Below are 224,649 nucleotides of genomic sequence, written 5' to 3'. Positions count from 1 at the left end.
CGGCCTGGGGCGGGATCGGCATGTGCCTGTCGTTGGGCCTGCTGGCCGGCCTGTCGGCGCTGGGAGCGGGGGTGCTGTTGAAAACCTCGCCCGTGGCCTTCACCCTCTTCAAATGGGTGGGGGTTGCCTATCTTACCTGGCTGGGGGTTCAGGCTTGGCGGGCACCCATCCGGGATGAAACGGCGGATGTCGATGCCGCCGCCAAGGCCGGGCCTGATCGGCGCGGACATCTGGGCCTGCTGGGCCAGGGCCTGTTCATCACCCTGTCCAACCCCAAGGCCCTGGTCTTCATGGCCGCCTTCTTCCCGCAATTCATCGATCCAGAACGACCGATGGCACCACAGCTGACCATCCTGGTCATCGGCATGCTGATCATCGAATTCGGCTGGATCATGACCTATGCTGTCGGCGGCAAGGGTTTGGCCCTGCGCCTGACGGGCCCGGTGGCGCAGGCTTGGCTGAACCGGATGACGGGCATCCTGCTGATCGGTGCCGGCCTGCTGCTGGCCATGGCATCGCTGTAACCATATGCAGGGTCGGGATTGCTGACTTTCCGGCCCGTTCCTGCTATCATCAATCCCCTTACCACCCGTTCTGCGCCTGCCCGCTTCGAAGCCATTGGCTTTACAGGCGGGACAGGTGTGCAACGGTGAAACACCCTGTGATTTTCTGTTTCACTTGGTTGCACGGACGCGTTTGGGGAGCGCTCCCGACGCCTGAAAAGACCAACCTGATCCTTCGGTCAGGTTGCCCCCCTTTCCAGCCGGCACGCCACACGGCATAGTGGCGCGTTATTGCGGTATCGAACTGACCTATGCGTCACTGTCCCTCGTTGCGTGCCGGGTTGTTCCTAGCCGGTCTGTTGTCCACGTTCCTGGTCGGGTCAATGCCCACCGCCGGGGCGGACGCGGACCCATGGGGTGATTTTCCGGCCATTACCTTCAACGACCTGACGACGATCGATGGCCTGCCCAACGACACGATCAGCGCGGTGGCCCAGGATAAGGCAGGGCTGATCTGGATCGGCACTTTTGCGGGTCTGGCCCGCTATGACGGGTATCGCCTGCATCAATGGGAAAGTGCCGCCGACGATCCCGACCGTCTGCCGGAAATTTATGTCCGCGCCCTGCTGCCCCTGTCGGACGGGGGGATGCTGATCGGCATGGGGGCCGCCGGTCTGGTCCGCTATGATCCCGCGACCGACCGGTTCCGGCGGGTCAGCGCGCAGGACGGGCCGGGGGCGCGCATCTATGCCGTCATGCCGGCCCTGGATGGCGGACGCGACGCGGCCTGGATCGCCGCGGATGACGGGCTGTTCCTGTGGCGGGCATCGGACGACAGCCTGCGCCCCGTGCCGATGCTGGATGCAGACGGCAAGGCTCTGAACGCCAAGCTGTTCGCGGTCCTGCAGGAACCCAATGGCGACCTGTGGGTCGGTGGCATGGGCGGCCTGATGCGCCGCCGCGCCGGGGAGACGCATTTCACCCCGGTCAGGGCCGATGGCCCCGCCGCCGACACGATCAATCTGGAGGTCTGGGCCATCCACCGCGATCGCGACGGGCGGCTGTGGGTCGGCTCGGGCGATACGGGTGCGGCCTATCTGATGCCGGACGGCAGCGCCCATGCCGTGGCGGGCCTGACAGGGCCGGACGGGCTGGCCGGGCGGCGGACCATCCGGTCCATCGTGGATGTGCCCGGCAGGGGCCTATGGATCGCCACAGATGGGGCCGGCCTGATCATCCTGGACCCAGCGACGGGCCGGCTTCGGCAGGTCCGGCATGACCCCGTGCTGCCGGGCAGCCTGAATGGCGACCGGCTGCGCCATATCATGCTGGACCGCACGGGCAATGTCTGGCTGTCCACGGATCAGGGGGTTGAACGTTACGACCCGCATGCCGACCGGCTACGCGTCGTGCCGGCCACGCCGCTGTCGCCCATGGCCCTGTCCAACCCGGAGGTCTATGTCGCCCATACTGACGCGCGATCACGGGTCTGGCTGGGTCTGGCCAATGGCGATGTCGATGTGCTGGACCTGGGTGGTGGTCGGATCGAACGTCTGCACCTGCCGCCACCCAATAATGGCCGCGACGTGCGCGCCCTGGTGCCGCTGCCCGACGGACGGCTGCTGGCCGCCGCGCGCGGTGTGGCCGCCATCGACCCGCTCACCATGGCAATCACGCCATCGGCGATCCCCTGCCTGGAAGGGCAGATCATCAATGTGATGATCAGCCACGGGCGGGAGGTGATTGCCGGCAGTTTCGACGGCCTGACCCGGTTCGACAGCGTCCGCGGGACATGTCAGCGGTTCCGGCATAATGCCGGCGACCCCAAAAGCCTGCCCAACGATAATGTCCGATCCCTGGCCTTCCTGACGGATGGGCGGCTGGTGGTGGGCACGGCGGGCGGGCTGGCCGTGGCCGACGGGCAAGGGGGATTCCGCAATCACCGCCCCGATCCGGCCAATCCCGACAGCCTGTCCCATGCCTATGTCACCGGTCTGGCGGAGGACCGGCATGGTCGCCTGTGGGTATCCACGGCCGGTGGCGGGCTGGTGGTGGCGGATGTGGAGGATCTGGGGGCCGCGCCCCGGTTCCGGTCCGTCCGGCGTCGCAACGGTCTGCCGCATGACAATATCGGCGGTCTCGCCGTGGATGCCAAGGGCCGGGTCTGGTTCACCACCCCATCACGGGTGGGTATGCTGGACCCGCAGACGGGCCGCTTTACCCTGTTCGGGGAGCGCGACGGGGCCAATCTGAAATTCTACGTCATCCGCGACATGGCGGCGGGACCAGGCGGTCACATGCTGATCGGCGGGTTAGGCGGGCTTGCCATCCTGGACCCCGAGGATCACGCCGGTCATGCGCCTCCGGCGCTGCTACGGGTGACCGCGATGAAGGTCAACCATCAGGCGCTGCCCCCCGCACGGCTGCCGGAAACGGGCCGCCGCCTGCTGCTGGACGCCGATCAGCGCAACCTGTCACTGGCCTTTTCCCTGCTGGACTACCGCGCGCCGGGCGACCTGCGCTATCGCCACCGGCTGGATGGATTTGATCAGGATTGGCTTGATAGCGGCACCCGCGCGCCGGAGGCCAGCTACACCAACCTGCCGGCGGGCGACTATACCCTGCGGGTCGAAGCCTCCCAGGCCGGACAGGATACGCCGCTGGCCACGCTGATCCTGCCCATCACCATCGCCCCGCACTGGTATGAGACGCTGTGGGCGCGCCTGGGCATGGCCTTGCTGGCCTTGACCGCAGTGATCGGCATTGTCCAGGCCCGCACCGGTGCCCTGCGCCGGCAGCGTGCGCGGCTGGAGGCGGAAATCGCCGACCGGACCCGTGATCTGGTGGCGGCGAATGCCAGGCTGGACATGCTGGCCAGCACCGATCCGCTGACCGGCCTTCTGAACCGCCGCCGCTTCATGGAGCTGGCCGCCGCCGAACAGCTCCGTGCCGGGCGGCATCAGCGGCCACTGTCGCTGCTGCTGATCGATCTGGACCATTTCAAGCGCGTGAATGATCAGTATGGGCACCGTATGGGGGATGCCGTCCTGCGCACCGCCGCCGCAATCCTGTCGGGTGCCATCCGGGGCTCCGACCTTGCCGCCCGCTTCGGGGGGGAGGAACTGGTGCTGCTGCTGCCGGAAACCGATCTGGCGGGGGCGGCGGGCATGGCCGAACGCCTACGACAGGCCTTCGCCGCTGCCACCACCAGCCTGGATGGCAGCGACGTGCGGGTGACAGCCAGCCTGGGGGTGGCAGCTTGGCGTGGGCCGACGGAAAGCCTGGATGCCCTGATACACCGCGCCGATCAGGCGCTCTACGCTGCCAAACATGCGGGCCGTGATAAGGTGATGGTCGCTGCTGGCACGCCACCGGCTTGAATGGCGGGTTGTCAGCGCTGTTTCGATAATCGAAAACAGCGCCGATGATGGAGGAACCCAAACGACACCATCGCAGCCCCCCCATGACATGGAAGCGTCACACTGGTCTGGACAGCGACCTTCCGTACCGTCATGTTGCGGGCGCACATTGCGGTCTACCGACCTTCCGTACATGCGGGGCGCACCATGCTGAAGGACCTGATCGAAGGGTTCCGGGAATTCCGGCGCACGAATTTCAAGCAGCAGCGGGGCCTGTTCCGCACGCTGGCCTGGGCCGGCCAGAAGCCGAAGGCCGCGCTGATCACGTGCTGCGACAGCCGCGTCGACCCGACCCTGATCTTCGCGGCCCAGCCGGGTGACCTTTTCGTTGTTCGAAACGTCGCCAATCTGGTCCCGCCCTATAAGCCGAACCAAGATTACCACGGCACCTCCGCCGCCCTGGAATTCGCAGTGCGCGAGCTGGGCGTGCAGCTGCTGGTGGTGATGGGCCACAGCCAATGCGGCGGTGTCGCAGCCCTGCCCAAGGACCGCAGCGACCAGAAGTCGGACTTTGTCGATCATTGGATGTCGATCGCCGAACCCGCCCTGACCAAGCTCCGCGAAGGGCAGCCGGCCGGGGCCGAAACCGACCTGCCGGAACTGGAACGCGCCGTGGTCCGGCTGTCGCTGGACAATCTGCGCACCTTCCCCTGGATCGCGGAAGCCGAAAAGGAAGGCAAGCTGATGTTGTGCGGCATGCTGTTCGACGTGGCCGATGCCGAACTGCATGTGCTGGACAATGCCACCGGGCAGTTCCAGCCGGTATCCCCGCCCCGCCCGCGCTTCCATTCCACCCATTCAGCCCTGTCCGCCACCGCTGCCGCCGCCGTCGAAGGACAGGCGGATGGAACCGTGGCCCATACATAATCCGGCCATGATCGGCGGCTAGAACATGTCCATGCGCAAGATCATCCTGGGCCTTCTGGCCGCTGCCGCCCTGTCGTTTCCCGCCATTGCCGCCCCCACCAAGGGCAAGGCCCCGCCGCCGCCCGCCCTGTCGGCGGAGGAAAAGGCACGCCTGCCGGCGGTTGAGGCCTATCTTAACGATATCCGCAGCCTGAAATCGCAGTTCATCCAGTCCAGCGATGATGGTGCCGCCATGGCGACGGGCACGTTCCAGCTGCTGCGCCCAGGCCGCATGCGCATCGACTATGCCGAAAACGGCAATTACATCGTGGCCGATGGCCGCTTCGTCTATTTCTGGGACGCGGAGGTCAAGGAGCAGCAGAACGCCCCCATCGGCAGCACGCTGGCCGATTTCCTGCTACGCGACAATATCCGCCTGTCCGGCGACGTCACCGTGACCCGCCTGGGTCAGGATGACGGCGTGCTGGAGGTGACCCTGGTCCAAACTAAGGAACCCGGCCAGGGCAGCCTGACACTGGTCTTTGAGGAAAAGCCGTTCAGCCTGCGCAAATGGCGGGTGCTGGATGCCCAGGGGCGGACGACAGAAGTAGCCTTGCAGAACCCGCAATTCGGCGTCAGCCTGGACAAGGATCAGTTCTATTTCCGCGAATCCGGCCGTCGCCGGGAACGTGATTAAGCTACGGAGCTTGCCTGATGACCCGTTCCGCCAAACCGCTGGTTGGTCTGCCTTGCGACGCGCGTGAACTGGGTCCGCATCCGTTCCATGTCGTGGGCGATAAATATATCCGCGCCGTCAGCCACGGGGCGGAATGCCAGCCGATGCTGATCCCGGCCCTGGGTGACTGGTGGGAAGTGGAGGGGTTGCTGGACCGGCTGGACGGGCTGTTCCTGACGGGCAGCCCCAGCAACCTGCATACAGGGCTCTATGGCCTGCCCGACGCGATGCTGACCCCGCCACTGGACCCGCACCGCGATGCCACCAGCCTGCCACTGCTGAAGGCGGCCCTGACGCGCGGTATCCCGGTCTTCGCCGTCTGCCGGGGGTTCCAGGAACTGAACGTGGCGCTGGGCGGCACCCTTCACCCGCGTATCCAGGAGGTGCCGGGCCGCATGGACCATCGGGAGCCGAAGGACGCACCGGTTGAGGTACAGTACGCGCCCGTCCATCCCGTGGCCCTGACGCCAGGCGGTGCGTTCGCGCGCATTACCGGCCTGTCAGAGATGATGGTGAATTCCCTGCATCAGCAGGGGATTGACCGGATCGCCGATGGTTTGGCGATTGAGGCCGTGGCCCCCGATGGCCAGATCGAGGGCGTGCGCTATACGGGTGGTCCCGGCTTTGCCATGGGCGTGCAATGGCACCCGGAATGGCGCTTCTGGGAGAACCCGCCCTATGCGGCCCTGCTGTCGGCCTTTGGCGATGCCGTCCGGGCCTATGCGGGTCGGTGACTACACCGCCCCGACGCTGACATAGCTGGACACACCCCTGATATGTTCATCCACCGCCAGACGATGGGAGAGCGGGGGGAAGGCGCGCTGGGTGCAGTCCAGGCGCGGGCAGACGCGGCAATTCACCCCGATGGGCGTGGCCGCCTCCACGTTCGACAGGTCCAGGCCATCGGCATAGGTCAGCTGTGCCGCATGGGCCAGATCGCAGCCAATGGCCACCGCAAACTGCCGCGCCGGCTGTTTCCAGCCGCCGCCGGGCTTCTCCACCGTCCGCACGACAGAGAAGAAGGTGGTCCCGTCCGGCATCCGGGCCAGTTGTGTCTGGATCTCCCCCGGTCGGCGGAAGGCATCATGCAGATGCCAGCGCGGGCAAGCCCCGCCAAAACGCGCAAAATGGAAGCCGGGGGTGGCGCTGAACCGTTTCGACATATTGCCGGCGGGATCGACTCGCGCGAAGAAGAAAGGCACCCCCTTGGCACCGGGCCGTTGCAGCGCCGTCAGCCGGTGGCAGACCTGCTCGTAACTGGCGACAAAGCGCCGGGACAGGATTTCGATATCGTACCGCACCTCCTTCGCCGCCGTCAGGAAGCGCCCATAGGGCATCATCAGGGCCGATGCAAAATAATTGGCCAGTCCCACCCGCGCCAGCCGGCGGGATTCCTCATGGCTGAAAGACCCGCGTGACACGGCGGCATCCAGCAATGCCGCCTGACCCAGCAGGGCCGCCTGACTGGCCAGTTGGAAGGTACGGCCCGCCGGGTCCAGCATTTCGGAGATCAGCACGCGCTTGGAATGCCGGTCATAGCGACAGATGGCACCGCCCATCACATCAATGGGCATCAGGCGCACCCGCACCCCATGCTTCTTCTGAAGATGCGCCGAGAGGGTGCCATAGAGATTGCCGCTGTCCAGATCGCCATCGATCCACAGGCTCTCCGCCGCGATCTCCAGATCGGGGAAATGGTTCTGCTCGGCCTGGAAAAATTCCGACACTTCCTCCTGCGGGAAGGCATGTGCGCCTATGACCTGCAACTTGTCGCGGTCGGCCACCTTCTCCGCCAGCGCACCCAGATCCTCCCGCGCCTCGCGATAGGCGCGGTACATCGACACGATGGCATGGCCCAGATTGGGGGCCGCCGCCGCCACCTCCTTCATATCCTGGGCCTTGATATCGCCTGCCTCGAACAGGGGATCGGCAAACACCTCCCGCAGGCTTGCAACCAGCCGCGTCTCATCATCCTCGGCAAAGCTGGCCATGTCGATGCCATAGACCGACGCGATTTTCAGCAGCAGCGGCACCGTCAGCGGGCGCTGGTTGGCCTCGATCAGGTTCAGATAGGAGGGGGATACGCCAATTTCCTCCGCCATCTGCGCCTGTGTCATCTTCAGGTCGCGGCGCAGGCGGCGGACCTTGTGGCCCAGCATGGCCTTCTTGTCGGACATGGGTCAGCCTTCCTTGCGCGTAATCACCTTCACCTCGTCCCGATAGCGGAACCGAAGGGCGGACCAGTCATCATCAATGGCGATCTGGGTCACCGGGATCATGCCTTCGCGGGTCAGCCGGTCCCATCCCGCATCGCGGGAGAGATCGCTTTTGATCGAGCCACTCTTCTTGGGATGCGCCACCCAGAAGGTCCCGCCGCGTTTGTAAATTCGCAGCATGCGGTCGGCGAGGGGATCAAGGGCCGCGACATCCACGGCAAAGCCCAGCAGCAGGTCGACATCGCCATCAGGCTGTTCGGCTGGCAAACCGATGATTTTCTGAATATTTCCAGGAGCATCAAGCATCCATGCACACCTGCCCGGCTTGAAACCCAGCTTCTCCGCGATGCTTTTCATGGCCAGGGTCCCCGCTGCCTCACCCCATCAATTTACAGACTTTACAATATCACAGCAATCATCATTACAAGCTGTGACAGCAATACTATTTTACGAAATTCACTCTATTGATCATTTTATGTCTCGGGTTCATGTTCATCTCAACGGCGCTGCACTGCACACCAAATGGTGCGGAACAAAAAGCGGCCCGCACGAGACACCAGTGAGCCACACCAGGCCAGGAGTTGAGACATGTCCCCGTTGGACCAGACCCAGAGCATCGATCTCGCCGCCATCCACGCCAAGCGCTATGACGGTATCAAGCGCGACTTCACGGCTGAGGATGTGCGCCGCCTGTCCGGGTCGGTGAAGATCGAGTACACGCTGGCCGAAATGGGTGCCCGCCGCCTGTGGGAACTGCTGCACACCCGCCCCTATGTCCACACGCTGGGCGCCTTCACGGGCAATCAGGCTTTGCAGCATGTCAAGGCCGGCCTGGAAGCCATCTACCTGTCGGGCTGGCAGGTCGCGGCTGATGCCAATCTGGCTGGGCAGATGTACCCCGACCAGTCACTGTACCCCGCCAACTCCGTCCCCGCCGTTGTGAAGCGCATCAACAATGCCTTCCAGCGCGCCGATCAGATCCAGACGGCGGAAGGCAAGGGCGACACCTACTGGTTCGCGCCGATCATCGCCGACGCCGAGGCTGGCTTTGGTGGTCCGCTGAACGCGTTTGAACTGATGAAGGGCATGATTGAGGCCGGTGCCGCCGCCGTCCATTTCGAGGACCAGCTGGCGTCTGAAAAGAAGTGCGGGCATCTGGGCGGCAAGGTGCTGATCCCGATCCAACAGTTCATCCGTACCCTGAACGCTGGCCGTCTGGCCGCCGATGTCTGCGGCACCTCCACCCTGGTGGTCGCCCGCACCGATGCCGAGTCGGCCCAGCTGATCACCAGCGATGTGGATGAGCGCGACCATCCCTTCATCGACCGCAACGACCGCACGCCGGAAGGCTTCTTCCGCATCAAGAAGGGTGTCGGCGTCGATTACTGCATCGCCCGCGCTCTGGAATACGCCCCCTATTCCGATCTGATGTGGTGGGAAACCTCCAAGCCGAACCTGGACGATGCCCGCCGCTTCGCCGAGGCCGTGCACAAGAAGTTCCCCGGTAAGATGCTGGCCTATAATTGCTCGCCCTCCTTCAACTGGAAGGCCAACCTGGACGATGCGACCATCGCCAAGTATCAGGCCGAGCTGGGTGCCATGGGCTACAAGTATCAGTTCGTGACCCTGGCGGGCTTCCACAGCCTGAACCTGGCCACCTTCGAACTGGCCAAGGGCTACAAGGAACGCGGCATGGCCGCCTATTCCGAGATGCAGCAGCGTGAATTCGCCGCCGCTGACCAGGGCTTCACCGCCGTGAAGCACCAGCGCGAAGTGGGCACCGGCTATTTCGACGCTGTGGCCGTCGCCATCTCGGGCGGTACGTCTTCGACCACCGCCATGAAGGACAGCACCGAGACCGACCAGTTCCATTGATCGGTTCCCAGTTTCTCAAATTGATCCGCTGCCCTTCCTGAACAGGGTGGCGGGTCTGCCGGAGGAAGGGGCTGCATCCTTCCCCCAGGCTCTTGGCCCCCCAGGCTGGAACCTTTCCGCCTCCCTCCGCGCTGGATGGGAGGGGGCGGCGGAAAGCCGACGGACGGCGCGATGGATCGCCGACCCCGCCGGATCGTACCGGACCCGGGGCCCTTTCAGACTGACGAACTAGGCGATGGTGGGCGCTCTCTCCCAACGCCTCAAAGTGTGATTGACGGTCCCGATGCTTTCATCAGGACCGTCAATCACACGACGAAACAAAGGCTAGGTCCGGCCCGCACCCGGATCCCGGTCTCCAATCCCAGGATGACAACGCACCGTTCCGCCTCCGCGACAGGGGTGGGCGGTGCGTTGTCATGTCTGACCTCACGCAGCCGTTTCATATCAGGAGACGTTCATGGATGGATACACGCCCCTTGTCCTGGACGATGGGCCGGTCGTGACACCGGTAATCGCAGAGATGCAAGCCGAATGGGTCGCGGTCCGTGCAGGTGACAGCGTAATGTTCGTATGGTTTGGAGAAGAGGACTGAAAGGGGTGGGGTCACCGCGGTCGGCAGCACTCGTCATAATCCCCGCCCCTTTCATACCCACCTGCGGCCATGCCATGCTGGCGACGTCATCACTTCGGACCTGACCGGAGTATTCCATGATCCGCCGCCTGCTGCTTGTCGCCTGTCTGCTGTTGCCCCTGCCCGCCGGGGCGGCACCGGAACCCTATCAGGTCAGCGCCGCCAACGCGCAGGTCGGGTTTTCCATCCGCTATCTGCTGGTGGCGCGGGCGACGGGCCGGTTTACGGATATCGCGGGCAGTTTCAGCTTTGATCCCGCCACGGACGAGGTGGGGGCCATCGATGTCACCATCGGCACCGGCAGCGTCGATACCGGCAGCCCACGCCGCGACCGCGACCTGCAAGGCGATGATTTCTTCGCCACGGCCCGCTATCCGACCATGCGCTTCATCGGCCGCACTGCCACCCGCACCGGCCCCCATAGCGGGCGGGTGACGGGTGATCTCACCCTGCGCGGCATCACGCGGCCCATCGATCTGGACGTCACCCTGGCCGATCACGGCGCAACGGCGTCTACCAGCATCAGACGTAGCGATTTCGGCATGCGGCCGGGCCTGGCCAGCCTGTTTATCGCCGACAGGGTGGATATCCGGATCGAGATCAGGGACCTGCCCGCCGGAACAGCTCCAGCAGGCGGCGGGCCGCCGCCCCCGGCGTGACGCTGCTGTCGGCGGCGGCGCGTTCCAGACCAGCCAGTTCGGCCCGCACCGCCGGATCGGCCTGAAAGGCGCTGATCAGGCTTTCGCGGATTTCGTTCCACATCCAGGCCTGGGCCTGTTCGGCCCGCCGCCGCGCGATGGACCCGTCATCGCCCAGGATGCGGCGGTATTCGCCGATCCCGTCCCAGACCTTGTCGATGCCCAGATTGTTCAGCGCCGAACAGGACAGGATCGGCACCCGCCAGTTGGCATTGGCGGGCCGCAGCAGCGACAGGGCGTGGCGATACTCGGCCACGGCATGGCGGGCGGCATTGGCCAGATCGCCATCGACCTTGTTGACCACAATCATGTCGGCCAGTTCGACAATGCCCTTCTTGATGCCCTGCAATTCATCCCCGCCCGCCGGCGGCAGCAGCAACAGGAACAGGTCGACCATATCGGCCACCGCCGTTTCCGACTGCCCCACCCCCACCGTCTCCACGATCACCACGTCGAAACCGGCGGCTTCCACCAGCAGCATGGCCTCCCGCGTGCGCCGCGCTACCCCACCCAGCGTGGCCCCGGCGGGCGAGGGGCGGATGAAAGCGCTGATATCGCGCGACAGCATCTCCATGCGCGTCTTGTCGCCCAGGATGGACCCGCCTGTGCGTTGGCTGGTCGGGTCGATGGCCAGCACGGCGACCTTGTGTCCCTGGCCGATGACATGCAGGCCGAACGCCTCAATGAAGGTGGATTTGCCGACACCGGGCACCCCGGAAATGCCGATGCGCACGCCCTTGCCTGTGTATGGCAGCAGGGCGGCCAGCAGGGCCTCGGCCTGTTCGCGATGATCGGGCCGGGTGCTTTCCACCAGCGTGATGGCCTGTGCCAGGGCGCGACGGTCACCGCGGCGGATACGCTCGGCAAGGTCGGCGATGGGCATGGGCAGGGGCTCCAGGCGGCAACGGGGCCGGCACTGTGGAACAGGCGGGCGGTCTAGTCAAATCGCCAGGGGGTGGGCGTGGTTTCTACGCCTTTTGTGTGTGACCATCGGCAGCGCTTTGCAAGCGGCGGGAATCCATGTGATTCTGGATTTATCCACCGCTCCACCCACAATCGGCCCCCACGAAATCCACCGGCCTGCCCCCAGATTTATCCCCAGGACTGCGCCCATGACCGCCACCGTCCAGACCAGCCACAGCCCGGCCCGCCCCATCGCGGCCCTGCCGCCGCTGCGCCGCTGGCTGACCCGGCTGTTCCGCCGCCGTCCGCAGACCTACCCGCCGCTGGCCGGCGTGTCGGCAATGGTGAATGAACAGGTCCTGGCCGTGACAGAGGTCAACAGTGCCGGCATGTGCGTGGTGGGCTATCGCGGCCTGCTGAACCCGCAGGACCGGTTCAGCTTCGTCCTGACCCTGGGCGATTTCGACATTGCCGGCGACGCCGTCGTCGCCTGGCGCCGCCATGGCGGCCTGGGCGTGGCCTTCTACGACCTGTCGGGGGCGGAGCGGGAACGGTTGGGCGGGTGGTTGGAGGGCCGTGCGGATTAAGCCGCCGTCTCCTGCTGCTTCGCCCACAGCGCCGCATAGGCCCCGCCCTGGGACAGCAGCGCCGCGTGGCTGCCGCGCTCGGCGATACGCCCGGCTTCCAGCACGATGATCTCGTCCGCGTCCACGACCGTGGACAGGCGATGCGCGATGACCAGGGTGGTGCGACCACGGGCGGCGAGGCCCAGCGCCGCCTGGATCTCCCGCTCCGTATGGGTGTCCAGCGCCGATGTCGCTTCGTCCAGGATCAAGATGGGCGGGTCCTTCAGCAGGGTGCGGGCAATGGCCACGCGCTGCTTTTCCCCGCCCGACAGTTTCAACCCGCGTTCGCCCACCATCGTGTCCCAGCCATCGGGCAGACCATTGATGAAATCACCAATCTGCGCGGCCTCAGCCACCCGTTCCAGATCAGCCTGGGCCGCACCGGGGCGACCATAGGCGATGTTGTAACGGATCGTGTCGTTGAACAGCACCGTATCCTGCGGGACGATGCCGATGGCGGCGCGCAGGCTGTCCTGCGTCACGTCCCGCACATCCTGCCCATCGACCAGCACCCGCCCGCCCGTCACGTCATAAAACCGGTAGAGCAGCCGCGACAGGGTAGATTTCCCGGCCCCCGTGGGCCCGACCACGGCCACCGTGTGCCCCGCCGGCACCGTGAAATCCAGGCCTTTCAGGATGGGACGGCGGGCATCATAGGCGAACTCCACCCCCTCGAACCGGATTTCCCCGCCCTGAGCCGACAGCGGTCGGGCATCGGCAGCATCCTCCACTTCCCGGTTCACGGATAGCAGCTCGAACATCCGCTCCATCTCGTTCAGCGATTCCTTGATGCCGCGATAGACGAAGCCGAAAATATTCAGCGGCTGGTAGAGTTGCAGCAGATAGGTGTTCACCAGCACGAAATCGCCGATGGTCAGCTCGCCCCGGATGATGCCGCCCGCCGCCATCCACATGACGCTGACCACACCGCCCGCAATGATGATCCCCTGCCCGACATTCAGCAGCGACAGCGAGGATTGCGTGCGCACTGCCGCATCCTCATAGGCGCGCAGCGCCTTGTCGTACCGCGTCGCCTCGAACCCCTCATTGCCGAAATATTTGACCGTCTCGTAATTCAGCAGACTGTCGATGGCCTTGGCGCTGGCCCGCGTATCGGCGTCCAGCATGTCGCGGCGGATACGGGTGCGCCAGTTGGTGACGGCAATCGTGTACCAGATATAGCCGGCGACGGTCGCAAAGGTGACGGCGGCGAAGCGGATATCGAACAGATGCCAGAGGATGCCCGTCACCAGCAGGATTTCCAGCAAGGTGGGCAGCACATTGAACAAGGACGTGCCCAGCAGACTGTCGATGGCCTTGGTCCCGCGTTCCACCACGCGGCTGAGGCCCCCCGTCTGCCGCTCCAGATGAAAGCGCAGGGACAGCGAATGCAGATGCCGGAAGACATTCAGGGCCGCCACCCGCATGGCCCGCTGGCTGACCCGTTCAAAAATCGCGTCGCGCAGTTCGCCGAACGCCAGGCTCAACACCCGTGCCAAGCCATAGGCCAGGATGAAACCGACCGGGATCGCCACCGCTGGGCTGGCCGCCAGATTGCCGCCCGCCGTCAGGGCATCGACCGCGCCCTTGTACCAGATGGGAACGGAGACATTGGCCGCCTTGGCCGCCGCCAGGAACAGAAGCGCCGCGACCACCCGCACCTTGATCCCCGTCTGCCCGACCGGCCAGAGATAGGGCAGCAGCGCTCGCAGCACCTGCCCATCGCTCAGGCGCTTGGATCGCTGTGAAGGCTCGTGGCTGCCATTGGGGCGGTCGTGACGGCGCATGATGATCCGGGGATGGGGGCAAGGCGGGAAGCGATCATATGGAGGGAAGCCGGCAAATGACAGCGCGGGGCTTTGGCATGGCTGGTATTTGACCGCGCGCCTTGGCTATTCTGCACCCCGGACCCTTTCCCAGCCCCGGACCCCGCCATGCGCAGCGATTTTCCCAACCTGTTCGTCTTCGATCACCCGCTGATCCAGCACAAGCTGTCCTGCATGCGGGACAAGACGCGGTCGACCATGGGGTTCCGGCAATTGCTGCGCGAGATTGCGCTGCTGATGGGGTACGAGATCACGCGCGATCTGCCGCTGACCACGCAGGCGATCGAAACCCCGCTCTGCCCCATGGACGCGCCCGTGATTGAGGGCAAGAAGCTGGCGGTGGTGCCCATCCTGCGCGCCGGTCTGGTGATGGCGGAAGGCTTGATGGAACTGGTCCCCGCCGCACGCGAGGGGCATATCGGCCTCTACCGCGATCATGAAACCAAGCGGCCCGTGGAATATCTGGTGAAGCTGCCGGACCCGGAGGGCCGCCTGTTTATCCTGGTCGATCCGATGCTGGCCACGGGCCATTCGGCGGTGCATGCCGTCGATGTGTTGAACCGCCATGGCGTGCCCGACAGCCAGATCCGCTTCATGGCCCTGGTATCCGCCCCGGAGGGCGTGCGCACCTTCCACGCCGCCCATCCCGATGTGCCGGTCTATACGGCGGCCCTCGACAGCCACCTGAACGAAAACGCCTATATTGTGCCCGGCCTGGGCGATGCCGGCGACCGTCTGTTCGGGACCAAGTGATCAGCAGGTGCTGATATAATCGGCCAACCCCGATGCCAGCAGGTCAAACACAACACGGCATCGGGGTGTGGCCTTCAAATCTTCGTGCATCACCATAAAAACCGGCAGGGACAGCGGGTCTAACAGGCCGGACAGGACCGGCAGCAGGTCGGGATCGCGCGCGGCAATGCCCGTCTGGCAGATGCCGATACCGTAGCCGGCGCGGATGGCGGCCAGGGCAGCCAGATCACTGTCGGTTTTCAAGGTAAAGCGAAGATCGGCCAACAGCGGCAACGCCTGTTTGGCTACCCGCACGAAGGGTGCATCCTGGTCGGGGCCGATCAGGGCGTGGCCGTGAAGCGCCGCTGCGTCTTCCGGCAACCCCCAGCGCGCGGCATAGCGGCGATGGGCGAACAGGCCCAGGCGGATGGCACCCAGGCGGCGCACCAGCAGCACATCCTGTGCCGGCTCCACCATTCGCACCGCGATATCGGCGTCGCGGCGCAACAGATCCTGCACCCGGTTGGATAGCTGTAACTCCACCACCAGATCGGGGTGCCGTTGCCGCAGCTCCGCCAGAATGGGGGGCAGCACCTCGGCCCCCACCGCCTCGCTGGCGGTCACGCGCACGGTGCCGCGTACCGCCCCTCCCTGACCGCCCGCCGCGCGGCGCAGGGCCGCAACCGTGGCCGCCAGATGATCGGCATAGGGTGCGATTTCAAACGCCGCCGGCGTGGGCAGCAGCCCGCGTTGCGAGCGGGTGAACAGGGTCAGGCCCAGCCCCTGTTCCAGGGCATCGATATGGCGGGTCAGGGTCGGCTGCGTCAGGCCCAATGCACGGGCCGCCGCCGACAACGAGCCTTCACGCAGCACAGAGGCGAAACTGCGGTAGAGGTCCCATTCGGGATCGGAGCGATTATTCATCTATTTTCGTATGGTATGACCAAGTATTTGTCGAATTCCGTTTAACACGGGCGCGGTCCAAAGTCTCCCCATCAACGTGATGGAGGTCATGATGCGGACGAACGGAGCAGCCCTGATCCTGGGGGCCACGGGCGGTGTGGGTGGAGAAGTGGCGCAGCGGATGCTGTCGCGCGGTTGGCAGGTGCGCGCCCTGCACCGTGATCCGCACAAGGTGGCAGGTCTGATGCCGGGCCTGGAATGGCGGCAGGGTGACGCCATGGATGCCGGCAGCGTGGTGGGGGCTGCCCAAGGGGTGGATGTCATTCTGCACGCTGTGAACCCGCCCGGATACCGCCGCTGGGCCGAACTGGTCCTGCCGATGATCGACGCGTCTGTCGCGGCGGCGCGGGCCACAGGCGCACGGCTGGTCCTGCCCGGCACCATCTATAATTTCGGGCCCGACGCCGGCACCTCGCTGACGGAAGATGCACCGCAGAATCCGGTGACCGAGAAAGGCCGCATCCGCGTGGCGCTAGAGCATCGGATAAGGCGTCTGGCCGATGACGGGGGCCGTGCGCTGATCCTGCGGGCCGGTGATTTCTTCGGGCCGCGTGCGGGCAACAGCTGGTTTGCGCAAGGCATGGTCAAGGCGGGGCAGCCGGTCAAAGCCGTCACCCTGCCGGGCCGTCCCGGCATCGGCCATCAATGGGCCTATCTGCCTGATCTGGCCGACACAATGCTGGCATTGCTGGACCGGGAGGGCGACCTGCCGGCCTTCGCCCGGTTCCATTTCGCAGGCCATTGGGATGCGGACGGGATGGCAATGGCCGATGCCATCCGCCGCGTGACGGGAACGCCCGACCTGCCCGTGAACCGGCTGAACTGGCCCCTGGTCCGGCTGGCCGGGCTGTTCATGCCGATGATCCGGGAAATTGCCGGCATGCGCTATCTCTGGGAACAACCGCTGCGCATGCCGGGCGATAAACTCACGACCTTTTTGGGCCGCGTGCCGCACACGCCGCTCGACCGGGCCGTCGCGGACACGTTGATGGGCCTGGGCTGCCTGCCGCCTGTCGATCAGGCATTGTCGCCCGGCGGGCGCCACTTGCTGTCGGGCAGGGGCAGGTCGCCCGCCTGATCGCCGCTGCCGGGGCGCGACACATCCTCATACTCGACATCGATCACGGGATTGCCGCCGCGCGGCGACGGGCGCGACCGGACCGTCTGGCCGTTGACCTGCATGAAGATGGTCATGCGGGCCAGCAGGGCATTGCGCACCGGGGGTAGGAACAGGATCAGGGCCAGGATATCGGTGATAAAGCCGGGGATCAGGAACAAAATGGCGGAGAAGGCCGTACAGAGCCCGCCAAACATCTGGCGCATCGGCTCCGTCTCGCCGGTGCGCAGCCCCATCTGGGCCCGGCGCACGCTTTCCAGGCCCGTCCGTTGCAGCAGCAGGACGCCGATAACCCCCGACAGCACCACCAGCAAAACCGTGCTGATGGCCCCCAGTTGGGACCCGACCCAGGCGAAACCCGCGATTTCCAGCAGCGGAAGCAGCAGCAACGGAAGGAGGAAACGCATGGCTGTCCTTGCTCTTTGACGATTGAGAGCCTATCTAACGGACAGGCTTTCATAAATTAACGCCCCGGCGGGCGGATGGCGAGAGGATGCCACCCGCATCAGATGGTGTAGATACCCGGCCGGGCGCAAGGGCAGAAATGGGTGATGCGATGGGCGGCGGCTCCGTCTGGCTGGAAATTCTGATTTTCGCGATGGTGGCGGCGTTCTTCATCTATCGCCTGCGCAATGTGCTTGGCCGCAAGCATGGGGAGGAGCGGGAGCGTCCCAATCCCTTCACCCCGCGCGACAATAATGGTGCCACCGGCCCCACGGTGGAGGGCGACAATGTCATTCCGCTGCCCGGTCGCGGCCCCGCCCCCGATCTGTCCGACCTGCCGGACCCGTCCGGCCCCGTCTCGCTGGAAGATGGCCTGCGCCTGATCCGCGCCGCCGATCCCAACTTCAACGAGCGGACCTTCCTGCAGGGTGCCAAGGCCGCGTTCGAAATGATCGTGAAGGCCTATGCCGAGGGTGACACACCCACCCTGCGCCCGCTGCTGGCCGATGATGTCTACGACCGGTTCGCCGCCGCCATCCGCGACCGGCAGGCGGCGGGTGAGACGCTGGATAGCCGCATCCATTCCTTCGAAGCCGTGGACCTGTCGGCCGCACAGCTGGATGGCCGCACGGCCCGCTGCACCGTCACCTTCACGACCCGCCAGACCCATGTCACACGCGACGCCGCCGGTGCGGTGGTCGATGGAGATGAGAGCCGGCCCGAAGAAGTGGTCGATATCTGGACCTTCAGCCGCAATACCCGCGCCAGCGATCCGAACTGGCACTTGTCTGAAACCCGCAGCGGCGGTTGATACCGCCCTGCCGCCCGTCCTTCCGGGGCGCCCCTTGCCGGGCGCCCTTTCCATGTCCGCCCCATGGATTGCCCAATGCGCCGTCATTCCCTTGCCGCCCTGTTCGCCCTTGGCCTGCTGGCCGGCTGCGCCTCGCAACCGGCCAAGCCGCCCGCCACGCCATCCACCCCGGCGGAGGCTGAGAAGCCCGCCGCGCGCCTGACCCTGCGTCCCGCCAGTTTCAGCGACCTGCCCGGCTGGTCCGTGGACCGCACCGCCGATGCGCTGCCGGCCCTGTTGAAAAGCTGTGACAGGCTGGTGAAGCAGCCGGGCGACCGCGCCCTGGGGCCTGACGGCATGATGGGCCGGATCAGCGACTGGACCGGCCCCTGCGCCGCCATCGCCAAACTGCCGGCGGGTGACCATGTTGCCCTGCGGCGCACCATCGAAAGCCTGTTCCAGCCCTGGGTCGCCACTGACAATGGCGACGCCGAGGGCCTGTTCACCGGCTATTACGAAAGCGCGCTGCGCGGATCGTTCAAGCGTCAGGGCAAGTACCAGACCCCGCTCTACAAGCGTCCCGCCGATCTGGTGATGGTGGAGCTTGGCGAATTCCGCCCCAACCTGAAGGGGGAGCGCATTGCGGGCCGCGTGGTCGATGGTCAGCTGAAACCCTATGCCGACCGCAAGGCGATCGAGGCCGGTGCCCTGAACGGCAAGGGTCTGGAACTGCTGTATGTCGATGACCCGGTTGATGCCTTCTTTTTGCAGATCCAGGGATCGGGCCGTGTGACCCTGCCCGATGGCAGCCAGATCCGCATCGGCTATGACGGGCAGAATGGCCAGCCCTATTTCGCCATCGGGCGGGAGCTGGTGGCGCGCGGTGCGCTCGCCAAGGAAGACGTGTCGATGCAGTCGATCCGCGCCTGGCTGGAGGCGAACCCGGCCCAGGCGGCGGCCGTCATGAACACCAACCCATCCTATGTGTTCTTCCGTCGGCTGGAGGGGGAGGGGCCGCTGGGCGCGCAGGGTGTGGCCCTGACGCCGGGCCGCTCGCTGGCCGTGGACCGGACCTTCATCGCCTATGGCGTGCCCCTGTGGCTGGACGCGCAGGACCCGCTGGACGCCAAAACCCGCATCCGCCGCCTGATGGTGGCACAGGATACGGGCGGCGCCATTCGCGGGCCTGTGCGCGGCGACGTGTTCTGGGGCCATGGGGCCGACGCCGAACAGCGCGCCGGCCTGATGAAAAGCCCCGGCCGTTACTGGCTGCTGCTGCCCAAGGGTGTGACGCCGCCGATCTCCTGATCCGTGCCGCTCACGCGGCGCGAAGCAGGTCCATCAGAATATCCGCCTCTGCATCGATGATACGGGCATCCAGCTCGCGGCGATCCACCTCCGCAGCCGGCGGCGTACCACCGGCAAGCCCATAGCGGCGGTCCAGCTTGGCCAGCAGGCGGCGTTGCCCGTCGTCGGTCAGTTCCAGGGCCTGACGCTGGGCCCGCGCATCCCCCACCTGGTTCAGCCCCGCCAGGGCATGCAACCGCAACAGACCGCCGACAGCCCGCCCCGCCCCGCCCCTGAAATCCGCGATCACGACATTGTCCAGCGCCGCCTGATGCGCGCCCAGCGCGAGATCGGCAACGACAAGCGCGGTTTGATAGAAAGGGCGCGAGGCGAACGGGCACTGCTCCAACCCCTGCGCCAGCATGGTCCGCGCCCGCGCCACCTGCCCGTCGCGCAGGTAACTCATGGCCAGGATGTGATAATCGACCCAATCTTGTTCGGTTACATAGGCCGGCTTCGTCAGCAAGGCGTGAACCTCGGCAAAGGCCCGCCGCGCCATCAGCGTCGTGGCCAATCCGGCGCGGGCATAGCCATCCTGCGGAAACCGTTCCATCACCTGCCGATATGTCTCTTCCGCTGCATTCATTCGCCCCTGCTGACGCAGCGTCTCCGCAAGGCCATTCAAGGGAACAGCATTCTGCGGGAAAAGATCAATCGAGCGACGGTAGATATCCTCCGCTTCCCGCAAGCGGCCCTGCTGACGCAGCGTCTCCGCAAGGCCATTCAAGGGAACAGCATTCTGCGGGAAAAGATCAATCGAGCGACGGTAGATATCCTCCGCTTCCCGCAAGCGACCCTGCTGACGCAGCGTCTCCGCAAGGCCAGTCAGGGGAAAAGCATCATGCGGGAAAAGATCAATCGAGCGACGGTAGATATCCTCCGCTTCCCGCAAGCGGCCCTGCTGACGCAGCGTCTCCGCAAGGCCAGTCAGGGGAAAAGCATCATGCGGGAAAAGATCAATCGAGCGACGGTAGATATCCTCCGCTTCCCGCAAGCGGCCCTGCTGACGCAGCGTCTCCGCAAGGCCATTCAAGGGAACAGCATCATGCAGGAAAAGATCAATCGAGCGACGGTAGATATCCTCCGCTTCTCGCAAGCGGCCCTGCTGACGCAGCGTCTCCGCAAGGCCAGTCAGGGGAACAGCATCATGCGGGAAAAGATCAATCGAGCGACGGTAGATATCCTCCGCTTCCCGCAAGCGGCCCTGCTGACGCAGCGTCTCCGCAAGGCCAGTCAGGGGAAAAGCATCATGCGGGAAAAGATCAATCGAGCGACGGTAGATATCCTCCGCTTCCCGCAAGCGCCCCTGCTGACGCAGCGTCTCCGCAAGGCCAGTCAGGGGAAAGGCATTCTGCGGGAAAAGATCAATCGAGCGACGGTAGATATCCTCCGCTTCCCGCAAGCGGCCCTGCTGACGCAGCGTCTCCGCAAGGCCAGTCAGGGGAACAGCATCATGCGGGAAAAGATCAATCGAGCGACGGTAGATATCCTCCGCTTCCCGCAAGCGGCCCTGCTGACGCAGCGTCTCCGCAAGGCCATTCAAGGGAACAGCATTCTGCGGGAAAAGATCAATCGAGCGACGGTAGATATCCTCCGCTTCCCGCAAGCGCCCCTGCTGACGCAGCGTCTCCGCAAGGCCAGTCAGGGGAAAGGCATTCTGCGGGAAAAGATCAATCGAGCGACGGTAGATATCCTCCGCTTCCCGCAAGCGACCCTGCTGACGCAACGTCTCCGCAAGGCCATTCCAGGGAACAGCATTCTGCGGGAAAAGATCAATCGAGCGACGGTAGATCTCCTCCGCCAGATCAAGGTGCCCGATCCGTCGCAAAACCTCGGCCCGGATGCTAAACACATGCGCATCGACGGGCAGCAGCTCGACCACCGCTTCCGACAGCATATCCGCGACCGCCACCTGCGACAGGTCCAAGGCACCGCTCACCACGCGGCACAGGCTTTTGGCGATATGTTCCTCACGGCTGGTGTTGCGCTGGTCGCGGATCAGATCGGTCAGGAAGGTCCAGAACTGGTCGATGCGGCCACGTGTCAATTGGTCGAGAGCGGCGGCGATCTGGCGGTCGATGCGCTTGATATCCGCCGGACGGCTCGGCACCGGCCAGTCCCGCAGCAACTCGCGCCATGCTTCGGCGGCTGGGGCCGCAGGTCTCGTCTCGTCAATATCCTCGTCCGCGTCCAGCGTCGGCTTTGACTGATGGCCTTTACGCGGCTTCGCTGGTTTCGGCTTGCGGTAGCGGTCGGCCTCGCCATCATCCCGCATCGCATCGTCATCCCCTGCCGATGCCGGTTCAAGACAGTCAAAGGCGGCGTAGATCACGTCCTTGAGGGTCTGTGGCAGGTGCCGGCCCTGCCCACCGGGAGAATCGGCCAGCTTATAGGCACCGTACCCTGGATCGCCGTCATCCGTGCAGTGATCGAACAGCACCTGGCCGGCATCCAGCACGCTCTCCACCGGTTCGGTGGCATAAAGGGGGGCCAGCCGCTGCCGCACCACGGTCCGCATGCGGGCGACAATATCCCGCCGTTCACGAATCTGGCCCAACAGGGTCGCCATGGCTGTGCAATCGCGCCCGCGCGCCTGGGCCAGGGTGCCCGACAGATCGCTATCGTCCGGCAACGGCACCAGCATCAGGCGCAGGCGCACATACCGGGCCGGATGCGTATCGACCAACCGCCGCTCCACCCCGGCGATGGCGCGCGCCCGCCGGGATTCCGACGCCTGCGGATCCACCGCGACTCGCAGAAAGTGCCAGGCATTATGGGCGCGATAAAGCTGGCACACCAGTCTTCCCAGGCTGTCCACGTCGGTATCACGTTGAACAAAGCCCAGCGCCCCTTCTTCACCGGACACCAGCAGGTGATGCGGGTCGACGCTGACCGGCTGCTGCGGACTATGTTCCGGCAATACATAGCACTCATCGCCGAGATGGAAGACGGCGATGCCTATATCCTCAAATATCTCTGCTGATTCAATTTTCATCGTACCAGCACCATTCAACTTTATTTTCTTTCATTTTTTCAATGGCATCGGCCAGGACATCGTCATTCTCATCATTGGAGGCTTTTGACGGCGCATGTATCTCCCGAACAAACTCTATTCCAAATGAATCATAGATGCCGATCTCGACAAACCTGTCGAGTTTGCGCGCCTTGATCCCCTCGCCCTCACCGGGAGAAAGGATCAACGCGTCGAAATCACCGCTGTTCATTCCCGGCGCCAAATCCGTTGCATGCTTGGCCAGGGCCAGCCGATGCCGGTTGGCCCAATCCGCCCGATATCCCCTCGGTGCCTGCTGAAACGGAAAGGGCGAGTCATCCGCAGCTTTGCAGCAATGTTCCGTCACGAAATGATAGGAATTACGTTCAAGCAGAGAGCCACGTGACTCGACCAGTTCGGACTTCAGAACCATTGTGACAGGGCCGTAGGATGGCAGACCCCGTGCATCCAAGGCCATCGCCGCGAAACGCAACTTACGCCCATATTCCGCATAGGCATAGCCGTCCACCATTTGGCGATTCTGATTGGCTATTATTGAGGGTGGATCGTCAATTTTTGCCTGTTTTCTTTCGTAATAATTTAGATATTTCTCTCCACCCACCACCATGTTTTTAATAAAACCATAATGCGTATTGATCACCGCGATGGCCCGCTGCTGCACCGCGTGCTCGAACTGCGATCCCAGATCTTGCAGATTCAGCCCCGCAAGACTGGCCTTTGCATCCTGATAACGTTGGTCCAGCGCCTCAACCTCCTCGGGGAGGCGTGCAGCCCTGACATTCAAGGTTCCGCAGCGGTGACCGTACTTGCAAAGATGCTTGTCCTCGGACACGAGTTCCTGGCATGGGCCGTTCGCTGTTCGTGCGGAACATCGCTCTTCCGGGGCTGTGGCACCTTTCGACATTGGACCTTCGCGTATCGGTACGGGAAAGAAAGTCTGACTACCCAATCTATCCTATCCAGGGTGGCTTGTTCTCGCAATGGTGATGGCTGTGTCGGGCGCGGGGAATAGTCCCCTTGCCAATCCCGTCATTCCACCAAACTATTGTGCATGGAATTGACGGCCGCCCCTTCCCCACCCCCGCTGATGCGCGTCCGCCCCGTGCTGGCGCATCTGGCCGCCGGTGCCCTGCTGCTGTTGGCTCTGGCGGCGGGGGTGGGGCCGTTGCTGCTTTTGCCGGGAACCTATGCGCTGTTCTGCCTGTTGGCCTTTGTGCCGGCTGGTTGGTTCGCGCTGACGCGGCTGGATCTGCATCGGGGCCGGGATTGGGGCCATGCCAACCGCGTGACGCTGCTGCGTTCGCTGCTGCTGGCCCTGGTGGGCGGGGCGCTACCTTTCGCCCATGACCTGGATGCAGGCCCCGCCTGGGCGCTGGCCGTGATTGCCGTCACGGCACTGCTGCTGGATGGGGTGGATGGTTGGCTGGCGCGCCGACAGGGGCTGTCCAGCCCCTATGGCGCCCGGTTCGACATGGAGATGGATACGGTCGCCATCCTTTATCTCTGCCTGCTGCTCTGGCGTGCCGGCGAGATAGGGGAGTGGGGGCTGCTGACGGGAATGCTGCGGCCTTTGTTTGTGGCGGCGGGACGGGTCTGGCCCTGGCTGGACAATCCCCTGCCCTTCAGCCAGCGCCGCCGCATCATCTGCATGGTGCAGGTGGGGGTGCTGGCGCTCTGTGCCACGCCGCTCCTGGGGCCGCCGCTGACCGGCTTTGCGGTGGGCGCAGCCCTTGGGCTTTTGCTTTTCTCTTTTACCGTCGATACGGTTTGGCTGTACGGCCACCGTCACGATGGTGGTGGAATGAACAATGAATAGCATGGTTCTGGAATACGCCTCCGCCGATCACGCCACCCCGCCGGACCATGCGGCCCAGCGGTCGGTGGACCGTGCCCTGTCCGAATTGCGGCGGGGGGAGGCGGTGTTGATCACCACCGATGCCGGTGCCGCCCTTCTGGCGCTGGCGGCAGAGGCGGTGACGACCCAGGCCCTGAACCATCTGGCCCAACTGGCCGGCACGGCCCCCGCCCTGGTGCTGACGGGCCATCGCGCGGCAGCACTGGGCCTGGAGGTGCCGCTGGATCGCCCCGTGCGCCTGTCCCCGCCCGCCGGCCTGACAGCCGATCTGGTGCGCGACCTGTCCGACCCGACCCGGCCCGCCCGCACGGCCAAGCCCACGGGTGCCATCAGCCCGGAGGGCGGGGCCGAGGGTGCGGCCACCATCCTGGCCAAGATCGCCCGCCTGCTGCCCGCCGCCATCGTGGCCGATCTGCCCGCCGGGCGCGGTGGCATGGTGGACGCGGTCGGCTTCGCCCGCCGCCACGACCTGTTGCTGGTCCGGGCCGCCGACATTGTTGACTATCGCCGCCGTTCCGCCCGCAGCCTGGCCCGCGTGGCAGAGGCCGCCGTGCCGCTGGAGGATGCCGAACGCACCCGCATCGTGGCCTTCCGCCCCACCGATGGCGGGCCCGAACATCTGGCCATCATCATCGGCGACCCCGCGCCGGGGCAGCCCGTGCTGGCACGCCTGCATTCGGAATGTTTCACGGGCGACCTGCTGGGATCGCTGCGCTGCGACTGTGGCCCACAGCTGCGCGGGGCCATCAAGGAAATCGCCGAGGCCGGACAGGGCATCGTGCTCTATCTGGCGCAGGAAGGGCGCGGCATCGGCCTGATGAACAAGCTGCGCGCCTACCGTTTGCAGGATGGCGGGCTGGACACGGTGGATGCCAACACCGTGCTGGGCTTTGACGCCGATGAACGCGTCTATCTGCCGGCCGCCAGCATGCTGCGCCAGCTGGGCTTCACCCAGGTCCGGCTGATGACCAACAATCCCGACAAGATGGCGCAGCTGGCCGCCAGTGGCGTGGAGGTGGTGGAACGCGTCCCCCACATCTTCCCCGCCAACGGCCATAACGAGGCCTACCTGCGCACCAAGGCCGAGAAATCAGGGCACCTGTTTTAAGCTCCTCAGATCTCCACCCATACGGCGCCCCTAGGGAGCGCGATAGGGGGTTAGGGGCGTCCAGCTCAATCGGCATCATATCGGGCGAGGCTGGCCTGCCCGATTTTCTTGCCAAGCCTGCCGCCAAATGGCCCCAATCCCGTCCCGAACACGCCCAGAGCGGCTGTTGTTCTGCAGGGGTCGCCAGTTGCCGGCTTCCCGCCCCGAACCGGTCTGGTGACTTCCTGTTGGAGGATGACCGCCATGACCAGCCGCACCCTGGATCGCCGCCTTTCCCGCGTTGACCGTCAGAAACTGTCGGCCATGGGTTTGGTGTTGACCACGGCCTTGCTGCTGGTCATGGCGGGCGTCGCCGCCGGCAATGCCGGCCGGGAGGATCAGACAGCCCGCGTCGATACCGGCACCGTCAAGGCAGAAATGCTGGAGCGCACGCTGATGGCATCGCGGTGAGTTTCCGCCTGCGGGCCGAAAGCGCCAGACATCAAGGGTCTGTCGAGATGCAGAGGCCGTTGTTTACTATTCCTCTGAAATCCTTCAATCCGCCCGGGTAATTCTCAACTGACCCTGATCGGTCAGGAGAAGGGGGCCATGGCCACCGTTCTTCACGGCCCCCCACCTCTACCTTACTTCCGCCGCGTCAGCTGCCCGACGTCGCGCACCGCACCCTTGGCGGCGGACGTGGTCAGGGCGGCATAGGCCTTCAGCGCCTGTGAAACGACACGTTCACGTGGCGCGGCGGGCTGCCACGCAGCCACTCCCTTTGCATCCTCATCCGCGCGGCGGCGGGCCAGTTCCTCATCCGACACGGCCAGATGGATGCGGCGGTTGGGGATGTCGATCTCGATCCGGTCACCTTCCTCCACCAGACCGATGGTGCCGCCCTCGGCGGCTTCGGGGCTGGCATGGCCGATGGACAGGCCCGAGGTGCCGCCGGAGAAGCGGCCATCGGTGATCAGGGCGCAGACCTTGCCCAGGCCCTTCGACTTCAGATAGCTGGTCGGGTACAGCATTTCCTGCATGCCCGGCCCACCCTTCGGCCCCTCATACCGGATCAGGACGACATCGCCGGCGTGGATGCGGTTGCCCAGAATGGCGCTGACGGCGGCATCCTGGCTTTCAAACACGCGGGCCGGACCGGCGAAGACCAGGGCGGAGGCATCCACACCCGCCGTCTTCACGATGCAGCCATCTTCGGCCAGATTGCCGAACAGCACCGCCAGACCGCCATCCTTGGAGAAGGCATTGTCGACGGAGCGGATCACACCCTTGGCACGGTCCAGGTCCAGTTCCTGATAACGGCTGGCTTGGCTGAAGGCCACCGTGGTGCGGACACCCCCCGGCGCGGCCTTATAGAAGTGCGCCACTTCCGGATTGTTGGTCTGTGCCACATCCCAACGGGCCAGCGCCTCGGCCAGACTGTCAGCGTCAATGCGCTTCACATCGGTGTGCAACAGGCCGCCACGGGCCAGTTCGCCCAAAATGGCCATGATGCCGCCGGCCCGGTGCACATCCTCGATATGCACATCGGCAACGGCAGGGGCCACCTTGCAGATATTGGGCACGCGGCGGGACAGGCGGTCGATATCCGCCATGGTGAAATTCACCTCGCCCTCATGCGCGGCGGCCAGCAGGTGCAGCACCGTATTGGTGGACCCGCCCATAGCGATGTCGAGCGCGATGGCGTTCTCGAACGCCTCGAACGTGGCGATGGAGCGCGGCAGCACGCCTTCATCATCCTGTTCATAGTAACGCTTGGCGAGACCGACGATCCGGCGGCCTGCCTCTTCGAACAGGCGGCGACGGTCGGCATGGGTGGCCAGCGTGGTGCCGTTGCCGGGCAGCGACAGGCCCAGCGCCTCCGTCAGGCAGTTCATGGAATTGGCCGTGAACATGCCGGAGCAGGAGCCGCAGGTCGGGCAGGCCGACCGTTCGATGACCTTCACTTCCTCGTCGCTGTACTTGTCGTCAGCGGCGGCGACCATGGCGTCGATCAGGTCGATGGCAATTTCCTTGCCCTTGACCTGCGCCTTGCCGGCCTCCATCGGGCCACCCGACACAAAGATCGTGGGGATGTTCAGGCGCAGCGCCGCCATCAGCATGCCCGGCGTGATCTTGTCGCAATTGGAGATGCAGACCAGGGCGTCGGCGCAATGGGCATTGACCATATATTCCACCGCGTCGGCGATCACCTCGCGCGAGGGCAGGGAATAGAGCATGCCGTCATGGCCCATGGCGATGCCGTCATCCACCGCGATGGTGTTGAATTCCTTGGCGACGCCGCCGACCGACTCCACTTCACGCGCCACCAGCTGCCCCAGGTCCTTCAGATGCACATGGCCCGGCACGAACTGCGTGAAGGAATTGGCGATGGCCACGATGGGCTTGCCGAAATCCTCGTCCTTCATGCCGGTGGCGCGCCACAGGCCACGGGCGCCGGCCATGTTGCGGCCATGGGTGCTTTTGCGGGAACGAAGCTGCGGCACGGGACAATTCCTTCAGGCTTGTTCAAAGATTTCAAAAACGGATCGCTGATGGACAGAATAATATGAATGCGACCGCCAAACCGCACCCAACATTCCTGCAACCCGTATATGCCCCCGCCGGGGAGCCGTTCAAGGAGCGGTTCAAGCCGCGCGAGCCAGGGCGGCGCGGCGGCGGACCAGCCGTTCGGCGAATTCCGACAGGCCGATCAGCAGCACCATGCCCAGCAGCAGCCAGACCGGCAGCACCACCAGCCCCAGATGCTGCGCCAGCCAGCCCAGCGCCCCCGGGATCAGAGTGGCACCCGCACCCGCTGCCGTCATCTGGAACCCCACCGCATGCGGGGCGATGGCATCACCCACACGGATGGGCGTCAGGGAGACCAGGGTGGGGAAGGTCGGGGCCAGCCCAAAACCCAGGCCCAGAGCGGCGGCCATGCCCACCGCTGGCGTGGGGAACCAGGCGAAAAGCAGAGCAGAGACCATCGCGATGGCCAGCCCGGCGCGTAACGCGTTCAGCGGTCGCACCCGCGCCGTCACCTGCCCGAACACCAGCCGCCCGAAGGTCAGAGCCCCCCAGTACAGGCCGGCAATGGTGCCGGCGGTGCCAACATCAATGCCGTGCTGGCGCGTCAGCAGCGTGAACAGCCACTGCCCCGCCGCCATCTCCATCCCGCAATAGACCATGAACAGGCCGACATTCAGCCAGATCACAGGGTGGCGCAGGGCGTCAGTGAAGGGGGCGACCGCCGCAGGGCCATCACCGCTGCCGCTCTCTCCGGCCTTGCCTTCCTCCCACCGCCGCATGGTGACCAGGAACATCACCGCCATGCCCGCCAGGATCAGGGCGATCAGAGCGTAACCCCAGCGCCAACCGGCCCCGGTCGTGATGGAAGCCGTCATCAAGAGCGGCCCGGCCGTGGCCCCCAGGCCCCAGGACCCGTGCAGCCAGTTCATGACACGGGGGGAAAGCGGCGGGCACCATAGAGATTGATGCCCGTATCGATGGCCCCGCTGGCCAGACCGCCCAGAATGGCGGCGGGGATCAGCAGATAGAAGGAGGGGGTCAGGGCATAGGTAGCCAAGCTGGCCACCATGGCAGCACTGCTGACCGTCAGCACAACACCCAGGCCCGTGCGGCGCACGATGCTGCCGCCGGCCAGGCCGGAGAACAGATAACCACCCGTACCGCAGATCAACAGGATGCCCAGATTGCCCAAGGGCCGATCAAAGGTTTCCCGGATGAAAGGCCATGTGACACCGGGCAACCCGTCAGGCAGGCCCAGACTGATGAAGGCCAGGAACGCCATGGCGATCAGGGCGGCCGGCAAACCGGAACGGGGGCGGGAAGGGGTCATGATCCGCAAGGCAGGGGGCTATGCCGGCCGTGCGCAACGGGTCAGGCCGAAACCGACCGAAAGCCGGTATCGAAATCGATATCATGCCGATAAAGCACGCGGCAAGCCGGGGCAGTGAATGGCAGGCCCCCGTAATCACCGCCCGGTCAGGCGATGGCCTTCAACGCGTCCCGCACGCGCACAACCTGATCATTGGCCAGAGAGGTGGAACGCGAAATATCGCCGACATTGTCGGCGATCCGCTGCACTGCCAGTGAGCTTTCCTGCATGTTGCGAGTCATCAGCCGGGCCACGCTGCTCTGCTGGTCGATGGCACCCGCCGTACTCAGCACAAGCGTGCGGACCGAGGCCACGGCATCATGGATGTCATGGACCTGAGCCGCCACATCGTCAGCGACATGTTGCACGGTCCCGATCTCTTCGGCGATACGCTGTGTCGCCTCCGACGCCTGCCGCGCCAGGCTCTTCACCTCCGTTGCCACAACCGCGAAGCCCTTTCCGGCTTCCCCGGCGCGCGCACTTTCGATGGTGGCGTTCAGCGCCAGCAGGTTGATCTGCCCGGCAATTTCCTGGATCAGACTGACGATGCCATTCATGGCGTTGGTGCCACTCAAAAGCCGGGCCATGGCCTGTCCGACCGCATCGACCTGGGAGAATACTTTCTCCGCCGCCTCGCGCGACTGGTTCATGTTCTGTGCGATGGAGCGGATGGAGCCGTCCAGCTGATCGGTGCCGACAGCCACGGCCTGGATATTGGCGCTGGTCTGCTCCGTGGCGCCCGAGGTATCCACGGCCTGCCGGTTTGATTTTTCGACCGCCTGCACAATGTCGTCCAGATATTGCTGGACCAGGGACAGGACCTGTTCATTGGTCTGCCGGGCCTTGACCTGGGCCGTGATGTCGCTGGCAAACTTCACGACCTTGAACGGCTTGCCGTTCATATCCAGGATCGGATTGTAGGTGGCCTGGATATAAACCTCGCGCCCGTCCTTGGTGTGGCGGCAATATTCGCCGGCATCGAAATGCCCCTGGCGCAGGTTGGTCCAGAAGGCGCGGTAGGCGTCACTCTCCGCCTCAGCCGCGCCCACGAAGAGACGGTGATGCTGCCCCTTCACCTCCTCCAGCCGATAGCCCATCAGGGACAGGAAATTATCGTTGGCATCAAGGATGGTGCCATCCAGATCGAAGGTGATGACTGCCTGCGACCGGCCCAGCGCCTGCACCTGCCCCAGAAGATCGGCCGACTGCAGACGCTGCGCTGTCACGTCGGTGGCCACCTTCACCACCTTGTAGACACGGCCGTGCGCGTCGCGGACAGGGTTGTAGGAACCTTGGATCCAGACCGCGCGTTCATCCTTGGCGAGGCGACAGATTTCCTGGGCCGGAACGGGACGACCGATGGCAAGGTCGGACCAGAACCGGGTATAGCCGGGGCTGGCCGCTTCCAGCGGATCGACGAACATCCGGTGATGCCGGCCCTGCACCTCCGCCAGCGTGTAGCCCATGACCGACAGGAATGCGTCATTGGCCGTCAGGATGGTGCCGTCGGGCGCGAACTCGATCAGCGCCTGGGTTTCCGCCACCGCCGCCAGCGTCGCCGCCGCATCGCTCCGCGTCATCCCGAACATGCTGCGTTCCTTCCTGCCAGTGCTGTCATTCATTCAGAATTTTAAGCCTTTGGTAATGATTGTATAGGCAACAGGCATGCCCACTTACCTATTCTAAAGGTTATAGAGACACCGCTGCGGGAGAGGGAAACCGCTGGACAGCGCCGTCGCCGCCCTGGACAGCCGTCCTCCAGGCGCCTAATCCTGTGACCCTCCTGCCACCTGCGCTCCGAGGCCGCTCCCGTGCGTATCGCAACCTGGAACATCAACTCCGTCCGCCTGCGCATCGATATTGTCGGCAAGCTGCTGGACGAACAGCAACCGGATGTCCTGTGCCTGCAGGAAACCAAGGTGGTGGACGACGCCTTCCCACGCGGGGAGTTCAAGGCGCGCGGGTATGAGCATATCCATATCCACGGGATGAAGAGCTATAACGGCGTTGCGATCCTGTCGCGCATCCCCTTCACGTCGCGCGACATCCGCCATTCCTGTGGCAAGGAGGATTGCCGCCACGTCCTGGCCACGCTGGAAAACGGGGTGGAGATCCATAATCTCTACATCCCGGCCGGCGGCGACATCCCCGACCCGGCCCTGAACGACAAGTTCGCCCACAAGCTTCAGTTTCTGGATGAGATGCAGGCCTGGTTCCAGGAGAAGCGGTCGCCCGATCAGCCGATGATCCTGGTGGGCGATCTGAACATCGCGCCCCTGGAGCATGATGTCTGGTCGCACAAGCAACTGCTGGACGTTGTCTCCCATACACCGATCGAGGTGGAGAAGCTGACGGCGCTGCAGAACAGCCTGAACTGGGTGGATGCGGTCCGCCATTTCGTGCCGGCGGATCAGAAACTCTATAGTTGGTGGTCCTACCGCGCCGCCGACTGGAACCTGTCCAACAAGGGGCGCCGGCTGGACCATGTCTGGGTGACCCCGCCGCTGGCGTCCTCCCTGAAGGGCCAGACCATCCTGCGCGAGGCGCGGGGATGGGAGCCGAAGCCCAGCGACCATGTGCCGGTCATCGTTGATCTGGATATGTGATCAGCCCTTACACATGCAGGCGCGTCGGCAGCCGGATGCTGACGACCGTGCCCTGACCCGGCTCGCTGTCAATGGATAGCGAGCCGCCATGCAGTTCCACCAGTGACTTGGCGACCGGCAGCCCCAGACCCGTGCCTTCGCCGCCGCGGGCCAGATGGCTGTTGATCTGACGGAACGGTTCCAGGGCCAGCGCCACCTCTGTGGGCGTCATGCCGCAACCCGTGTCGGCCACCCGCATCACCATGTAATCATCGGGCCAGAGCGGGTCACGCTCGACCGATACCGTGATGGTGCCGCCCGACGGCGTGTATTTCACGGCATTGTTGATCAGGTTCAGCAGCACCTGGCGGATTTTCATGGCGTCGGCGCGCAGGTGCGGGGTGTTCCCTTCCGCAGAGACGACGCGCAGGTCCATGGATGCCGCCTCCACCCGCCCGCGCATGAGGCGCACGCATTCCGCCGCCAGCGTGGGCAGGTCAACGACCTCCAGCCGCAAATCCATCTTGCCGGCCTCGATCTTCGACAGATCCAGGATGTCATTGATCAGGGCCAGCAGATGCAGACCGGAACCCCTGATATCCTCGGCATACTCGGCATATTTCGGGTTGCCCATGGGGCCATGGATGCGATGGACCATCACCTCCGCAAAGCCGATGATGGCATTGAGCGGCGTGCGCAGCTCATGGCTGGCCACTGCCAGGAACTGTGACTTTGCCGCCGTGGCCTGTTCGGCCTCCGCCCGCGCCTGCCGTGCCGCCGTCTCGCTGGCTTCCAGCTTGGCGACATAACGGCGGACCAACACCACCAGGGCCAGTACCAGGAGGGTGCCGAACACGCCCTGCAGCAGGATCTGGTTACGGAACTGGCGATAGGGCTGCAGCACATGGTCTATGTCCTGCCCCACCGATACCAGCAGCCGAGTGCCGGGCAACAGCTCATAGCTGGCGATACGGTCCTCGCCATCAATGGGGCTGACGGCGCGGATAATGCCATGGCCGTCGCCTTCGCGTGCGGCCCCGACATCAGGCAGGTCGGGATAGGACTGGCCCACGATGCCGGGGGTCGACGCACCGCGCGCATAGACGGTACCGTCCAGATCCATCAGGGTGGCGATGGCACCCAGGTCCAGATCAACCGCGCTGAAAAACCCCGCAAAATATTCTGACAGAACGTCGCCGACCACGACGGCAATCAGGCTACCATCCGGGGCTTCCACCCGCACCCAGAACGGGATGGAGGACATCAGCGGTGTACGCCCGATAATAGGCTTGCCAAAGCCAAGACGCGGCGAACCGGGTTCCGTCGCCTGCCGGAAATAATCACTGTCGGACATGTCCAGGCCGACCGCACCGGGCCGGGTTGCGTCCACCACGATGCCGCGCGCATCCATGATGCCCAGGAATTTTGACACGCGGTCCAAACCTGCCACACGGCGGCGCATCACCTCCAGATCGGCGGGATATCCCGCCTCCACCCGGTCGGACACTTCCTGGAGAAGCTGCTGCACCTGGCTGACAGTACGACTGACATGCTGGCCGAAGGCGCGGGTCAGGTTGGCGGTATCACGCTCAGCATCGGCCAGGGCATCAAGATAGGAGGAATGGATCTGCCAGCCGACAAGCAGCCACAACCCGCCCAGCACCATGGCCGAAAGCAGATTAATGCCGGTGCGGCCCAGCAGGGCCATTGGGCGGCCGGGTCGGCTGCCCCTGTCTCGGGTTTGCTGTCCCATCAGGGGTTTCTATATCATGCCGCCAAGGCCGCGTCACGCCACCGCCAGTTCGCCTGTCAGTTGCAGCATCAACGCCAGATCGGCGTCCCGCGACAGGCGATGATCGCCATCCTTGACCAGGGTGACGCGCACATCGTCACTTTCCAATGCCGCCGCCAGATCCAGGCTGGTCTGCCAGGGAATGTCGGGATCGCACTGCCCGTGCAGCAGACGGACAGGGCAGCGGATGGGGATAGGGCTGTTCCCCTTGGCCAGCAGCAGATGCGACCGCGCCTCTTCCAGCAGATGTTTGGTGATCGGGTATCCGGCGGGATCATAGGCGGACGGCGCGATGAACCGGCCATCGCGTTCCAAAGCGTCCAGTTCCGCCGGCCCCAGGCGCGGGCGGATCATGCGCTCGGTAAAGTCCGGGGCCGGCGCGATACCCAGCAGCCCCGCCACCCGATCAGGCCGGGCCAAGGCCAGCAGCAGCGCGATCCAGCCACCCATGGAGGACCCGACCAGAATTTGCGACCCCACCGTCACCCGGTCCAGCACGGCAAGGGCATCATCGCGCCAGCGTCCAATGGACCCGTCTTCCCAATGGCCACTGCTGGCCCCATGGGCGTGGTAGTCGAAACGAACGAAGGCCCTTCCCTGGGCCTGCGCCCAGCGTTCCAGTGCAACCGCCTTGGCCCCGCCCATGTCGGATCGGAACCCCGTCAGGAAGATGATACCCGGCCCATGACCGGGACTGTGGCGATAGGCTATGGCGGTACCGGCCCGATCCAGGCTATGTATCGGCACCTCGCCTTCCATGGCTGCCCCGTTCATCCGTTTGAAATCCCGCCCATGCCGCCCCATGCTGACGCCGGCACCCTAGCCGGCGATGTAACGCCGGACAATCCCGGCCTTGATGCCGCCAGCCTGTTCGGCGGCGGGAAACCCGTCATCCTGCAGGTGATCCCCACCCTGGTCACGGGCGGTGCGGAACGTGGATGCATCGATATGGCTGCCGCGATTCAGCGCGCGGGCGGCACGGCCATCGTGGTCTCCGCCGGCGGCCATATGGCCCGCGAACTGGACCGGTACGGTGCCAAGCATATCCAGCTGCCGGTGCAATCCAAGAACCCGCTGACCATGCGGCGCAACGCGACCAGGCTGACCGACATCATCAAACAGTATGGGGTGGATCTGATCCATGCCCGCTCCCGCGCACCGGCCTGGAGCGCCTATTGGGCGGCCAAGCGCACCGACATTCCCTTCGTCACCACCTTCCACGCGCCCTACAATTTCAAGGGCCGGGTGAAGAAATGGTACAACAGCGTCATGGCCAAGGCCGACCGGATCATCGCCGTGTCGGGCTTCGTCTATGAGCATGTGGCGCGCGAATATGGTGTCGGGGCCGACCGGCTGCGCCTGATCCATCGCGGGGTCGATGTCGACATCATGTCGCCGGACAAGGTGACCCAGGCCCGCATGGCACAGCTGATCCAGCAATGGCGCCTGCCGGAGGATCAGCGCATCATACTGCTGCCCGGTCGCCTGACCCGCTGGAAGGGGCAGGGCGTTCTGATCGACGCCATATCCCGCCTGGGACGCAACGATGTGCGCGCCGTCCTGGTAGGCGACGAACAGGGCCGTGACCATTACCGCCAGGAACTGGAAGATCATATCCGCCGCCTGAACCTGGGCGGGCAGGTGACCATTGCCGGCCACTGCAACGACATGGCGGCGGCCTATATGCTGTCCGACGTGGTGGTGAACGCCTCCATTGAGCCCGAAGCCTTTGGTCGCGTCATCGCCGAAGCCCAGGCCATGGGCCGCCCCGTGATTGTGTCGGACCTGGGTGCGGTGAAGGAAACCGTCATCAACGGCGAAACCGGTCTGGTGGTGCCCCCCAACGACCCCGACGCCCTGGCCGGTGCCATCCGCGCGGCACTCGACCTCGACCCGCTGCAGCGTCAAGCCGTGGGCCTGGATGGCATGCGCCATGTCCGGGCCAACTTCACCAAGGCCGGCATGTGCGCCGCCACGCTGGCGGTTTATGCGGAGCTGCTGGGGTAGGGCGTCAGGCCTTCCACCCTTCCGGCACTTCGTCACCGGATTGTGGCGGCTGGCCGCCCCGACGGGTCAAGAGGGCGCGAAACGTGTCGCGATCACCCTTGCCCCGCCGTTCCGCGAAGAAAGTCGCAGTCCGCATCGCGGCCAGTTTCTCTGACACGGCAGTTGCCACAAACTGATTAAGGCTTGTTCCATCCTCTGCCGCCACCCGCTCCGCTTCGGCCTTCACCGATGCAGGCAGGCGCAACGGATACGTGGACATCCTGCTCATGACCTTATCCTTTCCAGTGCTTCCCCAGGTCGCAATACCGGAAGCCCAAAACGCCCCGCTGCGGGAAGGAAACGCCGGTGGTTGAAGGATACCAAGGCGTCGGCCTGCCCGTTGACCGCTGCTTCCAATACAATTTCATCCGCAGGGTCCCGCAATTGCGGACGCCACAGGAACCAAGGCTCCACGGGCTGTACCAGTTCCACAAGATGGTTCAAAAACACGTCAACCGCCGTGGAGGTTAACCCAGCCGCCAGGATATGTTCGGCGCGATGCGTGACGGCTTCATACTCAACGAACAAGGGTACGGTCGCCAGTAGCCTGACAAGCCCATCATCAGCCGCCAGCAGCAGGGCCGCAGAGGCCCCTGTCGGGCTACGCAAAGCGGCAACAATGACGTCTGTGTCCAGAACCAGCTTCATTTCTGCAGAATGTCATATCACCAGCGATGTGACAATGCCGCTTCGGTCACGGCATCTATTGATGGGATTGCGAAAGGGGGAAGTCATAAATCCGCAGGCAGACCATTTTTGCCCGCCTGAATCCCGCCTTGATTGCCGTGTAAGCAGCAACTCCGTCCAAGGGGCGAACCGCCCGGCCTTGCCTAGTGCCGGCTTTTTTGCTCTAAGGATGGCACTAACTTTCCGCTGGCGTTATCCGGGTGGTCTTCCCATGTCCTTGCGTGCCCTGTCCGTGATTGGTCGTTCCGCCCTGTTGGGTGCCCTGGCGCTGGGTCTTTCCGGCTGTGGCGCGCTGGACAGCCTGGGTTTCGGCGGGGAGCCTGAGGCCCCCAACACCCAGATCCTGCGCCAGAACAATGGCGGTGCCGCGGGCATGAACGCCGCCGCCCGCCCGGCCGGTACCGTGACGGTCAATGCCTTCCTGTGGCGTGCTGCCCTGGATACGGTGACCTTCATGCCGCTGGTTCAGGCCGACCCCTATGGCGGTGTCATCCTGACCGACTGGTACAGCCCGCCGGCCACGCCGAATGAGCGGTTCAAGGTGAACCTGTATATCCTGGACGCTGCCCTGCGCGCCGACGGCGTGCGCGCCACCGTGTTCCGCCAGGAACTGAAGGGTGGTGTCTGGATCGACGCGCCGACAACGGCAGAAACCGGCACGCAGCTGGAAGACACGATCCTGACCCGCGCCCGTCAGCTACGTCAGCAGTCGGCTGCGCCCAGCAACTAAGTGTTCCCTCAGGCGCCGGGCGGGCGCATCCGCGCCCTTGGCTCACGGCACCACGCGGTGCCGGGCCGGCAGTCGCCGGCCTGAGATTTAGTATCACCGCCGGGCATCGGCCCCTGTCACGGGTGACGCCCGGCGAAGCGACACCCGTTCGACAGGTTCCGACCCATGTCCCGCTATAATGTCCGCGAAACCGAAGCCAAGTGGCAGTCCGTCTGGGAAGAGCGCCGCAGCTTCGCCGTCACCGCCGATCCGTCCAAGCCCAAGACCTATGTGCTGGAGATGTTCCCCTATCCGTCGGGGCGCATCCATATGGGCCATGTGCGCAATTACACGATCGGCGACGTGATCGCCCGCTATAAGCGGTCCAAGGGTTTCAATGTCCTGCACCCGATGGGCTGGGACGCGTTCGGCCTGCCGGCGGAAAACGCGGCGCTGGAGCGCAATACCCACCCCGGCACCTGGACCTATGAGAATATCAAGGCCATGCGTGGTCAGTTGAAGACCATGGGTCTGGCCATCGACTGGGAACGTGAGATCGCCACCTGCCGGCCGGAATATTACCGGTTCGAACAGAAGATGTTCCTGGATTTCCTGAAGGCGGGCCTCGCTTATCGCAAGGAAAGCTGGGTCAACTGGGACCCCGTGGACAACACCGTTCTGGCTAATGAACAGGTGATCGACGGGCGCGGCTGGCGCACCGGTGCCCTGGTGGAAAAGCGCAAGCTCAGCCAGTGGTTCCTGAAGATCACGCATTTCGCCGACGAGCTGCTGTCGGCCATCACGACGCTGGACCGCTGGCCCGAAAAAGTCCGGATCATGCAGGAGAACTGGATCGGCAAGTCCACGGGCTGCCGCTTCTTCTTCCAGCTGTCGGACGGGCATGCGGATCTGGAGGTCTTCACCACCCGGCCAGATACGCTGTATGGCGCGTCCTTCGTGGCCATCAGCCCCAATCATCCGCTGGCATCCAAGCTGGCGGAAAACGATGCGGGGCTGGCCGAGTTCATCGCCGAATGCAACCGCATGGGCACCAGCGAAGCGACCCTGGAACAGGCGGAAAAGAAGGGCTGGCGCACGCCGGTGACGGCGGAGCATCCTTTCGTGAAGGGCTGGAACCTGCCCGTCTATGTCGCCAACTTCGTGCTGATGGAATATGGAACCGGCGCCATTTTCGGCTGTCCCGCCCATGACCAGCGCGACCTGGATTTCGCCCGCAAGTATGACCTGCCCGTGAAGCCGGTGGTGGTGCCCGACGGTGAGGACCCTGCGACCTTCGCCGTGGGGAATGAGGCCTATACCGGCCCTGGCAGCGTCCGTAATTCCGACTTCCTGGACGGTCTGTCCGTGGAAGAGGGCAAGAAGGCCGCCGTCGCCAAGATCGAGGCGCTGGGCCGCGGGCAGGGGACGACCATGTTCCGCTTGCGCGACTGGGGCGTTTCGCGTCAGCGCTACTGGGGCTGCCCCATCCCCATCATCCACTGCCCGGATTGCGGCGTGGTGCCGGTACCGGAAGACCAGCTTCCCGTCACCCTGCCTGCCGACGTCACCTTTGACGCCGCCGGCAACCCGCTGGCCCGCCATGCCACCTGGAAGCATGTCAAATGCCCCTGCTGCGGCAAGGATGCGGAACGCGAGACGGATACGTTCGACACCTTTATCGAGTCGAGCTGGTATTTCCTGCGCTTCGCCGATCCGCGCAACGAGCAGGTGGCCTTTGACAAGGAACTGGTGAAGTACTGGCTGCCCGTCGATAATTATATTGGCGGCATTGAGCATGCGGTTCTGCACCTGCTCTATTCCCGCTTCTGGACGCGCGCCCTGTCGCACTGCGGCTATCTGGATCTGCCGGAACCGTTTGGCGGCCTGTTCACCCAGGGCATGGTGACGCACGCCACGTTCCAGGATGCCGATGGCAAGTGGGTCTTCCCCGTGGATGTGGATATCCAGGGCGGTAAGGCCACCAAGATCGCCGACGGTTCCCCCGTCACGGTCGGCCCCGTCATCAAGATGTCGAAATCCAAGAAGAATGTCGTGGACCCGGAAGGCATCATCGGCAGCTATGGTGCCGATGCCGCCCGCCTGTTCATGATGTCCGACAGCCCGCCCGACCGCGATCTGGAATGGACAGAGGCCGGGATCGACGGTGCTTGGCGCTATATCAACCGTCTGTGGCGAATGGTGACGGAGCCGGGCTTTACCCTGCCCGCCTCCGCCACGGCCGCACCGAGCAGCTTCGGTGCCGACGCCACCGCCCTGCGCCGCGCCGCCCACAAGGCCGCCGCCGCTGTTGGAGACGATATCGAAGGCTACCGTTTCAACAGCTCTGTTGCCAAGCTGCGGACCTTCACCAATGCCCTTGGCGACGCCCTGTCGAAGATGGCGGCCAAGGGCGAGGTTCCGGCGGATGAGGCCTGGGCCGCACGTGAAGCGCTGGAGTACATGGCGCAGATCGTTCAGCCCGTGATGCCGCATCTGGCACAGCAGATGTGGGAAGAGCTGGGCCATGGCGACCTGCTGGTCGACCGTACCTGGCCCGTCTCCGATGCGGCCCTGCTGGTCGATGACAGCGCAACCGTAGCCGTGCAGGTCAATGGCAAGCTGCGCGCCACGCTGACACTGCCCCGTGACTGCGCCGAAGCGGTGGCGCGGGAGGCCGCCCTGGCCGATGTGAATGTGCAGCGGGCCATGGATGGCAAGGAGCCACGCAAGATCATCGTGGTGCCGAACCGCATTGTAAATATTGTTGTATGAGTGAGGCCCCGAGAGGTTGAGGCTTGGTTCAACCTCTCGGGACCTTTTTCAGGGTGTTCGGCCCTACCGACCCCCAGATTTATTGAACCAAGCCTCAACGAGGCGTGCCATGGCCCAGCATTTCCCCCGTCTTGCCACCGTCCTGCTGCTGGCCCTGATGCCGGCGGTGCTGGGGGCCTGCGGTTTCAAGCCGGTTTATGGCACAGCCGCCCATGACAGGGCGGTGGGCGTGGCGCTGGCCAATGTGCAGATCGACCCGATCACCGACCGCAACGGCCAGGTCCTGCGCAACAACCTGATTGACCGGTTCTACACCGATGGCCGCCCGGCCAATGCCCGCTACCGCCTCGCGGTCGCCCTGGCGGCCACCGAGGAAGAGTTGGGCATCCAGAAGGACGCCACCGCCACCCGCGCACGTCTGCGCCTGCAGGCCAGTTACGAGCTGATCGAGATCAGTACGGGGCAGGTGGTCTATCGCACCTTCTCCCGCTCCATCGTCAGCTTTAACCTGCTGGATAGTCAGTTTGCCGTGCTGGCCACACGTCAGGACGCCTATGATCGCGGCCTGACCGAACTGGCCGATGATATCCGCACGCGCCTGTCGCTCTATTTCGCGCGCGACAAGCAGTAAGGGGAGGGGGCGTTGAAGGTTCAGCCGAAAAACGCCGACGCCTTCGCCAAGCGCCCACCGCCGTCCACGCGGCTGGTCCTGCTCTATGGTCCCGATGCCGGTCTGGTGCGCGAACGGGCCAAAGCCGCTGCACAATCGGCCTGTCCCGACCTGTCGGACCCGTTCCGCGTGGCGGAGATGAAGGCCGATCAGGTGACGGCCGACCCCGCCCGCCTGGGTGATGAGCTGTCGGCCATGGCCTTGACGGGCGGGCGGCGCGTGGTGCGCGTGCGCGACGCCGATGACAAGCTGGCCGTGACCGTCACCAACCTGCTGAAGGCCTTTCCAGGCGGCGACACGCTGCTGGTGATCGAGGCCGGAGAGCTGGATGCCCGTTCCAAGCTGCGCAAGGCCGTGGAGGATGCAGGTGACATCGCCGGTGCCATCGCCTGCTATGTGGAGGGCGAAGAGGAGCTTGCCGGCACCATTGGCCGCATGATGGCCGACCATGGCCTCCAGATCGATCCCGAAGCCCGCGACTGGCTGGCCGGCAATCTCGTCGGTGACCGGTCAATGGCGCGCGGGGAGATCGATAAGCTGGCGCTCTACATGCTGGGGCAGAAGCGGGTGAGCCTGGAGGATGCGCGCGCCGTGATCGGCGACAGCGCGGCCCTCGACCTGGATGAACCGGCCCAGGCGGCGGCAGGCGGCGACATGGCCGAGGTGGACCGGTCCTTGCGCCGTCTCTATGCCGATGGCACCGCCACGGTCGCCATCCTGCGGGCCGCCCAGCGCTATTTCCAGCGTCTGCACATGGCCGTGGCTCATGTCGCCAAGGGGCAAACCCCGCAGGCCGCCGTGAAGGCCCTGCGCCCGCCCGTTTTCTTCAAGCTGGAACCCATCCTGACCGCCCAGATCCGCAACTGGACCCTGCCTAAGCTGCACCAGGCCCTGGACCGACTGCAGGAGGCGGAGGCGGAGTGCAAGCGCACCCATATGCCCGACGAAACCGTCTGCTCGCGCGCCTTCTTCCAACTGGCCCAGCTGGCGCGGCGGGCATAAAGGAGCTGATCGCCATGGAAGTCATCAATCTGCCCGCAAGTTTCGACAAGGTCACCGAACATTGGTCGCCGAAGGTTATTGGCCGCGTGAATGACCAATATGTGAAGCTCGCCAAGATCAAAGGCACGCTCGCTTGGCACAAGCATGATGACGAGGACGAACTCTTCCTGGTCATGAAAGGCCGCATGCGGATTGAGTATGAGAGTGGCGTAGTGGAGTTGGGGGAAGGCGACATGCATGTCGTCCCCCGCAACACGATGCACAATCCGGTGGCGGAAGCAGAGTGCTGGATCGCGCTGATCGAAACGGTCACGACCAAGCATACCGGCGATGTTGACACGCCCAAGACCCGGAGCATCGCGGAGCAATTGTCGGTTTGATCCCCGGGCAAGGAGAGCACCACATGAACATTGTCATGCTGCTCTATCCCCGCCTGACCCAATTGGACCTGACCGGCCCGTTTGAGGTGTTTGCACGCTTGCCGGATGTGAAGATCATTCTGGCCGCCAAGACCCTGGACCCTGTCACCGACAGCGGCGGCCTGCGCCTGCTGCCCACGCACACACTGGCCGAAGCACCTCAGGCCGATATCCTGTTCGTGCCGGGCGGACCGGGGCAACTGGACCTTATGGATGATGCCGAGGTGCTGGATTTCCTGCGCGCGCAGGCGGCAGGGGCGCGGTATGTAACCTCGGTCTGCACAGGCTCCCTGGTGCTTGCCGCCGCCGGCCTGCTGACCGGTTACCGGGCCACCTGTCACTGGATGTCACTGGATCAGCTTGCCCTGTTCGGCTGCACTCCCTGCGACGACCGCGTGCTGGTAGACCGCAACCGCGTCACCGGCGGCGGCGTCACGTCGGGCATCGATTTCGCCCTGCATCTGGCGGCCCTGCTGTTCGATCAAGACCGCGCCGAACGCACCCAGCTTTCCATGGAATACAACCCCGCCCCACCCTTCAGCAGCGGCCATCCAAACAGTGCCGATCCGGCAATGGTAGAGGCGATGCGGGGGCAGCCGCAAGGGCAGCGGCGACGCGGTTGGGGATAACCCCATCTGCCAACAAGAATTCGTGAGGGCGGGGCGTCCTGGATAAATTTTCAGGGCTTCCGATCAAAATTTCTGCGCCGATCCCCGATTCAGACAAATTCTCGTGAGGGTAAACAAGAATTTGTGGCACGGTGCCGGTACAGACAAATTCTCATTGGGTTCGCCCCATGCCACACCGCCTGACCGGGAATGAGCGCTATATCGGCCAAATGGGCCTGCGCCATCGCTTTGGCCTGCGCGTACCGGAACCCTTTGTGATCTCAATTGTCGGCGCGGGTCAGCGCCGCAGCCATACTCCGCCAATCCATCAGATAGAACGCTACCCCGTCAGTTACGACAAGGGCGACGACGCCATCAGCGACCTGAAATTTGCGATCCGGTATGAGCCGATGGAGTTAGGGCTGTTGAAGGCGGCTTTCAGGGCCATGGGGCCGCGGCCGCTTGAGGACTGGGTTCGGCGGGAACCGTCCGGTCAGTTCGCGAGACGGGGTTGGTTTTTGTATGAGTGGTTGCTTGGCGAGCGCCTCGACCTGCCGGACACGAATATGGGGGCCTTCGTTACAATTTTGGACCCTGAACTGCAGATTGGTGGTTCCGCCGAACAATCCAAACGCCATCGAGTTCAGAACAACCTGCTGGGCACACCCGCCTTGTGCCCCACAGTAAGGGCAACACCGACGCTAAGGGAGTTCCAAGCCCTAGATCTTTCCGCTCAGGCCCAGAAGCTGATCGCTGATGCTGATCCGGCGATGCTGCTGCGAGCAGTGAACTATATCTACACTAAGGAAACACGAAGCAGCTTCGCTCTGGAGCGGGAGCAAGTGCAGGGGTCACGAGCGGAGCTATTTGTAGCCGCACTACAACGTCGCTCTGAGATTGATTTAACGACTGAGGCGGACCAAACCAAACTGTGCAACTTGATCCTGGGTGACCAGCGCTACCATCTCGCAGGATGGCGGCAGGAACAAAACTATGTGGGTGAGCAGCAGCTGAAGGGTTACGATAAGGTTCACTTTATCCCGCCCCAACCTAATGACGTCAGAGTGCTGATGAAGGGTCTTGTAAAGTTAAGACAGAAACAAAAAGCAAAAAATCGAGCACTAATTATCTTGATGAGTTTGGGGTCTAATAAAAATATTACGGATCGATACAATTTTGTTACTCCTGTTGCAACCGCTATTGTTAGCTTTGCTTTTGTCTTCATACATCCGTTTATGGACGGAAATGGCCGTCTGCACCGCTTCATAATCCACGACCTGCTGGAGTGGTTTGGCTTCACCCCTCCCGGCATCATCATCCCGGTCTCCGCCGTCATGCTGCGCGACCGTCGCGCCTATGATGAGGCGCTGGAGCGTTTCTCCACCTCCATCATGCCCTATATTGACTGGCATTGGCGCGACGATGGCAAGGGCGGGTTTGAGGTGGTGGTGGAGAATGACACTGCCGATCTCTATCGCTATTTCGACGCCACGCCGCAGGTTGAGTATCTTTATCGCTGCATCAAGGAGGCCATCGAGGTCGATCTGCGCAACGAGCTGACCTATGTGGCGCAGTTCGACCGTGGGCTGCGCGCGCTCAACGATCTGAGTGCGATGCCCGACCGCAAGGCGCAGCTGTTCGTCAATCTGGTGATCAGCAATGGCCGCATCGGTGCCGATAAACGGCAGCGGCACTTTCCAGAACTGACGGATGAAGAGGTTGAGCGGTTCGAGGAGGCGGTGAAGGCCGCCAAGGAGGCCGCTACGCCACCACCCGATGACCCGCCGCCGTCAGGGCCGTGATCGCCGCGTCCAGCGTTTCGGCGCGCACCAGGACGTAATCCGTGTCATAGGTGGCGATAGCGAACAGGCTGATGCCGGCATCGGCCAGCTGGGCCGTCAGGGCGGCAAGGATGCCGGTCAGGGCGAAATCCAGGGGTCCCTGCACCTTCAGCGCCCGCCAAGGCCCCACGGCCATCACATCGCCCGGAACACGGTTCTGCGCCACCGTGATGGACAGTTCTTCATCGGTGCGCGTGATGCTGACAAAGCCCGGACCCGCCGCCCAGGCGGGTAGGGGGGCGTCGGGTGGCAACCTGCAGACGGCCAGATGGTCGGGCAGCAGGGTCAGCGGCAGGGACGGCATCAGGCGCCCGCCGGTAGCTTCACCGGCTCTTCGTAGGAAATCACCACGGACACGCGCCAGCCGGCATCAGCGTCGCGGCGCAGCACGTAAGAGGTGGAAAAGCGCATGATTTCCGCCCGGTCCGCGGAACGCAGCAGCCACAACACCTCCGCCCGCGCCAGATTCTCGCCACACGGCCATGCCCAGACCGCCGCCGGTACGGGCCAGGCGAGGCCAATATGACGATAGGTATCCAGCATGCCATCGACATAGGCACGCACGGCATCCAGATCGCCATGCACAATGGGCTTTGCCGCCGTCAGGACCGTCAGGGGCTGATCGAACATGGCCGCGACGCGGTCTGTGTCATAGGCCGCAAAGGCCGCACTGTAGCCGTTGAAATAGGCGGCGGCTTCGGCACCGATTTGGCTGCTGTCGGTCATTCTTCCCCCAGGATTGCTTGTTATCGTTGAATGAAGAAGGGTCGGAACGTGTCCCGCGTTCCGGTGCCCAAACTTACCGCTTCAGAATACGGTTCAGCACACTGTCCAGTTGATCAAGCGTGCGGTAGTGGATTTGCAGGCTGCCTTTCTTGCCCGTGCCGCTCAGCGTGACCTTGAGGCCCAGCGCCAGGGACACTTCCCGTTCCAGGGCCACCGTATCGGGTGCCTTGTCCTTCACCGCCTTGGTCAGGACCAGCGGCTCCGCCGACATCTGCTTCACCAGCGCTTCTGTCTGGCGGACATTCAGTTCGCGCTTGATCACTTCCTGCGCCGCTGCCATCGGGTCGGGCGCTGTCAGCAGGGCGCGGGCATGGCCCATGGACAAGGTGCCGTCTTGAACCAGGGCCTTCACCTCGTCCGGCAGGGCCAGCAGGCGCAGCATATTGGCAACGTGCGATCGGCTTTTGCCGACCGACCGCGCAAGATCCTCCTGCGTGTGATCGAACTCATCCATCAGGCGCTTATAGCCTTCAGCCTCTTCGAGCGGCGTCAGGTCGGAGCGCTGGATATTCTCGATCAGCGCGATTTCCAGCGCTTCGCGGTCCGTCAGGGTGCGGACCAGGACGGGCACCTCATGCAGGCCTGCCAATTGCGCCGCGCGCCAGCGGCGTTCACCGGCGATGATCTCATAGCTGGCATTGCCCGGCGTGGCGGCCGGGTCCTTGCGCACCAGCAGTGGCTGCAGAATACCGCGTTCGCGCACACTTTCGACGAGTGCGGTCAACGCCTCCTCGTCAAAGCGCCGGCGCGGCTGAAACTTGCCGGGATGAACCTGATCAATGGGCAGCAGCCGGGTCAGACGGACACGGTCCACCTGCTGTTCTTCCTCCGTCGCCGCCACCTCCCCGAAAAGGGCGGAGAGACCACGGCCCAGGCCAGTGCGGGAATTGTTCTTTCTCGGTTCATCCATAGGCCAACTGCCGCTTCCGCTCGCGCTTCAACATCTCGCCCGCCAGATGGATATAGGCCTGTGCGCCCGCCGATTTATGATCGTAGAGCAGCACGGGCTTCCCATGGCTGGGCGCCTCGGACACCCGCACATTGCGGGGGATCACCGTCTCGTAAACCTTCTCGCCGAAGAAGCCACGCACATCGGCGGCCACCATGTCGGACAGGTTGTTGCGACGGTCGAACATCGTCAGGACCACGCCATTGATATCCAGCGTGGGGTTGAAGGCGCGCTTCACGCGCTCGATGGTGCGGATCAGGTGCGACAACCCTTCCAGGGCGTAGAACTCGCACTGCAAAGGCACAAGCACGGCATCCGCCGCCGCCAGCGCGTTAAGGGTCAGCAGGCCCAGGGCCGGCGGGCAATCGATCAGGATATAGTCGAAGCCACCAGAGGATTTCTCCAGGCTGTCCTTCAGCCGGAACTCGCGGCGTTCGACATTGACCAGTTCTACCTCGGCACCCGACAAATCGACATTGGCCGTCACCACCCACAGGCCGGGGACGGTGGTGGCCACAGCCACTTCCTCCACGGTCAGGTCAGCGAACAGCAGATCATAGATGCCGAATTCGCGGTTACTCTGCGGGATGCCCAGGCCGGTGGAGGCATTGCCCTGCGGATCATTATCAATGATCAGCACGCGCTTGCCACAGGCGGCCAGCGCCGTGGCCAGATTGATGGTGGTCGTGGTCTTGCCCACGCCGCCCTTCTGGTTGGCAAGGGCGATGATGCGGGCGCGATGGGCGGGAAGGGTGGTCTGGGCGGCGCTCGGCACTGTCGTTCAACCTCTGTCGTTCGGCTTGTGGCGAGACCGCTTAGCGCGGCGCAAGGTCACTGATACGCAGAATGGTTCCGGCCGGGTCGGTCTGGCTCGGGAACCGTTCGACCCGCATATTCCAGGAATCCTTCACCGCGGTCAATTCATCCTCGGCTGTCCTGCCCTTCGGAAATAGGCAGGTGCCACCCGGTTTCAGCATTCCATGCGCCCAGGGCAGCAGCAGCGTTAGTTCGGCGAGCGCGCGGGCCGAGACAATATCGGCGGGGGGCGTGTCCGCCACCTCGATCCGCACCGGGTGTACGGTGGCCGGCGCACCCGTCACCCGCGCCACTTCGCGCAGGAAGGCGGCCTTGCGAACATCTGATTCGACCAGATGCACTTCCGGTACGCCCAGGATGGCCAGCACCAGACCAGGGAATCCAGCACCGGAGCCCAGATCGACCAACACCTTCGCACCCTCCGGGATCAGGCTGAAGACCTGCGCACTGTCGGCCAGATGCCGAGACCAGAGATCCTCCAGGGTGGTCTTGGAGACAAGGTTGATGGCCGGATTCCATTTGTGCAGATGCGCCGCATAGACCTCCAGCTTCGCCAATGTTTCACGTGAAACACCGAAGCGGGATTGGAACTGCTGCGGGCTCATCGGCGGCGGCCCCGGCGGGCGGGGCATGGGCGGCAGCTTCAGCGGCTTGGACGGTTTACGCGGCGCCACGGTCGGAACCCCGCTTCTTGACATGCCGCAACAAAGAGGTGAGGGCCGCCGGCGTCATGCCCGGAATACGGGCAGCCGCCCCCAGGGTGGCAGGCCGCGTGGCCTTCAGCTTCTGCCGGATTTCGGTGGACAGGGACGCGATACTGTCAGGGTTCAGATCGGCAGGCAGCTCCAGCGCCTCATCCTTGCGAAAGGCCCGGATATCCGCCTCCTGCCGGTCCAGATAGCCGGCATATTTGCCGTCAATCTCCACCTGTTCCGCGATGTCGGGCGACAGAGATGACAGTTCAGGCCAGACCTGACACAGACGGGGAAAGTCGATCTCCGGATAGCGCAACAGGTCCAGCGCGTTACGGCGCACGCCATCTTTGTTGATGTGCAGCCCGTGCTTCTCCAACTCGTTCGGCGTGGCCGACAGGCCGGTGACCAGATCGCGCGCCTGTGCCAAAGCCTGCTTCTTGGCGGCCCAATGCGCCTGCCGCAGGCTGCCCACCAATCCGATATCCAGGCCCCGGTCGGTCAGACGCTGATCGGCATTATCGGCACGCAGCAGCAGGCGGTACTCAGCCCGGCTGGTGAACATGCGATAGGGCTCGGACGTGCCGCGCGTGATCAGATCGTCAATCAGTACGCCGATATAGGCCTCCGCCCGGTCCAGCACGAACGGGGCCGAACCGGTCACGGCCAGGGCGGCATTGACGCCCGCGATCAAACCCTGGGCCGCCGCTTCCTCATAGCCTGTGGTGCCGTTGATCTGCCCGGCCAGGAAAAGGCGCGGCAGGCGGCGGGTTTCCAGTGTGCGGGTCAGTTCGCGCGGATCGACATAGTCATACTCGATCGCATAGCCAGGCCGGATCATCCGCACATGTTCCAGACCGGGGATGTTCTTCAGGATGTCGAGCTGCACATCGCGCGGCAGAGAGGTGGAGATGCCATTGGGATAGACGGTGTCATCGTCCAGCCCCTCCGGTTCCAGGAAAATCTGGTGCCGTTCCTTATCGGCGAAACGGACGACCTTATCCTCCACGCTGGGGCAATAGCGCGGGCCAACGCCCTCGATCTGTCCCGAATACATGGGCGCGCGGTGGATATTGTCGCGGATGATGCGATGCACCGCAGCATTCGTATAGGTGATGGCGCAATCAATCTGCGGCGTCGTGATGCGGTCGGTCAGGGTGGAGAAGGGGGGCGGCGGGGTGTCACCCGGCTGCATCTCCAGCCCGGCCCAGTCAATGGTCTTGCCATCCAGCCGCGGCGGCGTGCCCGTCTTCAACCGCCCCAGATTGAAGCCCAACTTCTCCAACGTCAGGGACAAGCCGATGGCGGGCTCTTCGCCGACACGTCCCGCCGGGATTTTCTCTTCCCCGATATGGATCAGGCCGCGCAGGAAAGTGCCGGTGGTCAGGACCACCGCGCCGGCACGGATTTCCCGCCCGTCACCGGTCACGATGCCGGCACAGCTGCCTGAGGCATCGATGATCAGGTCTTCGGCGGCGGCGGCGATAATCTCCAGGTTGGGCTGTTCGGCCAATGCCATCTGCATGGCCTGCCGGTACAGTTTACGGGCGGCCTGTGCGCGGGGCCCGCGCACAGCGGGGCCTTTGGACCGGTTCAGGATACGGAACTGGATACCGCCCCGGTCCGTCACCCGGCCCATGACACCGTCCAGCGCATCAATCTCCCGCACAAGATGCCCTTTACCCAGACCACCGATGGCCGGGTTGCATGACATCTCGCCAATGGTTTCCAGTTTGTGGGTCACCAGCGCTGTACGGGCCCCCGCACGCGCCGCCGCGGCCGCCGCCTCGCATCCCGCATGGCCGCCGCCAACCACGATCACATCATAGTGCTGCATGGGGCGGGAAGATAAGCGCGCGCAGCCCTTTAGTCAAAGGGCAGGGGCGCATAGGGCACCGTCACTTCCCGATGCAGAAATCCCGAAAAATCACGTCCAGCAGGTCCTCTACGTCTACCCTTCCGGTAATGCGGCCCAGGGCACGGACGGCCAGACGCACATCCTCCGCCGCCAGTTCCGGCAGCGGCGCCTGCAGCGCCCGGGTCAGGCTTTCCAGACATTCCTCCAGGGCGGAGCGATGTCTGGCACGGGTAAGGGCGGGGGCACCGGACGGGGCATAGCGGGCGGCAACGGCCTGTTCCAGGGTCGACAGCAGGGCTGGCACGCCATCCCCCGTGCGCGCCGACAGCGACAGGATGGGGCGGCCCGCCAGCGGAGCGACAGCACCGGGCAGATCGGCCTTGTTCATGACCAGGATGGCATCATCATCGGCCAGCGCCAGGGTGGCTGGGTCGGGAAGTTCAACGCCATCAAAGACAAGCAGTTTCAGATCGGCCTTGGCGGCCCGGTCCAGGGCGCGGCGAATGCCCTCGCTTTCCACCAGATCGGCGGCATCCCGCAGGCCCGCCGTATCGGCCAGCAGGACGGGGTAGCCGCCTAAATCCAACTGTACCTCGATCACGTCGCGCGTCGTGCCGGCCTGGTTCGACACGATGGCGACATCGCGCCGCGCGATGGCGTTCAGCAGGCTGGATTTGCCGGCATTGGGTGCCCCCAGAATGGCGATGGAAATGCCATCGCGCAGCCGCTCCCCCCGCCCCTGATCGGCCAAATGGGCCGACAGTTCGGCCACAAGCCCCTCCACCACGGGGCGCACGGCATCGGACAGACCGCCGGGCAAATCCTCATCCGGGAAGTCGATATCCGCCTCCAGATGGGCCAGCGCGCGGGTCAGGCGGTGGCGCCAGCCATCATAAAGCTGGCCCAGGGCACCTTCCATCTGACGCAGCGCCTGTCGCCGCTGCGCCGCCGTTTCGGCATCCACCAGATCGGCGATGGCTTCTGCTTCGGTCAGGTCCAGTTTGCCATGTTCGAAGGCGCGGCGGCTGAACTCCCCCGGCTCCGCCACGCGCAGGCCCAGACCGGTCAGGGCCTGTGTCGCCGCCGACAGGACGGCGCGCCCCCCATGCAGATGCAGTTCCACCACATCCTCCCCCGTGAAACTGCCGGGAGCGGGAAAGGACAGGACCAGGGCCTTGTCGAACAGTTCGCCCGTGACCGGGTCACGCAAGCCTGCCAAGGCGGCCTGACGCGGCGGGGGCAGGGGCCGCCCCATCAGGCGGGACAGCACGGCACCGGCATCAGGGCCGGAAATGCGGATCACCTGTACCCCGGCACGACCGGGGGCAGAGGCCAGGGCGAAGATCGTATCAGCGCGCATCAGGCGTGTTTCACGTGAAACATCAATCAGTCGCCGCCCGGCGGGCGGCGATATCGGCGGGCAGCTTATCGGTGGGCTGAAGCATCAGCCGCTCAACGCGCTTACCCTCCACCAGATGGGTTTGCAGCACCTCATCCACATCGGCCTTGCTGGTCACGGCGTACCAGACACCCTCGGGATAAACGACCAGGACAGGCCCCAGTTCGCAGCGATCCAAGCAGCCGGCATTATTGATACGCACAGCCTTGCCCAGGCCTAAACCGGTGGCCTTCTTCTTCATATAGTCGCGCAGCTCATCCCCGCCTTTTTCGCGGCAGCAGCCACGGGGGTGGCCCGGCTCACGCTCATTAGTGCAGACGAAAACATGGGCGCGGTAATAAGGCGCGGGATCGGCCTTCACATTATCACTCACTTCTTACCATCCTTTGTCGGTGCACCGCCCATGGCATTGGACATCTGCGACCACATCAGTTTCTGGAATTGCTCAATCCCCTGCAGCCCCAGGGGTAGCCAAGTATTCATCATGGTTTCCGGGTCCATGGCCTTCAGGTTGGCCGACATCTGATCCTGCAATTGCTGCATCAGGGCCGCTTGCATCGGCTGGACATCCGGCAGACCCAGAAAGGTCCGCGCCTCTTCCGGTGTGCAATCGATATTGATGGTCACCTTCATGGCTTCCGGCCTCCCTCTGATCTGGCGTGATTTTTCCCGCACCCTGGGTTCGACACAAGGATAAACTATCTGTTCTTCACAGGCCCGTCATGGATTGGCGTCATGATGGGCGGACCCGGCAAAGGATGAGACATGGCCATGCCCCTGAACAGCGCCCATCGCGGTGCTGGCAATCTGCTACACCGGGAAACCAGCCCCTATCTGCGCCAGCACATGGACAACCCCGTGGACTGGATGGGCTGGGGTCCAGAAGCGCTGAACAAGGCGAAGGCGGAGGGTAAGCCCATCCTGCTGTCGGTCGGTTATGCCGCTTGCCACTGGTGCCATGTCATGGCCCATGAAAGTTTTGAGAACCCCGCCATTGCCGGCCTGATGAACAAGCTGTTCATCAATATCAAGGTGGATCGGGAGGAACGGCCCGACCTGGACCACATCTATCAGCAGGCCTTGAGCCTACTGGGGCAGCAGGGCGGCTGGCCGCTGACCATGTTCCTGACGCCTGACGGCCATCCTTTCTGGGGCGGCACCTATTTCCCGCCGGAACGCCGCTGGGGCCGGCCCGGCTTTCCAGAGGTGTTGCAGATCGTTGCACAGACCTTTGCGGAAGAGCCGGCAAAGGTGGAGCGTAATGTCCAGGCACTGACTAATGCCATGGATAATCTGGCAGCCGGACAGCCGGGTGAGGCCATCACGCCCGACACCCTGATCCAGGTGGCTGACCGGCTGGTGCGCGAGGTGGACCCCGTCTGGGGCGGGATCGGCGATGCACCGAAATTCCCACAGCCGGGCATTTTTGAGCTGCTTTGGCGTGCCTTCCGCCATACGGGCCGGCAACAACTGGCCACGGCCACCATCCAGACAATGACGCGCATGGCCCAGGGCGGCATCTATGATCATCTGGGCGGCGGCTTCGCCCGTTATTCCGTGGATACGGAATGGCTGGTCCCGCATTTCGAGAAGATGCTTTACGACAATGCCCAGCTGATCGACCTGATGGTGACCATTTGGCTGGAGACGCGCGATCCGCTGCTGCACGCTCGGATTACGGAAACCGCCGATTGGGTCCTGGCCGAAATGGTGGCAGAGGGTGGGGGCTTCGCCGCCTCGCTGGATGCTGACAGCGAGGGGGAAGAGGGCAAGTTCTATGTCTGGACCGAGGGGGAAATCCGTCGTCTGTTGCCCGCCGATGATGCCGAACTGTTCTGCCGTATCTATGGCGTGACGGCGGAGGGCAACTGGGAAGGCCACACGATCCTGAACCGCATGCATGAGAACGGGCTGGCGGATACGCAGACGGAGGCCATTCTGGCGCGCTGCCGCGACATCCTTCTGTCAGCCCGCGCGGCCCGTATGCGGCCCGGCTGGGACGACAAGGTTCTGGCCGATTGGAATGGCCTGATGATTGCGGCCCTGGCACGGGCTGGGGCCGTGCTGAACCGCGTGGATTGGCTTTCAGCAGCCACGCGCGCCTTCGGCTTTGTCGTGGACCGGATGTCCAGCACCGATGGTCGTCTGCTGCATTCGTTCCGCGACGGGCAGGCACGTCATCGCGGCACCCTGGAGGACCATGTCAACATGGCCCGCGCTGCCATCACCCTTTATGAGGTGACGGGGCAGGGCGCTTATCTGACGCACGCCATAGATTGGCTGGAGAAGGTGGAGCGCCATTTCCATGATGATGGCGATGGCGGCTATTTCATCACGGCGGACGATGCCGATGACCTGATCCGCCGACCCCGCCATGCCCATGACAACGCCGTTCCTGCCGGCAATGGCACCCTGGTCGGGCTGTTCAGCCGTCTATGGCTGTTGACCGGGGAGGATATCTGGCGGCAGCGGGCCGATGCCCTGATCACCGCCTTTGCCGGCGAAGTGGCTCGGAACTTTTTCCCGCTGGCCGGCTTCTTGAACGGGGTGGATTTACGCCTGCACGGTCAGGTCCTGGTCATCGTCGGGCCTGACGATGACGACGGCACCATCGCCCTGCGTCGGGCCGCCCTGGCCAAATGGCATCCCAATCTGATGCTGTTGTGCCGCGCCCCCACCGACCCGGATCTACCCCCGCATCATCCCGCCGCAGGCAAAAGCATGGTTAAAGGCCAGGCGACCGCTTATCTTTGTCAGGAACAGCATTGTTCGGCCCCCGTGACGGCGGCCACAGACCTTTCCGCCCTGTTGGGCGGATGATCCTGTCCCATTTCATACGTACATTCAAAGGAAGGATATCCCCATGCCCGACGTTTCGATCTCCTCGCCCGATGGCAGCTTCAGCGCCTATCTGGCCGCCCCGGCCATCGGTAAAGGCCCGGCCATGATCATCATTCAGGAAATTTTCGGCGTGAACGCCAATGTCCGCGCCATTGCCGACCAATATGCCGCCGCCGGCTATTTCGCCATCGCGCCCGACCTGTTCTGGCGGCAGGAACCCGGTATCCAGATCACCGACCAGACCGACGCCGAGTGGCAGAAGGCCTTTCAGCTGTATCAGGGCTTTAACGAGGTGAAGGGGGTGGAGGATCTGGCCACCACCCTGTCCTTCATCCGCCACTATCCCGGTGTGACGGGCAAGGTCGGCTGCGTCGGTTTTTGCCTGGGCGGGAAGCTGGCCTATCTGATGGCCACCCGCACTGATGTCGATGCCTCAGTATCCTATTACGGGGTCGGCATCGACAAGGATGTTGGTGAAGTGCCGGCCATCACCAAGCCGCTGCTGATGCATATAGCCGGCCAGGACGGGTTCGTGCCGCCGGAGGCACAGAACGCCATCAAGGAGGCCGTGGCCGGTAATTTCCTGGTGGAGGTGTATGTCTATCCCGAACGCGATCACGCTTTCACGCGCATCGGCGGCAAGCATTATCATGATGGTGATGCGCAGCTGGCCCATGGCCGCTCGGCCGAGTTCCTGAAGAAGCATCTGGGCTGATGCTCTCCCACCGGGATGCGCTCCGCCGCATCCCGGTAGCCTGCCTGATTTCAAGGTCAAAGCATGACGCACGCCATCATTGTCGAACAGACAGGCGGGCCGGAGGTTCTGCGCTGGCAGAAGGCGACGGTCGGCAAACCAGGGCCGGGCCAGGTCCTGATCCGGCATACGGCCATCGGCCTGAATTTCATCGATGTCTATTATCGCACCGGCCTTTACCCCGCCCCCTTGCCCTTCACGCCGGGTATGGAAGGTGCCGGGATTTTGGAGGCGGTGGGCGAGGGGGTGGTTGATCTATCGGCCGGCGACCGGGTTGGCTACGGCCAATCTCCGCTCGGTGCATATGCTGAACATCGGCTGATCCCAGCCGAGAAGTTGATCAAACTGCCCGACTGGCTCAATGACGACATAGCCGCCTCCATGCTGCTGCAGGGGCTGACGGCGCAATATCTTCTGCGTCAGACGTTCCACGTGAAACAGGGCGATATGGTCCTGATCCACGCCGCAGCCGGCGGTGTCGGATCACTGGCGTGCCAATGGGCTAATGCTCTGGGTGCCACTGTCATCGGTACGGTAGGATCAGCGGAGAAGGTGGCGCCGGCCGCCGCCAATGGCTGCCACCATGTCATCCTCTACCGTCAGGAGGATGTGGCCGCCCGCGTGCGAGAAATTACGGGTGGCCGTGGTGTCGATGTCGTCTATGACGGTGTCGGCAAGGATACGTTCGAAAGCTCGCTGGACTGTCTGCGCCGACGCGGCCTGATGGTCAGCTATGGCAATGCCTCCGGTGCTGTCCCGCCCTTTGACATCGGCATGTTGAACCGCAAGGGCGGGCTTTTCCTGACCCGACCATCGGTGCAGCATTATGCTGGCACGCGCGCCGAACTGCTGTCCATGGCTGATGATCTGTTTGCGGTCGTAAAGGCCGGACAGGTAAAGGTGCAGGTCAATCAACGTTTCGCCCTGCGCGACGCCGCCGATGCCCACCGCGCGCTGGAAGCAAGGGCGACGACGGGTGCAACCATCCTGATCCCGTGAACCCGTAGGTCAGGTCGAGGCGCAAGCCTCGCCCTGACAGCAATGGATTGAAAGCATCATCTGTCAGGGCTCGCCGCTGGCTCGACCAGACCTACGCGCACATCACACGCTTTTGATCCAGCCTTCCACCACCTGTTCCAGCACCGTCAGCGGCACCGAGCCGTTGCCCAGAACAGTGTCGTGGAAGCGCTTGATATCGAAACGGCTGCCCAACCGCTTCCTCGCCCGCTCCCGCAGTTCCAGTATCTTCTGCATGCCGACATAATAGGCACAGGCTTGGCCGGGATAGACGATGTAGCGGTCGACCTCGCGTTCCGCCACCTCGTGCGTGAAGGCCGAATTGGCGACGAAATAATCGATGGCCTGCGCCCGGGTCCAACGCTTGGCATGGATGCCCGTATCCATGACCAGACGCAGCGCCCGCCATAGGGAGAAGGTCAGTCGCCCGAAATCGGAATAGGGATCGGCATAAAAGCCCAGTTCCTTGGGCAGCCGTTCCGAATAAAGCCCCCACCCCTCGACATAGGCGGTGTGGAAATCATGCCGGCGGAAATCCGGCAGGCCCGTCGCCTCCTGCGCCAGGGCGATCTGCATATGGTGGCCGGGAATCCCTTCATGGAAGGCCAGAACCTCCATCTGCCAGATCGGCATCTCCTTCATGTTGGACAGGTTGACATAATAGATGCCGGGGCGGGACCCGTCGGTCGCCGGCTGGCTGTAACGGGCGATGGTTGAACTGGCTTCGCGGTAGCGCTCAAATCGCTGCACCACCAAGGGGGCCTTGGGTTTCAGGTTGAACTGACCATCCAGCACCTGCTTGACCCGGTCTAGGATCAGGTTGGCCCCCTTGATATAAGCCTCGCGGCCCGCGTCATCCTCCGCGAAATAAAACTGACGGTCGGTTCGCAAGAACTGGTTGAAGGCCTGAAGATCGCCCGTGAAGCCGACCTTGTCCTTGATCGTCTCCATCTCCGCATGGATCCGCTTCACCTCCGCAAGGCCAAGTGCATGAACATCAGCGGCCTTCAGCGGCAGGGTAGTGTGCCGGGACAGGCAATGTTGATAGAAGGCATCGCCATCAGGCAGCTTCCAGACGCCATCCCGGTCATCGGCTTTGGCCAGAACCGCTTCCATGGCTGTTGCCAGCCGCGTCCAGGCCGGCGCGAAGCGGGTAGAGAGCAGGCCTTCAGCCTCCGCCACCAAGCCGGCCTTATCGGCGGCGGGCAGGTCCAGTGCCTCCACCTTGCGCCGGAACCCGGCCAGCAGCGCCGTCTCTTCCGTCGAAGTCGGCGCAAAGGGCCGGCCAGTCAGGACGGCGCGGGTGGCGGCCAATGCCTTCTCCATGGAAAAACGCGGGGCAATCACCCCTTTAGCGGAACGGACCTGCAGCGCCTGGACCAACTGGTCCACCGGCTGATCAATCCGGGCGACGCGCGCCAGCCAGGCCTGCGCACCCACCTTGTCCCGTATCGGGTGATAGGTGGTCAGGGTGTCGATGATCTCACTATGCCGTCCATTGAAATGGTCAGCAGGATAGTCATTGCCCCGCCAACGAGCGGCGGCCAGCTTCGCCTCGGCCTGATATTCCCAAAGCGCCTTGTTCAGCCGCCCATCCGGCGACAATTCGGCATCGGGGAAGTCACGGCGCAGGGTGGCAAGGTCGACCCTTAGGGCCGCATCATCGGCGGCGAGCGCAACGTCGGACAGATCATCCCAGGTCCCCTGATCACCCGGCAGCCCCAGGGAGGTCCGCAATTCCGGCGACTTTGCCGCCTGACGGGCGAAGCATTCGGCAAAGAACGCGTCCAGGGCCGGATCGGCACCCGCTGCCTGCGCCGGGCCGTTCAACATACCGCCGGCGATGCTCCAGGCGGCCAAACCGCAGCAGGAACAAAAAAAGCCGCGACGGCCCATCACCGGTTGATTGCTGCTTGCACCCATGACCCATCCCCCTGTTTCAGGCAGGGAAGAGTGGCGCAATGGGGGGGGGCGGAGCAAGGGGGCACGGGCATAACCAGCACCCCCCGACGGCTCAACGCGTAGCGGCGAAGCGTGCTTCCATCGCGTCCCACAGGGTGGATTCCAGGGCCGACCCGTCCAGCTGATTGATCTGCTGAATGCCGGTCGGGCTGGTGACATTGATCTCCGTCAGATAGTCACCAATGACGTCGATACCGACAAAGATCATGCCCTGTGCGCGCAGGGTCGGGCCAATGGCCTCACAGATCTCCTGCTCCCGCTTGGTCAGCACGGTCTTGCCGGCACTGCCGCCGGCGTGGAAATTGGCGCGGGCTTCGCCCTCCTGCGGGATGCGCGACACGGCCCCGGCGGGCTTGCCATCGATCAGGATGATGCGCTTATCGCCCTTGCGGATCTCCGGCAGGTATTTCTGCACGATGATCGGCTCACGATAGAGCTGGGTGAAGGTTTCCAAGAGCGCACCCAGATTCTCATCATCTGGTTTCACGTGAAACACACCCGAACCCCCGTTGCCGAACAAGGGCTTAACGATAATGTCCTTCCATTCCACCCGCGCGGCCAGCACTTCATCGTGGGAGGAGGTGATGACGGTGGGTGGCATCAGGTCGGGGAAATGGGTGACGAACAGCTTTTCCGGGGCATTGCGCACGGCCGCCGGATCATTCACCACCAGTGTCTTGGGATGGATATGTTCCAGCAGATGGGTGGCGGTGATATAGGCCATGTCAAAGGGCGGGTCCTGGCGCATCAGCACCAGATCCATGGTCGACAGGTCGATCACCTCCGCCGCGCCCATGCTGTGGTGGTTGCCGCGTTCGCGCCGCACCTGCATGGGCCGCACCTTGGCGAACAGCTTGTTGCCGCGCAGGGCCAGGTCACGCGGATGGTAATGCCACAGGGCATGGCCACGGCGCTGTGCCTCCAGTGCCATCATGAAGGAACTGTCAGTATCGATATTGATGGACTCGATCGGGTCCATCTGGATGGCGACCTTCAGGGTCATGTCGGGTTGTCTCCGGCCAGCGGAAATGGGGATAGCGGCAGGAAAGCATAAGCGCCGCGCCAACGCCATGCGCCGCATCACAGGGGCAGGGGTTTAATTCAAGCGGCCCCGCAGCTGCCGAAGCAGGCTGCGCGTATGGTCCAGCAATTGCGGGGAAGCACCGCGCGCCTCACCGATACGCAGGAAATTCTCGAAGGCCTGGATGCCGGCCGTCAGCTTGCCCAGATGGGCGTTCAACAGACCGGATTCACGCCACAGGCCGATATGCTGGGGCGCGAACAGCAGCATGTCCTCGATCACCGCCAGAGCCTTGTCTGGCTGATCCGTCGACAGGTGGCGAAGTTTCAGATTGTTCTGCAAGCGCAGAAGAACCTCGCGGTTGGACACCGGGGCGTAGTGGTCTGGCGTCAGTTCGGACTCCAGGCCCGCCGTCTGTTTCAACATGTCGCGCAGCTCACGCGGACCACGCGGAGAGGCACCGTCAAACGGATCAATGATCTGCCGCCCGCCGCCATGATCCAGCCGCAACAGGAAATGGCCGGGGAAATTCAGGCCCAGCATGTCCCAGCCCTGGGCCCGTGCCGCCGACATCAGCAGGATGCCCAAGGACACAGGCAGTCCCCGCCGTCGGTCAATAACGCGAATCAAGTTAGCGTTCTGCAAATCCTCATAGGTCTCGCTGTCACCGGCATAGCCATGCTGCTCCAGCAACTGGCCCAAAGCCGCCACCCGATCCACCAGTCCATCGGGCACATCGCGCATCAGGGCACCAAGATCGGCCCCCAACCGGGCCAGATGCGCACGGTATGGCGTCAGATCAGTGGGGTGGTCAATAACAGCCAGAGCCAGGGCCGCTTCCGCCACATCAATATCTTCATCTTCCGCCTCACCGAGGCGGCGTAGATAGTCCAGGGCCTGTTGGCGCGGCGTCACGGGCAGAAGGCTCGCTTGCAGGGGTCAACCGCGCTTCCCATAGCGCAGCCGGGGCGGAGGTGTCGAGCGGGAAGGCGCACTCATCTGATTTGTTCTTCGTCCCTCTCGGGTCAGACCGGCGCATTGCCATGTTGCGCAGGAGCGGTCATTCGCTCTAGATAAACGCTCGTCCCGATATAAGGTTAAAGGGACGTTAACCAATAACCATGGTTTCTGGAACTAAAGACGATGTCGATGACGACAACGGTCGCCAAGAGTTTGGATAACGACGCCGCAGGGTCCCGCATCAGGCAGACGCCCAAAAGCATCGCCACGCATCAGCGGATCATTGAGGCCGCAATCCGTTGCTTTCTGGAGATCGGATACCATCGCACCACCACGTCAGAGATCGCCAAACAGGCGCGGGTGACGCGGGGCGCGGTGCAATATTATTTCCCCACGACACCGGAGGTGCTGCGCGCCACCGTCGATCACATTATCCAGCGCTTTACAGCCGAGTATCTCGCCGCCACGGCCAATGTCGCGCATGAGGGGCGGGAAGGGCTGGATCAGGGCATTGACGCGCTGTGGCATGCCGCGCACAGCCCGCTCTGGACCGCTTGGAAGGAGCTGGAGGCCGCCGCCCGCACCGATGCTGAACTGTCCGCCATCATGGGCCCGGCCAAGGCCGCGTTTGCGGCCCGCTGGGAGCAGACAGCAAAGGACGTCTATGGCTCCTTCCTGGTCGCCGACCCGGTGAAGTTCGAGATGGGCCGGCATCTGGCTTGGCAGTTCCTGCAAGCCCTTGCCAGCAGCCGCTTCGCACCCGCCGCTGAGGATCAGGAGGTCAAGGATCGGCTGCTGAGCGAGTTCAAGGTACTGATGCGCCAATATTGGGGCCTGACAGGCTGAGCCTGGCTATTTCTCCAGGAACTTCAGCCCCGCCACGCCAGCCAGGATCAACAGCACACAAAGAATGCGGCCAGGATCAAACCCGTCACGGGCCATGATCATGCCGGCCAGCACAGCGCCCGCGCTGCCAATCCCGGTCCAGACGGCATAGGCGGTGCCCAATGGCAGGCCGCGCATGGCCAACGACAGCAGCCACAGGCTAACGCCCAGGCAAACCAGGGTGACAAACGTGGGCAGGGGACGGGAAAAGCCATCACTGGCCTTAAGGCCGACGGCAAAGCCGATCTCGAACAGGCCGGCGGACAAGAGATAAACCCAAGCCATGGAGCATTCTCCATCGCGGAAGGGCCGTCCCTGCCATCATCACAAAGCCGTCCGGGGTCGTCCCCGGCGGGCGGTATCACAATGATACCGATATCTAACTGGATATTGGCTGGGCGTTGGCCTGCTGCAACCCGGCTTTGTGGTATGGCTTCCATGCCACCTCTGCCCAAAGTCATAGGGTACGCACAGGAAAACTGTTTGCGCAGAAAGACTTACCCTTGCGCGACCGGCCCGGCTCGGGCAATCTTCTTTGGTAAACAAGGTGGCCATGGGCCCAGACCTTCGGCCCCGCCGCCCGTCGGTCGGTGAAGGTCGGGTCCCGGAAGGCTCCACGTCCCAGGGGGGATAGACAGGCATGACCAAGTCGGAACTGATCCAGCGACTGGCCGAACGTAATCCGCATCTCTATCAGCGCGACGTGGAGAAAATCGTCACCACGATCTTTGATGAGATCACAGAGGCGCTGGCCCGGGGTGACCGGGTCGAACTGCGCGGCTTCGGCGCATTTTCCGTGAAACGCCGCGACGCCCGTACCGGCCGCAATCCACGCACGGGTGAAAGCGTGGATGTCGATGAAAAGGTGATCCCCTTCTTCAAGACCGGCAAACAGCTGCGCGAGCGTCTGAACACCGACGAGTAGTCGGGAACAACCGGTCGGGCATGAAAAACCCCGTCAGCCGCTGGGGCTGACGGGGTTTTAATTTCTGCGCCGGTTGGGGCGGATTACAGAACCTGGCAGACATCCTCAAAGTCAAACCGCGGGCTGCGGTCGAACAGGCTGCTGGGGTCACCATAACCCAGATTACAGATGAAATTGGCCTTGAAGCGGCCATCGGGGAAGAATTCAGCATTCACCTTGCCCTGGTCAAAGCCCGACATCGGACCACAATCCAGACCCAGGGCACGGGCCGCCAACATGAAATAAGCGGCCTGCAAAGTGCCATTCCGGAACGCCGTTTCCGACGCGACCTGCGGATTGGCAAACCACGGGCGAGCATCGACATGTGGGAACAGGCGTGGCAGATGTTCGGCGAACTGCGTGTCATAGGCCAGGATGGCCGTCACCGGCGCCGACATGGTCTTGGTCAGATTGCCGGCGGACAGGGCCGGGCGCAGCCGTTCCTTGGCCTCAGCCGTGGTCACGAAGACAACGCGCAGCGGACAGCAATTGGCGCTGGTCGGACCCCAGCGCAGCAGATCATGAATCTGGCGCAGGATGTCCGTCGTCACCGGCTTGTCGATGAAGCCATTATAGGTGCGGGCCGTGCGGAACAGCTGATCCAGCGCGGCGTCGGAGAGCATATCGGTCATTGTTGTATCCTTGGAGCAGACAACAGCATGGCTTTGATATCCGCCATCAAAGCCATGCATGGCAAGCTGCAAAGAAACTATAGAACAGACCGAAACCGCGTTAGAGCTGTTTTCGGTAGACCGGAAACAGCTCCGGCGGCGACTGCCGCCGCGCCGCATCTGCGGCGTGAAGCCAAGCGGGGGATACCGCGCCGGCACCTGAGGAAAACAAACAACGAGAGCGTGTTTCCGGTCAGAAATACGCTCTAGCGGCGCAGGCTGGCCGGCACAACGCCATGGTCGCGCGCCATTTCGGCCCGCGTGCGGGGCCCCAGAACCTCTTCCATCTGATCCTCGCTTAATACCGCCCGATCAAAATCAGACAGTGAATTGACGCGGATCAGAGAGCGTATGGTGCGGACATAATCCTCGCCCCGCTCCGAATATGCACCCAGGGCATTAACCAGCATCAACCCATCGATGGGCTTGTCCTGCGTGCGCAGGCTGGCCCGCATCTGGCGGAACTGCGAGTAGGCGCGGTGGGTGTTGAGGTTATGGATATAGCTTTCCACGCTGCCCTTCGGATCATCGAATGATCTGAATCGGTGGGTCTCACCCTGGCGGCGATTGCGGGGAACAATCCCTTCATCCTCCGCCTTGAAGGTCAGTTGGCCGTAAAGGGCATTGCCCTTCTGGGCAAAGCGAGAGGTACCCCAGCCACTTTCCTCCGCCGCCTGGGCAAGGGCCAAGGAAACAGGAACTACATCCACGCGCTGCATCAGCGCCTTGGTATTGATCTCACCATCGCCTGTCAGGCCGTAGCGGACCGCCAGATCGGCCAGCCAGCGGCGATCCTGCGGTGCCAGTATCTGTCCACCCTGCTTCACGGCGTGCAGGCGGCGCAGGCGATCACGGTCCTGTTCAATCCGCTCATTGGCCATCAGGATCAGGGGCAGCAGGGTCTTGACGAACAGTGCCTTGCGGTCGTCGCTGTTCTCCAGTGCCGTTATCCCGGTCGGTAGATCGGTCAGAACCAGGCGCGGAACCGTTGTCTCTCCACTACGCACCGTTTCGATCCGGTACTCGCGGGAATGGAACAGGTCCAGCGTCGCCTTGGCATCCAGCTTGAAGGATGGGTCGTGGCGCGTGGTGGCGGATGCCATCTCCACCGTGAAACCCGGATCCGGGCGCAGCACCGGCAGCAGGAATTCCCGCGCCGTCCGGTCGATCGACCGGCTGGAAGCGCTGATAAACACAGTAGAAGGCAGAAAGACGGTGAGCAGCAGAAACAGGGCGGACATGCCCCATATGCGGGCAGCCGTACCGCGGGGGCTGTCAAAGCCCTCGTTCGCGTCTGTCAGCATGTTTTTTCAATCCCTTACAGTCCAAGCCGAAAGGACGGGTATCGCCGCCACATCATGTGGCGCACGTCCGTCATTTTGCCGGAGCAAACTCCGCACTTTGGCCTTTGGCCCTAAATAAGGCCGGCCCAAGAGTGTCAGAGGCAATCCCTCCCACGGTCCCTTCCTGGGTTTTACCGCGGTCAGGGCATCATGCCGGTGGGGTCTAATTTCCCCGCGAAGGGGCCCCAACCCCCGGCACGCCATCTGTACACGCATCATATCCCAACCCATTGCGACCGAATTGAGGCGCAATTCAGGGGCTGGGATTTGCACCTTATCGGATTTGCTGCACCTCGACAACCTCGGGAATGTAATACCGAAGCATATTCTCGATGCCAGACTTCAAGGTGGCCGTGCTGCTGGGGCAACCCGCACAGGCCCCCTTCATGGCCAGATAAACGACGCCATTCTCAAATCCATGGAAGGTGATGTCGCCGCCATCCTGGGCCACCGCCGGCCGCACCTTGGCGTCCAGCAATTCCTTGATCTGGGCAACAATCTCGTCGTCATCCTCGTTCACCTCGTTATCGTCCGCCTTGACCTGGGTCAAAACGGGCTTACCGGTGGCGAAATGTTCCATGATGGCGCCCAGGATGCCGGGCTTCATCACGTACCAGTCGCGGCTGTCATCCTTGGTAACAGTGACAAAGTCGCCGGCCAGAAACACCCGCGTCACGCCATCGACCTGAAACAGCCGCTCAGCCAGGGGCGAGCGGGCGGCAGCGTCTGCTGCGTCGGTGAAATCTGCGGTACCGGTGCCCAGAACATCACGGCCGGGAAGAAACTTCAGCGTCGCGGGGTTCGGGGTATCTTCGGTCTGAATGAACATCGGTGTTGATCCTGATCATGCCTCAGAGGCTTTCCCCGAACTTGGGGCCAAAGCCAGGCATAATCAAGCCATGGTCTGCCCATGCATGGCAGCCACCGCCATGCGCCGATAGGGGCAATGGCCCTGATCGGGGGGGCATAGACGCCGTCCAAAGCCCGAACAGACCCCCGGATGCCCGGCCAGGGCTTGACGCACAAGCGGCGCCAGATCGGCCCCTTCCGCCAATGCCGGACGCGACAGGGTCAGCGACAGGATGCCTGATGATAACGCCATATCCCGCCATTCATCCAGATAGTCACCCCAGGCGGCGCGCAACAGCGGCCAGGGCGACAAAGGCAGGATGGATAAAGCGGGGCTGCGTGTACGCCGGATAGCCTGTTCCACGCTCGGCAGATCGCCATCATCAAAGCCCGGCACATCCAGCCGGGCCACCCCGATACGCCCCACCGCCACATCTAACAGACGCGAGAGTTCCGCCGCCAGCCGCTTCATCTGCCAGCCGAGCGGATCACCGCCTGACCAGCCCAGACCCGGAATGACCAGCAGCAATGAACCGGTCCCACCCGGTGCCATCACTTCGCCCGCACGCGCCACCAGGGTGCGCAGGACGGCAGCATCAGTGGGATGGCAGCACAGGCTGCTTGCCGGAACCTCCAGGCCTGCAGCTTTAGATGCGCGGTCCCAGGCCTGCAGCGCCACTCCGTTGAGCCCGCCAGAAAACAGAGGCGAGGGCGGCAGCAGAACCAGACGGTCGGGCCGGAACGCCGCTACATCATGGGCAATCGCAATGGGCGATGGCGGTGCGAACAGGTTAGCGGTGAAAACCCGCACTACACCATCACCCCAGAGCGCGTTCTCCAGCTCCGTGCCCATCGGTTCATCTGCCGGCCCTGTCAGATCATCCAGGGTGAAATACCGGGCCAGCCGCCGGGCGCGCAAAGCCAGCAGCGGGCGGAGTGGCGGGGCAGGCGGGTCTTGTCGCGATGTCGCCAGCAGGGCCTGCAGGTAGGGCAAAACCAGCCCAACTGCCGCCGGCTGGCCCGGCTGCATCAGAACGACGGCGATACGGTCCCGAAAGGAAGCTGTCACCACCGGCACACAAATTATGGGATCGTGGAATCAATCCCTTGTGGCAGGCTTCCAGTCGCGGATCAACCCAGCCAAACGAGATACGTTTTCCGGCGATGTTTCCTTGATGATGCCGTGGCCAAGGTTGAAAATGAAGGGTCCGTTGCCAAGGGTTTCCAGCAGATCCAGGACCGCGCGGTCCATCTCCTCCCCCCCGGCGATCAGCAGGACGGGGTCGAGATTGCCCTGCACGGCGACCTTGCACTGCAGGTGCTGGGCGGCCCAGGCGGCCGGCACGCCGGGGTCCAGCGACACGGCATCCACACCGGCCTGTTCGACAAAGCTTTCCAGGTTCAGGCCGGCCATGCGCGGAAAGCCGATTATGGGCGTGCCCGGATGGCGTTCCTTCAGTGCCGCCGTGATCCGCCGGGTCGGAGCCACGACAAAGCGCTGGAAATCCGCGGCGGACAGGGCACCGGCCCAGCTGTCAAACAACTGTACCAGTTCGGCACCAGCCTTGATCTGCATCGACAGATAGTCGACTGTCGCTTCGACCAGGATGTCGATCAGCCGGTTGAAACCGACCGGGTCGGTATAGGCGAAGCGCTTCACATGCGCATATTCCTTCGATCCGCCCCCTTCAACCATGTAGCAGGCGACGGTCCAGGGTGAGCCGGCGAACCCAATCAGAGCCGTCCGTTCATCCAGGGAGGCCCGAATGCGTGACACCGTTTCGTACACGGGCGCTGCTTTCCGGTGCAGCCCATCCAGATCCAGCTTCAGCAGGCCCTGCTGGTCGCGGATAGCATCCAGTACAGGGCCTTCGCCCTCCGCGAACCGAAGACCCTGACCCAGCGCATGCGGGATAATCAGGATGTCTGAAAACAGGATGGCGGCGTCCATGCCGTAGCGGCGTAGGGGCTGCAACGTCACTTCACAGGCCAGTTCCGGGTTCATGCACAGGTCCAGGAAGCCGCCAGCCTGGGCACGAACCTGCCTGTATTCTGGCAGATACCGCCCCGCCTGCCGCATCAGCCAGAAAGGTGGTGGCGTCTGTGGCACCCCCGCCAGTGCGGCCAGCATCTTCTTTGGCGAAACGGAGGATTTGATGGTCATGGATCCAACCCAGGTCACGGAAAACGGACGGGTCAAACCTTATCCCAACCCCTCTCTTAAAACTTTACTTTTTTAAAGAAAGGATTGGAGGAGTAGTTGGCCCTGTGGATAACGGGAATTCATGTTTGTCCGCATTTTTGTCCACAGTTCGGATATGCCATGCAGGGTGTGGAAAAAAATTGTGGAAAACTTTATGGATCAGCCTGCAATAGGCGCAGAAATACTGGTTTTATAGGGATCATTGCGATATGGGGACAATCGCTCTGGCTTACCCGATTCGTCCTTGATTCCCAGGTAAACACGCAGACTTAATCCCAGATCGGGCAGCAGGGCAGACAAGTCCGGGCTTGCCAGGGATAGAAAAGCCCGGCTACGCCTTTTGTGCCCGTTCACGCACATCCGTCCCCGACATATCCCCAGGAGCGGTCCACAGGATGCACCCCGGCGATCATCATGGCGGCCACATCAAGCCGCCCTCCGCACCCAGGAACTTCCATCTGCATCTGGTTTCCGATGCGACGGGGGAGACGATCAATTCCGTCGCCCGCGCCTGCGTCAGCCAGTTCGACCAAGTGCATCCGATCGAACATTTCTGGAATCTGGTCCGCACCGAACGGCAGTTGGACATGGTGCTGGAGGGCATTCGGGAGCATCCGGGCCTGGTTATGTTCACTCTGGTGAATGAGAAACTGCGCCATAAGTTGCAGGATACCTGCCGGGAACTGGGTATCCCCAGCATCTCGGTCCTGGACCCACTGATCAACGCGCTGGGCACCTATCTGGGTCTGCAGAGCCAGTCGAAGCCGGGCCGGCAACACGCGCTGACCGCCGAATATTTCGGTCGCATCGATGCCATGGATTTCGCGCTTAACCATGATGACGGCCAAAGTGCCTGGGGTCTGCATGATGCCGATGTCATCCTGGTGGGCGTCAGCCGGACATCCAAGACACCGACCTGCATCTATCTGGCCAATCGCGGTATCAAGGCTGCCAACATTCCCTATGTGCCCGGCTGTCCCCTTCCGCCGGAGCTGGATCAACTGACCCGGCCTCTGATCGTCGGGCTGACCAAGGATCCGGAACGGCTGGTACAGATCCGGCGCAACCGTCTAAAACTGCTGAACCAGGGGGACGACACGTCCTATACCGATCCTGAGCGCGTGCGGGAGGAATTGCTGGAAGCCCGGCGTCTGTTCACGCGCAAGGGCTGGGCCGTCATCGATGTTTCCCGGCGGTCGATCGAAGAGACGGCGGCAGAGGTGATGATGTTGTTCGCCCGCCGCCGGCCGCAGGCCGCTGCGGCCATCGACAGTGTCAAGGGTGATGAATGATGCCGGCCTTTCTGACGACCGAACCCATCATCCTGGCATCTGCCAGCATCTCACGTCGCCGTATGCTGGAAGCGGCGGGAGTGGAGGTGCATGCCGAAGCGGCACGGGTGGATGAGGAAGAGATCAAACTGTCGGGCAAGGCTGCCGGCATGAAGCCGCCGGAGGTGGCTGAAGCGCTTGCCGATCTGAAAGCCTCCAAACTGGCGCGCAAATATGTCGGGGCCTATGTGGTGGGCGGCGATCAGATGCTGGAATGTGACGGCCGCTGGTTCGACAAACCTGTGGACAAGGCGGATGCCGCCAACCATCTGCGCCTGCTGTCGGGCCGGACCCATACGCTCTATTCAGCGGTCGTCGTATTCCATAACGGCACCCGCGTCTGGCATCATATCGACCATGCCACCCTGACTATGCGTCCCCTGTCGGATGCCTTCATCGAACGCTACCTGGACGCCGCCGGTGATGCCGTCCTGTCCTGTGCCGGGTCCTACCAAGTGGAGGGGCTGGGTGCGCAACTGTTCAACAAGGTGAAGGGTGACCATTTCACCATCCAGGGCCTGCCCCTGCTGCCGCTGCTGGATTTCCTGCGCGTGCGCAAGCTGTTGCCGGCCTGACGGGAGAGTATCTGAATGTTGACAGGCAAGGGGCTGATCGCCGGTGTCATGGGCTGGCCCGTTGGTCATTCGCGCAGCCCGCTGCTGCACGGGTTCTGGCTGCGGCATTACGGGATCGACGGGGCCTATGTTCCGCTGGCGGTGCCGCCGGACCGGGCGGAACAGGCCATCCGCGCCTTGCCCGCCATGGGGTTCCGTGGCTGCAATGTCACCATCCCGCATAAAGAGGTGGCGTTCCGCATTGTCGACCGGTTGGACAGCAGTGCCCGGCGCATCGGTGCCGTCAATACGATCATCGTGGCTGAGGATGGTACCCTGGAAGGCCGCAATACCGATGGGTTCGGCTTCTGGGAAAATCTGGCAGCCAGTGCGCCGGCAAGCTGGTCCGTAACTGCGGGGCCATCGGTGGTGCTTGGGGCAGGCGGTGCGGCGCGGGCCGTCGTGGTGGCCCTGCTGGATGCTGGGGCACCGGAAATCCGTCTGCTGAACCGCACCCAGGCGCGGGCTGCCGAAATCGCTGCCGATCTGGGCGATCCGCGTATCACGGTCGGGCCCTGGGATGGGCGCGATGCGGCCCTGGATGGGGCTGTGCTGCTGGTCAATTCCACCAGCCAGGGCATGAATGGATATCCGCCATTGGAGATTGACCTGTCGGCCCTGCCGAACGACGCGCTGGTTACCGACATCGTCTATGTTCCGCTTGTGACGCCCTTGCTGGCGGCGGCGGCGGCGCGGGGCAATCCCGTGGTGGATGGGCTGGGCATGCTGCTGCATCAGGCGCGCCCCGGCTTTCATGCCTGGTTCGGCACGGATCCGATGGTGACGGATGATCTGCGCCGCTTCGTTCTGGACCCGCGATGATCATTCTGGGCCTGACCGGTTCCATCGGCATGGGAAAATCCACGGCGGCCAGCATGCTGCGCCGCCTGGGCTGCCCCGTTCACGATGCCGATGCCAGTGTCCACCGACTTTACGCACGCGGCGGCAAGGCGGTGCCGGCCATCCAGGCCCTGTTTCCCGATGCCGTGAAGAACGGGGCCGTGGACCGTGCTGCCCTTGCCGCCGCCGTTTTGGGCAAACCCGACGCGTTGAAGCGGCTGGAGGCGGCGGTGCATCCGCTGACCCGGGCCGATGCCGACAATTTCGTGAAACGCTGTGCCCGGCGCGGTGTGCCGGTGGCCGTCATGGACATCCCCCTTCTTTATGAAACCAAGGGGGAGCGCCGGGTGGATGCCGTGGTTGTGGTGACGGCGCCGGTCTGGCTGCAGCGTCAGCGCGTTCTGGCGCGGCCTGGCATGACATCCGCGAAGCTGGCCAACATCCTGGCCCGGCAAGTGCCGGATGCGGAGAAACGCCGGCGGGCGGATTTTGTTGTGCCGACCGGCCTGGGCCGACGCTTGACGCTGATCCACCTGCGCCGCATCGTGGCGGCCATGAAACACCGCCAGGGCCATATCTGGTCGCCAGCACGGAAGGCTTGATAACCATGCGCGAGATCGTTCTCGACACCGAAACCACGGGCATCGATCCGCTGAACGGCGACCGCATCGTGGAAATCGGCTGTGTGGAACTGTTCAACCATATCGCCACGGGCCAGCATTATCACACCTACCTGAACCCCGAACGCGACATGCCGGCGGAAGCTGAGGCTGTGCATGGCCTGTCATCCTCTTTCCTGTCCGACAAGCCGGTCTTTCCCGCCGTGGTCGGGGATTTCCTGGAGTTCATCGGCGACGCGCAGCTGGTGATCCACAATGCCTCCTTCGATATCGGCTTCCTGAATATGGAGCTGGTGCGGATCGGCATGCCAAAGCTGACCAACCCGGTCGTCGATACGGTGAAGATCGCGCGCAAGCGCTTCCCCGGCGCGCCGGCCAGCCTGGACGCGCTCTGCCGCCGGTTTGAGATCGACAATTCCAACCGCACCCTGCACGGCGCGCTGCTGGACAGCCAGTTGCTGGCTGAGGTCTATCTGGAACTGATGGGCGGACGTCAGCCTGATCTGGTGCTGGCTGGTGGGCCGGTCGCCACCCAGCAAGGCGGGTTCGACACTGGGCCTGCCCGCGTTACCCGTACCGCCCGCCCGCCGCGCCCGCATGCCCCCTTGCCCGATGAACTGGCCGCACATGAGGCGTTTGTGAAAGGGTTGAAGAACCCGGCCTGGTTGGCGTCCTGAACCCGGATTGGACTCTCATGTTTCATGTGAAACATGGGTCTGGTTGTGCCTTCCCACCATAACAAAAATGGAACAGCGATCCATGCGTCACCGCCTTTCCCGTCGTCAGTTGCTGGCCGGTTCGGCCGGTCTGGCGCTTGCTGCCGCCACCCCGTTGTCCGCCTTTGCACAGGGCCTGCCCGGCCCCCTGTCGCTGACCGATGCGGCCAAACCGAAGAACAAGGGTGACGCTGCCGCCCTTCACGCCTTCTTCGCGGAGGTGTATGAAGCTGACCTGTCCCTGTCGCCGGAAACCCAGACGCAGCGTGGGCGCAAGACGGGCTATGATCGCTGGGATGATGGCAGCGACGCCTTTGCCAACGCATCCATCGCCCGGACCCGCCAGGCGCTGGACCTGTTGCGCCAGGGCTGGGACCCCGCACAGCTGGGTGCCACCGACCGGCTGAATTTCCGGCTGTTTGAGGCGCAATGCGAGACGGAGATTGAGGGGCACCGCTGGCGCAATCACCGCTACCCGATCAACCATCTCTATGGCCGCCATACGGGCATTCCCAGCTTCCTGGCCAATCAGCACCGGATTGACGATGTCTCCGACGCGCGGGCCTATCTGGCGCGTCTGAATGGCGTGTCCGCCGTCATTCAGAATGTCATCCGGCGTGGCGAGGATGCGGCGGCGCGCGGCGTTGTGCCGCCCCGGTTCTCGTTGACCAAGATGCGGCCCGACATCCGCGCTGTCATTACCGGCGCGCCGTTCGACCAGGGGCCGGACTGCGCCCTTTACGCCGACTTCAAGAAGAAGGTTGGTGCCCTGACCATCGCACAGGGCGAAAAGGATAAGCTGGTGGCCGAGGCCGCTCGCATCCTGACCACCAAGGTCAAGCCCGCCTATGAGGCACTGGACGCTGCGGTCGCCAAGCTGGAGGCGGTGGCGACCCATGATGATGGCGTCTGGAAGCTGCCGGATGGCGACGCCTATTACCGGTTCTGTGTGAAGAACAGCACCACGACCGACATGAGCCCGGATCAGATCCATGAACTGGGTCTGAAGCATGTGGCACTGCTGCAAAAAGACATGCACGGCATCATGCGGCAGGTGGAATTCCACGGCACCCTGCCGGAATTCTTCGAACATCTGCGCAATGATCCAAAATTCCATTTCAGCGGCGATGATGCTGGCCGCGCGGCCTATCTTGCCCATTGCGAGAAGGTGATTGCGGATTATTCAAAGCGTCTGGATGAATGGTTCATCACCAAACCCAAGGCGCCTGTGATTGTGAAGCGGGTGGAACCCTACCGCGAGAAGTCCGCCCCGCCCGCCTTCTATAACCAGCCATCTCCCGACGGCTCCCGACCCGGCATTTTCTACGCCAACCTTGCCAATATGCGGGAGATGGCGAAATGGCAGGCTGATGCCATCGTCTATCATGAGGCGATCCCCGGCCATCACATGCAGATCGCCATCTCACAGGAACTGGGCGATGTGCCGGATTTCCGTCGCTACAGCTTCTTCGGCGCCTATATCGAGGGCTGGGGCCTGTATGCCGAACGCCTGCCCAAGGAATATGGTTTCTACCAGGACCCCTATGCCGATTTCGGTCGCCTGACGACGCAGGTCTGGCGGGCGGTGCGGCTGGTCGTGGATAGCGGCATCCATGCCAAGCGCTGGACCCGCGAACAGGCCATCGATTATTTCGTGGCCAATACCCCGCTGAACCGGGAGCAGGTGATCCGGGAGATCGATCGCTACATCGTCAATCCCGGTCAGGCCACCAGTTATTATGTCGGCATGCTGAAAATCCTGGACCTACGCGACCGCGCCAAACAGGCGTTGGGGGCGAAGTTTGACCTGCGCGCCTTCCATGATCTGGTGCTGCGCACCGGGGCTGTCCCCCTGGATGTTTTGGGTGAGCAGGTTGAGGCTTGGATCAAGAAAGCCTGATGTAAATGGTGGCGGTTGACGATTGCATCGTCTGCCGCCACCTTGTTTATATTGCATCGCAACACGGATGGCGCCCGCATGACCCGGCTGATCCCCGCCCTTCTGGCTTTCCTGCTGCTGGTGGTGCCGGCGCGGGCCGAATTGCTGGACGCCACACCCCGCACGGCGGTGATGTCCGCCTTCGCGCCCGAACTGGTCACTTTGCTGGCCAGCACCAAGGACAAGAAGGTGATTTCCGTGCATGGCGTGGATTTCACGCTGGGCACATTGGCGGGCCGCCCAGTTGTGCTGGTCCTGTCGGGCGTCAGCATGGTGAATGCCGCCATGACGACGCAGATGCTGCTGGACCGGTTCAAGGTTGATGCCCTGCTGTTCAGCGGTATTGCCGGCGGTCTTGATCCGCACCTGCATATCGGCGACGTGGCCGTCCCCCGCCGCTGGGGCCAGTATCTGGAAAGCCATTTTGTGCGGGAGGGGGCTGATGGCAGCCTAAAGCCTGTGCCCTGGGCCAGTCTGCCTTATCCTGCCTATGGCGTGATCCAACCGTCCAACGCCTATGTCCGCGTGCCGGGAAAGGCCGAACCGATCCGTAAATTCTGGTTCGAGGCGGATGCCGGCCTGCTGGCCCTGGCCGAAAAGGCGGTGGCCGGGGTGAAACTGGATAAGTGCGCTGCAAACAAGACCTGTCTTGAGACAAGTCCCAAGATTGTCATGGGTGGGGACGGGGTATCAGGTCCGGCCTTCATGGATAATGCTGGCTGGCGCGCCTATCTGAACGGCACTATCGGGGCCAAGGTGGTGGATATGGAAAGTGCCGCCGTGGCCCTTGTCGCCGAACAGAATGGCGTTCCCTACATCATCTTTCGGTCTGTGTCCGATCTGGCCGGCGCCGATCCGGATGAAAACCGCATCCCCACCTTCATGGCGCTCGCCTCCAGCAACGCCGCCAAACTGGTGACGGCGATGCTGGCGGAGATGCCGGGAACAACCAATCCCCGATAAGCTTGTCTTGTCGGGGATTGATTACGGCGGCGACCGCCGCCGCGCGGCCCATGCCGCGCAAGCCAAAGTCCACGGATGTGGACGCCGGCGATTGAGGCCGATGATCGGCAACGATCATCGGAAGCGCGTGTCAGCGCGCCGCCTGCTCCATGAAGCTTGCCATCTCGATGTCCAGGCGGCTGATGCCGCCGACATCATGGGTGTTGAGCGTGACATCAACGCGGTTATAGACATTGAACCATTCGGGATGGTGGTCGATCTTATCGGCCAGGATGGCGACGCGTGTCATGAAGCCGAACGCCTCGTTGAAGTCCTTGAAACGGAAGGTCTTCACGATGGCGGCCTGATCGGCGCGCAGGGTCCAGCCGGGCAGGGCACCCAGGGACGCCGCCACGGCGTCATTATCCATTTTCGGCGGGCGGCCGGTTTGGGCTTGCGTCATCTCTTCCTCCTCATCAGGATTTGTTGGCCTGTAGGTGGACCGGGCCGGTGACGGCGTCAAGCCGCTATCGCCGGCCCCACCGCCATTGTCCCGACCGGTATCCCATGACCTCGCTTCGCCGTTTCACCACCGCGCCCACCCTGGCAGAGTTTGAAGCCATCGCCGCCCGCGCAGCCGAGAGCATTCCGGCGGCCCTGCGCAGCCATGTGCGCAATGTCTTGATCCGGGTGGAGGATTTTCCGGATGAGGAGACGGAGCGGGAAATGGGCCTGGAAAGCCCGTTCGACCTGCTGGGCCTTTACCGTGGTGTGGGCATGCCCTGGCAGAGCGTGACGCAGCCGCGCCTGGAACCCGACCTGATTTTCCTCTATCGCCGTCCCATACTGGATTACTGGTGCGAGACGGGAGAGGATCTGGACCATCTGGTCCGCCATGTCCTGATCCATGAGATCGGGCATCATTTCGGCTTCAGCGACGCCGATATGGAAGCGTTGGAAGCGGAGGCTGAGTAATCGGCAAGCGCTTGCCACAGGCCCCGGCGGTTCTGCTGATCTGATTATTCATAATGCAGCAGGCGATTTTCCGGCATTCGATCCAGAAGTGCTGGGTATCGGTGGCCGCCCTCTGACATGCCCTTTGGTCCGTGCCTCCACATTGTTGAGACTCTCTGATCACGCGCACCGGGAAGGTGCGTGGTGTGTGTGGTCATGCCCGCCTGCTCCTGTGGCCTTCGCCCGTTCGCAACTTACCCACGATTGATTTTGATTGATCTGGTCATATGACGTGACATATAGGTTTATGTGTCTGCATATTGCTTTATGCAGGCGTGATCCATTCCTGTTCAATGGGGAGGCACCCGTGCCGCCGCGTTCAAAGCGTTTCTCCGGTGAAGATTTGCCCGATGGCAGCAGCACCCTGGTTATCCGCAACGTCGTCGTGCTGGGTAAACGCACCAGCCTGCGCATGGAGCCCGAAATGTGGGATGCGCTGGCGGATGTCGCGGCGCGTGAAGGACATAACGTCCATGACATCTGTACCCGCATCGTTGAAAGGAAACCCGCCGCTGCCTCTTTGACAGCGGCGATCCGGGTTTTCCTGGTCAATTACTATCGTCTGGCCGCCACCGATGAGGGGCACGCCAAGGCCGGGCATGGTCAAGGCAACACGGACATCATCGCTGCCGCTTTGGCCATGTATAACGCGCCGGCAGCATCCGCGGAATGACTACTAGAAGATGAATAAATAATAGTGTAGGCGGCTTACTTCCCCGCCTGCACGAAGCAGGTGCAGGTGCCGTGGGCATAGAGCCGGCCATCGTCCCGGCCTATCACGCGGCCTTCTGCCAGCATCAGGGTGCGACCGGCATTGATCACCTTGCCTTCCACCCGCACCATACCGGCATCGCGCAGGATGGGGCGCAGGAAGCTGACTTTCAGATCGACCGTGCCATACCCAGCCCCCGCCGGCAGCATTGTATGGACGGCGCAGCCCATGGCGCTGTCCAGCAGGGTGGCCGCGAAGCCGCCATGAACGGTGCCCAGCGGGTTCAGGACATGCTCCCCCGGCTCGCCCTCAAACACCACGCGCCCTTCCTCCACCTCGCCCAGCAGCAAACCCATGCCCAGGGTCGCCGCCATACTGGGTGCGGGAAGGTCGCCGCCCGCGATCATGCGGATGATCTCGATCCCCGGCAGGCTGGCCAGCAGCGCAGGGTCAAGGGGGCGAGCGTCCCAATCATAGGTGCGGCTGCGGCGGGTCATGTCGGCTTCCATCTTCGCTTAAGCACGAAAAGAACGAACGGTCGTATTATACGTGACATGCTGGTTGGGTCAACCATTCCCGGAACACATCGCTTCGCCGCATTGTGGAGAGGTATTCTCTAGCGTAGGGTGCAAATCGAACCATCACCGATGCCGGTTTCCGGGGCCAACGACCAATGAGCAACAGCAGCACGCCTGCCCGCGACGTGGAATTCCTGCGCAAGGAATTTCAGCTTCACCGTCAATGGCTTGACGGCAAGGGTGGCCGGCGTGCCGAACTTGCCTTTCAGGACCTGTCGGGCCTGACGCTGAAGGGTGCGCGGCTGGCGGAGGCGAAGCTGGCTGGGGCAAACCTCTCGGGCTGTAATCTGGAAGGGGCCGATCTGGCCCGCGCCGACCTCTTTGGGGCGGATCTGGAAGGGGCGGAACTGACGGGGGCCAATCTGATGGGCGCCGACCTGCGCGGCGCCAACCTGCACCGGGCGACCTTAAACGATGTCATCCTGCGCGGTGCCGATTTCCGGTCGGGCACCCTGTCCGACAGCAGCGGGGCAACCAAGCGCGACGGGGCGGCAGTCCTGACGGAGGCGCGGCTGGAACGCGCCATCCTCTGTTCGGCCAAACTGACAGGCTGCGACCTGACCGGGGCGGACCTGATGGATGCCGATCTGGCTGGGGCAGACCTGTCGAAATGCGTGATGCTGGGCGTTGATCTCACGGGTGCCAACCTGATGGGCGCGCAGCTGGCCGGTACCATGGTGGACAGTGAAATGCTGTCGCGCGGCAAGCATCTGCCCGATGGCGTGACCACGATGATCGCCTCGCCCAGCCGGCGGCGCATTCCGTCTGCGGAACTGTCGGCCATGATTGATGGTCACGAACAATGGATCGAAACGGGCGGGGCCAAGGGTGCGCGCCTGGACCTGGACATGGCGGAACTAGACCCGCTGGTCCTGCATGGCCGCAATCTGGCCGGGGCGCGGTTGCGCCGTTGCCGGCTGGCCTCGGCGGACTGGGCCGATAACCGGCTGGAAATGGCTGACCTGTCCTACAGCGACCTGTCGGAGGCCGTGTTGGACGGGTCCGTCCTGTCGGGTGCTACCTTGCGCCGGGCCAATTTGTCGGGCGCGCATCTGGCGGGTGTGGACCTGACGGCACAGACCCTGTCCGGCGGTCGTACCTGGCCGGCCAATCTTGATGGGGCCATCCTGCGTGGGGCCGACCTGACCAACGCCACCCTGTCGGGTGCCATCCTGCGCAAGGCCGATCTAGCCGGCGCCATTGTCACGGGCGTCAATATGCGCGGGGCTGATCTGGCCGGTGCCACACGGGCCGGCGATGGCGATGCCAAACAGCGCCGCCGCCTGCGTCGCTTTGTGCAGCCGCATCTGGCCGTGGGCAGCCGCAAGGGAACGGCCCGAACGCGAAACTGGTCCTTTGGCGGATTGGCCATTGATGCCGATCCGGCCCTTTATCAGGAAGGCGAGTTGGTCACACTGCTGGTGGCGGCACCGGGTGCCGGTGATCCGGTGCCGGTGCAGGCACGGGTCATGGGCCTGGACGGCGCGGCCCGTTCCGTGTCACTGAAGTTCGAGCCGCTGACGCCCGAATTGAAGACCTATCTCAACGGGCTGGTGGCACCGCGTTACCGCCTGGCCTGAGGGTTTGTCATGCCGCCGCTGTTCTCGTCCTTGACGCTGCTCGACGGGGTGGCGTTCATCTGGTTCGTGCTGCTCTGGTGGGGCTATGGCTGGTTGACGGATCGCCGGCAGGGATCACCCACCAGCCTGAACCAGCACATGCTGCGCATCCGTATCCGCTGGATGACGAATATGCTGTACCGGGACAACCGGGTGATGGACAGCATGCTGATGGGCCATCTGATCCACAGCGTGTCCTTCTTCGCCTCCACCACCGTGCTGGTTCTGGCTGGCCTCCTGGGTGTTCTGGCCTCGTCCGACAGCGCCTATAACGTCGTAATGGAACTGGGCTTCACGAACCCGACCGACAGGACGGTGTTCGAAGCCAAGCTGCTGCTGCTGCTGGCGATCTTTGTCTACAGCTTCTTTTCTTTCACCTGGGCGGTGCGGCAGTTCAATTACACCATCGCCCTGATCGGCGGTGCGCCACTGGATCCGGGGGAAGAGGCGCTGACGACAGCCAAGGCTGCGGCCAAGATGATGACCCTGGCTATCACCAGCTTCAACCGGGGCCTGCGCGGCTATTACTACGCCTTCGCCAGCCTGGGCTGGATGATCCATCCCTATGCCTTCATCACGCTGGTGACACTTGTCACCTACGTGCTCTGGCGGCGTCAGTTCCGTTCTGCTGCCTTCGATGCCGTCGCCCGCTATTCGGCCCACGGCATGGGCGAACGGCCCGTGGGCGGGAAAGGCCAGGGCGGGATGTGATTACCCGTACCGCCGGCCCGCCTCGATGGTCAGGCCCAGGCCGACGGCACCGAACTTGTCACCCTCAACGATCCGCGCTTCGGGCACGGCACCCGTGATGGCACCGCGTACCGCGGGCAACAGGGTGGAACCGCCAGTCAGGAAGATGGCGTCGACCTGATCGCCGCGAAGGCCCGCCTGACGCAGACAGTCCGTCGTCATCGCGGCCAGCTTCTCCACCGGATCAGCCACGGCAACCCCCAGGCGTCCGCGTGTGGAGGGGGCATCCAGGCCCTTTTCGACCAGCGACAGGTCAATATCGTAGGTGTTTGATGCCGACAGGGCGATCTTCGCCTCTTCCACCTTCATGGCCAGCGCGTGGCCCAGATGCTCCTCCAGAACCGTCACCAGCCGGCGGATCAACTGCGGATGCTTGGCCTCTTTCACCAGCCGCTCGACATCGGCCAGGACGGCGGGACTGTAGAGGAAGTTGATCTTGGCCCAGGTCGCGAGATCCACATAGAGATGGTTCGGCGTCAGTAACCCCTGGCGCAGCAAGGGCGACCGATAGCCCAGGTGCGGCATCACCGCCTCCAGGCTCAACAGCCGGTCGAAATCGGTGCCGCCGATACGCACCCCGTCATTGGCCAGGATATCGTCGGCGCGTTCTGCCCGCCGCGCCCGGTCAGGGCCGATACGCACGATGGAAAAGTCCGATGTACCGCCGCCAATATCGGCGATGAGGGCGATCTGCTCGGCATTGATCTGTGCCTCATAGGCGAGCGCTGCCGCAATCGGTTCATACTGGAAGCTGACTTCCCTGAAGCCGCTGGCCCGCGCGATATCGGCCAGCGCGTTCTCCGCCCGCTGGTCGGCGGCGTCATCGCCATCCACGAAATGGACGGGCCGGCCATGGACGACATGGGTCAGTTCCCGACCGCAGCGACGCTCGCCCTCCTCCTTGATATGGCGGATGACCAGGCCGATGACTTCGCGGAAGCCGATGCGGCGGCGGCCCAGCAGCGTTTCCTCATCAATCAGGCTGGTGCCCAGTACAGATTTGATCGACCGCATCAGACGCCCGTCACCACCCGCCACATAGGCATTGATGGCGGCACGGCCAAAGGCAGGGCGGTGGGCCTCGAAATCGAAGAAAATGGCGCTCGGCAGTGTTTCATGGTTGCCCTCCAGCGCAAGCATGCGGCTACCTGCCTCGTCCGCCACACCCAGTGTGGAATTAGAGGTGCCGAAATCCAGTCCGCACGCCACCATGATCCTGAACCCTTCAACCCGGCAAAAGGGGCGAGGTTGTAAGGGGCGGGGCCGGCCGCGTCAAGCACCTATCGACTCGAGGTAAGGGATCGCGTATAAAAGGAAGCAGGCGGGTCGGGCTGTCACACCGACCCGCCCACTCCTAGGCCCGGCCGATCAGGATGGTGACGTGGATGACACGCCGCCGCCAGATCGGTAACCGGATCACCAGGAGAAGGGACATACTGCGCATGTCCATCCCTCCGAATGGCGGATCGCTTGATTGCGGTCCGCCATTTCATTTCGGGGTACGATAGGGGTACCGGCAAGCGGAAAAGTGTATGCAGAGATGATTTCGTACCCGTCATACGGGTGTGAAAAGCCGGGGCTTTGCGTCCACCCGTTCGGCCCTTATGCTGCGGCTTCCTCATCCCGTCATCCCGCCCGGTGCCCATGACCCCGTTTGGTAGCCGTGTCCGTCAGCTTCGCGCCGAAAAGGGCGTCAGCCTTAAACAGATGGCGGATGAGCTGGAAATCTCCTCTGCCTATCTGTCGGCGCTGGAACATGGGCACAAGGGTTTGCCTTCACCCATGCTGCTGCGCCAGATCTGCACCTATTTCGGCCTGATATGGGATGCGGCGGAGGAGGTGGAGCGGCTGGCCGCCCTGTCCGATCCCCGGGTGACGGTGGATACGGCGGGTCTGACGCCCGAACACACGCTGGCCGCCAATCTGCTGGCCCGCGACATCGCGCGGTTGGCCCCGGCGCAGCTGTCGGCGATTTTACAGCTGCTGGGCCGGGAACAGCCGGCCTTGACGCCGGTATAAGGCCGCTTTATCGAATGATGATACCCAACCCCCTCGCCCTGGCGCGCGGAATGGTCCATATACTGGCAGACGAACTGCCATGAAGACCGGATCGGAGACGACGGACATGCCATCCCGCCTCGAACAGCTTTGCGTCCAGAAGGGCCTGAAGATGACCGAACAGCGCCGCGTGATCAGCCGCGTCCTGTCGGACAGCCAGGATCACCCGGATGTGGAGCAGGTTTACCGGCGGGCCGTTGAGATTGATCCCCATATCTCCATCGCCACCGTCTATCGCACCATGCGTCTGTTCGAGGAAGCCAACGTCATCGAGCGGCTGGATTTCGGCGATGGCCGCGCCCGTTATGAAGAGGCGCGCGAGGAGCACCATCACCATCTGATCGATGTGCAAACCGGCGACGTGGTGGAGTTTTCCAGCGAGGAGTTGGAGAAGATCAAGGAGAAGATCGCCGACGAACTGGGTTATCGCCTGATCGGCCATCGTCTGGAACTGTATGGCGTGCGCAAGGACCGACCGATCGTGGAGCGGACCTATGTTCCGGGCGGCCACGGCTCCAAGGTCTGAGCCGATGGGGCGGGACATTCCCAAGGAATTTCTGGGACAACCCTGTGCGGATCATCCGGCGGCGGGCAATGGTGATTGCTGCCGCTCCGCCGTTACCCGCGCCTATCGCGAAATGCGGTCGCGCGGTGTGCCGGATACGCATTGCCTGGACGTTGCCATGGCGGTCTATCAGTGGCACCACCCGGAGGCAGAGGCCGTATCAAGTGCGGCCATCGTCGGATCCTGGGTTTTGGGCCAAACCCGGCACTGAGGCTGGGCCGTACTTCAATAAACTCCTGATCCTGCGACGCGCATCAGAGCAGCGTATTCAGAACCATGGCGATGAAGGCCGCGGCGGACAGGACCGTGGCGGCTTCGATCGCGCTGACGCCGTCCGTCAGGAAGGCACCAAAACCGGACAGGACTTCATCAGCGTCATGGGCGGCGGCGTTGATATAGGCGGACATGGAACTTCTCCTTGATTCCTTGATCTCGAAAATGTCGGGTGGAAGGTGCCGCCGGCTTACAGCATCACATGCAGGCTGAGCGTCATCAGGGCGCCGATGGCCAGAACAGCGGCGGCTTCGATCAGGTCTGCGGCGGTCGGCAGCGAAGCGAAGAAGCTTTCCACGATGTTGTCATCGGCGGCTTCGATCTGGTTCGTCAGGCTGGTCATCTTCGTCTCCGTAGGTTCGTGTCTCTTGATGACCGTATAAAAGCAAAGTGTGTGCCAACCTGCTTCTCCAGGCATTCTGGAAAATGCTATACGGCACTTGCATCACTTTGTTTTAAAAAGTGCGGAATTTAGCGAAATAGTGGCGCAAATTCGTTTGAATTGCGGAGGGGGTTGTTCGAAAATGAACACGTGCTGTCGCCGAACTGTCCACAGGCGGACGTTGCCGGCCGCCATCGTGACCAATCCTGCGGACAGGAGAATTCAATCCCGCCATGCGCTGGTACGGTGCCGGGGCAGATCAAAAGAAAAAGGCCCCTGCGCTGCATCTAACGACAGCACAGAGGCCTTAGCTCAACGGACCTAATCGACCGGCGGCGTCAATAACCACCGATGTCTTCGATTACTCCCCGAACACACGGGCGAAGATCGTGTCGACATGCTTGGTGTGATAGCCCAGGTCAAAGGCGTCATCGATCTGCGCTTCGCCCAGATGCTTCATCACCTCGGGATCCGCCTTCAGCAGGGTGCGGAAGTCCTTGCCTTCCAGCCAGACAGGCATGGCATTGCGCTGGACCGCGCGGTAGGAATCCTCGCGGCTCATCCCCGCCTGGGTCAGGGCCAGCAGCATGCGCTGCGAATTATGCAGGCCGCCCAGCATGTCCAGGTTCTTCTGCAGGTTCTCCGGATAGACCACCAGCTTTTCGATCAGGCCCGTGGCGCGGACCAGGGCGAAATCCAGGGTCACGGTGGCGTCGGGGCCGATCATGCGCTCGACCGAGGAGTGCGAGATATCGCGCTCATGCCACAGGGTGACATTCTCCAGTGCCGGGGTGACATAGCCGCGGACAATGCGCGATAGGCCCGACAGGTTCTCCGACAGCACCGGGTTGCGCTTGTGCGGCATGGCGCTGCTACCCTTTTGCCCCGGCGAGAAATATTCCTCCGCCTCGCGCACTTCACTGCGCTGCAGGTGGCGGACTTCCGTGGCCAGATTGTCCAGGCTGGCGGCGATGACGCCCAGGGTCGCGAAGAACATGGCATGGCGGTCACGCGGGATCACCTGGGTGGAATGCGGCTCCACCGTCAGGCCCAGCTTTTCCGCCACATATTCTTCAACGAACGGGTCGATATTGGCGAAGGTGCCGACGGCACCAGAGATGGCGCAGGTCGCGATCTCGGCGCGGGCCGCTTCCAGGCGCTTGCGGTTGCGGGCGAAGGCCGCGTAATGGCCCGCCAGTTTCACGCCGAACGTCGTCGGTTCGGCATGGATGCCGTGGCTGCGGCCGATAGTGGCCGTGTATTTATGCTCCATCGCGCGGCGCTTCAGGGCGTCCAGCAGCCGGTCCAGATCGGCCAGCAGCAGGTCGGCGGCCTGGGTCATCTGTACCGCCAGGCAGGTATCCAGCACGTCGGAGCTGGTCATGCCCTGGTGGACGAAGCGGGCTTCCGGACCGACATGTTCGGCCAGATTGGTCAGGAAGGCGATGACATCATGCTTGGTCTCGCGCTCAATCTCGTCGATGCGGTCGATCTCCCAGGCCCCCCGCTCCCACACGGCCTTGGCGGCGTCGGCGGGGATGACGCCCAGCTTGGCCTGCGCGTCGCAGGCATGGGCCTCAATCTCGAACCAGATGCGGAACCGGTTCTCCGGGTCCCAGATGCGGGTCATTTCGGGGCGGGAGTAGCGGGGGATCATGTCGGTCGGCCCTGGCGCTTGGAAAGGTGGCGGGAAAGGCGGGGCGGACCATAAGGGCAAGTGACGGCGCTGACCAGTGCCGCCCCCGACAGGGTGCCATGCCCGCCACCTGTGGCAGACGCGCCACGCCGCCTTGATGATCTCCACCCCCACCCAAAGGTCGGGGTTACAGTTTTGTGACAAACCCCGCCACTCTGTGCCTGTACTGATGTGCTGGCCAATATTGTTCGGTCGATCCCATCATCGGCCCAAATCATTCGTGCGGCACATCATTGATGACATTGCCGTGGACCCGCCCGGATTGGTGAAGTACCCGACGTCTTTGCCCGTGGCGGGGGTGTCCCGTCATGAATACGTCATCCCAATGCAATGAACGAGTGCCCCGCCACGGGGCCGCCCATGGGAGGATTTGCTGATGAGAGTGTCGCCCCGGATATCCGCCGCCCTTCTGGCCGGTGCCGCCCTGTTCGCCGTTTCCACTGGCGCTGCCCAGGCCCAACAGGCCGCTGCCAGCGAGGTCGAGGCGCTGCGCGCACAGGTTCAGGCCCTGATGGCCCGTATCGACAAGCTGGAGAAGGCGCCCAGCACACCCGCTGGTCCGCCGGCCAGCAAGGACGCGCCGCTGGTCTCCGCCGACGTCTTCAAGGCGCCGCAGGTCACGCAGTCGGGTAATGCCAAGGTGAAATTGATGCTGTCCGGTCAGATCGGTCGCGCGGTACAGTTCGCCGATGACGGGTACGACAATGACACGATGTTCGTCGACAATTCCCAGGCCTCCACCCGTATCCGTGTCGCCGGTAGCGCCAAGCTGGACGATAACTGGACGGCTGGTTCCGACATCGAGTTCGAAACCAGTTCCGGTTCGTCGCGAACAACCGGTTTTGGCACTGACGCCGGTGCCTTCTCCGTGAACGAGCGCAAGGCGGAGTTCTGGGTTCAGCATAAGAATTTCGGCCGCATCTGGGTGGGCCAGGGTGACACCGCGACGAACGTGACGTCTGAGGTTGACTTGTCCGGCACGGCGACGCTGATCAGTCACAATGATATCGGCTCCCTGTTTGGCGGCGTGTTGTTCCGCAACAAGGTGAACCGCGCTGCCGGCCCGAATATCAACACCGTCTTCAACAATTTTGACGGGTTGAGCCGCGATGATCGTGTCCGCTATGACACCCCCACCTTCGGCGGCTTCATGCTGTCCACCAGCTTCATCGAAGGTGGTGCCACCGATTTCGCGGGCCGTTACACGGGCAAGATCGGCGATACGGAAGTGTCTGGTGCCATCGGCTATGTCGATAATGACAGCCGGACCGGTTTCGACACCCAGACCAACGGCTCCATCTCCGTCAGGTTCGCCAACGGCTTCAATGTGACGGCCGCCGGCGGCACCCGCGACATCGGTCCGCGTGATAGTGACTTCTGGTATGGCAAGCTGGGCTATCTGGCCAATGTGACCGGCCTGGGCAACAGTTCCTTCGTTGTCGATTATCTGGTGCAGAAGGATCTGGCCATCACTGGTGGTGACGCCAAGGCTTGGTCGGTAGGCTATGTGCAGACCATTGATGCCTTCGCCACTGACTTCTATGTCAGCTACCGGAACCATTCCTACGACACGCGGACGGTCAAATATAAGGATATCAATGGCCTGATTTCCGGTGCCCGCGTCCGCTTCTGATCCGCCTTCGTTGATATCACCGCAACCCGGTCGGTCGCGGTTTGGCCCGGCTTCCGCATGATCCCTGCGGGAACCGGGCCTTTCTTTGTCACCGATCCCTTGTTGACCCCTGTTCCAATCATGCTATGTCCCCTGTCTCTGTCTGGTGAAGGTTGGATCGATGGAAGCGGGTGAGGCGGGATTGGGGGGCTGGCAGCTGGCCTTGGTGGTGCATGCAGCGCTGACCATGGCGGCACTCTGGCCGGCCCGACGCCTGTTGCAGCGGGCGGGATTGCCTGCCGTCTGGATCGGCTGGCTGGCCCTTCCCCTGTTCGGCTGGGCCATATTCACCAGCCTTCTGGCCTTCAAGACCTGGCCCAATCTGCCGCCGCGCCCTGAGAAGTTGCATCCGCGCGAAAGGCTGAAACGGCAACGGGCCAGGGAACAGGCCGTGAAGGGGGAGGGCTGACCCATGCCGCGCTACGGCGATTTGGTTGATATGTTGTTCTTCCTGCCGGGTTGGGCATCGATCCTTGTCGTGGTTTTGGCCATAACCTGGACCGTCTGCATGGCGGGCATCGCATTGGGCAAGACAGGTCGTAACCCGCTTTGGGCCCTGGCGGTGTTCCTGTTCTTCCCGCTGCTGACCGTGGGGTTGTGGATCGTAGCGCTGTCGCGCTGGCCCCGGCTCGACCAGAAGCCATGAGGGCAAGGCCCCGCCATCCCTATCTGGACCAAGATGGTCCCATCGCGTTTGCCCATCGCGGGGGGGGCCTGGAGGCACCAGAGAACAGCTTCGACGCCTTCGCACGCGCCATTGATCTCGGCTACCGCTATATCGAAACCGATGTTCAGTTGACGGCGGACGGTCGCTTGATCGTTTTCCATGACCCTGTGTTGGATAATCTCACCGACGGTGAGGGTCGGGTGGGCGACCTGCCATGGTCCATTGTGTCACAGGCGCGGGTTGGCGGGCGCGAACCGATCCCCTTGCTGGATCAGGTTCTGGAAACCTGGCCGGCATTGCGCCTAAATATCGACCCCAAATCCGACGCGGCAGCTGTCGCCCTGGCAGACGCCCTGCGCTGTCATGGCGCACTGAACCGCGTCTGTGTCGGTTCTTTTTCCGGCGCGCGTTTGGCGCGGCTGCGGCGCACACTGGGCGATCAACTTTGCACCTCGGCTGGCCCGTGGGAGGTGGCGAAGGTCTGGGCAGCCGGCTATGGTCTTCCCGTCCCCGTTCCCCTGGGTCCGCGCGCGCTTCAGGTGCCGGTGCGACACCGGGGATTGACGGTGGTAACGCCAGGCCTGATCCGCGCCGCGCACGCGCGCGGACTTGCCGTTCATGTCTGGACGGTCGATGAAGCGGCGGAAATGGATCGACTGCTGGATATGGGGGTGGATGGCATCATCACCGACCGTCCCACACTGCTGCGCGAAGTGATGATGCGTCGGGGACAGTGGCCGGACAGCGTTACACGCTGAACAGCAGCCGGGCCTGGGCACCAGCACCCGTATCCACCATCTGGAACTCCCCGCCCAACTGCTGCGTCAGAAGCCGCACCAGACGCAGGCCCAGGCTGGATACCGTGGCCGCATCAAAGCCGGGGGGCAGGCCCTTGCCGTCGTCTGTGACCGACAGTTCCACCCGGTTGCCATCGGCCAGCCGCGCCGCCACCCGGACCGATCCTGTCTGGCGGTTTACAAAGGCATGTTCCAGACTGTTGCTCACCAGTTCAGCCACCACCAGGGCGGCGGGTATGATCTTCTCCGGTGGCAGGGGCAAGGGGGTGGCATCCACCGTCACCTCAATACCGGTGGGCGCGCCGGCCTTGGCCACATCTTCCACCAGTTCAGACAGGAAGCCCGCAAAATTGCCGTGGCTGTTTTCCGGGTCGTGCAGCCGCCGCTGGATCCGACCGATGGTAGCCAGCCGCGCCGCCGCATCCGTCAAGGCGCGGCGGGCCTTCTCGTCCGTGACATCAGCCTTCTGCAGGGCCAGCAGGGCCGATACGATCTGGATGTTGTTGGAGACACGATGCTGAAGCTCAGCGAACAGAACGGCGCGATGGGCGGCCAGTTCGCTGGCCTCCTGTTCTGCCTTTTGGGCGCGGGCTCGCTCCTGCCGCACCCGCGACAGGGCGATGTTCATCACATGAATGATGGCGATATCGATGACGACGATCAGGATAAAGAAGCCTAGCGCCAGAGCGCTCGGCCCATCCAGTCTGAACCCGTCTGGCGGTATGAAGAAGTACCAAGCCGCCAGTGCCGACAGGACGGCGACAAGGATACCCGGCCACAGACCCGCGAAGAACGTGGTCAGGATGACGGCGGGAAAGAAGGTCAGAAATGGAAAGCCGGGCGGCAGCGCCGCTTCCGCTGTCCAGCGCACCCCCAATGCCAGCGCAAAAGCCAACAGACCGAAGCCATAGGCGAAAACCGGGGACCGTCTGCCGGTCTCAATCGCCAGGAGAAGCGCCATCCAGGCGGTCCTTTGCACTGAAAGTGGAGAAGACGGGTGATGGTAACAACAGCAACGGCATCCGTCGCCCCGATAATTGCCTTGATCCGGGTCAGGATGGACCAGCGTCGGGGGGCAGCCGTCGGCTCACCTCATCATGCACGGCCTGATCATGGCCGCTGCGATTGGAGAAGAAGACCAGGGCCATCAAGCCGCCGCCCACCGCCAGCGACCCCAGGATGCCTAGCCCCAAGGCGATGAACCCATGCAGGCTGATTGCCTGTTCCGGCCCGCCGCCGCCGACCGCGTTCCAGGCCAGCACGCCCCCCACAGCCGCCGCCAGCAGCAGCGCCACAAGGCAGGCAATCATCAACAGGCCACCCCGGCTCATTACGCGTCACCCTTCGCCAATATGGTCCTGCAATATGGGGCCTGCCACCGATGCCGGCCAGCCCCCATGCTGATGCGGGCTTCATGGTCTGGACAGGCGGGACCGCCCCCGATAACTTCCGTGCCCGGTTCAACCTGTTACCGCAACGGATATTACCCATGAAGAGCGGCGTGAAGAAAGTCGTGCTGGCCTATTCGGGCGGCCTCGACACCTCGGTGATCCTGAAATGGCTGCAGGAGACCTATGCTTGCGAGGTCGTGACCTTCACCGCCGATCTCGGCCAGGGTGAGGAGCTGGAGCCTGCCCGCAAGAAGGCCGAATTGCTGGGCGTGAAGCCGGAGAACATCTTCATCGACGATCTGCGTGAAGAGTTCGTGCGCGACTTCGTGTTCCCGATGTTCCGCGCCAACACCCTCTATGAAGGCACCTATCTGCTGGGCACCTCCATCGCCCGGCCGCTGATCGCCAAGCGCCAGATCGAGATTGCCAAGCAGGTCGGTGCCGATGCCGTGGCCCATGGCGCCACCGGCAAGGGCAATGATCAGGTCCGCTTCGAACTGGGCTATTACGCGTTGAAGCCGGACGTGACGGTCATCGCCCCCTGGCGCGAATGGGACCTGAACAGCCGCACCCAGTTGCTGGAATTCGCCGAGAAGCACCAGATCCCTATCGCCAAGGACAAGCGTGGCGAGGCCCCGTACAGCACGGACGCCAATCTTCTGCACATCTCCTACGAAGGCAAGGCCCTGGAAGATCCGTGGGTGGAGCCCGACGAGGACATGTACACCCGCTCCGTGGCACCCGAAAAGGCACCGGACGAGGCCGAATATGTCGAGATCGAGTATGAGAAGGGCGACGCTGTTGCCGTGAACGGCGTGAAGCTGACGCCCGCCGCCCTGCTGACGGAACTGAACCGTCTGGCCGGCAAGCATGGCATTGGTCGTCTGGATCTGGTGGAAAACCGCTTCGTCGGCATGAAGTCGCGTGGCGTGTATGAGACGCCGGGCGGCACCCTGCTGTCCGTCGCCCATCGCGGCATTGAGAGCATCACGCTGGACCGCGAGGCGCTGCACCTCAAGGACGAGCTGATGCCGCGCTATGCCAAGCTGATCTATAACGGCTTCTGGTTCTCGCCGGAGCGTGAAGCGCTGCAGGCCCTGATCGACAGCACCCAGCAGCGGGTGAATGGTGTCGTCCGCCTGAAGCTGTTCAAGGGCTCGGCCCGCGTGGTGGGCCGCAAGAGCCCCAACAGCCTGTACCGCCTGGACTATGTGACGTTCGAGGCTGACAGCGTTTATAACCAGAAGGACGCCGAAGGCTTCATCAAGCTGAACGCGCTCCGCCTGCGCCTGAACAGCATCGCCAAGGGCCTGTAAGGCAGCTTTGGGTCTGATGATGGTGAAAAGCCGCCCGCATCCCCCGGATGCGGGCGGCTTTGTTTATGGCCCGATGCCTTCCACCCGCTTCAGGACTGCTCCTGCGGGCAGGTCGATCAGGAAGCGGTCGGACAGTATGCTCCGGAATGCGGCTTCGTCCGTGATCTGCATCTCCTCTACCAGTTCCCCATCCTGTCGGCGGCGGTACTGTCCATTCAGCAGCGTGTGCCGCTCTGTCAGAGTGGTGCGGGCCGCCACCCGGTTCTGCACGAAGCGGGAACTGGGATGGGTGGACGTGTAATGGTTACCGAAGATCAGGTCATACTCTACAACCTCTTCATCCCCGAACCAGTAAAGCCCGAACCAGCCACCGTCGCGCCATACCTCCAGCTCCCATCCCGGTGACCAATCGGACGCGCGCAGGCGCCAACGGTCGCCGGCACTGTCATATTCGCCTTCGATCAAGGGTAAAGGTTCGGCCAGACACGATCCGCCAAACCCGACATCGCAGACATAGATCTGACCCGCGATGGTGACCAGCAGCATCAGATGGCTGCGTCCGCCAGGGTCGCCGCCCATCCGTACCCGCGCCACACGGCGCATGACATCGAATCCGATGGTCGTCAGCGCCATGAACAGAAGGCTGTTCTGTTCAAAGCAATAACCGCCGCGCCGCTGCCCGACCAGTTTGGCCATGATGGCGTCGGGTTCCAGACGGATGGGCAGGCCCATCTGGATATCCAGGTTTTCGAAGGGGATTGCGCCGGCATGGGCGATATGGACGGCGCAGAGCGTCGCCAGATCGGCAACCACGGGACCGGCATGACCGATACGGGACAGATAGGCGGAAAGATCGAAAGGGCTGGATCGGGTCTCGGACATGATGGCCGGCGTCCTGGCAGGGCGGATATCCCCATCCCTTAAGCCAGACGGGACCGGTGCCACCAGCCCGAAAACGTCCTCATGACATGTGGGACGGGTTCAGCAGGAACCCGCCACCTTGCGGAAGGCGAGGCCACCCGGTGTGGTTTCCCGAAGCGGTGCGGCACCTGCCGCCTTACGCTGGGCCTTGGCCGCATCGTCGGCCGCCAGGGCCGCCAGCGCCAGGAATTCAGCCAGATCATCCATCTGGCTGCGGCGTGCATCCCGCACCAGACTTTCCAGGCAGCGCTTGATGGCCATTGCCACTTCTGGCGCCGGTTCGTCCCCAATCAGTTCCTGATTGCTCATTGAACAGTCCATCGGTTCCGCCCCCTTATCGACGGCTGTCGGCCCCATTTCAGGGCCGTCCCTACCCAATGGAGTTGATGCTAATTGGTTTCCATAAAGAAATATAGATATAAACGTATTAATTTTTAGCGTTAATAAGTATAAATGAGAACGTTGTTTGAGTGCCCAAGCACAAATGGTTCATACATATCCGGTGCAACCGGAGTGGCATATGGTTTACTTATACGTCATATAAACATGTTTACTTTCAGGGAAGTGACAGCGGTGTCTACACGCATGGCGCACAGCTATCCGCTTGCGACGGGCTCAGCGGCTGTGGCATCGCAGCCTTGACGAAAAAGTCAATGCCGTTACCAAGGCAGGACAGTTGCGGATATTGGCCGTCCTGCCTATATCTGCTGTGCGCCAGGACGGTGACCCGTCCCGGGGATCAACGATGGGGACCATATCGCGGTGCTTTGGGCTGCGGGCGGTCTGCCGAACAAGAGAGGTCGTCATGAGCAAGGTTATCGGTATCGATCTGGGCACCACGAATTCCTGCGTGGCCGTCATGGAAGGCACGCAGGCCAAAGTTATCGAGAATGCCGAGGGTGCGCGCACCACGCCGTCCATGGTCGCCTTCACCCAGGGTGGTGAACGGCTGACGGGACAGCCCGCGAAGCGCCAGGCCGTCACGAACCCCGACAACACCCTGTTCGCCATCAAGCGCTTGATCGGCCGCCGTTACGATGATCCGGTGACCAAGAAGGATGCCGGTCTGGTCCCGTACAAGATCGTGTCGGGCGGCAATGGCGATGCCTGGGTCGAAGCCCAGGGCGACAAGTACAGCCCCAGCCAGATCAGCGCCTTCATCCTGCAGAAGATGAAGGAAACCGCCGAGGCGTATCTGGGCGAAAAGGTCACCCAGGCCGTCATCACGGTTCCCGCCTATTTCAACGACAGCCAGCGTCAGGCCACCAAGGATGCCGGCAAGATCGCCGGCCTGGAAGTGCTGCGCATCATCAACGAGCCGACGGCCGCCGCCCTTGCCTATGGCATGGAAAAGAAGGGCACCGGCACCATCGCCGTGTACGATCTGGGTGGCGGTACGTTCGACGTGTCGATCCTTGAGATCGGCGATGGCGTGTTCGAGGTGAAGTCCACGAACGGCGACACCTTCCTGGGCGGTGAGGATTTCGACGGCAAGATCATCGATTACCTGGCCGAGGAATTCCAGAAGGAGCAGGGCATCGACCTGCGCAAGGACCGTCTGGCCCTGCAGCGCCTGAAGGAAGCCGCTGAAAAGGCCAAGATCGAGCTGTCCAGCTCCGTCCAGACGGAAGTCAACCTGCCGTTTATCACGGCTGACGCGTCCGGTCCGAAGCACCTGAACATCAAGCTGACCCGCGCCAAGCTGGAAGCCCTGGTTGAAGATCTGGTCCGCCGCACCGTCGGTCCCTGCCAGGCGGCGCTGAAGGATGCCGGTCTGAAGGCGTCCGAAGTGGATGAGGTGATCCTGGTCGGCGGTATGACCCGCATGCCCAAGATCATCGAAACCGTGAAGCAGATTTTCGGCAAGGAGCCGAACCGTGGCGTGAACCCCGACGAGGTGGTGGCCATCGGTGCGGCGATCCAGGGCGGCGTCCTGAAGGGCGACGTCAAGGACGTGCTGCTGCTGGACGTCACGCCGTTGTCGCTGGGCATTGAGACGCTGGGCGGCGTGTTCACCCGTCTGATCGACCGCAATACGACGATCCCGACCAAGAAGTCTCAGGTCTTCTCCACCGCTGAGGATAACCAGTCCGCCGTGACCATCCGCGTGTTCCAGGGTGAACGCGAGATGGCCGCCGACAACAAGATGCTAGGCCAGTTCGACCTGATGGGCATTCCGTCCGCCCCGCGCGGCGTGCCGCAGATCGAGGTGACCTTCGACATCGACGCCAACGGCATCGTCAATGTCGGTGCCAAGGATAAGGCCACCGGCAAGGAGCAGGTGATCCGTATCCAGGCCTCTGGCGGTCTGTCTGACAGCGACATCCAGAAGATGGTGAAGGACGCCGAGGAGCATGCGGCGGAAGACAAGAAGCGCAAGGAACTGGTGGAAGCCAAGAACCACGCCGACGGTCTGATCCACTCCACCGAGCGGACCCTCAAGGAGAATGAGGACAAGATCGCCGCTGCTGACAAATCCGCCGTCGAAGCCGCCATTGCCGATCTGAAATCGGCCATGGGCGGTGAGGACCCGGCGGCCATCAAGGCCAAGACCGATGCCCTGGCCCAGGCCAGCATGAAGATCGGCGAGGCCCTGTACAAGGCCGGTCAGGAAGGTGGGGCGGCTGACGGCGCTTCTGCTTCTGCCACCAACACCGGTGACGATGACAATGCCGGTGGTGAGAAGGTGGTGGACGCCGACTTCGAGGAAGTCGACGACCGTAAGAAGAACTGACGCCGTTTGACCCCCATTTCGGGGGCGGGACAGCCGTTCCAAGTCTGGCGCTGGCCCGCCCGGTTTACCCGGGCGGGCCAGTTGCTTGACAGGAATGTTGATGAATTGGCTTCCAATCCGGGTCTGGCGCCAGTGACGGGCCGGCCGGACCGGATGCGAAGGGACAGAGGCCACCATGTCGAAGCGCGATTATTACGAAGTCCTCGGCGCCCCGAAAAACGCCAGCGCCGACGACCTGAAAAAGGCCTATCGCAAGCTGGCCATGCAGTATCACCCCGACCGCAATCAGGGTGACAAGACGGCCGAGCAGAAGTTCAAGGAAATCAACGAAGCCTATGATTGCCTGAAGGACGAGCAGAAGCGCGCGGCCTATGATCGGTTCGGCCATGCTGCCTTTGAAGGCGGCGGCGGACGTCCCGGTGCGGGGGGCGGCGCCGGCGGCTTTGATTTCGGCGGCGGCTTTGCCGACATCTTTGACGAGATGTTCGGGGAGTTCATGGGCCGCGGCGGGCGCGGCGGCCAGACCAACAACCGCGGCAATGACCTGCGCTATAACCTGGAAATCAGCTTGGAGGACGCCTTTAAGGGTTCCGCCACGCAGGTGCGCGTGCCGACCAGCGTGATGTGCGATCCTTGCGGTGGGTCGGGGGCGGAGGCGGGCAGCAGCCCTACCACCTGCGGCACCTGCAACGGTGCCGGCAAGGTGCGGGCCCAGCAGGGCTTTTTCACCATTGAACGCACCTGCCCCACCTGTAACGGGGCGGGCCGTGTCATCAAGGACCCGTGCCGCCATTGCGGTGGCCAGGGCCGCGTGCGCAAGGAAAAGACCCTTCAGGTCTCCATCCCGGCGGGCGTGGAGGACGGCACCCGCATCCGTCTGGCCGGTGAGGGGGAGGCAGGGCTGCGCGGGGGTACACCGGGCGATCTCTATATCTTCCTCTCGATTGCCGCCCATCGCTTCTTCCAGCGCGATGGTGCCAATCTACATTGCCGGGTGCCCATCCCCATGACCACGGCAGCACTAGGCGGCACCATCGAGGTGCCGACCATTGATGGCAGCCGGGCCAAGGTGAATGTCCCCGCCGGCACCCAGACAGGTCATCAGTTCCGGCTGAAGGGCAAGGGCATGAGCGTGCTGCGCAGCCCGGCGCGTGGCGACATGTACATCAATGTCATGGTCGAAACGCCCGTGAACCTGACGAAGCGCCAGCAGGAATTGCTGCGTGAATTTGAAAAGGATGCCTCGGAAAACGGCCAGAACCCCGAGTCGGAGGGCTTTTTCGCCAAGGTGAAAGAGTTCTTTGCGGACCTTAAGGATTGATCCGACATCGTAGAGCGGATTAGGCGGTAGCCGTAATCCGCGGTAAACCGTCACCGTTGCTCCGCGGATTACGCTGTCGCTAATCCGCTCTACGAACTGTCGGACCCCTACATGAGCTTTGCCCGCGCCATCGCCACTGTCGGCGGCATCACCATGGTCAGCCGCGTGCTGGGCTTTGTGCGTGACATGCTCCAAGCCCGCCTGCTGGGCGCCGGCATGGAGGCGGATGCCTTCTTTGTGGCCTTCCGTCTACCCAACCTGTTCCGCTCCCTGTTTGCTGAAGGCGCCTTCACGGCGGCCTTCCTGCCGCTGTTTGCCGGTGCCATGGAGAAGGAAGGCAAGGAGGCGGCCAAGGGGCTGGCGGAAGAAGCCCTGTCCTTCATGGTCGCCATCTTGATGATTTTCTCAATCATCATGGCGCTGGCGATGCCCTGGGTGGTGGCGGTTCTGGCCACGGGTTTTCATGATGATCCCGCACAGTTCAAGCTGGCGGTGACGCTTTCCCACATCACCTTTCCCTATCTGGCGCTGATTTCCATCACGGCATTATTTGGGTCTATCCTCAATGCTGTGGGCCGTTTCGGGCCGTTCGCGGCGGCACCGATCCTGCTGAATATCGTGCAGATCACGGGCCTGCTGTTGTCGGGGCCGCTGGGCATTGGCGCACATTGGATGTTGGCCTATGGCGTGCCGGTTGCGGGCCTGGCGCAGATGGTCTGGATGATCCTGGCCGCACGTCGGGCGGGTATGGGGCTGCGCCTGCGCCGCCCGCGCCTGACCCCGCGTGTGAAGAAGCTTTTCGCCTTACTGGCCCCCGGCATCCTGGGGGCTGGCGTCTATCAGTTCAACCTGCTGGTCGGCACCAATCTCGCCTCTTGGCTGCCCACCGGGGCGGTATCACATCTGCAATATGCCGACCGCTTGAACCAGTTGCCCATGTCGGTGATCGGTGTGGCCGTGGGTACGGCCCTGCTGCCGCTGCTGTCACGACAGATGGCGGCGGGCGATAATGATGGGGTGAAGGCCAGCCTGTGCCGGGGCCTGGAGTTCGCGGCCCTGTTCGGTCTGCCGGCAACCGTGGCCCTGCTGACCATTCCGGCCCCGCTGGTCCATGTGCTGTTCAAGGGCGGGGCCTTCACAGCGGCGGATGCCAGCGCCACAGCGGCGGCGCTGCAGGCCTATGCCATCGGCATCCCGGCCTTCATTGTGGCCAAGATCCTGTCTTCGGCCTATTTCGCCAAGCAGGATACGAAGGGGCCGGTGCGCATCGCCATCGTGGTGTTGATCGGCAATGTCCTGGTCTCGCTGGCCCTGATCGAACCGCTGGGCCATGTCGGGCTGGCTCTGGCACCGGGCCTGACAGCGTGGTTGAATGTCGTGCTTCTGGCCATCGGCCTGCGTCGCCGGGGCCTACTGGTGCTGGATGCGCGGCTGAAAAGCCGCCTGTGGCGTATGGCGCTGGCGGCTATGGGGTTGGCGCTGGCTGGCATAGGGTTGACGGAACTGTTGGCGAAATGGCTGTTTGTGGGTGCAGCCCTGGAACGGATCAGCGCCCTGGTGGCCGTTATTGCCGGTGCCTCCATCACCTATTTCGCGCTGTGCTTCCTGCTGGGTGCCACCCGCCTTGCGGAGATCAAGGGGCTGTTGCGCCGGGGTGGCGGCACGCCCGCCGCTTGACCGGGGCCGCACGCCCGCGCGATACAGACGGCCCGGCATTTCGCCTTCCACAAGCGACCGATAGAGACCTCAAACGATGAGCCTTATCTTTTCCGGCATGCAGCCGACCCGCCAGCTCCACCTCGGCAATTATCTCGGCGCGCTGAAGAACTGGGTGAAGCTGCAGAACGACATGGACGCCATCTTCTGCGTCGTCGATCTGCATGCCATGACCATCGAGCATGACCCCGAAACCCTGCGGAACAATATCCGCGAGGTCGCCGCCGCCTATATCGCGGCCGGCATCGACCCCGACAAGAACATCCTGTTCAACCAGTCGGCGGTCAGCGGCCATGCCGAACTGAACTGGATTCTCACCTGCCATACCCCTCTGGGCTGGCTGAACCGGATGACCCAGTTCAAGGAAAAGGCCGGTAAGCAGAAGGACAATGCCGTCCTGGGCCTCTATGCCTATCCGGTGCTGATGGCTGCCGACATCCTGCTGTACAAGGCCACGCATGTGCCGGTGGGCGAGGATCAGAAGCAGCATCTGGAACTGGCCCGCGACATTGCCGGCGCCTTCAACCGTTACTATAAGGCCGACGGCTTCTTCCCCCTGCCGGAACCGCAGATCCTGGGCGAGGCGACGCGGGTGATGAGCCTGCGTGACGGCACCAAGAAAATGTCGAAGTCGGATGAAAGCGAATATAGCCGCATCAACCTGACCGACGATGCCGACACGATCGCCCTGAAAATCCGCAAGGCCAAGACTGACCCGGAACCCCTGCCCGAAACGGTGGAGGACCTGGAGAAGCGACCAGAGGCCAATAATCTGGTCACCATCTATGCCGCCCTGTCCGACACGACCCGCGCCGCCGTCCTGGCCCAGTTCGGCGGGCAGCAGTTCAGCGCCTTCAAGGGCGCATTGGCCGACCTGTCGGTTGCCAAGCTGGCCCCCATTGCCGGTGAGATGAACCGGCTGCTGGGTGATAAGGCGGAACTGGACCGGCTGTTGAAGAAGGGTGCCGACCGCGCGAACGAGATCGCGGCGCGGACGATCAATGAGGTGAAGGATCTGGTGGGGCTGGTGCGGTTCTGATCCCCAAAGCCCATAAGCTATAACAGGGGATGGGCGGGAGACCGTCCATCCCCTTTCTATTACGCCGCCTTCTTCTTCACCTTCGTCGCCTTGGCCGGTTCCGGCTCTCCCTCCGGATCGGCCAGGGCCGACAGCAGGGCGTGGCGGATTTCGGCAAGCTTGCGTTCATGCGTGACCTTCAGACCGAACACATCCTTCACATAAAACACGTCGATAGCGACGTTGCCGTAGGTGGAGATCTTGGCGGACGCGATCTGCAGGTTGGCCTGGGTCAGGGTGCGGGTCAGCAGATAGAGAAGACCTGGACGGTCGCGGCCGTTCACCTCGATCACGGTGTGATTGCCCGTGACCGTGTTATCGACCAGCACACGCGGCGGCACCTTGAAGGCCCGTGACCGGGCCGTCTGCGGCGGGCGGCGACGGTCCAACTCGTCGGCCAGCCGCAGCTCCCCGGCCAGGACCTTGTCCACCATCACCGACAGGCGGGCCAGCTTGTCCCCGCTGTCGAACGACCCGCCGCCAGCCGCCTGCACCGTGAACACGTCCAGCGCCATGCCGTTGGTCATGGTGAAGATACGGGCATCCATGATGTCGGCCCCGGCCAGGGCCAGGGCACCGGCAAGCCTTGAGAACAGGCCTGGATGGTCGGCGGTATAGACGGTGACTTCCGTCACCACACGCCCCCGGTCGATACGGGTATCCAGCGTCAGCGGGGCCTTGGTCCGCTCCGCCTCCCGGATCAGGCGGGCATGATGGGCCAGTGTCGGCGTATTCAGCGACAGCCAATAGCCGGGATAGGCCCGCGCCATATGCGCATCAATATCGGCGGCGGGCCAATCGGCCAGTTGCGCGCGCAGCTGACCTTGCGCGGCGGCGACGCGGCTGTCACGACCCTCTGTGCCCACGGCACCCGACATCCGCTCCTCGCTGCGGCGGTATAACTGACGCAACAGCGTGGCCTTCCAGCCGTTCCAGCGGCCCGGCCCCACGGCCCGGATATCGGCGACGGTCAGGCAGAGCAGCAGCTTCAACCGCTCCGGCGACTTCACCAGATCGACGAACTTGGTGGTGGTATTCTCATCATCCAGGTCGCGCTTGAAGGCGGTGTCGGACATGGCCAGATGCCAGCGCACCAGCCAGACCACGGTTTCCGTCTCTTCCTCTGTCATGCCCAGGCGGGGGCAGAGCTTTTCCGCCACCTTGGCACCCAGGATGGAATGATCTCCGCCCCGGCCCTTGGCGATGTCATGCACAAGCATCGCGACATAGAGCGCGCGGCGGGAGGAAACGGTGTGGATAACCTCCGATGCCAGCGGCACCTCTTCGGTCAGCGCACCCTTTTCCACCTGATGCAGGATGCCCACCGCGAACAGCGTGTGTTCGTCCACGGTGAAGTGATGATACATGTCGAACTGCATCATGCCGACGATGCGACCGAAATCCGGCACGAACCGGCCCAGGACGCCGGCTTCGTTCATGCGGCGCAAGGCGACTTCCGGGTCCTTCTTCGATGACAGGATTTCCAGGAACAGGCGGTTGGCATCCGCATCCTCGCGCAGTTTCGGCCCGATGCTGGACAGCGCGCGGGTGATGGCGCGCAGCGCGTTGGGATGGATGTCGAGATCATTTTCCTGTGCCACATGGAACAGGCGGATCATGTCGATTGGCTGATCCTTGAAATGCCGCTCCGACTTCACGTTCAGGCGACCGGCATCCAGGGTGAAACCGTTGAAATCCGCCCCACGCTGGAACCGCTTGCGCAGGAAGGCAAAGCGCGGGGCGCGTTTGCTTTCCTGTTCCAACGTGGCGCAGAAGATGCGGGTCAGGTCGCCCACGTCCTTGGCGATCATGAAATAATGCTTCATGAAGCGCTCAACGGCGTTCTTGCCGGCATGTTCGGTATAGCCAAGACGCCGCGACATCTCTGTCTGCAGGTCAAAGGTCAGGCGATCTTCCTGGCGGCCCGTCAGGTAATGAAGCTGGCAGCGGGCAGCCCACAGAAAGCTCTCGGCCTTGGCGAAACGCAGCGCCTCCTCCGGCGTCAGCACGCCCTTGGCGACCAGCCCCTCCACCTCATCGACCTGATAGGCATATTTGGCGATCCAGAACAGAGTCTGCAGGTCGCGAAGCCCGCCCTTGCCCTCTTTGATATTGGGTTCCAGCATGTAACGGCTGTCACCGACCTTGCGGTGACGCTCGTTGCGCTCTCCCATCTTGGCTTCGATGAAGGCAGTGACGCTGCCACTGGCGGCCACCACATCCTTGGCGAATCGCTTGCGCAACTCATCAAACAGGACCTTCTCCCCCCACAGGAAGCGGGCTTCCAGCAGGCTGGTGCGGATGGTCATGTCATCCAGCGACAGGCGGATACATTCATCCACCGACCGCACCGCGTGCCCCACCTTCCAGCCCAGGTCCCAGAGCAGGTAGAGCATGTACTCCACCACCTGCTCCACGCGCGGCGTGCGCTTATAGGGGAGCAGGAACAGCAGATCGACGTCGGAGAAGGGGGCCATCTCGGCCCGGCCATAGCCGCCGATGGCGACGATGGCCAGCCGCTCTCCCTTGGTCAGTTCGGCGGTCGGGTAGACATGGTCCAGCGTGAAATCGGCCAGCGCCTGCACGATACCATCGGTCAGTTTTGCCGTCTGGTGTACGCAGTCATCGCCGCGATGCGACCCTTCGAACCGGGTACGTATGGCGGCCCGGCCTTCGGCCAATATCTCTTTCAGCAGGGATAGAAGCGGCCCGCGCAGCTTGTCGATGCTGCCATCATGAGCCTCTGCCAGGGCGTTAAGCCGTTTGACAATGCCCGACCGCCCTGGAATGGGCGGCTGTCGCCCGCCATCGGGGCGGCGGGATTGGCCTTCGCCGGGGGCTTGGCTGGTGCTGCGGGGGGTGACGGTGGGAATTGTATCTGGCATCGCACGGGTTCCGGGACTGTCCCTGCGCGACAGTATGGCACGAAACATCCGTCCAGGCTTGGGCCTTCCGTATACGAACAGCCCCATACCCCCCTCCCTGCGATGATTTTTACCCTTTCAGAGGGGTTCAGCCCTCTCCGGCAGCACTCAGCAGCCTCCGCGCATTCTCGTTGGTGGCGCGGTGATAGGGGGCCAGACCGCGCCCGCCCAGGCGCGACGCCTCCAGCGCCATGCGGCCACAGGCGATTTCCGCTGCGTTCAGGCTGGTTTCGACATAATCGCTGGCGGCACCGCCATAACGAATGGGATCGGGCGGTACGGCCATCTCCATCCCGGCCTGGGCTGTGGCCGTCATCTGCTGTGCCAGCCATTCCAGCCAGACATCGGACAGGGCCAGCAGACCCGATGACAGGGCGCGCTGAGCCTCCAGGGCCGCATCCAGCTTTTCCCAGACCATGGTGGTGAATTCCGGGTCTTGCAGGCGACCGGGGTCAAAGCCGGCGGCAGCCAACCGGATGGCGCGCAGGCCAATGGTTTGCTGCGCCGCCCACAAGGTCTCGCCCAGGACCATGGCCGTCGCTGTCAACTCGGCGGCGACCTCTGCACCACGGGCGGCCAAGGGTGTCGGGGTTTTCCGCGTCATAATCCGTCCCCTTCATCAGGCAGGGGAGGAGCCCCCACCAGGACAGGGTACAGAGTGTCATGTTGCAACGCAACATGCCCTGCGGCGGGTGGTCGCGCCGGTGGTGGTTACGCCTTGGCCGCCTCTGCTGGGGTCAAAGCCTGGATGGACAAGGCGTGTACACGCTCAGCCAGTTCCGCCGATACCGCGCCATACACCAGACGCTGGCGTGCCACGCGTCCCAGCCCCTCGAACCGGTCTGACACGATGACCACATCGAAATGCGTCTCGCCCCCCGGTTGGTCGGCACCTGCATGGCCGGCATGATGGTGTGAGACATCCTTGATGGTGAGGCTTTGCGGGTTTAGAGCCTCTGTCAGCTTGTCCCGCATGCGGGTCGCATAGATTGCCATTGTCATATCCGGGGGCCGGTCGGCCTTGTGTCAGGGTTGGGGCATGGCCAACAGGTAGTGGATCATCATGTCGGATACCAGCCCGCCGAAGCCGGCGGCGACGAAGAAAGCCCATCTGGTGACGGGGCCGATGGCCGTCACCCTGCTGGTGCTGGTCATCGTTCTGTGGGGTGTGAACTGGCCTGTGATGAAGCAGGTGGTGGGCCATATGCCGCCCATCAGCTTTGTTGCCTCGCGTCTGCTGCTGGGTGCTGTTTCACTGCTGATTTTCACCGCCGCCCTGCGGCAGCTCCGCCTGCCGTCCAGGGCCGATCTGCCCGTGATCCTGTCGGTGGGCGGTTTGCAGATGGGGGTTTTCACCCTGCTGGTCACCATCGCGGTTCAATATGTGCCGGCGGGTCGTGCCGGCATCCTAGCCTACACCACGCCGCTTTGGGTGGTGCCGCTGGCCCTGATCTTCCTGAAGGAAAAGGTGGGCTGGGCCAAGGCAGGTGGGCTGCTGATCGGTCTGTCGGGCGTTGCGGTGCTGTTCAATCCGGCGGCGTTCGACTGGACGCAGCGGCCTGTTCTGCTGGGCAATGGCTTGTTGATGCTGGCGGCCCTGATCTGGGCTTGCAACATCGTGCATGTGCGCCGCCACCGCTGGGTCGGCACGCCGTTGCAACTGGCCCCCTGGCAGATGATGCTGGCGGCATCCATGGCTACCATCGCCGCCCTGGTGACGGAGGATCAGTCGCAGATCGACTGGTCGGGACAGCTGGTGGTGCTGTTGATCTATAACGGTCCCATCGCCACCGCCTTCTGCTTCTGGGCCATGGTCACGGTCAATCGGGCTTTGCCGGCCATCACCACGTCACTGTCGGTTCTGGGCGTGCCGGTGGTTGGCCTGCTGTCCTCGGCCCTGTGGCTGCGCGAGCCGCTGACCCTGACCAATCTGGTCGGCCTCGGTCTGATCGGGGGGGGATTGATGCTGGTGGCCCTATCGGAACGGCGGACATAGGCGCTTTGGCACGTCAAGCCTAGTTTGACTGCATGGCAGGCAGACGCGCAACCGGGAACGCGCGTTATCGGCGTCCTTGTCAGCGTCGTGCTTGCCACCCATACTCTGCCGGCTATGCAGAAGAACCGGCCCAATCTTTCCTTCGACTACCGGGAGGCACCGCGCGCCCATCTGCGCGCGTGCGACCATCCCGGCTGTCGGGAGGCAGGGGAACATCGGGCACCCAAGGGCCGGGACAAGCTGAACGATTATTTCTGGTTCTGCCTGGATCATGTCCGCGACTATAACAAGTCGTGGGACTTCTATGCCGGCATGAGCCAGGACGAGATTGAGCGCCATGTCCGCCAGGATACAACCTGGCAGCGCCCGTCCTGGCCCATGGGCGACTGGCGTTCGCGTGAGAAGCGCGCCCGCGACAAGGTATTCAATGGTGGTTTCGCGTTCGGTGCCGACTGGTCGGGCGAGGAGGGCGAGACCCGCCGCAGTGCGCCCCGGCCCAAGGCCCGCACGCCGGAGGAAGAGGCGCTGATGGCGCTGGACTTGCCCCCTGACGCAGATTTTCCCACCATCAAAGCCCGCTACCGCCAGCTCGCCAAACAATATCACCCCGACGCCAATGGCGGGGCGAAAGAGGCGGAAGAACGGTTGAAATCCATCAACCAGGCCTACACAACACTTAAGGCCGCCTTTGGCGGACAGCAGTCCGATCAGGCCTGACAGACCCCGGCATCAGAGATCAGAAGCAGCGCAAGAATGGCACCCGACATGGTTTCCAACAGCACGGCCACCCATCCCGAATTGCCCGACATCACCGTGTCCGTGCGCGAGGTTTTCGGCATCGACAGCGACATGCGTGTCCCGGCCTTCTCCGTCGCAACGGAACATGTGCCGGAACGGGACAAGGCCTATCGCTTCGACCGCGAGACGACGATGGCCATCCTGGCCGGCTTTGCCTATAACCGGCGCGTCATGATCCAGGGCTATCATGGCACCGGCAAGTCGACCCATATCGAACAGGTCGCAGCCCGCCTGAACTGGCCCTGCATCCGCGTCAACCTGGACAGCCATATCAGCCGTATCGACCTGATCGGCAAGGACGCCATCGTGCTCCGCGATGGCAAGCAGGTGACGGAATATCGCGAAGGCATCCTGCCCTGGGCCTTGCAGCATGCCTGCGCCGTCGTCTTCGACGAATATGATGCCGGTCGCCCCGACGTGATGTTCGTGATCCAGCGCGTGCTGGAACTGGAAGGCAAGCTGACCCTGCTGGACCAGAACAAGGTCATCCGCCCACACCCGGCCTTCCGCCTGTTCGCCACCGCGAACACTGTTGGCCTGGGCGACACCACGGGCCTGTATCACGGCACGCAGCAGATTAACCAGGGCCAGATGGACCGCTGGAACATCGTGGCGACGCTGAATTACCTGCCGCATGCCGACGAGGTGCGGATCATCCTGGCCAAAGTACCGGATTACGATACCGATGAACGGCGCGGCACCGTGGCCGCCATGGTGCGTCTGGCCGAAATGACCCGCAGCGGCTTCATCGCTGGTGACATTTCCACGGTGATGAGCCCACGTACCGTCATCACCTGGGCCCAGAACACGGCAATTTTCGGCGGCGATGTTGGTTTTGCTTTCCGTGTTTCCTTCCTGAACAAGTGTGACGAGGTCGAGCGCGCCACCGTCGCGGAATATTATCAGCGTTGCTTCGGCCAGGAATTGCCGACGGGTGCCTTTAAGGGCACGCTCGTCTAAGCATAGAAATCTGAAGATTTACAAGGCGGCTGCATCAACGATGTGGCCGCCTTTTTTGTCAGCTAGTTATTTGCAAATATGCAATCAATCAATCCGATTAACATCCAGTTTATCCATTCAGCTGCTCCACTCTGCCTTTCGTATTATAGAATGGTTGCGGCACGGCAATTGCCGAAGCATCAATTATCCGTTAGCATATGTATTGGGGCATGTATTGTTACTTTGGAGAATGCGACGATGAAGAAGTTTGGATTGGGGTTGGCCGCCCTGGTGCTGGCCGCCCAGCCGTTCGTGGCCGGTATTGCCATGGCCCAGGCCGCACCGGCGGGGGACGCGCCTGCCGCTGCTGCCAACGCTGCTGCCGCAGACGATGCCGATAAGGAAATCTGCAAGGGCGAGAAGCCGACGGGCACGCGTCTGGCCAAGAAGAAGGTCTGCCGCACCAAGGCCGAGTGGGACGAATTCTACCGCCTGCAGCGCGCCGAGACGGAGCAGATGCAGCGTAACGATATGGCGATCAAGACGCCCAAGGGCTGATCGCATGTCGCGCGATGGCGGGCCGCGATGGGGCGGTCCGTATCGACGGCAGGGGCGGTTTGCCGCCCCCGTCGTTGTCCATCGGACGTGACAGTACCGGGCCTGGGCAATTCCATTGATAAGGGAGGAAGCACATGCGCGGAATTGTATCCTTTGTAGTGGTGGCGGTCATGACGGCCTTGCCCGCTACGCTGGTCCATGCGCAATCCGGCGGTAACCAGGCCCCGGCGGTTTCTTCAGAGGCCGACAAGCAGATCTGCAAGAAGGAAAAGGAGACGGGAAGCCGTCTCGCCGCCAAGAAGGTGTGCCGCACCAAGGCGGAATGGGATGAGTTCTACCGTCAGCAGCGGGCAGAAACCGAGCAGATGCAGCGTAATGACGCTGCCATCAAGACACCCAAGTAGGCGCTTCCCGCCGTCCGGCATGAGCGGGACGGATAGGCGACCCCGGCAAAATGGTTGGGTATGATCACACCCATCCGTTATTGTTGCCGTGCGCCCTGTCGATGCGGGCGGATGGAACAGTGACGGATCATGACCCAGGAAAGCCCCCTTGAGACCTTCAAGCGCGCCACCACCGCCACCGTGCGGGCCCTGGCGGACCGCAAGGATCTGGTGGTCGGCTTCTCTTCCGAACCGGCAGGTGTCGCGGGCACGCGGGTTCGCGTCCCACTGCCGCCGCGCGATCTGAATCCGCGTGAACTGGCGCATGTGCGTGGGTCGGCGGATGCTGCGGCCCTGCGGCTGCGCCATCACGACGCTCTTATCCATGCCAACCGCATGCCGGTCAGTGAACAGGCCCGCCTGTCCTATGAGGCGCTGGAACAGGCGCGGGTGGAAGCCATCGGTGCCACCCAGATGAAGGGCGTGGCGGGGAATCTGGCCGCCAACCTTGAAGAAAAGTACCGCAAGGCGGGCTTTGACCGGTTGAACGACCCTGAACAGGTGCCGGTGCCCGACGTTCTGCGCCTGCTGGCGCGGGAGGCCATGACGGGGGCGCCCCCGCCGGAAAGTGCGCGCGCCGCCATTGATCTGTGGCGACAGAAGGTGGCCGAAAAGCTGGGGACGGGCCTGGATACCCTGTCGGGCGTCATGGAGGATCAGGACGCCTATGCCAAGGCTGTTCGCCGTCTGCTGTCCGATATGGACATGGAAGTGGGCGCCGAACCGGAAAGCGATGAGGGCGAACAGGATAACGCGCCTGAAAGCCCCGATGCCGGCGATAGCGACAAGGAAATGGACAGCCAGGGCGGCCAGCAGCAATCCGGCGAGGATCAGTCGCAGGAAATGCAGGAGCAGCAACAGCAGCGCCGCTCCGAAGAGGCTGCCGAAGGTGAGGATGGCGAGAAGGCAGAGGGCGAGCTGAGCGAGGGCGAGGGATCGGAGGAGCCGGGCAATCCCGGTCAGCAGCCGCGCCCCGAACGCGCCCGCAACGAACCCGACGCCGGTGCCTACAAGCCCTATACCACCGCGTTTGACGAGGTGGTGGACGCCGCCGACCTTTGCGACCCGGATGAACTAACACGCCTGCGCCTGATGCTGGATCAGCAGTTGCAGCACTTGCAGGGCGTGATCTCCAAGCTGGCCAACCGGTTGCAGCGCCGCCTGCTGGCCAAGCAGACCCGGTCATGGGAGTTCGACCTGGAAGAAGGCATGCTGGACGCGGCGCGTCTGGCCCGCGTCGTCATCAACCCGACGGTGCCGCTCTCCTTCAAGCGGGAGAATGAGACGGATTTCCGCGATACCGTCGTCACCCTGCTGATCGACAATTCCGGCTCCATGCGTGGCCGCCCCATCTCCATCGCAGCGATGAGCGCCGACATCCTGTCGCGTACCCTGGAACGCTGTGGCGTGAAGGTGGAGATCCTGGGCTTCACGACGCGGGCCTGGAAAGGCGGGCAATCGCGCGAACGCTGGATCGCGGCTGGAAAGCCGCCGCAGCCGGGCCGCCTCAACGATCTGCGCCACATCATCTATAAGGGGGCGGATGCGCCCTGGCGCCGGGTGCGCCGCAATCTGGGCCTGATGCTGCGCGAAGGCATCCTGAAGGAGAATATCGACGGTGAGGCCCTGATGTGGGCGCATCAGCGCCTGCTGGCCCGCCCCGAACAGCGCCGCATCCTGATGGTGATCAGCGACGGCGCGCCTGTGGATGACAGCACGCTGTCAGTCAATAACGGTTCCTATCTGGAAAAGCACCTGCGCGCCGTCATCGACTGGATCGAAACCAAAAGCCCGGTGGAACTGGTGGCCATCGGCATCGGCCATGATGTCACCCGCTATTACCGCCGCGCCGTCACCATCATCGATGCCGAACAACTGGGTGGCACCATGATGGAAAAGCTGGCGGAACTGTTTGACGAGGACAGCCGCCGGGGTTGGGGTGCCGCACCCAGACGGGCCGGGGGACGGCGGTGACAACCGCCTGTCAGGGGGACCCTTCCACCTGCGGCCAGCCACTTTCCTGTACCGCCAGCCTGTAGGTTCGGCTGACGGGGATTCGTAACCCGTTGGTCAGCACCAGAACAAGGCGCGCGCCGTCCCGGTCCACCCGTTGCACAGCGGCCTGCGCAACCCAATGCGAACGGTGTACCTGCCGGCCGGCATCGGCCGGCAGTTCCGCGATGGCGTCGGCCAGCCGGCGCAGGATCAGGGTGCTACCCTGTTCGGTATGCACCCGCAGATAATGATCCTCCGCCGACAGGGCCAGCAGTCGGTCTCCGGGTGCAACAGGCAAAGAGGAGACCCCAGCCTGCGTCACCTCTGCTGCGAGAAGTTCGTCGGGCGGAGCTGCTTCTGGTGTGGCTGTCATCTGCCGCGTGAAGACAAACCCCCGGACCAGATGCACTGGCACGACGATGGCGACGGCCAGAAGCGCCACGTCACGATACAGCCGGATCAGCGTCAGGGGCGATGGAGCCTTCAGACCACGCAGATAGGTCTCCAGCCAGATAACAGCGAAGGTCAGCGGTATGGCAGCCAGCAGACCTGCAGCAAACCCGGCGATGGCAGGCGCCAGACGGGGACGCCATTGACCCAGAGCCGCCAGGATGGTCGCCACCATCAGCCAGTTCAGCAGGGTAAGCCCCACCCAATAGCCGTAGCGGACGGGACCCGGTAAATTGCCAGTCTGGAAGGGAGCTATATGGCTCAGCAACAGGCCGATGGCTAAGGCCATGAGCACGTTGCGCGCCGGTGACGCCGTCCGCAGAAATGTCCGCGCCAATGTCACGGTATGTCACCCACGAAATCATTGTGCCGATCGCGAAGTCGCGCTTGCCGGGATGGCACCGCCGCTCCTGTTACTGCCGCACGCTACCAACTCGCGACGGGAAGTTCCATGGAGTTCACCATCACCATCAACGGTCGAAAGCAACGCTTTGACACGGCCGAGGATACGCCGCTGCTCTGGGCCCTGCGTGACGAGGCCGGCCTGACAGGTACGAAGTTCGGATGTGGTATCGCGCAGTGCGGGGCCTGCACGGTCCTGATCGATGGGGTTCCCACCCGCTCCTGCTCCATCCCGGCCAGCAGTGTGGCTGGCCAGAAGGTGACAACGATCGAAGGGCTTGGTAGGGATCGTCTGCACCCGGTGCAGCAGGCCTGGGTCGATGAGCAGGTGCCGCAGTGCGGTTACTGTCAGTCTGGACAGATCATGGCCGCCGTGGCGCTGCTGACAGAGACGCCGAAACCGACCGACGCGGACATCGAAGCCGCCATGACCAATATCTGCCGCTGCGGTACCTATCCCCGCGTCCGCCGCGCCATCAAACGCGCTGCCGGTCTGGCCTGACCGCATCGGAGAAATCATCATGTCGCAAGCATCCCTGAACCGCCGGTCGGTACTGAAGGGCGCGGTGTCCCTGGCTGGCGGGCTGGTCATCGGATTTCATGCCACAGGCCTGCCCGCCCAGGCGCAGGCACCAGCCCCCGCCCCCGTGCCACCGCCCAACGCCTGGCTGCGCATCGCACGCGATGGAACCGTGACTGTCACATCCAATGCGACCGAACTGGGCCAAGGCTCCATGAGCGTCGTTGCGCAGCTGATCGTCGAAGAACTGGATGTGCCCTGGTCATCGGTGCGGGTCGTAATGGGCGAGCCGGTGCCCGCCATGGCTCACCCGTTCTTCGGCGGCATGGGCACGGGCGGCAGCGCCACTGTGGTGGGGCAGTTCGACCATCTACGCCGCATTGGCGCGGCCGCGCGGCGGATGCTGGAAATGACCGCGGCCTCTGTCTGGTCCGTACCCGTGACGGAGTGCGTTGGTGCCGATGGGAAGGTGAGGCACGCAGGCAGTGGGCGGGAGCTGCCCTATGGAAGGCTGGCTGATGCCGCCATGCGGCTGGCGGTGCCGACGGATGTGCCGTTGCGGCCAGCGACCGCCTATCGCCATGTCGGGCAGGCGCGCCCGCGTCTGGATATTCCTGACAAGGTCACGGGCAAGGCGGTTTATGGCATGGATGTCCGTCTGCCCGGCCTGCTGACCGCCACCATCCGCCAATGCCCTGTGCCGGGCGGCCGACTGCTGGAAGTGGACGAGGCACCTGCTCTTGTCGTGCCTGGCGTCCGCAAGGTGGTAAGGCTGCCCGACGCCGTGGCGGTCGTGGCGACCGGTTACTGGCCGGCGGCCAAGGGTCTTGATCTGCTGACCCCCCGCTGGGATGACGGCCCGATGGCGCGTTGGGACGATCAGACGATCGCCGCCGCCCTGGCCGACGCCCTTGCCAATGCCGATGCCAAGGTTGAGGTCACTGGCGATGGCGCACCGAAAACCGGTGCCGTGCGCACCGTGACGGCGGACTACAATGTGCCTTACTTGCCCCACGCCGCCATGGAACCACTGACAGCCGTCGTGCATGTGCGGGAAAGCGACGCCGAAATCTGGGTCTCTGCGCAGTTCCCGGTGCTTGTGGCCCCGATGCTGGCCCCGTTGCTGGGCTTGCCGCCGGACCGCATCCGTGTCCACACCCTGCCCTGCGGTGGCAGCTTCGGGCGGCGGGTCTTCCAGGATTACATCGCGCAGGCCGCCCTGATCGCCAAGGCAACGGGCGCACCCGTGAAGCTGATCTGGAGCCGGGAGGAGGATATCCGCCATGATGCGGCCATGCGCCCGCCGGCTGCCGCCAGCCTGTCGCTGGTCCAGGACAAGGATGGACATCCGCTGTCATTCACGGCCCGGCTGGCATCACCCTCGGCCATTCGCGCTATGCCGCCCTATTTCCCGCCTTTGATGCAGGTGAAGGATGGGGTCGACCGCCTGTCGGTGGAGGGGATCAACCGAACCGTTTATGGGCTGGGTGACCGCGACATACGTTACCGCGATGCGGAGGTGCGGCTGCCGACAGGTCCTTGGCGATCTGTGGGCAACTCCCATAACCTGTTCTTCCTGGAAAGCTTCATTGATGAGGCGGCCCACGCTGCCGGCATTGATCCCCTGACCTACCGCCGTCAGTTGCTGGCCTCCCGGCCCCGGCATCTGCGCGTTTTGGAACGGGCGGCGGAAGCGGCTGGGTGGGGGCGTCCCTTGCCCTCTGGCCGGTTCCATGGCATCGCGATTGGCAACCCGTTCCGATCCGTCGTGGCGCAGGTGGCAGAAATCTCCGCCATCGGCGACCGGTTGCGCGTACACCGGATCGTCTGCGCCGTGGATTGCGGGACCGTGGTCAATCCTGACAATGCTCGTGCCCAGATCGAAGGTGGCATCATGTACGGCCTGTCTGCCGCCCTGTCGGGTCAGATCAACTGGGACGCCGGCAAGGTGCGCCAAGGCAACTTTGACGATTACCCGGTGCTGCGCCTCGCCGATGCGCCGATTGTGGAGACGCATTTTGTCGAGGCGGGGGAAGCGCTGGGCGGCCTGGGAGAGCCGTCCACGGCGTTGGTGGCCCCGGCGGTTTGTAACGCCATCTTCGCCGCTACGGGGAAAAGGCTGCGTTCTTTGCCCATCGTGAACGCGGGCTTCACAGTGGCCTGACAAAGGATGAGATGAGGGAACGTGGCGCGCCCGGCAGGACTCGAACCTGCTGCCTCCAGTTTAGGAAACCGGCGCTCTATCCTGATGAGCTACGGACGCCAACCACGTCCCCCATATAGCGGCAATCGCGCGCGCGGGAAAGCCCCAATGGGCTGGTTCCGGGCGCGCGAAGCACCTGTCCGACGGTGAATTATCCTTTTGCCGGATGCATTTGCTTCCCCGTGCCGGTGAAAGTCGGTACCATAACTGCGCTTGTCGCCACCCGGCCTCCCACGGGATCTGAACGGGATCATGCAGATTTACCTTCCCATCGCCGAACTCTCGGTCAACGCCCTGTTGATCTTGATGCTGGGCGGGGGTGTGGGGTTCCTGTCCGGGCTGTTCGGGGTGGGTGGGGGGTTTCTGATGACCCCGCTGCTGATCTTTATCGGCGTGCCGCCCGCCGTGGCCGTGGGCACCCAGGCCAATCAGCTGGTGGGCGCGTCGGTTTCCGGCGTGCTGGCCCATTGGCGGCGCAACAATGTCGATGTGAAGCTGGGCGGCGTCATGCTGATCGGCGGGGCCATCGGTACCGGCCTGGGCGTCTGGCTGTTCGGCCTGTTGCAGAAGCTGGGCCATATCGATCTCGTCATCTCGCTTTCCTATGTGCTGTTCCTTGGCACGGTCAGCTCGCTGATGCTGACGGAAAGCGTGCGGGCCATCGTGAAGGGGCGCGGGGTGCCGGCGCGGTCAAAGCTGCATCACCATACCTGGCTGCATGGCCTGCCCTTCAAGATGCGCTTCCCGCGCTCACGCCTCTACATCTCGGCCCTGCTGCCGGCCTTCATCGGCTTTGTCGGCGGCGTGCTGGTGGCGATCATGGGGATCGGCGGCGGGTTCCTGCTGGTCCCCGCCATGATCTATATTCTGGGCATGCCGACGGCCCTGGTGGCCGGCACCTCGCTGTTCCAGATCATCTTCACCACGGGGCTGGCGGCCTTTCTGCAGGCAGTGGGCAACCAGACCGTGGATATCGTGCTGGCCCTGCTGTTGTTGGTCGGCGGTGTCATCGGGGCGCAATTCGGGACACGGGCCGGGGCCAAGCTGCGTGGTGAACAGGCGCGCGCCCTGCTGGCCCTGATGGTGCTGGCGGTGGCCGTGAAGCTGGCCGTGGATCTGATTGTGCGGCCGGAGGATCTGTTCTCCATCACCCTGCCGGTGATGACATGACAGGCCGGACCCGCCGCCTTCTGGCCGTGCCCATGGCCCTGCTGGCCGGTTTCTGCCTGTGGCAGGCGGCGCGGCCCGCCTGGGCGCAGTCGCTGGTCGCCGACCTGTCCAGCCACCTGATCGCCATCACCACGGGCTTCACGGGCACCGATGTGGTGTTGTTCGGTGCCGTGGATGGCGATGGCGATGTTGCCGTCGTGGTGCAAGGGCCGGAGGGTGAGGTGACGGTGCGGCGCAAGGACCGCGTGGCCGGCATCTGGATGAATGTGGAGGATGTGGCCTTCGCCCGCGTGCCCGCCTATTACAATGTCGCGGTGACCGCACCTTTGGACGGGGTGGTGCCGCCATCGGTCCTGCAACGGCATGAGATCGGGCTGGATTATGTTCGCCTGCTGCCGGAGAAGGTGAAGCTGCCGCCGGAAAAGCTGGCCGAATTCCGCGCCGCCCTGATCCGCAATAAGCAACGGGCGGGGCTTTATACGACGGAGGTGGGCGAGGTCTCCTTCCTGGGGCAGCGCCTGTTCCGCACCCGCATCTTCTTCCCGGCCAATGTGGCCACGGGCACCTATACCGCATCGGTCTTTCTGATCCGCGACGGCGATGTGGTCAGCGCGCAGACCACGCCGCTGCTGGTGTCCAAGATCGGCTTCTCCGCCAATGTCTTTGAATTCGCACAGCGCAATTCCGTCTTCTACGCCATCCTGGGCATCATGCTGGCCGTGACATCGGGCTGGCTGGCCGGGATCGTTTTCCGAAAATCATAACGGCCTTCGGGGGGAGGCAGCCATGACCGACAAGACACGCATCTTCCTGGTCGTCGTGGACGAGACGGAGGAAATGACCGTCGCCCTGCATTACGCCGCCCGCCGCGCCCGCACCACGGGGGGTAAGGTCGCCCTGCTGCATGTCATCCCGCCGTCGGAGCTGCAGCATTGGGGCGCCATTGAGGAGTTGATGAAGCAGGAGCAGCGGGAAGAGGCAGAGCAGCTGATGCAGCGGCTGGCCAAGGAGGTGGTGGATATCGCCGGCTCCATGCCCATGCTCTATATCCGTGACGGGCAGGCCAGCGAGCAGCTGATGAAACTGATCCAGGAGGAACCCAGCATCTCCATCCTGGTGCTGGCCGCCGGCACAGGGCGGGGTGGTCCTGGCCCGCTGATCAGCTTCGTCGTGGGTCAGATGTCAGGCAATCTGCGCATCCCCGTCACCGTCGTGCCGGGATACCTGTCGGACGAACAGCTGGACGCCATCACCTGACGCCGCGCCAGTGTTTCAGAGCGTTGCGCAGGGCGTCGGCGAAATCCCGGCGTTCATCGGGTGACAGGTAACTGCCCACCACCAGATGCCGTCCATGGCTGGTCAGGGTGATTTGGCTGTCGGGCCGCAGCGGTTCATCCAGATGCACGCGCAACCATCCGGGCGGTAAAGTCCAGACCTGCCGCCGGTTCGACGGATCGATCCGTTCGACGGTCAGGGCTTGGTCGGTCAGCTCCACCGTTTCATAGGCGCTGCCGCCGCGGTAACTGGCCTTGAAGGCCCAGTACAGGATAGCAACATCGACGCCCATGAAGCCGATGACGGGCCAGGCCCCGGACAGGTAGAATGCCAGTCCTGTCCCCACACTCAACGCGCCGACGCACCACATCAGGCGCCGGAAGCCCGCCGGGCTCAGGCTGCGATGGGGATGGATCACGGCCCGGAACAGGACCGTGCCATCGGTTGATGGGGCGACCGCATCATTCATGGCAAAGACGATAGGATGCAGACGGAGGCACGGCAAGGTGGGGCGATTGCGACAGGCTGTCCCGCCGATTATGGTAGCAACAGCCCCACACCGCCGGATGTACCCCATTGAAGCGCGCCGCCATCGACGAATTCTTCCGCCGCCTGTCGGAGGCCAATCCAGAGCCGAAGACGGAACTGGAATATTCCAACCCCTATACCCTGCTGGTCGCCGTCGTGCTGTCGGCACAGGCGACCGATGTCGGCGTGAACAAGGCGACCCGCGCCCTGTTTGAAAAGGCCGACAATCCGGCGGCCATGGTCGCCCTGGGCGAGGCGGTGGTGCGCGACCATATCAAGACCATCGGCCTTTATAAGAACAAGGCCGCCAACACCATCAAACTGTCCGAAATCCTGTTGGCGAAGCATGGTGGCGAGGTGCCGAGGCGGCGGGAGGATCTGGAGGAGTTGCCCGGCGTGGGGCGCAAGACGGCCAATGTCGTCCTGAACACCGCCTTCGGGGAGCCGACCATTGCCGTCGATACCCATATCTTCCGCGTCTCCAACCGCACCGGTCTGGCACCGGGCAAGGATGTGGACGCGGTGGAGCAGGCCCTGTTGAAGCGCGTGCCCAAGAACTGGCGTCTGAACGCGCACCATTGGCTGATCCTGCACGGGCGTTATGTCTGCAAGGCGCGCAAGCCGGATTGCCCCGCCTGTATCGTCCGTGATCTTTGCGGGTTTGAGGCGAAGGTACTGGAATAGGGCCCGCGCCGGACAAGGAAGAGAGTGAGATGACCACCCCGCCCGATCCGGGTTTCGCGCTGTATGTGCATTGGCCGTTCTGCGCGTCCAAATGCCCTTATTGCGACTTCAATTCCCATGTCCGGGAAAAGGTGGATCAGCCGCGCTGGGCCGAGGCCATGCTGCGGGAACTGGATCATTTCGCCGACCTGACGCCGGGCCGTACCCTGACCTCCGTCTTTTTCGGCGGCGGCACCCCATCCCTGATGCCCCCCTCCACCGTGGAAGCCATTCTGAAACGGGCTGATGAGCGCTGGGGCCTGCCCGCCGGGACAGAGGTGACGCTGGAGGCCAACCCGACCAGCGTGGAGGCCGACAAGTTCCGCGCCTTCCGCGCCGCTGGCGTCAACCGCGTCAGCCTGGGTATTCAGGCCTTGAACGAGGCCGATCTGAAGGCGCTGGGCCGCAGGCATTCGGCGGATGAGGCGCTGACCGCCATCGGTCTGGCCCGCGCCATTTTCCCCCGCTACAGCTTCGACCTGATCTATGCCCGACCGGGGCAAACGGTGGCGGCTTGGCGGGAGGAACTGGCCCGCGCCCTGGACCATGCCGTGGGGCATCTGTCGCTCTATCAACTGACCATCGAGGAAGGCACGCAGTTCCACACCCTGCATGCCCGTGGCGAACTGGTGCTGCCGGAGGAGGAGGTGCAGGGCGAGCTGTATGCGGTGACCCAGGACGTGCTGGAGAGTGCCGGCCTGCCCGCCTATGAAGTGTCGAACCATGCACGGCCGGGCGAGGAGAGCCGCCATAACCTGACCTACTGGCGTTATGGCGATTATGTCGGCATTGGGCCGGGGGCGCATGGCCGCCTGACTCTGCCCGACCAGGGCAAGGTCGCCACTCGCACGCACCGCGCGCCGGAGGTCTGGCTGGACCGGACCTTGGCGGTGGGTAGCGGTGCCAAACCCTTCGAACCGGTAGCGGATGCGGACCGGTTGACGGAGATGCTGATGATGGGCCTGCGCCTGTCGGAAGGCGTATCGCTGCACCGGTTGACAGCGGAAACCGGTAAGCAACTGACCGACTGGATCAACCCGGCCCGTCTGGACAGCCTGATCCGTCACGGCATGCTGGAACAGCGCGGGCCGGTCCTGGCCGCTACGCGCGACGGGCGGGAACGCTTGAATGCCGTGCTGGCCCGACTGCTGGGGTGATTTGTCTGGGCACACTATCCAGCAGGATAGGTACGGTCCCGTGGCGTATTTAATAGATTTCCGTAATTTTCAGCTCAGATACGCCATACATCAGTCATCGTGAAGGCCACTATCACCGATGTATGGCTGATACAGATAATCATATCCTGGTATGGGGGCGACTTGGTTCTGAAGTATCGAAGCTGAAGCGGTTTGATTTTCTGAAAAACCAATTTTCTTCGTATCCACTTGGAACCAACTATTGCCCATCCGGAAAATGCCCCATGGAGCCGGCATGCGCAGCAATGGTCCCGTGACGAACCGGGAAGTGGAGATGACGGATGGCGATCTGCTGGTGTCAAAGACCGACACGGGCGGCCGCATAACCTTTGTGAATGACGCTTTCATTGCCATCAGCGGTTTTTCCGAACAGGAACTGTTGGGCGCGCCGCACAACGTCATCCGCCATCCCGACATGCCGAAAGAGGCCTTCGCCGACCTGTGGGCCACGGTGAAGGCGGGTCGGCCCTGGGAAGGTCTGGTGAAGAACCGGTGCAAGAATGGGGACCATTATTGGGTCCGGGCCAATGTCACCCCGATAGTGGAGAATGGGCAGGTCACGGGTTACATCTCCATCCGGTCCAAGCCGTCGCGCGCGGATGTTGCAGCAGCCGAGGGGCTTTATGCCGCCATGCGGGCCGGAAATGCCGGTAACCGACAGGTGCGCGGTGGTGCTGTGCAGGCAACGGGCGCTTTGGCCACAGCCCGGCACTGGTTCAACTCCGTCCGCGGCCGTCTGATCCTGGTCTTCTCCCTGATGCTGTTGTTGCAGTTGGTCATTGGCGGGGTTGGCATGAAGGCCGCCGATGACGGGCACGAGCGTATCGCACATCTGAACGAGGAAGCGGTCGTGCATATGCGCCGGCTGAAGGTCGTGTCGGATGCCTATGCCGTCTTCATCGTGGATGCCTCGCACAAGGTCCGCAACGGCAATTTCAGCTGGGAAGAAGGCATCAGGTCCATCGACAAGGCCCATGCCGATATCCGCCGGGAATGGGGCGATTTCACCGGGTCGGACATGGATGATGATGAACGCGCTCTGATTGCCAAGGTCACGCCCCTGCTGACGGCAGCGGACCGAACCGTGGACGCACTCCAGGCGGCCATGAAGGCCCAGGACCGCGCCGCCTTGGACATGCTGGTGAAGGAGAGGCTGTATCAGACCATCGACCCCGTCTCCGACATCATCAGCCAGCTGGCTGAGCTTCAGCTGGCCCACGGACCGGAAGCCCTGGCCGAGAGCGAGAGGGAGCATGGTTTCCTGCTTGTGGCGCAGTCGGTTATCGGCATCCTTGGTCTGGCCGTAACGGTTGCCGCTGGCCTGTGGCTGCTACTGACCATCCGCCGGCCCATGGCCGCGATGCGCGCGGCCTTTGATGCCATCGCAACGGGCCGGATGGATCAGCCGATCCCCATGCCGGAAGCCCGGGAGTTCAAGGGTGTGTTTGGCCAATTGCGAGCCACCCGTGCCAAACTGGCCTATACGCAAGAGGAGCGGCAGGTGATCGAGGCGAAGTCACGGGCCGAGACGCGCCAGCGCCTGCTGGAAACCTGCGACGCCATCGAAACCGACCTGATCGCCACCTGGCAGGGTGTGGAACAGAGTTGTCAGCGCGTGGTCGGCGGCATGGACCAACTGAGCTATGCTATCGGATCGGTGCGGGAGAATGCCGTACTGCTGTCGTCTGTCGCTGAACAAACCTCCGCCAATGCCCAGAATGTGGCCGCAGCAACGGAACAGTTGGGCGCGTCGGGGACCGAGATTGCCCGGCAGGCCAGCCTGTCCAATCAGGTCGTGGCCCGCGCTGTCGCCAGCGCCCGCGACGCCCAGGATGCTGTCTCCCGCATGTCGGAAGCCACTGGTGAAATCCGGGCGGTTGTCGGCCTGATCGCCGAGATCGCGGAGCAGACCAACCTACTGGCCCTGAATGCAACCATTGAGGCGGCGCGTGCTGGTGACGCCGGCAAGGGCTTTGCGGTCGTCGCATCGGAAGTGAAAAGCCTGTCCAACCAGACGCGCAACGCCACTGAGGATATCGCCAAGCGGATCGAGGCGGTGCATGCCGCCGTCGAAGGCAGCGTGGACGGTATTAATGCCGTGATCCGCGTAGTGGAGGAAATCAACCACACCGCCACGGCCACCGCCGCCGCCGTGGAAGAACAGTCCGCTGCCAGTGCCGAGATCGGCCGCAATGCCGAGGAATCTGCCAGTGGCGCCTCTCAGGTTTCCCAGAGTGTCGCCAAGATCAGCGGCGATGTTGACGAGGCCAGTCAGGTGACAGGCGAAGTGCAGGCGCGGGTGGGTGATACCCAGCGGTCCGTCTCGGCCCTGCGGACCCGGCTGCTGACGACGCTGCGGCAATCGGTGGCGGGCGACCGGCGCGGGAATGACCGTATCCCCACCGACCTGCCGGCCCGTCTGATGTCCGGGGGCCACAGCTGGGATATCCGTGTGCTGGATCTGTCGGTGGACGGGGCGTTGCTGACCCTTCCGCCCGACCTGAAACCGGACCCCGGCGTGCGGGCGCAGATAACCCTGGCCGGTCTGGGAACCCTGTCCGCCCGTGTGGTCGGGGCCAGCGACCTGGGTCTTCATGTGAATTTCGAACCCCGGACGCAGGAACAGGAGGCGCTGAACAGCTTTGTGCAACAGCTGGTCAATGCCGAGTCGATGTTCGTCACAGCGGCCCAGGATACGGCAACCAAGCTGGGTGTCGCCCTGTCAGAGGCGCTGGCTGCCGGCCGGATCAGCGAGGATGACCTGTTCTCCACCGAACTGCGTCTGGTGCCGGGGTCGGACCCGGAGCAGTTCATCGCCCCCTTCACGGCCTTGACCGATACCCTGTTCCCCGCCATCCAGGAACCTGTCCTGGCGCTGGACCCGGCGGTGCAGTTTTGTGCCGCCGTCACCACCATCGGATACCTGCCGACCCATAACCGTAAGTTCAGCGAGGAACAGAGGCCCGGCGACCGTGACTGGAACATGGGGCACAGCCGCAATCGCCGTATCTTCGACGATCGCGCCGGCATGGCGGCAAGCCGCAACAGCCGTCCCTTCCTGATGCAGGCCTATATGCGCGACATGGGTGGGGGGCAGGTGGTACGTATGAAGGAGGTCGATACCCCCATCATCGTCGCGGGTCGCCGCTGGGGCAATCTGCGGCTGGCCTATAAAAAGTGAGGGCAGGTCCGTCCGTCACTTCCCGGCCACGCGTGCCAGGATGATGTGGGCGGCCTGTTCCAGACGGGCCGGTTCCATGCCCGTGCGATGGCCGCGATCTTCATGCTTCAGCCCGTCTGGGAAGGGCGGCACATGGATGAAGCCTGCGGGCAGGTCTGGATGTGCATGGCGCATCCCGAAGAACAGGTGATTGCAGATATAGCCGCCGGCATCGCGGCTGGTCTTCACGGGGAACCCGCCTTCCTCCAGATCATCAATAATGGCATCCAGCGGTAGGGACGACCAATAGCCCATGGGACCGCCCGCATCGATCGGCCGGTTGCTGCGAACCACCCCGTCATTGTCGGGGGCGGTGGCGTCATCCAGGTTCAGCGCCAGCCGTTCGGGGCGGATAAGGTCGGTGCCATAGGCCAGACCGAACATCACAACCGCTTCGGGCCTGTGTTCGGCCACCGCCGCCATCAGGGCCGGAACCGCGCCGGAGAAGGTGACGGGCAACCGCACCCCCACGATATCGGCCCCATTCACGGTACCGCCATGCAACCGTTCCGCAAGCCACGCCGTAGGATTGACGGCATGGCCCAGGAAGGGCGCGAAGCCCGTGACCAGGATGCGCCCCATGGCGGGATCAGAGGCCGAGATCGGTCAGCGCAGACATCAGGTCGCGCGGTTGCGCAAAGCCGGTATGGCCCGACTGGTCCGGTGCGCCGATGACCAGCAGACGTTCTGCCGCCGCCGAGACACCCAGCTTGCCGGCATGGGCATTCATGTCGTCGCGCGACGGCAGCTTGTCGATGCTGCCATGGCCATAGACCAACAGCGGCAGCACCTTGCCGCCCGGCTGCTGCTGTTCCACCAGGGCCGATGCGGCCAGCAGGGCGCGCCAGCAGGGCGTGCGCACCGCTGCCGGCTTGTCCCCGTCGGCGGGGGCGGCCATGTCGGCGGCATCGGCACCAAGGGTCCAGGTCCGGCCACACAGATCCTCGGTCGCCAGCAGGGCCGTGACGGGCACGCCGCCGCGCGTGGCAGTGGCGACGGCAACGATGCCCGACCCCTTGGCCACCAGCGGTGACCGCACCGTCTGATCGAAGGTGCGCGACAGGGTGGACAGCACCGCTTCCACCGTCTGCGTCAGGGCCTTGTCACCGGTGGGCAGCGACAGGCGGTGCCAGGCACCGAACACCAGGGCCGCCACATCCGGCTGTACCGGGGCGGCCGCCACGGGGGCGGGCGGAACCGCCGGGGCGGTCGGGACCGGCGCTTCGGCAGCGGGCTGATCCTCCAGCACCTTCAGGCGGCGTTCCAGATCGGCCAGGGCCTGACCGCTGGCGGGAGTAGGGCGGTTTTCCAGCGCGGCCAGACGGCGCGAAAGTTCCGCCAGGGCTGGGCCATGGTCGGGGCTGGCGGCAACCGGTGCGGCTGCGGCAGGGGCCTCTCCCGCTGGGGTCTTGCGGATATCGCTGCGGATATCGCGGACATCCAGCTGCAGGTCGCGGACGGCACCGACGACGCGCAGGATGCTGTCATGGACCTGACCGATGATGGCTTCGAACTGGTCATGGCCGACAAAGCCGCCGGTTGGCAGGGGCAGGTTGGGCCCCTCTCCCCCCTGCGCCATGGTCTGGCGTGCCGCCGCGATCCAGCTTTCCAGGCCGGCGACGCGGTTCAGCAGTTCTGATGCTGACCGTGCAACCCGATCCAACTCCTCCGGGTAGCGGGTCACCTGCTGGCTGACCACGCCCGTCAGATGGGCCAGACGTTCACGCAGCTCCTGGATGCTCTGCCCCAGGGCATTAATCTTCATCGTTTCCGGCAGTTGCACCACGGCCGAATGCATGGCGGCCAGATCGGACCGGAAATCGCGCAGGCGCGAGCCGACATGGTGGGCCAGATCGCGGACGATGGTTTCCGCATAATCGAACGGATCGACGCTGTCCTGCACTTCCCCGGTCAGGGGTGCGCCTGTGGCCCCCGTCTCCACCGGCTTGCGCGCGTCGGTGGTGTCGCTGGACGGCATGCTCATGGGGCGGCCTCGCTGGAGGAGAGAGTGTCGTTCAAAGAAGCCAACAGGCGGGCGCGACGCGCCTCAGCATCCTGACGGCCCAGGCGGGGCAGGGTACTGGCGTCCGGGGGCGGCGGGGCCGCTGGTGCCGGGCGCGGTGGTTCGGCCTGTACCTTGGCGGGTTCAGGGCGTGGTGGGGGCACCGGGTCAGGGGGCGGCGATATCGCCGCCTTCGGCGCCGGGGCGGGAGCCGGTTCCACCACCTTCGCCGGTGCCGGCGGTTCCACCAGCTTCGGTTCAGGTGCCTTGGCTTCCGTCGGTTTCAAACCACTGGGCTTCAGGTCAACCGGCCTAACGTCAACCGGCTTCGCTTCCGCCGGTTTGGCGTCCGGTGCCTTGACCTCTGCCGGCGTTGGTTCCGCCGGCTTCGTCTCCGGTCCCTTTGCATCCGTCACAGTGGGCGGTGCGGCGGTCAGCAGCTTGGGTGGAACGGGTGTGGGCGTTACAGGCTTGGCCGGGGCCGGGGGAATGGGTTTGGACGCCAGCGGCGGGGCTGTGGTCAGGCTGGGCGTGCCGGGGCCGGGCGGGAACGGGTTGGCCGGACCCAGGGTCGGCATGGCGGGCGTCGTCCCTTCCCCCAGGCGTGGCTGAAGCGAGGTCAGCGGCGGCAGGATCGGCGCGTTGGGCGGCACCAGCGGGGTGCTGCGGCTGGCCGGTTCTGGAATGGCGCCGCCGGCCAGATCGGTCAACAGCTTGCGCAGGGCCGCGGCCTTTGCACCTTTCAGCATCTCGCTGCGGGCCTGGGCGCGCTGGATCAGACCGGGTTCTGCGGACAGTTGCAGGAAATTTACCTGATCCGCCGTCAGGCTTTCCAGCCGCCAGGTCAGATCATCCAACACATCCTGACCGGTCACGAATCGGTTCAGCGACTCGATGGTTCCGGTCACCACGGTGGCGTCGCGGACAGCGCGGGAGGAGAAGACCGGGCTTTTCCCCGGGCCACCGGGAAGCAGGGGTGCCTCCAGGCTGGACATCTGCAATTCCGGTTCGACCGGGCCATCGGTGGCCGGGCTTTCGACAACCACATCCTCCACCACCGGCGGGGCCGGGGCGGGGCGGGGCGGTTCGGAACGCTGGCCAGTCAGACGACGAAGAAGGGAGCCTAGCATCGCGCACTCCGCCATCCCCGATCAGGGGACGGACCCATAGCACCAGCCACCGGCGATGCGTGGGGCGCATCCGATATATTAGCTGGCACAAAGCATTCGATCCACATGGTCCGGGCAAACTCCGAGCCTGAACATTCTTTTGCCATTATCGTTATCACGTCCCAGGCGCCGGACGCAATTTCGCTGCGGATCAATAAGCTAGGTCCTTTGCCGCTTTTGATCAATGCCGGTGCGAGCGGGCTACCTCAGGCTCGCAATTCCGATGTTGCCAATTCGGATACGGCCACGGCATGTTGTTTCCTGTCGTTGCCTTTTGACACAGCGCAATTACCGCCACGCCTCAACGCAATATTAACGCCTCAATGCCTATGTGATCTTCCGCACCGACGGGTGTTTCGTTCCCTGCTTTTCTCTTTTTCCGGTTTTCCCCTCTCCGAACATTGGTCCTGACCCTGATGCTGGTTCCTCCCGTCCATGGATGGTCCGCCCCACAGTCGCTGATCGCGGCGGGTGGTGATGCATCCGGTGAACGCCTGGATCTGGTGCAGCCGCATGGCTGGCTGATGGTGCTGGATGCGGGCAACCGCCGGCTGGTGCAGGCCGGTGCCAACCTGCCCGGGCTGCTGGGCATGCCGGTGGAACAGGCGCTGGGCCGAACCGTCGCTGATCTTTTGGGGCCCATCGCGGCGCGTGCGCTGGACCGGGCCATTGCGCAGGCGGGGGCGGACGCCATTGGTCCCGTGGCCCTGCGTCTTGACCGTGACGGGCAAAGGCTGCGCCTGATTGCCCATGGCCATTGGGACGCGGGCGGTCTGATCCTGGAAATGGAACCGGCGGCCCCTCTGGGCGATGCCGGCCTGATCACTGCCGGCTTCGGCGCTGCGATCCGACGGTATCGCCATATTTCCAGCATCACCGATCTGGCCCAATCCGTCGTAAAGGACCTTCACCGCCTCACGGGCTATGACCGGGTGCTGTTGGTGCGCATGCCGGAACACGGATCGGTGCAGGTGTTGGCCGCCGCCAATGCATCGGGGCCGGGTCCAGGGGCCGATATCGGCTTCGTGCCGCTGCGGCCACTGGAAACGACCCTGCTGGAACTAAACCGTGCCCGCGTCGTGCATGATATGCAGGCGGAACCCGTCCCGCTGGTGCCGGCGGTCAATCCGCATACGGGCGTGCCGGTCGATCTCAGCCGCGCCAGCCTGCGCCACCCGACGCGCCTGTTCCAGGGGCACGCTCTGCGCCGTGATGTGCGCGGCGTCCTGGCGGTGACCCTGCTGGTCGGTGGTCGGCTCTGGGGCTATCTCTGGTGTGAAAGCAACGACGCCTACGCCGTCAGCCCTTCCATCCGCGCCCTGTGCGAGGCGTTGGGCGAGATTGTGGCGGCACAGGTGGCCGCCCTGGAAGAACGTACCGCCCTGGCCGCACGCACGGCCGCCGCGCGCGGCCTGACGCGGCTGGGCCGGCTGTTGCGCCAGGGGGTGCAGCTGACCGACGGTCTGATCGCAGCCTATCCCGTGATCCGGGAGGTGCTGCCCCACGCAGGGGCCGTGGCCGGGATTGAGGGCAGCCATTGGGCCAGCCATGATCTGGCCCCCCTTTCCCATTGGCAGGAACAGCTGGGTCTGGAAGGTGCCGCACGGCGCGAAGGTATCGTCTGGCACGGGGCCGTGCTGGGCATTGATGTGCCGGATGGCATGGTTGTGCTGCTGCGGGCTGTTGGCGAGGCGTGGAGCCATGCCGAACTGGAGGTGGCGCAGGAGCTGCACCATTTGCTGGCCGAACGGCAGGCGGAGATCTACCGCCGTCGGACAGAGCAGCAGCTGCATGTCATGGCGAATTTTGACCGGGTGACAGGCCTGCCCAACCGCACGCATCTGCTGCATGCGTTGCAGCAGGCGCTGGGCGTGGAGACGGAGACCACCGTCACCGTTATCGGTCTGGATCGTTTCCGCGCCCTGAAGGCGACGCTGGGCGAGGCGGATGCCGACGCCCTGCTGGCCGCCGTTGCCCGCCGCCTGCGTGATTGCGTGCCGCCGGACGATCTTCTGGGCCGTATTGATACGGGCGAATTCGCCGTGCTGTCCTTTGACCAGGGGGCCGCCCGCGTTGATGATCTGGCCCATGCGATCCGCGACGCGCTGCGTGCACCCCTGTCCGTTTCGGGACGGGAAATGTTCGTGACGGCCAGCCTGGGCGTGGTGCCCAGTGCCGATGGTGGTGGCGATGCCGCCGCCCTGCTGCGCGACGCCGAGATCGCCAGCGCGGAGGCAGAAACGGCGGGCGGCGGAGGGCGGCGGGTTTTCGACGCCGCCATGCGGGCACGCCTGACTGAACGCCACGTCATCTATGACAAGCTGCGTCAGGCCATTTATTTCAGCAATGGCGTGCGGCCCGTGTTCCAGCCCATCGTGCGGCTGGCGGATGGTGAGCTGGCCGGGTTCGAGGCCCTGGCCCGCTGGACCGATGCCGAGCACGGCCCCATTCCGCCTACCACCTTTGTGGCGGTGGCGGAGGAAACGGGCCTGATCGTGCCGCTGGGCAACCATATTCTGGTGCAATCCTGTCGCCAGATCGCGCGGTGGAATCGGCACCGGCTGGACAACCCGCTCTATATCTCCGTCAATCTGTCGCCCTATCAGTTGGACCCGTCGCGTCTGGATATCGTGCGCTGGGTGACGGGCGTGCTGGAGATGACGGAGTGTCGCCCGGAATGGCTGCGTCTGGAGATCACCGAAAGCGGTCTGATCGGGCAGGGGGGAGAGGCTATCGCTATCCTGCAAGGCCTGCGCGATCTCGGGATCGGGCTTGCCATTGATGATTTCGGCACGGGCTATTCCTCGCTTGCCTATCTTCAGAACCTGCCGGTGGACACGATCAAGATCGACCGCAGCTTCGTGACTGCCATGTCGCGTGACGACAAGGGTGTGGCCCTGGTTTCCGCCATCCTGCATATCGCGGGCATTATGGAATTCGGGGTCGTGGCCGAAGGCGTGGAAACCGAGGCACAGGAGGCGGTGCTGCGCCAGATGGGCTGTGACCGGGCGCAGGGATATCTGTTCGCAAAGCCGCTGGAGGCGGACATGGCCACAGCGCTGGTCCATCACGCCTTCGATCTGCATGCGACGGTTGAACCCGCCCGCGCCCTGCGCGCGGGGCGTTGGGGATAAAGGATTCCATCTGGAATAACGGCGCTCGGCTGATCGTCCTTGAACTGTTCTGGATCAAAACAGCACAGTGATCATTGGCACCGGTGTGAAAGTGGCACCTTGCGTGCTACATAGAGCCCATCATGCATCGCTTCGCCAATCCCGCCCGCTTCCTGCGCCTGGCCGCCCTGGTTCTGCCCTGGGTCTCGGTCCTGTCCGCCCTTCTGTTCGCTGCCGGCTTGTATCTGGCCTTGTTCGCCAGCCCCGGCGATTATCAGCAGGGCGACACGGTGCGCATCATGTATATCCATGTGCCCGCCGCCTGGATGGCCATGTTCACTTACAGCTCCATGGCGGTGGCCGCGGCCTGCGCCCTGGTCTGGCGCCATCCGTTGGCGGAGGTTTATTCCAAGGCGGCGGCGCCGCTGGGCGCCGGCTTTACCTTGCTCTGTCTGGTCACGGGCAGCCTGTGGGGGGAGCCGATGTGGGGCACATGGTGGGTGTGGGATGCGCGCCTGACCTCGGTCCTGATCCTGTTCTTTCTGTATCTGGGCTATATGGCGCTGGTCGATGCCTTCGATGATCCGCAGCGCGGGCATCGGGCCGGGTCGATCCTGTTGCTGGTCGGTGCCATCAATGTGCCCATCATCAAATTCTCCGTCGACTGGTGGAATACGCTGCATCAGCCGGCATCGGTGCTGCGCATGGATGGGCCGTCCATCCATGGCGACATGCTGTGGCCGCTGCTGATCCTGGCGCTGGCCTTCAAGACCTATTTCGCGGCGACCGTCATTCTGCGCATGCGGGCAGAACTGGCGGAACGCAAGATCCAGACCCTGCGTCTGACCCAGGCCGGGGGGGTGTGACAGGATGGCCGACTTTTTCCACATGGGCGGATACGCCATCTATGTCTGGTCCAGCTATGGTCTGGCGCTGCTGGTTCTGGTGGGCCTGCTGCTGGCCAGTCTGGGCACACTGCGCCGCAAGGAGAGCCTGCTGCGCAGCCTGGAACAGACATTGCCGCGCCGCCGCCGCCGGGCTGGTGTCGGTGACGCGGGTGGGGAGGAAACGCCATGATGACGCGCAAGAAGCGCCGTCTTTACATGCTTCTGCTGGCGCTGGCCGGTCTTGGTACCGCCACGGCCCTGACCCTGACCGCGTTTGAAGAGAATGTGGCCTTCTTCTTCTCCCCTTCCGATCTGGTGACCAAACCGCCGGGCGACAAGCGTGTGCGGGTCGGCGGATTGGTCGAAGGTGGGTCGGTGGTGAAGGTGGATGATGGCGTGACCACCCGCTTCACCATCACCGACACCGCCCATTCCGTGACCATCACCACCGCCCGCCCCCTGCCCGACCTGTTTCGCGAGGGGCAAGGTGTGCTGGTCGAAGGCCGCTTGGGGTCCGACGGCGTCTTCGTGGCGTCGGAAGTGCTGGCCAAGCATGATGAGAAATACATGCCAAAGGAAGTGGCCGACGCCCTGAAGGCATCGGGCCAGTTCAAGCCGGAATTGCCGGGCAAGCCGGTCTATGAGGCGGGGAAGTAACTGACCTTTGGTCAGATTTTTTGCGGTCAAGCAGCGAGACGGACATGATCCCCGAGATCGGACATTACGCCCTGGTTCTGGCCCTGCTGCTGGCGGTGGCGCAGTCGGTGATGCCGCAGGTCGGCGCGGCACGGCGTGATGTGGCCTGGATGGAGACGGGGCGGATGGCGGCGTTTGCGCAGCTGGCCGCCATCACCGTGTCGTTCGCGGCCCTGATGCAGGCCCATGTCGTTTCCGACTTCTCCGTCCTGAATGTCGTGAACAACAGCCACAGCCTGAAGCCCATGCTTTACAAGGTGGCGGGCGTGTGGGGGAACCATGAAGGTTCCATGCTGCTCTGGGTCTTCATGCTGGCTTTGTTCGGGGCGGCGGTGGCCGGGTTTGGGCGCAATATCCCGCCGACATTGAAGGCCCGCGTACTGGGTGTGCAGGGGCTGATCGGGGTCGGCTTCCTGCTGTTCATCCTGGTGACCAGCAATCCGTTTACGCGCGTCTATCCGGCGCCGTTCGACGGTAATGACCTGAACCCGCTGTTGCAGGATCCGGGTCTGGCCTTCCATCCGCCCTTCCTCTATCTGGGCTATGTCGGCTTCTCGGTCGCCTTCTCCTTCGCCATCGGCGCGCTGATCGAGGGCCGGGTTGACCCGGCCTGGGGTCGCTGGGTGCGGCCCTGGACGCTGGTGGCCTGGACCTCGCTGACCATGGGCATCGCCATGGGCTCCTGGTGGGCCTATTACGAACTGGGCTGGGGCGGCTGGTGGATGTGGGACCCAGTGGAAAACGCCTCACTGATGCCATGGCTGGCCGGTACAGCGCTGCTGCATTCCGCCATCGTGGTGGAAAAGCGTGATGCGCTGAAGACCTGGACCATCCTCTTGGCTATCCTCACTTTCTCCCTGTCGCTGCTGGGCACCTTCCTGGTGCGGTCGGGCGTGCTGACGTCGGTCCATGCCTTTGCCGTTGATCCGCAGCGTGGGGTGGCCGTGCTGGGTCTGCTGATCCTGGCGACCGGTGGCGGGCTGCTGCTGTTTGCGCTGCGGGCGCACGCGCTGAAGATCGGGGGTCTGTTCGCGCCGATCAGCCGGGAAGGGGCGTTGGTACTGAACAATCTGCTGCTGTCGGTGTCGGCGGCGGTGGTGCTGATCGGCACCTTGATGCCGCTGCTGCTGGATGCGTTCGGGCACAAGATTTCGGTGGGCGCGCCCTACTACAATTTCATCACGCCGTTCCTGACCATTCCCCTGATCCTGGTCATGGCCCTGGGGCCGTTCATGCCGTGGAAACGGGCGGATCTGCCGGGCGTACTCTCCCGCATGTGGGTTGTGGCGCTGCTGACGCTGGTGTCGGTCATGCTGGCCCTTTGGCTGGCGGGTGTGAAGCCGGTGATGGCGTTGGTTGGAATCGCCATGGCGGCCTGGGCGGGGTTCGGTGCCGTGTGGGAAGTGGCCGAACGCGTGAAGCTGTTCCGGGTGCCGCTGGCCGACAGCCTGTCCCGCGCCAGGGGCTTGCCGCTGGGTGCCTGGGGCACGGCGGTGGCCCATGCCGGCATGGGCATCGCCATTGCCGGCATGGTGGGCACCAGTTTCTGGCTGGCTGAGGATGTGCGGGTGATGAAGCTGGGCGACAAGGCCAGCATCGCCGGATACGAGGTCACGCTGGACAAGGTGGAGGACCTGAGGGTCGCCAATTATCAGACGGAAATGGGCAGTTTCATCGTCCGCCGCAACGGCGAACAGATCTCCACCCTGACCGCCGAACGTCGCTGGTATCCGGTCGCCAAGATGCAGACGACGGAAGCCGCCATCCACACCACCTTCTATTCTGATCTTTATATCGTGCTGGGTGAGGAAAACGGGGCTGGCGGCGGCTGGGTCGTGCGCCTTTACCATCATCCGCTGGTGCCCTGGATATGGATTGGATCGCTGGTCATGGTGCTGGGCGGCTGCCTCAGCCTGTCCGACCGGCGGCTGCGGGTCGGGGTGCCTGCCCGCCGCGCCGCTGCGGTTTCCCCCGCCCTGCAACCCGCCGAATAAGAGCGACACCGCATGAGCGCCGTTACCCGTCACCGCCTGTTGCTGTTGCTGCCGCTGGCCGTGTTCCTGATCCTGGGTGGTTACTTTGCGCTGGGCCTGACCCGCGACCCGTCCAAACTGCCCTCCATGCTGATCGACAAGCCAGCACCGACCTTTGCCTTGCCCGGCCTGTCGGAAGGGGAGAAGGGTCTGTCCAATGCCGACCTGACGGGCAAGGTGCAACTGATCAATATCTTTGCCAGCTGGTGCGCGCCCTGCCGCGTGGAACATCCGCTGCTGATGCGGCTGGCCAAAGAAGACGGCGTGACCATCCACGCCATTAACTACAAGGACAAACCGGAAGCAGCCCAGGCCTTCCTGGCGCAGATGGGCAATCCCTATACCGCCATCGGTGCCGATAAGGATGGCCGTGTGGCCATCGATTTCGGCGTCTATGGCGTGCCGGAAACCTATGTCATCGATAAACAGGGTCGCGTGCGCTATCGCCATGTCGGGCCGCTGATGCCGTTCGACGTGGAAGAGACTATCCTCCCGATGATCAAGGAGCTGTCTAAATGAAACGGCTTCTGAGCATTGTCGCGCTTGCGGCCACCCTTTCGCTGCCCGCCCTGGCGGTCATGCCGGACGAGAAACTGGCCGATCCCGTGATGGAGGCCCGCGCGCGGGAGATTTCCAAGGAACTGCGCTGTCTGGTCTGTCAGAATCAGTCCATTGATGACAGCAATGCCGATCTGGCCCGCGATCTGCGCGTGCTGGTGCGTGAACGGCTGGTGGCGGGCGACAGCAATGAACAGGTCATTGCCTATGTCCATGACCGTTATGGCGATTTCGTGCTGCTGCGCCCGCCCGTGACGGGCTACACGGCCCTGCTGTGGGGGGGGCCGTTCGTCCTGCTGTTGCTGGCCGGGTTCGGCACCGCCCTTTATATGCGCCAACGTCGCCGCGATGTGGATACCATGCCCGCCCCCACCCTGACGGCGGACGAAGAGGCGCGGCTGGTGGCCCTGTTGAATGATGAGAAGCCGGGGGTTGGGCGATGATCGGTTTCTGGCTGGTCGCGGCGGCGCTGACGGCGCTGGCCCTCCTGCCCCTGCTGCGCGCCCTGCTGCGCCCGGCCCCGCCGTTGGAAGGAGCAGCGGAATTCGCGCGCGGCGTTTATGCCGCACAGGTGGCGGAGATCGACCGCGATCTGAAACGCGGCATCCTGTCTGATGATCAGGCCCGCGCTGCGCGGGCGGAGGTGGGCCGCCGCCTATTGTCTGTCGCCGATGAAGCGGCGGCAGGCGTAGCGGGTGCCAACGCGAAGCCGGCGCAGCGCACGGCGCTGGTGGTGACCCTGCTGCTGCCCTTGGCGGCGCTGGGCGTCTATCTGCCGCTGGGTCAGCCCAACCTGCCAGCGGTGCCGTTCGCCACAAGGCCCAAGGAAGCGCCCGTCCCGCCGCAGGTGATGGAGGCTGTCGCCAAGCTGGAAGCGGCGTTGAAGGAGAATCCCGACGATGCCGGCGGCTGGGGCCTGTTGGCCCAGACCTATGGCGCGATGAGCCGGCCTGCCGATGCGGTCAATGCCTGGCGGCAGGTACTGCGCCTGACGCCCGACGATGCCAGCGTTAAGAGTACGCTGGGCGAGGCCCTGACCGTGGCCGCCGATGGCGTGGTGGGGGACGAGGCAGTGCGCCTGTTCACAGACGCTGTTGCAGCCGACGCCATGGATGCGCGCGCCCGCTATTACCTGGGTATGGCGCGCGTGCAGGCGGGCGATATCCGTGGCGCGCTGGACCGCTGGACGTCATTGGTCGCTGACAGCCCGGCGGACGCCCCCTGGCTGCCCACGGTACGGGCACGCATCCATGATGCCGCTACCCAGGTGGGCCTGGACCCCATCGCCATTACCCCGTCGCCCCGACCGGCCAGTGCCCCGCCGCCCGCCATGGGGCAGGCCGGTGGTCCGGTGGGTGGTCAGGGTGGTGCCGCACCCGCCCTGTCGCCCGAACAGATGCAGGCCATGGCGGGGATGAGCCAGCAGGATCAGCAGGCCACCATCAACAGCATGGTGGATGGGCTGGAAGCCAAGCTGAGGGACAATCCCGCTGATGCCGATGGCTGGATGCGGCTGGCCCGCGCACGGGAGGTGCAGGGCAACCTGGATGCTGCCCGCGCGGCCCTGCGCGGGGCGGTGCAGGCAGATCCCAGGCGGTTGCAGGCTTGGCTTGACCTGTCGCGCCTGACGGCCCCCGATGACGCGCAGACCCAGGGCAGTGCAGAGTTCCTGGATGCCATGGCCAGGGTGCTGGACCTGGCGCCCGACAATCCGCAGGCCCTCTATTACCTGGGGCAACAGGCGGCGAATGAGGGCAAGACGGAGCGGGCGCGGGACCTGTGGGCGCGGCTGTTGAAACAGCTTCCCGCCGACGCGCCGCAGCGACCCGAGTTGCAAAGGCGCATGGACAGCCTGAAATAAGGTTTGTTCCCTTATTGTTCTTTGGGTGCATCTGGGGCATCCTGCGGTATCGATCCGATCCGCAGGACCCATGATGACCGCGATCACCTTGCCGCAGGCACTTTCCTTCCGGTTGGATCGTCAGCACCTGACCAACCCAGCGGCAGACGCTCTGGTCGCGGCTCGCACCCTGATCGGGGCGCAGGCGCAGGTTCATTCGGCTGCCATTTTGCAATTGCGGGCGCGCAGCGTGGTGGGCGCGGCGGAGGCCGACATCGACCGTGCCCTCTATCAGGACCGCACCCTGGTGAAACTCTGGGCGCAGCGCTCCACCTTGCATCTGATGCCCGCCGACGATCTGCCCATGATCCTGGGCCTGCGCCGTGAGCATGTGCCCGGTTACCAGAACTGGTACGCCAAGGAAGGGTTGAGCCCGGAACAGGTGGACCGGCTGGTGGCAGCGGTGGTCACCGCCCTGGAACAGGGGGCGCATAGCCGTATGGACCTGTCACGCCGGCTGGTGCCTGAATTGGGCGAATGGGCGCGGCCCATGCTGGAACATAGCTGGGGCGGCATCATCAAACTGGCCTGTGCCCTGGGCCATGTTTGCCATGGGCCGGCGGAAAAGGCCGATGGGGAGGGTGCGCGGGAGGCCCTTTTCGTGCATCTGGCGCAATGGCTGGGCCGCAGCCTGGAGATACCGGACGGGCGCACGGCCATGGCCGATCTGGCCCGCCGTTATCTTGCCGTCTATGGCCCCGCCACGCCGGCGGATTTCAAGAAATTCGTGGGCTTCTATGCCGGTCCGGCGCAGCAGGCCTTTGCCGATCTGGGCAGTGAGATCGTGCCGGTAACGCTGGGCGGTAAGAAGGCTTATGTGCTGGAACGCGATCTGCCGGCTTTGATGGGGGCGCAACCGGCGGAGGGGCAGATGGCGGTCCTGGGTCTGTTTGATCCTTACCTTCTGGCGCATACCGACACAGGCCAGTATCTGGAGGATCGATTCCGACCAGCTGTCTACCGTGTGGCGGGTTGGATCAGCCCTGTGATCCTGCGTCAGGGCCGCGTGATCGCCACCTGGACGCATAAACGCATCGCGGGTCCTAAGGGCAAGGGGACCTGGGAGGTGCAGGTGACGCCGCTGGAACGGGTTTACAAGAAGGAACTACCAGCCATTACGCGCGGGTTGAAGCGTCTGTCCGGCGGCCTGCCCGTCAGCGTGACAGGTGTATAATACAAAAAAGGCCGGGGGATTGCTCCCCCGGCCCTGATTGCCCCGCCCCGGTCATCGGCGGGGGATGGACGGTCTGTTTACGCAGCGGTACGGATACCGGCGCGCACGACCTTTTCGTCCACCTGGTCGGCGAACTGCGTGAAGTTGGCTTCGAAGCGACGTGCCACCTCATTGGCAGTGGCGTCAAAGGCCGACTTGTCGGCCCAGGCGTTGCGCGGCAGCAGCACATCCACCGGCACCCCGTCACATCCCTCCGGCACGGCCAGACCGAAATTTGGTTCCGGCTTGTGGCTGACGGCTGCCAGCTTGCCCGACAGGGCGGCATTCACCAGGGCGCGGGTATGGCCGATCTTCATGCGGCTGCCGGTACCGTAGGCACCGCCCGTCCAGCCGGTATTGACCAGCCAGCAATTGGCCCCATGCGCCTTGATCTTCTCGCCCAGCAGCTTGGCATAGACGGTGGGATGACGTGGCATGAAGGGGGCACCAAAGCAGGTGGAGAAGGTGGCCTGCGGCTCCGTCACGCCCTTTTCCGTGCCGGCCACGCGGGCCGTGTAACCGGACAGGAAATGGTACATGGCCTGTTCGGATGACAGTTTGGAAATGGGCGGCAACACGCCGAACGCATCCGCCGTCAGCATGATGATGTTCAGCGGCTGACCGCCCAGGCCCGTGTCCGACGCATTGGGGATGAAATCAATCGGGTAGGAGGCGCGGGTATTTTCCGTCAGGCTGGCATCATCCAGGTCCAGCGCACGGGTGCGCGGGTCCATGACGACATTCTCCAAAACCGTGCCGAAGCGGCGGGTGGTCTCAAAAATCTCTGGTTCGGCCTCCGCCGACAGGCGGATGACCTTGGCATAGCAGCCGCCTTCGAAGTTGAAGACGCCGCGATCCGACCAGCCATGTTCATCATCGCCGATCAGGGTGCGGGAACTGTCGGCGGACAGGGTGGTCTTGCCGGTGCCCGACAGGCCGAAGAAGATGGCCGTGTCGCCATTGGCCCCTATATTGGCGGAGCAGTGCATGGGCAGCACGCCCTGCGCCGGCAGCAGGAAGTTCAGGACGGAGAAGATCGACTTCTTGATCTCCCCGGCATAGGAGGTGCCGCCGATCAGGACCAGACGGCGCTTGAAATTGATCACCACGAACACGTCGGAACGGGTGCCGTCACGTTCCGGCACGGCCCGGAAATCGGGGGCCTGAAGCACGGTGAAGGCCGGTTCGAACGCCATCCGGTCCTTCAGGGCCGGACGGATGAACATGTTCTGGGCGAACAGATTGTGCCAGGCATGCTGGGTCACGATGCGCACGGGCAGGCGATAGGCGGCATCGGCCCCGGCATAGAGATCCTGCACAAAGACTTCACGGTCCTGGAGGAAGGCCGTGACGCGGGCATGCAGTCGGTCGAACGCCTCTTCCGTGAAGGGCTTGTTGGGACCCCACCAGATATCATCGGCGGTGGTCTCTTCCTTGACCGTAAACTTATCATTGGGCGACCGGCCCGTATGCTGGCCCGTGATGGCGACCAGGGCGCCGTCCTTGGACAGCTTTGCCTCGCCACGGCGCAGGGCCTGTTCGTACAGCGCGCCGACGCTCAGGTTCCAGTGGGCGGCCTTCAGATTGGTCAGGCCCAGATATTCCAGACCGTAGCTGCTGATAACGGGACCGGTATGTTCCACGTTGGGTTTCTCCCTCTCCAGTATCGACTTGGCGACGCCGTCCCCTGTTTGGCGGGGATCGCCCTCGGTAGTGCCGGAAAGGTCGCTACGGGGCATTTTATGTAACGGCGTCGATAGCATTACCGTTCCCGTCGCATGCGCGCAAGCCCGCACCCCCCGCGACAGACATGCGCAAGCGGCAAAGCGACAGGTGGAGTTTCAACGTGTACGGGGTCGTTCCAGACCCAGGGCGGGACAAGATCGAGAGAGCTTACCCATTGATTGCGAAGACATTGCTGCCTCTGCCAGCGCCGCAGAGGTGCGGCGGATAGCGGCAGCGTGGCTGGGGTCGGACCTGTCGGCGGCCTTGGCCGCTCCGTCCATGAAATCCGGTAGTGCCGCAGAGGGCGTTTCACCGGCATTCACCCGGTCCAGCAGCCGAGCGATGCTGCCGGCATACAGATCGTTGGCCGTGTCAGGACCCAACGGGTCCCCGGCCAGGGCAGCCAGTTCCTCCCGTGCGGCGGCGGCATCGCTGGCGTAATTGTCACGGAACCGATCGCACGCCTCGACCAGTCGATCCTTCTCCAGTCGCAGGTGGATGGTCGTAGAAGGCGAGCAGGCGTTACAAAGCGGCGGATAGGCTTCGAACCGGGTCAAGAAACCCGTCAGAATGATGTCGGGTGACGATCCTGTTACCTCGCGCAACGCGATGGCCGGATCGGGTAGGGCGAGCGTCAGCAGCTTTCCATCGGATAGAAGCAGCGGCATCAGGGTCTCACACCCCATGCAGGACCCGCCCGTCGCCGCCTCAATCAGCAGCAGCGGACCCCATGGCGTCTCCACCACAGCATCCTCCGACGGTGCCACGTAGCGCTGAACCGGCGGCAGATCGAGGCTGGCGACGGGTTTGAATGCGGCCTTGCCGGTGCGGTGATAGAGGCTGATGCGGGTGGAAACCCCGCCTTCCGGTTCGGCCGCCGGGTCCAGGCAGGGCCGCAAGCCCACCACCACCCATTCTCCACCTTTTGCCGCCGCCGACCGCCCTACCCCGGTCAGGGCCAGGGTGGGTTCGGCAATACCTTCTGCCGCCAGCGCTGCTGCCATCTCCGCCTCCCCCGCCGACTGGCATTCCGAAACGGGGCGGGCGGCGGCGGTTTGGATGGAAAGACAGAGGGTAAGGATGACCGCGATCAGGGGCAGGCGCATGGAAAGGACCCGGTTGTGGAGCCCCTTCCTTGTGCGCCATTACGCGGGATTTTGCGAGGGCGCGCGCGTCAGGCTGGATGCGCGCCCGCCTTTGCGGCCAGTTCCAACGCCTTGGCCAGCGCCTCATCGGCTGGCGTTTCAACGTCCGGCGCCACTCCCTGGCCTTCCCAGCCCCAGTCGGTATCGGGGTCGTAAGTGCGGCCCACGGGGATGAAGGCGGCGAAACGCTCGCCCACCGGTTCCACCCCGCCGAAATGGCCGGCACCATAGGTCTTCTCCCCCACCAGTGTGGCGCGCTTGGTGCGCTTGAAGGTCAGGGCCAGATGTTCGGCGGCGGACGCGCTGCGCCGGGACGTCAAGTAGTAGACGGGTACCGATTGCAGGCGGGTCTCCTGCTTGTCGGGGGTCACGGTGTGGTCGCGGCGGACAATGCCAGCGGGGGCATCGCGCTTGACCAGAGAGCCAAAGTCCGGCGCACCGCGGGCGAAGGCCGATGCGCGGGTATCCATGCGGACCAGCATCGTCGGCTGCCCATAGAGGAGTGGCAGGATAGCGTCCATTTCCGCCAATCCCCCACCGCGATGCGGGCGGGCATCGATGATCACCGCCTTGGTCTTGCTGGCATTAGCCAGAAGAAAGCCCCGTGCCTCGGCGATCATCTTCTCGTCACCCAGGAAGGCGTTGAAGCGCAGATAGGCGACATCGCCGATCATCTTCGTCTCTTCCAGACCTGGCGGGCCGCTGGCCTTCGTGCTGGCCGGTGCGTCGGGGGCTTGTCTGCGCGGGGTGCGGTTGGCAAAAACCTCCTGCGGGGCCAACCGCAGATGGCCATCCTTGGCCACGGCCTGCAGGTCGGCGGTCACCTTTTCCCCGAACGCCGTCGGATCGGTCAGGTCGGCATAGGCGTCTGCATCCGCCTTCTGGCGCAGCATGGCGGCATAGCGCGCACCGATATCGGGGAAGACGAAATTGTCGTTCAGGCTGTCGGCCAGACCGCGCAGCACCGCCTGCCGTTCTGCCTTATCCAAGGCTTTGACCGGGGCCGCTGCCTCTGTGGCTGTGGTCTGAGCCAGGGCGGGCAGGATCAGGCTGCCGCTGGCAGTAGCCAGGGCGAGGAAATGGCGGCGCTGCATCATGGGGCTTTCTCCGGTCCAGTGCCTTGTGGCGTGGCGCTGGATAAAGCATGCGGCGTGCCAGGGCTTAGGTGCCTGTAATTATTGAATGTTCGTGGGAATGGCGCTGTCCGTTTCCGAACGTTTGTCCGAAACCGGACAGCGCCTGTCCGCTCACGGCAGCAGGGGCGTGCTGTCGCTGGCCGGGCGCATCAGATCAACCTGTCCGGCGGCGTTCAGGCTGAACAGCCAGACCATGGACTGGTGCTGGAACTCCACCCGATAACGCCGGCGGTCGCCACCATCGGGCGTGGTGGCCTTTTCCATCAGGCGGATGGACCGGACGGGGCCGGCAGCGGTCAACAGGGCGCTGCCAAAATCATTGAAGAAGCCCTGCATGCCGTTGCCCGCCTCATCGGTGAAGCCGGTCTTGTCCATGGTGCCCCTGGCGGCACTGTCCAGGACATGGCGCAGGCGCTGCGTCATTTCCGGCCGGTCGTCGGTCAGCATCCGGGCCCGGTCGGGCACATAGCGGGCGGCGACGCCATCGGCCAGCATCGGATAGAGCCAGCGCTGATTGGTCAGGACCATGATGGTCAGGCGGTCATCGGGCAGGCGCAGGATATCGGCCAGCGCCGGCCCGCCGCTATGCCCAACGGCCACATGGCCCAGCAGGTCACGTTTGGTCCAGCCGATGGCGAAATCGCCCGGCTTGCCATTGTTGAAGGGGGGCACCGTCCACAGGCGCTGCCAAGCGGTGGTGGCCAAGGCGTCGCCCTTGTCAATGGCCTGGGCAAAGCGAACCAGATCATTCAGGCTGGTCAGAAGGCCGCCGGCGGCATAACCGGCGGGGGTATAGCCGAAATCATCGCGGGCCTGTTTACCCTCCCGGAAGACATGGATGCCCACGGCCCGGTCCTTCCAGGTCCCGTTCGTCTCCGTGACGAAGCCGCTTTCCACCATGCCCAGCGGGGCCAGTGCCCAGGTGCGCAGGGCAGCCGGGAACGGTTCGCCCGATAGCTTCTCGATCAGGGCCTGCAGAACCACGAAATCGGTGAAGCCATAGCGCGACCGGCTGCCCGGCTCATAGGCCAGCGGGGTCTTCATGGCCGCCGCTACGATATCGGCGGTGGTGGCATCCCGCCCCAAACCCAGACGGTCTTCCAGTCCCGAAGAGTGGGTCGCCAGCTGGCGGATAGTGATGCGCGACCAACTGTCAGGCGCATCGGGGAAATGGCGGCGCAGATCATCGTCCAACGACAGTTTACCCGCCTGCTCCAGCCGGCCCAGCGCCACACCCGTCAGCATCTTGGTGGCCGACGCGATCTGGAACGTGTGCGTGGGGTCCAGGTTGGTCCGCGCAAAAGCATCGGCGACGCCATAGGTCGCCATCTTCTCCACCTTGCCGTCCCGCACCACGGCCAGCGCCACGCCCGGTGTGTGGGTACGCTGCATGAAGCCCAGGATGTAATCATCCACCCCATCAGCCAGGGCGGCGGGAACGATCAGACTGGCGGCGGTGGCCAGCAGCAGGGCCAGGCGGCGGAAGGTGCGGCGGGCGGACACGGACATGTGGTCACATTCAAGAACAGGGTTGCACTGTTCCCAGCATGCGGAATGATGACGCCGCCCGGAAGCCCCGCCGCAAGGGTCGGCGGGGCCAATCGGGGGCGTATGCGCGGGGCCGGTGGATCAGGCCTGATAGACCTGCCGCCCGTTCACCCAGGTGGAATGCACCTGGATGCTTGCGATCTCCCCGGCCCGACCGCTATTGGCAAACTCCACCGGGTCATTCTCCAGGATGACCAGATCGGCCATCTTTCCCACCTCCAGCGTGCCGACATAGGCATCGGCATGGCATTGCCAGGCGGCAAAGCGCGTCTGAGCCATCAGGGCCAGTTCGATGGGCACGCATTCGGCGGGATTCAGCACCCAGCCGCCGTCCGGCCCCTCCGTCCGGCGCGTTACCGCATCCTGCACCCGCTTCAGCGGGGTCAGGGGGCTGACCGTATAGTCGCTGTGCAGGGAAAAGGGCAGCCCGGCATCGTGAACCGACCGGCAGCGGTCAAGCATCTGCACCCGGTCATCGCCCAGAAGCTTCTTCAGCACCGGCCCCCATTTCACCACATGCTCGATCAGGAAGGACGGGGACAGGCCCAGGGCGACCATGTCGCTGATCTGTTGATCATGCAGGATGGAGCAATGTTCGATCCGGTGGCGCAGCTCGCGCTTCAGCATACCCTGCTGATCCACCTCCATGAAACTGGCCAGAACATTATCGATGGCCCCATCGCCATTGGCGTGGATCATCACCTGCCATCCCCGGCGCTGTGCGGCGGCCAGGGTTTGGGTCAGGGTCTGGACATTGATATCCATATTGCCGCGTGTGTCAGTGCCTAGATACTGACGCCGTGTCCGCTCCTGACCCCAGGCGGTATAGGGTTCGCGCAGCAAGCCGGTCATTCCCTGGTTCGATCCGTCGGCAAACAGCTTGATCGCCTGTTTAAGGAACATCGGGTCGCTGACGTCGGGGCTGCCGCTGGTCAGGATATCGGCGCTGCCGGGAAAGCCCCATTCATCGATAAAGGTGGCGCTGCCCAGCCGGACGGGATGGCCAAAGGCCAGCATGGCGGCATTCAGGATGGTGCGTTCCGCCGTCACGCCGACCGCAATGCCGGTCGCGGCGTCGTTCAGCATGGTGTTGCCATTGGCGACCGCCGTATCGAACAGCTTTTTCAGGTTCCCCGCCAGACTGGCAAATTCCCAGATCAGGGCACCCGGCGCCTTTTTCAGGGCCGTTCCCGTCAGCTTCTGGGCCGGCAGTTCCAATAGAACCCCCGAGGCCGTGCCCTGGTGCGGGCCATCAAGGAAAGTGGCAACCTTGCCACCGTTGATGGGTGGGGGATTGGCCAGGTCGATCCCCGCCATCTCCATTGCGCGGCGGTTGAGGAAGCTGATATGGCCGGACCCGGCGGTCAGCGAAATGGGGTTCTGATCCTTGGCTTGATCGCTGCCGAACAGCCGGTCGAACCAGTCGATAGTCGGATTGACCCATTCCACCATCTGCGACGGGTCGATACCGGACCCCAGGATGAAGGTGTCCTTGTCCGGCGCCCTGGCGATGGCGTTGCGCAGCAGGCCTTCGACATAGCCGATGTCGTAAGTGCCGGTGGCTGGCGGGGAAAGATCGATGAAACCCATTTCACCGGCGCTTGCCACGATATGCACGTGGGGGTCGATAAAGCCGGGCAGCAGCGTTCGGCCCGCAAGATCAATCTCCTGCGTGCCATGCGGTGCCGCGCGGCGCAGGTCGGCCAGACTGCCCAGGGCGATGATCTGCTGTCCCTTGACCAGCATGGCCTCCGCCGTGTTGCCGAAATCCGCCAGGGTGCGGATGGTGCCGCCATGGAACAGATAGGCCGGGTCGAAGCCCAATAATCGGGCCACCCCATCCGCCGCCCGTTCGATTATTCCGCCGATCACGGAGCCGCCGGCCGCCGCACTCATCGCTTCCTGGGCACTGTCGGTCAGGGTGTCGGGGGGCAGCGCGGCAATGGGTGCGAAACGGCTGCGAATTTCTGCGGCGCGATGATGGAAGCAGCTGGGACCCATGACACCCTCCGATAGAATTGAGCATCGTGAAATTACACCATTGGCAATTATCGGAATATGATGATTATAACACATCGGCGGACCTGGACCGCGCCAGCGCCACCAGTCGCACCAGTTCCGCCCGTGCCCTGTCGGCGTCGCGGATGCGGGTGGCAAAGGGCAGGCGGGTGGTCAGGGGGCCGGCGGACAGGTCGCAGCCGTCGGGGTCGATCCCCGTCAAGCGCCAATCGCCTGCCGGTTGGTCCAGAAGCCGGGTGGCGTAAAGGGCCACGGCATCGGCGTGGTCCTGGTTCATATGGGCCACGATATCGTCATGACGCGGCGCCAGCGCCTGCCAGTCGGCGGGCGGCAGACGCAGGGCATCGGGTTCCAGGCTGTGGATGCGTCCAAACCCGGCCACCATATGGCCGCGCCGGACCGTCACCCGCCACAGGGCGAAATCGCGAAAACCCGCATAGGTGCTTGCCGACGGGTGACGGGCGATGAACCGTTCCAGCAGCATCGGGTCACCGGCCCGCTCCGCCACGCCCTGCACCGACAGGCGCGGGCCCGTCAACCGGTCATCATGGCCTGCCGTGGCATCGAACAGCAGACCGCAGCGGCCATCGGCTTCCAGATTGCGCGTATGTTCGGCCAGACGGGAGATCAGCAGCAGGGGGCTGGCATCCAGATCGAAGGCCACCAGCACCAGCGACGGGCTGGGCCAACCCTCCATCCCGCCTTCCATGCCAGGCCGCGACAGGGTGGCCAGGGTCGCCAGCGTTGCCCCACGCATCAGGGTGCGCGCGGCGAAGCCGATATCCGCTGGTATAGTCCCGTCTTCCTGTTCCCCAACCGCCATAAGACTACCCTCCTGCCGTTCTATGTCGTCACGACACTTCCCCGCGCCGCATTGATGACATATTGAAAGGGCAGTTGGATTTGGCAAAGCCGGTCCTTCGGAAGTAATACCGAAGAGAGCGCCTGCAGGCTGGAGAAGAAGCGTGTCCCAAGTGATCGCCCTGGTCGATGACGACCGTAACATCCTGACGTCCGTGTCCATCGCGCTGGAAGCCGAAGGCTATGAGGTTCGCACCTATGGCGACGGTGACGAGGCGCTGCGCGGTATTAGTTCACGCCCGGTCGACATGGCCGTTCTGGACATCAAGATGCCCCGCATGGACGGGATGGAACTTTTGCAGCGCCTGCGCCAGACCACGCAGATGCCCATCATCTTCCTGACCTCCAAGGATGATGAGACGGACGAATTGCAGGGCCTGCGCATGGGGGCCGATGATTACATCAAGAAGCCGTTCAGCCAGCGCCTGCTGATCGAACGCATCAAGACCCTGCTGCGCCGGACCGAGCTGGCCCAGGGCAAGGGCACGGCCCCCGATCCGGGCCAGACCCTTGTGCGCGGTGATCTGGTCCTGGACGGCGCGCGTCATCTCTGCACCTGGAAGGGCAAGGAAATCGACCTGACGGTGACCGAATTCCTGCTGGTCAAGGCGCTGGCCATCCGTCCCGGCCATGTCAAGAACCGCGACCAGCTGATGGATGCCGCTTATGGTGAGCATATCTATGTCGATGACCGCACCATCGACAGCCACATCAAGCGCCTGCGCAAGAAGTTCAAGGTCGTGGACGACGATTTCCAGCAGATCGAGACGCTGTACGGCGTCGGCTATAAGTATAAGGAATAAAGGGTGGAACGCCCGTTCGGCGACAGGGCCGGCGGCGGGAAGGCAGCGGCGGAAACGCCCGCCCGGCGGCGGGTGCGGCATTTCTCGCCGCTGACCCTGCGTATCCTGGCCGTCAATATGCTGGCGTTGGCCATCCTGCTGGGGGGCCTGCTCTACCTGTCGACCTATCAGCAATGGCTGATCGACAAGGAACTGTCGGCTCTGTCGACGGAGGCGAAGATTTTCGCCGGTGCCTTGGGTGAAGGTGCCATGCAGCCCGCGACGGACGAGTTCAACGAGCCCACCAACCAGCTCTCCTATGAGCTGGCGCGGCAGATGGTGCGGCGTCTGGTGGAAACTACCGACACCCGCACCCGCCTGTTCGCCCCCAATGGCGAACTGATCGCCGACAGCCGTGTGCTGGGCGGACCCAAGGGAACTGTGCAGATCGAAGAGCTGCCGCCCCTGCGCGATGGCAACCGCCTCACCGAGATCGGCATCGCCATCTACGACTATATCGTCAATGCGGTGCCGGAACGGGAACATCTGCCGGCATATCCCAGCGAGAAGGACCCGACGGCGGAGAATTATACCGACGTGATGAAGGCCCTGTCGGGTGAGGTGGGCAGCAATGTCTGGCGTATCGGCCGGGCCGATGGCCGCTCCGACATGGTGCTGACGGTGGCCGTACCGGTGCAACGCTATAAGAAGGTGCTGGGAGCCGTCTATATCTCCCGCTCGGGCAAGGCCGTGGACGTGGCCGTGCGGGAATTCCGCATGGATATCCTGCGCCTGTTTGCCATCACCCTTGGTGTGACGGTGCTGCTGTCCTTCTATCTGGCGGGCACCATCGCCCGGCCCATCCGCCGCCTGGCCCAGGCCGCCGACGAGGTGCGCCATGGCCATGGACGGCAGGTCACCATCCCCGATTTCTCCCGCCGCCGGGACGAAGTGGGGGATCTGTCGGTGAGCCTGAGGGAGATGACGGATGCCATCTGGAACCGCATGGACGCCATCGAGCGCTTTGCCGCCGACGTGGCGCATGAGATCAAGAACCCGCTGACCAGCATGCGCAGCGCTGTCGAAACGGTGCAGCGGGTGAAGACCGATGAACAGCGTCAGCGGCTGCTTTTCATCATCCATCACGATGTGCAGCGGCTGGACCGGCTGATCAGCGATATTTCCAATGCCAGCCGCCTGGATGCCGAACTGTCGCGCGCACGGGCCGAGCCGGCGGATGTCGGCCAGATGCTGACCATGCTGGCCAATATCCATGACGCCACCCTGGGTAATGCCGAAGCCCTGCGCGAAGCGGCGGCGGAGGCTGGTGGCGACGTCGCCGACGCGCCGGCCCCGGTGCGGGTGGAGGTGGAGATGCCCAATACAAGGACCGGTCTGGTCGTGCCGGGGCTGGAAGGCCGCCTGACCCAGGTGTTTCAGAACCTGCTGTCGAACGCCCTGTCCTTTTCCCCGCCGGGCGGGGTGGTGCGATTCAAGGCGCGGTCATTCCCTGACCGGGTGGAAATCACCTGTGAGGATCAGGGGCCGGGCATCCCGGAGGGCAAGCTAGATGCCATCTTCGACCGGTTTTACAGCGAACGGCCCAAGTCAGAGGCTTTCGGCAAACATTCCGGCCTGGGTCTGTCTATCTCCAAACAGATCATTGACGCCCATCAGGGCCGCATCTTCGCCGGCAATATCAAGGGCGCGGACGGCGCGGTACAGGGCGCACGGTTCACCGTGGTGCTGCCGCGATAGGGTGGCTTACTCCGCCGCCTGACGCCGGTCGCGGGCAATGTCGAGGAACACTTCCTCCAGATTGTCGCGGCCATAGCGGGACAGAAGCTCGGCGGGGGTGCCCTGGTCCACGATACGCCCGCCCTTCATCATCAGCACCCCGTCGCACAGCCGCTCCACCTCCGCCATATTGTGGCTGGCCAGCAGGATGGTGGCATTGGTGCGGGCGCGGTAGCGCTCCAGGAAGCCGCGCACCCAATCGGCGGTGTCGGGGTCCAGGCTGGCCGTCGGTTCGTCGAGCAGCAGCAGTTCGGGATCGTTCAGCAACGCCTTGGCCAGCGCCACCCGCGTCTTCTGCCCCGCCGACAGGTTGCCCGACGGGCGGGTCAAGATGGCGGTGAGAGCCAGTTCGTCGGCGATCCGGGCGATCCGGTCCTTCAGATGCGTCAGGCCATAGAGATGACCATAGACGGTCAGGTTTTCCCGCACCGTCAGCCGGTGGGGCAGGTCGACATAGGGGCTGGAGAAATTCATGCGCGGCAGCACGCGGTAGCGTTCCGTCAACATGTCATGACCCAGCACCCGCACCGTGCCCGATGTCGGTAGTAAAAGCCCCAGCAGGATGGAGATGGTGGTGGTCTTGCCCGCCCCATTGCCGCCCAGCAGCGCCATCGTTCCACCCGCCGGCACCTCAAAGCTGATGGCGTCCAGCGCGGTATGCGCGTCGAACCGTTTGGTCAGCGTATCGACTTCGATGGCGGCAACAGCGGTACGGGCGGCATCCAGAGGCATGGGAACGGCTTATGGTCTTTCTGCTGGGGGGGAACTAGATTGCTCAAAACACCCCGTCTTACTGCTCACAAAGTGATCATGGGATAAAGGCATGAGCGAGGCAATCCCCAACAGCACGTCTGTCCGCCCCGGCCCGGCCCTGGCCGCCGCCGAGGGGCGGGTCAGTGCGCGAACCCTGATCACCATCCGCTGGATCGCGGTGGCGGGACAGTTCGCGACCCTGACCACTGTCATGGCGCTGTTCGAATTCGAACTGGCATTGGCCCATGCGCTGGCCGGCGTGGCGGTCTCGGTGCTGGTCAATCTCTATGCCGCGCGCCGGGTGGCGGCACACCCGTTCCTGGACGACCGGGAGGCGGCCCTCTATCTGGCCTATGACATGGTGCAGCTGACGGTGCTGCTCTATCTTACCGGTGGCCTCGACAATCCCTTCGCGGTGCTGATGCTGGCCCCGCTGACGGTGGCGGCCAGCACACTGGGCCGGACGGCGGTGATCCTGCTGGCGGCGCTGGCCGTCAGCTGCTTCACGGGTCTGGCGCTGGTTGCCATGCCGCTGCCCTGGCCGGGGGTGGAACCGGCGGGTCTGCCGCCGCTCTACCGGTTCGGGGTGTGGGCGGCCCTGACCCTGTCGGCGGGATTTATCGCGGCCTATCTCTATCAGGTGGCGGACGGGGCGCGGCGCCTGTCAGGGGCGCTGAATGCCAGCCAGGATGCCCTGGCGCGGGCGCAGCGGGCCTCGGCCGTCGGGGCGCTGGCGGCGGCGGCGGCGCATGAACTGGGCAGCCCGCTGGGCACCATCGCGGTGGTGGCCAAGGAACTGGCCCGCGACACGCCCCCCGACAGCCCCATCGCCGAGGATGTGGCCCTGCTGCAAAGCCAGGTGGCGCGCTGCCGCGACATCCTGGCCGAACTGTCACGCCGCCCCGGTGACACGGGCGGGGCGGAACCGATCGTGCCCCTGGCAGCATTGATCGAGACGACGGCGGCTCCCTATGCCCGCCATGGCATCGCGCTGAAAATCGAGGCGGTGGCGGAGCCGGAGGAGGGCGCACCGCAGGTGCAGTCGGTGCCGGAAATGGTGCATGGGTTGGCCAATATCCTTCAGAACGCCATGCAGTTCGCCAGCGAACAGGTGACGGTGACGGCGGACTGGACCGCCCCCGGCCTGACCCTGACGGTGCAGGATGACGGACCGGGATATCCCGCCACCGTCGTCAGCCGTCTGGGCGAACCCTATGTCAGCGGGCGCAACCCGGCGGCGCGGGAGGCGGCGGGTAATATGGGTCTGGGCCTGTTCATCGCGCAGACCCTGCTGGAACGGTCGGGCGCTTCCGTTCGCTACATGAATGGCAGGGCTGGCGGGGCCGTGGTGGTCATTCGCTGGAAACATCCTACATTCACCGTGTAGAAAGCATTCCAGCTTTAAGAAGAACGCCCAGAACCAGGAAGGGGACACCGGACCATGACGGATGCGGCGCTGGAAACCGGCGAACAGCCGAAACTGACCTTCACGGGCGATGCCTCGCGCTCCCTGTTGATCGTGGATGATGATGCGCCGTTCCGCACCCGTCTGGCCCGCGCCATGGAACGGCGCGGCTTCGATGTGGTGGCGGTGGACAGCGTCAATCTGGGGATCGAGGTGGCGCATGAAAGCGCGCCGCGCTTCGCCGTCGTTGATCTGCGCCTGGGCGACGGGTCGGGCCTGGATGTGGTCAAGGCGCTGCGTGATGCGCGGCCGGAGGCCCGCGTGGTTGTGCTGACCGGGTACGGCAATATCGCCACCGCCGTCGCCGCTGTGAAGTTCGGTGCCGTCGATTACCTGCCCAAACCTGCGGATGCCGACGCCGTGGAAGCGGCCCTGCTGACCGATGGCCCCCTGCCGCCGCCGCCGGAAAGCCCGATGTCCGCCGACCGCGTGCGCTGGGAACATATCCAGCGCGTGTTCGAACAGTGCGACCGCAATGTCTCCGAAACCGCCCGCCGGTTGAAGATGCACCGCCGCACCCTGCAGCGCATCCTGAATAAGCACGCGCCCAAGGCCTGACCCCGCAGGTCACAGCCGTCAGCCACCCTTTGATCACAGGCCCGCCGTGGACCCGTTCCCGGCGGGCCTTGTTATGTTCGCAGCCGGCGTGGCTGCTAACCGCCGCTCCGGCGCGATACCAAACCGACGGAGCCGATCATGCCCAACACCAACGCATCCGAACATGCCCTGTTCCGGGCTTGGAACAGCACCCGCGATCCCGTGATCGAAGGGACCGACGGCGATGACCATCTGCTGGGGACCGCATCCAGCGACATCCTGATCGGCCGGGCGGGTAATGACACGCTGGCTGGCGGCGATGGTTTCGACGTCATGAATGGCGGGTCCGGGGACGACTGGCTGCATGGGGCGGCGGGTGTCGATGTCGCCATCTATGGCGGGGCGCGGTCCGACTATGATTTCACGGTCATCGGCGGCACTGTGACAGAGGTGACGGACCTGCGCGATGATTCACCTGACGGCTTTGACCGATTGACCGGAACCGAAACCGTGATTTTTGGGCGGGAAACAGTTTTCGGATCGTTCCTGTCCAATGGTCGTGCCGACGGGCCGCAGGCCGCCCCCGGTGCCATGGGCGTGGCGGCCAATGTCACCGTTGCCACTACCGGCACTGGCTGGCTGGTCGATCAGGCCTTCTATCTGGAGCAGAATGCCGACGTGGCGGCGGCGGTGCAGGCCGGGCAGTTCGTGAACGGCCAGGCACATTGGGAAACCTATGGCCAGTTCGAAGGAAGGGCCCCTAATGCCCTGTTCAATGCCGGCTACTACTTGTCCACCAACGCCGACCTGAAGGCGGCCTTTGGCGCCGACGCCTCGGCGGCGCTGAACCATTGGCTGACCTATGGCCTGCACGAGGGGCGGGATGCCAGCCCGCTGTTCGATAGTGAAGCCTATCTGGCAGCCAACCTGGATGTCGTCGCCGCCAGCATGCCGGCAGTGGAACATTACATGCTGTACGGGCATGCGGAGGGGCGTGCCGCCCTTGCCGACATGGCTTGGTTCGGCTTGGGCTGAAGCACTGGCGGCGGGGACGGGTCACGCGCTATCCTGACGCCCCGTTCCCGTCGCCCCCGTGCTTCATGACTGACCTTCACAGCCTGATCGACGCACTTTCCGGCCCCCGCATCCTGGTGGTGGGGGATATCATGCTGGACCGCTTCACCCGGGGACGGGTGGAGCGTGTGTCACCGGAAGCGCCGATCCCGGTGTTGCGCGTGCTGAATGAGACGACCATGCCGGGCGGTGCCGGCAATGTCGCCGCCAATCTGGCGGCCCTGGGGGCCAGGGCCGATCTGATTTCCGTCGTGGGCGATGATGCGGCGGGGCGGGAATTATCCAGCCTGGTAGCGGGCCTGCTGGGCTCCGCCGACGGTATCCTGACGGTGACGGGCAGGCCGACCACCACCAAGACCCGCTTCATCGCGGGCGGGCAGCAGCTGCTGCGCGCCGATGCCGAAACCGATGCGCCGCTGCCCGATGCCGACGGCGCCCGCCTGCTGGCCCTGGTGGCAGAACGGCTGCTGGGTGCCGGCATCCTGGTCCTGTCCGATTATGGCAAGGGCGTGCTGACGCCGGATCTGACGGCCTCCATGATCGAACTGGCCGCCGCCGCCGGTGTGCGGGTCCTGGTCGATCCCAAGGGGCGGGACTATCACCGCTATCGTGGAGCCTTCTGCATCACCCCCAATGCCGGCGAACTGGCCGAGGCGACGGGCATGCCGGCGCGTGACGATGCCGGCGTCATCGCGGCCGGCCGTGCCCTGCTGTCCGATTGCGGCATTGGTGCCGTCATCGCCACCCGCAGTGAACAGGGGATGAGTGTGGTGCCCGCCGATGGGCCGGTCATGCATCTGCGCGCCCAGGCCCGCGAAGTGTTTGATGTGTCGGGGGCCGGTGACACTGTCGTCGCCGTCCTGGCCGCCGCCATCGCGTCCGGGGCCACCCTGGCCGACTCAGCTATGCTGGCCAATGTCGCTGCCGGGATTGTGGTGGCCAAGGTGGGCACGGCAACGGTACGGCCATCCGAACTGCGTGACGCGGCGGGCCTGACGCTGACCACGGGGCAGGGGGGTAAGCGAGTCACGCTGGACCAGGCGGTGGAGCAGGTGGAACGCTGGCACCGACAGGGCCTTCGCGTCGGCTTCACCAATGGCTGCTTTGACCTGCTGCATCCCGGCCATATCAGCCTGATCGCGCAGGCGCGGGCCGCCTGTGACCGGCTGGTGCTGGGTCTCAACAGCGATGACAGTGTGCGCCGCCTGAAGGGGCCGACACGACCCGTGCAGAGCGAGGCCTCGCGCGCCACGGTGCTGTCGGCGCTGGGCGATGTTGATCTGGTGGTGGTGTTTGCCGATGACACGCCCCTGAAACTGATCCAGGCGCTGCGGCCTGACGTTCTGGTCAAGGGGGCCGATTATACCGTCGATACGGTGGTTGGTGCCAAGGAGGTGCTGGGCTGGGGCGGGCATGTGGTCCTGGCCGAACTGACCGAGGGCCAGAGCACGACCGGCACCATCGCCCGCATGAAATAGAAGACCAGCAATTACTGCAAGCTCAGCGGTTCCATGTCGTGCTGGCGCACGGTGGCGAAGGCGACGTCCTGCCGTTCGACGACGGTCAGAATGGTGCCGTCGGCCGCGTGGATGGCATAACCGGGCTTGCCCTCATTCTGGGTCGGCTTGACATAGGCCAGGTCATTGACACCGAAGGCGGCGAAATCCTTGGGGCTTAACCGGCGCAGATACTGAATGGTCGGATTCATAATCCCCGCAAACTCCACGTCTTTCCCCCGCCCGCGTCCGGCAGGGGGCAAAAGGATTGGGCGCTCCCCTATTTAGGCGGCCAACCGTTGAAATATGGTTTACGGACCGTGACATCATTCGGTTCGGATACGGAAAATGCCGTTCTGATCAGCTCCGGGGATCGGGGGAGACGTCGATCGTGTGCGGGGCCTCGCCGCCGCCATTATCGCCCTTGCCGATCTTGATGGTGCGCACCTTCGGCTCCGGTAAGGGGCGGCGCAGATCGACATTCAGCAGACCGTTATCCATGTTGCAGCCCACAACCTCGATCCCTTCGGCCAGCACAAAACTGCGCTGGAACTGCCGGGCGGCGATGCCGCGATGCAGATACAGGCGGTTCTTGTCGTCCGTCTGTTTGCCACGGATGACAAGCTGATTGTCCTCCATCTGCACCTGCAGATCGTCGGGCGTGAAGCCGGCCACGGCCAGCGTGATGCGCAGCCCGTCGGGACCGGTCTGTTCGATATTGTAGGGGGGGTAGCCTTCGTTCGCGTTCTTGGCGATACGGTCGAGCGTGCGTTCAAACTGGTCGAAACCCAGCAGGAACGGGCTGTTGAACAAGGACAGGCGGGTGGTCACGTCAGGTCCCCTCATGATTGAGCTGGGCCGGGGTTTTGCCCCGTCACACCAGCGGCCCAGGATAGGCACCGCCAGCTGTGTAATGACGTATAAATGGGTATTGGGCCCGAGCGGTCAAGATAAGTCCCCACCAATCCCCAGAATCTGTGGATAACCCTGTGAACAGGGCCGGAGTCGCCCCCCTGATTCCGCGCGGTCTTAATGTGCTGATCAAAAAACAGGCAGAGTCGGGACAAGACTTTTCCGGCGTCAGGCGCCATGCCCGGCCCCACGCTGGTACAGCCATAGGCCGAAAGGGACAGGCACGGCCCTGATCCTATCCTTTCGCTCTGCTTCCACGACTGTGCCTTTCCCGTCACTATCGTGGCGAATTGGTCATTGCTCGGGAGTAGATGACCTATATTGCCAGGAAACGGCCATGAAGGACCGGGGACCGGAAAGGAACGGGCGTGGAAGCCATCAATGAGATGATCTTCCTGGCGGGGCTGATGCTGTTGCTGTCCATCCTGGCCGGCCGCATCTCTTCGCGCCTGGGCGCACCCCTGCTGCTGGTCTTTCTGGGTCTGGGTATGCTGGCAGGGGAAGATGGACCTGGCGGCATCCATTTCGGCGATTTCAAGCTGGCCTATCTGATGGGGTCCACGGCCCTGGCCGTCATCCTGTTTGATGGTGGTCTGCGCACCCATGCAGAGACATTCCGGCTGGCGCGCTGGCCAGCGGCCAGTTTGGCGACGGTGGGCGTTGTGGTGACCACGCTGGTCACCGGCGCTCTGGTTCGGGTGATCATGGATGTCGGCTGGATGGAAGGGTTCCTGGTCGGTGCCATCATCGCCTCCACCGATGCGGCGGCAGTCTTTTTCCTTTTGAACCTGCGGGGGCTGGCCCTGCGCGGGCGCATCTCCGCCACGCTGGAGGTTGAATCGGGTCTGAACGATCCGATGGCGGTTCTGCTGACCCTGCTGTGCGTGACGGCCCTGATGACACCGGGGGAGCTGGAGCCGCTGCATCTGCTGCTGGAACTGGTCCGGCATATTGTCGGCGGCGTGCTGTTCGGGGTGGGGGCCGGCTTCGCGCTGGTCTGGCTGGTCAACCGGTTGGATCTGGCCGACGGGCTGTACCCGATCCTGGCCTTGTCCTTTGCCCTCTTCGTGTTCGGCGGGGCGCAGGCGGCGGGCACATCGGGCTTCATGGCCGTCTATCTGGCGGGCTTCATCCTGGGCAACCGCCCCCACAAGGCTGACCGCCTGATCCGCCGCTTTCATGATGGTCTGGCCTGGTTGGCGCAGATCGGGCTGTTCGTGATGCTTGGCCTGCTGGTCACCCCCTCCACGCTGGGTCCCTATCTGGTGCCGGGCACCCTGATCGCAGCGGGGCTGATGCTGATCGCGCGGCCGCTGGCCGTATTCAGCTGTCTGGTGCCCTTTCGGTTCACCCTGGCGGAACGGACCTATATATCCTGGGTGGGCTTGCGCGGGGCGGTGCCCATTGTCCTGGCCGCCATACCGATCCTGGCAGGGGTGCCGGGAGCCCAGGCCTATTTCGCGGTGGCCTTTGTCGTGGTGCTGCTGTCGCTGCTTATCCAGGGCTGGACCGTGGGGCCGGCAGCGCGGTTGCTGGGTCTGCTGGCCCCGCCGCAGCCGGAGGCACCATCGCGGGCCGATGTCGACCTGCCCGACGGGGCCGGACAGCTGGCGGTCTTTACCGTGGCCCGCGACAGCGAGGCGGCGCGGCGCGGCAAGGGCAAGCTGATCATCCCGGAGAGCGTGCAGCTTCTGGCCCTGATCCAGAATGGCCGCCCCGTGCGGCCGGAGGATGCCAACCGCCTGCAGCCGGGCGATACCGTGCTGGCCATGGGCGACGGGTCGGCGCTGGCCGTGATGGACCGGATGTTCGGTCGCCGGATCGAAGCGTTCGACGAGGACCGGCCCGCCGGTGATTTCCAGATCGCGGGCGACATGCCGGCCATGGCGGTGGGCGGCATGTATGGGTTCGATGCCGGCGATGACCCGGCTCTGACCCTGTCCGCCCTGATCCGTCGCCGTCTGGGCCATGACCCGTCGCTGGGCGACCGGGTGCGGGTGGCGGAGATGGAGCTGATCGTGGTCAGTTTGCAAGGCGGTGAGGTGGATGTGGTCGGCATCGACCTGACCCCGCCGGCCACCGGCTGGGCGGGCCTGCGCGACCAGTTGCGCGCCGCCGGCCAGCGCATCCGCCGCCGTCTGGCAAACCCGATACGTCGGCAGGCCGTGGGTGGAGACTGATGACCCTTTCATCGGGGCCAGAGCATATTTCCGTTGCCCGGAAATATGCTCTGGCCCTTCCTTTCCTGAAGCGTCGGCACTGCCATCCGGCGGATTGGCGCTAGGCCGACAGGGCGTCTGGTTCCACCGCACGGTGGCGTTCGGAGGTCAGGACCTGACGGACCAGGGGCTGGGCGCGCAGGCAGCGGGCGATATAGTCGCTTTCATCGCGGGTCAGGGTGCGGACCTGCACATCGACATGCAGGCTTTCCTCTGCCTCGAAATGTCGGGCCTGGACCGAGGCGGGCACCAGCCCGCGCTTGGCAAAGAATTCCAGCACGCGGGGCAGGGCACCCGGATCGGGTTCGGCCAGCACCGCGAAGCAGGCCGTGCGGTTGGGATCGGTGGGTCGGGCCTCTGCCGGCGGCGGGGCCAGGACGGGCATGGGGGCGGCGGCGCTGCTCATGGCCGTCATGCCGCCGCGACGGAGGCGGGGGCCTGCTTGCTGGCCCCGCGCATTTCGGGACCGACCGACAGCCGGTCCAGATCCGCCCGCTGAAAGCAGCGGGACAGCACGCCGACCGGATCGGCCATCGACCGGCCATCATCGGCAGGCACCAGCATGGCGAAGGCGCGGGTGGAGCGGGCCGCGCGCATCGCCGCCTCCACCGCCTCATCCAGGCCAACACCGGGTAGTTTCTGCCAGGGCACTGGGGTAATCACACCGCCCGCCGCACGATGGACCGCCAGCGCAATCTGGGCACCGGTGGTGGCATCGCGATAAACGGTAAGGCTGGCGGGGTGTTCCTGGGTGCTCATCTCCGGCTCCAAAGGCATGGGTTCCCGCTTGTGCGGTGCAGTAACCATAGGGCAAGCGCCGGGGTATTTCTTTGCAAGTTTTGTCCTAATGACATAATTTGTGCAGATGTAATGCGCGAAATGGCAAACATGAGGATTGATCATGCAGCAACCGCAAAAGCCGTTGGATGGGCTTGACTGGCGCATCCTGGATCAGTTGCAGCGTGACGGGTCGGCCACAGCGGCAGAGGTGGCGGAAAAGGTGGGGTTGAGCCAGAGCCCCTGCTGGCGGCGCATCCAGCGACTGGAGGAGGACGGCATCATCAAGCGGCGCGTGGCCCTGCTGGACCGCAAGGCCATCGGCCTGAACGTCCTGATCTTCAGCCATGTGAAGCTGGAGGCGCATAGCGGCGACCTCCTGACCGATTTCCGCGAGGCCATCCGCCGCATCCCGGAGGTTCAGGAATGTTTCGTGCTGATGGGGCAGGTCGATTTCATGCTGCGCATCGTGACCAAGGATATCGAGGCCTATGAGGCCCTGTTCTTCGAGAAATTGTCGAAGCTGCCGGGCGTGCGCGAAATCAACAGCATGATCGCCGTTTCCACGGTCAAGGAGACGACGGAGCTGCCGCTGCCGGGGCTGGTTGGGTAGGGGCGTGTCTACCCGCACGCCTCCACCCAGGCACGAACCTGCTCCAGGGCGCGGTTGTCCTTGCCCAGGCGCTTTTCCTCCGCCACCAGGATCGTGTGGAAGGCGCGCAGTTTCAGGCCGTTGATGCGCGCCTCCGACAGGGTCATGCCGCCGGCATCCACGACCAGATCGATGACGCGTTCGGCGGCGTGCAGCCGGCCCAGCAGGTAATCATGTTCGCGGTCATGGCGACTGAAGAAGCCGCCAAAGGCATTCATGCGGGCGCTGCGCAGGTCGGTCGGTGCCCCGGCCCGGCGCAGCAGGCGGGCGTCGGGCGGGGCGATGCGGTCCACGCGGATGGCATGGAATTCATCCAGCTCCACCCAGCCACTGGTCGAAAAGGTCAGCACATCCCAGAAGGCAAAGCCCAGATAGGCCTCGAATATCTGCCGTCGGGCGGCAGGGCCCAGATAGTTTAGGCCCATCAGGGCGAAGATCTCGTCAATCTCCGCCGATTGTTCCTCCAGCTTCCAGACGGCGGCCAGTTGCGGCAGCACCCGGTCCAGCGTGTCTGCCGACGGCACCGGCCCGTCGGAGCGCATCAGGTTGTTGAGCGCGATGCGGTCCCCGGCATTGAACAGGCCCAGCCCATCGGCGGCCAGACCGGGCAGCCGTTCCAGCGCGCTGTAGAGGCTGGCCTTCATCTCATCCAGGTCAGGGGCGTGCGTGTCGGCATGTTCGCCTTCGCCCACCAGTGGATAGATGGCGTTCAGTTCGCGGATCAAGAAGCGCAGGCGGCGGCCCCTGAAGGCGATGTCGAAATCGCGCAGGAACCGCACCCAGGCGGGTTTCTCACCGGAGGCCGGGAAATCCAGCCGGTCGGGCAGAACCCCGCGTGCCCGCGCCCAGGCGTTGAGCGCCGCCAGCAGGGCCGGCCGTGCCCCGGCATCGGCCCGGCCCAGGCAGGGGGACAGCAGGGTCGCCAGATGTTCCAGCGCCCCTTCGATCTTCAGGCGCAGATAGGCCTCGAACGCGAAACCGGCCTGCTGCGCCGCCTCGGCACTGGCGCGGTCGCGCCAATGCCGGATCTGTTCGATGGTGGGGGCTGGTGGCAGCGGCCCGCCCAGCACGCGCGCCACCTGTTCGGCCACACGCGGGCGGGCGGCATCCAGCAGACCGCGCAGCCGGTCGATGCGGGCATTGCGCCCGGCAATGGCCAGAAGCTCATCGCGCACCGGTTCATTGCGCGGAATGTCGGACAAGGCCCCCCGGATGGTGCGGAAAAAGCCCGGCGCATCGGCCCGTCCGCCCAGCCCCATCCGGTTCGCCGGTTTAGGATCAATATAGACGATGCGGCGGTCCACCTCCCGATAGGCGGGGCGGCCCGCGATGGCCGACAGGGCGGCGGCGAACGGTTTGTTGTTCAGGACGGAACCGTCGATGAAGCTGGCCTGTTCGGGATCGGCCCCCTGACGGCGATATTCGGCAAAGTTGCGTTCGAAGAAGCGGGCCCGCCCGTCCCAGCTTTCATTGCGCTCATTCAGCAGCCGGTCCATCTGCCGCACCTGGGCCGGAGGAAAGGCACCGGGATAGGAGGCCGAGGCACGGGCCGCGAACACCAGACCCGGCACATCACCATCCTTGAAATCACTGTCCAGCTCCCCCTCGGTGCGGCGATAGCGGAAGGTGAAGCGGTGGCGATGCTCCCGCTCCAGAATCTCCGGTGGATCATGGGCCGGGATGCGGGTGGTGTAGCCGTGGAAATCCGTCACCGTCACATGCAGCGACAAGGGCAGGCCACGCGGCAGCAGGCTGGCCAGCGGCTTTTTCGTGCTGTCGCCCATGGCATGGGCGGCATCCAGCAGAAATTCCATCAGCCGCTTGCCGTCAAAGGGCGGGCGGAACCAGCGGGAGCGGACGAACAGCGACAGTTTCTCACGCACCTCCGGGTCCGGGGCCAGCCGTTCCAGACGCTGGGTCAGAGCCCAGACCACGGGGCGCATGAACCATTTCGACCATTTGCCGGCCCGGCTGTCGGGCGTCAGCAACTGTGTCACATCGGCATTTTCCAGCCACAGGCTGGTCAGCGGTTCCAGATCCAGATCATGGGCCAGGGCGCGGGCCAGCAGCACGCCATTGATGCCGCCGGCACTGGCCCCCGCCACCACATCGATCAACACGCGCAAGGACAGGTCGGGCAGCAGATCGCGCAGCAGGTCGAAATAGATGGATTCGGTGTCGAAAGGCCGGGGATCACCGACCATGGCCGCCTGGAAACTGCCGGCATGGCCATTGCCGTGCGCATTGCGCCCCGTATGCAGGGCCTGACTGGCGCGCACCAGCTTCCACAGCTCCTTGGTCACACCGTGCATATAGACGGCCAGACTGACCCCGCCATAACAGACCAGCGCGATGCGAAGCTCCTTCTCCTTCACCGGCTGCTCTCCCTTTGGTGGTAGGGGGCATGGTGGGGCTTTAGTACCGGTGGCGTCAACCTGACAGCAGGGGCGGGCCATGGGTGACCGCAATTATCGGGTGGGGCGGGGGCGGGGCTTGCGTCATTTTCTGGTTCAGGAACCGGAAAGGAACGATCATGCTCACCGCCACGCACCCCGCCTTCACCCCGCTTCGCGCCCTGACCGCCATGAATGACCAGTCCGTCCCCGCCGCCCATGATCCCCGCGACCCGGTTCTGGCCGATGGCGGGGCGCGGCTGGTGGCGGGGGCCCTGCACCGGCTGGCGCGGGATTGGCAGAAGCCGCCCTCGCTGGAGGAATTGGCGGCAGAGGCCGGGCTGACGCAGTGGCATTTCCAGCGGCTGTTCAAGCGCTGGGCCGGGATCAGCCCGAAACGCTTCGCGCAGTTCGCGACGCTGGGCCATGCCCGCGCCTTGCTGCGCGGCGAGGGCGGCAATGATCTGCTGGGGGCCAGCCTGGATCTGGGCCTGTCCGGCCCGTCGCGTCTGCATGACCTGTTCGTGGTGGCCGAGGGCGTGACGCCCGGCGAGTACAAGGCCGCCGGCAAGGGCATGGTCATCCGCTGGGCTGTGCATCAGACGGCGCTGGGGGCCGCCCTGCTGGCCGCGACGGACCGCGGCGTCTGCTGGTTCGGCTTCATTGGGGCCGATGGTGACCCCGCGGGGCAGATGGCGGAGTTGCAGCGCGACTGGCCGCAGGCGACATTTGTGGAAGATGCCGAACCGACGCGCGCGGCGGCGGCATCGCTGGACCCCGCCGCACAGGGGCAGGGGCCGGTGACGTTGCATCTGAAGGGCACCAACTTCCAGATGCGGGTCTGGCGTGCCCTGCTTGACATTCCCTATGGCGGGGTCACCACCTATGCCGACATCGCCGACCGGATCGGGCAGAAGGGGGCCGCGCGTGCCGTGGGCAATGCCGTGGGGGCCAACAAGGTCGCCTGGCTGATCCCCTGCCACCGCGTCATAAGGGGGACGGGCGTGCTGGATAATTACCGCTGGGGCCCCGTGCAGAAGCGCACGCTTCTGGCCTGGGAAGGCGCGCGGTTGGCGGGGGAGTGAGAGATTGTCGCATAAGGGCAGCGCCCGCATGCGACAGACCCGCATCAATGCCCCAGAATGCCGCTTTCGATGACGCCATCGATGATGAACTGACAGGCCAGCGCCGTCAGCAGGATCCCAAGGACGCGGTTGATCACATTGATGCCGGTGACGCCCAGCAGCTTTGAGACCTCGCCCGCGAAGATCAGCACGAACAGGGTGGCCAGCAGAACGCCCGAAAGCACCGCCAGGACGGTGGCCTGCATCAGGAGATCGCCATCGGCGCGGCCCATCAGCAGCACGACCGAGGTCATGGCCCCCGGCCCCGCGATCAGCGGGATGGCCAGGGGGAAGACGGAGATGTCGGCCTTGTGCGTCGCCTCTTCCTTTTCCTCTGCCGTGGCCGTGCGCAGGCCGCTTTCGCGCGCGAACACCATGTCGATGGCGACCAGCAGCAGCAGGATGCCGCCCGCGATGCGGAAGGCCCCGACGCCGATGCCCAGCGAGGTCAGCAGCAATTCGCCGATGAAGGCAAAGCCGAACAGCAGGCCGGTGCCGATCAGCACACCCTTTACTGCCGTGCGACGGCGATGGCGCGTATCCATGCCGGCCGTCAGGCCCGCGAACATGGGGCCAAGGCCGATGGGATCGATGGTCACGAAAAAGGCGATGAAAGTGGAAAGGACCAGATCGGTCATCACGGCCACCGGCGCGGGAACAGGGGATGTCGGGAATGCACATCCTCTACCCCAACCGGCGGTTACAGTAAAATGCCGGGCGGGCAGGGCAGCCCTTACACCGTGATCTCAATCAGGTTGCCGTCCGGGTCCTTCACCACCGCCTCGTAATAGCCATCGCCGGTCCAGCGGGGGCCGCTGTCCAGCAGGCCCAGGGCGGACAGGCGGGTGGCGAGGTCGTTGACCGCCTCCTGCGACCCCAGTGACAGGGCGATATGGGCCCAGCCATAGCGTTCCCAGCCCTGCTCCCCCTCTCCCGACAGCCAGGGCGCGCTCATCAATTCGATGACGGCCCCTTCCTTCAGGCGCAGGAAGCGGGACGTGAAGCCGGGGCGGCGGCGGCTTTCGTAAAGATCGCCCATATCGGCCCCGAAATGCGTGGCCCAAAAGGATGCGGCGGCATCCAGATCAGCGGTCCACAGGGCGACATGGGCGATCTTCACGAAGGGTCTCCGTCATTTGCCCGGCATGGTCAGGGCGAAATAGGACAGGGTCGGCTTTTCCGTGGGCCCGAAGGGACCCGGCACAGCGTTCTGAACGGCGGGCAGTGTCCGAAGATAAGCCACGATGGCGCGCGCGTCACCATCCGTCAGCCCAGCGAAGGCACGCCAGGGCATGACCGGCGCCAGCTCTCGCCCATCCGGGCGCGTGCCGGTACGAAGGGCTATCAGGATTTGGTCATCGGTCCAGGCACCGATACCCGTCTTCCGGTCCGGGGTGATGTTGGCACCATAGAAATAGCCGAGCCCCGGTATCTGCCAGCCAACATCACTGCCACCCAGCTGCCGCGACATATCCGGGGCGCCCTTGAAATAACCAGGCGTGTGGCAGTCATTGCAGCCCATGAGGCTGACCAAATACCCACCGCGTTTCACGGGATCGTCAGCCGACTTTGACACAGAAACAACTTGGATTACTGAGATGACAGAAAATGTGAAAGCAGCGATTAGGCGGTTCTTGTGGGTCTGAAACATCGGAAACACTCCGGCGATAACCTGAATTCATGTCAACTAAATAGGTAACATTGTAATTATTGTTAATGAATATGATTTTTATGGAAATATTTGAAACAGATACCATCGATTTCAATCACGCCGAAACATCAGCGCCTATCCTGTCGCCAACCCATACCTGAAAATTGAATCGACTTTCAAATTATGACCTGTGGCGCATTGACTCCCATGCTGCACCGCCGTACACCATTGGGAAAAGCCCACAAAATGGAGGAGGCCGCGGGCGCGCTCATGAGCAAGAAAGTCTATACCGACGCCGTATCGGCCCTGGCGGGGCTGCTGCGCGATGACATGACCGTGATGGCCGGCGGGTTCGGCCTCTGCGGCATTCCCGAAAATCTGATCGCGGCGATCAAGCTGTCGGGCGTGAAGGGCCTGACGGTCATCTCCAACAATGCCGGCGTGGATGGCTTCGGCCTGGGCCAGCTTTTGGAGACCAAGCAGATTCGGAAGATGATCAGTTCCTATGTGGGCGAGAACAAGCTGTTCGCGCAGCAGTTCCTGTCGGGCGAGTTGGAGCTTGAGTTTAACCCGCAGGGCACGCTGGCCGAGCGTATCCGCGCCGGCGGGGCGGGCATCCCGGCCTTCTTCACCAAGACGGGCGTCGGCACGCTGGTGGCCGAGGGCAAGGAACTGCGCGAGTTCGACGGCGAAACCTATGTCATGGAGCGGGGCCTGCGCGCCGATCTGGCCATCGTGAAGGCCTGGAAGGGCGATACCGAAGGCAACCTGATCTACCGCAAGACGGCCCGTAATTTTAACCCCATGATGGCCATGGCCGGTAAGGTCACGGTGGCCGAGGTGGAGCAGCTGGTGAATGTCGGCACGATCGACCCCGATCATGTCCACACACCCGGCATTTTCGTGCAGCGCATCATCATGGGCGAACACGAAAAGCGCATCGAACAGCGCACCACCCGCAAGCGCGATTAACCCGACGCTCGCCCCGGCGAGTGGCGGGTAGGCCGCCGACCGGCGGCCCGGCACCCCATGGTGCCGCGAGCCAAGCCGCCGGATGGCGGCGCCCGGCGCTTGAGGGGGCATGTAACATTTGGGAGAGACGGACCATGGCTTGGACCCGTGAGGAAATGGCCGCCCGCGCCGCCAAGGAGTTGCGCGACGGTTTTTATGTCAATCTGGGCATCGGCATCCCGACCCTGGTGGCGAACTTCATCCCCGAGGGGATGCATGTCACGCTCCAGTCGGAAAACGGCATGCTGGGCATGGGCCCCTTCCCGTTTGAAGGGGAAGAGGATGCCGACCTGATCAATGCTGGCAAGCAGACCATCACCGAGCTGCCCTATAGCAGCTATTTCAGCAGCGCCGACAGTTTCGCCATGATCCGTGGCGGGCATATCGACCTGTCGGTCCTAGGTGCCATGCAGGTGGCCGCCAATGGCGATCTGGCCAACTGGATGATCCCCGGCAAGATGGTCAAGGGTATGGGCGGGGCCATGGACCTCGTCGCCGGCGTCAAGAAGGTCGTGGTGGTGATGGAACATTGCGCCGTCGACAAGAAGACGGGTGCCATTGAGCCGAAGCTGCTGAAGGCCTGCACCCTGCCGCTGACCGGCACGCGTGTTGTCGATCTGGTGGTGACCGACCTGGGCGTGTTCCAGGTGGACAAGCACGGCAGCGGCCCGCTGACCCTGATCGAACTGGCTCCCGGCGTCACGCTGGAGGAGATCAAGTCGAAGACGGAAGCGGAATTTGAGGTGGCCGAGGCGGTGGTTTCGTAATCACCCTGCCTTTGGCGCAATAAAAAGGGGGAGCGGTAATCCGCTCCCCCTTTTTTGTCGCAAGGTCCCTCAGCGCCGGAACGGCGGGCCACCCGGACGGCGGGGCGGGCCGCCGGCACCGGCGGGGCGTTCGTCCTTGTGGCGGTAGGTGATGCGGCCTTTGCTCAGGTCATAGGGCGTCATCTCGACGGTGACGCGGTCGCCAGCCAGGGAACGGATGCGGCTTTTGCGCATGCGACCGGCGGTATAGGCGATGATCTCGTGCCCGTTTTCCAGCTTCACCCGAAAGCGCCCGTCAGGCAGCGCTTCGGCAATGATGCCTTCGAATTCGATGAATTCTTCTTTGGTCATGCTTTACCCCTGAAACAGAAAGGGCGGCGGCATGTGACCATGCCGCCGCCCCCTCAAAGCCGTTTACTGAACGTGGATTTAGGCCACGCGCAGGTTTTCAGCCGCCGTCTTGCCCTTGCGCGGATCGCGCACGGCGTCGAAGGAGACTTTCTGGCCTTCGTTCAGGCTGGACAGGCCAGCGCGCTCAACGGCGGAGATATGGACGAACACGTCGGCCGAGCCATCCTCGGGCTGGATGAAGCCAAAGCCCTTGGTGCCATTGAACCACTTGACGGTGCCGGTAACAGACATGGAATGCCTCCTGGGATCGTTCCCGTTCGGAGCTGCCCGGCGCGAGAGTGCGACACGGGCATCAAAGTCACGACAGGGAAGAACCAGCGGTAGCCGGAAGATAGCCCAGTAGCAAAGTCGACTTGGCTAAGGTGGGCGCTTATCCGCCCCATAACAAGGATTATCGTCGCCGACCCCGCACATGGCAGCCGCGCGCGCCCCGGTCGCAGCCCTTTCTCCGGCATTCCCTTTCCGTCATGCTGTGCGCAAATCCAGGGAGGAACCGGGCATGGATCAGGCTGCCGATTATCCGCGCACGGCGCGCGGCACGAATTTTTTCGAGACCGACACCAACCTGATCCGCCTTCTGGAACGCCGGGCACCGCATGTGCTGGAGGCGCATGAGGGGCGGTTGTCGGAATTCGGGGCCTGGGCTGGCAATGAGCTGGACGCCCAGGCCGAGTATACCGACCGTTTCGCGCCGCCGCGCCTGGACCCCTATGATATTGACGGCAACCGCACGGGCCGCGTGGTGTTCAATCCCGATTACCTGGCCTGTCATGCCGAGGCGTACCGGCGCGGGGCCGTGGGCCTGGCCTACTTGCCCGAAGGGCAGGGGCCGACGGGCGCACCCAGCCATGCCGCCTGTTTCACCATGGGCTATATGCTGTCGCAGGCCGATATCTCCATCCATTGCCCCGTGACCATGACAGGGGCGGTGGCGCATGTGCTGGACATGGTCGCTCCGGCCCCGGTGCGGGCACGCTATTTGCCCGAGATGATCCGCATGGATGGCAAGGCCCTGTCGGGCGGCACCTGGGCCACCGAGCTGCATGGCGGGTCGGACGTGGGGGCGACGACCACGCGGGCCGAGCAGTGCCGCGATGGCTACCGGCTGCACGGGCTGAAATGGTTCACCAGCAATGCCGGGGCGGGGCTGGCTATGGCGACCGCGCGGCCGGATGGAGCAGAGCCGGGGGGCAAGGGCCTGGGCTGCTACCTTGTCCCCTCCCATCTTGAGGATGGCACGCCAAACCATCAGCGCGCCCGGCGGTTGAAGGAGAAGGCGGGCACCAGGGGGCTGGCCACGGCGGAACTGGACCTGAACGGGTGCTTCGCCGTGGAGCTGGCCCCGCCGCCGGACGGGTTGAAGGTGATGATGGCGGCGCTGGAATATAGCCGCATCCATAATGCCGTCGGGTCGGCGGGCCTGCTGCGCCGGGCCTTCCTGGAAAGTGCCGGATGGGCCACGCACCGGGTCGCCTTTGGCAAGCCCATCCGCCAGTACCCGATGGTGCAGGACCAGCTTCTGGATATGCAGATGGAGCTGGAGGCGGCGACGGCGCTGGCGTTCGAGGCGGTGCTGGCCTTTGACGCGCAACTGGCCGACCCGGATATGGGTGGGGACTGGCTGCGGCTGGCGACCGCGCTGGCCAAGTACCGGACCGCAGAGCAGGCCGTTACCGGTTGTCGGCAGGCGGTGGAGATGGTGGGCGGCAATGGCTATACCGACGAGATGGTGACCAGCCGGTTTTACCGCGACTGTCTGGTCGTGTCGGTCTGGGAAGGGCCGGCCAATATCCAGGCGCTGGAACTGCTGCGGCTGGTGACGGGCAAGCGGCCGGGCGACCAGATGTTTCTGGCCCGTGTCGGCACCATCCTGTCCGATCTGCCCACGCGGTTGCAGGAACCGGTGGTCGATGATGTATCGGCCATTCTGGAAGGCGCGCTGGAGGAATGCCGCGCCGCCCTTTCCTTCCTGCGCCGCAACCCGGAACAGGGGCCGCGCCACGGACGACGCCTGCTGACCCTGATGGCCGATACGTTGGCGGCGGCGTTGTTGTGTGAGGAGGCGGTGGCGGAGCTGAAATGGGGTGACCGGCGCAAATGGCTGGTGGCCAGCCGTTTCGTGCTGAAGGTCCTGGGCAAGGCCGACCCGATCAGTGCCGATATCGACCCGGCCAATGCCGCCTTCGACGCGGTTCTGGCCTATGAGCCGGTGGAATGGTGAGGGGCTGAGAGCGTATTTCCGCTAAGCGGAAACACGCTCTCGCCATCAATTCCTCAGGCACCGGCGCCGCATCCGCGGCTTGGCTTTACGCGGCACAGGCCGCGCGGCGGCAGTCGCCGCCGGAGCGGTTTTCCAGTCAAAGGAAAACCGCCCTCAATGCACCGTGTCGGTGTTGGTACCGCCGGTGCGGGGGCGGCTGTCATACTTGTCCATGGCGCGGGTCATCATGTCGGCGATCAGTTCCTTGGGCAGCGGCGCGGCACCGCCGGGGGGCCATGCGGCGGGCTGCTGTGCCTGGACCTGTGCCGGGGTGGCGACCGGGACCGGGGCGGCCTGCGGCTGTGCGGCAACGGGTTGAGCATTAGTGACCGCCTGGGCCTGCGTGGGCTGCTTCGGCATGGCGGGGATGGCGGCACCCGGCATGTTGCCGCCGACATTGCGGGCCATCTGGTTGGCGCGGGACGCCACGATCGGCTTCACGCCCATGGAGCCGGCGGAAATGGCGGCGGCGCGGTATTCGGCCAGACCCTTGCCGGCGCGGGCCGGCGTGGCCTGTTCCTGGCTCATCGCGGTCAGCAGATTGTCGCCCGACCCGGCGGCACCGGGGGCCGGCAGGCTGGCCACCACGGCGGCGGCACCCATGCCGCGCGCGGCGGTCAGGGCGGCGGACGCGCCCGGCGTGCTTTCTAGGTCCTTCAGCTGCTGCGCGGTGGCGATGCCACCCGCCGCGGGGGCATGCGCGCTGATGGAGGTGGGGACCGTGGCCGGGGCCTTGGTGGTCAGCGCGGCCATGGGCAGGGCTGCGGGGGCCGGGGCGGCCATGGCGGCGGGCGCGGTGGCGGCAAGGGCTGCCATGGTGCTGGGCGCGCTGGGCAGGGATTGCCCACCACCCATCAGGCTTTCCAGCAATGCTGCCTGACCGCTGGACAGTTCCACGGGGCCGGCGGTGGGGGCGGGGGCAGCACTGGCGATGGGGGTGGCTTGCGGGGCCTCTGCTGCCTCTGCGGTCTGGGCGGGACGGGGGGCGGTGACGGTGAAGGGATCATCCTCCGCCGGGGCGGCGTCGTTCTCCAGGCCCAGGGCGCTGGCCACATGATCCATGGCGTCCTTGCCCGTTTCTTTTTCCAGGATGGCGTCGGCACCGGCCAGGGCCAGACCCACGGGGCCGAAAAACAGGGCGGCACCGGCCACCTTGGCCGGGGTGCGGATCGTGTCGCCGGTGATGGCCTGATAGACCTTGTTGACGCCGGGAATGTGCTGCAACGGGTTCACGACATCCAGCACGTCCCAGAAGGACATGCCCTCGCCCTTGTCAGCAGCCTTGTCGGCCTTCGCGCCATCCTTGGCACTGTCCATCGACGCGGCATGGATGTGCTGCGACTTGGCGCGGACATGGTCCATATGGATGCTGCTTGGCGGCATGGTGATCCTCCCGGTTCGGACAGATTAATGCAGGCAGCGTGCCAAGTGCAGGGCGGCGGATTTTGCCGGGCAGTGCAGGGCGCATTGGGGCGTCGCGGATATAGCAGTCCCTTATCCGCTTCCCCGCATTATGTTCCGGCAACCATTGGTCCCCGACGTAACGATGTTGCGCCGCACACATGCGAATCCCACCGGTCCGAACTGTGACGGATGCGTGACCATGCGCTGACACGGGCTTGACACCCCTTATACTCTGCGCGAGCATAAGGGAGAGTAATGCTCAATTCGAGCATAAGTCCCTGTCGGAGCCGCTACGATGTCCGCCCCCCTCGACCTGTCTTACAGCCCTGAAGTGGCAGAGGCCACCAAGCCCATCTATGACCGGGTCAAGGGCGTGATCCCCGAGGTGGAATGGCCGTTCCATGCCCCGTTGGTGGCTGCCATCAACCGGCTGAAGAAGGAGCGGAATGCCGTCATCCTGGCGCACAACTACCAGGCGCCGGAGATTTTCCACACGGTGGCTGACATCGTGGGCGACAGTCTGCTGCTGGCCCGCAAGGCGGCAGAGACCGATGCCGATGTCATCGTCTTGGCCGGTGTGCATTTCATGGCGGAGACGGCGAAGATACTGTCGCCGGAAAAGACGGTGCTGATGCCGGCCATGGATGCCGGCTGTTCGCTGGCCGACAGCATTACGGCGGCGGATGTCCGCCTGCTGCGCGAACGTTATCCGGGCGTGCCCATCGCCACCTATGTCAACACATCCGCCGCCGTGAAGGCGGAAAGCGATGTCTGCATTACCTCTGGCAACGCGGTGGAGGTGATCAATTCCCTGCCCGGTGACGAGGTCCTGTGCATTCCCGATGAATATCTGGCCAAATGGGTGGCGACCCAGACGACCAAGAAGGTCATCGCCTGGAAGGGCCATTGTGAGGTACATGAGCGGTTTACCGGCGAACAGCTGAAGGCTTACCGGACGCAGTTCAAGGGCGACATCACCATCATCGCCCACCCGGAATGCCCGCCCGATGTGCTGGCCGAGGCAGATTTCGTCGGCTCCACCGCCAAGATGCAGGATTTTGTGGAGGGTCAGCAGCCCAAGCGCGTGCTGCTGATCACCGAATGCTCAATGGCCGACAATCTGGCGGCCACCAACCCGGCGGTGGAGTTCGTCCGCCCCTGCAATCTCTGCCCCCACATGCGCCGCATCACCCTGTCGAACATCCTGGAAAGCCTGCAAACCATGCAGCCCCAGGTCCATGTCGACCCCGCCATCGCCGGCCGCGCCCGCCAGGCCGTGGCGCGGATGCTGGAAGTGGGGAAGAAGTGAGGGCGAAGGGGAGCTTCCCTCTCCGCGCGCTCCTTTGTGCCTCCCTCGCGAAAGCGGGGGTCCAGGGTCCAGGGGAAATCCGCTCCCCGTTGCCTGCCAACCGCAAGCGGAAAGGTCGGGCTTGTTCCCCCTGGACCCCCGCTTTCGCGGGGGAGGCAGGTATCAGCCTTTCCCCTATCCCCCCCACCCCCTGACGGACCCGCAAAAATGCAGCTTCGTGACAGCGACGTGATCGTCATCGGGTCCGGCATGGCCGGGCTGGTGGGTGCCCTGTCGCTGGCCCCGCTGCGCGTGGCTCTGCTGACCAAGACCGATGACCTGCCCGGTGGCTCGTCCAACTGGGCGCAGGGCGGGATTGCGGCGGCCATCGACCCGGCAGACGATCCCGCCGAACATGCTGCCGACACGGTGGCCGCCGGGGCCGGCCTGACCGACCCGGAAATGGCGGCCCTGCTGACCGATGAGGGTGCCAAGCGCCTGACCCGCTGGATCAACCGGGGCTTGCCCTTTGACCGGGAAGCCAGCGGACGCCTGTCCCTGGGCCGGGAGGCCGCCCATGGTGCGCCCCGTGTCCTGCATGCCGGCGGCGATGCCACGGGCCGGACCCTGATGGCCGATCTGTCGGCCCGCGTCCGTGCCGCCCCCCACGTCACCATTCAGACGCGGGCCTTCGCCTGGGATCTGGTCATGGTTCGCCACGGCGTGGCCGGTGTCCTGGCCCATCATGCGGATGAAGGCTGGGTCTTCCACCGCGCCGGGGCCGTGCTGCTGGCCTGCGGCGGCATCGGGCAGCTTTACCGCCACACCACCAACCCGGTTGAGGCGACGGGCGACGGTATCGCGCTGGCCGCCCGCGCCGGGGCCGATCTGGCCGATCTGGAATTCGTACAGTTCCACCCCACGGCGCTGGCCGGTACCCGTACCGGTCAGGTGCCGTTGCTGACAGAGGCTTTGCGCGGGGCCGGTGCCCATCTTCTGGATGAACATGGCGGGCGCTTCATGCTGAAGGCCCATCCGCTGGCCGAACTGGCCCCGCGCGATGTGGTGGCAAAGGCCATTGGCAGCCGCATCGCCAATGGTCTGCCCGTCTATCTGGATTTGCGTGCCCTGTGGGCCGATGGCGGTGCCGCCAAGTTCCCGACCGTGGCCGGCATCTGTGCCGCCGCCCGACTGGACCCCGCCCGTCTGCCCATCCCCGTGGCCCCTGCCGCCCATTATCATATGGGCGGGGTCGTGACCGATCAGGATGGCCGTACCAGCATTCAAGGTCTGTATGCGGCGGGAGAAGTGGCCTGTACCGGCGTACACGGCGCCAATCGTCTGGCCAGCAATTCACTGCTGGAGGCGCTGGTCTTTGCCGAACGGGCGGCGGATGCCATCCTGGCTTCCACCCCGCCGCGTCCCGGCCCCATCGCCCTGCCCGACAAGCCCGCCACCATGACGCCCGCAGCACAAGCCGCCGCCGTATCGGTGCAGGCCGCCGACATCATGGCCGAAAGCGTGGGTCTGCTGCGCGATGGCATCGGCCTGTCCTGCGCGGTGGCAGAGCTGGAGGCGCTGGAAGCCGGCCTTGATCTGGAGGTCGGGGTGGAGGATCACGCCGCCATCCGCCTGTCGGGCGAGCTGCGCAATCGCCTGCTGACCGCCATCCTGATCGCGCGTGCCGCGCTCAACCGGCAGGAAAGCCGGGGGGCGCATCAGCGGTCCGACTGGCCAGAACCCCGTACCGAATGGCGGCATCGTCAGCGCCTGACCCTGTCCGGGCCGCTTCCCCGTATCCGCGTGGCCCCGCCCCGTTCCCCCCTGCCGGTGATGTGATGACCCTGCCCCTGTACCCCATCCAGTATGAAGCTCTGATCCGCACGGCCCTGGCCGAGGATCTGGGCATGGCGGGGGATCTGACCACCGATGCCTGCGTGCCGTCCGACGCCACGGCCACCGCCCTGTTCAATGCCCGCCATGAGGGGGTGTGCGCCGGCCTGGATGCAGCGCTTCACGCCTTCACCCTGCTGGACCCCGGCCTGTCCATCACCCGGCATGTGCAGGATGGCGACCGTATCGCGCCCGGCACGGCGCTGGCCACGGTGGAGGGGCTGGCCCGGCCCATCCTGTCGGGGGAGCGGACCGCGCTGAACCTGCTGGGCCGGCTCTGCGGTATCGCCAGCGAGACGAAGCGGCTGGTCGACCGGATCGCGGGCACAGGTGCGCAGATCGTCTGTACCCGCAAGACCACGCCGGGCCTGCGCGCGCTGGAGAAGTACGCCGTGCGCGTCGGCGGCGGCGGCAATCACCGTTTCGCGCTCGATGACGCCGTCCTGATCAAGGACAACCATCTGGTGGCCGCTGGCGGCCTGCGCGCCGCGGTGGAGCGTGCCCGCGCCCGCGCCGGCCATATGGTGAAGATTGAGGTGGAGGTGGATAATCTCGATCAGCTGGCCGAGCTGATCGCGCTGAAGGTCGACGCCGTGCTGCTGGACAATATGGACCCCGCCACCCTGCGCCGCGCTGTGGAGATGGTGGCAGGCCGTATGGTCACCGAAGCCTCGGGCGGCGTCACGCCGGAGACGATCCGCGCCATCGCCGAGACGGGCGTCACCCTGATCAGCCTGGGCTGGCTGACCCATTCGGTGAAGAATTTCGATATCGGCCTGGACTTCGCGACCAGATAGGTCTATGTTCCTATATATCAGAAGTAGGCCTCATCCCTGATAAGGCCGCTTACCCCCGCGCGGATCCTCAACGATCCATTCGCCCTCTGCCACAGGCGTCAGATAGCTTTCGGTCAGCGGCACCTTCCCGTGCCCGCCGGGGATGTCCAGGATATAGGTCGGCTGACACAGGCCGGAGACATCGCCGCGCAAGCCCTTCATCAGGGCGCGGCCTTCCGCCACCGTCGTGCGGAAATGGCTGGTGCCCTTGGCCAGATCACCATGGTTCAGGTGATAGGGTTTGATGCGGTTGCTGATCATGGTGCGGAAGGTGCGGGTCAGCGTCTCGACATCGTCATTGACGCCGCGCATCAGCACACTTTGCCCCAGCATGGGGATACCGGCATCGACCAGCCGGGCGATGGCGGCCCGCCCCTCTTCGCCAAACTCCCGCCAGTGATTGCTGTGCAGGACGACCCAGGTTGGAATACGCGGGCCTTTCAGGGCGGCGACCATATCGGCATCCATCCGTGCCGGGTCCACCACGGGCACGCGGGTATGGATGCGCACCAGTCCCAGATGCGGGATATCGTTCAGCCGCCCGATAATCTCCGCCATGCGGCGCGGGGACAGGATCATGGGATCGCCACCCGTCAGGATGACCTCCCAGATATCCTTGTTGCCCGCGATATAGGCGATGGCGGCGTCCAGTTCATCGGCGTTCAGCGCGTCCGACCCCGGCCCCACCATTTCGCGGCGGAAGCAAAAGCGGCAATAGACGGGGCAGGCATGGACGGGTTTCAGCAGGACCCGGTCCTTGTAGCGGTGGACGATGCCCTTCACGGGCGTGAACGGCTCGTCCCCAATAGGATCGGCCAGCTCTTCGCCCTTGATATCCAGCTCCCGCGCATCGGGCAGGAACTGGCGCGCCACGGGATCGTTGGGGTCCGTCGGGTCGATCAGGTCCACCATGGCAGGCGTAACGGCCACCGCGAACTGCGCCGCCACCTGTTCCAGCACGGGCAGATCGGCAGACGCGGCCAGACCGTGATCAGCCAGATCGCGGACATGGCGAAGGGTTTTCGGACGGGGGGCGGGATCGCGGGGCATGATGGCCCTATGGGGGCCAAGCACGGGGGCCCTGTCAAGCGGCGGCCCGGCTTTCCTGCCATGCTGCCCATTGACGGGGGCCGGCATTGGCCGTTCCATGAACAGGCTGACAAAGGGGAACCAATCATCATTGTGCAGTCGAAGGCCACCGACGTCGATAGCTTCCTGGCCGAGGCCGATCCAGCCCGCCGCCCCTGGCTGGAAAAGCTGCGGGAGATGGCGCGGGCCAACCTGCCGGGCCATGTGGAGGGGATGCAGTGGGGCATGCCCGTCTATAGCGTTGACGGCAAGGCCATCATCGCCTTTGCCAGCCAGAAACAGTACGTGTCGGTCTACCTGACCGGTGTGACGGTGCCGCTCCAGCATGAAGCGGCCTGGGCAAAGCTGGACCATGGCAAGGGCTGCGTCCGCTTCCGCAAACCGGAAGCCATCGATTTCGACCTGCTGGCCGCCATCCTGCGCAATGGCGTCAGGGTTTAACCACCACCCCCTCATGCCGCAGCAGCCATTCCTTGCGGTGCAGGCCACCGCCATAGCCGGTCAGTGACCCATCGGCCCCGATGACACGGTGGCAGGGCACGACGATGGCGATGGGGTTGGCGCCATTGGCCAGGCCCATGGCCCGCACGGCGGCAGGACGCCCGATCCGGGCGGATAATGTGCCATAACTCACGGACTCACCCGGCCGCAGGCGGCGCAGTTCGGCCCAGACCAAGCGCTGAAAGTCCGTGCCATTGGTGGCGGTGGGCAGCCGGTCCGGTGCCGTCAGGTCACCATCGAAATAGGCGGTCATGGCTTGGGCGACCGGGTCGGGGACCGGCCCAGCGATCAGGTCCACCACCCCATAATGCCGGCACAGCAGCCGGTCCATGCGGGGGCGGTAATCCTCAAAGTCAAGGGCCCGCAAGGCACCCGCCCCGTCCGTCACGATCAGGGCGGTGCCGATGGGCGTGGACAGGGTGGAAAGGGTCAGGCGCATGGGGCAGGCTCCGTCACGAACAAGGCCCACCCCTATCACGCCGACCCTCGCTGCGCTGGCGGTTATCGGACCTTTGCAAGGTGCCTCTTGAGACAAGCCTCAAGGGGAAAACCCCAAATCGGGGCGGGTTTTCGCCGGACCCGCCCCGTTTCAGGCCATCACGCCTTGGACCAAGCCTCAACCTGCTCCTGCAGCATGGTCAGGGGCATGCGGCCATTCTTGAGGATCGTGTCATGGAAACCCTTGATGTCGAACTTGGCCCCCATCCGCTGCTTCGCGGCCTCGCGCAGTTCCAGGATCTTCAGCATGCCGATCTTGTAGCTGGTGGCCTGACCGGGCCAGCCGATATAGCGGTCGATCTCGCGCGCGGCTCCACCCACCTCTATGGCAGAATTGGTGGTGAAATAGTCGATGGCCTGCTGCCGGGTCCATTTCTTGGCATGCAGGCCGCTATCCACCACCAGCCGGATGGCCCGCATCAACTCCGCTTCCAGGCGGCCATAATCATTGTACGGGTCCTGGAAGAAGCCCATCTCCTTGGCCAGATACTCGGTATAAAGCGCCCAGCCTTCGCCATAGGCCGAATAACCGCCGCCGAACTTCTGGAAATCCGGCACGCCTGCCAGCTCCTGGGAAATGGCGACCTGCATGTGATGGCCGGGGATGCCCTCATGGTAGGACAGGGTCTCCAGCCCGATGCGAGAACGGGCCCGCATGTTGGACAGGTTCACATAATAGATGCCGGGCCGCGTGCCGTCGGGGGAGGGGCCGTTATAGAAGGCGCCCGGCGATGCCTTCTCCCGGAAGGACTCGACCGCCCGCACCTCCATCGGTGCCTTGGGCTTCAGATTGAAGACCAGATCCAGCTTGGGCCGGATGGCATCGACATAATCGGCCGCCTGTTTCAGATAAGCTGCGCGCCCCTCGGCGCTATCGGGATAATAGAACTGGTCATCCTGGCGGGTGAACTGGAAGAAGGCGGCCAGATCGCCCTTGAAATCCACCTGCTTCATGATGGCCCGCATCTCGCCATGGATGCGCTTCACCTCCGCCAGACCGGTGGCATGGATATAATCCGCGGTCAGCGGCAGCGAGGTCCAGCGCTTCAGACAGGCAGCATAGAAGGCCTGACCATCGGGCAGGCGCCAGACGCCATGATCGGGATTGGAGCGGGGAGCCGCCCCTTGCAGCCATTTGATCAGCGACAGATAGGCGGGGGCTACGGCATTGCGCATGGCGTCGGCGGCCTGCTCCACCAAGGCCGCCTTGTCCGCCTCGGGCAGGTCCAGCTTGGCGATCTTGGCGCTGATATCAGTAAAGATCGGGGATTCCGCCGTGGATTCGGGCTCCACGGGGCGGCCCTTGATCTGGTTGCGGCAGGCCTGGATCAGATCGGGGAAGAAATAGCGAGGTGGCAGGACGCCGGCGGCATCGGCGGCGCGCAGCCGTTCCTCCACCTGCCCGAAATAGCGCGGGAACTGCCGCAGCCGGGAAATATAGGCCTCGGCATCGGCCCGGCTTTCCACCTTGTGCTGATTGATCATCTGCACGGGCAGGTTCACATGCGGACCGCCCACCAGGGTCAGCGCATATTGATGGTGACGCCAACGGAAATCATCGATCTCATCCTGCGCCCGCTCCCGGAACAGCCTTGCATAAAGCCGTGCCTGCGGCGACAGCTTGTCATCGGGGAATTCGCGGGCCAAACGGGCCAGGTCGGCCTTGTTCTGTTCGATATCGGCCAGCGCGCGGGCCTCGCTGACATCATCCAGCTGATCATACTGGGTCTTGCGTCCCAGCCCCGTGGCGCGCAGCGGGCTTTGCGCCACGTCGCGTTCAAAGGTTTCCGCAAAAAAGGCGTAAAGCGCCTTGTCCGCCGGCCCTTCCTGGGCCAGGGCCGGGGCGAAGGCGGACGGAAGCAGGGCCGCCGCAGCGGTACCACCGCCAAGCGCCAGCAAATGACGACGAGAGATCATGAAGCCACACCCGTTGATTATTTATGTCCGATGGCGACAGGGTGCCTGCATGGTGTTCAAGGTCAAGGCCTTGATCAAATTGGCCCCAGAATATCATGGAGCCAATTTGATTTGTTTTCGGCTGCTCGCAAACAGCGCCGGCGGCGACTGCCGGCCCGCGGCACATGCGCTGTCAAGCCAAGGGCGCGGATGCGCCCGCCCGGCGTCTGAGGGAACAAACTAAGACGCGTTGCGCAGGTCGCGGATGAAGCCTTCCAGCCTGTCATGCATGTCGGCCGATAGGCGTTCGGCGTCTTCGGCGGTGGCGTTGGTCTTGGCCACGGCGTCGGCGATGCCGCCGGCCATGTCCGCCATGCGGGTGACGGTGGTGCCAAGGGATGCCGTGCGGGACGACACGGTCTGAATGGACCGGCTGATTTCCAGGACGGTGGATTCCTGCTGCTGCACCGCGTCGGAGATTTCGCCGGCTCCGCTGTCCAGCGCCGTGACGGCATCAGCCACACCGGCGATGGCGTCGACGGCGGCGCGGGTGGCCGATTGGATTTCGGCGACCTGACGGCTGATATCCTCCGTTGCGCGGCCCGTCTGGGTAGCAAGGCTTTTCACCTCCGATGCGACAACGGCAAAGCCCTTGCCGGCCTCGCCGGCCCTCGCCGCTTCGATGGTGGCATTCAGCGCCAGAAGGTTGGTCTGGCCGGCAATGTCGGCGATCAGCTGTACCACGCTGCCGATGCGGGCGGCGGTTTCCGACAGTTCGGCAACGCGTTCGCGCACGCGCCCCACCTCATGCGCGGTTCCGCGCGCCTGCGCGGCGGCACCGCTGGCGGTACGGGCCACTTCCGCGATGCTGGCGGCCATTTCCTCCACGGCCGCCGCGACGGAAGCGGCATGGCCCGTGGCCTCATCCGCCTCTGCCCGCGCCTCGCCCGTCATTTCGCCGGTGCGGGCCACCGACCGGCCCAGCAGGTCCGCCTCTTCCCGCAGACCGCGCACAGCGGTGTCCAGGCGGCGGGTCATGCTTTCGACATCCACCACGAACCGGTCGGCCAACCCTTTGCGCAGGGCCACGCGTTCCACGCGCTGCGCCTCCGCTGCCTGCATCTGCTGTTCACGCAGGCGCTCGGTCTCCACCACGGCCGCTTCGGCCTTGGCGCGGGCATTTTCCGAATAAAGGAAGGATTTCTCCAGGTTCCAGGACAGCCAGAGCAGAACGCCCGTTTCCACCACCACCACGAGCGCATGCACGATGACGCGCAACAGGCTGCCCTGCCCGTCGGGGAAGACCAGCGACGGCAGCAGGAAGGACAGGGTCAGGTGATGCACCGCCGTCACGCCCGCCGCCACCAGGATGACGCGCCAGTTGCAGAACGCGGTCAGCATGGCCAGAACCGCGAAATAGAGGAAATGCGCGTCGATCTGCCATGGCCCGGCGGATGCGGCCACCACCACCGACACTTGGCCGATGGCCAGCACCGCAATCAGGTAGTCCATCGCCGGTCGGGCCATGCGCGTGACATAGGCACCGGTACCGATGGCGGCGATCAGGCCTGACAGGACCAGCGGCATCAGCCAGCTGACCTCACCGCGGATAAGTGAGACCAGCGTCAACGGCACACAGACCCAGAGAAAGACCACGAACAGGGTCAGGGCTGCGGAACGGATACGGTCGATGGGGGACATGGGGCGGGAAACTCCCTGGTTCGTCTTCATTGTTGTCAAGCACCGCAATTGACCAGCGCGCCCGACAGCAGCAGCGCCGGCAGGCGTGACAGGCGCGCGGCACTGTCCTGATCCGGCACCTGCACCAGCCAGACCTGTGGCCCCAACCCGGCCAGCCGTCCGCCATCGCGCAGTTCCACACCTGTCTGTGCCAGCATCGCCAATTGCGTCGGTGCCGCCTGCCAGGGCGGCAGCAGCACCGCCAGCGTGCGGCCACTGGCCGGCACGGCGGAAGCTGCGACCAGAAGCGGTGCAACCAGCAACAGGATCGCGGCCAGAAAAGCAGGAAATGTTGATCGGGATAACATGTGTATGGTTGACAGTCGGTAAGGTGGATTTGCTCTGCCGAAGGGGTTGAACGACAGACGCATTTAAAATGGATCAATCTGTTTCTTTGTCCAGATCACTATGTGCATAGGTCCATGGGACAAATAAAGGGCGGGGGTGGGGAATAAAATCACTGCCGCTGCTAAATCATTCCTTTGGCGACATAGACCTCACGATTTAGACCTTTCGGGATAGGGGGCATCTGCGCCGCCTGCAAGCCACCCCCGGCGGCAAGCCCCCTTGCCAGCAGGGCCGGCTTGCGTCATCTACAGCCGATCATGGGCATCGAAAATCACAGCAGCAATTTCGCGCCGGCGGCCCGCACCGACGGTCGGATCAACCTTGTCGGCCTTTCCCGCGAAGAGCTGGAAAGCACACTGGTCGACGCCGGTTTCGAAAAATTCAGGGCACGCCAAGTCTGGCACTGGATCTATCATCGCGGCGTCACCGATTTCGCGCTGATGTCGACGTTGGCCAAGCCGGCGCGCGAAAAGATGGCGGACCATTTCGTGGTTGATCGCCCGACCCCCGTGAAGGACCTGAAATCCGTCGATGGCACGCGCAAATGGCTGTGCCGCATGCATGACGGGCAGGAGGTGGAGGCCGTCCACATCCCGGAGGAAGATCGCGGTACGCTGTGCGTTTCCTCGCAGGTCGGCTGCACGCTCACCTGCCGTTTCTGCCATACGGGCACACAGCGTCTGGTGCGCAACCTGACGGCGGATGAGATTGTAGGACAGGTCATGCTGGCCCGCGACCATCTGGAGGAATGGCCCAGCCCGCCCGATGGCCGCATGCTGTCCAACATCGTCATGATGGGCATGGGTGAGCCGCTCTATAATTATGATCACGTCGCCAAGGCGTTGAAGATCATCATGGATGGGGAAGGTATCTCCATCTCCAAGCGCCGCATCACCCTGTCCACCAGCGGTGTGGTGCCAATGATGAAGCGCGCGGGTGAGGAACTGGGCGTTAATCTGGCGGTGTCGCTGCACGCCGTGAATGATGAGCTGCGCGACCGCATCGTGCCCATCAACCGCAAATACCCGATCAAGGAACTGATGGATGCGGTGCGCAATTATCCGGGCCTGAACAATGCCCGGCGCTGCACCTGGGAATATGTCATGCTGAAGGGCGTCAATGACAGCATGGCGGATGCGCGCGAACTGGTGCGCCTGATCCGGGGCATCCCGTCCAAGATCAACCTGATCCCCTTCAACCCCTGGCCCGGTTCACCGTTTGAACGCAGCGATTGGGATCAGATTGAGAAGTTCAGCGATTATGTGAATGAGGCCGGCTATGCCAGCCCCATCCGCCGTCCGCGCGGCGACGATATCCTGGCCGCCTGTGGTCAGCTGAAAAGCGAAAGCCAGCGGCCCAGCGCCACTCAGCGCGCGGCCCAGCTGGAACAGCACAAGATCCTGGCCGCCGAATACGCCGCCCAGATCGCGGCCAAGGAAGCGGCGCTGGCGCTCTGACGCCCTGCGCGCATCCACGACAAAAGGGACGGACCAGCCCAGGCTGCTCCGTCCCTTTTTACATTCGATCCGGGGGCCGGTGCCAAATACCACCGGCCCCCGGATGCGCGTCACCCCCGCGACGCGCCGGCCATGGCGGTGGCCGGTTCTGATATGCAAATGCAAATCACTCGCAATTCATAACCGGTGCTTGATTGAGAATCAATATCAATCTGGCGGCCCCGTGAAATCGGTGGCGGGATCGTGGCGCACAGGCGGGGATTGTGGCGGCACCGCGTCGGGTCCGGCGTGGAAAAGCCGTTGAAATTCCGACGCTTTGCCCCGGACCCGCCCCACCTCTGCCACCGCGCGGCGGTCATATGAAGCTGTCGGGGGAACGACGAAGCCAGAAGGCAACGCACCCCAAGCGACAGAAAATCTGGAGGATCGAATGCGTACCGTTATGCTGATGACCGGTCTGACCTTCGCCCTGCTGACGGGTGCTGCTCAGGCGCAGAATGCGGCCAGCGGCACCGCCGGACAGGCGGCGACGGCATCGGCTACGCCGGCGGCGGTCACGGCCCCGGCCAGCACCGACAAGGCCAAGCCCGCCACGGTCGAACACAAGCATGAGGTGAAGGCCGACGCCAAGGGTCAGGTCGCCGCCACCCCCGCTGCACCCCCGACCACCGCCCCCACGGCGACCCCGGAGGTGAAGGCCGACGTGAAGGCGGAAGCGAAGCCGGAAGTGAAGGCTGACGTGAAGGCGGAGGCCAAGCCCAAGTAACCGGCCTTTCGAAGATGAGCGAAGCCCCGGCGGATCACCGCCGGGGCTTTTTGCGTCCGCAAAATACGCTCAATCCTCCTGGAAGATCACCTCGATCGGCTGTTCGAACAGGCGGGCAATGGCGAAGGCCAAAGGCAGGCTGGGGTCGTAGCGGCCATTTTCCAGGGCGTTCACCGTCTGGCGCGACACGGACAGCTTGTCTGCCAGATCACCCTGGGACCAGCCGCGTTCGGCGCGCAAATCCTTCAAGCGGTTCTTCATGATGCGGCCCGTTCAGCGATAACGGCGGCAGGCCAGGACATAGCCCAGAACCCACATCACGTTCATCACGGGTAGTACCACGAACATCGACAGTTTCGGCCAGCCCTGCCCCTCCAGGAAGCCATAGGAGAAGGTGATCAACGCCGTCATGGCAAAGCCGAAGGCCAGTCCTTCGAACTGCATGCGGCGCTGCATCTCATCCAGGCGGCGGATATGGCGCATGATCACCCAGACCGTGGCCACGCCCGGCAGCATGGGCAGCAGTGCCACCGGCAGCGACAGCGCATCGGGCACCCAGCCCCATTGCGCTGCCTTGTTCACCGCCACCAGAACGATGGCATAGGCCGTGATGCTGGCCAGCAGTTCAAACACATAGCGCCGTGCGTTGGTCATGACTTCCTCCGTCATATGTAAAGCGTGCTTTCCATATGACGGAGGGGAGTCAGTCTGTCAAGGGTGCTTTACATGGAAAGTGAACTTTCCATCATGAGGCCGGTTGCAGGGTCAGGGTCCAGCGCGCGGCCCCCGGCAGGAACGGGGTCGGCTTGCCGTCCGCCCAGTCCTGATGACCGGTCAGGTAATAGGGCGACAGCGGGTGTCCGCTCTGGCTTCCGGGCATGTGGAAGTATCCTTCCGCCTCCCGGCCCGGTGACACGGCGAAGCGTTGACTGGCCCCGAAGCCCGGCCCCTGCACGCGCGGCATCATGCTGTCGCCGGGCAGTCCCTGTTCGGGCGGATCGGTCAGCCAGCCGACGGGCGGCAGGATACGGGTCAGGGGGTGGCGTATCTCCGCCACATTGCGCGCCCCCCAGGTGAAGGCGGCGACCCCGCCCGCCTTGTCCACCTGATCGGCGACCTCGGTCAGCGCGGCATCGATCAGCGCCTCCCAATCCTTATATCCCGGCGGCACCAGAGCTTCCGGCTTCTCGGTCAGCAGCCGGCGCAGCGGCCCTTCCTGCTGGCTTGCCGACCGGTTGCGCGGCGGTGCCCCCTCCAGGCCCAGATAGGCACTGTAGAGTTTCTGGGCGAAGGCGAGGCGGAAGGCGCGGACCAGACGATACCCTGCACTCTCCACCGACGCCCGCGCGCCCCAATCGCGCACCGCCCCCGTCAGGGCGGCCAGCCGCGCATCGCCCTGGCGCGTCTGCAAGGCCGCCAGCATCTGTTCCTGCCAGAAGCCCATGACCAGGGCGCGGTCATCCAGTTGGATGGACAGCATGTCGGCGGGCGTGAACTGGTCGCGTGCGAACAGACCGTCGCGGATCTGCCCCTGGCGCCCACCCATGTCATAGCCGCCATCCCCCAGCTTGGCATAGGCGTCCCCGCCCACGATGCGGGCATTGGCGGTCCAGATGCGGTGATGGTCGGGATTGCGGATCACGGGCACCTGATCGGGCGGCAGTATGCCGTTCCAGCCGCGCGTGCCGTCGGCCCAGCTGGCAGGCAGGCTGCCATCCATGCCGAACCGGGCCGGCACCGACCCGATGATGGTCCAGGCGATATTGCCGGCGGTATCGCCCACGACAAGGTTCTGCTGCGGCTGGCGCGCATCATGGGCGATGGCGATGGCGGCATCCACGCTGTCGGCCCGTTCCAGGCCCAGCAGGCCCGTCAGGTTGATGGCGTCCGCCTCATGCGCGGTCCAGCGCACGGCGATCTTCGTACCGTCCGGCAGCGTCTCCACCACGGGACCCCAGATGCTTTCCTCCACCACCAGATCCTGACAGTCGCCCCAGGCGGGGCAGATCTTTTCGGTGGTGAGGGTCAGAGCCTTGGGGCCATCAGGCGTGCGATACTGTCCCGGCGCACCTTCCACCGGTTCCAGGATCACGGCATCGGCGGTATCGATATAGGAATTGGTATAGCCCCAGGCGATCTTGCCATTGCTGCCCGCCACCAGGGCCGGTGTGCCCGGCAGGGTGACGCCGGTTGCGTCCATGGCCTCAGGGCCGGCGGTGACGCGCAGGCGGGCGCGATACCATGTGCCCGGCACGGCGATGCCCAGATGCATGTCATCGGCCACCAGGGCAGCACCGGTCGATGTCAGTGCCCCGCCCACGCCCCAGGCATTGCTGCCAATGGTGGGGCCGGGATCGGGATCGACCAGGGCCGCCTTGCGCCCCTGCATGGGCACGGCAACCGGTAGGGCCGGTTCCGGCATCACGCTGCCATCGATGGCCGAATCGAGCGCTGTACCGCGCGGATAGAGGAAATCCATCATGTCCGGTCCCAGCCTTTGCAGGTTCTGGGCGCGGACACGGTCGGTCAGCGCATCCTCATCCTGCAAATCCAGATACATGGCATAGGCGGCCAGGATCGTATCCTCCACCGCCCAGGGCTGGGGGGTGGCCAGCAGCAGGCTATATTCGAACGGGCGGCCCGTCAGGCCGGCCAGACCCTGATTCACCCCGTCGGTATAGGCGGCGATCATCGCCTTCTGATCGGCAGGCAGGTTTGCCACCACCTGACCCGCCCGGTGGCGCAGACGGTGGATGCGCCGCGCCTTGTCGATATCCAGCACCGGCCCGATGGGACCCAGCAGGCCCGACAGCTCCCCCGATGCCGACCGGCGGATCAGGTCCATCTGAAAATACCGTTCCTGCGCATGCAGGAAACCCAGCGCGCGGGCAAGGTCGGCCCGGCTGGCGCCCTCCAGCGTCGGCACACCGCCCGCATCGCGGGTAATGGCAACCGGTGCCGTCAGGCCCTTCAGCGCCAGCGCCCCGTCCAGGGTGGGTTTGGAGACCGTCAGATTGACCGTGAACGCCCCGGCGGCCAGCACCAGCACCCCGCCGATCCCCGCCACGCCGTATTTCAGCACCCGACCGATGCCGAACCCCGACCGTCGTCCATTGCGCCTGCGTGCCAAGATATCCCCGCTTGTTCTTATGAATGCCGGGGCAGTTTCCCTTTTGGGCAGGGTGGGTGCAAGGGGAATGGGGCCAAAATGACAAAGGCCCCGCCGGTGCCGGCAGGGCCTTTGAATTTGGTGGAGCCAAGCGGGATCGAACCGCTGACCTCTACAATGCCATTGTAGCGCTCTCCCAGCTGAGCTATGGCCCCGAAACTGTTGGCGCTGTCTGGGTCGTCAGCGCCGTGCGCGGGTTTATCTAGAAACTCGCGCAGGGATGCAAGCGGAAAATTCGGGCCGGTGACGGATTTTTGACATCCCGGCCCGAAGCGGGGGAGGATCAGACCTCCTCTTCCCCTTCGACATCGACCACTTCGCCCATGTCATCGCCGTCATCCAACTCGTCGGCATCTTCGAGCAGGACATCTTCGTCCTCGCCCACGCCGTCATCGACCTCATCGGCTTCCAGCTCGTCGGCGACATCGACATCGTCATCGGCGATATCGGCGGCCTCGTCCAGTTCCTCCTCGACCTCCGTATCCAGCGCTTCCTCGTCGTCACGCGGGGCGACCACCTTCTTGGCGTCCTCCGTCGGCATGGGACGGGCGCGGCGCGACTTCAGCAGCGCCTCGGGATCGAACACGGTGCCGCACGACGGGCAGGTCGGCGGGTCCTTCTTCATGTCATAATAACGCCCGCCGCAATTCGGGCAGATGCGCTTGATACCCCACTCGGCCTTGGCCACGGCAAACCCTCCGTCAATCACGCGCGCCTGGACATGCGCCGCGGTTGAGGCCGCATCTGCCATGGCTTCGCGCCCCTGTCAAACGGAACTGTCACGGTTTGTGCGTGGTGCGGCCATGCGGCGGGGCAAAAGCGGTCGGTATGCTTTGCGGTCCCGCCCGTCCATGCTATGCCCGGTCCCATCACGATGTCACCGAAGGCCGGATCATGTCCGCGATCGACCTGCCCTCCCTGGCCCTGATCCTGGCCGCCCTGGCGCGGGGCGGCACCCGCCTGCATATTGGCCATCATCCGGGACTGGTCGCCCTGGGCGGCGCGCTGGTAGCACTGGGGGCCACGGTGACGGCGGGAGAACCATGGCTGGTGCAGGGCCGGGGTCTGGGCGGCTGGCGCGAACCTGACCGGGTCCTGGACCTGGGTGCCTGCCCCGGTGCGGTGCCCCTGATGGCCGGCGCACTGGCCGCGCATGACCTGACCGCCGTGCTTTGCGCCGAGTCGGTGGCGCTGACGGGCCTGCGCCCGGCCCTGGAACGGGTCGGCGCGCGCCTGACCCTGCGCCGGGGAGACCTGCTGCCCGGCACCATCACCGGCACCGCCTGGCCCCTGCCCGCCCTGCATGAGGGGTTGGAGGCGGTTGAGGGGGTGGCGCTGCTATTGGCGGGCCTGAACAGCCCAGGCCGCACCGGCGTTACCATGCTGCCAGCGATGGAGCCGGCCCTGGCCCTGCTGGGCCGCTTTGGTGCGGCGGTCAGTGTGGAGGCAGAAACCGTCTGGGTGACGGGTTACCCGGATCTGATAGCCCCGAAAGACCCGATACACGCGTAACTGCCCTCATCCGGCGACCACAACTACAACATCACCGCCCCGCCACAGGGGCTGATGCACTGGCCGATCATGTGGTGGGCATCGTCAGAGGCCAGGAACAGATAGGCGGGCGTGACATCATCGACGCTGCCCAGGCGCTGGCTGGGCAGGGCGCGACGCAGGGCATCGACCCCGGCCTGGGCCACGGCCGATCCCACCTTGGGATCGATGGCACCGGGGGCCACGCAATTGGCAGTCACATTGCGCGGGCCGATGTCGTGGACCAGACTGCGGGTAAAGCCCAGCAGCGCCCCGGCGGCAGCACCATAGAGCGTGTAACCCGGCGCGCCGTGATAGGCCACGTCTGACACGGTGGTGACGATGCGGCCATAATTCTGCGCGAACATCAGCGGCAGCACCATGCGCGTCATCATGAAGGCGGAGCGCACATTGGCCGCCATCACGAAATCAAACTGTTCCGCCGTGGTATCGATAAAGGAGATGGCAGGCCGCAGCCCGGCATTATTGACCAGAATATCGACGCGCCCCATCCCCGTGACAGCGGTTTCCACCAGCCCATAGGCCCCGTCCGCATGGGTGACATCGGTGCGCAGCGCCAGAACGCGGCGGCCCTGCCGTTCCGCCTCCCTCGATACTTCATTGATCACGGTGGACTGAGCATCATCCTCATATTGCAGGACCAGATCGGCCCCTTCGCGGGCAAAGGCCAGAGCCACGGCCCGGCCAATATTGTTCCCCGCCCCCGTGATCAGGGCCACACGATCTTTCAGCCGCGCCATATCCCGTTCCCCCAAACCCTGCTGTCCGCTGGGCCGCATCCTGACCAGATGCGCCCCTTGCGTCAACCTGTACGGGCGGCAGTGGCGTCGGCCTACAATATCTTGCCAAAACAGGCGGATTCCGCCCTGCCCTGATAGGGTCCGTAATTGGGAACCAGCCGGTAACCGTGACGGCGATAGAAGGCGACAGCACGGTCATTGGCCCAGCGCGTTTCCAGCAGCACCTGGCGATAGCCCAACCGCCGTGCCCCCGCCTCCAGAAAGGACAGAACAGCCGCCCCCACACCGCTGCTGCCCGGTACGGCATACATGCGCTTGATCTCCGCCACCTCCCCGTCGAACGGACGGACAGCGCCGCAACCGACGGCCACACCGTCCAGCCGCGCCAGGGCGAACAACGACCGGTCGGCCACCGCCTCCCACCCGGCCAGCCCGCCGCGCCCGTCACTGCCGAACCGTGTCGCCAGATCGGCGGATAACGCCTCGATCAGGGGGATGGCGTCGCCATCATGGGGGCTGGTGGCTTCAACGGTCAGGCCCGCGGGCGGTGCCGGCAGTTGCCGATACATGACATGGGTCGTGTGGCTGGTGCCGTCGCCATTCAGGGCATAATCCGGGATGGTGCCGCAGCTTTGCCAGCCCAGCCGGGCGTAAAGCCGCTCGGCATCATCGCCTTCCCGCGTGTCCAGCACCAGCAGCCGGCGGCCCTGTGCGCGCGCCACCTCCTCCGCGCGTTTCAGCAGGCTGGCCGCCACCCCCTGCCGTCGCGCGTCGGGATGCACCAGCATCTTGGCGATCTCTGCCCGGTGCGTGCCGTTGACCTGGGGGGCCAGGGCCAGGGTCACGGTGCCGATGATGCACCCTGCCTCCGTCACGGCCAGCAATATATGCTTCTCACCCGCCCGCACGGCCCCTTCCTGCCCCTGCCAGAAGGCGGCGGCACTGTCCAGGTCCAGGGGCGGGATGAAGCCGACGGCGGCCCCACTGGCGACGCATGCCGCCAGAACCTGGGCAAGACCCGGTATTGCCGCCGCGAATTCATCCGCGCCGGCCGTGACAATGTCGTAACGCATCGATAAGCCCCTCAGGGTCGGGTGATGGCGATGATGTAGCGGGCGGGTCCGTCGCCCAGCGCGTGGAAGCGTGACGCGCCATAAAGCCGGAAGCGCAGGACGTCGCCGGGCTCCAGCACATGGGCCACCCCGTCCAGCCTGTATTCCAGCCGCCCTTCCAGCAGCCAGATATGCTGTTCCAGGCCAGGCACGGGCGGCGCGTCGTAGTCGATGATGGTGCCCGCCGGCAGCGTGCCGTGGATCATCTCCGTCTCCAGTCCCGAGGCGGGCGGCGACAGGGACCGGCGCACGAAGCCGTTGGTGGGATCGGTCCAGACAGGCTGGTCCGCCGCCCGCATCAGCAGGGCGGGTTCGGCCTCCACCTCGGCCAGAAGGCGGGACATGGGGCGGCCATGGGCGGCGCAGAGCTTGCCCAGCAGGCTGGCCGTGGGGCTGGTCTCCCCCCGCTCCAGCCGCGACAGGGTAGCCTTAGGCACCCCGCTGCGCGCCGCCAGATCATCCAGCGACCAGCCGGCATCCCGACGCAATTGAGCCAGCCGCGCGGCCAGACGTGTGTCGATATCATGTTCCATAAACGAGATATAATCTCATTTATGGAACATACGCAAGGGGGATACGAACGAACGCCGACTTGGAGCCGACTTTGCCAAGCTCGCCCCTTTGCCTCCCCCGCGAAAGCGGGGGGCCAGGGGCCAATGGCACCGAAATGTGGTTCTTGTAGCCCCTGGGTCCCCGCTTTCGCGGGGAAAGCACTGATGAGCAAGCGACTGACGCAGAGCTTACGCCGGTTCTCTCATTTACCCCCTACTTCACCCGGCGGACCTTGATGATGCCGGTGACCCCCTCGATGGTCATGGTGAAGCTGCCGAACATGCCCTTTTCGATCTTCACCTGCTTGCCCGGCTTGGCATTGGCGATGGAGCGGGCGACGACCTGCGACCAGACCTGGCCATTATCCAGGGTGAAGCTGTAACGATCCGTGGTCTGCTGGCTGACGCTGGTCAGCTTGGCCGTGATGCTTTCGGCTTCCTGTGCGACGGTGCCGGCGGGCGCGTCCTTGCGGTCGATGCGTTCGGCACCGAAGGCCTGTTCCTTGCTCACCGGGGCGGCAACGGCGGGCGCTGCCGGGGCCATCGGTGCCGCTGGTGCCGCCGGGGCGGCGGGCGGCGGGGCGGCGTAGCGCAGGGCCGGCACTGTACGATCGTAACAGGCCAGACGGGCGCCATTGTCGATGATGCCCAGGCATTTCAGCACATCATCCTGACCGGCGGCGACGGCCGGCAGGCTCAGCGATGCGGGGGCCGCCAGGACCAGGGCGGCGGCAAACAGGCGGGACAGGTGACGTTCGCGCATCGGGTTGTTTTCCCCAGTGGAGGTTTCCGCAGGCCTTCCACGGAACCATCGATGCGTCCAGTCTGTAACCGCTGGCCGGAAATATCTCAACCCAATGAAAAAAGGGGCACCCGACGGCACCCCTTTTGTCTTGGTCGGTATTCCCTCAGCCGCCCAGGGGCGACGTCAGCAGGATCAGGCCACCAGCTCGATCGAGTAATTCTCGATGACGGTATTGGCCAGCAGCTTGCGGCACATGTCCTCGATCTGGGCCTTGGCCTTCACCGGGTCGGTCTCGGCAACCTCCAGCTCGATCAGCTTGCCCTGGCGAACTTCGCCGACGCCATCGAAACCCAGATTGGTCAGCGCATGGCCGATGGCCTTGCCCTGCGGGTCCAGCACGCCGTTCTTCAGCGTCACAACGACCTTGGCCTTCATGGGAGAACCCTTTTCAGTAATGGGGGGTCAACACTTACTGTACGAGTTTCGGTGCGGTATGGTCGCCGGGGCCCGCCTCGGGCAGGATGCCCAGGCGGCGGGCCACTTCCTGATAGGCCTCGGCAACATTACCCAGATCCTGGCGGAAACGGTCCTTGTCCAGCTTCTCGTTGGTCTTGGCGTCCCACAGACGGCAATTATCCGGGCTGATCTCGTCGGCCAGGATGATGCGCATCTCGTCATTCTCATACAGCCGGCCGAACTCCACCTTGAAGTCCACCAGCTTCAGACCGATGCCCAGGAACAGACCATTCAGATAGTCGTTGATGCGCAGGGCCAGCGACAGCATGTCGTCCAGGTCCTGCGGGGCCGCCCAGCCGAAGGCCGTGATATGCTCTTCGGAGACCATCGGGTCGCCCAGCTCATCGTTCTTGAAATAATATTCGACGATGGAGCGGGGCAGCGGCGTGCCTTCGGGAATGCCGAAACGCTTGGTCAGGGACCCGGCAGCGATATTGCGCACCACCACCTCGATGGGGATGATCTCCACCTCGCGCACCAGCTGCTCACGCATGTTGAGGCGGCGCACGAAATGGTTGGGGATGCCAATCTCGCCCAGCTTCGTCATCAGATATTCACTGATGCGGTTATTCAGGACGCCCTTGCCCGTAATCGTGCCCTTCTTCTGGGCATTGAAGGCGGTCGCGTCGTCCTTGAAGTACTGGACCAGGGTGCCAGGCTCGGGGCCTTCATACAGAATCTTGGCCTTGCCTTCATAGATGCGCCGGCGTCGCGTCATGGGTCTGGTGTCCAGCAATCGTTCCAGCCAAAGGGAGACGGACCCGCATGGCAAAACCAGCGGGTCCGGTGCCCAACCCTATAGCAAGCAACGCGCCCCCGCACAATGAAACCAGCGATGCGGGCGGGTCAGTGCTGGGTGGCGGTGATCAGAGGGCGACGGGCGCGAACCCCACCTGATCGGGCCGTCCGGGCGCGAACAGGAAGCGGGGCTTGGTACCCAGCCGGTCGATGGACGGCAGGGCGACCAGGGCCGAACTGCCCGTCTCAAACCCGCTGGGGGTGACGATGCACATGGCCCCACGGGGGCCTGCATCCCCGTCCCAGATACGGCTGCCCAGCAGGTGGGTCCAGCCCGCCCAATCGTCCGCCGCCGGATCGGGCATGGGGGCCGCCTGGAACAGCGGCTGGAAAAAGCGCAGGCGGGGATGGTCCGGGTCGTTCAGGTCGGAGGCGGCGACCATGGACAGGCCCGCCGGGATCGTCTCCACCCGCACCTTGTTGCTGTTCCCCGTCAGCGACAGGCAGAAGGCGTCGCGATTATCGGCCACCACCAGATTGAAGGGCCGGTAGGCGCGGCCATCCAGATGGGCCAGGGCGTCTGCGGCACTGGCGGCATCGGCATGGTCCAGCGCGTCCAGCACCAGTTCGCCGCGCGAGCGTTTGCCCGCCATCGGTCCCAGCGTGCCCTCGCGGTTCAGGACGGTGGCGACGACACCGTGATCGTTCAGACCCAGCCAGGACCCGCCCGCAATCTCATCGATGCCGGCCATCACCTCTGGCCGGTCGGGCCAATGGCGGGCGGGCGGCTTCCAGGGCCGCCCCTTCATTTCATCCCGGTTGCCGGCCAGCAGCAGCGGCCAGTCATGGCCGGGACGGCGCAGGATCACAACAGTACACATGGCGGCATTGACCTTCCGCATTTTCCAAAGTCCCGGCCATCCGTAAGATCAGGACGGGCCGGATGGTGGCATCTGACACATCGGGCGTATATATAGGGCCCAGGGCTCATTTGTTCGACCCGCCAGCAGAGGATTAGAAATGACGACGTTTGACGAACGCGAACAAGCCTTCGAGAACAAGTTCAAGCATGATGAAGAAGTGCAATTCCGCGTCTTTGCCCGCCGTGCAAAGCTGGCTGGCCTGTGGGCCGCCGGCCTGCTGGGCCTGACCGGCGACGATGCCGCCGCCTATGCCAAGCAGATCGTCACCGTCGATTTCGAGGAGCCGGGCCACAAGGACATTGTCCGCCGCATCCTGGCCGATTTCCAGGCCAAGGGCGTGGACGTCTCCGAACACCGGATCGAAAAGGAACTGAACGACCTGCTGGAGACGGCCCGTCAGCAGATTCAGAGCGAGTAATCGTTCTTCGTTGGGGGAGAGGGGTCTATTCCTCCTCCCCCTCCCGGTCGATGACGCGCCGCGCGGTTTCCAGGTCGAACCCGGCCCGCGCCATGGCGGCGATATCCTTGTCGCGCCGCGCCCGTGCCTCGTCCTCCGACAGGCCCCGGTCGGGCCGAAACCCGCCCAGCCGGCGGCGGCGGGCATAGGCCAGCGCCGCGTTCCACTCCGCCTCTCCCTCCTCAGCCCCTTCCAGGCTGCCCAACGCCTTTTCCACCTGATCGCCGTCCAGACCCTTGGCCATCAGTTTCTGGCGGATCACACGGGTGGACCCGCCGCGCCGTTGCAGGCCCGACGCCTTCATTTCCGCATAAAGCCCGTCATTCAGCAGCCCGGAGCGGAGATAGCGCGCGATCAGCGCCTCGACCCATTCCCGCCCCTCCTGTGGATCGGTGCCATGCGCCTTGGCGGAGGCATCGACACGGCGCAGCAGCAGCCGGCGCAGATTGGCCGACGAACTGGCGAACCGTTCCAGATAATGCAGGGCCGCCCGGTCCAGATAGGCAGGATTCACCCGCTTTGCCACCTTGCGCCCGTTTCCCGCCCGTCCCGTGTCGTCCGTCACTGCCAATCCCCTGTCCTCGCGCCATCATTGCCGCCGACCGGATGCCCGTATAGTGTCGGGCACCAACTTTTCCGCTGCCCCGGATAGATCCCACCATCATGTCGCAACCGACCCTCCCCATGCCCCGCGCCGTCGGCGCCGTCAACTGGATCGGGCTTGCCACCCTGATCCGCAAGGAAGTCCACCGGTTCCTGAAGGTCTGGGTCCAGACCATCGCGGCCCCCGTCGTCACCACGCTGCTGTTCTACGCGGTCTTCGCCCTGGCGCTGGGCGGGGTGGTGCGGATGGTGGGGGATGTGCCCTTCCTGTTGTTTCTGGCGCCCGGCCTGATCATGATGGCCATCGCCCAGAACGCCTTTGCCAATTCCTCCTCCTCGGTGCTGGTGGCCAAGGTGCAGGGGAATATCGTCGATGTGCTGATGCCGCCCATTTCCGCGCTGGAACTGACGGCGGCCTATGTCATTGGCGGCGTGGTGCGCGGGGCCATTGTCGGGCTGGTCACGGCGCTGGCCATCGCGCTTTTTATCCCGCTTCAGCTGCATTCCATCGGTTTCATCCTGTTCCACGGGGTGGCGGCGGCCTCGCTTCTGGCGCTGCTGGGCCTGATCGGCGGCATCTGGGCCGATAAGTTCGACCATATGGCCGTCGTCACGAACTTCATCGTGACGCCGCTCTCCTTCCTGTCCGGCACTTTCTATTCCATCGACAGCGTGCCGCCCGCCTTCCGCTTCATCGCGCATCTGAACCCGTTCTTCTATTTCATCGATGGTTTCCGCTATGGCTTCATCGGCCAGACCGATGGGACGCTGGGCACAGGCATCCTGGTGATGCTGGGCATCAACCTGATCCTGGGCTTCGTCGCCTGGCGGATGATCAACAAGGGTTACAAGCTGAAAGCGTGACGAAACGCGTTAGCTTGTAGGGGAGTGCAGTTCATGACCATGGAACAGACGCGCGGCCCCGCCGGCGCCTTCAATCCCGCAATCGCGCGGCAGGTGCCGGCCTTCCATTGGCTGGCTTTCCTGACGCTGTGCCGGCGCGAGCTGCGGCGCATGGTGAAGATGGCGGCGGCCTTCCTGATCGCACCGGCCCTGATGGCGGGCATCTATTTCGTCTGTTTCCTGTTCGGGCTGGGGCCGCAGCGGGGCACGCCGGAAGGTGATGCGGTGCTGTCCTATCTGGTGCCGGGCCTAATCATGCTGTCGGTGCTGCTGCGCTCTGCGGAGAATGGCGGCTTCATGCTGCTCTACAGCAAGATCGAAGGCCATATCATCGATGAGCTGATGGCCCCCATCGGCGCGCGGGAGGCGATCCCCGCCTATCTTCTGGCAGGTGTTGTGGCCGGCATGGGCAGTGGCATCGTGGTCTGGATCGCGTCGCTGTTCTTCTGGCCGCTGCCGGTGGCGAACCCGCTCTCCGCCTTGGGCTTCGCGCTGGCCGGATCGCTGTTCATGGCCCTGTGCGGTCTGTTGTGTGGCATGGCCAGCACCAAATGGGACCATATCTCCGCTTACTTCACGTTCCTGTTCACCCCACTCTCCTTCCTGTCGGGCCTGTTCGCCCCGGTCGAGTCGATGCCGGAAACCCTGGCCATGATCGTTCGGCTGAACCCGATCTTCCACGCGATGGAGGGGTTCCGCCACGGCATCCTGGGCGGGGCGATGCCCTGGGGCTCGGCCCTGTTCCTGCTGGTTTCCATCACCCTGCTCTATGCGCTGGCCGCACGGCTTTATTCGGTGGGATGGCGGATGAAGAGTTAAGCGTTCGTAACAATGCGTTATCATCGGTTACCAAGGCCGGATATTTGTAAACCCCCTGCAAATGCGGCGGACAGGGGGGCCGGGCAGCCGCATTATCCAAGGTGAGATACGGGAACCGATGAAGTACAGGAACCGACCCATGGATGGCGCCCTTTCCAGCACCCCGCCCAGCAGCCTTTCCGGCCGCCCGCGCCTGACCCCCGGCGTGCCCGCCGGTGGCATTGCCGCCATCATCATCGCACTGGGCGTCATCGGCTGGGGCCTGGCCGCCGGCGATGATGGCGGGCATGGCGGCCACGGTGTGCATTTCAACATCGACATCCCCGACGCGCCCGAACCCCCTGAGCCGCCGGAACCGCCGGAACCTCCTGAGGCACCGGATGTGCATGTGAATGTCGATGTGAACCCGCAGATGGTGGAACGCGCCGTGCGCGACGCCATGCGCGGCGTTGATGTTGATGCGACCCGGATGCAGGCGCTGCGCGACGCGCAGGCAGGGCTGGCTGACGCCCAGCGGGAGCTGGCCGCCGCCCGCGAACAGTTGCAGCGTGAAGGCAAGGATGTGCCGGCCATCGCCGAGGGTGCGCTGCGCGTGGCCGAACTGGGTGTGGCCGCCGCCGCCGGTGCCGCCAAGGGTGCGCAGGCCCAGGTGCGCGACGGCGATGGCAGCATCATGCAGTCCTTTGACGCGCCCAAGGGCGTGCAGTTGATCAATATCGGCGGCGACGTCACCATCGAACGCTCGTCGCGGGCCGAAAAGGTGCGGGTGGAAATCGACAAGGGCGCCAGCAATATGGATCTGGACGTCAAGGATGGCGTGCTGACCGTCCGGGGCCGCAACGATCCCCATATCGGCCGCACCGATATGCGCCTGACCATCCCGGCTGATACCGACTTGACAGTGGCCGGGCTGGCCGGTGACCTGTCCATTGGCGGTCGCTCCGATGCCAAACTGTCGGTGCAGCTGCTGCGCGGCGACATCTCCGCCGAACGTGTGGGCGCGCTGTCGGTCGATATCCTGGAATCGGGTTCCGTCTCTGTCGAACGTGTCGAAGGCCCCCTGAATTTCCGGGTCCAGGGGTCGGGCGAATTGTCGGTGGAGCGGGCGGAGACGGCCAAGCTGGACATTAACGGCCATGCCAATGTCTCGCTGGGCCGCGTTGAAAACGGTCTGGCCCTGTCCATCGCCGGCCATTCCGACATGGATATCGGTCGCGTCAACGGCCCTGTCCGTGTCGATTTCCCCGGTGCCGGCCGCGTCAGCATCGGCGAGGGCGAGGCAGAGCTGGAAGCCCGCATCACCGGTGCCGGCACGCTGGAATTCAACGGCACCGCCATCAACCCGATGGTCATCGCGTCGGGTGCCGGCAATGTCCATATCGCCCGGCATGAGGGCAAGGCCAATGTCCGCAATACCGGCGTCGGCAATACCTATGTCGGTGACTGAGGCATGAGGTGATGATCAGAGGCCGCAGGCCCGGCGGCGACTGCCGCCGCGCCGCACGTGCGGCGTAAGCCAAGCCAACGGATGTTGGCACCGGCGATTGAGGAACACATGATTAAGCGTCCCCCGCCGAAAGCGCCCGCCGTGACCAGCGCCCCGCAGGCCGGGGAATTGGACGGGCGCATCCGGCAGGGGGAGATTGAACGGCTGCGCCGTCAGGCCACCGACCGGGGCTTCAAGGAACAGGTACAGCGCGCCGCCAAGGCCAAGGGCGAAGACCCCTATCAGCTCCTGGCGGACGCCATCCGCAAGATGCTGCGGGGGGAATAGGTCAGGGTGAGGCCTCTGCCTTGCCCTGACCTGCTCCCCCTCACTTCATCCCGCTGGCCGCATTCTCGATGGCCAGAATATGGTCCAGGCCCGGCAGAATCTCCGACCGGATGAATTCCACGCGCTTGTTGGGTCCCGCCCCACCCTGCGGGAACCGGGCCTTCCACAGCGCCATCTTCACGGCCAGACCGCACAGCACGCCGCCGATGGTGACATGGTGGCTTTCGATCTGGTGGCGCACCGACCGGAAACTGTCGGCGCTGATATCGTTCCAGAAATCCTTGGACCGTCGGTCAAACGCCTCGAAACGGCCCGTGATGGAGGTGGTGATGGAGGTCAGTTTCGACTGCACATCCGACAGCATCTTCATGATGTTGCGGTCGCGCGCGATCAGTTCCGATGCCTTGGGCTCCATGGCCCATTTCAGGAACTTCTGCACCTCCGGCACGATGCCATCCAGGCAGGATCGGAAATAGGCCAGCGACAGGAACACGTCGCCGTAATCCTCCAGGAAGTCCGGGATCTCGTTCAGCTTCACCTTCAGCTTTTCCGACAGCAGGCGCAGATTGGCCAGCGCCTCCTCCCGGTCGGGATTTGCCAGCATGGCCAGAATATCTGAGACATCGGTGATCTGCCGTTCCTCGCTGCCATAAACCTGTTGCAGCAGGGGTCGGGTGAAATCCTTCATATAGCCAGTCAGTTCGGCACGTTTGCTGTCCGACAGCTGCAAGGCCTTGGCATCGTTCACCGCGATACCGACGCGGCGTAGTTCCTTGCGCAGCGTATAGACGTCGAAACTGTTGATGCGGACCAGCTTGCTGATCTGCACCATATCGACGCGCAGGCTCTTGGTATGGCTGGGAAACAGGCTGGCCAAGTGATCGGGGCTGATCTGACCGCTGCCCGTTGACCGGTCCTGGAAGATTTCCACCACGGTTTCCAGACGCGCATTCTTGATCAGCTTGGCCCGGCGCAGGCCCGGCGTTTCCAATGGCAGCATGGCCATGGGCAGGATATGCAGCGCATCGCGCGACGCATCATCAAACTGGATGACCTCGGCTTCCCCATCGGGCGCTTCGGTCTGGGCGGTATCGGCCATATCGGTTCCCGGGGCCTGGATGGCCGGAGGTTTTGTTAGCGGCAACCTAGCACGCATCGCCGTGTATGCAAGGCGTTCCCTTGTCGCGGGCGTGGCATGGCGCTTGGTTCAGCAAAGGTTGGGTGCTATTTAGCCGGGGTGCGGAGCCGTGGGCAAATGTCCATCGGGATATCCGGGACGGAACGGGACAAAGCGGGAAGGTGCGGCGTGGGTGACTATTACCTTTGGATCAAGGCCCTGCATGTCATCAGCATCATCGCCTGGATGGCGGGCATGCTCTATCTGCCCCGCCTGTTCGTCTATCATTGCGATGCCGAACGCGGGTCTGTGCAGTCAGAAACCTTCAAGGTGATGGAACGCCGTCTGCTGAAGGCCATCATCAACCCGGCCATGGGCGGGGCCTGGATTTTCGGCGTCGCCATGATCGCCCTGAACCCCGACATGCTGAAGGGTCAGGGCTGGCTGCATGCCAAACTGACCCTGGTGCTGCTGATGTCGGGAATGCATGGCGTACTGGTCAAGCATGTGCGCCTGTTCGCCAATGACGCCAATGCCAAGCCCGCGCGCTATTTCCGTATCATGAATGAGGTGCCGACCGTCCTGATGATCGGCATCGTCATCCTGGTGATCGTCAAGCCGTTCTGATCCTGTCTTGTTCAGATGAAGCCGCCCGTCAATTCACCGCCATCAGGCCCCGGAACAGGGAGGTGGCGTCGGTGCCGTTCAGGGTGACTTGACCGGTGGGCGTGATGGTCAGGGCGTATTGGTGGGTGGTGCCGTCGGGCCCGGGTTCGGGGCGGCCCAGGCCCTGCAGGGCGTAGAGGCCGATGGACAGGGCTGCCCCATTGGCACCCATCGACTGGTTGATGCCGGTGATAATCCTGTCCACGCCGCGCAGCGACAGGGTGGCGTTGCCCGTCACGCCGCTGGCATTACCGGGGCCGAAGCGAAAATCGCCCTGGCCCAGGATCGTGGAATTGGGGTTCGACAGGCTGAGCTTGGACAGTTTGATCGTACTGCCCGCCGCCGCCAGGGCAGGGGTCCAGCCATCGGCGGGTTTGGCCCCGGTCAGCAAGGCCCTGGGCAGGGCGGTGCCGGTCAGGTTGATGGCGGCGCGCATGGGCAGCAGGTCAGGGGAAAGGCGGGGGCCCATATGGTTCAACCCCTCATGCGTCCAGTCCAGGGCCAGGGCGGCCTTGGCCGATGACAGGCCGGACAGGGTCAGCTTGCCCTTGGCCCTCTCCAGCGCGCTGCGCGTACCATCGTCCCGCACTTGTCGAAAGCCCGTGATATCGGCGGAGAGGTCGGCGGTGCGGGCGATACGGTCCAGGTGGGCGCGGTCACCGCTGGCCAGCAAATCGCCCATGCGGCGCATGTCCAGACCATCGGCCCCGCCATCCAGGCGCAGACGCTGTACCGACAGCCGGTCAATGCCCATCGGGTCCTTCAGCGACAAAGCATCCAGCGCCAGAGAGACACGTCCGCTCCACACCCCGTCCTTCATGGATTTTGGTGTCAGGATCAGGCGCAGGGCAGACAGGCTGCCGGTGCCGGCCCCCAAGGCGGGTTTGAAGCTGGCGTTGGCGATATCGAGATCGGCGGAGAGCAGGGAGCGGCCATCGCCGCTGATCGCCATTGTCAGGCTCTGCCGGGCCAGCGCGATATCACCCAGGCGGAAGCCATTGCCGCCATAGAGCGTCAGGCCCTGCGGCAGACGTAGTTTCAACTGCCAGGACCCGTCGGGCCGGGGGGTGGCGTCGCCCTCCACCAGCGGGGCCTCCACCATCCAGCCATCATTGCTGGCCAGGCGCAGGTTGGGGATGCGCAAATGATAAAGGCCGGCCTTTTCCGTCACGGCCACATCAGGCACGCGTTCGACATAGAGCCGGTCGCGGCTGCCGGCCGACTCGCCCAGGCGGCGGGTCAGCATGTCCTTCAGGGATGCTGCCTGTTCCGGGCTGGCGCCGGCGGGGGCGGCAAGCGTGAAGACCAGGGCGGCGAGGAGGAGAAGCGCTTTCTTCATGTCTGATGATCTGACCCGCGCAGATGGCTTTTCCATGGCCGGGCTTGCATTATCACAGGCGTCCGCCCATGGATAAGCACCATGAGCGCAAATCCTTCCCATCCGGCGGGGCTGGCGACGGCCACGGGTGGCCGGGTGCTGGCGGTGCTGGGCCCCACCAATACCGGCAAGACCTATCTGGCCATGGAGCGCATGGGGGCCCATGCCACCGGCATGATCGGCTTTCCGCTGCGTCTGCTGGCGCGCGAGAACTATGACAAGCTGGTGCGGATGAAGGGGGCCAATCACGTGGCCCTGGTGACGGGGGAGGAGAAGATCATCCCGCCGGCCCCGCGCTATTGGGTCTGTACGGTGGAAAGCATGCCGCTGGAACGCCAAGTGGCGTTCCTGTGTGTGGATGAAATCCAGCTTTGTGCCGACGCCGAACGCGGGCACATCTTCACCGACCGGCTGCTGCATGCGCGGGGCGGGGAGGAGACGATGTTTTTAGGGTCGGACATGATCCGGCCCCTGATCCAGAAGCTGATCCCCAAGGTGGAGATCATCACCCGCCCGCGCTTTTCCAAACTGAGTTTCGGGGGGCACAAGAAGCTGACCAAGCTGCCGCCGCGCAGTGCCGTCACGGCCTTTTCGGTGACAGAGGTTTATCAGCTGGCGGAGATGGTGCGGCGGTCGCGCGGGGGGACGGCGGTGGTGATGGGGGCGCTCAGCCCCCGCACCCGCAATGCCCAGGTGGCCATGTATCAGGCGGGCGATGTCGATTATCTGGTGGCCACCGACGCCATCGGCATGGGCCTGAACATGGATGTGGACCATGTCTGGTTCGCGCGCATGAACAAGTTCGACGGGCAGCGTCCCCGCCGCCTGACGGCACCGGAAGTGGCGCAGATCGGCGGGCGGGCGGGTCGGCACCAGACGGACGGCACCTTTGGCACCACCTGGGACTGTTCCCCCCTGGATGACGATATCGTGCAGGCGGTGGAGAACCATGAGTTCCCGCCTTTGCAGCAACTGAGCTGGCGTAACAGTGAACTGGATACGCGGTCGGTGGACGGGCTGCTGCGCAGCCTGGAAGCGCCGTCGCCCTCCCCCCTGCTGATCCGCGCGCGGCCCGCCGATGATGTGGAGGCGCTGAAGGCCCTGGCCGGCGACGCAGAGGTGATAGGCCTGACGCGCCGTCCGCGCGGGGTTAAGATGCTGTGGGAGGTCTGTCAGGTCCCGGATTTCCGCAAGACCATGACGGATGCGCATACAAGGCTGCTGGGTCAGTTGTACCGTCACCTGATGGCACCCGGCGGGCGGCTGCCCACCGACTTTGTGGCGGGACAGGTGCAGCGGCTGGACAATCTGAATGGGGACATCGACACGCTGGTGTCGCGCATCGCCCATATCCGTACCTGGACCTATATCAGCCATCGCGCCGACTGGGTCACCGATCCCAAGCACTGGCAGGGGCTGACGCGCGGGATTGAGGATCGGCTGTCGGACGCGCTGCATGAAAGGCTGACGCAACGCTTTGTCGATAAGCGCTCGGCAGGGCTGGTGAAATCCTTGCGCACGGGGCGGGAGCTGTCGGGGTTCGTCACGGCGGATGGCACCGTGGTGGTGGAAGGCCATCCCGTCGGCGCGCTGCGGGGGCTTGGCTTTGAGATGCAGGCCGATGTGGGTGACGATGACGCCCCCACCCTGATGACCGCCGCGCGCCGGGCCCTGCGTGAGGAGATTGCGCGCCGGGTGGCGGCGTTGGAGGCGGCGGGGGATGAGGCCTTTGCCCTGGGTCCCGACGGAATGCTGCGCTGGGACGGGGTGGAGGTCGGGCGGCTGATGGCCGGTGAACGGCTGCTGTCGCCTGCTGTGCGGCTGCTGCGCGATGATTTGTTGGAAGGTGTGCAGCGGGAACGGGTAAGGGGGCGGCTGTTGGGCCTTGTTGCCGCACGGGTGCGTGCCGATCTGGCCCCGCTGGTCCGGCTGGAGGCGGCGGAGATCACGGGCGCGGCGCGCGGGGTGGTGTTCCAACTGTCGGAGGCCGCCGGGATATTGCCGCGTGAAGCGGTGGCGGGGCTGCTGACGGGGATTGATAAGCCGCAGCGGGTGGCGCTGGAACGGCTGGGCGTGCGGTTTGGGGTAGGGCAGATCTATCTGCCGGGCCTGATCAAACCGCGTGCCGCCGCGATGCTGGGCCTGCTCTGGGCGGTGAAACAGGGATTGGCGCTGCCGCCCGCCTTGCCGCCGCCGGGGCGGATTTCGGTGATGCGGGAGGGGATGGATGATGGCTTGCTGCGCGCCGCCGGCTACCTGCCGCTGGGGCCGCGCGCGGTGCGGGTGGATATGGCCGACCGGTTGATGCAGGTGATTGCCGACCGGTCGGGCGACGGGCGGTTGACCGACCTGTCGGGTCTGGCACCGCTGGCCGCCTGTTCCAATGCGGAGGTTCCCGCCATTCTGATGGCCCTGGGCTGGCGGTTGCGCAAGAAGCCGCCGGTGGCGGAGGGGCAGGAGCCGGCCCCCGACATCTGGGTCCGGCGCAGGCCGGAGGGGCCGGTGGCGAAGGCGGTGGAGGTGGTGCCTGTGGATGCCGATAATCCCTTTGCCGCCCTGGCGGGGCTGAAGGAAAAGATGCTGGCCGTGCCGGCCCCGGCGAAGGCCGGACGGCGGCGGCGACGCGGGGGCAAGGGGACAGGGCCATGATCGATCTGTTGGCCCTGCTGCGCGATGCCGAACAGCGGCTGACGGCGTTGGGTGTGGAAGAGGCGCGGCTGGACCTGCTCTATCTGGCCGAACGCGCCTTTGGCGTGCCGGTATCGCGCCTGCGCCGGCCCGCCGGCCTGACGGGCACGGCGGAGCAGGTCGCGGCCTTCAACGCGCTGGTGGAACGCCGCGCGGTGCGGGAGCCGGTGCAGCGCATCCTGGGCGATTGGGAATTCTGGGGCCTGACCCTGGCGCTGGGTCCACAAACCCTGATCCCAAGGCCCGATACAGAAACGCTGGTGGAAGCGGTGCTGAAAGCCTGTCCCGACCGGGGGCGGACCTGGCGGATTCTAGATCTCGGCACCGGGACCGGGGCCATCTTGCTGGCGCTGCTGTCGGAATATCCGGCGGCGTTTGGCGTGGGTGTCGATCTGTCGCCCGACGCCGCGATGGTGGCGCGGGGGAACGCGGTGTCGCTGGGCCTGTCAGCGCGGGCGGCGTTTGTGGCGGGGTCGTGGGTGGATGCGCTGACCGGGCCGTTCGATATCATCGTATCGAACCCACCCTATATTCCCGATGCCGACATTGCCGGGCTGGCGCCCGAGGTGGCGCGGTTTGAGCCATGGCGGGCGCTGGCCGGCGGGGTGGATGGGCTGGACCCCTATCGCCATCTGGTGCGGGTGCTGCCGCCGCTGCTGTCGCCCGGCGGGGTTGCCGGGTTCGAACATGGGGCCGATCAGGGGCCGGCGGTGGCCGGCCTGATGCGCGGGGCCGGATTTGCTGATGTGGTCACGCTGCGCGACCTGGGCGGGCGCGACCGCGTGGCCCTGGGGCGGGGGTCCGGCCACGATTGACGGCGGTGTCGGTGCCTCCCTATCCTCCCCCTCCCCAGACAGGCCGGCGGATAGGCACGGCGGATCGTGAAGGAGGGGGAGGAAATGTTCAGCCATGTCATTCTCGGTGCCAATGATATCGAGGCATCGAAGGCGTTCTATGATGCGACCCTGGCGGCGCTGGGCATAGCACCCGGCTATTACGATCCCAAGGGCCGCGTGTTTTATCGCACGCCCACGGGTGTTCTGGGCCTGACCAAGCCCATCAATGGCGAGCCGGCCACCTGTGCCAATGGCGGCACCATCGGGTTTGGTGCCAAGTCGCCCGAAGAGGTGGATGCCTGGCATGCCGCCGGCATCGCCAATGGCGGCACCCCCTGTGAGGACCCGCCGGGCGTGCGCATCATGGGCGAGATGAAGCTGTACCTGGCCTATCTGCGCGATCCGGCAGGCAACAAGCTGTGTGGTCTGCACCGCATGCCGGCCTGATCAGCAGGCAGCAGGTCAGGAATGCAGCAGGTGGAAGGTGAATTCGTCTTCCACCTGTTACGCTTCCGTAAAAAACCCTTGGAATGCAAGGCGAGTATCGCTAGGGTCCGCTTCGGACGGCAGCAGCGCGTGGGGCGCCTGCCGTGGCAAAGCCCTCGGACCGGGGCTTATGCGTCCCAGGGCAGGGCGATCAAACGCCGCCCGAACAGGTCAAGGCCGATAAAAACGGATAAGACGGGACGGCATGGTGTCCGGGGGCTTCGATAACCAGGGGCCGAGCATATAGCGAATGAGACAGGGACCCAATAATCAGCAGCGGCGGCGTGGCCGCGGTGGCAATGGCGGTGGCGGTAACGGCGGTGGCAATAATGGTGGCGGCGGTAATCGCCGTCAGAATATGCCGCTGCGTCACCAGAACTTTGACAGCAACGGCCCGGATGTGCGCATCCGTGGCAATGCCTTCCAGGTCTATGAAAAGTATCAGGCCCTGGCGCGCGACGCCCATGCCTCGGGCGACCGGGTGGCGGCGGAGAATTATCTCCAGCATGCCGAGCATTATTACCGCATCATCTGCCAGATCAACGAGCAGGAAGGCCGCGCCCGCCAGCATGTGCCGCGCTATGACGGCGATGAGGGTGAAGGCGGCGATGACGGTATGAGCGACGCCGATCCGGGCGAAAGCGACCAGCCGGCGGCGTGATAGAGACGGGGGCGGTACTTGGCCCCCGGTGCCGCTTCTGTCATCCTGGCGTCCCGTCACCTGAAGGGACGTATCGGGCATGGCGCAGACGCAGTCGGCCTTGGACCAGGCCGTCGAGGATTGGCTTTTATCGTTGGCAGGCCTGCTGACGGCACCGGAATCGGTGCTGTGGTGGCCGGGTCTGGCCATCGGCCTGATCGGGGCCGTCTGGTTCGGGCGTGATCGCGCCCTGTGGGGCCGGGCAGCCGATTACTGGCGCGAACTGCCCGTTGATGCCGGCTGTTTCATCGCCAATTCTGCCCTGCCGTTCCTGCTGTCGCCCTTGCTGTTCGCCCTGTCGGTGATCGCGGCCAAGGGGGCGGCGGCGTTTGTCGGGGCGCTGCTGGGTGTCGGTGCGATAGGGGCGCCGGAATGGCCGCTGCTGCTGCTGGCCGCCCTTGCCGCCTTCGTGGCCGGCGATTTCGCGCTCTACTGGACCCACAGGCTGTTCCATGCGGTGCCTTGGCTGTGGCAGAGCCATAAGCTGCACCATGCCCCACCCGTCCTGACCCCGCTGACCGCCTTCCGCTTCTGGCCGTGGGAGCAGGTGGTGCATCTGTCGGGCAATATGATCGGCCAGGGTCTGGGTCTGGGTCTGGTGGCTGGACTGGCAGGGGCAGAGGTGCCGGCCCTGACCGTGCTGGGCGTCAATATCTTCATGCTGGCCTGGGGCCTGGCCTTCGCGCATCTGCGGCACAGCCCCGTGCCCATGCCGTTTCCGCGCGCCCTGTCGGGATGGCTGATCTCCCCTCATATGCATCAGCTTCACCATTCCAGCGCGGACCAGCACCGCGACCGGAATTTCGGCACGGCACTGGCCCTCTGGGACCGGATGTTCGGGACCTATGCGCTGCCGGAAAAGGGGGAGCGGTTCCGGTTCGGGGTGGAGGGCTGATACCCCCTCGCATGCCCGCCCCGGCCTGGGTGCGCATTGACCCTTTCCGGGCTTTTCCCTAGGGTTGCCGCCTTGTTTTTCTTTCTTTGGTGACATGCGATGAGCAGCGAACAGGAACTGGCGCTTGGGGCGAAGGCTTGGCCGTTTGAGGAGGCGCGCAAGCTGGTGGCGCGTCTTGGCGGTAAAGCCCCGCCCAAAGGCTATGTCCTGTTCGAAACCGGCTATGGCCCGTCGGGCCTGCCGCATATCGGCACCTTTGGCGAGGTGGCGCGCACCACCATGGTGCGCCGGGCCTTTGAACGGCTGATGCCGGGCGTGCCCACGCGGCTGTTCGCCTTTTCCGACGATATGGATGGGCTGCGCAAGGTTCCCGACAATGTGCCCAACCGCGAGCTTCTGGCTCAGCATCTGGGCAAGCCGCTGACCAAGGTGCCCGACCCGTTCGGCAAGTTTGAGAGCTTCGGCCATCATAACAACGCGATGCTGCGGGATTTCCTGGATCGTTTCGGTTTCCAGTATGAATTCCAGTCGGCCACCGACTGGTACACGTCCGGTCGTTTCGATGCCGCACTGATGGCGGTTCTGCGCCATTATGATGAGGTGATGGCCGTGATGCTGCCCACGCTGGGCGCGGAACGTCAGGCGACATACAGCCCGTTCCTGCCCGTCAGCCCGTCGACGGGCCGGGTGCTGCAAGTGCCGCTGCTGGAACGCAATGTCGATGCCGGCACCATCGTCTATGAGGATGAGGACGGGAAGAAGGTTGAGACGCCCGTCACCGGCGGGGCCGTCAAGCTGCAATGGAAGCCCGACTGGGCTATGCGCTGGCTGGCGCTGGGTGTTGATTATGAAATGGCCGGCAAGGACCTGATCCCGTCAGTGGAGCTGGCCGGCAAGATCGTGAAGATCCTGGGCGGCACCCCGCCCGACGGCTTTAACTATGAGCTGTTCCTGGACGAGAAGGGGCAGAAGATTTCCAAGTCGAAGGGCAATGGCCTGACGATGGAAGAATGGCTGCGCTATGCCCCGCCGGAGAGTCTGGCGCTGTACATGTTCAACAAGCCGCGCGCAGCCAAGAAGCTGTATTTCGATGTGATCCCGCGCGCCGTCGATGAATATCTGACCTTTGTGGAGAAGTTCGACGCGCTGGAGCCGGCCCAAAAGCTGGAGAACCCCGTCCACCACATCCATAATGGCGTGGTCCCGAACGAGGTGAAGGGCACCGCCGGCCTGACCTTCGGCCTGCTGCTGAACCTCGCCGGGGCGGCCAATGCCGAAAGTGCCGATGTGATGTGGGGCTTCATCCGCCGCTATGCGCCGGGTGCCAGCCCGGAGACGGCACCCTTCCTGGACCAGCTGGTCGGTTACGCCGTCACCTATTACCAGGATTTCGTGAAGCCCACGAAACAGTACCGCGCACCGTCCGAGCAGGAGCGGGCGGCCATCACCGAACTGCGCGCCGTTCTGGCCGAGATCGCCACCGACACGCCGGCCGACCAGTTGCAGAATCAGGTGTTCGAGGTCGGCAAGAAGCACGGCTTCACCGAACTGCGCACCTGGTTCCAGGCGCTGTACGAGGTGCTGTTGGGCCAGACCACCGGCCCGCGCATGGGCAGCTTCATTGCGCTCTATGGCGTGAAGGAGACGGTGGCGATGATTGATGAGGCGATTGGAGTGTGATCGCTTCAAATGGAATCATTTGAAGCATGAATCACGCGATATATTAGAAGGCTAGGATCCGGCAGGTGTTTCGATGAACACCTGCCGGATCCTAGCCATTGACGGTGCTTTTTGCCTTTTCCGCGCGTCTCCGCAGGGCAGCGTAGGAGGAGCAGGACTAAACAACCCTGAAGCCTCCCCGATCAAGGCACCAGGAACTCGGTTGATTGGCTCCCAGCTTCCGGCTTTCGCCGGGGCAGCGGTGAAGCAGGGGCGTCGTCCTTATCCTGCCCGCACCTTGGCCACGAACTGCGCCACTTCACGATTGAGGGCAGCACTTTCGCCGACCAGATCATTGGCGGCGTTCAGCACGTCGCCCGCCATGCTGCCGGTTTCGGCGGCGGCGCGCGTCACTTCGCCGATAGTGGCGCTGACATTCTGGGTGCCGGTGGCGGCCTGGGCCACGGAATTGGCGATTTCGCGGGTAGCGGCACCCTGTTCCTCCACCGCGGCGGCGATGGTGGAGACGATGTCGCTGATCTTGTCGATGGTGCCACCCACGCCCCGGATGGCGTTTGCGGCATTGCCGGCGGCCGATTGCATGCTGGCGATCTGGCTGCCGATCTCCTCTGTCGCCTTGGCGGTTTGCGTGGCCAGGGCCTTCACCTCTGACGCCACCACGGCAAAGCCCTTACCGGCCTCGCCGGCGCGCGCCGCCTCGATGGTGGCGTTCAGCGCCAGAAGGTTGGTCTGGCTGGCAATATCGCCGATCAGGCGCACAATCTCCCCGATGCGCTGGGCGGCATCGACCAGACCGGTGACGGTGCTGTTCGACCGTTCAGCCTCGGCCACGGCGTCATGGGCGATGGACGCACTTTCGGCCACGCGGCGGGAGATTTCGCTGATGGAGGCCGTCAGCTGTTCGGCGGCGGCGGCCACCGTGTTCACATTTTCCGCCGCCTGTTCAGCGGCGCTGGCCACGGCTTCCGACTGCCGGTTGGTTTCATCAGCCACGCTGTTCAGGCCCTGGGCAGTGCCGCGCATGCGATCGGCGGCCCCGCCGACGGCGCTGACCACGGCGTTCATGCTGCTTTCGAAATCATCGGCCAGTTGGGTCATGGCCTGACGCTTCTGCGCCTCCACCCGTTCTTCCATGGCGGCCTGTTCATTGCGCATGGCTTCTGCCTCGCGCATGCCCTTCTGGAACACGGCGAGCGCGCGGGCCGTGGACCCGATCTCGTCCCGCCGGTCGCCACCCGACACTTTCACCGACAGGTCGCCATCGGCCAGTTTGGTCATGGTGGTGACGATGCGGCGCAGGGGGCGGGAAATGCCGACCATGCCCAGCGCAATGCCCAGGCCCAGCACGATGGCCGTGCCCGACAGGCCCACGACAAGGGTCACGGCCAGGGCGCGGTCGAACCGGCTCTGTGCCGCCGCTTTGCCAGCATCCAGCTTGGCCTGCACATCGCCCGTCGTCACCTCCAGCTTGTCCAGCACATCGGTCAGCTTGATATCGAACCGGTCGACCAGGATGGCGGCGGCCTGCGAACCCTTGCCGTCCAGCGCCAGCTTGCGCGCCTGCTCGACGATTTCCAGCATGCGGCGCGTATCCTCGCGGATGGCGTCAATATCGGCCTTGCGCTCCGGCAGGATCTTTTCCACCAGGTCAAGGTGGCCCGTCAGCTCATCCCGCTTCAGGGCGATCTCATCCTGCATGCTTTCCAGGATGAAGCTGTCGGTTTCCGCGACCATCGTGTAGCCCAGGCGGCCCAGGTCCGTCGCCGTTTCACGGGCCGACAGGATGGCCTTGGCCCGTTCGGACCGGTCCAGCATGGTCCGGTATTCGTCGCCCACCGCCTCCATCTGTGACAGGGCATAGAGCGACGTGCCGATGGTCAGCACGCCCATCAGCAACAGTGGCAGAACCAGCTTCCACACGATGGGAAGATTCTTGAGCGCACGCATGTTCCCTCCCGATACTTTTTTCGGCTTGCCCGCCCTGAACTGGCTTTGGGCGCCATTTTGTTTTCTTGCACTGTAGCTGTGTTTTGACAGTCTAGCCAAGGGGTCAACGGGCGGGAGATGGCGCTTTTCTTACGCTGACCAAGGGATGTGACAGAGATGTGGCGGTGTTTTGCTGTCGGAGACTTAGGGAAAGTGCAATGTGTATTTGAGTGGAATTTTATCTATGGTGATTATTTATTGCGCATGTCAAAGTGAAACCGGGGTGTGTTCAGGGTGAACTCCTACTGTGGTCAAGAAATTCCTCTCAACCCTGAAATGGAACCATGAAATTCCAGACCGGGAAGCCGGGTTTTACCCCACCTTCCGTATGCGTTACGTAAGCATGTCGTCTGCGTAAACCGATCCGTTTGACATGCGGACACGGCATAATAGGCATGAAAAAAGGGGCATCACCTGCGTGATGCCCCTTGCTGCTGTTGCAGGCGGATGGGATCAGCCGCGCAAGGATGCGCCCGTCGCCTTGGCAACGGCGGCCACGACTTTTGCGGCCACATCCTCGATCTCTTTGTCGGTCAGGGTCTTGTCGACCGGCTGCAAGGTGACAGACAGGGCCACCGACTTGAAACCGGGCTCCACGCCCTTGCCTTCATAGATGTCGAAGATGCTGACATCGCTGATCAGCGCCTTGTCAGCCCCCTTGGCGGCCTTCAGCAGCTTGTCGCTGTCGGTGCTGTTGGCCACCAGGAAGGCGAAGTCGCGGTCCACCGGCTGGAACGGCGACAGGACCAGCAGCGGCTTGGCGGTGCCAGCCTTCTTCTTGGGCGCCGGCACGGCATCCAGGAGCAGTTCGAATGCCACCACGGGGCCGGCGACGTCCAGCGCCTCCAGCAGGGCGGGGTGCAGTTCGCCAAAGCGGCCCAGCACCGTGGGACCCAGGCGCAGGACACCCGAACGGCCCGGATGGTACCAGCCGGGGGCGTCGCGCGTGACCTGCAGGTTCGCGACGGGGGCGCCGGCTGCTTCCAGGATGGCCATGGCGTCGCCCTTGGCGTCGAAGGCATCGACGGGGCGCTCACCCTTGGACCAGTTGCGCGGGACCGCAGCACCGGCGCGCACGCCGGCCACCACCAGATCCTGGCCCTTCTCTGACCCGTCGCGGAAGGCGGGGCCAACCTCGAACAGGCCGACATCCTTGAAGCCCTTGGCGGCGTTGCGGCCGGCGGCGGGGACCAGGGTGCCCAGGATGGAGGGGCGCATGACGGCCAGATCGGCACTGATCGGGTTCACCAGCCGCAGCTCATCCTTGTCACCATCGAACAGGGCCGCGACCTTGGGGTCCACAAAGGACCAGGTCACCGATTCGAGCAGGCCACGTTCGGCGGCCGCGCGGCGGGCGTTGAAGCGGCGGCGCTGATCGGCGGTGAGCGCCGGGGCGGGGGTGCCCACCTCACGCGGCAGGGGCGTGGCCGGGATCTTGTCGAAGCCGGTGACGCGCAGCACCTCTTCCACCAGATCAGCCTCGCCCTCCACATCGCGGCGCCAGGACGGGACGTCGGCCACCAGAACGCCGTCGTCGCGGCGGGTGACGGTAAAGCCCAGGGCGGTCAGGATGCGGACCTGTTCATCCACGGGCACATCCACGCCACCCAGGGCCGCGACGCGGGCCGGGCGCAGGGTCAGGGTACGCTGCCAGGCGGGTTCCGCGCCGGTCAGGCTGATGCCACCGGCGGACCCACCGCACAGCTCCAGGATCATCGCGGTGGCAAGCTCCACCTTCTCCAGGATGTTGGCCGGGTCCACCCCGCGTTCGAACCGGTAGCGGGCATCGCTGTCCAATTGCAGGGCGCGGCCCGCTTCGGCAATGCGCACCGGCTCAAACGTCGCCACTTCCAGTACGACATCGGTGGTGTCGGCGGTCACACCCGTCGTCTCCCCACCCATGACGCCGGCCATGGAGATCATGTGCGCATCATCATAGATGCCGATCAGGCCGGCGGGGGTGGCATATTCCTTGCCGTTCAGGGCCAGCAGCTTGTCGCCTTCTGCGGTCGGCTTCAGCGTGATGCCGCCGGACAGCTTGGCCGCGTCGAACACATGCAGCGGGCGGCACAGGTCCAGGCTGAAATAGTTCGTGATATCGACCAGGGCGCTGATCGGGCGCAGGCCGACGGCCAGCAGACGGTCGGCCAGCCATTTCGGGCTGGGGCCGTTCTTCACGCCCCGGATCAGGCGGAAGGCGATCTGCGGGCAGCCGGGATGGCCTAGCGTCACCTTCAGCGGGTTATCGAAAGCGGGGGCGACGGGCGTGGCGGCCAGCGGCTTCAGCGTGCCCAGACCGGCTGCGGCCAGGTCACGTGCGACACCGCGCGCACCGGCACAGTCAACACGGTCGGGCGTTAGGGCAATCTCGATCACCGGGTCGGACAGGCCCCGCCAATCGGCGAAGGAACCGCCCAGGGGCGCATCCTCTGGCAATTCAATGATGCCATTATGTTCGTCGGACAGCAGCAGCTCCCGCTCCGAACACATCATGCCCCGGCTTTCGACACCCCGGATGGTGCCGATGGACAGGGTGTCGCCCGAGACAGGGATCACGGTGCCGGGGGCGGCGAAGACCACCTTGATGCCGGCCCGCGCATTGGGTGCGCCGCAGACCACCTGCACCGGCTCCCCCGCCCCGGTATCGACCATGCACAGGCGCAGCTTGTCGGCATTCGGGTGCTTTTCCGCCGACACGACATGGGCGATGCGGAAGGCGGCCAGGGCGGCCCCCCGATCCTCAACCCCCTCCACCTCCAGCCCAAGGGCTGTCAGCGCGTCGGTGATCTGGTCCAGCGTGGCATCAGTGTCGAGATGCGTCTTCAGCCAGGAAAGGGTGAACTTCATTTAAACGTCCTCGGTATCCGGTCGTGGCTGATTAGCGGGAAAGGCCCTGGGCCAGATTAGGCTGATCCAGCGGTACGAAGCCGTAATGGCGCAGCCAGCGCAGGTCGGCATCGAAGAAGGAGCGCAGGTCGGGGATGCCATATTTCAGCATGGCCACGCGCTCAATCCCCATCCCGAAGGCAAAGCCCTGATACTTGCTGCTGTCGATGCCGCAATTCTCCAGCACCTTGGGATGCACCATGCCGGAGCCCATGATTTCCAGCCAGTCGCCATGATTGCCCAGCTTCAGCTCCCCGCCCTTGCGCGAACAGCCGATATCCACCTCTGCCGATGGTTCGGTGAAGGGGAAGAAGCTGGGGCGGAAGCGGATGGGCAGATCGTCGATCTGGAAGAAGGCGCGGCAGAATTCCAGGATGCAGCCCTTGAGATGGCCCATATGGATATCCTCGCCGATCACCAGACCTTCGATCTGATGGAAGACGGGCGTGTGGGTCTGGTCATAGTCCGACCGATAGGTACGGCCAGGGGCAATGATGCGGATCGGCGGCTTGTTCTTCAGCATGGTGCGGATCTGCACCGGGCTGGTATGGGTGCGCAGGACGCGCGCCGCCCCTTCCGCTGAGGGCCGCAGATAGAAGGTGTCGTGCATCTGCCGGGCGGGATGTTCCGGCGGGATGTTGAGTGCGGTGAAATTGTTGAAGTCGGTTTCGATATCCGGGCCTTCGGCGACAGTGAAGCCCATGGCGGCGAAGATCGCCACCATCTCATCCACCGTCTGGCTGATCGGATGGATGCGGCCCTGGACCTCAGGCCGGGGTGCCAGGGTGACGTCAATGCGCTCGGCGGACAGGCGGCGTTCCAGCTCGATACCCTTCAACTCGCCCCGGCGGCCCTCAATCGCGGCCTCCACGGCGGTCTTCACGGCGTTCAGCGCCGCGCCCCGGGCCTTGCGCTCCTCGGGCGTCAGGGACCGCATGTCGCCCATCAGGGAAGTGATGCTGCCCTTCTTGCCCAGGACGGCAACCCGCACCTCTTCCAGGGCGGCACTGTCATTGGCAGAGGCGATGGTGGCCAGGGTTTCGGCCTTGAGCGTATCGAGCGTGTCCATGAGGGGTCCGGATCAGGAAAGGGTGGGGGCGGAAGCGCCCGGTTGAAATTCGGTCAAGGGGGTGACGAGGTTGGCCCAGGGCGGCGGCAGATCAAGATTGCGGATCTTGGCTACCAGCCGCTTGTCCGCTGTCACAAATCGCGCACCCTGCTGGCGGGCCAGCGCCACATAAACCAGATCATAGGCCGGATGTTGCAGATTCCCGGCCATGGCCAGGGCCTCTGACACCAAATCCCGGCTGGGAACAGTGATCGGGCTCAGGGATAAGACAATCTGTAACGCGCGTGATGCCTCTGCCGCTGTCATCTCCCCGCGTATGACACGCATGGTCAACAGGTTGGCGATTTCGGCAAAGGCTAGGTCCGGAACCAGCAATTCATGATCCAGCAGCGCCCGCGCCTCAGCCGACATTGGCTCCGGCAGGACCCATTTTGCAATCACGCTGGCGTCAACGACAAACCTCATCGTTCATCCCGCATCTGGCGCAGGAGGTCCTCTGACGGGGTCATGATACGACCCGCAAGGCTTTGGCGGAACATATCCATGCGGGCCAACAATGCTGTCCGATCCGTCGGGCCGGGCTGTACCATTTCGGTCAACACCGCCGCCACTTCTTCCTCAACCGTGCGGCCAGACCGCAGGGCGCGGTCTTCCAAGCCCTTGATCAAGGCTTCATCGTCGATGCGGATGGTCAGCGAACCCATGGCGTCCTCCGGTCCCAGTATGGTCCCGATGATAGCACAGATGGCGGCGACAATATTGGCCGCTCACAAGCAAAAGGGGGAGCGGGCCCGCTGGGCCTGCTCCCCCTTTCAACTTGCAACCGGTCTGAAATCCGTTACCGGAAATCAGGCGGCCTTGAGAGCAGCCTGGGCCTGATCGCACAGGCTCTTAAAGCTCTCCGGCTCGCGGGCGGCGATGTCGGACAGGACCTTACGGTCCAGTTCGATACCAGCGCGCTTCAGGCCGTGGATCAGGGTGCTGTACTTCAGCCCGTGCAGGCGTGCACCGGCGTTGATACGCTGAATCCACAGGCCGCGGAAATCGCGCTTCTTGTTGCGACGGTCGCGATAGGCGTAACGAAGCGCCTTTTCGACCTTTTCAATCGCAACGCGATAGCACTTGGAACCGCGACCACGATAGCCCTTGGCGAGCTTCAGGATCTTCTTGTGACGGGCGTGAGTGGTGACGCCCCGCTTAACGCGTGCCATAGGTCAGTCCTCTCACTTAACCCGCAGGAAATTCTCAGCGATCTTCTCGCCGTCGGCCTTGAACATAACGAACGTACCACGTGCGTTACGCTTCATCTTCAGGGGGCGCTTGCTCATGCCGTGGCGCTTGCCAGCGGCCTGGGCCTTCACCTTGCCCGAAGCGGTGAACTTAAACCGCTTCTTGGCGCCCGAATGGTTCTTCAACTTGGGCATTTTCGGTCCTTCTTCACATGTGGACGGTGGGCATGCCCCGGGCTTCTCGCCCGGCCGCACCGTCCGATGGAGCGGGTGTGTATAGAGGAGGTGCCGAGACTTGGCAAGAAGCCTAGGTAAGCGGACTCCACATAGGCACCCGGCGAGTCTGTGGGCAGGCCAAATGATCTATCCCGTCATCCCGGCTTTCGCCGGGATGACGGGGGGGGGAGTGACCGACCTTTCCACTCAATCTTCAAACGGATCGCGCATCAGGATGGTGTCGTCGCGTTCGGGGCTGGTGGACAGCAAGGTCACCGGGGCCTCGATCAGTTCCTCAATCCGGCGCACATATTTGATGGCGGCGGCGGGAAGCTGGGCCCAGGAGCGGGCACCCTGGGTGCTTTCGCTCCAGCCTTCGAAGGTCTCATAGATCGGTTCCACCTGGGCCTGGGCCGTCTGGCCGGCGGGCAGGTGCTGGATCACTTCGCCATTCAGCTTGTAACCCGTGCAGACCTTCAACTCGTCAAACCCGTCCAGCACGTCCAGCTTGGTCAGCGCGATGCCGGTGATGCCACCGGTCTTGATGGCCTGACGCACCATCACGGCGTCGAACCAGCCGCAGCGGCGCTTACGGCCCGTGACGGTGCCAAACTCATGCCCGCGCTGGCCGATCTTGTCCCCGATCTCATCATGGAGTTCGGTGGGGAAGGGGCCGGAACCGACGCGCGTCGTATAGGCCTTGGTGATGCCCAGCACATAACCGACCGCACTCGGCCCCATGCCCGACCCGGCGGCGGCATTGCCGGCCACGGTGTTGGAGGAGGTGACAAACGGGTAGGTGCCGTGATCGACGTCCAGCATGGCGCCCTGTGCACCTTCGAACAGGATGCGCTTGCCCTGGCGGCGGGCCTCGTCCAGGCGCTTCCAGACAACGGCGCTGTAGGGCAGCAGCTTGGGCGCCACCTCGCGCAACTGGGCCAGGACCTCGTCCTTGGCTAACTCCTCGGCGCCCAGGCCGCGCAGCAGGGCATTGTGGTGGAACAGCAACTGTTCGACCTTATGCTCCAGCACCGCCTCGTCAGCCAGATCGCAGACGCGGATGACGCGGCGGGCCACCTTGTCCTCATACGCCGGGCCGATGCCACGGCCCGTGGTACCGATCTTGTTGACGCCGCGCGCTTCCTCACGCGCCTTGTCGACCGCGCTGTGCAGCGGCAGGATCAGGGCGCAGTTTTCGGCCACCAGCAGGGTGTCGGGCGTGATTTCCACGCCCTTCTCCTGAATGGCGGCAATCTCCTTCAGCAGGGCCCAGGGATCGACGACGACGCCATTGCCGATCACCGACAGCTTGCCGGGGCGGACCACGCCGCTGGGCAGCAGCGACAGCTTATAGACCACGCCGTTGATCACCAGCGTATGGCCGGCGTTGTGACCGCCCTGGAAGCGGACCACGACATCGGCGCGGCTGGACAGCCAGTCGACGATCTTGCCCTTGCCTTCGTCGCCCCACTGGGACCCGACGACCGCCACATTGGCCATGATATTCCTCGCTTGCGTAAGACGTCAGGCGACATGGCCCTGCCGGACCCGCACCCTTCTCGGTTTCGGTCAGAATGGTCAGACGGGCGTCGGCCCGTCCGCCGTCAACAAATGTGAGCAGGAGAGGCGCCTGGCCTCCGCGATCAGATCGTCGGCGACATCCATGGCGGCAACCGTGTGCCAGCCCAGGGCGCGCAGGGCCTGCGCCTCGGCATAATCTGTACCTAGCGGCAGCAGAACCCGTTTGACCGGCGACGGGCCGGGCAGGGCGCGCAGGACGGTGTCGGTATAAAGTGTGAAGCCCGTGGCGGGTTCACCCACCGGATCGGCCCCGCCGGTGCGATACCGGCCACCACGCCCCAGTTCACCGCGCACACCGCGCGCAAAGATCGTGAAGCTGACGCCCGTCTGATATTCAAACCCGCGCATTTCCACGGGGTCGATGGTGACAGACAGGGTGGGGGCCGCCTGTTCGATCAGGCGGACAACATCGGTCAGTTCCTGGCGCGCCGCCTTGGCCACGTCGGGCAGGTCGATGGCGGCCAGCCGCTGCACCGCCGCCGGAGCGGGGCCGGAGGCGTTCAGGATCGACAGGAACAGCGGCGCATGCGGGCCGGCGGCATCGGCCAGGGCGGCGGCATCACGGTGATCCAATGCGGCGCGCAGGCGGGCATAATCATCGTCCGACAGGGACAGGGCGCGGGCCACAGCCGGCACCAGCGTCGGCACCGTCAGGTCGATGGAAATGCCCTTGGCCCCGACCGATGACAGCGCACTGGCCGCCAGCAGAATGATCTCGGCATCCGCTTCGGCCCGGTCGGGGCCGATCAGTTCCACGCCGACCTGCCCGAACTGCCGTTCCTGGCGCAGGCTGCTGCCCTTCACGCGCAAAACCTGACCGGCATAGGACAGGCGCAGGGGGCGCGGGGCCTTGCGCAGGCGGGTGGTGGCGATGCGGGCGACCTGCGGGGTCATGTCCGAGCGCACGCCCATCATCCGCTGCGACACGGGGTCCATGATGCGGAAAGTCTGGTTGGCAAGGCCGGCGGCGGAGCCGGACAACAGCCCCTCCTCAAACTCCACCAAGGGCGGTTTCACCCGCTCATAGCCGTGGCGATGAAATTCCTTCAGCAGACGGCCAACAACCTGCGCCTCATGCTCCGCATCCGGGGGAAGCAGGTCACGCAGTCCGGTGGGCAGCAGCGCCTTGGCCGCCAGGGCCTTGGGGGGCGTATCGGTCATGTCTTGAGCTTACCGATGGTGAGTGCCGTCAAGCGATGGGAGGAACCCCAACACCGGTAACCGGTCTTAGCCCAGGGGCCGGTTTCACGCAAATGCAAACACCCCGCTTATCGGCGCGGGCTGCCTTGCGTAGAGGCTCAGCCCTTCGCCGCCGCCTGGGCCAGCTGCAGCGGCAGGCTGTTTGTCGCCAGGACCGTCAGGATTTCCAGCACGACCAGACCGGCGGCCACGGCGGCGGGGCAGCCGATGGCGGTGCGGACGCTGAACCAGCTATAGACCAAGCTCCACAGAACCAGACCGATGCCGATGCCATTGGCGACGGGCAGCGTGGATTCCAGGGCGACCGCCAGGGCGGCGAGGCCGGCGGCGGTGCTGACCACGCTGCACCAAAGATAGGTGGAGACGAACAGGGGGAAACGGTCGCCGCGCCCCGTGCCGGCCAGGATCTGCGACACGGCCAGCATATAGCCCGTCATCTGCACTGCCGACACCGAGGCGGACAGCAGCAGATAGGTCGTAACCTCAACCCCGTCGGGCAGGGCCATCAGGTCCGACACGGCCTGGGCCAGCAGCAGCGGCACCAGCAGCACCAGGTTGCGCCAGGCCGCCGCCGGTGACGGATCGAAAAAGCCGATGCCGCGCCCATCAAGTGCGGCTAGCCGGATGGCCCCGACCAGGGGGATCATGCCGCCGCCTTGCCGAAGAAATCGGCCAGAACGCGGTCATAGATGGCAGCCAGGGTGCGGATATCGGCGACATCCACATGTTCATCGACCTTGTGCATGGTCTGGCCGACCAGCCCGAATTCCACCACGGGGCAGAAATTCTTGATGAAGCGGGCGTCGGACGTGCCGCCCGAGGTGGACAGTTCCGGCGTCTTGCCCGTCACGGCGGTGACAGCTCCGGCGACGGTGGCGACCAGGGCGCCGGGCGGGGTCAGGAACGCCTCTCCCGATACGGCCATTTTCAGATCCCAGGTGCCGCCCACTTCCTCCAGCACGTCACGGATATGGGCTTCCAGGCTTTTGGGCGTGTGCAGGTCGTTGAAGCGGATATTGAACTTGGCCGTGCCCTTGGCGGGGATGACGTTGCTGGCCGGGTTGCCGACATCGATGGTGGTGATGGCCAGGGTGCTGGGCTGGAAATGCGGCGTGCCTTCGTCCAGCGGGCTGTCGGCCAGCATGGACAGGGCCTTGGTCAGGCGGGGCAGGGGATTGTCGGCCAGATGCGGATAGGCGACATGCCCCTGCGCGCCATAGGCGGTCAGGGTGGCCGTCACCGACCCGCGCCGACCGATCTTCATCATGTCGCCCATGACGCGCGGGTTGGTGGGTTCGCCCACCAGACAGGCGTCGATCACCTCTCCGTTCGCCTGCATCCAGTCCAGCACCTTGCGCGTGCCATTGATGCTGGGTCCTTCCTCATCCCCTGTGATCAACAGGGAGATGGAGCCATCCGGCGCACCATTCCGGTCCAGAAATGATTTTACCGCCGAGATGAAGGCGGCAATCGCACCCTTCATATCGGACGTACCGCGACCGTAAAGTTTGCCGTTGATGATTTCGGCTGCGAAAGGATCAACGGTCCATGCCGCCGCATCACCGACTGGCACCACGTCTGTGTGCCCGGCGAAGCAGAAATTCGGGCTGCCGGTCCCCAATCGGGCATAGAGATTATCGACCGGGTCGGTTCCCGCCTCTTCAAACACCAGCCGCGTGCAGGTGAAGCCCATCTGTTCCAGCACCCGCTGCAACACACCCAGCGCGCCGGCATCGGCGGGCGTGACGCTGGGGCAACGGATCAGGTCCTGGGTCAGGGCGACGGGATCGATGGTCATGGGGTGGGACTCTGGCAGGAAAGATAGTTAGGTCTAGCAGAAAGCACCTCCCGTCATCCCGGCGAAAGCCGGGACCCAGGGGCCACAGGATCGAACCTTGACGCTTCGCAGACTGGCGGTGCGGGAAGGTCGGGCGCCTGGGTCCCGGCTTCCGCCGGGATGACGAAGGATCGTGACGATCAATAGCCCGCGGCGTGGCCGTCGACGCGCATTTCGGTGCCGGCGCGGTAGACGCCGTTCACATGGTCGCGGACGATGGCTTCATAGCTGCCATAGTGCAGGCCGGGCTTCACCTCCACCTTGTGACCGCGCTTCTTCAGCTCCTCGATCACGGCGGGCGACACGCCCTGTTCGACATAGACGATGCCCACACCGTCACCTTTCTCGCCGGTCGGTTCGGGGGAGCCTTCATGCTGCCAACGCGCGGCGTCGCCGGCTTCCTGCACATTCATGCCGAAATCGATCATGTTGACCAGGACTTGGGTATGACCTTGCGGCTGCATGCCGCCGCCCATGACGCCATAAGCGGCGAAGGGTTGGTTATCCTTGGTCACGAAGCCGGGGATGATGGTGTGGAAGGGGCGCTTGCCGGGTGCGTAGACGTTCGGGTGCTTGGGGTCCAGCGCGAACTGTTCGCCGCGATCCTGCAGCATGAAGCCCAGCCCGTCGGGCACCAGACCAGAGCCCATGCCGCGATAGTTGGACTGGATCAGCGCCACCATCAGACCATCCTTGTCGGCGGTGGACAGGAAGATGGTGTCATGGCTTTCCGGCATGATGCCGGTTTCGGGCGCGCCTGACTTCTTCATGTCGATCAGGGCGCGGCGCTTGGCGGCATATTCCTTGGAGATCAGGGTGCTGATGGGCAGCTTCACGAATTCCTGGTCGGCGTACCAGCGCGAGCGGTCGGCGAAGGCCAGCTTCTTGGCTTCCACCGAGACATGGATGAAGTCGGCGCTGTTATGGCCCATGGCCTTGAGATCATAGCCTTCCAGGATGTTCAGCATCTGGAGCGTGGCCAGACCCTGGCCGTTGGGCGGGATCTGCCAGATGTCGTAGCCGCGATAATTGGTGGAGATGGGCTCCACCCATTGCGCCTTGAAATCCGCGAAATCATCGTACCGCAGTGGGCCACCGATGCGCTTCATATAGGCGTCGATGGTCTTGGCGATGGGGCCCTTGTAATAGGCGTCGTGACCGCCCTTGGCGACGATGGACAGGGACTTGGCCAGATCGGGATTGCGGAACACCTGACCCGCCACCGGGGCCTTGCCGTCGATCAGATAGGTCCTGCGGGCATTGTCCAGTTCCTCGATCACCCCGCCCATCTGGTCGAAGCGGCGGAAATTGGCGGCCCAGCCCTTGGCGATGAAGGGCGACAGGGGGAAGCCGTCATTGGCATAGGCGATGGCGGGGGCCAGCACCTTGTCCAGGGGCAGCTTGCCGTATTTCTTGTGCAGCTCCACCCAGCCGGCGACAGCGCCGGGGACCGTGACGGAGAGGGACCCGTGCGACGGGATCATCTTGCCCGGTCCCAGACGCTTGACCAGATCGTCCAGTGTCTGTCCCTTGGGTGCCCGGCCCGACGCGTTCAGGCCGACGACCTTGTTTTGCTTGGGGTCCCAGATCAGGGCGAACAGGTCGCCGCCCATGCCGCTGCCCGTCGGTTCCACCAGACCCAGAGTGGCGTTGGCAGCGATAGCGGCGTCAACGGCACTGCCGCCCTGTTGCAGGATGGAAATGGCGACCTGGGTCGCCAGCGGCTGTGAGGTGGCGGCAGCACCATTCTTGGCTATAATCTCTGACCGGCCCGCAAAGTTCGCACCGACCAGACGGTCACCGCGACCGGCCTGCGCGCCGTCCACATAATCGGCGGCGACGGCGGTTTCCGTGATGATCGGCATGACGCTCAACGCCCCCAGCAGCAGCGCGGCCAGCCCGCGCCTGGTCTTCTGAACCATTGTCCGATTGCCTTCCTGTGCCTGGATTGCGGGCCTTCGCCCTGTTTCCTTGTCCGCCAGTTTCCCAGCGCCTTTGCTTGTACGTCCACCGCCCGTTGGCGGCAACCCTTGCGGCCGGCCTATGCCCCGTGCCAGCCTGCGCCAAATCCGTTTTTCGGGAGATGTGATCGTGCGGGTAATGGTCAATGGTGCGCCGCTTTATTTCGATGTCGAAGGCGCGGAACTGGTGCCCGATGGCGGGTCGTTGCGGAAAAAGCCGACCTTGCTGCTGCTGCATGGCGGGCCAGGGTTCGATCATGCCAGCTTCAAGCCGGCCTTCAGTGGCCTGTCGGCGGATGCGCAGGTGATTTATCTGGATCATCGTGGCCAGGGGCGCAGCGGCGGCAGCAATCCCGCCACCTGGACGCTGGCGCAATGGGCCGATGATGTGAAGGGCTTCTGCGACGCGCTGGAGATTGAAAAGCCGTTCGTGCTGGGCAACAGTTTCGGCGGCTTTGTCGCCATGGAATATATGCGCCGCCATCCGGGCCATGCCGGCGGCGTCATCCTGTCCTCTACCGCCGCGCGCATGCAGCTGGACCTGATCGTCAAGGCCTTCGCCCGGCGCGGCGGGCCCGACATAGGCAAGGCGGCGGATGATTTCTGGTCCGACATCACGGCGGACAAGGTCCTGCCCTATGCCGCCCAGGTCATGCCCTATTACACGGTGAAGGCCCCCATGGATGGGCCGGGCCGCGCACGGTCTATCGTCAAGGCCGAGGTTCTGGAACATTTCTCCGGCAAGGGCGGGGAGATGTGGCGCATGGATTTCCGTGACAGCCTGCCCCGCGTCACCGACCCGGTGATGGTGCTGTGCGGGGATCAGGACCCGATCACGCCGTGGGAATGTTCGGAGGAGATCATCAGCCTGCTGCCCCAGGCGACCAGCCGCCTGCACCGGTTCCCGCATTGCGGGCATGGGACCTTCCGCGATGATCCCGACGGCACCTTTCCCCTGATCCGACAGTTCATGGGGGTGGGCCGCAAGGAAGAGGCCGGGCAGGGGAACCCCATAAACGCCCCGGTGTGAGGGGCGTCACTGCGGCGTGGGTGACGGAGGTTCATTTCCGTTAACCAAAGTTGAACAACGCTCACGTCCTATCATGCCACGCACCCGTACCCTTTTCCTGTCGCTGCTGGCCGGCCTGGCCCTGTCCGGGCCGGTGCGGGCGGAGATTACCGGGCCGACGGCGGGGGCGGAGACGGGCACCCTGACCCTGATCCTGGAGAACGACCTGTTCTATAACTTGGATCGCCATTACACGAACGGGGTGCAGGCGGTCTGGACCACGGCGCGGGACGAGGTGCCGGACTGGACCCGCCGCTGGGCACGCTGGGTGCCTTTCTTTGCCCAGGATGGGCATGTGCGTGCCGTGTTCGCGGCGGGTCAGAATATGTACACGCCCAGCGACATTGAAACCCGCAACCCGCCGGCCAATGAACGGCCCTATGCAGGCTGGCTGCACGGGTCCGCCGGGTTGATCAACGAAACGAACCGGCGGATGGACCAGCTGCAGCTGACGCTGGGCGTGGTGGGGCCGGCATCGCTGGCCGAACCGGCGCAGAAGATCGTCCACCGCCTGACCGATGCGCCCAAGCCCATGGGGTGGGATACGCAGCTACATAATGAACCGGGTGTGGTGATCACCTATCAGCGCAGCTGGCGCTATGATCTGCTGGAAAGTACCGGTTTCGGCATCGACATCATGCCCCATGTCGGCGGGGCAGTGGGCAATGTCTCCACCTATGCCGATGCCGGCTTCATGCTGCGCGCCGGATGGCAATTGCCCGCCGATTTCGGGCCCGCCCGCATTCAGCCCTCCCTGCCCGGCAGCGGCTTCTTTGAACCCGATGCCCGCCATCCTGTCGGGTTCTATGGGTTCCTGGGCTTCTCCGGCCGCGCGGTGGCCCGCAATATCTTCCTGGATGGCAACAGCTTCCGCGACAGCCGGTCGGTGGATCGCAAGGTCTGGGTCGCCGATGTGCAGGCGGGTGTGGCGATCAATGTCTATGATGCCCGCATCACCTATACCCATGTCTTCCGAACCCGCGAATTCAGCGGGCAGAAGGAAGGCGATGAATATGGGGCCGTGGCCGTGACTTGGCAGTTTTGAGGGTCCATCCGCAATATCCCCTATCGCGGGAAATTACATAGACTTGCATCCGAATTTCAGCTGAATATGAAAACGGCGGACCGCAATCCCGCAGCCCGCCGTCTATGGAGGTACGACATGCGTAAACTGTCGTGTCTCCTGGTGCTCCGTATCCCCATCTGGCGGCGGCGTGTTCTGCACGTCACCATCATGCTGGGGTAAGGACCTAGGAGAGGGCTGGGTGGAGGTAGGAACTCCACTCAGCCTTCCTCTTCAATATAGTTTAAACCCGCGCACAAGTCTATCGGTACGAGAGTATTTGTGCAGGTCAGCCCAGGCCCTTCTGGCCCATGTCCAGGAACTTCTGGCGGCGGTTCTGGCGCAGGGTGGCACCGTCCTGACCGCGCAGACCTTCCAGCGCGTCTTCAATGGCATTGCCCAAGGCGCTGATCGTTTCTTCCCGCCGGCGATGGGCACCGCCGATGGGCTCCATCACGACGCGGTCGATGACGGCCAGTTCCTTCAGATCCTGTGCCGTCAGGCGCAGGGCCGTTGCCGCGTCGGCGGCATTGGCGGCGGACCGCCACAGGATGGAGGCACAGCCTTCGGGCGAGATCACTGAATAGATCGAATGTTCCAGCATCAGCACACGGTCGGCGGCGGCGATGGCGATGGCACCACCGGACCCGCCCTCACCAATGATGGTGGAGACCATCGGCACGTTCAGGCGCAGGCAGCTTTCGATGGACTTGGCGATGGCTTCGGCCTGACCGCGTTCTTCCGCCGACACGCCGGGGAAGGCACCGGCCGTATCGACCAGCGAAATGACGGGCAGGTTAAAGCGGTCGGCCATGGCCATCAGGCGCTGGGCCTTGCGGTAACCTTCTGGCTTGGCCATGCCGAAATTGTGCTTCACGCGGCTTTCGGTGTCGTTGCCCTTTTCCTGGCCGATCACCACCACGGACCGGCCCCGGAAACGGCCAAGGCCACCGATGACAGCCCGATCCTCCCCGAACAGCCGGTCGCCGGCCAGCGGGGTGAAGTCGGTGATCAGCGCCTGCACATAGTCAAGGCAGTGTGGACGGTTCGGGTGGCGGGCCACCTGTACCTTCTGCGCCGGGGTCAGCTTGGCATAGGTGGCGCGCAGCAGCTTATCCACCTTGTCCTGAAGCTTCTTCACCTCGTCGGCGATGTTCAGATCACCGCCATCGGCAAGGTGGCGCAGCTCCTCGATCTTGGATTCCAGCTCCGCGATCGGCTTTTCGAATTCCAGGAAATGCATCGACGTGACTGTTCCGCCCTTGGCATGAAGCGGGCTGATTAGCATGAGATGGGGCCGAGGGCCATAGTGTGTGTGTGCGCAGAGGTGGATTAATCCAAAACCTGCACGGCATCACCCGGCTTGATCTCCCCGCCCTGTTCGACACGGGCATAGACGCCGCAGACCACATGGTCGAAGCCGCCTTTCAGCGCCTTCAGCAAGGCCATGTCGCGTTCGCCCGTGGCGGGGTTCACCTCCACCGCCGCACAGCGGGTGGTGGTTTTGAATACCGACAGGACCGTGTCGCCAATGGCGATGCGCTTGTCCACCCAGGCCATTTCCGCCCAGGGTGCCAGACCCGCCAGATGCAGATTGGCGCGAAAGCGCAGGGGATCGACGGGCCGTTGCGTCACCCGCCCGATATCCTTTACCGAGGCCAGGTTCAGCAGCGATACTGCCTTGTCGGGAATGTCGGTAAAGTTATGGCCCGGGCTTTCCACGATCTTGTAGGGACCGGGGACGGCGGCTTCCTTCATATAGGCCGACAGGAACTGATCAATCAGCAGACGGCCCGTGGCGGTATCGATACGCCCGCCGGCCACCCGCTTGCCATTGCGGTTCAGCACCAGCATGCAGGTGGTGGGGTCGAACGTCGCCTGCAGGGTCGCCAGCTTCTCATCCCGCAGCAGGACCAGGAAGTTGGTCTTCGGCTTCCAGGCGGGTTCCAGCGGGTCGAACTGCGTCGCCCGATGCAGAATGGCGAAGCGCCGGTCATGCGGCAGACAGCCGCCCGGCGTCAGGGTGACATGGTCCAGCGTCTGGGCGGTCAGGCCCTTCACGGGATAATAGTGGATGGCGTCAAGCGTCACGGACATGATGGCCACAGAATAATCTGCGCCATGGTCACGGCGCAACCCGGACAATGCCCCAAAACCGGTAATTTGATTTCATAATTTTGCAGTGCGGGAGTGAAAGGTCAGAACAGGCCCAGCTGTTGTGCCGGCAGTGCCGCCCCTTCGATCCGCAGCAGGGCCAGCTTCGTATCCACCCCGCCGGGGGCGGAGAAGCCGCCGGTTCCCCCCGCCGCCGCCATCACCCGGTGACAGGGCACCACGATGGGCCAGGGATTGCGGCCCAAGGATTGTCCCACCGCGCGCGGCACGATGGCGGGTGGCATATCGGCCAGCACATCCGGCGGCAGACGCTTTGCCACCTGCCCATAGGTCAGGGTCTGCCCCGGCGGGATGGCGCGGGCAATGGCATAGACGGCGCGGTCGAAGGGGCCGGTGCCGGCCATATCCAGAGGGATTTCCAGAAGGTCCCGCCTCTGCCCCGACAGCAGGGCGCGGATACCGGCAATGGCGGATGCTGCCTCCGCATCCGGTTCGCCCGCCATCGCCCCCGGCACCGCCCGGCGCATCTTTTCCGCCAGATCGCCCCCTTCCACTGTCGGCAGGCGCACGGCCAGCAGCCCATCTGGCCCCCAAGCAATCGCGCAGGTACCGATGGCGGTATCAAACAGGTGGAAGCGGCGGTCATTCATCGGGCCAGCATAGCCGTCCGGTCAGGTCCCGTCACGGCCCCTTGCGGGCCTGGGTTCCGCTTCCCACATCAGATACGATCCTCCCGGATCGCACATGACGTGGATCATCGCATTCATCGGGCCTAGAGAGGACGATGGGGCAAAATCGGGGAGTTAGTGGGTTATGGACTTCAAGAATTACACCGAACGCGCCCAGGGTTTCATCCAGGCGGCGCAGGGGGCGGCGGCGCGGGCTGGACATCAGCAGCTGACGCCCGAACATCTGTTGAAGGCGCTGCTGGAAGACCAGGAGGGCATGGCTGCCAACCTGATCACCAGTGCGGGTGGCAATGCCCGCGCGGCAGAGGCCGGGGTCGATGCCGCCCTGCGCAAGCTGCCCAAGGTGGAAGGCGGCGGCACGCAGCTTTTTGCCACGCGCGAACTGGTCCGCACCTTTGAACAGGCGACAGAGCTGGCCAAGAAGGCGGGTGACAGCTTCGTCACCGTCGAACGGCTGCTGCTGGCGCTGGCGCTTTCCACCGGCACCGATGCCGCCAAGGCTCTGTCTGATGCCGGCGTGACGCCGCAAAAGCTGAACGAGGCCATCAACAGTCTGCGCAAGGGCCGCACCGCCGACAGCGCGTCCGCCGAACAGGGCTATGACGCGCTGAAGAAATATGCCCGCGACCTGACACAGGCGGCGCGCGACGGCAAGCTGGACCCGGTGATCGGCCGCGACGAGGAAATCCGCCGCACCATCCAGGTGCTGGCCCGGCGCACCAAGAACAACCCCGTGCTGATCGGCGAACCCGGCGTGGGCAAGACCGCCATTGTGGAAGGTCTGGCCCTGCGCATCATCAATGGCGACGTGCCCGAGGGGCTGAAGACCAAGCGTCTTCTGTCACTGGACCTGGGCGCGCTGGTGGCCGGGGCCAAGTTCCGGGGTGAGTTCGAGGAGCGCTTGAAGGCCGTCCTGTCGGAGATCCAGTCGGCCGCCGGAGAGATCATCGTCTTCATTGATGAACTGCATACCCTGGTCGGGGCTGGCAAGGCCGATGGCGCCATGGATGCGTCCAACATGCTGAAGCCCGCCCTGTCGCGGGGTGAGCTGCATTGCGTGGGCGCTACCACGCTGGACGAGTATCGCAAATATATTGAGAAGGACCCCGCCCTGGCCCGCCGGTTCCAGCCGGTGTTCGTGGCCGAACCCACGGTTGCCGACACGATCTCCATCCTGCGCGGGCTGAAGGAAAAGTATGAGCTGCACCATGGTGTGCGCATCACCGACAGCGCCATCGTCTCGGCCGCCACGCTCTCCAACCGCTACATCACCGACCGGTTCCTACCCGACAAGGCCATCGACCTGATCGATGAGGCCGCGAGCCGTCTGCGCATGATCGTGGACAGCAAGCCGGAAGCCATTGACGAGCTGGACCGCCGCATCATCCAGCTGAAGATCGAGCGCGAGGCGCTGAAGAAGGAAACCGACCAGGGGTCCCGCGACCGGCTGGAGAAGCTGGAGACGGAACTGGCCGAGCTGGAGCAGAAATCCGGTACCCTGACGGCGCAGTGGCAGGCGGAGAAGGATACGCTGACCGGTGCCCAGAAGCTGAAGGAGGAACTGGAGCGGGCGCGGGCGGAGCTGGAACAGGCGCAGCGGGCCGGCGATTGGGCGCGCGCCGGGGAGATCACCTATGGCCGTATCCCTGATCTGGAAAAGCGTCTGGCCGGGGCCGAGGCCGCCAGCCAGAACCGCATGCTGAATGAGGCGGTGCGCGAACAGGATATCGCCGCCGTGGTCAGCCGCTGGACCGGCATCCCCATGGACAAGATGCTGACGGGGGAGCGGGAGAAACTGTTGCAGATGGAAGCCCATCTGGGCAGCCGTGTCATCGGGCAGCAGGAGGCGGTGATCGCCGTCGCCAACGCTGTCCGCCGCTCCCGCGCTGGGTTGCAGGACCCCAACCGTCCCATTGGCAGCTTCCTGTTCCTCGGCCCCACAGGTGTGGGCAAGACAGAACTGACCAAGGCGCTGGCCGAATTCCTGTTCGATGACGAGACGGCGATGGTTCGGCTCGACATGTCCGAATATATGGAGAAGCACGCGGTCAGCCGCATGATCGGCGCGCCCCCGGGCTATGTTGGTTATGACGAGGGCGGGGCCCTGACAGAGGCGGTGCGCCGCCGGCCCTATCAGGTGGTGTTGTTTGACGAGGTAGAGAAGGCGCATCCCGATGTCTTCAACATCCTGCTCCAGGTGCTGGATGATGGCCGCCTGACCGATGGTCAGGGCCGGACGGTCGATTTCCGCAACACCCTGATCATCATGACCTCTAACCTGGGCTCCGAGTTCCTGGCTAACCTGCCGGATGGCGAGGACAGTTCGGCGGCGCGAGGCCAAGTGATGGAAGTGGTGCGCGGCTCCTTCCGACCGGAATTCCTGAACCGGCTGGATGAGATCCTGATCTTCCACCGGCTGTCACGCGGCAACATGTCGGGCATTGTCGATGTGCAGCTGGGCCGGCTGACCAGGATGCTGGCCGACCGGGACCTGGCCCTGGAACTGACCGACGCCGCCAAGGAATGGCTGGCCGACAAGGGTTATGACCCTGTCTATGGTGCCCGGCCCCTGAAGCGGGTGATTCAGCGCGAGCTGCAGAACCCGCTGGCCAGCCGCATTCTGGAGGGCAAGGTTGCCCCCGGCACGCCGGTGCGGGTGGACGCCAATGCGGATGGGCTGCTGATCCAGGGCGAGCCGGCCCATGGGTCCCTGCCGCCCGCCGGCGAGTCGGCCTGGGGACAGGCGCGTACCCTGCATTGAGTGTGATGCAAACAAAAGACCCGACCGAATCGCTTCGGTCGGGTCTTTTAATGCGTGCGGAGGCGGCGCTTAGCAGCCGCGCTTGCGATCGCAGCTGGACTTGGATTGTTTGGCGGTCTTCGGCGTGGCGGAAACCAGACCAATCCCGTCAGCGGCCTGATCACCACCGGCCTCGAACCGCTCCTGAAGGCTGGCCATCACGCCCTTAAAGCGGGCCAGTTCCTTGCCTTCCAGGTTGCGGCCCGTGGGGACGGCTACCGACAGCGGATTGACCTGCTGCCCATTCTTCACAATTTCATAATGCAGATGGGCACCGGTCGAGCGGCCCGTGGTACCGACATAGCCGATGACATCGCCCTGGGCAACGCGCGCGCCCTTGCGCATGCCGGCACCGAATCGCGACATGTGGGCATAGGCGGTAGAAATCTCGCCATTATGGCGAATGCGGATATAGTTGCCGTAGGAGCCGTTGGGCCCGATCTCATCCACGACGCCGGCACCGGCGGAATAGATCGGCGTGCCCGTGGGGGCCGCGAAATCCACGCCCTTATGCATCTTCGAATAGCCCAGCACCGGGTGGCGGCGCATGCCGAACCCGGATGACAGACGGGCGCCGTCAATGGGGGTCTTCAGCAGGGCCTTGCGAATCGACGAGCCCTGGGCATTGAAGAACTCCGCGATGCCTTGGCTGTCCTCATAGCGGTAGATAGCCTGTTCCTTGCCGGACAGGGTCAGCGATGCATAGAGGATATTGCCATTGCCGCCGGAAACAACCTCGCCATCCTCGGTCACTACCTGCTCATACAGAACCTCGAACCGGTCGCCCGGCTGGATGTCGCGCTGGAAATCGACGTCATAGGAGTAATTGCGGATCAGCTCCGTCAGCACATTCATCGGCACGCCAGCCGCGCGGCCCGATTCGAACAGAGAGGAACGGATTTCCCCCTGTGCCGCGACGGCACGGCGGCCCAGTTTCTTGGCCGTCTCGGCGGCCTGGAAGCGCACGCCGTTGAAACTGACGGAGACGGAGCGCTCCACGGCGGGCTGGAACTCGAACCCGACGAATCGGTCTTCCTCACCGGTCCGGTCGAACATCACTTCAACAGGCTGACCCTGCTTCATACGGCGGGGATCATAAACGGCCTTCAGGGCCGTGATCGCCTCCTGCGCATGCGGCTGCGGCACGTCGGCCTCCAGCAGCACCTGCATCAGCGTATCGCCACGGCCCAAATTGACCAGACGGCGCTCCACGGGATCGGCGGCCTTCTCGACATCGCCCCAGGCATCGGGGGCGGCGGAGGCACCTTGCTGCGCATCCAGGGAGACAAGGGCAGGAGCGGCTTCCAGCGCCGCAGAGGACGTGGACAGGCTGGTGGAGTGAAGGAAGGCGGTAGTCCCGGCACCACCCAGGGCGGCAAGGGCAATGGTCGCAATCGCAAAACGCTTCATCAGCACTGACGAACCTCCATCCCCACGCTCCTCCTGGTTTTTTGACCGATTGGCTGCCGGGACATGAACCCGGCGGATGTTCGCGGAAGTGACGGCCCCGACACTGTCAATCACGCTCTTCATCCGAAGAATGCGTTTGCCGCAGCGGACCCGTGCTTCCCGCACCGATGTGCTTGGCATAATCCCCATACGGGGGGCGGAATGCGAGCAAAAAGACATAGGCCGACGGAAAAAACTTCGCTCCCAACCCCTCTTTAGGGGCTTGACGCCCGTACAGGCGCGGATGGGACCCATGCCATCCGGCATAGATGGTTGCGCCTATATTATTAAGATCGCGCGCGCGTGACGCGCGAGCGGGCGGGCCTTTCACTTTTTTGAAAATAACGCTTGCCAGCCCGGTGCTGCCTGTCCTATACCCCGGCTCCCGCTTGGGACGGCGCTTTGCGGTGCTGAGACGAGAG

Annotated in this window: 214 protein-coding genes and 2 tRNA genes (1 of these 216 only partly in view); 109 read left to right on the top strand and 107 right to left on the bottom strand. The window is 64.3% G+C overall.

Annotated features, from left to right (window positions below; genetic code table 11):
* The 5 genes from ABC729_RS14285 to ABC729_RS14265 form a co-directional block, all read left to right on the top strand.
* Positions 1-524, top strand: the 3' portion of a protein-coding gene (locus tag ABC729_RS14285) for a LysE family translocator (RefSeq protein ID WP_495608221.1). The gene continues 121 nt to the left of window position 1, outside the view; 524 of the gene's 645 nt are visible here — the last part of the coding sequence; its start codon lies beyond the left edge, outside the window; the stop codon is at positions 522-524.
* Between the two features lie 362 nt (positions 525-886).
* A complete protein-coding gene (locus tag ABC729_RS14280) occupies positions 887-3,883 on the top strand; it encodes a diguanylate cyclase (RefSeq protein ID WP_495608220.1) in 2,997 nt (998 codons plus the stop codon).
* Positions 3,884-4,069: 186 nt separating this feature from the next.
* Complete coding sequence (locus tag ABC729_RS14275; RefSeq protein WP_495608219.1) at positions 4,070-4,789, top strand: carbonic anhydrase; 720 nt, start codon at positions 4,070-4,072, stop codon at positions 4,787-4,789.
* 31 nt (positions 4,790-4,820) lie between these two features.
* Positions 4,821-5,465 carry a LolA family protein gene (locus ABC729_RS14270; protein ID WP_495608218.1) on the top strand — a complete coding sequence of 215 codons (645 nt, stop codon included), beginning with the start codon at positions 4,821-4,823 and terminating at the stop codon, positions 5,463-5,465.
* A 17-nt stretch (positions 5,466-5,482) separates the two neighbouring features.
* Positions 5,483-6,238 carry a gamma-glutamyl-gamma-aminobutyrate hydrolase family protein gene (locus tag ABC729_RS14265; protein WP_495608217.1) on the top strand — a complete coding sequence of 252 codons (756 nt, stop codon included), beginning with the start codon at positions 5,483-5,485 and terminating at the stop codon, positions 6,236-6,238.
* Here the strand turns inward: ABC729_RS14265 and ABC729_RS14260 are convergent, their stop codons facing one another.
* Both ABC729_RS14260 and ABC729_RS14255 read right to left on the bottom strand, forming a co-directional pair.
* Positions 6,239-7,681 (bottom strand): helix-turn-helix domain-containing protein, encoded by a 1,443-nt coding sequence (locus ABC729_RS14260; RefSeq protein ID WP_495608216.1) that lies wholly within the window; start codon positions 7,679-7,681, stop codon positions 6,239-6,241.
* Between the two features lie 3 nt (positions 7,682-7,684).
* On the bottom strand, positions 7,685-8,026 hold the full coding sequence (locus ABC729_RS14255) for a hypothetical protein (RefSeq protein ID WP_495608215.1): 342 nt from the start codon (positions 8,024-8,026) through the stop codon (positions 7,685-7,687).
* Positions 8,027-8,308: 282 nt separating this feature from the next.
* On the opposite strand from ABC729_RS14255, the gene aceA reads away from it, so the two are divergent.
* On the top strand, positions 8,309-9,595 hold the full coding sequence (gene aceA, locus ABC729_RS14250; RefSeq protein WP_495608214.1) for an isocitrate lyase: 1,287 nt from the start codon (positions 8,309-8,311) through the stop codon (positions 9,593-9,595).
* Positions 9,596-10,303: 708 nt separating this feature from the next.
* Positions 10,304-10,885, top strand: coding sequence for a YceI family protein (locus tag ABC729_RS14245; RefSeq protein WP_495608213.1), 582 nt, complete (start codon positions 10,304-10,306; stop codon positions 10,883-10,885).
* Here the strand turns inward: ABC729_RS14245 and meaB are convergent.
* Complete coding sequence (meaB, locus tag ABC729_RS14240) at positions 10,827-11,807, bottom strand: methylmalonyl Co-A mutase-associated GTPase MeaB (RefSeq protein WP_495608212.1); 981 nt, start codon at positions 11,805-11,807, stop codon at positions 10,827-10,829. The genes ABC729_RS14245 and meaB overlap by 59 nt on opposite strands.
* Before the next feature lie 229 nt (positions 11,808-12,036).
* Between meaB and ABC729_RS14235 the strand changes: the two genes are divergently transcribed.
* Positions 12,037-12,414: a hypothetical protein gene (locus ABC729_RS14235; protein ID WP_495608211.1), complete on the top strand. Its 378-nt coding sequence runs from the start codon at positions 12,037-12,039 to the stop codon at positions 12,412-12,414.
* Here ABC729_RS14235 and ABC729_RS14230 read toward each other — a convergent pair.
* A complete protein-coding gene (locus tag ABC729_RS14230) occupies positions 12,411-14,240 on the bottom strand; it encodes an ABCB family ABC transporter ATP-binding protein/permease (RefSeq protein ID WP_495608210.1) in 1,830 nt (609 codons plus the stop codon). The genes ABC729_RS14235 and ABC729_RS14230 overlap by 4 nt on opposite strands.
* A 147-nt stretch (positions 14,241-14,387) precedes the next feature.
* Here ABC729_RS14230 and upp point away from each other — a divergent pair, with 147 nt between their 5' ends.
* The gene (upp, locus tag ABC729_RS14225) at positions 14,388-15,032 is read left to right on the top strand and encodes a uracil phosphoribosyltransferase (RefSeq protein WP_495608209.1); all 645 of its coding nucleotides are present in this window, start codon (positions 14,388-14,390) and stop codon (positions 15,030-15,032) included.
* On the opposite strand, the gene ABC729_RS14220 is transcribed toward upp, so the two are convergent.
* A complete protein-coding gene (locus tag ABC729_RS14220) occupies positions 15,033-15,935 on the bottom strand; it encodes a LysR family transcriptional regulator (protein ID WP_495608208.1) in 903 nt (300 codons plus the stop codon). It lies immediately after the preceding gene.
* 88 nt (positions 15,936-16,023) lie between these two features.
* On the opposite strand from ABC729_RS14220, the gene ABC729_RS14215 reads away from it, so the two are divergent.
* Positions 16,024-17,052: an NAD-dependent epimerase/dehydratase family protein gene (locus tag ABC729_RS14215; RefSeq protein WP_495608207.1), complete on the top strand. Its 1,029-nt coding sequence runs from the start codon at positions 16,024-16,026 to the stop codon at positions 17,050-17,052.
* On the opposite strand, the gene ABC729_RS14210 is transcribed toward ABC729_RS14215, so the two are convergent.
* Positions 16,992-17,498, bottom strand: coding sequence for an FxsA family protein (locus ABC729_RS14210; protein ID WP_495608206.1), 507 nt, complete (start codon positions 17,496-17,498; stop codon positions 16,992-16,994). The two genes, ABC729_RS14215 and ABC729_RS14210, sit on opposite strands and share 61 nt — an antisense overlap.
* 137 nt (positions 17,499-17,635) lie before the next feature.
* Between ABC729_RS14210 and ABC729_RS14205 the strand changes: the two genes are divergently transcribed.
* Positions 17,636-18,346, top strand: coding sequence for a Tim44/TimA family putative adaptor protein (locus ABC729_RS14205; protein WP_495608205.1), 711 nt, complete (start codon positions 17,636-17,638; stop codon positions 18,344-18,346).
* Between the two features lie 75 nt (positions 18,347-18,421).
* Complete coding sequence (mltA, locus tag ABC729_RS14200; protein ID WP_495608204.1) at positions 18,422-19,633, top strand: murein transglycosylase A; 1,212 nt, start codon at positions 18,422-18,424, stop codon at positions 19,631-19,633.
* Positions 19,634-19,643: 10 nt separating this feature from the next.
* On the opposite strand, the gene ABC729_RS14195 is transcribed toward mltA, so the two are convergent.
* Together ABC729_RS14195 and ABC729_RS14190 are read right to left on the bottom strand one after the other, a co-directional pair.
* A complete protein-coding gene (locus ABC729_RS14195) occupies positions 19,644-22,667 on the bottom strand; it encodes a tetratricopeptide repeat protein (protein WP_495608203.1) in 3,024 nt (1,007 codons plus the stop codon).
* Positions 22,657-23,517, bottom strand: a complete 861-nt coding sequence (locus ABC729_RS14190; protein WP_495608202.1) for a hypothetical protein — start codon at positions 23,515-23,517, stop codon at positions 22,657-22,659. The genes ABC729_RS14195 and ABC729_RS14190 overlap by 11 nt, the downstream gene beginning before the upstream one ends.
* A gap of 225 nt (positions 23,518-23,742) precedes the next feature.
* On the opposite strand from ABC729_RS14190, the gene ABC729_RS14185 reads away from it, so the two are divergent.
* From ABC729_RS14185 to ABC729_RS14175, 3 genes are all read left to right on the top strand, one after another.
* Positions 23,743-24,501, top strand: a complete 759-nt coding sequence (locus tag ABC729_RS14185) for a CDP-alcohol phosphatidyltransferase family protein (RefSeq protein ID WP_495608201.1) — start codon at positions 23,743-23,745, stop codon at positions 24,499-24,501.
* Positions 24,494-25,648, top strand: coding sequence for a GTP cyclohydrolase II (gene ribA / locus ABC729_RS14180; protein WP_495608200.1), 1,155 nt, complete (start codon positions 24,494-24,496; stop codon positions 25,646-25,648). The genes ABC729_RS14185 and ribA overlap by 8 nt, the downstream gene beginning before the upstream one ends.
* A gap of 243 nt (positions 25,649-25,891) precedes the next feature.
* On the top strand, positions 25,892-26,098 hold the full coding sequence (locus tag ABC729_RS14175) for a hypothetical protein (RefSeq protein WP_495608199.1): 207 nt from the start codon (positions 25,892-25,894) through the stop codon (positions 26,096-26,098).
* A 173-nt stretch (positions 26,099-26,271) separates the two neighbouring features.
* Here ABC729_RS14175 and ilvD read toward each other — a convergent pair whose 3' ends face one another.
* The 4 genes from ilvD to ABC729_RS14155 all read right to left on the bottom strand — a co-directional run bounded on the left by ilvD (position 26,272) and on the right by ABC729_RS14155 (position 31,114).
* Entirely contained in the window at positions 26,272-28,131 is a 1,860-nt protein-coding gene (ilvD, locus tag ABC729_RS14170) for a dihydroxy-acid dehydratase (RefSeq protein ID WP_495608198.1), read from the bottom strand.
* Between the two features lie 141 nt (positions 28,132-28,272).
* Positions 28,273-29,085: an MFS transporter gene (locus ABC729_RS14165; RefSeq protein ID WP_495608197.1), complete on the bottom strand. Its 813-nt coding sequence runs from the start codon at positions 29,083-29,085 to the stop codon at positions 28,273-28,275.
* On the bottom strand, positions 29,082-29,486 hold the full coding sequence (locus ABC729_RS14160; protein ID WP_495608196.1) for an MFS transporter: 405 nt from the start codon (positions 29,484-29,486) through the stop codon (positions 29,082-29,084). Before ABC729_RS14160 ends, ABC729_RS14165 begins: the two co-directional genes overlap by 4 nt.
* A 146-nt stretch (positions 29,487-29,632) precedes the next feature.
* Positions 29,633-31,114 (bottom strand): methyl-accepting chemotaxis protein, encoded by a 1,482-nt coding sequence (locus ABC729_RS14155; RefSeq protein ID WP_495608195.1) that lies wholly within the window; start codon positions 31,112-31,114, stop codon positions 29,633-29,635.
* Positions 31,115-31,336: 222 nt separating this feature from the next.
* Here ABC729_RS14155 and xth point away from each other — a divergent pair, with 222 nt between their 5' ends.
* Positions 31,337-32,131, top strand: a complete 795-nt coding sequence (gene xth / locus ABC729_RS14150; protein WP_495608194.1) for an exodeoxyribonuclease III — start codon at positions 31,337-31,339, stop codon at positions 32,129-32,131.
* A gap of 7 nt (positions 32,132-32,138) precedes the next feature.
* On the opposite strand, the gene ABC729_RS14145 is transcribed toward xth, so the two are convergent.
* Together ABC729_RS14145 and ABC729_RS14140 are read right to left on the bottom strand one after the other, a co-directional pair.
* Positions 32,139-33,863, bottom strand: a complete 1,725-nt coding sequence (locus ABC729_RS14145) for a sensor histidine kinase (RefSeq protein WP_495608193.1) — start codon at positions 33,861-33,863, stop codon at positions 32,139-32,141.
* Positions 33,864-33,896: 33 nt separating this feature from the next.
* Positions 33,897-34,676 (bottom strand): alpha/beta hydrolase, encoded by a 780-nt coding sequence (locus ABC729_RS14140; RefSeq protein WP_495608192.1) that lies wholly within the window; start codon positions 34,674-34,676, stop codon positions 33,897-33,899.
* Between the two features lie 18 nt (positions 34,677-34,694).
* Between ABC729_RS14140 and ABC729_RS14135 the strand changes: the two genes are divergently transcribed.
* Positions 34,695-35,909 (top strand): glycosyltransferase family 4 protein, encoded by a 1,215-nt coding sequence (locus tag ABC729_RS14135; protein WP_495608191.1) that lies wholly within the window; start codon positions 34,695-34,697, stop codon positions 35,907-35,909.
* Between the two features lie 4 nt (positions 35,910-35,913).
* Here ABC729_RS14135 and ABC729_RS14130 read toward each other — a convergent pair whose 3' ends face one another.
* Together ABC729_RS14130 and ABC729_RS14125 are read right to left on the bottom strand one after the other, a co-directional pair.
* The gene (locus ABC729_RS14130) at positions 35,914-36,177 is read right to left on the bottom strand and encodes a pilus assembly protein HicB (protein ID WP_495608190.1); all 264 of its coding nucleotides are present in this window, start codon (positions 36,175-36,177) and stop codon (positions 35,914-35,916) included.
* A complete protein-coding gene (locus tag ABC729_RS14125) occupies positions 36,174-36,596 on the bottom strand; it encodes a putative toxin-antitoxin system toxin component, PIN family (RefSeq protein WP_495608189.1) in 423 nt (140 codons plus the stop codon). Before ABC729_RS14125 ends, ABC729_RS14130 begins: the two co-directional genes overlap by 4 nt.
* Positions 36,597-36,846: 250 nt before the next feature.
* On the opposite strand from ABC729_RS14125, the gene ABC729_RS14120 reads away from it, so the two are divergent.
* The 7 genes from ABC729_RS14120 to ABC729_RS14090 all read left to right on the top strand — a co-directional run bounded on the left by ABC729_RS14120 (position 36,847) and on the right by ABC729_RS14090 (position 44,617).
* A complete protein-coding gene (locus ABC729_RS14120) occupies positions 36,847-37,365 on the top strand; it encodes a DUF3576 domain-containing protein (protein WP_495608188.1) in 519 nt (172 codons plus the stop codon).
* Between the two features lie 165 nt (positions 37,366-37,530).
* Positions 37,531-40,116: a leucine--tRNA ligase gene (gene leuS / locus ABC729_RS14115; protein ID WP_495608187.1), complete on the top strand. Its 2,586-nt coding sequence runs from the start codon at positions 37,531-37,533 to the stop codon at positions 40,114-40,116.
* Positions 40,117-40,225: 109 nt separating this feature from the next.
* On the top strand, positions 40,226-40,747 hold the full coding sequence (gene lptE / locus ABC729_RS14110) for an LPS assembly lipoprotein LptE (RefSeq protein WP_495608186.1): 522 nt from the start codon (positions 40,226-40,228) through the stop codon (positions 40,745-40,747).
* Between the two features lie 12 nt (positions 40,748-40,759).
* Positions 40,760-41,788: a DNA polymerase III subunit delta gene (gene holA / locus ABC729_RS14105; RefSeq protein WP_495608185.1), complete on the top strand. Its 1,029-nt coding sequence runs from the start codon at positions 40,760-40,762 to the stop codon at positions 41,786-41,788.
* 14 nt (positions 41,789-41,802) lie between these two features.
* A complete protein-coding gene (locus ABC729_RS14100; RefSeq protein ID WP_495608184.1) occupies positions 41,803-42,168 on the top strand; it encodes a cupin domain-containing protein in 366 nt (121 codons plus the stop codon).
* Positions 42,169-42,191: 23 nt separating this feature from the next.
* A complete protein-coding gene (locus ABC729_RS14095) occupies positions 42,192-42,836 on the top strand; it encodes a DJ-1/PfpI family protein (protein ID WP_495608183.1) in 645 nt (214 codons plus the stop codon).
* Between the two features lie 167 nt (positions 42,837-43,003).
* Positions 43,004-44,617 carry a Fic family protein gene (locus ABC729_RS14090; protein WP_495608182.1) on the top strand — a complete coding sequence of 538 codons (1,614 nt, stop codon included), beginning with the start codon at positions 43,004-43,006 and terminating at the stop codon, positions 44,615-44,617.
* Here the strand turns inward: ABC729_RS14090 and ABC729_RS14085 are convergent.
* The 9 genes from ABC729_RS14085 to ABC729_RS14045 form a co-directional block, all read right to left on the bottom strand.
* Positions 44,577-44,960, bottom strand: a complete 384-nt coding sequence (locus ABC729_RS14085) for an ACT domain-containing protein (RefSeq protein WP_495608181.1) — start codon at positions 44,958-44,960, stop codon at positions 44,577-44,579. The genes ABC729_RS14090 and ABC729_RS14085 overlap by 41 nt on opposite strands.
* Positions 44,960-45,382 carry a DUF6841 family protein gene (locus ABC729_RS14080; RefSeq protein WP_495608180.1) on the bottom strand — a complete coding sequence of 141 codons (423 nt, stop codon included), beginning with the start codon at positions 45,380-45,382 and terminating at the stop codon, positions 44,960-44,962. The genes ABC729_RS14085 and ABC729_RS14080 overlap by 1 nt, the downstream gene beginning before the upstream one ends.
* Before the next feature lie 73 nt (positions 45,383-45,455).
* Complete coding sequence (locus tag ABC729_RS14075) at positions 45,456-46,352, bottom strand: ParB/RepB/Spo0J family partition protein (RefSeq protein ID WP_495608179.1); 897 nt, start codon at positions 46,350-46,352, stop codon at positions 45,456-45,458.
* The gene (locus tag ABC729_RS14070; RefSeq protein ID WP_495608178.1) at positions 46,345-47,166 is read right to left on the bottom strand and encodes a ParA family protein; all 822 of its coding nucleotides are present in this window, start codon (positions 47,164-47,166) and stop codon (positions 46,345-46,347) included. Before ABC729_RS14070 ends, ABC729_RS14075 begins: the two co-directional genes overlap by 8 nt.
* Positions 47,167-47,206: 40 nt before the next feature.
* Positions 47,207-47,812, bottom strand: a complete 606-nt coding sequence (rsmG, locus tag ABC729_RS14065; protein WP_495608684.1) for a 16S rRNA (guanine(527)-N(7))-methyltransferase RsmG — start codon at positions 47,810-47,812, stop codon at positions 47,207-47,209.
* 55 nt (positions 47,813-47,867) lie between these two features.
* Entirely contained in the window at positions 47,868-49,736 is a 1,869-nt protein-coding gene (gene mnmG / locus ABC729_RS14060; RefSeq protein WP_495608177.1) for a tRNA uridine-5-carboxymethylaminomethyl(34) synthesis enzyme MnmG, read from the bottom strand.
* A 61-nt stretch (positions 49,737-49,797) separates the two neighbouring features.
* Positions 49,798-51,117 (bottom strand): tRNA uridine-5-carboxymethylaminomethyl(34) synthesis GTPase MnmE, encoded by a 1,320-nt coding sequence (gene mnmE, locus ABC729_RS14055; RefSeq protein ID WP_495608176.1) that lies wholly within the window; start codon positions 51,115-51,117, stop codon positions 49,798-49,800.
* A gap of 22 nt (positions 51,118-51,139) precedes the next feature.
* Positions 51,140-51,529, bottom strand: a complete 390-nt coding sequence (locus ABC729_RS14050) for a (2Fe-2S) ferredoxin domain-containing protein (protein WP_495608175.1) — start codon at positions 51,527-51,529, stop codon at positions 51,140-51,142.
* Positions 51,526-51,789, bottom strand: coding sequence for a DUF6489 family protein (locus ABC729_RS14045; RefSeq protein ID WP_495608174.1), 264 nt, complete (start codon positions 51,787-51,789; stop codon positions 51,526-51,528). Before ABC729_RS14045 ends, ABC729_RS14050 begins: the two co-directional genes overlap by 4 nt.
* 132 nt (positions 51,790-51,921) lie before the next feature.
* Between ABC729_RS14045 and ABC729_RS14040 the strand changes: the two genes are divergently transcribed.
* The 3 genes from ABC729_RS14040 (at position 51,922) to ABC729_RS14030 (ending at position 55,750) form a co-directional block, all read left to right on the top strand.
* Positions 51,922-53,976: a thioredoxin domain-containing protein gene (locus ABC729_RS14040; RefSeq protein WP_495608173.1), complete on the top strand. Its 2,055-nt coding sequence runs from the start codon at positions 51,922-51,924 to the stop codon at positions 53,974-53,976.
* Positions 53,977-54,019: 43 nt separating this feature from the next.
* A complete protein-coding gene (locus tag ABC729_RS14035; RefSeq protein WP_495608172.1) occupies positions 54,020-54,712 on the top strand; it encodes a dienelactone hydrolase family protein in 693 nt (230 codons plus the stop codon).
* Positions 54,713-54,775: 63 nt separating this feature from the next.
* Positions 54,776-55,750 carry a quinone oxidoreductase family protein gene (locus tag ABC729_RS14030; RefSeq protein WP_495608171.1) on the top strand — a complete coding sequence of 325 codons (975 nt, stop codon included), beginning with the start codon at positions 54,776-54,778 and terminating at the stop codon, positions 55,748-55,750.
* A 102-nt stretch (positions 55,751-55,852) separates the two neighbouring features.
* Here ABC729_RS14030 and ABC729_RS14025 read toward each other — a convergent pair whose 3' ends face one another.
* The 3 genes from ABC729_RS14025 to ABC729_RS14015 all read right to left on the bottom strand — a co-directional run bounded on the left by ABC729_RS14025 (position 55,853) and on the right by ABC729_RS14015 (position 59,666).
* Positions 55,853-57,691: a DUF885 domain-containing protein gene (locus ABC729_RS14025; RefSeq protein ID WP_495608170.1), complete on the bottom strand. Its 1,839-nt coding sequence runs from the start codon at positions 57,689-57,691 to the stop codon at positions 55,853-55,855.
* 91 nt (positions 57,692-57,782) lie between these two features.
* Positions 57,783-58,733, bottom strand: a complete 951-nt coding sequence (gshB, locus tag ABC729_RS14020; RefSeq protein WP_495608169.1) for a glutathione synthase — start codon at positions 58,731-58,733, stop codon at positions 57,783-57,785.
* Between the two features lie 93 nt (positions 58,734-58,826).
* Positions 58,827-59,666, bottom strand: coding sequence for a SirB1 family protein (locus tag ABC729_RS14015; protein ID WP_495608168.1), 840 nt, complete (start codon positions 59,664-59,666; stop codon positions 58,827-58,829).
* Between the two features lie 228 nt (positions 59,667-59,894).
* Here ABC729_RS14015 and ABC729_RS14010 point away from each other — a divergent pair, with 228 nt between their 5' ends.
* The gene (locus ABC729_RS14010) at positions 59,895-60,557 is read left to right on the top strand and encodes a TetR/AcrR family transcriptional regulator (RefSeq protein ID WP_495608167.1); all 663 of its coding nucleotides are present in this window, start codon (positions 59,895-59,897) and stop codon (positions 60,555-60,557) included.
* A gap of 6 nt (positions 60,558-60,563) precedes the next feature.
* On the opposite strand, the gene ABC729_RS14005 is transcribed toward ABC729_RS14010, so the two are convergent.
* The gene (locus ABC729_RS14005) at positions 60,564-60,881 is read right to left on the bottom strand and encodes a DMT family transporter (protein ID WP_495608166.1); all 318 of its coding nucleotides are present in this window, start codon (positions 60,879-60,881) and stop codon (positions 60,564-60,566) included.
* 355 nt (positions 60,882-61,236) lie between these two features.
* Between ABC729_RS14005 and ihfB the strand changes: the two genes are divergently transcribed.
* Positions 61,237-61,521 carry an integration host factor subunit beta gene (ihfB, locus tag ABC729_RS14000; RefSeq protein WP_054168028.1) on the top strand — a complete coding sequence of 95 codons (285 nt, stop codon included), beginning with the start codon at positions 61,237-61,239 and terminating at the stop codon, positions 61,519-61,521.
* Positions 61,522-61,604: 83 nt separating this feature from the next.
* Here ihfB and ABC729_RS13995 read toward each other — a convergent pair whose 3' ends face one another.
* The 5 genes from ABC729_RS13995 to hemE all read right to left on the bottom strand — a co-directional run bounded on the left by ABC729_RS13995 (position 61,605) and on the right by hemE (position 66,587).
* Positions 61,605-62,192 carry a malonic semialdehyde reductase gene (locus tag ABC729_RS13995; RefSeq protein WP_495608165.1) on the bottom strand — a complete coding sequence of 196 codons (588 nt, stop codon included), beginning with the start codon at positions 62,190-62,192 and terminating at the stop codon, positions 61,605-61,607.
* 245 nt (positions 62,193-62,437) lie between these two features.
* Positions 62,438-63,535, bottom strand: coding sequence for a glucosaminidase domain-containing protein (locus ABC729_RS13990; protein ID WP_495608164.1), 1,098 nt, complete (start codon positions 63,533-63,535; stop codon positions 62,438-62,440).
* 313 nt (positions 63,536-63,848) lie between these two features.
* Positions 63,849-64,403 (bottom strand): NifU family protein, encoded by a 555-nt coding sequence (locus ABC729_RS13985; RefSeq protein ID WP_495608163.1) that lies wholly within the window; start codon positions 64,401-64,403, stop codon positions 63,849-63,851.
* Between the two features lie 63 nt (positions 64,404-64,466).
* A complete protein-coding gene (locus tag ABC729_RS13980) occupies positions 64,467-65,492 on the bottom strand; it encodes a hypothetical protein (RefSeq protein ID WP_495608162.1) in 1,026 nt (341 codons plus the stop codon).
* A gap of 30 nt (positions 65,493-65,522) precedes the next feature.
* Entirely contained in the window at positions 65,523-66,587 is a 1,065-nt protein-coding gene (hemE, locus tag ABC729_RS13975) for a uroporphyrinogen decarboxylase (protein ID WP_495608161.1), read from the bottom strand.
* Positions 66,588-67,021: 434 nt separating this feature from the next.
* On the opposite strand from hemE, the gene ABC729_RS13970 reads away from it, so the two are divergent.
* From ABC729_RS13970 to ABC729_RS13940, 7 genes are all read left to right on the top strand, one after another.
* Positions 67,022-67,918, top strand: coding sequence for a pyruvate, water dikinase regulatory protein (locus tag ABC729_RS13970; RefSeq protein WP_495608160.1), 897 nt, complete (start codon positions 67,022-67,024; stop codon positions 67,916-67,918).
* Entirely contained in the window at positions 67,915-68,532 is a 618-nt protein-coding gene (locus ABC729_RS13965) for a Maf family protein (protein WP_495608159.1), read from the top strand. The genes ABC729_RS13970 and ABC729_RS13965 overlap by 4 nt, the downstream gene beginning before the upstream one ends.
* A 15-nt stretch (positions 68,533-68,547) precedes the next feature.
* On the top strand, positions 68,548-69,393 hold the full coding sequence (locus ABC729_RS13960; RefSeq protein WP_495608158.1) for a shikimate dehydrogenase: 846 nt from the start codon (positions 68,548-68,550) through the stop codon (positions 69,391-69,393).
* On the top strand, positions 69,390-70,013 hold the full coding sequence (gene coaE / locus ABC729_RS13955) for a dephospho-CoA kinase (protein ID WP_495608157.1): 624 nt from the start codon (positions 69,390-69,392) through the stop codon (positions 70,011-70,013). The genes ABC729_RS13960 and coaE overlap by 4 nt, the downstream gene beginning before the upstream one ends.
* 5 nt (positions 70,014-70,018) lie before the next feature.
* Positions 70,019-70,708 carry a DNA polymerase III subunit epsilon gene (gene dnaQ, locus ABC729_RS13950; RefSeq protein WP_495608156.1) on the top strand — a complete coding sequence of 230 codons (690 nt, stop codon included), beginning with the start codon at positions 70,019-70,021 and terminating at the stop codon, positions 70,706-70,708.
* Between the two features lie 82 nt (positions 70,709-70,790).
* Complete coding sequence (locus tag ABC729_RS13945) at positions 70,791-72,647, top strand: DUF885 domain-containing protein (RefSeq protein ID WP_495608155.1); 1,857 nt, start codon at positions 70,791-70,793, stop codon at positions 72,645-72,647.
* 78 nt (positions 72,648-72,725) lie between these two features.
* Complete coding sequence (locus ABC729_RS13940; RefSeq protein WP_495608154.1) at positions 72,726-73,649, top strand: 5'-methylthioadenosine/S-adenosylhomocysteine nucleosidase; 924 nt, start codon at positions 72,726-72,728, stop codon at positions 73,647-73,649.
* A gap of 130 nt (positions 73,650-73,779) precedes the next feature.
* Here ABC729_RS13940 and ABC729_RS13935 read toward each other — a convergent pair whose 3' ends face one another.
* Entirely contained in the window at positions 73,780-74,091 is a 312-nt protein-coding gene (locus ABC729_RS13935; protein ID WP_495608153.1) for a 4a-hydroxytetrahydrobiopterin dehydratase, read from the bottom strand.
* 104 nt (positions 74,092-74,195) lie between these two features.
* Between ABC729_RS13935 and ABC729_RS13930 the strand changes: the two genes are divergently transcribed.
* Positions 74,196-74,603: a metallopeptidase family protein gene (locus ABC729_RS13930; RefSeq protein ID WP_495608152.1), complete on the top strand. Its 408-nt coding sequence runs from the start codon at positions 74,196-74,198 to the stop codon at positions 74,601-74,603.
* Between the two features lie 346 nt (positions 74,604-74,949).
* A complete protein-coding gene (locus ABC729_RS13925) occupies positions 74,950-75,315 on the top strand; it encodes a ribbon-helix-helix domain-containing protein (RefSeq protein ID WP_495608151.1) in 366 nt (121 codons plus the stop codon).
* Positions 75,316-75,350: 35 nt separating this feature from the next.
* Here ABC729_RS13925 and ABC729_RS13920 read toward each other — a convergent pair whose 3' ends face one another.
* Positions 75,351-75,851: a PaaI family thioesterase gene (locus ABC729_RS13920; protein ID WP_495608150.1), complete on the bottom strand. Its 501-nt coding sequence runs from the start codon at positions 75,849-75,851 to the stop codon at positions 75,351-75,353.
* A 176-nt stretch (positions 75,852-76,027) separates the two neighbouring features.
* Here ABC729_RS13920 and ABC729_RS13915 point away from each other — a divergent pair, with 176 nt between their 5' ends.
* Both ABC729_RS13915 and ABC729_RS13910 read left to right on the top strand, forming a co-directional pair.
* Positions 76,028-77,512, top strand: coding sequence for a pentapeptide repeat-containing protein (locus ABC729_RS13915; protein ID WP_495608149.1), 1,485 nt, complete (start codon positions 76,028-76,030; stop codon positions 77,510-77,512).
* A gap of 9 nt (positions 77,513-77,521) precedes the next feature.
* Positions 77,522-78,262 carry a DUF599 domain-containing protein gene (locus tag ABC729_RS13910; protein ID WP_495608148.1) on the top strand — a complete coding sequence of 247 codons (741 nt, stop codon included), beginning with the start codon at positions 77,522-77,524 and terminating at the stop codon, positions 78,260-78,262.
* On the opposite strand, the gene ABC729_RS13905 is transcribed toward ABC729_RS13910, so the two are convergent.
* Entirely contained in the window at positions 78,263-79,513 is a 1,251-nt protein-coding gene (locus ABC729_RS13905) for an Hsp70 family protein (RefSeq protein ID WP_495608147.1), read from the bottom strand. It lies immediately after the preceding gene.
* A 432-nt stretch (positions 79,514-79,945) separates the two neighbouring features.
* Here ABC729_RS13905 and ABC729_RS13900 point away from each other — a divergent pair, with 432 nt between their 5' ends.
* The 3 genes from ABC729_RS13900 to ABC729_RS13890 all read left to right on the top strand — a co-directional run bounded on the left by ABC729_RS13900 (position 79,946) and on the right by ABC729_RS13890 (position 81,135).
* Positions 79,946-80,320 carry a helix-turn-helix domain-containing protein gene (locus tag ABC729_RS13900; RefSeq protein ID WP_495608146.1) on the top strand — a complete coding sequence of 125 codons (375 nt, stop codon included), beginning with the start codon at positions 79,946-79,948 and terminating at the stop codon, positions 80,318-80,320.
* Between the two features lie 106 nt (positions 80,321-80,426).
* On the top strand, positions 80,427-80,885 hold the full coding sequence (locus tag ABC729_RS13895; RefSeq protein WP_054168009.1) for a Fur family transcriptional regulator: 459 nt from the start codon (positions 80,427-80,429) through the stop codon (positions 80,883-80,885).
* Between the two features lie 4 nt (positions 80,886-80,889).
* A complete protein-coding gene (locus tag ABC729_RS13890) occupies positions 80,890-81,135 on the top strand; it encodes a hypothetical protein (protein ID WP_495608145.1) in 246 nt (81 codons plus the stop codon).
* A 43-nt stretch (positions 81,136-81,178) separates the two neighbouring features.
* On the opposite strand, the gene ABC729_RS13885 is transcribed toward ABC729_RS13890, so the two are convergent.
* From ABC729_RS13885 to purB, 3 genes are all read right to left on the bottom strand, one after another.
* Positions 81,179-81,331 (bottom strand): hypothetical protein, encoded by a 153-nt coding sequence (locus tag ABC729_RS13885; RefSeq protein WP_495608144.1) that lies wholly within the window; start codon positions 81,329-81,331, stop codon positions 81,179-81,181.
* Positions 81,332-81,387: 56 nt separating this feature from the next.
* Positions 81,388-81,540, bottom strand: a complete 153-nt coding sequence (locus ABC729_RS13880) for a hypothetical protein (protein WP_495608143.1) — start codon at positions 81,538-81,540, stop codon at positions 81,388-81,390.
* 400 nt (positions 81,541-81,940) lie between these two features.
* Positions 81,941-83,236: an adenylosuccinate lyase gene (purB, locus tag ABC729_RS13875; RefSeq protein ID WP_495608142.1), complete on the bottom strand. Its 1,296-nt coding sequence runs from the start codon at positions 83,234-83,236 to the stop codon at positions 81,941-81,943.
* 415 nt (positions 83,237-83,651) lie between these two features.
* Between purB and ABC729_RS13870 the strand changes: the two genes are divergently transcribed.
* From ABC729_RS13870 to ABC729_RS13855, 4 genes are all read left to right on the top strand, one after another.
* Entirely contained in the window at positions 83,652-84,908 is a 1,257-nt protein-coding gene (locus ABC729_RS13870; protein WP_495608141.1) for a porin, read from the top strand.
* A gap of 160 nt (positions 84,909-85,068) precedes the next feature.
* Positions 85,069-85,356: a hypothetical protein gene (locus ABC729_RS13865; protein ID WP_495608140.1), complete on the top strand. Its 288-nt coding sequence runs from the start codon at positions 85,069-85,071 to the stop codon at positions 85,354-85,356.
* 3 nt (positions 85,357-85,359) lie between these two features.
* On the top strand, positions 85,360-85,593 hold the full coding sequence (locus tag ABC729_RS13860) for a hypothetical protein (protein WP_495608139.1): 234 nt from the start codon (positions 85,360-85,362) through the stop codon (positions 85,591-85,593).
* Positions 85,590-86,372, top strand: coding sequence for a glycerophosphodiester phosphodiesterase family protein (locus ABC729_RS13855; protein WP_495608138.1), 783 nt, complete (start codon positions 85,590-85,592; stop codon positions 86,370-86,372). Before ABC729_RS13860 ends, ABC729_RS13855 begins: the two co-directional genes overlap by 4 nt.
* Here the strand turns inward: ABC729_RS13855 and ABC729_RS13850 are convergent.
* Positions 86,362-87,372 carry a sensor histidine kinase gene (locus ABC729_RS13850; protein WP_495608137.1) on the bottom strand — a complete coding sequence of 337 codons (1,011 nt, stop codon included), beginning with the start codon at positions 87,370-87,372 and terminating at the stop codon, positions 86,362-86,364. The two genes, ABC729_RS13855 and ABC729_RS13850, sit on opposite strands and share 11 nt — an antisense overlap.
* Before the next feature lie 91 nt (positions 87,373-87,463).
* On the bottom strand, positions 87,464-87,742 hold the full coding sequence (locus ABC729_RS13845) for a hypothetical protein (protein ID WP_495608136.1): 279 nt from the start codon (positions 87,740-87,742) through the stop codon (positions 87,464-87,466).
* Between the two features lie 158 nt (positions 87,743-87,900).
* Between ABC729_RS13845 and ABC729_RS13840 the strand changes: the two genes are divergently transcribed.
* Positions 87,901-89,118, top strand: coding sequence for an argininosuccinate synthase (locus ABC729_RS13840; RefSeq protein WP_495608135.1), 1,218 nt, complete (start codon positions 87,901-87,903; stop codon positions 89,116-89,118).
* A gap of 63 nt (positions 89,119-89,181) precedes the next feature.
* On the opposite strand, the gene ABC729_RS13835 is transcribed toward ABC729_RS13840, so the two are convergent.
* Together ABC729_RS13835 and ABC729_RS13830 are read right to left on the bottom strand one after the other, a co-directional pair.
* Entirely contained in the window at positions 89,182-90,000 is an 819-nt protein-coding gene (locus tag ABC729_RS13835; RefSeq protein ID WP_495608134.1) for an arylamine N-acetyltransferase family protein, read from the bottom strand.
* 99 nt (positions 90,001-90,099) lie between these two features.
* The gene (locus tag ABC729_RS13830; protein ID WP_495608133.1) at positions 90,100-90,348 is read right to left on the bottom strand and encodes a hypothetical protein; all 249 of its coding nucleotides are present in this window, start codon (positions 90,346-90,348) and stop codon (positions 90,100-90,102) included.
* Positions 90,349-90,844: 496 nt separating this feature from the next.
* Here ABC729_RS13830 and dnaK point away from each other — a divergent pair, with 496 nt between their 5' ends.
* The 4 genes from dnaK (at position 90,845) to trpS (ending at position 96,849) form a co-directional block, all read left to right on the top strand.
* Positions 90,845-92,773, top strand: a complete 1,929-nt coding sequence (gene dnaK / locus ABC729_RS13825) for a molecular chaperone DnaK (protein WP_495608132.1) — start codon at positions 90,845-90,847, stop codon at positions 92,771-92,773.
* A gap of 175 nt (positions 92,774-92,948) precedes the next feature.
* Positions 92,949-94,094, top strand: a complete 1,146-nt coding sequence (dnaJ, locus tag ABC729_RS13820; protein WP_495608131.1) for a molecular chaperone DnaJ — start codon at positions 92,949-92,951, stop codon at positions 94,092-94,094.
* A 111-nt stretch (positions 94,095-94,205) separates the two neighbouring features.
* Positions 94,206-95,771, top strand: a complete 1,566-nt coding sequence (murJ, locus tag ABC729_RS13815) for a murein biosynthesis integral membrane protein MurJ (RefSeq protein WP_495608130.1) — start codon at positions 94,206-94,208, stop codon at positions 95,769-95,771.
* A gap of 76 nt (positions 95,772-95,847) precedes the next feature.
* Positions 95,848-96,849 carry a tryptophan--tRNA ligase gene (gene trpS, locus ABC729_RS13810; RefSeq protein ID WP_495608129.1) on the top strand — a complete coding sequence of 334 codons (1,002 nt, stop codon included), beginning with the start codon at positions 95,848-95,850 and terminating at the stop codon, positions 96,847-96,849.
* 59 nt (positions 96,850-96,908) lie between these two features.
* Here the strand turns inward: trpS and ABC729_RS13805 are convergent, their stop codons facing one another.
* The 3 genes from ABC729_RS13805 to ABC729_RS13795 form a co-directional block, all read right to left on the bottom strand.
* The gene (locus ABC729_RS13805; RefSeq protein WP_495608128.1) at positions 96,909-99,773 is read right to left on the bottom strand and encodes a [protein-PII] uridylyltransferase; all 2,865 of its coding nucleotides are present in this window, start codon (positions 99,771-99,773) and stop codon (positions 96,909-96,911) included.
* Between the two features lie 127 nt (positions 99,774-99,900).
* Positions 99,901-100,416: a hypothetical protein gene (locus ABC729_RS13800; protein WP_495608127.1), complete on the bottom strand. Its 516-nt coding sequence runs from the start codon at positions 100,414-100,416 to the stop codon at positions 99,901-99,903.
* Between the two features lie 107 nt (positions 100,417-100,523).
* Positions 100,524-100,808, bottom strand: a complete 285-nt coding sequence (locus ABC729_RS13795) for a BolA family protein (protein ID WP_495608126.1) — start codon at positions 100,806-100,808, stop codon at positions 100,524-100,526.
* A 67-nt stretch (positions 100,809-100,875) separates the two neighbouring features.
* On the opposite strand from ABC729_RS13795, the gene ABC729_RS13790 reads away from it, so the two are divergent.
* The 6 genes from ABC729_RS13790 to cobT all read left to right on the top strand — a co-directional run bounded on the left by ABC729_RS13790 (position 100,876) and on the right by cobT (position 106,520).
* The gene (locus ABC729_RS13790) at positions 100,876-101,808 is read left to right on the top strand and encodes a DMT family transporter (protein ID WP_495608125.1); all 933 of its coding nucleotides are present in this window, start codon (positions 100,876-100,878) and stop codon (positions 101,806-101,808) included.
* Positions 101,809-101,895: 87 nt separating this feature from the next.
* Entirely contained in the window at positions 101,896-102,525 is a 630-nt protein-coding gene (locus ABC729_RS13785; RefSeq protein ID WP_495608124.1) for a J domain-containing protein, read from the top strand.
* Between the two features lie 36 nt (positions 102,526-102,561).
* A complete protein-coding gene (gene cobS, locus ABC729_RS13780) occupies positions 102,562-103,566 on the top strand; it encodes a cobaltochelatase subunit CobS (protein WP_495608123.1) in 1,005 nt (334 codons plus the stop codon).
* Positions 103,567-103,803: 237 nt separating this feature from the next.
* Complete coding sequence (locus tag ABC729_RS13775) at positions 103,804-104,103, top strand: hypothetical protein (RefSeq protein WP_495608122.1); 300 nt, start codon at positions 103,804-103,806, stop codon at positions 104,101-104,103.
* 134 nt (positions 104,104-104,237) lie between these two features.
* Entirely contained in the window at positions 104,238-104,507 is a 270-nt protein-coding gene (locus ABC729_RS13770; RefSeq protein WP_495608121.1) for a hypothetical protein, read from the top strand.
* Positions 104,508-104,636: 129 nt separating this feature from the next.
* Positions 104,637-106,520 carry a cobaltochelatase subunit CobT gene (cobT, locus tag ABC729_RS13765; RefSeq protein WP_495608120.1) on the top strand — a complete coding sequence of 628 codons (1,884 nt, stop codon included), beginning with the start codon at positions 104,637-104,639 and terminating at the stop codon, positions 106,518-106,520.
* A gap of 10 nt (positions 106,521-106,530) precedes the next feature.
* Here cobT and ABC729_RS13760 read toward each other — a convergent pair whose 3' ends face one another.
* The gene (locus ABC729_RS13760) at positions 106,531-107,280 is read right to left on the bottom strand and encodes a LytTR family DNA-binding domain-containing protein (protein WP_495608119.1); all 750 of its coding nucleotides are present in this window, start codon (positions 107,278-107,280) and stop codon (positions 106,531-106,533) included.
* Between the two features lie 162 nt (positions 107,281-107,442).
* Between ABC729_RS13760 and ABC729_RS13755 the strand changes: the two genes are divergently transcribed.
* Both ABC729_RS13755 and ABC729_RS13750 read left to right on the top strand, forming a co-directional pair.
* Positions 107,443-107,895 (top strand): (2Fe-2S)-binding protein, encoded by a 453-nt coding sequence (locus ABC729_RS13755; protein WP_495608118.1) that lies wholly within the window; start codon positions 107,443-107,445, stop codon positions 107,893-107,895.
* 19 nt (positions 107,896-107,914) lie between these two features.
* A complete protein-coding gene (locus ABC729_RS13750) occupies positions 107,915-110,077 on the top strand; it encodes a xanthine dehydrogenase family protein molybdopterin-binding subunit (RefSeq protein WP_495608117.1) in 2,163 nt (720 codons plus the stop codon).
* A gap of 22 nt (positions 110,078-110,099) precedes the next feature.
* On the opposite strand, the gene ABC729_RS13745 is transcribed toward ABC729_RS13750, so the two are convergent.
* A tRNA-Arg gene (locus tag ABC729_RS13745) sits at positions 110,100-110,176 on the bottom strand.
* Positions 110,177-110,368: 192 nt separating this feature from the next.
* Here ABC729_RS13745 and ABC729_RS13740 point away from each other — a divergent pair.
* From ABC729_RS13740 to ABC729_RS13730, 3 genes are read left to right on the top strand one after another with little or no spacing between them, the layout of a single operon-like run.
* Complete coding sequence (locus tag ABC729_RS13740; RefSeq protein ID WP_495608116.1) at positions 110,369-111,286, top strand: sulfite exporter TauE/SafE family protein; 918 nt, start codon at positions 110,369-110,371, stop codon at positions 111,284-111,286.
* On the top strand, positions 111,283-112,050 hold the full coding sequence (locus ABC729_RS13735; RefSeq protein WP_495608115.1) for a TIGR02186 family protein: 768 nt from the start codon (positions 111,283-111,285) through the stop codon (positions 112,048-112,050). The genes ABC729_RS13740 and ABC729_RS13735 overlap by 4 nt, the downstream gene beginning before the upstream one ends.
* Before the next feature lie 22 nt (positions 112,051-112,072).
* On the top strand, positions 112,073-112,543 hold the full coding sequence (locus ABC729_RS13730; protein ID WP_495608114.1) for a universal stress protein: 471 nt from the start codon (positions 112,073-112,075) through the stop codon (positions 112,541-112,543).
* Here ABC729_RS13730 and ABC729_RS13725 read toward each other — a convergent pair.
* On the bottom strand, positions 112,536-113,030 hold the full coding sequence (locus ABC729_RS13725) for a DUF2244 domain-containing protein (protein WP_495608113.1): 495 nt from the start codon (positions 113,028-113,030) through the stop codon (positions 112,536-112,538). The genes ABC729_RS13730 and ABC729_RS13725 overlap by 8 nt on opposite strands.
* 107 nt (positions 113,031-113,137) lie before the next feature.
* Here ABC729_RS13725 and nth point away from each other — a divergent pair, with 107 nt between their 5' ends.
* The 3 genes from nth (at position 113,138) to ABC729_RS13710 (ending at position 118,189) form a co-directional block, all read left to right on the top strand.
* Positions 113,138-113,773, top strand: a complete 636-nt coding sequence (nth, locus tag ABC729_RS13720; protein WP_495608112.1) for an endonuclease III — start codon at positions 113,138-113,140, stop codon at positions 113,771-113,773.
* A 29-nt stretch (positions 113,774-113,802) separates the two neighbouring features.
* Positions 113,803-114,969 (top strand): radical SAM family heme chaperone HemW, encoded by a 1,167-nt coding sequence (gene hemW / locus ABC729_RS13715; RefSeq protein WP_495608111.1) that lies wholly within the window; start codon positions 113,803-113,805, stop codon positions 114,967-114,969.
* Between the two features lie 274 nt (positions 114,970-115,243).
* Positions 115,244-118,189 carry a methyl-accepting chemotaxis protein gene (locus tag ABC729_RS13710; protein ID WP_495608110.1) on the top strand — a complete coding sequence of 982 codons (2,946 nt, stop codon included), beginning with the start codon at positions 115,244-115,246 and terminating at the stop codon, positions 118,187-118,189.
* 15 nt (positions 118,190-118,204) lie between these two features.
* Here the strand turns inward: ABC729_RS13710 and ABC729_RS13705 are convergent, their stop codons facing one another.
* The 3 genes from ABC729_RS13705 to ABC729_RS13695 are packed head-to-tail and all read right to left on the bottom strand — an operon-like array spanning position 118,205 to position 121,360.
* Positions 118,205-118,810: a pyroglutamyl-peptidase I gene (locus ABC729_RS13705; RefSeq protein WP_495608109.1), complete on the bottom strand. Its 606-nt coding sequence runs from the start codon at positions 118,808-118,810 to the stop codon at positions 118,205-118,207.
* Positions 118,811-118,817: 7 nt separating this feature from the next.
* Positions 118,818-120,212 carry a hypothetical protein gene (locus tag ABC729_RS13700; protein ID WP_495608108.1) on the bottom strand — a complete coding sequence of 465 codons (1,395 nt, stop codon included), beginning with the start codon at positions 120,210-120,212 and terminating at the stop codon, positions 118,818-118,820.
* Positions 120,209-121,360, bottom strand: a complete 1,152-nt coding sequence (locus ABC729_RS13695) for a hypothetical protein (protein ID WP_495608107.1) — start codon at positions 121,358-121,360, stop codon at positions 120,209-120,211. The genes ABC729_RS13700 and ABC729_RS13695 overlap by 4 nt, the downstream gene beginning before the upstream one ends.
* Positions 121,361-121,815: 455 nt before the next feature.
* Between ABC729_RS13695 and ABC729_RS13690 the strand changes: the two genes are divergently transcribed.
* The 9 genes from ABC729_RS13690 to ABC729_RS13650 all read left to right on the top strand — a co-directional run bounded on the left by ABC729_RS13690 (position 121,816) and on the right by ABC729_RS13650 (position 131,760).
* A complete protein-coding gene (locus ABC729_RS13690; RefSeq protein ID WP_495608106.1) occupies positions 121,816-124,533 on the top strand; it encodes an EAL domain-containing protein in 2,718 nt (905 codons plus the stop codon).
* A gap of 110 nt (positions 124,534-124,643) precedes the next feature.
* Complete coding sequence (locus ABC729_RS13685; RefSeq protein ID WP_495608683.1) at positions 124,644-125,378, top strand: heme ABC transporter permease; 735 nt, start codon at positions 124,644-124,646, stop codon at positions 125,376-125,378.
* A gap of 4 nt (positions 125,379-125,382) precedes the next feature.
* A complete protein-coding gene (gene ccmD, locus ABC729_RS13680; protein WP_495608105.1) occupies positions 125,383-125,589 on the top strand; it encodes a heme exporter protein CcmD in 207 nt (68 codons plus the stop codon).
* A complete protein-coding gene (gene ccmE / locus ABC729_RS13675) occupies positions 125,589-126,056 on the top strand; it encodes a cytochrome c maturation protein CcmE (RefSeq protein ID WP_495608682.1) in 468 nt (155 codons plus the stop codon). The genes ccmD and ccmE overlap by 1 nt, the downstream gene beginning before the upstream one ends.
* Before the next feature lie 44 nt (positions 126,057-126,100).
* Positions 126,101-128,089, top strand: coding sequence for a heme lyase CcmF/NrfE family subunit (locus tag ABC729_RS13670; protein WP_495608104.1), 1,989 nt, complete (start codon positions 126,101-126,103; stop codon positions 128,087-128,089).
* Positions 128,090-128,101: 12 nt separating this feature from the next.
* Positions 128,102-128,647 carry a DsbE family thiol:disulfide interchange protein gene (locus tag ABC729_RS13665; protein ID WP_495608103.1) on the top strand — a complete coding sequence of 182 codons (546 nt, stop codon included), beginning with the start codon at positions 128,102-128,104 and terminating at the stop codon, positions 128,645-128,647.
* Complete coding sequence (locus ABC729_RS13660) at positions 128,644-129,129, top strand: cytochrome c-type biogenesis protein (protein WP_495608102.1); 486 nt, start codon at positions 128,644-128,646, stop codon at positions 129,127-129,129. The genes ABC729_RS13665 and ABC729_RS13660 overlap by 4 nt, the downstream gene beginning before the upstream one ends.
* Positions 129,126-130,547, top strand: coding sequence for a c-type cytochrome biogenesis protein CcmI (gene ccmI / locus ABC729_RS13655; protein ID WP_495608101.1), 1,422 nt, complete (start codon positions 129,126-129,128; stop codon positions 130,545-130,547). The genes ABC729_RS13660 and ccmI overlap by 4 nt, the downstream gene beginning before the upstream one ends.
* A 70-nt stretch (positions 130,548-130,617) precedes the next feature.
* The gene (locus ABC729_RS13650) at positions 130,618-131,760 is read left to right on the top strand and encodes a winged helix DNA-binding domain-containing protein (protein ID WP_495608100.1); all 1,143 of its coding nucleotides are present in this window, start codon (positions 130,618-130,620) and stop codon (positions 131,758-131,760) included.
* A gap of 77 nt (positions 131,761-131,837) precedes the next feature.
* Here ABC729_RS13650 and ABC729_RS13645 read toward each other — a convergent pair whose 3' ends face one another.
* The 6 genes from ABC729_RS13645 to ABC729_RS13620 all read right to left on the bottom strand — a co-directional run bounded on the left by ABC729_RS13645 (position 131,838) and on the right by ABC729_RS13620 (position 140,195).
* On the bottom strand, positions 131,838-133,442 hold the full coding sequence (locus ABC729_RS13645) for a phosphoenolpyruvate carboxykinase (protein WP_495608099.1): 1,605 nt from the start codon (positions 133,440-133,442) through the stop codon (positions 131,838-131,840).
* A 198-nt stretch (positions 133,443-133,640) separates the two neighbouring features.
* The gene (locus ABC729_RS13640) at positions 133,641-134,630 is read right to left on the bottom strand and encodes a hypothetical protein (protein ID WP_495608098.1); all 990 of its coding nucleotides are present in this window, start codon (positions 134,628-134,630) and stop codon (positions 133,641-133,643) included.
* 68 nt (positions 134,631-134,698) lie between these two features.
* Positions 134,699-135,766: a S41 family peptidase gene (locus ABC729_RS13635; RefSeq protein ID WP_495608097.1), complete on the bottom strand. Its 1,068-nt coding sequence runs from the start codon at positions 135,764-135,766 to the stop codon at positions 134,699-134,701.
* A gap of 150 nt (positions 135,767-135,916) precedes the next feature.
* Positions 135,917-137,314 carry a serine hydrolase domain-containing protein gene (locus ABC729_RS13630; RefSeq protein ID WP_495608096.1) on the bottom strand — a complete coding sequence of 466 codons (1,398 nt, stop codon included), beginning with the start codon at positions 137,312-137,314 and terminating at the stop codon, positions 135,917-135,919.
* 120 nt (positions 137,315-137,434) lie between these two features.
* Positions 137,435-139,354, bottom strand: coding sequence for an amidohydrolase (locus ABC729_RS13625; RefSeq protein WP_495608095.1), 1,920 nt, complete (start codon positions 139,352-139,354; stop codon positions 137,435-137,437).
* 64 nt (positions 139,355-139,418) lie between these two features.
* On the bottom strand, positions 139,419-140,195 hold the full coding sequence (locus tag ABC729_RS13620; protein ID WP_495608094.1) for a HugZ family pyridoxamine 5'-phosphate oxidase: 777 nt from the start codon (positions 140,193-140,195) through the stop codon (positions 139,419-139,421).
* A 142-nt stretch (positions 140,196-140,337) separates the two neighbouring features.
* Here ABC729_RS13620 and ABC729_RS13615 point away from each other — a divergent pair, with 142 nt between their 5' ends.
* Together ABC729_RS13615 and ABC729_RS13610 are read left to right on the top strand one after the other, a co-directional pair.
* Complete coding sequence (locus tag ABC729_RS13615; protein WP_495608093.1) at positions 140,338-141,036, top strand: response regulator transcription factor; 699 nt, start codon at positions 140,338-140,340, stop codon at positions 141,034-141,036.
* 3 nt (positions 141,037-141,039) lie between these two features.
* Positions 141,040-142,773, top strand: coding sequence for a stimulus-sensing domain-containing protein (locus tag ABC729_RS13610; RefSeq protein WP_495608092.1), 1,734 nt, complete (start codon positions 141,040-141,042; stop codon positions 142,771-142,773).
* 6 nt (positions 142,774-142,779) lie between these two features.
* Here the strand turns inward: ABC729_RS13610 and ABC729_RS13605 are convergent, their stop codons facing one another.
* Positions 142,780-143,544 carry an ABC transporter ATP-binding protein gene (locus tag ABC729_RS13605; RefSeq protein WP_495608091.1) on the bottom strand — a complete coding sequence of 255 codons (765 nt, stop codon included), beginning with the start codon at positions 143,542-143,544 and terminating at the stop codon, positions 142,780-142,782.
* A gap of 91 nt (positions 143,545-143,635) precedes the next feature.
* On the opposite strand from ABC729_RS13605, the gene ABC729_RS13600 reads away from it, so the two are divergent.
* From ABC729_RS13600 to rfaE1, 4 genes are all read left to right on the top strand, one after another.
* Complete coding sequence (locus ABC729_RS13600) at positions 143,636-144,952, top strand: ActS/PrrB/RegB family redox-sensitive histidine kinase (protein WP_495608090.1); 1,317 nt, start codon at positions 143,636-143,638, stop codon at positions 144,950-144,952.
* Positions 144,953-145,006: 54 nt separating this feature from the next.
* A complete protein-coding gene (locus ABC729_RS13595) occupies positions 145,007-145,588 on the top strand; it encodes an ActR/PrrA/RegA family redox response regulator transcription factor (protein ID WP_416573558.1) in 582 nt (193 codons plus the stop codon).
* A 138-nt stretch (positions 145,589-145,726) separates the two neighbouring features.
* A complete protein-coding gene (locus ABC729_RS13590; protein WP_495608089.1) occupies positions 145,727-146,602 on the top strand; it encodes a calcium-binding protein in 876 nt (291 codons plus the stop codon).
* Between the two features lie 65 nt (positions 146,603-146,667).
* Entirely contained in the window at positions 146,668-148,119 is a 1,452-nt protein-coding gene (gene rfaE1, locus ABC729_RS13585; protein WP_495608088.1) for a D-glycero-beta-D-manno-heptose-7-phosphate kinase, read from the top strand.
* An 11-nt stretch (positions 148,120-148,130) separates the two neighbouring features.
* Here the strand turns inward: rfaE1 and ABC729_RS13580 are convergent, their stop codons facing one another.
* Both ABC729_RS13580 and ABC729_RS13575 read right to left on the bottom strand, forming a co-directional pair.
* Positions 148,131-148,367 (bottom strand): DUF1150 family protein, encoded by a 237-nt coding sequence (locus ABC729_RS13580; protein WP_495608087.1) that lies wholly within the window; start codon positions 148,365-148,367, stop codon positions 148,131-148,133.
* Positions 148,368-148,497: 130 nt separating this feature from the next.
* Positions 148,498-148,968: an Hsp20 family protein gene (locus ABC729_RS13575; protein WP_495608086.1), complete on the bottom strand. Its 471-nt coding sequence runs from the start codon at positions 148,966-148,968 to the stop codon at positions 148,498-148,500.
* 449 nt (positions 148,969-149,417) lie between these two features.
* On the opposite strand from ABC729_RS13575, the gene ABC729_RS13570 reads away from it, so the two are divergent.
* Positions 149,418-151,229 (top strand): potassium/proton antiporter, encoded by a 1,812-nt coding sequence (locus ABC729_RS13570; RefSeq protein WP_495608085.1) that lies wholly within the window; start codon positions 149,418-149,420, stop codon positions 151,227-151,229.
* Positions 151,230-151,329: 100 nt separating this feature from the next.
* On the opposite strand, the gene ABC729_RS13565 is transcribed toward ABC729_RS13570, so the two are convergent.
* Positions 151,330-151,674, bottom strand: coding sequence for an ACT-like domain-containing protein (locus ABC729_RS13565; protein WP_495608084.1), 345 nt, complete (start codon positions 151,672-151,674; stop codon positions 151,330-151,332).
* Positions 151,675-151,679: 5 nt separating this feature from the next.
* Positions 151,680-152,027, bottom strand: coding sequence for a hypothetical protein (locus ABC729_RS13560; protein ID WP_495608083.1), 348 nt, complete (start codon positions 152,025-152,027; stop codon positions 151,680-151,682).
* A gap of 142 nt (positions 152,028-152,169) precedes the next feature.
* Between ABC729_RS13560 and ABC729_RS13555 the strand changes: the two genes are divergently transcribed.
* Complete coding sequence (locus ABC729_RS13555; RefSeq protein WP_495608082.1) at positions 152,170-152,658, top strand: Lrp/AsnC family transcriptional regulator; 489 nt, start codon at positions 152,170-152,172, stop codon at positions 152,656-152,658.
* 8 nt (positions 152,659-152,666) lie between these two features.
* Here ABC729_RS13555 and ABC729_RS13550 read toward each other — a convergent pair whose 3' ends face one another.
* A complete protein-coding gene (locus tag ABC729_RS13550) occupies positions 152,667-155,072 on the bottom strand; it encodes a patatin-like protein (protein ID WP_495608081.1) in 2,406 nt (801 codons plus the stop codon).
* A gap of 158 nt (positions 155,073-155,230) precedes the next feature.
* On the opposite strand from ABC729_RS13550, the gene ABC729_RS13545 reads away from it, so the two are divergent.
* Positions 155,231-156,175: a methylated-DNA--[protein]-cysteine S-methyltransferase gene (locus ABC729_RS13545; RefSeq protein WP_495608080.1), complete on the top strand. Its 945-nt coding sequence runs from the start codon at positions 155,231-155,233 to the stop codon at positions 156,173-156,175.
* 44 nt (positions 156,176-156,219) lie between these two features.
* Here ABC729_RS13545 and ABC729_RS13540 read toward each other — a convergent pair whose 3' ends face one another.
* The 3 genes from ABC729_RS13540 to ABC729_RS13530 form a co-directional block, all read right to left on the bottom strand.
* Positions 156,220-156,852, bottom strand: a complete 633-nt coding sequence (locus ABC729_RS13540) for a MarC family protein (protein ID WP_495608079.1) — start codon at positions 156,850-156,852, stop codon at positions 156,220-156,222.
* 95 nt (positions 156,853-156,947) lie between these two features.
* Positions 156,948-157,334: a VOC family protein gene (locus ABC729_RS13535; RefSeq protein ID WP_495608078.1), complete on the bottom strand. Its 387-nt coding sequence runs from the start codon at positions 157,332-157,334 to the stop codon at positions 156,948-156,950.
* Between the two features lie 12 nt (positions 157,335-157,346).
* Entirely contained in the window at positions 157,347-157,685 is a 339-nt protein-coding gene (locus tag ABC729_RS13530; RefSeq protein WP_495608077.1) for a c-type cytochrome, read from the bottom strand.
* Between the two features lie 450 nt (positions 157,686-158,135).
* Between ABC729_RS13530 and ABC729_RS13525 the strand changes: the two genes are divergently transcribed.
* Together ABC729_RS13525 and ABC729_RS13520 are read left to right on the top strand one after the other, a co-directional pair.
* A complete protein-coding gene (locus ABC729_RS13525; protein WP_495608076.1) occupies positions 158,136-158,837 on the top strand; it encodes a CoA transferase subunit A in 702 nt (233 codons plus the stop codon).
* Positions 158,838-158,971: 134 nt separating this feature from the next.
* Entirely contained in the window at positions 158,972-159,643 is a 672-nt protein-coding gene (locus tag ABC729_RS13520; RefSeq protein ID WP_495608075.1) for a CoA transferase subunit B, read from the top strand.
* 69 nt (positions 159,644-159,712) lie between these two features.
* On the opposite strand, the gene infA is transcribed toward ABC729_RS13520, so the two are convergent.
* Both infA and ABC729_RS13510 read right to left on the bottom strand, forming a co-directional pair.
* On the bottom strand, positions 159,713-159,994 hold the full coding sequence (gene infA / locus ABC729_RS13515; protein WP_495608074.1) for a translation initiation factor IF-1: 282 nt from the start codon (positions 159,992-159,994) through the stop codon (positions 159,713-159,715).
* A gap of 78 nt (positions 159,995-160,072) precedes the next feature.
* A complete protein-coding gene (locus tag ABC729_RS13510; protein WP_495608073.1) occupies positions 160,073-160,285 on the bottom strand; it encodes a cold-shock protein in 213 nt (70 codons plus the stop codon).
* Positions 160,286-160,553: 268 nt separating this feature from the next.
* Here ABC729_RS13510 and ABC729_RS13505 point away from each other — a divergent pair, with 268 nt between their 5' ends.
* Positions 160,554-162,275: an acyl-CoA dehydrogenase family protein gene (locus ABC729_RS13505; protein WP_495608072.1), complete on the top strand. Its 1,722-nt coding sequence runs from the start codon at positions 160,554-160,556 to the stop codon at positions 162,273-162,275.
* A 153-nt stretch (positions 162,276-162,428) separates the two neighbouring features.
* Here the strand turns inward: ABC729_RS13505 and ABC729_RS13500 are convergent, their stop codons facing one another.
* Positions 162,429-163,697, bottom strand: a complete 1,269-nt coding sequence (locus ABC729_RS13500) for a hypothetical protein (RefSeq protein WP_495608071.1) — start codon at positions 163,695-163,697, stop codon at positions 162,429-162,431.
* 316 nt (positions 163,698-164,013) lie between these two features.
* Here ABC729_RS13500 and nadA point away from each other — a divergent pair, with 316 nt between their 5' ends.
* The 3 genes from nadA to nadC all read left to right on the top strand — a co-directional run bounded on the left by nadA (position 164,014) and on the right by nadC (position 167,696).
* Positions 164,014-165,027: a quinolinate synthase NadA gene (nadA, locus tag ABC729_RS13495; RefSeq protein WP_495608070.1), complete on the top strand. Its 1,014-nt coding sequence runs from the start codon at positions 164,014-164,016 to the stop codon at positions 165,025-165,027.
* Positions 165,028-165,234: 207 nt separating this feature from the next.
* A complete protein-coding gene (locus ABC729_RS13490; protein WP_495608069.1) occupies positions 165,235-166,845 on the top strand; it encodes an L-aspartate oxidase in 1,611 nt (536 codons plus the stop codon).
* The gene (gene nadC, locus ABC729_RS13485) at positions 166,845-167,696 is read left to right on the top strand and encodes a carboxylating nicotinate-nucleotide diphosphorylase (RefSeq protein ID WP_495608068.1); all 852 of its coding nucleotides are present in this window, start codon (positions 166,845-166,847) and stop codon (positions 167,694-167,696) included. The genes ABC729_RS13490 and nadC overlap by 1 nt, the downstream gene beginning before the upstream one ends.
* Before the next feature lie 30 nt (positions 167,697-167,726).
* Here nadC and ABC729_RS13480 read toward each other — a convergent pair whose 3' ends face one another.
* Positions 167,727-168,785 (bottom strand): lysine-2,3-aminomutase-like protein, encoded by a 1,059-nt coding sequence (locus tag ABC729_RS13480; protein ID WP_495608067.1) that lies wholly within the window; start codon positions 168,783-168,785, stop codon positions 167,727-167,729.
* A 60-nt stretch (positions 168,786-168,845) separates the two neighbouring features.
* On the opposite strand from ABC729_RS13480, the gene ABC729_RS13475 reads away from it, so the two are divergent.
* Positions 168,846-169,265, top strand: a complete 420-nt coding sequence (locus tag ABC729_RS13475; protein WP_495608066.1) for an iron chaperone — start codon at positions 168,846-168,848, stop codon at positions 169,263-169,265.
* Here the strand turns inward: ABC729_RS13475 and ABC729_RS13470 are convergent.
* From ABC729_RS13470 to ABC729_RS13455, 4 genes are all read right to left on the bottom strand, one after another.
* Positions 169,255-169,764: a methylated-DNA--[protein]-cysteine S-methyltransferase gene (locus tag ABC729_RS13470; RefSeq protein ID WP_495608065.1), complete on the bottom strand. Its 510-nt coding sequence runs from the start codon at positions 169,762-169,764 to the stop codon at positions 169,255-169,257. The two genes, ABC729_RS13475 and ABC729_RS13470, sit on opposite strands and share 11 nt — an antisense overlap.
* 158 nt (positions 169,765-169,922) lie before the next feature.
* Positions 169,923-171,740 carry a DUF885 domain-containing protein gene (locus ABC729_RS13465; protein ID WP_495608064.1) on the bottom strand — a complete coding sequence of 606 codons (1,818 nt, stop codon included), beginning with the start codon at positions 171,738-171,740 and terminating at the stop codon, positions 169,923-169,925.
* A gap of 219 nt (positions 171,741-171,959) precedes the next feature.
* On the bottom strand, positions 171,960-173,420 hold the full coding sequence (locus ABC729_RS13460) for a methyl-accepting chemotaxis protein (RefSeq protein WP_495608063.1): 1,461 nt from the start codon (positions 173,418-173,420) through the stop codon (positions 171,960-171,962).
* A gap of 35 nt (positions 173,421-173,455) precedes the next feature.
* Positions 173,456-173,722 (bottom strand): hypothetical protein, encoded by a 267-nt coding sequence (locus ABC729_RS13455; RefSeq protein ID WP_495608062.1) that lies wholly within the window; start codon positions 173,720-173,722, stop codon positions 173,456-173,458.
* Positions 173,723-174,064: 342 nt separating this feature from the next.
* Here ABC729_RS13455 and rlmN point away from each other — a divergent pair, with 342 nt between their 5' ends.
* Together rlmN and ABC729_RS13445 are read left to right on the top strand one after the other, a co-directional pair.
* Positions 174,065-175,264, top strand: coding sequence for a dual-specificity RNA methyltransferase RlmN (gene rlmN / locus ABC729_RS13450; protein WP_495608061.1), 1,200 nt, complete (start codon positions 174,065-174,067; stop codon positions 175,262-175,264).
* Between the two features lie 430 nt (positions 175,265-175,694).
* Positions 175,695-176,030: a hypothetical protein gene (locus tag ABC729_RS13445; protein ID WP_495608060.1), complete on the top strand. Its 336-nt coding sequence runs from the start codon at positions 175,695-175,697 to the stop codon at positions 176,028-176,030.
* A 69-nt stretch (positions 176,031-176,099) separates the two neighbouring features.
* Here ABC729_RS13445 and ABC729_RS13440 read toward each other — a convergent pair whose 3' ends face one another.
* From ABC729_RS13440 to ABC729_RS13420, 5 genes are all read right to left on the bottom strand, one after another.
* Positions 176,100-176,291 carry a helix-turn-helix transcriptional regulator gene (locus tag ABC729_RS13440; protein WP_495608059.1) on the bottom strand — a complete coding sequence of 64 codons (192 nt, stop codon included), beginning with the start codon at positions 176,289-176,291 and terminating at the stop codon, positions 176,100-176,102.
* Positions 176,292-176,303: 12 nt separating this feature from the next.
* Positions 176,304-176,684 carry a hypothetical protein gene (locus ABC729_RS13435; RefSeq protein ID WP_495608058.1) on the bottom strand — a complete coding sequence of 127 codons (381 nt, stop codon included), beginning with the start codon at positions 176,682-176,684 and terminating at the stop codon, positions 176,304-176,306.
* Positions 176,685-176,775: 91 nt separating this feature from the next.
* Complete coding sequence (locus tag ABC729_RS13430; RefSeq protein ID WP_495608057.1) at positions 176,776-179,160, bottom strand: penicillin acylase family protein; 2,385 nt, start codon at positions 179,158-179,160, stop codon at positions 176,776-176,778.
* Positions 179,161-179,278: 118 nt separating this feature from the next.
* Positions 179,279-179,354: transfer RNA gene (locus ABC729_RS13425), tRNA-Ala, on the bottom strand.
* Positions 179,355-179,482: 128 nt separating this feature from the next.
* Positions 179,483-179,887, bottom strand: a complete 405-nt coding sequence (locus tag ABC729_RS13420; RefSeq protein ID WP_495608056.1) for a TIGR02300 family protein — start codon at positions 179,885-179,887, stop codon at positions 179,483-179,485.
* Positions 179,888-180,093: 206 nt separating this feature from the next.
* On the opposite strand from ABC729_RS13420, the gene ABC729_RS13415 reads away from it, so the two are divergent.
* A complete protein-coding gene (locus ABC729_RS13415) occupies positions 180,094-180,711 on the top strand; it encodes a 3-phosphoshikimate 1-carboxyvinyltransferase (protein ID WP_495608055.1) in 618 nt (205 codons plus the stop codon).
* Positions 180,712-180,734: 23 nt separating this feature from the next.
* Here ABC729_RS13415 and ABC729_RS13410 read toward each other — a convergent pair whose 3' ends face one another.
* The 7 genes from ABC729_RS13410 to ABC729_RS13380 form a co-directional block, all read right to left on the bottom strand.
* On the bottom strand, positions 180,735-181,490 hold the full coding sequence (locus ABC729_RS13410; RefSeq protein ID WP_495608054.1) for an SDR family NAD(P)-dependent oxidoreductase: 756 nt from the start codon (positions 181,488-181,490) through the stop codon (positions 180,735-180,737).
* 92 nt (positions 181,491-181,582) lie between these two features.
* Positions 181,583-182,563, bottom strand: coding sequence for a GNAT family N-acetyltransferase (locus tag ABC729_RS13405; RefSeq protein WP_495608053.1), 981 nt, complete (start codon positions 182,561-182,563; stop codon positions 181,583-181,585).
* Between the two features lie 11 nt (positions 182,564-182,574).
* Complete coding sequence (locus ABC729_RS13400) at positions 182,575-183,135, bottom strand: helix-turn-helix domain-containing protein (protein ID WP_495608052.1); 561 nt, start codon at positions 183,133-183,135, stop codon at positions 182,575-182,577.
* A gap of 232 nt (positions 183,136-183,367) precedes the next feature.
* A complete protein-coding gene (locus ABC729_RS13395) occupies positions 183,368-183,916 on the bottom strand; it encodes a hypothetical protein (protein WP_495608051.1) in 549 nt (182 codons plus the stop codon).
* A gap of 174 nt (positions 183,917-184,090) precedes the next feature.
* Positions 184,091-184,333: a phosphoribosylformylglycinamidine synthase subunit PurS gene (gene purS, locus ABC729_RS13390; protein WP_495608050.1), complete on the bottom strand. Its 243-nt coding sequence runs from the start codon at positions 184,331-184,333 to the stop codon at positions 184,091-184,093.
* 34 nt (positions 184,334-184,367) lie between these two features.
* Complete coding sequence (gene purC / locus ABC729_RS13385; protein ID WP_495608049.1) at positions 184,368-185,132, bottom strand: phosphoribosylaminoimidazolesuccinocarboxamide synthase; 765 nt, start codon at positions 185,130-185,132, stop codon at positions 184,368-184,370.
* A gap of 148 nt (positions 185,133-185,280) precedes the next feature.
* A complete protein-coding gene (locus ABC729_RS13380) occupies positions 185,281-186,033 on the bottom strand; it encodes an NRDE family protein (protein ID WP_495608681.1) in 753 nt (250 codons plus the stop codon).
* A 139-nt stretch (positions 186,034-186,172) separates the two neighbouring features.
* Here ABC729_RS13380 and ABC729_RS13375 point away from each other — a divergent pair, with 139 nt between their 5' ends.
* Positions 186,173-186,493: a DUF1476 domain-containing protein gene (locus ABC729_RS13375; RefSeq protein ID WP_495608048.1), complete on the top strand. Its 321-nt coding sequence runs from the start codon at positions 186,173-186,175 to the stop codon at positions 186,491-186,493.
* A gap of 25 nt (positions 186,494-186,518) precedes the next feature.
* On the opposite strand, the gene ABC729_RS13370 is transcribed toward ABC729_RS13375, so the two are convergent.
* A complete protein-coding gene (locus ABC729_RS13370) occupies positions 186,519-187,097 on the bottom strand; it encodes a regulatory protein RecX (RefSeq protein WP_495608680.1) in 579 nt (192 codons plus the stop codon).
* A 98-nt stretch (positions 187,098-187,195) separates the two neighbouring features.
* Between ABC729_RS13370 and ABC729_RS13365 the strand changes: the two genes are divergently transcribed.
* The 4 genes from ABC729_RS13365 (at position 187,196) to ABC729_RS13350 (ending at position 190,631) form a co-directional block, all read left to right on the top strand.
* The gene (locus tag ABC729_RS13365; RefSeq protein WP_495608047.1) at positions 187,196-187,999 is read left to right on the top strand and encodes an ABC transporter permease; all 804 of its coding nucleotides are present in this window, start codon (positions 187,196-187,198) and stop codon (positions 187,997-187,999) included.
* A 33-nt stretch (positions 188,000-188,032) separates the two neighbouring features.
* On the top strand, positions 188,033-188,857 hold the full coding sequence (locus tag ABC729_RS13360; protein ID WP_495608046.1) for an ABC transporter permease: 825 nt from the start codon (positions 188,033-188,035) through the stop codon (positions 188,855-188,857).
* A 139-nt stretch (positions 188,858-188,996) separates the two neighbouring features.
* A complete protein-coding gene (locus ABC729_RS13355; RefSeq protein ID WP_495608045.1) occupies positions 188,997-190,304 on the top strand; it encodes a GIN domain-containing protein in 1,308 nt (435 codons plus the stop codon).
* A gap of 108 nt (positions 190,305-190,412) precedes the next feature.
* On the top strand, positions 190,413-190,631 hold the full coding sequence (locus ABC729_RS13350; protein ID WP_495608044.1) for a hypothetical protein: 219 nt from the start codon (positions 190,413-190,415) through the stop codon (positions 190,629-190,631).
* 40 nt (positions 190,632-190,671) lie between these two features.
* On the opposite strand, the gene ABC729_RS13345 is transcribed toward ABC729_RS13350, so the two are convergent.
* Positions 190,672-191,730 carry a hypothetical protein gene (locus tag ABC729_RS13345; protein WP_495608043.1) on the bottom strand — a complete coding sequence of 353 codons (1,059 nt, stop codon included), beginning with the start codon at positions 191,728-191,730 and terminating at the stop codon, positions 190,672-190,674.
* Positions 191,731-191,937: 207 nt separating this feature from the next.
* Between ABC729_RS13345 and hemJ the strand changes: the two genes are divergently transcribed.
* On the top strand, positions 191,938-192,375 hold the full coding sequence (gene hemJ, locus ABC729_RS13340) for a protoporphyrinogen oxidase HemJ (RefSeq protein WP_495608042.1): 438 nt from the start codon (positions 191,938-191,940) through the stop codon (positions 192,373-192,375).
* A gap of 28 nt (positions 192,376-192,403) precedes the next feature.
* Here hemJ and ABC729_RS13335 read toward each other — a convergent pair whose 3' ends face one another.
* Positions 192,404-193,753, bottom strand: coding sequence for a hypothetical protein (locus ABC729_RS13335; RefSeq protein ID WP_495608041.1), 1,350 nt, complete (start codon positions 193,751-193,753; stop codon positions 192,404-192,406).
* 81 nt (positions 193,754-193,834) lie between these two features.
* On the opposite strand from ABC729_RS13335, the gene ABC729_RS13330 reads away from it, so the two are divergent.
* The 6 genes from ABC729_RS13330 (at position 193,835) to ABC729_RS13305 (ending at position 201,077) form a co-directional block, all read left to right on the top strand.
* Positions 193,835-196,441 carry a helicase-related protein gene (locus ABC729_RS13330; protein WP_495608040.1) on the top strand — a complete coding sequence of 869 codons (2,607 nt, stop codon included), beginning with the start codon at positions 193,835-193,837 and terminating at the stop codon, positions 196,439-196,441.
* The gene (gene prmC, locus ABC729_RS13325) at positions 196,438-197,295 is read left to right on the top strand and encodes a peptide chain release factor N(5)-glutamine methyltransferase (RefSeq protein ID WP_495608039.1); all 858 of its coding nucleotides are present in this window, start codon (positions 196,438-196,440) and stop codon (positions 197,293-197,295) included. Before ABC729_RS13330 ends, prmC begins: the two co-directional genes overlap by 4 nt.
* Positions 197,296-197,379: 84 nt before the next feature.
* The gene (locus ABC729_RS13320) at positions 197,380-197,763 is read left to right on the top strand and encodes a VOC family protein (protein ID WP_495608038.1); all 384 of its coding nucleotides are present in this window, start codon (positions 197,380-197,382) and stop codon (positions 197,761-197,763) included.
* 289 nt (positions 197,764-198,052) lie between these two features.
* The gene (locus ABC729_RS13315; protein WP_495608037.1) at positions 198,053-198,463 is read left to right on the top strand and encodes a DUF4167 domain-containing protein; all 411 of its coding nucleotides are present in this window, start codon (positions 198,053-198,055) and stop codon (positions 198,461-198,463) included.
* A gap of 79 nt (positions 198,464-198,542) precedes the next feature.
* Entirely contained in the window at positions 198,543-199,397 is an 855-nt protein-coding gene (locus tag ABC729_RS13310) for a sterol desaturase family protein (RefSeq protein WP_495608036.1), read from the top strand.
* A 99-nt stretch (positions 199,398-199,496) separates the two neighbouring features.
* Positions 199,497-201,077 (top strand): lysine--tRNA ligase, encoded by a 1,581-nt coding sequence (locus ABC729_RS13305; RefSeq protein ID WP_495608035.1) that lies wholly within the window; start codon positions 199,497-199,499, stop codon positions 201,075-201,077.
* A 261-nt stretch (positions 201,078-201,338) separates the two neighbouring features.
* Here the strand turns inward: ABC729_RS13305 and ABC729_RS13300 are convergent, their stop codons facing one another.
* The 12 genes from ABC729_RS13300 to ggt all read right to left on the bottom strand — a co-directional run bounded on the left by ABC729_RS13300 (position 201,339) and on the right by ggt (position 215,003).
* Positions 201,339-203,024 (bottom strand): methyl-accepting chemotaxis protein, encoded by a 1,686-nt coding sequence (locus tag ABC729_RS13300; RefSeq protein ID WP_495608034.1) that lies wholly within the window; start codon positions 203,022-203,024, stop codon positions 201,339-201,341.
* Between the two features lie 492 nt (positions 203,025-203,516).
* Entirely contained in the window at positions 203,517-205,910 is a 2,394-nt protein-coding gene (pheT, locus tag ABC729_RS13295) for a phenylalanine--tRNA ligase subunit beta (protein WP_495608033.1), read from the bottom strand.
* A gap of 31 nt (positions 205,911-205,941) precedes the next feature.
* Positions 205,942-207,018 (bottom strand): phenylalanine--tRNA ligase subunit alpha, encoded by a 1,077-nt coding sequence (gene pheS / locus ABC729_RS13290; RefSeq protein WP_495608032.1) that lies wholly within the window; start codon positions 207,016-207,018, stop codon positions 205,942-205,944.
* A gap of 12 nt (positions 207,019-207,030) precedes the next feature.
* Entirely contained in the window at positions 207,031-207,483 is a 453-nt protein-coding gene (locus ABC729_RS13285; protein WP_495608031.1) for a type II toxin-antitoxin system VapC family toxin, read from the bottom strand.
* Positions 207,480-207,722, bottom strand: a complete 243-nt coding sequence (locus ABC729_RS13280) for a hypothetical protein (RefSeq protein WP_495608030.1) — start codon at positions 207,720-207,722, stop codon at positions 207,480-207,482. Before ABC729_RS13280 ends, ABC729_RS13285 begins: the two co-directional genes overlap by 4 nt.
* A gap of 144 nt (positions 207,723-207,866) precedes the next feature.
* Complete coding sequence (gene rplT, locus ABC729_RS13275; protein ID WP_094455779.1) at positions 207,867-208,229, bottom strand: 50S ribosomal protein L20; 363 nt, start codon at positions 208,227-208,229, stop codon at positions 207,867-207,869.
* A 12-nt stretch (positions 208,230-208,241) separates the two neighbouring features.
* Positions 208,242-208,442, bottom strand: coding sequence for a 50S ribosomal protein L35 (gene rpmI, locus ABC729_RS13270; RefSeq protein WP_029012316.1), 201 nt, complete (start codon positions 208,440-208,442; stop codon positions 208,242-208,244).
* A gap of 228 nt (positions 208,443-208,670) precedes the next feature.
* Positions 208,671-209,963, bottom strand: coding sequence for an adenylosuccinate synthase (locus ABC729_RS13265; protein WP_495608029.1), 1,293 nt, complete (start codon positions 209,961-209,963; stop codon positions 208,671-208,673).
* A 78-nt stretch (positions 209,964-210,041) separates the two neighbouring features.
* Positions 210,042-211,205 carry an ATP phosphoribosyltransferase regulatory subunit gene (locus ABC729_RS13260; protein WP_495608028.1) on the bottom strand — a complete coding sequence of 388 codons (1,164 nt, stop codon included), beginning with the start codon at positions 211,203-211,205 and terminating at the stop codon, positions 210,042-210,044.
* A gap of 137 nt (positions 211,206-211,342) precedes the next feature.
* A complete protein-coding gene (locus tag ABC729_RS13255) occupies positions 211,343-211,891 on the bottom strand; it encodes a hypothetical protein (RefSeq protein ID WP_495608027.1) in 549 nt (182 codons plus the stop codon).
* A complete protein-coding gene (gene dapE / locus ABC729_RS13250) occupies positions 211,888-213,042 on the bottom strand; it encodes a succinyl-diaminopimelate desuccinylase (protein WP_495608026.1) in 1,155 nt (384 codons plus the stop codon). The genes ABC729_RS13255 and dapE overlap by 4 nt, the downstream gene beginning before the upstream one ends.
* Positions 213,043-213,221: 179 nt before the next feature.
* Positions 213,222-215,003 (bottom strand): gamma-glutamyltransferase, encoded by a 1,782-nt coding sequence (gene ggt, locus ABC729_RS13245; protein ID WP_495608025.1) that lies wholly within the window; start codon positions 215,001-215,003, stop codon positions 213,222-213,224.
* A gap of 178 nt (positions 215,004-215,181) precedes the next feature.
* Between ggt and ABC729_RS13240 the strand changes: the two genes are divergently transcribed.
* The gene (locus tag ABC729_RS13240; RefSeq protein ID WP_495608679.1) at positions 215,182-216,072 is read left to right on the top strand and encodes an alpha/beta fold hydrolase; all 891 of its coding nucleotides are present in this window, start codon (positions 215,182-215,184) and stop codon (positions 216,070-216,072) included.
* 73 nt (positions 216,073-216,145) lie between these two features.
* The gene (locus ABC729_RS13235) at positions 216,146-217,156 is read left to right on the top strand and encodes a lipid A deacylase LpxR family protein (protein WP_495608024.1); all 1,011 of its coding nucleotides are present in this window, start codon (positions 216,146-216,148) and stop codon (positions 217,154-217,156) included.
* Positions 217,157-217,463: 307 nt separating this feature from the next.
* Here the strand turns inward: ABC729_RS13235 and ABC729_RS13230 are convergent, their stop codons facing one another.
* The 3 genes from ABC729_RS13230 to ABC729_RS13220 form a co-directional block, all read right to left on the bottom strand.
* On the bottom strand, positions 217,464-218,417 hold the full coding sequence (locus ABC729_RS13230) for an acetyl-CoA carboxylase carboxyltransferase subunit alpha (RefSeq protein WP_495608678.1): 954 nt from the start codon (positions 218,415-218,417) through the stop codon (positions 217,464-217,466).
* Between the two features lie 89 nt (positions 218,418-218,506).
* Positions 218,507-219,271, bottom strand: a complete 765-nt coding sequence (locus ABC729_RS13225) for an MOSC domain-containing protein (protein WP_495608023.1) — start codon at positions 219,269-219,271, stop codon at positions 218,507-218,509.
* A gap of 101 nt (positions 219,272-219,372) precedes the next feature.
* Positions 219,373-219,939, bottom strand: coding sequence for a methylated-DNA--[protein]-cysteine S-methyltransferase (locus ABC729_RS13220; protein WP_495608022.1), 567 nt, complete (start codon positions 219,937-219,939; stop codon positions 219,373-219,375).
* 163 nt (positions 219,940-220,102) lie between these two features.
* On the opposite strand from ABC729_RS13220, the gene clpB reads away from it, so the two are divergent.
* Positions 220,103-222,739, top strand: coding sequence for an ATP-dependent chaperone ClpB (clpB, locus tag ABC729_RS13215; protein WP_495608021.1), 2,637 nt, complete (start codon positions 220,103-220,105; stop codon positions 222,737-222,739).
* 69 nt (positions 222,740-222,808) lie between these two features.
* Here clpB and ABC729_RS13210 read toward each other — a convergent pair whose 3' ends face one another.
* On the bottom strand, positions 222,809-224,188 hold the full coding sequence (locus ABC729_RS13210; protein WP_495608020.1) for a peptidoglycan DD-metalloendopeptidase family protein: 1,380 nt from the start codon (positions 224,186-224,188) through the stop codon (positions 222,809-222,811).
* Between the last annotated feature and the right edge of the window lie 461 nt (positions 224,189-224,649).

Source organism: Niveispirillum sp. CC-CTL257, from assembly GCF_059489915.1.
The sequence above is the reverse complement of the archived record's forward strand: the minus strand, read 5'-3'. Positions and strand labels throughout refer to the sequence as shown.

Excerpts from the sequence above, each read along its gene's own strand:
- ABC729_RS13660 (WP_495608102.1), top strand. The coding sequence starts at position 128,644 with ATGAAACGGCTTCTGAGCATTGTCGCGCTTGCGGCCACCCTTTCGCTG.
- ABC729_RS13695 (WP_495608107.1), bottom strand. The coding sequence starts at position 121,360 with ATGCTAGGCTCCCTTCTTCGTCGTCTGACTGGCCAGCGTTCCGAACCG.
- rsmG (WP_495608684.1), bottom strand. The coding sequence starts at position 47,812 with ATGAGCCCGCAGCAGTTCCAATCCCGCTTCGGTGTTTCACGTGAAACA.
- ABC729_RS14080 (WP_495608180.1), bottom strand. The coding sequence starts at position 45,382 with ATGACCGACAGCAGCCAAATCGGTGCCGAAGCCGCCGCCTATTTCAAC.
- clpB (WP_495608021.1), top strand. The coding sequence starts at position 220,103 with ATGGACTTCAAGAATTACACCGAACGCGCCCAGGGTTTCATCCAGGCG.
- rpmI (WP_029012316.1), bottom strand. The coding sequence starts at position 208,442 with ATGCCCAAGTTGAAGAACCATTCGGGCGCCAAGAAGCGGTTTAAGTTC.
- ABC729_RS13965 (WP_495608159.1), top strand. The coding sequence starts at position 67,915 with ATGATGCCGGCCTTTCTGACGACCGAACCCATCATCCTGGCATCTGCC.
- ABC729_RS13220 (WP_495608022.1), bottom strand. The coding sequence starts at position 219,939 with ATGAATGACCGCCGCTTCCACCTGTTTGATACCGCCATCGGTACCTGC.
- ABC729_RS13315 (WP_495608037.1), top strand. The coding sequence starts at position 198,053 with ATGAGACAGGGACCCAATAATCAGCAGCGGCGGCGTGGCCGCGGTGGC.
- ABC729_RS13775 (WP_495608122.1), top strand. The coding sequence starts at position 103,804 with ATGAAGAAGTTTGGATTGGGGTTGGCCGCCCTGGTGCTGGCCGCCCAG.
- ABC729_RS13280 (WP_495608030.1), bottom strand. The coding sequence starts at position 207,722 with ATGGGTTCGCTGACCATCCGCATCGACGATGAAGCCTTGATCAAGGGC.
- upp (WP_495608209.1), top strand. The coding sequence starts at position 14,388 with ATGCGCAGCGATTTTCCCAACCTGTTCGTCTTCGATCACCCGCTGATC.
- ABC729_RS13835 (WP_495608134.1), bottom strand. The coding sequence starts at position 90,000 with ATGTCCGAGACCCGATCCAGCCCTTTCGATCTTTCCGCCTATCTGTCC.
- dnaQ (WP_495608156.1), top strand. The coding sequence starts at position 70,019 with ATGCGCGAGATCGTTCTCGACACCGAAACCACGGGCATCGATCCGCTG.
- ABC729_RS13850 (WP_495608137.1), bottom strand. The coding sequence starts at position 87,372 with ATGGCGCTTCTCCTGGCGATTGAGACCGGCAGACGGTCCCCGGTTTTC.
- ABC729_RS14210 (WP_495608206.1), bottom strand. The coding sequence starts at position 17,498 with ATGCGTTTCCTCCTTCCGTTGCTGCTGCTTCCGCTGCTGGAAATCGCG.
- ABC729_RS13620 (WP_495608094.1), bottom strand. The coding sequence starts at position 140,195 with ATGGCGGTTGGGGAACAGGAAGACGGGACTATACCAGCGGATATCGGC.
- ABC729_RS13770 (WP_495608121.1), top strand. The coding sequence starts at position 104,238 with ATGCGCGGAATTGTATCCTTTGTAGTGGTGGCGGTCATGACGGCCTTG.
- mnmG (WP_495608177.1), bottom strand. The coding sequence starts at position 49,736 with ATGCAGCACTATGATGTGATCGTGGTTGGCGGCGGCCATGCGGGATGC.
- ABC729_RS13410 (WP_495608054.1), bottom strand. The coding sequence starts at position 181,490 with ATGGCGCGGCTGAAAGATCGTGTGGCCCTGATCACGGGGGCGGGGAAC.
- ABC729_RS14035 (WP_495608172.1), top strand. The coding sequence starts at position 54,020 with ATGCCCGACGTTTCGATCTCCTCGCCCGATGGCAGCTTCAGCGCCTAT.
- ABC729_RS13230 (WP_495608678.1), bottom strand. The coding sequence starts at position 218,417 with ATGCATTTCCTGGAATTCGAAAAGCCGATCGCGGAGCTGGAATCCAAG.
- ABC729_RS14175 (WP_495608199.1), top strand. The coding sequence starts at position 25,892 with ATGACCAGCCGCACCCTGGATCGCCGCCTTTCCCGCGTTGACCGTCAG.
- pheS (WP_495608032.1), bottom strand. The coding sequence starts at position 207,018 with ATGGACACGCTCGATACGCTCAAGGCCGAAACCCTGGCCACCATCGCC.
- ABC729_RS13395 (WP_495608051.1), bottom strand. The coding sequence starts at position 183,916 with ATGCGCGAACGTCACCTGTCCCGCCTGTTTGCCGCCGCCCTGGTCCTG.
- ABC729_RS13740 (WP_495608116.1), top strand. The coding sequence starts at position 110,369 with ATGCAGATTTACCTTCCCATCGCCGAACTCTCGGTCAACGCCCTGTTG.
- ABC729_RS13590 (WP_495608089.1), top strand. The coding sequence starts at position 145,727 with ATGCCCAACACCAACGCATCCGAACATGCCCTGTTCCGGGCTTGGAAC.
- ABC729_RS13895 (WP_054168009.1), top strand. The coding sequence starts at position 80,427 with ATGCCATCCCGCCTCGAACAGCTTTGCGTCCAGAAGGGCCTGAAGATG.
- hemW (WP_495608111.1), top strand. The coding sequence starts at position 113,803 with ATGACCACCCCGCCCGATCCGGGTTTCGCGCTGTATGTGCATTGGCCG.
- ABC729_RS13730 (WP_495608114.1), top strand. The coding sequence starts at position 112,073 with ATGACCGACAAGACACGCATCTTCCTGGTCGTCGTGGACGAGACGGAG.
- nadA (WP_495608070.1), top strand. The coding sequence starts at position 164,014 with ATGTCCGCCCCCCTCGACCTGTCTTACAGCCCTGAAGTGGCAGAGGCC.
- ABC729_RS13440 (WP_495608059.1), bottom strand. The coding sequence starts at position 176,291 with ATGAAGAACCGCTTGAAGGATTTGCGCGCCGAACGCGGCTGGTCCCAG.
- ABC729_RS13830 (WP_495608133.1), bottom strand. The coding sequence starts at position 90,348 with ATGAGCAATCAGGAACTGATTGGGGACGAACCGGCGCCAGAAGTGGCA.
- ABC729_RS13760 (WP_495608119.1), bottom strand. The coding sequence starts at position 107,280 with ATGGCCTTAGCCATCGGCCTGTTGCTGAGCCATATAGCTCCCTTCCAG.
- ABC729_RS13750 (WP_495608117.1), top strand. The coding sequence starts at position 107,915 with ATGTCGCAAGCATCCCTGAACCGCCGGTCGGTACTGAAGGGCGCGGTG.
- ABC729_RS14245 (WP_495608213.1), top strand. The coding sequence starts at position 10,304 with ATGATCCGCCGCCTGCTGCTTGTCGCCTGTCTGCTGTTGCCCCTGCCC.
- ABC729_RS13300 (WP_495608034.1), bottom strand. The coding sequence starts at position 203,024 with ATGCGTGCGCTCAAGAATCTTCCCATCGTGTGGAAGCTGGTTCTGCCA.
- ABC729_RS14030 (WP_495608171.1), top strand. The coding sequence starts at position 54,776 with ATGACGCACGCCATCATTGTCGAACAGACAGGCGGGCCGGAGGTTCTG.
- prmC (WP_495608039.1), top strand. The coding sequence starts at position 196,438 with ATGATCGATCTGTTGGCCCTGCTGCGCGATGCCGAACAGCGGCTGACG.
- ABC729_RS14255 (WP_495608215.1), bottom strand. The coding sequence starts at position 8,026 with ATGCTTGATGCTCCTGGAAATATTCAGAAAATCATCGGTTTGCCAGCC.
- aceA (WP_495608214.1), top strand. The coding sequence starts at position 8,309 with ATGTCCCCGTTGGACCAGACCCAGAGCATCGATCTCGCCGCCATCCAC.
- ccmI (WP_495608101.1), top strand. The coding sequence starts at position 129,126 with ATGATCGGTTTCTGGCTGGTCGCGGCGGCGCTGACGGCGCTGGCCCTC.
- ABC729_RS13920 (WP_495608150.1), bottom strand. The coding sequence starts at position 75,851 with ATGACCCGCCGCAGCCGCACCTATGATTGGGACGCTCGCCCCCTTGAC.
- ABC729_RS13930 (WP_495608152.1), top strand. The coding sequence starts at position 74,196 with ATGACCTCGCTTCGCCGTTTCACCACCGCGCCCACCCTGGCAGAGTTT.
- rlmN (WP_495608061.1), top strand. The coding sequence starts at position 174,065 with ATGGGCATCGAAAATCACAGCAGCAATTTCGCGCCGGCGGCCCGCACC.
- ABC729_RS13970 (WP_495608160.1), top strand. The coding sequence starts at position 67,022 with ATGCACCCCGGCGATCATCATGGCGGCCACATCAAGCCGCCCTCCGCA.
- ABC729_RS13945 (WP_495608155.1), top strand. The coding sequence starts at position 70,791 with ATGCGTCACCGCCTTTCCCGTCGTCAGTTGCTGGCCGGTTCGGCCGGT.
- infA (WP_495608074.1), bottom strand. The coding sequence starts at position 159,994 with ATGACCAAAGAAGAATTCATCGAATTCGAAGGCATCATTGCCGAAGCG.
- ABC729_RS14165 (WP_495608197.1), bottom strand. The coding sequence starts at position 29,085 with ATGAACTGGCTGCACGGGTCCTGGGGCCTGGGGGCCACGGCCGGGCCG.
- ABC729_RS13350 (WP_495608044.1), top strand. The coding sequence starts at position 190,413 with ATGATTAAGCGTCCCCCGCCGAAAGCGCCCGCCGTGACCAGCGCCCCG.
- ABC729_RS13510 (WP_495608073.1), bottom strand. The coding sequence starts at position 160,285 with ATGTCTGTTACCGGCACCGTCAAGTGGTTCAATGGCACCAAGGGCTTT.
- ABC729_RS13345 (WP_495608043.1), bottom strand. The coding sequence starts at position 191,730 with ATGGCCGATACCGCCCAGACCGAAGCGCCCGATGGGGAAGCCGAGGTC.
- gshB (WP_495608169.1), bottom strand. The coding sequence starts at position 58,733 with ATGACCCTGAAGGTCGCCATCCAGATGGACCCGATCGAGTCCATCAAT.
- ribA (WP_495608200.1), top strand. The coding sequence starts at position 24,494 with ATGAATAGCATGGTTCTGGAATACGCCTCCGCCGATCACGCCACCCCG.
- ABC729_RS13840 (WP_495608135.1), top strand. The coding sequence starts at position 87,901 with ATGAAGAGCGGCGTGAAGAAAGTCGTGCTGGCCTATTCGGGCGGCCTC.
- ABC729_RS13700 (WP_495608108.1), bottom strand. The coding sequence starts at position 120,212 with ATGAGCATGCCGTCCAGCGACACCACCGACGCGCGCAAGCCGGTGGAG.
- coaE (WP_495608157.1), top strand. The coding sequence starts at position 69,390 with ATGATCATTCTGGGCCTGACCGGTTCCATCGGCATGGGAAAATCCACG.
- cobS (WP_495608123.1), top strand. The coding sequence starts at position 102,562 with ATGGCACCCGACATGGTTTCCAACAGCACGGCCACCCATCCCGAATTG.
- ABC729_RS13520 (WP_495608075.1), top strand. The coding sequence starts at position 158,972 with ATGGCTTGGACCCGTGAGGAAATGGCCGCCCGCGCCGCCAAGGAGTTG.
- ABC729_RS13545 (WP_495608080.1), top strand. The coding sequence starts at position 155,231 with ATGCTCACCGCCACGCACCCCGCCTTCACCCCGCTTCGCGCCCTGACC.
- hemE (WP_495608161.1), bottom strand. The coding sequence starts at position 66,587 with ATGACCATCAAATCCTCCGTTTCGCCAAAGAAGATGCTGGCCGCACTG.
- ABC729_RS14120 (WP_495608188.1), top strand. The coding sequence starts at position 36,847 with ATGTCCTTGCGTGCCCTGTCCGTGATTGGTCGTTCCGCCCTGTTGGGT.
- ABC729_RS14135 (WP_495608191.1), top strand. The coding sequence starts at position 34,695 with ATGCCGCCCCATGCTGACGCCGGCACCCTAGCCGGCGATGTAACGCCG.
- ABC729_RS13705 (WP_495608109.1), bottom strand. The coding sequence starts at position 118,810 with ATGGGGCGCATCCTGGTCACGGGCTTCGCGCCCTTCCTGGGCCATGCC.
- mnmE (WP_495608176.1), bottom strand. The coding sequence starts at position 51,117 with ATGCGCGCTGATACGATCTTCGCCCTGGCCTCTGCCCCCGGTCGTGCC.
- ABC729_RS13935 (WP_495608153.1), bottom strand. The coding sequence starts at position 74,091 with ATGACGCAAGCCCAAACCGGCCGCCCGCCGAAAATGGATAATGACGCC.
- nadC (WP_495608068.1), top strand. The coding sequence starts at position 166,845 with ATGACCCTGCCCCTGTACCCCATCCAGTATGAAGCTCTGATCCGCACG.
- ABC729_RS13355 (WP_495608045.1), top strand. The coding sequence starts at position 188,997 with ATGGATGGCGCCCTTTCCAGCACCCCGCCCAGCAGCCTTTCCGGCCGC.
- ABC729_RS13885 (WP_495608144.1), bottom strand. The coding sequence starts at position 81,331 with ATGTCCGCCTATATCAACGCCGCCGCCCATGACGCTGATGAAGTCCTG.
- ABC729_RS13460 (WP_495608063.1), bottom strand. The coding sequence starts at position 173,420 with ATGTCCCCCATCGACCGTATCCGTTCCGCAGCCCTGACCCTGTTCGTG.
- ABC729_RS13795 (WP_495608126.1), bottom strand. The coding sequence starts at position 100,808 with ATGGCAATCTATGCGACCCGCATGCGGGACAAGCTGACAGAGGCTCTA.
- ccmD (WP_495608105.1), top strand. The coding sequence starts at position 125,383 with ATGGCCGACTTTTTCCACATGGGCGGATACGCCATCTATGTCTGGTCC.
- ABC729_RS13380 (WP_495608681.1), bottom strand. The coding sequence starts at position 186,033 with ATGTGTACTGTTGTGATCCTGCGCCGTCCCGGCCATGACTGGCCGCTG.
- ABC729_RS13415 (WP_495608055.1), top strand. The coding sequence starts at position 180,094 with ATGTCCGCGATCGACCTGCCCTCCCTGGCCCTGATCCTGGCCGCCCTG.
- ABC729_RS13630 (WP_495608096.1), bottom strand. The coding sequence starts at position 137,314 with ATGTCCGTGTCCGCCCGCCGCACCTTCCGCCGCCTGGCCCTGCTGCTG.
- ABC729_RS13260 (WP_495608028.1), bottom strand. The coding sequence starts at position 211,205 with ATGACCGATACGCCCCCCAAGGCCCTGGCGGCCAAGGCGCTGCTGCCC.
- ABC729_RS14160 (WP_495608196.1), bottom strand. The coding sequence starts at position 29,486 with ATGACCCCTTCCCGCCCCCGTTCCGGTTTGCCGGCCGCCCTGATCGCC.
- ABC729_RS13330 (WP_495608040.1), top strand. The coding sequence starts at position 193,835 with ATGAGCGCAAATCCTTCCCATCCGGCGGGGCTGGCGACGGCCACGGGT.
- ABC729_RS13560 (WP_495608083.1), bottom strand. The coding sequence starts at position 152,027 with ATGAGCACCCAGGAACACCCCGCCAGCCTTACCGTTTATCGCGATGCC.
- ABC729_RS13990 (WP_495608164.1), bottom strand. The coding sequence starts at position 63,535 with ATGCTGACAGACGCGAACGAGGGCTTTGACAGCCCCCGCGGTACGGCT.
- ABC729_RS13905 (WP_495608147.1), bottom strand. The coding sequence starts at position 79,513 with ATGGTGGCGTGCGGACTGGATTTCGGCACCTCTAATTCCACACTGGGT.
- ABC729_RS13900 (WP_495608146.1), top strand. The coding sequence starts at position 79,946 with ATGACCCCGTTTGGTAGCCGTGTCCGTCAGCTTCGCGCCGAAAAGGGC.
- lptE (WP_495608186.1), top strand. The coding sequence starts at position 40,226 with ATGGCCCAGCATTTCCCCCGTCTTGCCACCGTCCTGCTGCTGGCCCTG.
- ABC729_RS13960 (WP_495608158.1), top strand. The coding sequence starts at position 68,548 with ATGTTGACAGGCAAGGGGCTGATCGCCGGTGTCATGGGCTGGCCCGTT.
- purB (WP_495608142.1), bottom strand. The coding sequence starts at position 83,236 with ATGATCCCCCGCTACTCCCGCCCCGAAATGACCCGCATCTGGGACCCG.
- ABC729_RS13365 (WP_495608047.1), top strand. The coding sequence starts at position 187,196 with ATGTCGCAACCGACCCTCCCCATGCCCCGCGCCGTCGGCGCCGTCAAC.
- ABC729_RS13555 (WP_495608082.1), top strand. The coding sequence starts at position 152,170 with ATGCAGCAACCGCAAAAGCCGTTGGATGGGCTTGACTGGCGCATCCTG.
- ABC729_RS14280 (WP_495608220.1), top strand. The coding sequence starts at position 887 with ATGCCCACCGCCGGGGCGGACGCGGACCCATGGGGTGATTTTCCGGCC.
- ABC729_RS13915 (WP_495608149.1), top strand. The coding sequence starts at position 76,028 with ATGAGCAACAGCAGCACGCCTGCCCGCGACGTGGAATTCCTGCGCAAG.
- leuS (WP_495608187.1), top strand. The coding sequence starts at position 37,531 with ATGTCCCGCTATAATGTCCGCGAAACCGAAGCCAAGTGGCAGTCCGTC.
- ABC729_RS14085 (WP_495608181.1), bottom strand. The coding sequence starts at position 44,960 with ATGCCGTCCCTGCCGCTGACCCTGCTGCCCGACCATCTGGCCGTCTGC.
- ABC729_RS13890 (WP_495608145.1), top strand. The coding sequence starts at position 80,890 with ATGGGGCGGGACATTCCCAAGGAATTTCTGGGACAACCCTGTGCGGAT.
- ABC729_RS13790 (WP_495608125.1), top strand. The coding sequence starts at position 100,876 with ATGTCGGATACCAGCCCGCCGAAGCCGGCGGCGACGAAGAAAGCCCAT.
- ABC729_RS13480 (WP_495608067.1), bottom strand. The coding sequence starts at position 168,785 with ATGCCCCGCGATCCCGCCCCCCGTCCGAAAACCCTTCGCCATGTCCGC.
- ABC729_RS13255 (WP_495608027.1), bottom strand. The coding sequence starts at position 211,891 with ATGATCCCCCTGGTCGGGGCCATCCGGCTAGCCGCACTTGATGGGCGC.
- purS (WP_495608050.1), bottom strand. The coding sequence starts at position 184,333 with ATGAAGGCCAAGGTCGTTGTGACGCTGAAGAACGGCGTGCTGGACCCG.
- ggt (WP_495608025.1), bottom strand. The coding sequence starts at position 215,003 with ATGGTTCAGAAGACCAGGCGCGGGCTGGCCGCGCTGCTGCTGGGGGCG.
- ABC729_RS13285 (WP_495608031.1), bottom strand. The coding sequence starts at position 207,483 with ATGAGGTTTGTCGTTGACGCCAGCGTGATTGCAAAATGGGTCCTGCCG.
- ABC729_RS13670 (WP_495608104.1), top strand. The coding sequence starts at position 126,101 with ATGATCCCCGAGATCGGACATTACGCCCTGGTTCTGGCCCTGCTGCTG.
- dapE (WP_495608026.1), bottom strand. The coding sequence starts at position 213,042 with ATGACCATCGATCCCGTCGCCCTGACCCAGGACCTGATCCGTTGCCCC.
- ABC729_RS13665 (WP_495608103.1), top strand. The coding sequence starts at position 128,102 with ATGAGCGCCGTTACCCGTCACCGCCTGTTGCTGTTGCTGCCGCTGGCC.
- ABC729_RS13310 (WP_495608036.1), top strand. The coding sequence starts at position 198,543 with ATGGCGCAGACGCAGTCGGCCTTGGACCAGGCCGTCGAGGATTGGCTT.
- ABC729_RS13470 (WP_495608065.1), bottom strand. The coding sequence starts at position 169,764 with ATGCGCCTGACCCTTTCCACCCTGTCCACGCCCATCGGCACCGCCCTG.
- ABC729_RS13265 (WP_495608029.1), bottom strand. The coding sequence starts at position 209,963 with ATGGCCAATGTGGCGGTCGTCGGGTCCCAGTGGGGCGACGAAGGCAAG.
- ABC729_RS13995 (WP_495608165.1), bottom strand. The coding sequence starts at position 62,192 with ATGACCGATATGCTCTCCGACGCCGCGCTGGATCAGCTGTTCCGCACG.
- ABC729_RS13710 (WP_495608110.1), top strand. The coding sequence starts at position 115,244 with ATGCGCAGCAATGGTCCCGTGACGAACCGGGAAGTGGAGATGACGGAT.
- ABC729_RS13565 (WP_495608084.1), bottom strand. The coding sequence starts at position 151,674 with ATGAGCAGCGCCGCCGCCCCCATGCCCGTCCTGGCCCCGCCGCCGGCA.
- ABC729_RS14275 (WP_495608219.1), top strand. The coding sequence starts at position 4,070 with ATGCTGAAGGACCTGATCGAAGGGTTCCGGGAATTCCGGCGCACGAAT.
- ABC729_RS13320 (WP_495608038.1), top strand. The coding sequence starts at position 197,380 with ATGTTCAGCCATGTCATTCTCGGTGCCAATGATATCGAGGCATCGAAG.
- ABC729_RS13530 (WP_495608077.1), bottom strand. The coding sequence starts at position 157,685 with ATGTCGCGGCAGCTGGGTGGCAGTGATGTTGGCTGGCAGATACCGGGG.
- ABC729_RS14145 (WP_495608193.1), bottom strand. The coding sequence starts at position 33,863 with ATGGGACAGCAAACCCGAGACAGGGGCAGCCGACCCGGCCGCCCAATG.
- ABC729_RS13880 (WP_495608143.1), bottom strand. The coding sequence starts at position 81,540 with ATGACCAGCCTGACGAACCAGATCGAAGCCGCCGATGACAACATCGTG.
- ABC729_RS13910 (WP_495608148.1), top strand. The coding sequence starts at position 77,522 with ATGCCGCCGCTGTTCTCGTCCTTGACGCTGCTCGACGGGGTGGCGTTC.
- ABC729_RS13540 (WP_495608079.1), bottom strand. The coding sequence starts at position 156,852 with ATGACCGATCTGGTCCTTTCCACTTTCATCGCCTTTTTCGTGACCATC.
- ABC729_RS14125 (WP_495608189.1), bottom strand. The coding sequence starts at position 36,596 with ATGAAGCTGGTTCTGGACACAGACGTCATTGTTGCCGCTTTGCGTAGC.
- dnaJ (WP_495608131.1), top strand. The coding sequence starts at position 92,949 with ATGTCGAAGCGCGATTATTACGAAGTCCTCGGCGCCCCGAAAAACGCC.
- ABC729_RS14140 (WP_495608192.1), bottom strand. The coding sequence starts at position 34,676 with ATGAACGGGGCAGCCATGGAAGGCGAGGTGCCGATACATAGCCTGGAT.
- rfaE1 (WP_495608088.1), top strand. The coding sequence starts at position 146,668 with ATGACTGACCTTCACAGCCTGATCGACGCACTTTCCGGCCCCCGCATC.
- ABC729_RS14220 (WP_495608208.1), bottom strand. The coding sequence starts at position 15,935 with ATGAATAATCGCTCCGATCCCGAATGGGACCTCTACCGCAGTTTCGCC.
- ABC729_RS13855 (WP_495608138.1), top strand. The coding sequence starts at position 85,590 with ATGAGGGCAAGGCCCCGCCATCCCTATCTGGACCAAGATGGTCCCATC.
- dnaK (WP_495608132.1), top strand. The coding sequence starts at position 90,845 with ATGAGCAAGGTTATCGGTATCGATCTGGGCACCACGAATTCCTGCGTG.
- ABC729_RS13845 (WP_495608136.1), bottom strand. The coding sequence starts at position 87,742 with ATGAGCCGGGGTGGCCTGTTGATGATTGCCTGCCTTGTGGCGCTGCTG.
- ABC729_RS13940 (WP_495608154.1), top strand. The coding sequence starts at position 72,726 with ATGACCCGGCTGATCCCCGCCCTTCTGGCTTTCCTGCTGCTGGTGGTG.
- pheT (WP_495608033.1), bottom strand. The coding sequence starts at position 205,910 with ATGAAGTTCACCCTTTCCTGGCTGAAGACGCATCTCGACACTGATGCC.
- ABC729_RS13240 (WP_495608679.1), top strand. The coding sequence starts at position 215,182 with ATGGTCAATGGTGCGCCGCTTTATTTCGATGTCGAAGGCGCGGAACTG.
- ABC729_RS13640 (WP_495608098.1), bottom strand. The coding sequence starts at position 134,630 with ATGCGCCTGCCCCTGATCGCGGTCATCCTTACCCTCTGTCTTTCCATC.
- cobT (WP_495608120.1), top strand. The coding sequence starts at position 104,637 with ATGACCCAGGAAAGCCCCCTTGAGACCTTCAAGCGCGCCACCACCGCC.
- ABC729_RS13985 (WP_495608163.1), bottom strand. The coding sequence starts at position 64,403 with ATGTTCATTCAGACCGAAGATACCCCGAACCCCGCGACGCTGAAGTTT.
- ABC729_RS14100 (WP_495608184.1), top strand. The coding sequence starts at position 41,803 with ATGGAAGTCATCAATCTGCCCGCAAGTTTCGACAAGGTCACCGAACAT.
- ABC729_RS13755 (WP_495608118.1), top strand. The coding sequence starts at position 107,443 with ATGGAGTTCACCATCACCATCAACGGTCGAAAGCAACGCTTTGACACG.
- purC (WP_495608049.1), bottom strand. The coding sequence starts at position 185,132 with ATGACGCGACGCCGGCGCATCTATGAAGGCAAGGCCAAGATTCTGTAT.
- ABC729_RS14260 (WP_495608216.1), bottom strand. The coding sequence starts at position 7,681 with ATGTCCGACAAGAAGGCCATGCTGGGCCACAAGGTCCGCCGCCTGCGC.
- ABC729_RS14075 (WP_495608179.1), bottom strand. The coding sequence starts at position 46,352 with ATGGATGAACCGAGAAAGAACAATTCCCGCACTGGCCTGGGCCGTGGT.
- ABC729_RS14095 (WP_495608183.1), top strand. The coding sequence starts at position 42,192 with ATGAACATTGTCATGCTGCTCTATCCCCGCCTGACCCAATTGGACCTG.
- ABC729_RS13595 (WP_416573558.1), top strand. The coding sequence starts at position 145,007 with ATGACGGATGCGGCGCTGGAAACCGGCGAACAGCCGAAACTGACCTTC.
- ABC729_RS13865 (WP_495608140.1), top strand. The coding sequence starts at position 85,069 with ATGGAAGCGGGTGAGGCGGGATTGGGGGGCTGGCAGCTGGCCTTGGTG.
- ABC729_RS13490 (WP_495608069.1), top strand. The coding sequence starts at position 165,235 with ATGCAGCTTCGTGACAGCGACGTGATCGTCATCGGGTCCGGCATGGCC.
- ABC729_RS13435 (WP_495608058.1), bottom strand. The coding sequence starts at position 176,684 with ATGACCAACGCACGGCGCTATGTGTTTGAACTGCTGGCCAGCATCACG.
- ABC729_RS13360 (WP_495608046.1), top strand. The coding sequence starts at position 188,033 with ATGACCATGGAACAGACGCGCGGCCCCGCCGGCGCCTTCAATCCCGCA.
- ABC729_RS13305 (WP_495608035.1), top strand. The coding sequence starts at position 199,497 with ATGAGCAGCGAACAGGAACTGGCGCTTGGGGCGAAGGCTTGGCCGTTT.
- ABC729_RS13625 (WP_495608095.1), bottom strand. The coding sequence starts at position 139,354 with ATGGGTCCCAGCTGCTTCCATCATCGCGCCGCAGAAATTCGCAGCCGT.
- ABC729_RS13375 (WP_495608048.1), top strand. The coding sequence starts at position 186,173 with ATGACGACGTTTGACGAACGCGAACAAGCCTTCGAGAACAAGTTCAAG.
- ABC729_RS14155 (WP_495608195.1), bottom strand. The coding sequence starts at position 31,114 with ATGTTCGGGATGACGCGGAGCGATGCGGCGGCGACGCTGGCGGCGGTG.
- ABC729_RS13870 (WP_495608141.1), top strand. The coding sequence starts at position 83,652 with ATGAGAGTGTCGCCCCGGATATCCGCCGCCCTTCTGGCCGGTGCCGCC.
- trpS (WP_495608129.1), top strand. The coding sequence starts at position 95,848 with ATGAGCCTTATCTTTTCCGGCATGCAGCCGACCCGCCAGCTCCACCTC.
- ABC729_RS13210 (WP_495608020.1), bottom strand. The coding sequence starts at position 224,188 with ATGAAGCGTTTTGCGATTGCGACCATTGCCCTTGCCGCCCTGGGTGGT.
- ABC729_RS14230 (WP_495608210.1), bottom strand. The coding sequence starts at position 14,240 with ATGCGCCGTCACGACCGCCCCAATGGCAGCCACGAGCCTTCACAGCGA.
- ABC729_RS13805 (WP_495608128.1), bottom strand. The coding sequence starts at position 99,773 with ATGCCAGATACAATTCCCACCGTCACCCCCCGCAGCACCAGCCAAGCC.
- ABC729_RS14025 (WP_495608170.1), bottom strand. The coding sequence starts at position 57,691 with ATGGGTGCAAGCAGCAATCAACCGGTGATGGGCCGTCGCGGCTTTTTT.
- ABC729_RS14265 (WP_495608217.1), top strand. The coding sequence starts at position 5,483 with ATGACCCGTTCCGCCAAACCGCTGGTTGGTCTGCCTTGCGACGCGCGT.
- ihfB (WP_054168028.1), top strand. The coding sequence starts at position 61,237 with ATGACCAAGTCGGAACTGATCCAGCGACTGGCCGAACGTAATCCGCAT.
- ABC729_RS13475 (WP_495608066.1), top strand. The coding sequence starts at position 168,846 with ATGCTGCCCATTGACGGGGGCCGGCATTGGCCGTTCCATGAACAGGCT.
- ABC729_RS14205 (WP_495608205.1), top strand. The coding sequence starts at position 17,636 with ATGGGTGATGCGATGGGCGGCGGCTCCGTCTGGCTGGAAATTCTGATT.
- ABC729_RS14040 (WP_495608173.1), top strand. The coding sequence starts at position 51,922 with ATGGCCATGCCCCTGAACAGCGCCCATCGCGGTGCTGGCAATCTGCTA.
- ABC729_RS13800 (WP_495608127.1), bottom strand. The coding sequence starts at position 100,416 with ATGACGCGGAAAACCCCGACACCCTTGGCCGCCCGTGGTGCAGAGGTC.
- ABC729_RS14045 (WP_495608174.1), bottom strand. The coding sequence starts at position 51,789 with ATGAAGGTGACCATCAATATCGATTGCACACCGGAAGAGGCGCGGACC.
- ABC729_RS14090 (WP_495608182.1), top strand. The coding sequence starts at position 43,004 with ATGCCACACCGCCTGACCGGGAATGAGCGCTATATCGGCCAAATGGGC.
- ABC729_RS14195 (WP_495608203.1), bottom strand. The coding sequence starts at position 22,667 with ATGAAAATTGAATCAGCAGAGATATTTGAGGATATAGGCATCGCCGTC.
- mltA (WP_495608204.1), top strand. The coding sequence starts at position 18,422 with ATGCGCCGTCATTCCCTTGCCGCCCTGTTCGCCCTTGGCCTGCTGGCC.
- ABC729_RS13445 (WP_495608060.1), top strand. The coding sequence starts at position 175,695 with ATGCGTACCGTTATGCTGATGACCGGTCTGACCTTCGCCCTGCTGACG.
- ABC729_RS14010 (WP_495608167.1), top strand. The coding sequence starts at position 59,895 with ATGTCGATGACGACAACGGTCGCCAAGAGTTTGGATAACGACGCCGCA.
- ABC729_RS13225 (WP_495608023.1), bottom strand. The coding sequence starts at position 219,271 with ATGTCCGTGACGCTTGACGCCATCCACTATTATCCCGTGAAGGGCCTG.
- ABC729_RS13735 (WP_495608115.1), top strand. The coding sequence starts at position 111,283 with ATGACAGGCCGGACCCGCCGCCTTCTGGCCGTGCCCATGGCCCTGCTG.
- ABC729_RS13525 (WP_495608076.1), top strand. The coding sequence starts at position 158,136 with ATGAGCAAGAAAGTCTATACCGACGCCGTATCGGCCCTGGCGGGGCTG.
- ABC729_RS14005 (WP_495608166.1), bottom strand. The coding sequence starts at position 60,881 with ATGGCTTGGGTTTATCTCTTGTCCGCCGGCCTGTTCGAGATCGGCTTT.
- ABC729_RS13400 (WP_495608052.1), bottom strand. The coding sequence starts at position 183,135 with ATGGAACATGATATCGACACACGTCTGGCCGCGCGGCTGGCTCAATTG.
- ABC729_RS13605 (WP_495608091.1), bottom strand. The coding sequence starts at position 143,544 with ATGCCTCTGGATGCCGCCCGTACCGCTGTTGCCGCCATCGAAGTCGAT.
- ABC729_RS14235 (WP_495608211.1), top strand. The coding sequence starts at position 12,037 with ATGACCGCCACCGTCCAGACCAGCCACAGCCCGGCCCGCCCCATCGCG.
- ccmE (WP_495608682.1), top strand. The coding sequence starts at position 125,589 with ATGACGCGCAAGAAGCGCCGTCTTTACATGCTTCTGCTGGCGCTGGCC.
- ABC729_RS13335 (WP_495608041.1), bottom strand. The coding sequence starts at position 193,753 with ATGAAGAAAGCGCTTCTCCTCCTCGCCGCCCTGGTCTTCACGCTTGCC.
- ABC729_RS13505 (WP_495608072.1), top strand. The coding sequence starts at position 160,554 with ATGGATCAGGCTGCCGATTATCCGCGCACGGCGCGCGGCACGAATTTT.
- ABC729_RS13235 (WP_495608024.1), top strand. The coding sequence starts at position 216,146 with ATGCCACGCACCCGTACCCTTTTCCTGTCGCTGCTGGCCGGCCTGGCC.
- rplT (WP_094455779.1), bottom strand. The coding sequence starts at position 208,229 with ATGGCACGCGTTAAGCGGGGCGTCACCACTCACGCCCGTCACAAGAAG.
- ABC729_RS13650 (WP_495608100.1), top strand. The coding sequence starts at position 130,618 with ATGATGACCGCGATCACCTTGCCGCAGGCACTTTCCTTCCGGTTGGAT.
- ABC729_RS14215 (WP_495608207.1), top strand. The coding sequence starts at position 16,024 with ATGATGCGGACGAACGGAGCAGCCCTGATCCTGGGGGCCACGGGCGGT.
- ABC729_RS13690 (WP_495608106.1), top strand. The coding sequence starts at position 121,816 with ATGCTGGTTCCTCCCGTCCATGGATGGTCCGCCCCACAGTCGCTGATC.
- murJ (WP_495608130.1), top strand. The coding sequence starts at position 94,206 with ATGAGCTTTGCCCGCGCCATCGCCACTGTCGGCGGCATCACCATGGTC.
- ABC729_RS13405 (WP_495608053.1), bottom strand. The coding sequence starts at position 182,563 with ATGCGTTACGACATTGTCACGGCCGGCGCGGATGAATTCGCGGCGGCA.
- ABC729_RS13500 (WP_495608071.1), bottom strand. The coding sequence starts at position 163,697 with ATGCCGCCAAGCAGCATCCATATGGACCATGTCCGCGCCAAGTCGCAG.
- ABC729_RS13725 (WP_495608113.1), bottom strand. The coding sequence starts at position 113,030 with ATGAATGATGCGGTCGCCCCATCAACCGATGGCACGGTCCTGTTCCGG.
- meaB (WP_495608212.1), bottom strand. The coding sequence starts at position 11,807 with ATGCCCATCGCCGACCTTGCCGAGCGTATCCGCCGCGGTGACCGTCGC.
- ABC729_RS14130 (WP_495608190.1), bottom strand. The coding sequence starts at position 36,177 with ATGAGCAGGATGTCCACGTATCCGTTGCGCCTGCCTGCATCGGTGAAG.
- ABC729_RS13635 (WP_495608097.1), bottom strand. The coding sequence starts at position 135,766 with ATGATGCAGCGCCGCCATTTCCTCGCCCTGGCTACTGCCAGCGGCAGC.
- ABC729_RS13465 (WP_495608064.1), bottom strand. The coding sequence starts at position 171,740 with ATGATCTCTCGTCGTCATTTGCTGGCGCTTGGCGGTGGTACCGCTGCG.
- ABC729_RS13600 (WP_495608090.1), top strand. The coding sequence starts at position 143,636 with ATGAGCGAGGCAATCCCCAACAGCACGTCTGTCCGCCCCGGCCCGGCC.
- ABC729_RS14270 (WP_495608218.1), top strand. The coding sequence starts at position 4,821 with ATGCGCAAGATCATCCTGGGCCTTCTGGCCGCTGCCGCCCTGTCGTTT.
- ABC729_RS13860 (WP_495608139.1), top strand. The coding sequence starts at position 85,360 with ATGCCGCGCTACGGCGATTTGGTTGATATGTTGTTCTTCCTGCCGGGT.